Origin of the sequence: Sunxiuqinia elliptica, assembly GCF_900113005.1 — a bacterium.
GTDB classification, from domain to species: Bacteria; Bacteroidota; Bacteroidia; order Bacteroidales; family Prolixibacteraceae; genus Sunxiuqinia; species Sunxiuqinia elliptica.
Genome location: NZ_FONW01000005.1, coordinates 57,672 through 276,001, shown reverse-complemented (window position 1 = coordinate 276,001; position 218,330 = coordinate 57,672). Strand labels below are relative to the sequence as shown.

At 41.5% G+C, this 218,330-nt stretch carries 165 protein-coding genes, 3 tRNA genes and 1 other RNA gene (1 of these 169 only partly in view); 86 read left to right on the top strand and 83 right to left on the bottom strand.

Annotated features, from left to right (window positions below):
- Positions 1-442: 442 nt before the first annotated feature.
- The 3 genes from BM156_RS12050 to BM156_RS12030 form a co-directional block, all read right to left on the bottom strand.
- Positions 443-1,543, bottom strand: a complete 1,101-nt coding sequence (locus BM156_RS12050; protein ID WP_093920120.1) for a DUF4369 domain-containing protein — start codon at positions 1,541-1,543, stop codon at positions 443-445.
- Positions 1,544-1,664: 121 nt separating this feature from the next.
- Positions 1,665-1,994 (bottom strand): tyrosine-type recombinase/integrase, encoded by a 330-nt coding sequence (locus tag BM156_RS12045; protein ID WP_244525741.1) that lies wholly within the window; start codon positions 1,992-1,994, stop codon positions 1,665-1,667.
- A gap of 1,992 nt (positions 1,995-3,986) precedes the next feature.
- Positions 3,987-4,442 carry a GNAT family N-acetyltransferase gene (locus tag BM156_RS12030; protein ID WP_093920116.1) on the bottom strand — a complete coding sequence of 152 codons (456 nt, stop codon included), beginning with the start codon at positions 4,440-4,442 and terminating at the stop codon, positions 3,987-3,989.
- Positions 4,443-4,534: 92 nt separating this feature from the next.
- Between BM156_RS12030 and BM156_RS12025 the strand changes: the two genes are divergently transcribed.
- The 4 genes from BM156_RS12025 to BM156_RS12010 all read left to right on the top strand — a co-directional run bounded on the left by BM156_RS12025 (position 4,535) and on the right by BM156_RS12010 (position 10,460).
- Positions 4,535-5,125 (top strand): c-type heme family protein, encoded by a 591-nt coding sequence (locus tag BM156_RS12025; RefSeq protein ID WP_170846949.1) that lies wholly within the window; start codon positions 4,535-4,537, stop codon positions 5,123-5,125.
- A gap of 380 nt (positions 5,126-5,505) precedes the next feature.
- Complete coding sequence (locus tag BM156_RS12020) at positions 5,506-7,113, top strand: ATP-binding protein (RefSeq protein WP_093920114.1); 1,608 nt, start codon at positions 5,506-5,508, stop codon at positions 7,111-7,113.
- A gap of 202 nt (positions 7,114-7,315) precedes the next feature.
- Entirely contained in the window at positions 7,316-8,956 is a 1,641-nt protein-coding gene (locus BM156_RS12015; protein WP_093920113.1) for a SulP family inorganic anion transporter, read from the top strand.
- A gap of 211 nt (positions 8,957-9,167) precedes the next feature.
- A complete protein-coding gene (locus tag BM156_RS12010; RefSeq protein ID WP_093920139.1) occupies positions 9,168-10,460 on the top strand; it encodes an NAD(P)/FAD-dependent oxidoreductase in 1,293 nt (430 codons plus the stop codon).
- Here BM156_RS12010 and BM156_RS12005 read toward each other — a convergent pair.
- Complete coding sequence (locus tag BM156_RS12005) at positions 10,457-11,590, bottom strand: sensor histidine kinase (RefSeq protein WP_093920112.1); 1,134 nt, start codon at positions 11,588-11,590, stop codon at positions 10,457-10,459. The genes BM156_RS12010 and BM156_RS12005 overlap by 4 nt on opposite strands.
- 208 nt (positions 11,591-11,798) lie before the next feature.
- Between BM156_RS12005 and BM156_RS12000 the strand changes: the two genes are divergently transcribed.
- Complete coding sequence (locus BM156_RS12000; RefSeq protein WP_139218273.1) at positions 11,799-12,233, top strand: arsenate reductase/protein-tyrosine-phosphatase family protein; 435 nt, start codon at positions 11,799-11,801, stop codon at positions 12,231-12,233.
- Between the two features lie 36 nt (positions 12,234-12,269).
- Here BM156_RS12000 and BM156_RS11995 read toward each other — a convergent pair whose 3' ends face one another.
- Entirely contained in the window at positions 12,270-13,655 is a 1,386-nt protein-coding gene (locus BM156_RS11995; protein ID WP_093920110.1) for an aminopeptidase P family protein, read from the bottom strand.
- Positions 13,656-13,835: 180 nt separating this feature from the next.
- Here BM156_RS11995 and BM156_RS11990 point away from each other — a divergent pair, with 180 nt between their 5' ends.
- On the top strand, positions 13,836-14,558 hold the full coding sequence (locus BM156_RS11990; RefSeq protein ID WP_093920109.1) for a cytidylate kinase-like family protein: 723 nt from the start codon (positions 13,836-13,838) through the stop codon (positions 14,556-14,558).
- On the opposite strand, the gene BM156_RS11985 is transcribed toward BM156_RS11990, so the two are convergent.
- Together BM156_RS11985 and BM156_RS11980 are read right to left on the bottom strand one after the other, a co-directional pair.
- A complete protein-coding gene (locus tag BM156_RS11985) occupies positions 14,555-16,036 on the bottom strand; it encodes a DUF1080 domain-containing protein (RefSeq protein ID WP_093920108.1) in 1,482 nt (493 codons plus the stop codon). The two genes, BM156_RS11990 and BM156_RS11985, sit on opposite strands and share 4 nt — an antisense overlap.
- Before the next feature lie 56 nt (positions 16,037-16,092).
- The gene (locus tag BM156_RS11980) at positions 16,093-17,433 is read right to left on the bottom strand and encodes an MFS transporter (RefSeq protein WP_093920107.1); all 1,341 of its coding nucleotides are present in this window, start codon (positions 17,431-17,433) and stop codon (positions 16,093-16,095) included.
- Positions 17,434-17,606: 173 nt separating this feature from the next.
- On the opposite strand from BM156_RS11980, the gene BM156_RS11975 reads away from it, so the two are divergent.
- A complete protein-coding gene (locus tag BM156_RS11975; RefSeq protein ID WP_093920106.1) occupies positions 17,607-18,737 on the top strand; it encodes a hypothetical protein in 1,131 nt (376 codons plus the stop codon).
- A gap of 135 nt (positions 18,738-18,872) precedes the next feature.
- Positions 18,873-19,715: a Nif3-like dinuclear metal center hexameric protein gene (locus BM156_RS11970; RefSeq protein ID WP_093920105.1), complete on the top strand. Its 843-nt coding sequence runs from the start codon at positions 18,873-18,875 to the stop codon at positions 19,713-19,715.
- Positions 19,716-19,746: 31 nt separating this feature from the next.
- Here the strand turns inward: BM156_RS11970 and BM156_RS11965 are convergent, their stop codons facing one another.
- Positions 19,747-20,700 (bottom strand): glycosyltransferase family 2 protein, encoded by a 954-nt coding sequence (locus tag BM156_RS11965; protein ID WP_093920104.1) that lies wholly within the window; start codon positions 20,698-20,700, stop codon positions 19,747-19,749.
- A 118-nt stretch (positions 20,701-20,818) separates the two neighbouring features.
- Positions 20,819-21,370 (bottom strand): DUF4199 domain-containing protein, encoded by a 552-nt coding sequence (locus tag BM156_RS11960; protein ID WP_093920103.1) that lies wholly within the window; start codon positions 21,368-21,370, stop codon positions 20,819-20,821.
- Positions 21,371-21,583: 213 nt separating this feature from the next.
- Here BM156_RS11960 and ffs point away from each other — a divergent pair.
- The 6 genes from ffs (at position 21,584) to trxA (ending at position 22,713) form a co-directional block, all read left to right on the top strand.
- An RNA gene (ffs, locus tag BM156_RS11955) (signal recognition particle sRNA small type) lies at positions 21,584-21,683 on the top strand.
- 2 nt (positions 21,684-21,685) lie between these two features.
- Positions 21,686-21,759 (top strand) — tRNA-Thr (locus tag BM156_RS11950).
- A 126-nt stretch (positions 21,760-21,885) separates the two neighbouring features.
- Positions 21,886-21,968, top strand: a tRNA-Tyr gene (locus BM156_RS11945).
- Positions 21,969-21,990: 22 nt separating this feature from the next.
- Positions 21,991-22,063 (top strand) — tRNA-Gly (locus BM156_RS11940).
- Between the two features lie 127 nt (positions 22,064-22,190).
- Positions 22,191-22,418 carry a DUF6132 family protein gene (locus BM156_RS11935; protein WP_093920102.1) on the top strand — a complete coding sequence of 76 codons (228 nt, stop codon included), beginning with the start codon at positions 22,191-22,193 and terminating at the stop codon, positions 22,416-22,418.
- Complete coding sequence (gene trxA / locus BM156_RS11930) at positions 22,402-22,713, top strand: thioredoxin (RefSeq protein ID WP_093920101.1); 312 nt, start codon at positions 22,402-22,404, stop codon at positions 22,711-22,713. The genes BM156_RS11935 and trxA overlap by 17 nt, the downstream gene beginning before the upstream one ends.
- Positions 22,714-22,784: 71 nt before the next feature.
- Here the strand turns inward: trxA and lgt are convergent, their stop codons facing one another.
- Together lgt and BM156_RS11920 are read right to left on the bottom strand one after the other, a co-directional pair.
- The gene (gene lgt / locus BM156_RS11925; RefSeq protein ID WP_093920100.1) at positions 22,785-23,633 is read right to left on the bottom strand and encodes a prolipoprotein diacylglyceryl transferase; all 849 of its coding nucleotides are present in this window, start codon (positions 23,631-23,633) and stop codon (positions 22,785-22,787) included.
- Positions 23,634-23,651: 18 nt separating this feature from the next.
- Complete coding sequence (locus BM156_RS11920) at positions 23,652-28,973, bottom strand: hypothetical protein (RefSeq protein ID WP_139218272.1); 5,322 nt, start codon at positions 28,971-28,973, stop codon at positions 23,652-23,654.
- Positions 28,974-29,171: 198 nt separating this feature from the next.
- Between BM156_RS11920 and nhaC the strand changes: the two genes are divergently transcribed.
- From nhaC to BM156_RS11905, 3 genes are all read left to right on the top strand, one after another.
- The gene (gene nhaC / locus BM156_RS11915) at positions 29,172-30,635 is read left to right on the top strand and encodes a Na+/H+ antiporter NhaC (RefSeq protein ID WP_244525740.1); all 1,464 of its coding nucleotides are present in this window, start codon (positions 29,172-29,174) and stop codon (positions 30,633-30,635) included.
- A 49-nt stretch (positions 30,636-30,684) separates the two neighbouring features.
- Entirely contained in the window at positions 30,685-31,953 is a 1,269-nt protein-coding gene (locus tag BM156_RS11910; protein ID WP_139218271.1) for a DUF819 family protein, read from the top strand.
- Positions 31,954-32,174: 221 nt separating this feature from the next.
- Positions 32,175-33,383, top strand: a complete 1,209-nt coding sequence (locus BM156_RS11905; protein ID WP_093920096.1) for an aminotransferase class V-fold PLP-dependent enzyme — start codon at positions 32,175-32,177, stop codon at positions 33,381-33,383.
- A gap of 64 nt (positions 33,384-33,447) precedes the next feature.
- Here BM156_RS11905 and omp85 read toward each other — a convergent pair whose 3' ends face one another.
- Positions 33,448-34,782 carry an Omp85 family outer membrane protein gene (gene omp85, locus BM156_RS11900; protein ID WP_093920095.1) on the bottom strand — a complete coding sequence of 445 codons (1,335 nt, stop codon included), beginning with the start codon at positions 34,780-34,782 and terminating at the stop codon, positions 33,448-33,450.
- Between the two features lie 229 nt (positions 34,783-35,011).
- Here omp85 and BM156_RS11895 point away from each other — a divergent pair, with 229 nt between their 5' ends.
- Positions 35,012-36,025 carry a GntR family transcriptional regulator gene (locus BM156_RS11895; RefSeq protein WP_093920094.1) on the top strand — a complete coding sequence of 338 codons (1,014 nt, stop codon included), beginning with the start codon at positions 35,012-35,014 and terminating at the stop codon, positions 36,023-36,025.
- Positions 36,026-36,119: 94 nt separating this feature from the next.
- Positions 36,120-36,530, top strand: a complete 411-nt coding sequence (locus BM156_RS11890) for a response regulator (protein WP_093920093.1) — start codon at positions 36,120-36,122, stop codon at positions 36,528-36,530.
- Positions 36,531-36,564: 34 nt separating this feature from the next.
- Here BM156_RS11890 and BM156_RS11885 read toward each other — a convergent pair whose 3' ends face one another.
- The 37 genes from BM156_RS11885 to BM156_RS11700 all read right to left on the bottom strand — a co-directional run bounded on the left by BM156_RS11885 (position 36,565) and on the right by BM156_RS11700 (position 98,016).
- Positions 36,565-37,656 carry a family 20 glycosylhydrolase gene (locus BM156_RS11885; protein WP_093920092.1) on the bottom strand — a complete coding sequence of 364 codons (1,092 nt, stop codon included), beginning with the start codon at positions 37,654-37,656 and terminating at the stop codon, positions 36,565-36,567.
- Positions 37,657-37,768: 112 nt separating this feature from the next.
- Complete coding sequence (locus tag BM156_RS11880) at positions 37,769-38,974, bottom strand: DUF5009 domain-containing protein (RefSeq protein WP_093920091.1); 1,206 nt, start codon at positions 38,972-38,974, stop codon at positions 37,769-37,771.
- Positions 38,975-39,227: 253 nt separating this feature from the next.
- Positions 39,228-41,516: a glycosyl hydrolase family 95 catalytic domain-containing protein gene (locus tag BM156_RS11875; protein WP_093920090.1), complete on the bottom strand. Its 2,289-nt coding sequence runs from the start codon at positions 41,514-41,516 to the stop codon at positions 39,228-39,230.
- 192 nt (positions 41,517-41,708) lie between these two features.
- Complete coding sequence (locus tag BM156_RS11870) at positions 41,709-43,292, bottom strand: arylsulfatase (protein WP_093920089.1); 1,584 nt, start codon at positions 43,290-43,292, stop codon at positions 41,709-41,711.
- 68 nt (positions 43,293-43,360) lie between these two features.
- Positions 43,361-45,253, bottom strand: coding sequence for a RagB/SusD family nutrient uptake outer membrane protein (locus BM156_RS11865; protein ID WP_093920088.1), 1,893 nt, complete (start codon positions 45,251-45,253; stop codon positions 43,361-43,363).
- 4 nt (positions 45,254-45,257) lie between these two features.
- Positions 45,258-48,656, bottom strand: a complete 3,399-nt coding sequence (locus BM156_RS11860) for a TonB-dependent receptor (protein ID WP_093920138.1) — start codon at positions 48,654-48,656, stop codon at positions 45,258-45,260.
- Between the two features lie 171 nt (positions 48,657-48,827).
- Positions 48,828-49,808 (bottom strand): FecR family protein, encoded by a 981-nt coding sequence (locus BM156_RS11855; RefSeq protein WP_093920087.1) that lies wholly within the window; start codon positions 49,806-49,808, stop codon positions 48,828-48,830.
- 63 nt (positions 49,809-49,871) lie between these two features.
- Positions 49,872-50,453, bottom strand: a complete 582-nt coding sequence (locus BM156_RS11850; protein ID WP_093920086.1) for an RNA polymerase sigma-70 factor — start codon at positions 50,451-50,453, stop codon at positions 49,872-49,874.
- Between the two features lie 77 nt (positions 50,454-50,530).
- On the bottom strand, positions 50,531-51,214 hold the full coding sequence (locus tag BM156_RS11845) for a DUF2490 domain-containing protein (protein ID WP_093920085.1): 684 nt from the start codon (positions 51,212-51,214) through the stop codon (positions 50,531-50,533).
- Positions 51,215-51,483: 269 nt separating this feature from the next.
- Entirely contained in the window at positions 51,484-53,613 is a 2,130-nt protein-coding gene (locus tag BM156_RS11840; protein WP_212733500.1) for a hypothetical protein, read from the bottom strand.
- 136 nt (positions 53,614-53,749) lie between these two features.
- On the bottom strand, positions 53,750-55,480 hold the full coding sequence (locus BM156_RS11835; protein WP_093920083.1) for a RagB/SusD family nutrient uptake outer membrane protein: 1,731 nt from the start codon (positions 55,478-55,480) through the stop codon (positions 53,750-53,752).
- A 15-nt stretch (positions 55,481-55,495) separates the two neighbouring features.
- Complete coding sequence (locus BM156_RS11830; protein ID WP_093920082.1) at positions 55,496-58,975, bottom strand: TonB-dependent receptor; 3,480 nt, start codon at positions 58,973-58,975, stop codon at positions 55,496-55,498.
- Positions 58,976-59,097: 122 nt separating this feature from the next.
- A complete protein-coding gene (locus BM156_RS11825; protein WP_170846948.1) occupies positions 59,098-60,150 on the bottom strand; it encodes a FecR family protein in 1,053 nt (350 codons plus the stop codon).
- Between the two features lie 441 nt (positions 60,151-60,591).
- Positions 60,592-61,176 carry an RNA polymerase sigma factor gene (locus BM156_RS11815; RefSeq protein ID WP_093920079.1) on the bottom strand — a complete coding sequence of 195 codons (585 nt, stop codon included), beginning with the start codon at positions 61,174-61,176 and terminating at the stop codon, positions 60,592-60,594.
- Between the two features lie 30 nt (positions 61,177-61,206).
- Positions 61,207-62,607, bottom strand: a complete 1,401-nt coding sequence (locus tag BM156_RS11810; RefSeq protein ID WP_093920078.1) for a sulfatase — start codon at positions 62,605-62,607, stop codon at positions 61,207-61,209.
- A 158-nt stretch (positions 62,608-62,765) separates the two neighbouring features.
- Positions 62,766-63,911 carry a glycoside hydrolase family 130 protein gene (locus BM156_RS11805; RefSeq protein ID WP_093920077.1) on the bottom strand — a complete coding sequence of 382 codons (1,146 nt, stop codon included), beginning with the start codon at positions 63,909-63,911 and terminating at the stop codon, positions 62,766-62,768.
- A 78-nt stretch (positions 63,912-63,989) separates the two neighbouring features.
- Entirely contained in the window at positions 63,990-65,474 is a 1,485-nt protein-coding gene (locus BM156_RS11800) for a RagB/SusD family nutrient uptake outer membrane protein (protein WP_093920076.1), read from the bottom strand.
- A gap of 23 nt (positions 65,475-65,497) precedes the next feature.
- Complete coding sequence (locus tag BM156_RS11795) at positions 65,498-68,812, bottom strand: TonB-dependent receptor (protein WP_093920137.1); 3,315 nt, start codon at positions 68,810-68,812, stop codon at positions 65,498-65,500.
- Between the two features lie 151 nt (positions 68,813-68,963).
- On the bottom strand, positions 68,964-69,992 hold the full coding sequence (locus tag BM156_RS11790) for a FecR family protein (protein ID WP_093920075.1): 1,029 nt from the start codon (positions 69,990-69,992) through the stop codon (positions 68,964-68,966).
- Positions 69,993-70,062: 70 nt separating this feature from the next.
- Positions 70,063-70,647, bottom strand: a complete 585-nt coding sequence (locus BM156_RS11785) for an RNA polymerase sigma-70 factor (protein ID WP_170846947.1) — start codon at positions 70,645-70,647, stop codon at positions 70,063-70,065.
- 335 nt (positions 70,648-70,982) lie between these two features.
- Positions 70,983-72,524 carry a sulfatase family protein gene (locus BM156_RS11780; protein WP_093920073.1) on the bottom strand — a complete coding sequence of 514 codons (1,542 nt, stop codon included), beginning with the start codon at positions 72,522-72,524 and terminating at the stop codon, positions 70,983-70,985.
- A 104-nt stretch (positions 72,525-72,628) separates the two neighbouring features.
- Positions 72,629-74,236, bottom strand: coding sequence for a CBM96 family carbohydrate-binding protein (locus tag BM156_RS11775; protein WP_093920072.1), 1,608 nt, complete (start codon positions 74,234-74,236; stop codon positions 72,629-72,631).
- A 185-nt stretch (positions 74,237-74,421) separates the two neighbouring features.
- A complete protein-coding gene (locus tag BM156_RS11770; RefSeq protein ID WP_093920071.1) occupies positions 74,422-76,011 on the bottom strand; it encodes a RagB/SusD family nutrient uptake outer membrane protein in 1,590 nt (529 codons plus the stop codon).
- A gap of 26 nt (positions 76,012-76,037) precedes the next feature.
- The gene (locus BM156_RS11765) at positions 76,038-79,430 is read right to left on the bottom strand and encodes a TonB-dependent receptor (protein WP_093920070.1); all 3,393 of its coding nucleotides are present in this window, start codon (positions 79,428-79,430) and stop codon (positions 76,038-76,040) included.
- A 93-nt stretch (positions 79,431-79,523) separates the two neighbouring features.
- Positions 79,524-80,540 carry a FecR family protein gene (locus BM156_RS11760; protein ID WP_093920069.1) on the bottom strand — a complete coding sequence of 339 codons (1,017 nt, stop codon included), beginning with the start codon at positions 80,538-80,540 and terminating at the stop codon, positions 79,524-79,526.
- A gap of 226 nt (positions 80,541-80,766) precedes the next feature.
- Positions 80,767-81,363 (bottom strand): RNA polymerase sigma factor, encoded by a 597-nt coding sequence (locus BM156_RS11755; protein WP_170846946.1) that lies wholly within the window; start codon positions 81,361-81,363, stop codon positions 80,767-80,769.
- Between the two features lie 110 nt (positions 81,364-81,473).
- On the bottom strand, positions 81,474-82,952 hold the full coding sequence (locus BM156_RS11750) for a sulfatase (protein ID WP_093920067.1): 1,479 nt from the start codon (positions 82,950-82,952) through the stop codon (positions 81,474-81,476).
- 22 nt (positions 82,953-82,974) lie between these two features.
- The gene (locus BM156_RS11745; RefSeq protein ID WP_093920066.1) at positions 82,975-84,201 is read right to left on the bottom strand and encodes a glycoside hydrolase family 88 protein; all 1,227 of its coding nucleotides are present in this window, start codon (positions 84,199-84,201) and stop codon (positions 82,975-82,977) included.
- A 13-nt stretch (positions 84,202-84,214) separates the two neighbouring features.
- Positions 84,215-85,510, bottom strand: coding sequence for a BNR-4 repeat-containing protein (locus tag BM156_RS11740; protein WP_093920065.1), 1,296 nt, complete (start codon positions 85,508-85,510; stop codon positions 84,215-84,217).
- A 231-nt stretch (positions 85,511-85,741) separates the two neighbouring features.
- Positions 85,742-87,052: a sulfatase family protein gene (locus tag BM156_RS11735; protein WP_093920064.1), complete on the bottom strand. Its 1,311-nt coding sequence runs from the start codon at positions 87,050-87,052 to the stop codon at positions 85,742-85,744.
- Between the two features lie 184 nt (positions 87,053-87,236).
- The gene (locus tag BM156_RS11730) at positions 87,237-89,186 is read right to left on the bottom strand and encodes a glycoside hydrolase family 97 protein (RefSeq protein WP_093920063.1); all 1,950 of its coding nucleotides are present in this window, start codon (positions 89,184-89,186) and stop codon (positions 87,237-87,239) included.
- 348 nt (positions 89,187-89,534) lie between these two features.
- Positions 89,535-89,849 (bottom strand): alkaline phosphatase family protein, encoded by a 315-nt coding sequence (locus BM156_RS11725; RefSeq protein ID WP_139218270.1) that lies wholly within the window; start codon positions 89,847-89,849, stop codon positions 89,535-89,537.
- Positions 89,850-89,932: 83 nt separating this feature from the next.
- The gene (locus BM156_RS11720; protein WP_093920061.1) at positions 89,933-91,384 is read right to left on the bottom strand and encodes a sulfatase family protein; all 1,452 of its coding nucleotides are present in this window, start codon (positions 91,382-91,384) and stop codon (positions 89,933-89,935) included.
- Positions 91,385-91,491: 107 nt separating this feature from the next.
- Positions 91,492-92,928, bottom strand: a complete 1,437-nt coding sequence (locus tag BM156_RS11715) for a RagB/SusD family nutrient uptake outer membrane protein (protein WP_093920060.1) — start codon at positions 92,926-92,928, stop codon at positions 91,492-91,494.
- Positions 92,929-92,957: 29 nt separating this feature from the next.
- On the bottom strand, positions 92,958-96,266 hold the full coding sequence (locus tag BM156_RS11710) for a TonB-dependent receptor (protein ID WP_170846945.1): 3,309 nt from the start codon (positions 96,264-96,266) through the stop codon (positions 92,958-92,960).
- A gap of 145 nt (positions 96,267-96,411) precedes the next feature.
- On the bottom strand, positions 96,412-97,398 hold the full coding sequence (locus BM156_RS11705) for a FecR family protein (protein WP_093920058.1): 987 nt from the start codon (positions 97,396-97,398) through the stop codon (positions 96,412-96,414).
- 78 nt (positions 97,399-97,476) lie between these two features.
- Positions 97,477-98,016, bottom strand: a complete 540-nt coding sequence (locus BM156_RS11700) for an RNA polymerase sigma-70 factor (RefSeq protein WP_093920057.1) — start codon at positions 98,014-98,016, stop codon at positions 97,477-97,479.
- Between the two features lie 350 nt (positions 98,017-98,366).
- On the opposite strand from BM156_RS11700, the gene BM156_RS11695 reads away from it, so the two are divergent.
- From BM156_RS11695 to BM156_RS11645, 11 genes are all read left to right on the top strand, one after another.
- Positions 98,367-98,621 (top strand): TM1266 family iron-only hydrogenase system putative regulator, encoded by a 255-nt coding sequence (locus BM156_RS11695; protein ID WP_093920056.1) that lies wholly within the window; start codon positions 98,367-98,369, stop codon positions 98,619-98,621.
- A 4-nt stretch (positions 98,622-98,625) separates the two neighbouring features.
- Entirely contained in the window at positions 98,626-100,023 is a 1,398-nt protein-coding gene (hydG, locus tag BM156_RS11690) for a [FeFe] hydrogenase H-cluster radical SAM maturase HydG (RefSeq protein WP_093920055.1), read from the top strand.
- Between the two features lie 35 nt (positions 100,024-100,058).
- On the top strand, positions 100,059-101,459 hold the full coding sequence (locus tag BM156_RS11685) for an aspartate ammonia-lyase (protein WP_093920054.1): 1,401 nt from the start codon (positions 100,059-100,061) through the stop codon (positions 101,457-101,459).
- Between the two features lie 108 nt (positions 101,460-101,567).
- On the top strand, positions 101,568-101,786 hold the full coding sequence (locus BM156_RS11680; RefSeq protein ID WP_093920053.1) for a conotoxin: 219 nt from the start codon (positions 101,568-101,570) through the stop codon (positions 101,784-101,786).
- 192 nt (positions 101,787-101,978) lie between these two features.
- Positions 101,979-103,211 (top strand): [FeFe] hydrogenase H-cluster maturation GTPase HydF, encoded by a 1,233-nt coding sequence (gene hydF, locus BM156_RS11675; RefSeq protein ID WP_093920052.1) that lies wholly within the window; start codon positions 101,979-101,981, stop codon positions 103,209-103,211.
- A 378-nt stretch (positions 103,212-103,589) separates the two neighbouring features.
- Positions 103,590-104,543: an alpha/beta hydrolase gene (locus BM156_RS11670; protein WP_093920051.1), complete on the top strand. Its 954-nt coding sequence runs from the start codon at positions 103,590-103,592 to the stop codon at positions 104,541-104,543.
- Positions 104,544-104,643: 100 nt separating this feature from the next.
- Positions 104,644-105,477: an endonuclease/exonuclease/phosphatase family protein gene (locus BM156_RS11665; RefSeq protein WP_093920050.1), complete on the top strand. Its 834-nt coding sequence runs from the start codon at positions 104,644-104,646 to the stop codon at positions 105,475-105,477.
- 38 nt (positions 105,478-105,515) lie between these two features.
- Entirely contained in the window at positions 105,516-106,559 is a 1,044-nt protein-coding gene (locus BM156_RS11660; RefSeq protein ID WP_093920049.1) for an NAD(P)/FAD-dependent oxidoreductase, read from the top strand.
- A 98-nt stretch (positions 106,560-106,657) separates the two neighbouring features.
- A complete protein-coding gene (locus tag BM156_RS11655; RefSeq protein ID WP_093920048.1) occupies positions 106,658-108,019 on the top strand; it encodes an alanine/glycine:cation symporter family protein in 1,362 nt (453 codons plus the stop codon).
- Between the two features lie 115 nt (positions 108,020-108,134).
- Positions 108,135-109,679: a beta-N-acetylhexosaminidase gene (locus BM156_RS11650; protein WP_093920047.1), complete on the top strand. Its 1,545-nt coding sequence runs from the start codon at positions 108,135-108,137 to the stop codon at positions 109,677-109,679.
- Positions 109,612-110,058 (top strand): hypothetical protein, encoded by a 447-nt coding sequence (locus tag BM156_RS11645; protein ID WP_093920046.1) that lies wholly within the window; start codon positions 109,612-109,614, stop codon positions 110,056-110,058. The genes BM156_RS11650 and BM156_RS11645 overlap by 68 nt, the downstream gene beginning before the upstream one ends.
- Position 110,059: 1 nt before the next feature.
- Here the strand turns inward: BM156_RS11645 and BM156_RS11640 are convergent, their stop codons facing one another.
- The 5 genes from BM156_RS11640 to lpxB all read right to left on the bottom strand — a co-directional run bounded on the left by BM156_RS11640 (position 110,060) and on the right by lpxB (position 116,493).
- Positions 110,060-110,674 carry a fumarylacetoacetate hydrolase family protein gene (locus tag BM156_RS11640; RefSeq protein ID WP_093920045.1) on the bottom strand — a complete coding sequence of 205 codons (615 nt, stop codon included), beginning with the start codon at positions 110,672-110,674 and terminating at the stop codon, positions 110,060-110,062.
- A 50-nt stretch (positions 110,675-110,724) separates the two neighbouring features.
- Positions 110,725-111,528 carry a 3'-5' exonuclease gene (locus BM156_RS11635; protein WP_093920044.1) on the bottom strand — a complete coding sequence of 268 codons (804 nt, stop codon included), beginning with the start codon at positions 111,526-111,528 and terminating at the stop codon, positions 110,725-110,727.
- Between the two features lie 116 nt (positions 111,529-111,644).
- Positions 111,645-112,775 (bottom strand): DNA polymerase III subunit beta, encoded by a 1,131-nt coding sequence (dnaN, locus tag BM156_RS11630; protein ID WP_093920043.1) that lies wholly within the window; start codon positions 112,773-112,775, stop codon positions 111,645-111,647.
- A 130-nt stretch (positions 112,776-112,905) separates the two neighbouring features.
- Positions 112,906-115,320 carry a gliding motility-associated ABC transporter substrate-binding protein GldG gene (gene gldG, locus BM156_RS11625; RefSeq protein WP_093920042.1) on the bottom strand — a complete coding sequence of 805 codons (2,415 nt, stop codon included), beginning with the start codon at positions 115,318-115,320 and terminating at the stop codon, positions 112,906-112,908.
- A 39-nt stretch (positions 115,321-115,359) separates the two neighbouring features.
- Entirely contained in the window at positions 115,360-116,493 is a 1,134-nt protein-coding gene (gene lpxB / locus BM156_RS11620) for a lipid-A-disaccharide synthase (protein WP_093920136.1), read from the bottom strand.
- 190 nt (positions 116,494-116,683) lie between these two features.
- On the opposite strand from lpxB, the gene BM156_RS11615 reads away from it, so the two are divergent.
- Positions 116,684-116,962, top strand: coding sequence for a CD225/dispanin family protein (locus BM156_RS11615; protein ID WP_093920041.1), 279 nt, complete (start codon positions 116,684-116,686; stop codon positions 116,960-116,962).
- Positions 116,934-117,335, top strand: a complete 402-nt coding sequence (locus tag BM156_RS20940) for a DUF2752 domain-containing protein (protein ID WP_212733499.1) — start codon at positions 116,934-116,936, stop codon at positions 117,333-117,335. Before BM156_RS11615 ends, BM156_RS20940 begins: the two co-directional genes overlap by 29 nt.
- 21 nt (positions 117,336-117,356) lie before the next feature.
- Here the strand turns inward: BM156_RS20940 and BM156_RS11605 are convergent, their stop codons facing one another.
- Complete coding sequence (locus BM156_RS11605) at positions 117,357-117,671, bottom strand: hypothetical protein (protein ID WP_139218269.1); 315 nt, start codon at positions 117,669-117,671, stop codon at positions 117,357-117,359.
- Positions 117,659-118,483 (bottom strand): 5'/3'-nucleotidase SurE, encoded by an 825-nt coding sequence (surE, locus tag BM156_RS11600; RefSeq protein ID WP_244525739.1) that lies wholly within the window; start codon positions 118,481-118,483, stop codon positions 117,659-117,661. Before surE ends, BM156_RS11605 begins: the two co-directional genes overlap by 13 nt.
- Before the next feature lie 195 nt (positions 118,484-118,678).
- On the opposite strand from surE, the gene BM156_RS11595 reads away from it, so the two are divergent.
- From BM156_RS11595 to BM156_RS11545, 11 genes are all read left to right on the top strand, one after another.
- Positions 118,679-119,062: a VOC family protein gene (locus BM156_RS11595; protein ID WP_212733498.1), complete on the top strand. Its 384-nt coding sequence runs from the start codon at positions 118,679-118,681 to the stop codon at positions 119,060-119,062.
- 470 nt (positions 119,063-119,532) lie between these two features.
- A complete protein-coding gene (locus BM156_RS11590; RefSeq protein ID WP_093920037.1) occupies positions 119,533-120,777 on the top strand; it encodes an ROK family transcriptional regulator in 1,245 nt (414 codons plus the stop codon).
- Between the two features lie 46 nt (positions 120,778-120,823).
- Entirely contained in the window at positions 120,824-123,919 is a 3,096-nt protein-coding gene (locus BM156_RS11585) for a SusC/RagA family TonB-linked outer membrane protein (protein ID WP_093920036.1), read from the top strand.
- A gap of 19 nt (positions 123,920-123,938) precedes the next feature.
- Complete coding sequence (locus BM156_RS11580; RefSeq protein ID WP_093920035.1) at positions 123,939-125,639, top strand: SusD/RagB family nutrient-binding outer membrane lipoprotein; 1,701 nt, start codon at positions 123,939-123,941, stop codon at positions 125,637-125,639.
- A gap of 274 nt (positions 125,640-125,913) precedes the next feature.
- A complete protein-coding gene (locus BM156_RS11575) occupies positions 125,914-127,152 on the top strand; it encodes an ROK family transcriptional regulator (RefSeq protein WP_139218268.1) in 1,239 nt (412 codons plus the stop codon).
- A gap of 633 nt (positions 127,153-127,785) precedes the next feature.
- Complete coding sequence (locus tag BM156_RS11570; protein WP_170846944.1) at positions 127,786-128,958, top strand: ROK family protein; 1,173 nt, start codon at positions 127,786-127,788, stop codon at positions 128,956-128,958.
- 44 nt (positions 128,959-129,002) lie between these two features.
- A complete protein-coding gene (locus BM156_RS11565) occupies positions 129,003-132,416 on the top strand; it encodes a SusC/RagA family TonB-linked outer membrane protein (protein WP_093920032.1) in 3,414 nt (1,137 codons plus the stop codon).
- 22 nt (positions 132,417-132,438) lie between these two features.
- Entirely contained in the window at positions 132,439-134,292 is a 1,854-nt protein-coding gene (locus BM156_RS11560) for a SusD/RagB family nutrient-binding outer membrane lipoprotein (protein WP_093920031.1), read from the top strand.
- Positions 134,293-135,026: 734 nt separating this feature from the next.
- Entirely contained in the window at positions 135,027-136,268 is a 1,242-nt protein-coding gene (locus BM156_RS11555; protein WP_093920030.1) for an ROK family protein, read from the top strand.
- Between the two features lie 44 nt (positions 136,269-136,312).
- On the top strand, positions 136,313-139,447 hold the full coding sequence (locus BM156_RS11550) for a SusC/RagA family TonB-linked outer membrane protein (RefSeq protein ID WP_212733497.1): 3,135 nt from the start codon (positions 136,313-136,315) through the stop codon (positions 139,445-139,447).
- A gap of 11 nt (positions 139,448-139,458) precedes the next feature.
- Positions 139,459-141,366, top strand: a complete 1,908-nt coding sequence (locus BM156_RS11545; protein WP_093920029.1) for a SusD/RagB family nutrient-binding outer membrane lipoprotein — start codon at positions 139,459-139,461, stop codon at positions 141,364-141,366.
- Between the two features lie 197 nt (positions 141,367-141,563).
- Here the strand turns inward: BM156_RS11545 and BM156_RS11540 are convergent, their stop codons facing one another.
- Positions 141,564-142,994 carry a glycoside hydrolase family 125 protein gene (locus BM156_RS11540; protein ID WP_093920028.1) on the bottom strand — a complete coding sequence of 477 codons (1,431 nt, stop codon included), beginning with the start codon at positions 142,992-142,994 and terminating at the stop codon, positions 141,564-141,566.
- 386 nt (positions 142,995-143,380) lie between these two features.
- On the opposite strand from BM156_RS11540, the gene BM156_RS11535 reads away from it, so the two are divergent.
- From BM156_RS11535 to BM156_RS11480, 12 genes are all read left to right on the top strand, one after another.
- A complete protein-coding gene (locus BM156_RS11535; protein WP_093920027.1) occupies positions 143,381-143,719 on the top strand; it encodes an ArsR/SmtB family transcription factor in 339 nt (112 codons plus the stop codon).
- Positions 143,720-143,778: 59 nt separating this feature from the next.
- Entirely contained in the window at positions 143,779-144,195 is a 417-nt protein-coding gene (locus BM156_RS11530; protein ID WP_093920026.1) for an arsenate reductase ArsC, read from the top strand.
- 3 nt (positions 144,196-144,198) lie between these two features.
- Positions 144,199-145,251 (top strand): ACR3 family arsenite efflux transporter, encoded by a 1,053-nt coding sequence (arsB, locus tag BM156_RS11525; protein ID WP_093920025.1) that lies wholly within the window; start codon positions 144,199-144,201, stop codon positions 145,249-145,251.
- 179 nt (positions 145,252-145,430) lie between these two features.
- Positions 145,431-147,323, top strand: coding sequence for a biosynthetic arginine decarboxylase (speA, locus tag BM156_RS11520; protein ID WP_093920024.1), 1,893 nt, complete (start codon positions 145,431-145,433; stop codon positions 147,321-147,323).
- A gap of 282 nt (positions 147,324-147,605) precedes the next feature.
- Positions 147,606-149,036, top strand: coding sequence for a PQQ-dependent sugar dehydrogenase (locus tag BM156_RS11515; protein WP_093920023.1), 1,431 nt, complete (start codon positions 147,606-147,608; stop codon positions 149,034-149,036).
- Between the two features lie 65 nt (positions 149,037-149,101).
- Positions 149,102-149,680, top strand: a complete 579-nt coding sequence (locus BM156_RS11510) for a uracil-DNA glycosylase family protein (RefSeq protein WP_093920022.1) — start codon at positions 149,102-149,104, stop codon at positions 149,678-149,680.
- Positions 149,681-149,780: 100 nt separating this feature from the next.
- Positions 149,781-151,091, top strand: a complete 1,311-nt coding sequence (locus BM156_RS11505; protein ID WP_093920021.1) for a cytochrome ubiquinol oxidase subunit I — start codon at positions 149,781-149,783, stop codon at positions 151,089-151,091.
- Positions 151,084-152,088, top strand: a complete 1,005-nt coding sequence (locus BM156_RS11500; RefSeq protein WP_093920020.1) for a cytochrome d ubiquinol oxidase subunit II — start codon at positions 151,084-151,086, stop codon at positions 152,086-152,088. The genes BM156_RS11505 and BM156_RS11500 overlap by 8 nt, the downstream gene beginning before the upstream one ends.
- 265 nt (positions 152,089-152,353) lie before the next feature.
- Complete coding sequence (locus tag BM156_RS11495; RefSeq protein ID WP_093920019.1) at positions 152,354-153,673, top strand: gluconate:H+ symporter; 1,320 nt, start codon at positions 152,354-152,356, stop codon at positions 153,671-153,673.
- Positions 153,674-153,719: 46 nt separating this feature from the next.
- Entirely contained in the window at positions 153,720-154,190 is a 471-nt protein-coding gene (locus BM156_RS11490) for a RidA family protein (RefSeq protein ID WP_093920018.1), read from the top strand.
- Positions 154,183-155,289, top strand: coding sequence for a D-TA family PLP-dependent enzyme (locus BM156_RS11485; RefSeq protein WP_093920017.1), 1,107 nt, complete (start codon positions 154,183-154,185; stop codon positions 155,287-155,289). The genes BM156_RS11490 and BM156_RS11485 overlap by 8 nt, the downstream gene beginning before the upstream one ends.
- A 24-nt stretch (positions 155,290-155,313) precedes the next feature.
- Complete coding sequence (locus BM156_RS11480; RefSeq protein ID WP_093920016.1) at positions 155,314-156,393, top strand: dipeptidase; 1,080 nt, start codon at positions 155,314-155,316, stop codon at positions 156,391-156,393.
- Between the two features lie 83 nt (positions 156,394-156,476).
- Here the strand turns inward: BM156_RS11480 and BM156_RS11475 are convergent, their stop codons facing one another.
- The 3 genes from BM156_RS11475 to BM156_RS11465 form a co-directional block, all read right to left on the bottom strand.
- Positions 156,477-157,130 (bottom strand): methyltransferase domain-containing protein, encoded by a 654-nt coding sequence (locus BM156_RS11475; RefSeq protein ID WP_093920133.1) that lies wholly within the window; start codon positions 157,128-157,130, stop codon positions 156,477-156,479.
- 214 nt (positions 157,131-157,344) lie between these two features.
- The gene (locus BM156_RS11470) at positions 157,345-157,608 is read right to left on the bottom strand and encodes a DUF1456 family protein (RefSeq protein ID WP_093920015.1); all 264 of its coding nucleotides are present in this window, start codon (positions 157,606-157,608) and stop codon (positions 157,345-157,347) included.
- Between the two features lie 112 nt (positions 157,609-157,720).
- Positions 157,721-160,009, bottom strand: coding sequence for a hypothetical protein (locus BM156_RS11465; RefSeq protein WP_093920014.1), 2,289 nt, complete (start codon positions 160,007-160,009; stop codon positions 157,721-157,723).
- Positions 160,010-160,338: 329 nt separating this feature from the next.
- Here BM156_RS11465 and BM156_RS11460 point away from each other — a divergent pair, with 329 nt between their 5' ends.
- Complete coding sequence (locus BM156_RS11460) at positions 160,339-160,998, top strand: PQLLE family protein (protein ID WP_093920013.1); 660 nt, start codon at positions 160,339-160,341, stop codon at positions 160,996-160,998.
- Positions 160,999-161,065: 67 nt separating this feature from the next.
- On the opposite strand, the gene argB is transcribed toward BM156_RS11460, so the two are convergent.
- The 10 genes from argB to BM156_RS11410 all read right to left on the bottom strand — a co-directional run bounded on the left by argB (position 161,066) and on the right by BM156_RS11410 (position 170,990).
- On the bottom strand, positions 161,066-161,842 hold the full coding sequence (gene argB / locus BM156_RS11455) for an acetylglutamate kinase (RefSeq protein ID WP_093920012.1): 777 nt from the start codon (positions 161,840-161,842) through the stop codon (positions 161,066-161,068).
- Between the two features lie 72 nt (positions 161,843-161,914).
- Positions 161,915-162,865 carry an N-acetylornithine carbamoyltransferase gene (locus BM156_RS11450; protein ID WP_093920011.1) on the bottom strand — a complete coding sequence of 317 codons (951 nt, stop codon included), beginning with the start codon at positions 162,863-162,865 and terminating at the stop codon, positions 161,915-161,917.
- 128 nt (positions 162,866-162,993) lie between these two features.
- Entirely contained in the window at positions 162,994-164,244 is a 1,251-nt protein-coding gene (locus BM156_RS11445; RefSeq protein WP_093920010.1) for a glutamate-5-semialdehyde dehydrogenase, read from the bottom strand.
- A gap of 139 nt (positions 164,245-164,383) precedes the next feature.
- The gene (gene proB / locus BM156_RS11440; protein ID WP_093920009.1) at positions 164,384-165,475 is read right to left on the bottom strand and encodes a glutamate 5-kinase; all 1,092 of its coding nucleotides are present in this window, start codon (positions 165,473-165,475) and stop codon (positions 164,384-164,386) included.
- Positions 165,476-165,486: 11 nt separating this feature from the next.
- Positions 165,487-166,284: a pyrroline-5-carboxylate reductase gene (gene proC, locus BM156_RS11435; protein ID WP_093920008.1), complete on the bottom strand. Its 798-nt coding sequence runs from the start codon at positions 166,282-166,284 to the stop codon at positions 165,487-165,489.
- 12 nt (positions 166,285-166,296) lie between these two features.
- The gene (locus BM156_RS11430; protein ID WP_093920132.1) at positions 166,297-167,442 is read right to left on the bottom strand and encodes an aspartate aminotransferase family protein; all 1,146 of its coding nucleotides are present in this window, start codon (positions 167,440-167,442) and stop codon (positions 166,297-166,299) included.
- A 9-nt stretch (positions 167,443-167,451) separates the two neighbouring features.
- Positions 167,452-168,420: an N-acetyl-gamma-glutamyl-phosphate reductase gene (gene argC / locus BM156_RS11425; RefSeq protein WP_093920007.1), complete on the bottom strand. Its 969-nt coding sequence runs from the start codon at positions 168,418-168,420 to the stop codon at positions 167,452-167,454.
- A 15-nt stretch (positions 168,421-168,435) separates the two neighbouring features.
- Positions 168,436-169,629 (bottom strand): argininosuccinate synthase, encoded by a 1,194-nt coding sequence (locus tag BM156_RS11420; RefSeq protein WP_093920006.1) that lies wholly within the window; start codon positions 169,627-169,629, stop codon positions 168,436-168,438.
- A gap of 145 nt (positions 169,630-169,774) precedes the next feature.
- Positions 169,775-170,488: a GNAT family N-acetyltransferase gene (locus BM156_RS11415; RefSeq protein ID WP_093920005.1), complete on the bottom strand. Its 714-nt coding sequence runs from the start codon at positions 170,486-170,488 to the stop codon at positions 169,775-169,777.
- Between the two features lie 19 nt (positions 170,489-170,507).
- A complete protein-coding gene (locus BM156_RS11410; protein ID WP_093920004.1) occupies positions 170,508-170,990 on the bottom strand; it encodes an arginine repressor in 483 nt (160 codons plus the stop codon).
- A 250-nt stretch (positions 170,991-171,240) separates the two neighbouring features.
- Between BM156_RS11410 and carA the strand changes: the two genes are divergently transcribed.
- Both carA and carB read left to right on the top strand, forming a co-directional pair.
- Positions 171,241-172,332, top strand: a complete 1,092-nt coding sequence (carA, locus tag BM156_RS11405) for a glutamine-hydrolyzing carbamoyl-phosphate synthase small subunit (protein WP_093920003.1) — start codon at positions 171,241-171,243, stop codon at positions 172,330-172,332.
- A gap of 15 nt (positions 172,333-172,347) precedes the next feature.
- Entirely contained in the window at positions 172,348-175,584 is a 3,237-nt protein-coding gene (carB, locus tag BM156_RS11400; protein ID WP_244525737.1) for a carbamoyl-phosphate synthase (glutamine-hydrolyzing) large subunit, read from the top strand.
- An 80-nt stretch (positions 175,585-175,664) separates the two neighbouring features.
- Here the strand turns inward: carB and BM156_RS11395 are convergent, their stop codons facing one another.
- From BM156_RS11395 to gcvT, 5 genes are all read right to left on the bottom strand, one after another.
- Positions 175,665-176,915, bottom strand: coding sequence for a DUF1015 domain-containing protein (locus tag BM156_RS11395; protein ID WP_093920002.1), 1,251 nt, complete (start codon positions 176,913-176,915; stop codon positions 175,665-175,667).
- A 157-nt stretch (positions 176,916-177,072) separates the two neighbouring features.
- Positions 177,073-177,993 (bottom strand): NAD(P)-dependent oxidoreductase, encoded by a 921-nt coding sequence (locus tag BM156_RS11390; RefSeq protein WP_093920001.1) that lies wholly within the window; start codon positions 177,991-177,993, stop codon positions 177,073-177,075.
- A gap of 152 nt (positions 177,994-178,145) precedes the next feature.
- On the bottom strand, positions 178,146-179,222 hold the full coding sequence (serC, locus tag BM156_RS11385; protein ID WP_093920000.1) for a 3-phosphoserine/phosphohydroxythreonine transaminase: 1,077 nt from the start codon (positions 179,220-179,222) through the stop codon (positions 178,146-178,148).
- Between the two features lie 276 nt (positions 179,223-179,498).
- A complete protein-coding gene (locus BM156_RS11375; RefSeq protein ID WP_093919998.1) occupies positions 179,499-180,248 on the bottom strand; it encodes a 2-phosphosulfolactate phosphatase in 750 nt (249 codons plus the stop codon).
- Positions 180,249-180,495: 247 nt separating this feature from the next.
- Positions 180,496-181,587 (bottom strand): glycine cleavage system aminomethyltransferase GcvT, encoded by a 1,092-nt coding sequence (gene gcvT / locus BM156_RS11370; RefSeq protein WP_093919997.1) that lies wholly within the window; start codon positions 181,585-181,587, stop codon positions 180,496-180,498.
- A 343-nt stretch (positions 181,588-181,930) separates the two neighbouring features.
- Here gcvT and BM156_RS11365 point away from each other — a divergent pair, with 343 nt between their 5' ends.
- A complete protein-coding gene (locus BM156_RS11365) occupies positions 181,931-182,284 on the top strand; it encodes an Hpt domain-containing protein (protein WP_093919996.1) in 354 nt (117 codons plus the stop codon).
- Positions 182,285-182,413: 129 nt separating this feature from the next.
- Here the strand turns inward: BM156_RS11365 and clpB are convergent, their stop codons facing one another.
- Complete coding sequence (clpB, locus tag BM156_RS11360; RefSeq protein ID WP_093919995.1) at positions 182,414-185,002, bottom strand: ATP-dependent chaperone ClpB; 2,589 nt, start codon at positions 185,000-185,002, stop codon at positions 182,414-182,416.
- Between the two features lie 818 nt (positions 185,003-185,820).
- Between clpB and ppdK the strand changes: the two genes are divergently transcribed.
- Positions 185,821-188,532, top strand: a complete 2,712-nt coding sequence (ppdK, locus tag BM156_RS11355; RefSeq protein WP_093919994.1) for a pyruvate, phosphate dikinase — start codon at positions 185,821-185,823, stop codon at positions 188,530-188,532.
- A gap of 127 nt (positions 188,533-188,659) precedes the next feature.
- Here ppdK and BM156_RS11350 read toward each other — a convergent pair whose 3' ends face one another.
- Complete coding sequence (locus tag BM156_RS11350) at positions 188,660-189,085, bottom strand: OsmC family protein (RefSeq protein WP_093919993.1); 426 nt, start codon at positions 189,083-189,085, stop codon at positions 188,660-188,662.
- 325 nt (positions 189,086-189,410) lie between these two features.
- Between BM156_RS11350 and BM156_RS11345 the strand changes: the two genes are divergently transcribed.
- Together BM156_RS11345 and BM156_RS11340 are read left to right on the top strand one after the other, a co-directional pair.
- Complete coding sequence (locus BM156_RS11345; RefSeq protein ID WP_170846943.1) at positions 189,411-190,832, top strand: nicotinate phosphoribosyltransferase; 1,422 nt, start codon at positions 189,411-189,413, stop codon at positions 190,830-190,832.
- A gap of 27 nt (positions 190,833-190,859) precedes the next feature.
- Complete coding sequence (locus BM156_RS11340; RefSeq protein ID WP_212733496.1) at positions 190,860-191,393, top strand: isochorismatase family protein; 534 nt, start codon at positions 190,860-190,862, stop codon at positions 191,391-191,393.
- 73 nt (positions 191,394-191,466) lie between these two features.
- On the opposite strand, the gene BM156_RS20605 is transcribed toward BM156_RS11340, so the two are convergent.
- A complete protein-coding gene (locus tag BM156_RS20605) occupies positions 191,467-192,198 on the bottom strand; it encodes a hypothetical protein (RefSeq protein WP_139218267.1) in 732 nt (243 codons plus the stop codon).
- Between the two features lie 224 nt (positions 192,199-192,422).
- Between BM156_RS20605 and ruvX the strand changes: the two genes are divergently transcribed.
- The 5 genes from ruvX (at position 192,423) to BM156_RS11310 (ending at position 198,414) form a co-directional block, all read left to right on the top strand.
- Positions 192,423-192,845, top strand: a complete 423-nt coding sequence (ruvX, locus tag BM156_RS11330) for a Holliday junction resolvase RuvX (RefSeq protein ID WP_093919990.1) — start codon at positions 192,423-192,425, stop codon at positions 192,843-192,845.
- Entirely contained in the window at positions 192,842-193,402 is a 561-nt protein-coding gene (gene def, locus BM156_RS11325; protein WP_093919989.1) for a peptide deformylase, read from the top strand. The genes ruvX and def overlap by 4 nt, the downstream gene beginning before the upstream one ends.
- Before the next feature lie 114 nt (positions 193,403-193,516).
- On the top strand, positions 193,517-195,490 hold the full coding sequence (locus BM156_RS11320; RefSeq protein ID WP_093919988.1) for a ComEC/Rec2 family competence protein: 1,974 nt from the start codon (positions 193,517-193,519) through the stop codon (positions 195,488-195,490).
- Between the two features lie 128 nt (positions 195,491-195,618).
- Positions 195,619-196,953, top strand: coding sequence for a Trk system potassium transporter TrkA (trkA, locus tag BM156_RS11315; RefSeq protein ID WP_093919987.1), 1,335 nt, complete (start codon positions 195,619-195,621; stop codon positions 196,951-196,953).
- A gap of 12 nt (positions 196,954-196,965) precedes the next feature.
- Complete coding sequence (locus tag BM156_RS11310; RefSeq protein ID WP_093919986.1) at positions 196,966-198,414, top strand: TrkH family potassium uptake protein; 1,449 nt, start codon at positions 196,966-196,968, stop codon at positions 198,412-198,414.
- Positions 198,415-198,520: 106 nt separating this feature from the next.
- Here BM156_RS11310 and BM156_RS11305 read toward each other — a convergent pair whose 3' ends face one another.
- A complete protein-coding gene (locus tag BM156_RS11305) occupies positions 198,521-199,135 on the bottom strand; it encodes an L-threonylcarbamoyladenylate synthase (RefSeq protein ID WP_093919985.1) in 615 nt (204 codons plus the stop codon).
- Positions 199,136-199,275: 140 nt separating this feature from the next.
- On the opposite strand from BM156_RS11305, the gene mnmD reads away from it, so the two are divergent.
- The 16 genes from mnmD (at position 199,276) to BM156_RS11220 (ending at position 212,906) form a co-directional block, all read left to right on the top strand.
- The gene (gene mnmD / locus BM156_RS11300) at positions 199,276-199,935 is read left to right on the top strand and encodes a tRNA (5-methylaminomethyl-2-thiouridine)(34)-methyltransferase MnmC2 (RefSeq protein ID WP_093919984.1); all 660 of its coding nucleotides are present in this window, start codon (positions 199,276-199,278) and stop codon (positions 199,933-199,935) included.
- Between the two features lie 64 nt (positions 199,936-199,999).
- Complete coding sequence (locus tag BM156_RS11295; protein WP_093919983.1) at positions 200,000-200,611, top strand: BamJ family beta-barrel-assembly machinery protein; 612 nt, start codon at positions 200,000-200,002, stop codon at positions 200,609-200,611.
- A gap of 84 nt (positions 200,612-200,695) precedes the next feature.
- Positions 200,696-201,394, top strand: coding sequence for a BamJ family beta-barrel-assembly machinery protein (locus tag BM156_RS11290; RefSeq protein WP_093919982.1), 699 nt, complete (start codon positions 200,696-200,698; stop codon positions 201,392-201,394).
- A 94-nt stretch (positions 201,395-201,488) separates the two neighbouring features.
- A complete protein-coding gene (locus BM156_RS11285) occupies positions 201,489-201,851 on the top strand; it encodes a DUF3127 domain-containing protein (protein WP_093919981.1) in 363 nt (120 codons plus the stop codon).
- A gap of 910 nt (positions 201,852-202,761) precedes the next feature.
- Positions 202,762-203,382, top strand: coding sequence for a lactate utilization protein (locus BM156_RS11280; RefSeq protein ID WP_093919980.1), 621 nt, complete (start codon positions 202,762-202,764; stop codon positions 203,380-203,382).
- A 75-nt stretch (positions 203,383-203,457) separates the two neighbouring features.
- Positions 203,458-204,177: an NUDIX hydrolase gene (locus BM156_RS11275; protein ID WP_093919979.1), complete on the top strand. Its 720-nt coding sequence runs from the start codon at positions 203,458-203,460 to the stop codon at positions 204,175-204,177.
- A gap of 123 nt (positions 204,178-204,300) precedes the next feature.
- Positions 204,301-204,690 carry a GNAT family N-acetyltransferase gene (locus BM156_RS11270; RefSeq protein WP_093919978.1) on the top strand — a complete coding sequence of 130 codons (390 nt, stop codon included), beginning with the start codon at positions 204,301-204,303 and terminating at the stop codon, positions 204,688-204,690.
- Positions 204,691-204,770: 80 nt separating this feature from the next.
- Positions 204,771-205,361, top strand: a complete 591-nt coding sequence (locus BM156_RS11265; protein ID WP_093919977.1) for an HD domain-containing protein — start codon at positions 204,771-204,773, stop codon at positions 205,359-205,361.
- 21 nt (positions 205,362-205,382) lie between these two features.
- Positions 205,383-206,105, top strand: a complete 723-nt coding sequence (locus BM156_RS11260) for a hypothetical protein (protein ID WP_093919976.1) — start codon at positions 205,383-205,385, stop codon at positions 206,103-206,105.
- A 188-nt stretch (positions 206,106-206,293) separates the two neighbouring features.
- Positions 206,294-206,872, top strand: coding sequence for a DJ-1/PfpI family protein (locus BM156_RS11255; RefSeq protein WP_093919975.1), 579 nt, complete (start codon positions 206,294-206,296; stop codon positions 206,870-206,872).
- A 522-nt stretch (positions 206,873-207,394) separates the two neighbouring features.
- Complete coding sequence (locus BM156_RS11245) at positions 207,395-208,003, top strand: hypothetical protein (protein ID WP_139218266.1); 609 nt, start codon at positions 207,395-207,397, stop codon at positions 208,001-208,003.
- 66 nt (positions 208,004-208,069) lie between these two features.
- Positions 208,070-208,771 carry a hypothetical protein gene (locus tag BM156_RS11240; protein ID WP_093919972.1) on the top strand — a complete coding sequence of 234 codons (702 nt, stop codon included), beginning with the start codon at positions 208,070-208,072 and terminating at the stop codon, positions 208,769-208,771.
- A gap of 453 nt (positions 208,772-209,224) precedes the next feature.
- Positions 209,225-209,884: a PQLLE family protein gene (locus BM156_RS11235; RefSeq protein WP_093919971.1), complete on the top strand. Its 660-nt coding sequence runs from the start codon at positions 209,225-209,227 to the stop codon at positions 209,882-209,884.
- A 237-nt stretch (positions 209,885-210,121) separates the two neighbouring features.
- Positions 210,122-211,591: a sialate O-acetylesterase gene (locus BM156_RS11230; protein WP_093919970.1), complete on the top strand. Its 1,470-nt coding sequence runs from the start codon at positions 210,122-210,124 to the stop codon at positions 211,589-211,591.
- A gap of 103 nt (positions 211,592-211,694) precedes the next feature.
- A complete protein-coding gene (locus BM156_RS11225) occupies positions 211,695-212,075 on the top strand; it encodes a hypothetical protein (protein ID WP_093919969.1) in 381 nt (126 codons plus the stop codon).
- Between the two features lie 219 nt (positions 212,076-212,294).
- Positions 212,295-212,906: a hypothetical protein gene (locus BM156_RS11220; protein ID WP_139218265.1), complete on the top strand. Its 612-nt coding sequence runs from the start codon at positions 212,295-212,297 to the stop codon at positions 212,904-212,906.
- 198 nt (positions 212,907-213,104) lie between these two features.
- On the opposite strand, the gene BM156_RS11215 is transcribed toward BM156_RS11220, so the two are convergent.
- Complete coding sequence (locus tag BM156_RS11215; RefSeq protein WP_093919967.1) at positions 213,105-213,419, bottom strand: winged helix-turn-helix transcriptional regulator; 315 nt, start codon at positions 213,417-213,419, stop codon at positions 213,105-213,107.
- 157 nt (positions 213,420-213,576) lie between these two features.
- On the opposite strand from BM156_RS11215, the gene BM156_RS11210 reads away from it, so the two are divergent.
- Positions 213,577-214,500, top strand: a complete 924-nt coding sequence (locus BM156_RS11210; protein ID WP_093920129.1) for a DsbA family protein — start codon at positions 213,577-213,579, stop codon at positions 214,498-214,500.
- A gap of 173 nt (positions 214,501-214,673) precedes the next feature.
- A complete protein-coding gene (locus tag BM156_RS11205; RefSeq protein WP_093919966.1) occupies positions 214,674-215,630 on the top strand; it encodes a calcium/sodium antiporter in 957 nt (318 codons plus the stop codon).
- A 25-nt stretch (positions 215,631-215,655) separates the two neighbouring features.
- Here the strand turns inward: BM156_RS11205 and BM156_RS11200 are convergent, their stop codons facing one another.
- Complete coding sequence (locus tag BM156_RS11200) at positions 215,656-216,081, bottom strand: hypothetical protein (RefSeq protein WP_093919965.1); 426 nt, start codon at positions 216,079-216,081, stop codon at positions 215,656-215,658.
- Positions 216,082-216,099: 18 nt separating this feature from the next.
- The gene (locus BM156_RS11195; RefSeq protein WP_093919964.1) at positions 216,100-216,675 is read right to left on the bottom strand and encodes an RNA polymerase sigma factor; all 576 of its coding nucleotides are present in this window, start codon (positions 216,673-216,675) and stop codon (positions 216,100-216,102) included.
- A gap of 249 nt (positions 216,676-216,924) precedes the next feature.
- Between BM156_RS11195 and BM156_RS11190 the strand changes: the two genes are divergently transcribed.
- Complete coding sequence (locus BM156_RS11190; protein WP_093919963.1) at positions 216,925-217,263, top strand: DUF6249 domain-containing protein; 339 nt, start codon at positions 216,925-216,927, stop codon at positions 217,261-217,263.
- 116 nt (positions 217,264-217,379) lie between these two features.
- Here the strand turns inward: BM156_RS11190 and BM156_RS11185 are convergent, their stop codons facing one another.
- Positions 217,380-218,330 carry the 3' portion of a M64 family metallopeptidase gene (locus BM156_RS11185; protein ID WP_093919962.1) on the bottom strand. Its footprint extends 333 nt past the window's final position, so 951 of the gene's 1,284 nt are visible here — the last part of the coding sequence; the start codon falls outside the window, past its right edge — the gene reads right to left on this strand; its stop codon occupies positions 217,380-217,382.

Genomic DNA, 218,330 nt, shown 5'->3' with positions numbered 1-218,330 from the left:
AGCCAGTAAACAGGTCCCCGCTGTACTTATCGTTGCATAACATACGCTACAACTTTTGACAGAATGTGGCCACTTCCCGACTCCTCATCAGCGGTTCACTTTCGTTTAGCTCTTATACCCATACCTGAGCCTGCTCTCAGCGGACCCGTTTCCCAAACGCTCAGTACCAAGGCTCTTAACCAAAGCACCTTTGGGTGGTTTGATGCCCCCTCCTGTAAGACGACACCGGAGGTTCATCCCGATACTGCCGGATTCCTCCATCTTATTTACAGCATGCAGAACGATAATTAGGCCGATGTTCTGCTTCTCGGCACACTAAGTTTAGTAGCGGATTTACGTGCGGTTATCCGTCCGATAGGAAAGGATAATTGGGCGTGAATCCAACGTTGGAACACCCACCGAACCCGCTATTAAATTTACACATTGTTACCAATAGTTTTTTCTATTTCAAAAGTTCATCCAATGTTTCTTTTACCTGAGATGAATTCAATTTTCTAGCGATAATTTTTCCATTCTGGTCAATTAAGGCATCTCCATTTATAGCTGAATGATAGAATTCGTCAATTGCATTTTTACTATCAACATCGAGTAGGTTTGTCCAGTTTGTCTCGTTTCTTTTTATAGCATTTTTCCATCTATTGATATCGAAATCATCAGAGATTCCAATAATTTCATAACCTTCATCTTTATATTCTGAGTAGATAGGATTAAATGCTTTTAGTTTTCCATCTGTACTTCCACATTTTGAACTCCAAAAAAGGAGCTGGGTTACTTTATTCTTTTTTACTATATCAGAAAGTTTAATACTTTCTGATTCGGTATTCAATAATTCAAAATCAGTGAACTGTTGTCCCTTTTTATTTTTCTCAAATCCATCAATAAAAGCTCTTGTTTCAAAAACATACCTAGAAGTAGGGAAAATAGGCTCATGCTTATTTAATAATTTAATGATTGAGTCCTTCTCGATTACTTTCCTTGCAGACCACATATAAAAGGCGGATAAAATATCATTGTTACTATTCATGTAATCTTCACCACTTTGTAAATAAATCGCAGTTATGCTATCTATTTTTGTTCTGATATTATTTTTTATATCAGAGTCTGTAGTTTGTAAATATTTATTGTATAGAGAATAGCTTTCTATTTGTATAGCCATATGTTCCTTAAAAAAGTCTAGGTATATAGGATTTAAATTCCCTCCTGATATTTCATATTTTAATGGATTATCCATTGACAATTTCAATTGGATTTCCGTATTTTCAAGAAAGATATTTATTAATACTGGATTTCCATCGTCATTTTCATCTTCCTCAAACCAAAGAATGTATAGTTCTGGTGATTTTATAGGCAGAGAGAACTCAAACTTCCCATCTTTGAACGGGATTGTATCTTTGTCAAATTGTGAACTTTCTGGTTGATACAAAAATAGGTTGCCATTTTTCCTATCTAGTATTTCTCCAGAAAGTTTACAAATATTTTCTTTCTTTTGTGTACAACTAAACATGATGTTTAGTACAGTAATAATCAATAGTAAATGTTTCATTTTTCTTTTCTTTAAAATTATTGCTAACGTATCTGGAATAACACATTTATGCACTTTATTTTTTATATATGTGTGACAAAATGTGTCATTTCCAATAAAATAGTATTGTAAATGCAACAATTCATGTTTTACTTATAATTTCATCTATCGGGTTAATAGCTTTTTGAATCTCTAAATTCGAAACAGGAGTATAAATCTCTGTTGTTTGAATATTTTCATGCCCTAGTAAATGCTGAATTACTCTTATGTTGGTCCCTTGTTCGGGCAATTGAGTCGCGAACGAATGCCTCGCTATGTGTGGTGTAATTCTTTTTATGCTTGTGCTCCAACAGGCAGGTATTTCTAGCTTTAGTTTGGCCAGCAAATCACGCTCATCCGAAAATTCAATTTTGATTACTTCTTGTTGCCGATGTATTGTAGGCTTTAGCATTATTTGCGGGCGCTTATTCAAGGGGTTCGGTTTTTATTTATCTAAAAATAGGAAACATTTATTAGATAACAAATGCTTTATTAAGTTGCTTTTACTCCCTGCTGCCGGTCTGTATTGGTAGCATATTCCTGGTTGAACCCCAGAATTAGCCAAGGGGACGCTTACTCCGACCAATTGAAGGCAAACTATAGCCTGTTGGACTGGTGATTTCCCCGATTGAAGCCGAAAAATGGCCAATGGAAGCAAATCTTTTGCCAATGGAATTAAAAAAATGGCCGATGGACCGCTCCTTAAGGGCAATTGCGTCAGAAAATTGACCTAGGGGAAAGGAAATATTGCCAATGGAATCGAAAAATTGTGCCAATGGGAGGGGCAATTGAGCTTGTGGAGGGTCCAATCTGGCTAGGGGACAGTAAAATCAAGGGTTTTAAGATTTCCATTGTTTCCCGCTGGCTCAAATTTGTAATTTGTGCCTTGTCCATCAGGTCAAATAACTTCTTGATCAGCGAGGCACCGTTTGCAAAACCGCGCCAACAAGTGGCTGACAAATTCAGGAAGACAACGGTGATCGGGTGAAGTCATTTTAACCTTAATATCCTCAAGGCATTGCCTCAAGTTAATGCTTTGGCCCCGTTGGGGCGTTGATTGGGCTGGAAAAGAGCAGAGAGGAATCGGAGACCGGAAGACGAAAACAGGATGGGCAGTTTTTCAAATAGAAGTGTAGCAAGGAGGAGGTAGATCCTGAAACAAGTTCAGGAAGACGCAAAACCCGATGAAGTCACGAATTCAACGACTAATGATCACAGAAAGGATTGGCCTACGAGGGTTTTGAACCAGAAAACAAGGGAAGGAATTTGCCTAGGCACTCGCTAAGAAAACCCTGTTTGACGACCAGCGGGAGGAGTTGGTTTTCGGGGAGTGACTGATCCGTAGTTTTCCTTCAAAAGCATCGTCAGCCTTGATTCTTTTGGTTCCTTTTCTCATCCAAGGAGAAAAGGAATGGTCTTAAAAAAACGTTTATTTATTTGGCGCATACTTGCTTAAGCTCAATTCAAAGACTTCGCAATTACGCCAATAATCATTTTTACCTTAATATCCTCAAGGCATTGCCTCGAGCTAATGCTTTAGCCCCGTTGGGGCGTTGATTGGGCTGACAAAGAGCAGAGAGGAATCGGAGACCGGAAGACGAAAACAGGATGGGCAGTTTTTCAAATAGAAGTGTAGCAAGGAGGAGGTAGATCCTGAAACAAGTTCAGGAAGACGCAAAACCCGATGAAGTCACGAATTCAACGACTAATGATCACAGAAAGGATTGGCCTACGAGGGTTTTGAACCAGAAAACAAGGGAAGGAATTTGCGTAGGTACTCGCTAAGAAAACCCTGTTTGACGACCAGCGGGAGGAGTTGGGTTTCGGGGAGTGACTGATCCGTCGTTTTCCTTCAAAAGCATCGTCAGCCTTGATTCTTTTCGTTCTTTTGGATTAAGCCAAAAGGACAAGTTCGTTTAATGTGATCGGAAGAGTTAGGAAGGAATGGAACCTCAAACTGATAAAGAGAAGAGAACCACCTCGACATCAGTAAACTGATGCCACTCCTCCTTGCCAAAAAGGAGGAGAAACGGCAGGCTGTTTGTGATCAAACTTTAGAAAAGGAGAAGTTCTTTTGGAGGAATGAGTGAGAAGGGAATTCGATAATCAATTGGGAAACCTATTCGGCGCATGCTTGCCATTGAGCTCAACGATACTTGGCAGTTGCGCCGATTATTGGTTGTGCATTACTACACCCACAGGGCGTTGCCTCGAGTTAATGCTTTGGCCCCGTTGGGGCAAAGAAAAGAGCAGAGAGCAGAGCGCAAAGAGGAAAACGGAGACAGGAGAACGGAGGATGGAAACCGGATGGACCGTGTATCAAATAGAAGTGTAGCAAGGTGGAGGTAGCTCCTGAAGGAAGTTCAGGAAGACGCGCCCTCAACAACTCAAACTCACTTGCGTACTAACTCCGGCATCCATTTCTTTAGCTCAAGCGCTTTTTCATGACCTGCATATCCTTTAACTGAATACCATCCTCAATAATCGGTTCCGGGTAATTGTCAAGGAAAAAGTTCTTGCGAATGTGATCATTCTTAAACCCCAATTTTCGGTAAAAAGTGAGCTGTTTAATTGCGACATCCGGAGTTCCAACAAGCATCTCCTCATAACCCGCAAGCTTCATTTCTTCCTGAACATGCTCCAATAGCAAGCTTCCAATTCCTTTGCCTTGAAAAGCCGGAACAACAGCAATATTTTTTAGTTCAACAACACGCGCATCGATCGGAAACAAAGCACTCACAGCGATCAGTTCACCAGCTTCTTCGCAAACAAATAAGGTCGATTTGGCGATGTAGCGGTTGATAGCTTCAACCGTTTCATCGCCAAGCAATAATAAATTATAAGGGATCTCCTCCCCCCTTGTTAATTTTCGAACCTTCATGTCGAACAGCTTGTTTGTATAACTGACCTAAACATAAACAAATATTAAAAGAATAACGTATGCCTTACCAACAATTAAAACCAAAAACGCTCATGAAAATAATGCATGTCTCGCTATTTTTAGTCCTGCTCGGTATATTCTCCTGTACTTCGACCAAGCAACATCAGCCCATTGCGAAAAAAACCTACCATAAACTAATTGCCAAGGGAGCAGCTATCTCCAATCAAACACAAGCTGTTTTGCTCAACCATGTTGGTCAAGCCATGCAGCAAGGAGGAAGCCAGTATGCCGTATCCTTCTGTAATCTAAAGGCTTTTTCGCTGACAGACAGCCTAAGCCAAATCAACAATTGTACCATCGAACGAATTACAGATCGCCCAAGAAACGCAGCAAACAGCTTAAAGAACCAAACCGATAGTTTGATTTGGCAGTGGACGGCTGAAAATCATAAAGTAGGACAGCAGAAAGATACCCTTGTTTACTTGGCAAATCAACTTCTGTATTACAAACCAATAAAAATCGGCATACCAACCTGCTTACAATGCCACGGAAGTGTGAATGAAATTGCCCCACAAACGGCCCAAAAGCTACAAACACTTTACCCCAATGATCAAGCGACCAACTACCAATTAAATGAACTGAGAGGTTTATGGAAAATCCAATTCAACATTCAGAAAGATTAATCCAAATCCTAAAAATCATATTAATTTTTTTTATCATACATCATTTCTGTCAGTAGCTAGCAGGTGATCGGTTGTTATCAAAAGATTAAAGCACGAGACAGAGGCCGTTCTAAAAAAACTAAGATAACATAAGGAATAAAACCAGCTGTACCACAAGGCATACAAGGACTAGTATTCAATGTTTTATAAACTATTTTTATTTCGATTTTAGAACAAAAATGTTCTGATTTTTCCTTAATTTGTGAGCGCTTTCGAGTAAAGGCCTTCCTTTAGATTAACGAGTTCAATCAAGTATTGCGAAAGTAAAAAACTTGTAAAGTTGAAACGAAGCAAGTCATCTGACATCTAAGGCAAATGATGCATTTTTAGCAAAAGGGCGCATGGAAATTTGGAAAAGGATTTTGTTAGGTTTTATCACTGTCGTTGCAATAATGGCTCTGATTGATTACTATGCCCTTCACCACAATAAAAAAATCATTCGGAAGATTGATGCCTTGGAACATTCCAAAAGGCAGGAGCTATCAGAGTCAAGCAAAATAGAACTTAGTTTGCAACTAATAACGCATTCCCTGTTGCGTTTATTTCAAGAACAAGCAGGCAGCTTACCAACCAGCGATCAAGCATTATATCGAACAAGAATCAGAGAAAATACCGTTGCTCTTCAAAATTCATTAAAGCAACTAAAAGAGGCAACAACAAACGATTTGGAGCGTTCTGAAAAGCCAGAACAAAAACAGATGGAACAAGAAGAACTGCTCTTAATCGACTCGCTAAACACCATTATCAACCAGTTCTCTTTATCGGCTAATCAAAGCATGCGTTTGTACGAACTCCATCGATACAACCAAGCGCGACACCTTTTTCGTTCGCAAACTGAGCCTACTTTGCTTATCGCCCAACAGCTAATCCAGCACCTCAAAGAAGATGCGCAACACGAAGTTCAAACAGTCATCAAAGAACTGGATCAAAATGTAGAAAGAGCTGTAAAGGCCGGCATCACGCTTACCGTGCTTAGCATCCTGCTATCACTTGCCATTGGGCTGTACATTGCTCGTTCCATTTCGGGACCGCTAAAAAAGCTCATCCAAGGAACTGAAGCAATCCGGCAAGGCGACTTAGACACAGAAGTATCGCTCGATGCCAAAGGAGAACTTCTTGTGCTTGCAGAATCATTTAACAGCATGGCACAAGAGCTGAGAACAAAAATTGCAGCCATCAATTCGTTAAACGAAGAACTGGCCGAGTCGAATAAAACCAAAGACACCTTCATGTCGATTATTAGTCATGATCTTAAAAATCCGTTCAACTCCATTTTAGGATTTATGAATCTTCTAAAGGTTCGGTATGATTCCTACACCGATGCAGATCGCAAACGAATGATTGAGTCTGTGAATACCTCGGCAACAGGATTTTATGAAATGCTGGAAAACCTATTAACCTGGTCACGCTCGCAAAGTGGGAAGATCTTTCTTCGGAAAGAGCCGATCCAGCTAAACTCCACTGTTGCAACAAGTATCGAATCTTTTTCATCGAATGCCCATCAAAAAGAAATCGTGTTACTGAATAAAGTTGCCAATGAACACTTCGTATTAGCCGACAAACATACCTTGACCATCATTATCAATAACCTACTCAACAATGCCATCAAGTTCACTCCTCCTGAAGGTAATATCACCTTATCTGCAAAAAAAGAAGACGATTCCATTGTTTTGTGTGTCAAAGACTCTGGAATTGGAATGGAGCAAAAGCAAATTGATCAACTGCTTCAATCCAATGAACTGCGATCTACGCCAGGGACAAACAACGAAAAAGGCACCGGACTGGGCTTACTGATTGTTAAAGATTTTATAAAAAAGAATGGCGGCGAACTAAAAATTCAAAGTACTCCCCAAATTGGAAGTTCCTTTATGGTGATACTTCCGGCACATTCCCAAGAGAATAAAAAGACGGAACAAAAATCATTATTCACAGCTGAAAAAGGCATTTAGATGAAATATTGTTCATTTTTATCGCTCAAAATCTCCATCCCCCTTGTCATTTACGCCACCCACAAACCAACCTAAACAACTACAATACATCGAATTAAACACCCCACAAATTCTCTTAAGGAAAATTTAACCTTGGTTTTCAGAACAATGACAGCAAATTGTCCATACATTTGCAGCTCCAATTTCAAAATTCGACAATTTTATGGGACATCTGTTCAATCCCAAGCTTGTGAGTGTTCTCAAGCAGGGGTATAGCAAGCACCAGTTTTCAAAAGATGTGTTTGCTGGAATCATTGTTGGTATTGTTGCGCTACCACTGGCAATTGCTTTTGCCGTAGCTTCAGGTGTATCGCCTGAAAAAGGGTTAGTTACAGCGATTATTGCTGGATTAATTATTTCTGTATTGGGAGGAAGCCGCGTACAAATAGGCGGCCCAACCGGAGCGTTTATCGTTATTGTTTTTGGGATTGTTCAAACCTATGGGCTCGATGGCCTGATGATTTCAACAATGCTTGCAGGAGTTTTTCTCATTGCTTTCGGCCTACTCCGACTTGGTTCGCTGTTGAAATTTATCCCTCACCCACTCGTTGTTGGCTTTACCAGTGGTATTGCCTTGGTTATTTTCACAACGCAAATCAAAGATGCTCTTGGACTCGAAATTGCCAATCTTCCAGCTGATTTTATCCCCAAATGGGGCAGTTATTTCTCTGAAATAAACTCAATCAATCCGTATGCTGTTGGCATTTCGCTAGCAACAATTCTCATTACCATATTCTCGGGAAAAGTCACGAAGAAAATTCCAGGGTCATTCATCGCCATCATCGTTATTACCGCCTTGGTGCAACTATTAAAACTTCCCGTGACCACTATTGAAACCGTTTTTGGTGAAATTCCTAAAACCATTCAGGTTGACTTCCCGGGCATTGAATGGAGCAACTTGGCAAACTATATTGCGCCTGCACTAACAATCGCCCTGCTTGGAGGTATTGAGTCGCTCCTTTCGGCTGTCGTTTCCGATGGGATGATTGGTGGCAACCATCGCTCCAATACCGAATTGATTGCCCAGGGTGTTGCCAACGTGGTTACTCCCATCTTTGGAGGAATTCCTGCCACCGGAGCAATAGCGCGTACAGCAACCAACGTAAAAAACGGCGGTCGCACGCCAGTGGCTGGTGTCATCCACGCAATCACCCTGCTGCTGATTATGCTTTTCTTTGGGCAATGGGCCAAACTCATTCCCATGTCCTGTCTGGCTGGTATTCTGATTGTGGTGGCCTATAATATGAGCGAATGGCGTTCCTTTGTATCCATTTTGAAAGGATCCGGGTTCGACATTCTCATTTTACTGGTAACGTTCTTCCTAACAGTTTTGGTTGATTTAACTTACGCCATTCAAATTGGCATTGCGCTATCTGCATTGCTCTTTATGAAACGAATGGCTGATGTAAGCCACCAAACAGAGTTGGAGGTAGACAGTGATGTTCTTGAAAACTACAACGACCTGCCTGAAGGTGTCGGAATCTACGAAATCAGTGGTCCTTTTTTCTTTGCTTCGGCTAAGCAGTATTGCTCAACCCTAAAAAGCATTGGGCAAAAATCCAAGGTGCTGATTATTCGTATGCGCCATGTGCCATTTATCGATTCAACCGGCCTGCATAACCTGGAAGCTGTCATCGAAGATTTACACCATTCGAAAACAACCGTCATTCTTTCCGGTGTGCGCCCCGAGGTATTAAAAGAACTGGAGAAAAATAAACTGGTTGATTTACTTGACCCGAATATGATCCTTCCAAGCTTCGACTTAGCTGTTCAGAAAGCGAAAGAACGACTCTCAAAAATATAAATAAACACAGCCAACCATTCTGCCTATTGGCTGCCTGGCATTGGGACCCCGACCTCTTTTCTATAAATTGATTGCTCAAACGATCCCTGGGTTCGGGGCCCCATGCCTTTTTATAAAAAAAGGCTTTCTTTGTTTTCCATTCATTTTGTACTTTCGTCGGAAAACGCGGGAACAATCTATCATGCGGTTTGTTTCTGAAAAAAAAATTGTCATGCCAGTTAATATTCCAGAAACAGATCAGAAACGGGTAGTTATTGTGGGGGCAGGCTTTGCTGGACTCAAATTGGCCCGAAAACTTTATAAAAAGAACTACCAAATTGTCTTGGTAGATCGTAATAATTACCACCAGTTTCAACCACTTTTTTACCAGGTTGCGACCTCTGGATTGGAGCCCAGTTCCATCTCATTCCCGCTGCGAAAAGCGTTTCAGAAAATCAAAAATGTTTACGTTCGTATTACCAATGTTGAACGTATTGTACCTGAGAAAAAGGTAATTGAAACATCACTTGGACACATGTGGTACGATTACCTTGTGCTTGCCACAGGGGCTACAACAAATTTCTTTGGGAACAAGAGCTTTGAAACTTATGGAGTCCCGATGAAATCCGTCTCCGAAGCTCTTTACCTGCGGAACCGGATTTTGCTGAACTTTGAAAAAGCAGTAACCGTGCGCGATCCGAAAGAACTCCGCCAGTTACTTAGTGTGTTGGTTGTCGGTGGCGGTCCAACCGGGGTTGAAGTTTGTGGAGCTTTAGCTGAAATGAAGAAGTTCATTCTGCCCAAAGATTATCCCGACCTTGATTTTAGCTCGATGGAAATCACCTTGGTTGAGGCCAGCCCGCAACTGCTGGGAGGAATGAGCAAAAGATCGGGTGAAAAAGCAAAAAAATACCTGAATGATTTAGGGATTAAAGTTCTGCTATCGCATAAAGTGGTTAACTACGATGGTAAAACAGTAAAATTGGAAGACCACGAAAGCTTTCAAACAGAGACCCTCATCTGGGCAGCAGGGATTCAAGGTCAATCGCCGGAAGGAATCCAGGCTGATCAAATCGCTCGTGGGAACCGCATCATAGTAGATCGCTATAACCAAGTTAATGGGTTAAAAGATGTATTTGCATTGGGCGATATTGCCTATATGGAAACGCCCAACTACCCCACCGGACATCCACAAGTTGCACAGGTGGCCTTACAACAAGCGTCAACCTTAGCTGGCAATCTAACAAACGAGCAGGAAGGCAAAGCCTGGGTGCAATTTGAATACCACGATAAAGGCTCAATGGCTACTGTCGGACGAAATCGGGCAGTCGTCGACCTTCCCTTCTTACGATTTAGCGGCTCCTTTGCCTGGCTAACCTGGATGTTTGTTCACCTAATGTCGATTGTTGGTGTAAAAAACCGCTTACTGATTTTTATAAACTGGTTGTGGAAATACTTCACCTTTGATCAATCCTTACGACTGATTATTAAAGCGTCGTCACGAAAAACAGAACAAACGCCTTAATCCAAAGTAATCTTAGGAAGATCAATAAAGAAGGTTGTTCCGGCCTCTTCGGTACTCGTAAAGTCGACACAACCTTTTAAATAACTCTCACCGAGAAGTTTCATGCTGTAGGTGCCAACTCCACGATTGTTCCCCTTGGTTGAGTAGGAACGTTGAAATATCTGCAGCTGAATTTCTCGCGGAATGTAGGTATTATTGTGCACACTAAAACGCACTCTATCTGCTAAATCAGTTGCTTCCAAGACAATTTCTTCACCCTGCCGAACTGCTTCCATCGCATTTTTAACCATATTCAGCAGCACTCGTGTCAATAGCGTTTCGTCACTACAAATAACCTTCGATTCTGTATGGTTGAGAATTTTGATTTCCTTTTCATGAGAGACATTATGGAAGCGGATATGATCTCCCAACTTTTTAAGCACCTTATCAATATTGAGGATTCTTAAATGCACCTGAAGTTCTCCACTTTCAGCTTTGATCATTTGTTGTTGCGCCTTAATCTCATCAATAATTTGTTCGGTCAAAGATCCGGCAACTTCAAGATAAGTCTCTTGCTCCTCTTCGCATAAATTTGGAACTAAATCAATCACTCCTTGAAGACTACCTGCAATATTCAAGATATCGTGAAAGAAAATCCGCTCCAACAAAATCTTTCTATTTTGCTCAGTAATATCATTGATCGCAACAATCAAGTACTCACTTTCAAAAGTTACTGGTGTCGCTGAAACTTCTAAATCTAATTGATAGATTTCGTCACCTTTCCGAGAAGTGATTTTGCATTCATGAATCACTTTTTCCATTTTAGACCAAGCTTCTTCAAAAGCTGTTCGGGCTCCACAATACTCACAACGCTCAGATGTTCCACATCCTCCAGTTTCGTTGTTCGCATTTACACATTTGAACACTTCACCGGGTCTAACGCCAAGAATATTTTTCTCTAAATCGAAATTGTATTTTTGTAGAAGGACATCATTTGAGAAGACAATCTGGTTCTGTTTATTCAAGATACAAACGATTGAAGACATCGACGCTAAAATATCTTTGATGTACTCAATTCCAGAAATCTCCGCTCTACTTTTCAGGATTTCTTCTAATGGTTCTCTGGATGCTAACCGATTTACACTACTCATTACCTACTTATAAATCTCTCGATGGGGCAAGATAAGAATTCTTTCTGAACAAATTAAACCCATCAACCCTGTTTAACCAAATTTTAGACGTGGTACACTTAAACGTGGATGGATCTAAATCTCAGGAGTTAAGATATATCATAATCAGCTATTTCACAATCAATTAAAAACCTGTAAATTAGATCAAAAAACAAAAACCAGTAGGCTTATGACTATTTTATTTATTTGCCGAGGTGGACGATCATGCAAAAGCATTATGGCCAAGGAAATTCTCCTGGCCATGGACCAGCAACTGGCAATAACGGCTACAGGACTGGAACCATTAATCGAAGTGCCCCCTATAGCGAAACAGGCCATGGCGGAGCTAAAGTTAAATCTCCATCAAGATAATTTCACTCGTCTTGACCAAGCTTCTCAAAAATCGTACACCTACCTCATTACCCTTTCAGAAAATACGCGGGAAGCTTATCGCCAACTTTCCTTGCACTACGACCACAAACTGCACTTGAATTTCTCCAATCCCGAACAGCCCAAACATCCTTTCGCTTCTCCAATTGAGGCCTACCGACATTTAAGAGACGATATTCAGTCTGAACTTTTCTATTTCTACCATCATGTACTCACAAAAAAAGCTGCACAATAGCAGCTCTCTTTGTTTTATATCGAGTCTTTTTAAGCGTTAGCTCATCACCGCCTCAACTTCTTCCGGAGTGATTGGAATGCGTTCACCAATTAATTCGCAACCATCATTGGTTATTAGCAAATCGTCTTCCAAACGAATACCTCCAAATGAGCGATAAGCATTCAAGCGGTCGTAATTGATAAATTCGGTGAATTTTCCTTCCGATTTCCATTGATCAATCAATGCAGGAATAAAATAAATTCCAGGCTCATTGGTTATCACGAAACCTGGCTGCAACCTGCGTCCCATACGCAAAGCCCCCGTTCCAAATTGATTAACAGGGCGGGTTTCTTCATCGTAACCTACGTAAACCTGTCCTAAATCTTCCATGTCATGAACATCCAATCCCATCATATGGCCCAAACCATGAGGCATAAACAAAGCATGTGCACCAGCTTTTACAGCTTCCTCAACATCACCTTTCATCACACCAACTTCCTTCAGCCCTGAAGCGATTATTTTTGCAGCTTCTAAGTGAACCGATAAATAGGTAACATCAGGCTTAGACAATTCTGTTGCCCGGTTATTGGCTGCCAACACAATCTCATAAATTTCGCGCTGCTGGCTTGTAAACTTTCCTCCTACCGGAGAAGTCCGAGTAAAATCTGAAGCGTAAAACTCGGTGGATTGCGCTCCTGCATCAACCAACATCAACTTACCTTTTTCCAAAATATTGGAATGATCGTGATTGTGAAGTGTTTCGCCATTCTGGGAAAGAATAATTGGAAAAGAAGGAGGATTTCCATTAGCCATAGCCACTCCCTCAATCGTTCCTGCAATTTTCTGCTCCCAAGTACCCGGAGTCGCCATTTTCATAGCTGTCACATGCATTTGATAGCCCGCAGCTGCCGCTGTTCTAAGCTCTTCAATTTCATTGGCATCTTTACAAGAGCGCAAAGCAACAATGGCATGAATCAACTCCAACGACGCTTTTTCTTGCTGTTGGGCTGGTGCAATTCCTGTTAGCTCTTGCAACAATAATTGATTTTCAGCACGATAAAGAGGATTAAAATGAACCTTCCGCTTTTGCTGAACAGCTTCTTTCACATAGGTAGATAATTGTCTCGAAGGCATTGTCTTGGTTACCCCCGATTTTGCCGCTTTATCTTTGATACTTTCCTGAGGCCCCATCCAAATGATATCATCCATTGAAAAGTCATCTCCAAAAAGAATCTCTTCGCCTGATTCAACATCAATTGCTGCAGCCAAATTCTGATAATTTAATCCAAAGAAATACAAGAACGTACTGTCCTGTCTGAAGTGATAAGTATTATCTCTGCAGTTCATGGGAGAATCAACATTTCCCAACAACAAAATAATACCATCAGCTACTGATTCCTTCAGTCTCTTTCTTCGTTCAATATAAGTTTCACGATTAAACATGAGCTATTTTTTTAAGTTTTCTTACGAAACCGAAAGGTACTAACAATTCTGCTTTCTGTTCATGATTTTTAACAAGACCTGCCTTCCGAATCACAAAAAATAAGTCTGTATTTTCAGACAAACATATAACTGATTGATGACGAATCCGTAAAATCAATAAAACCTCTAAAACAGGCAATCATGGAAAATTCATTACTCAACTACATGAACAAGCGCTTCGGCGACATTCAACATAAGGATAGCCAGAAAACTCCGGTTGCAGGCCCTGTCATCACGATCTCCAGACAGGTTGGCTGTGGAGGCATAGCAACTGCAGAGAAATTGGCCGAAGCTTTAAACGAATTTATGGTTTGTAAGAAATGGGAGGTAATCAGTAAGGAAGTACTTCAGCAAAGCGCTCACGAACTACAACTTGATCCTCGAAAAATCAACCGACTGTTTACTCCCAATGACCGTACCACCTTTGATGAAATTTTGGAGGCCTTCAACGCCAAAATGTATAAAAGCGATCGGGTTATTCTGAAAACAGTTAAAGACGTAATTAAAGGATTTGCCATTGAAGGTTGCTGCATCATCATTGGACGAGCAGCCCATATTATTGCGCGCGACATTGAGCATTCCCTGCATGTAAGGTTGGAAGCCCCTCTGGATTGGCGGGTTGCTCAAACTGCCTCCAAAATGCAACTAACTCCAACTGAAGCACTAAAATACATCCAAGAGACAGAGAAAAAACGAGATGCTTTTCGCAAGCATTACCTCGACAAAAGACATCCCGAAGAAATATTTGATTTAATCATCAATGTCTCAAAATTCAATACTGATGCCGTGATTCAAATCATTAAATCGGCCGTTGAACTGAAAGGAATCACCGAAGTATTTAAGTCCGGTATTTCTTATTTTTAACCCGTGATTTCATCTGGTAAGCCCTTAATTTGAACCGGCTTTTTCCCTTCAGGCTTAGGCAGGAACATGTCGTGGTAACTTAAACCCAGTTTTTCAGCCATTTCAAGGGAATAATCCAAACGCCCAAAATTGGGAGTAACATTGTTCGTGCCGAAAGTAAACTTCACGCCAGCCTCTTTCGCCCGTCTCAGTATTTTTTCAGAAGGAAGTTTCAAGCGGGAATTTATCTCCAGAGCCACACCATTGTCTGCCAATACTTTCACCAGCCGGTCAATCCGTTCATCCGTCCACAACTCCTCATATTTGTCGGCAATCACCGTGGGTAAAAAAGTTGGATTGACATAGATATCGATGGGTTCTTGCGATACAATCGCTTCAATTTTTCCAACCAGCTGATCCATAAAATGCTGTTCGTCATCAACAAAAACTTCGTCCGGGATCCACAAACGCATGCGACGCCCTTGATCATCGGTCCAAGTCATTGCATCTGTAAAAACGTAATCAAATTGGGCAATTGCTTCCGGCGAAAAAAGTGTTACCCACTCTCTTCCTTCAGCTTGCATTCCCCGAAAAATTGGCTGTCCTTTCACGGTATCCATATACGCATACAGCGATCCATCATCCGTAACCGGAAACTTTAGCCCACAGTTGGGTGCAATTCCATAATTGATTCCCAATTTCATGGAGTTGTGCGTAGCCTGATCAATGGTAAGGCCTCCCTTTAGGTGCACGTGCAAATCAACCACGGGGAAATTGTCCATATGTAAACGGGTAATTCTCTGATCCCATTCCTTGCTTACCGGCACCTTTTTCTTCTCACCTTCCGGAAGTTCCTTAATTTGAATGTCCTTAAAATAGGTCTTACTACCCGGATCATGCGCCTGCAAAGCAATCTGTCCTCGATCCAACACCTTGTATTTGTCGTTACGCGGACGGTAAGGATCATCCGGCTGAATGTAGTCAACCACCTGTTTTCCATCAATAAAAACAGCGACCTGATTCTCGACAACACGAACATGAATTTCAAACCATTCATTATCCTCAGCTGTGGGATAATAAACATTGCGAATCCCATACAAACTCCCGGTCTTTTTCAGCTCTTTGAAACTCCCGGTTCCCGCATACGAGTTATTCACTTGAACTTCATATCCTTTCAAAGGCCATCCTTTTTCCTGTTTCTTGGAGTGAATAAAGATCCCAGAATTTGCTCCCGGTTCCGTTTTCACGAGGGCCTTCAGTTCAAAATTGCGAAAGATTCCCCGCTGTTTTCCTCCGGTATAAAACAGGTGTGCACGCTTGCCGTTACAAACGATCATGCCATCTTCAACTTTAAAAGATTCCGGATGCTCCATGGCTTCCCAGCCCTCCAGGCTTTCGCCATTAAACAAGCTAGTCCACTCTTCTTTGGGGGTAGTTTGGCATGCACCAAGCAATGCAGCAAGCATGACAAGAATAAGGCTCCTAAATATTGTAGTCATGATTTTAGGTTTTGTTGGTTCTTTAACAAAGATAGGATTCCTATACTGCAATTCAATTAATTGGCAGCGAGTTTCTCCTGAGGATTTTCGGCTTTGAATGCTGCGATAAAATTAACAGCCACAATCACCAAACAGCCCCATGCCGCCCACGAATAGGTTCCGGTTTCGGAGAAAGAAAAGCTAAACATCAAGGGCCCCAGAGCACTGAAAAAAACCAGCGAACTCATGGCAAAACCACTAATGGCTCCTAAATGCTTCCGCCCATAAAAGCGCGGCCAAACAACTGAATTCAGCACATTGAATAAACCACCAACAATCCCGTTCCCGATAATTAAGAAAACATAGGGAAGGCCGGGCGACAGAAAGGCTAAACTAATCATACTCACAATCTGGCCAAACAAGAAGACCAACAGCAAGTATTTCATTTTAATGTGATCGCTTAACCAGCCTCCTGTAAGCGAAATAAATACCGACAAAATAGAAGTCGGCACAAAAACGGCCAAAGCCACTGTTTTATCCATTGATGCCGCCTCGAAAATTGAAACAATGTTGAAGGTAAAACCGGTAATATACAAGGCTTGCATCGACAATGCCACCACCAATACCCAGAAAGGATAAGACTTTTTGGCCTCCTTTAATGTATATTGTTTTTCTGCACGAGACTTGATCTTCTGTTCTTCCTTTATTTGTTGCTCGCTAAGGCCATCTTGCTCCAGGCCACAATCTTCCGGATTATCCCGAAAGAAAATAAGAACTACGATACTAAAACCAAAGCCGGCAATAAGAGCTAACAAAATCCACGCCCAACGCCAACTATAGGTTTCAATCAAAAAATCGAAGACCAAAGGGGCGATTGCAAAACCCAAGGAGACAAAAACACTGCTAATGCCATTGGCTAAACCTCTTTTTCGGTCAAACCACTTCATCATCATATTGCGCGAAACCATGGTAAGCACTCCCTGCCCGGTAAAACGCAACAAGAAAAAGCCTCCCATTATCATGATAAAACTGAGGTAAAACTGAATATTTTCAGCTCCCAGAAAACTTCCAATAGCAAAGGCTATCCGGTCAACCTGGCTCAAATACAGCAACACGATTCCCAAAGCAACCGTGATAATTCCTCCAAGCCAGCGTGCTCCAACCTGATCGTACCAACGGCCGGCACGCGTAAGCATAAACGAACTGGAAATTGTTCCCAGCAAATAAGCTGTACTTAACTCATTCCGACTAAAGCCCAAAGCATCAATCAGATGATCTGTAAAGGTTGACACCCCCATTGTCTGCCCCGGCACACTCATAATGATGCCCAATGTTCCCCACAATAAGATAAACCAGCCATAAAAGACTGGAGATTTGGCCGGATTGAATGGAACCCGGTTAAAGCTTGTTTTTTGCATACCACAAAGCTAGAGCTTAATTCAGGAGCAAAAAAACAGGCTATCGTAAATTCATTCCAATGTTCACAATTTCTTAAATAAAGATTTCGAGGTCCAAATATTTTGTATTTTTCTCGCCCAATTCCTTTCAATGCATTATTTTTGCGTCTGAATTTCAAAGCCATAAGAGTACAATGCCAACAACGCGCTACTTATTTTTCTTTTTCATCTTGATTTTCTTCGCTGCAAAATCTCCCGATTGGATGGAGCTGCGATACCCAGCAACCTACGAAGCAGAACAAATAAACAAAACCTTCGAGCTCATTGAATTTAACGATACAATCGGTAACGACTCGCTTTTTGTTCTTCGAAATGAGGATGGCCTACCCCACTCCTATGCTCGCAATATCCTTACCGGAGTGTGCATTGACGGAACTTGCAGGTTACTTAACATCAGCTTGTATTGGACAGTCACCGGACGCTATTTGGGTTTCAGGCTTCCCGAAGGGGAATTCTTGAGCAAAACGGAACACGAACCATTTCAACCCAAAGATTATCAACAGTTGCATCACCTGCTAGCCGACCCTTTTTCGAGATTGGCCAACTACCAGATCGAAGAACTGGTTCCTAAAACTGACGAAGAGGAAGTTGATGGAGTCACCTCTGCAACCATTACGGGAATCAAGGATTTTGTTGTTGAAAATGCGGTTTACACCACCTACACCCTGTGGCACATTGTTCATGGGCTTACTCAGCAGCAAGTTGAGAACTACACGCAACAGCATTTAAGCACCGAGTTATTGCTAAAAATACTGAGTAGTCCGGACCAATACGATGTGCAATGGGGGCTTAAAAATATTACGGGTAAAACAGTTTGGACACCAGCCTTATTGGATCAACTCTTCTCGTTGGTAACGAGCAATAACCTCACAACGGCCAAACAGGCAATTGATGCAATTCCAGTTGACTACCTTGAAGAAGAAGCAAGCCAACTCCGACTTTTCTCCTACTTCGATCAAACAACTCATTTTTCGAGATTACGAATACTCAACAAACTGAAGCAAGTTGCCATTTTATCCCCTTCAATTGAAGCCCAACTTGCTAGCCAACTCCCAACGCTCAATGGCTCAGCAGTTAAAGCTGTTCTTGAACTCTTTTCAGCACATCAGCTTTATTCAGCCCAAAACGAAAAGATTGTTGCCAGCCTGCTCGAACACGACAACCGATTCATTGCCCGCAAAGCATTTCAATTTCTGGATAATCAGCCCGAAACAAACAAAAAGCTAAAACGTCAGCTCAAGAAATTTGAAAGTCGCCTCAACTAAATCGTTGTTGATTCCTTTCATTTCGTCTTTTACTCAACTGTTGCTTTTTTAGTTTCAAACCAATGATTTTATGATCATTTCACTTCCGAAGATCAGCGGAAACGACTACTTTTAACGAAGTAAAAATCAATCAACATGAAGAAACTAATCGCACTCCTACTGGTTGTTGCAAGCTGGCAAGTGATGGCTCAGCCAACAGCCCAGAAAGTTATTGATCAAATCAAAAATCAGGTTAACTGTCAGTGGTCATCAGAAACAGTTGATACCTTCAAAAGTGGAAATCCGGAAAGCCCTGTTAGCGGAGTTCTGTGTTGTATGTTTGCTGATATGACGACACTTGAATATGCCGTAGCCAACAAGTGCAACCTCATTATTACACACGAGCCCGTTTACTATAATCACCTGGATGCTAAGCAGCACCTGCAGGATGATCCGGTTCTCCAAACGAAGCTGGACTACATCGAAAAGCATGGACTTATCATTTGGCGCTTTCATGACCACTGGCACAAGCACCAGCCTGACGGAATTTACGTTGGCATATTGGATAAATTAGGATGGAGTAATAATGTTACTGGTGATGACTACCACTTTATATCGCTCCAAGAACAATCCCTTCAGGACTTAGCACAATATTTACAGGACCTTTTCCAGATTCCTGGAATTCGCGTGATTGGCAATCCTGACATGAAAGTGTCCAAAGTTGGTTTGGCGCTTGGTGCTCCCGGAGCACAACGCCATATCCAGATGCTCCAAACAGATATCGATGTTCTGATTGCTGGAGAAGCCCAAGAATGGGAAACTTACCAGTACCTGAATGATGCCAAACTTCAAGGTAAAAAGAAAGCGGTGATATTTCTGGGGCACATAAAGTCAGAAGAAGCCGGAATGGCCTACATGGCCGAATGGCTGGCTGACTTCCAGCAAGAAGTTCCAGTGTTATACCTGGAAAACCAGGTTCCTTATTGGAGCCCCAACTAATTTTCAAGCCAATACCTGATTGAAGCCGGCATTAGTTTAACTCCTCTTCGATCAGGTATTTGTTTCGCTCCGACGAATTGCGAGACAACAACTCGCCAATAAATCCAGACAAGAACAGCTGAGTTCCAATAATCATGGCCGTCAGAGCCAAATAAAAGTAAGGCGTATCTGTTACGCGTGGCGCTGCCACTTGATTAGCCACTGCAATTAGCTTGTTAACACCGACAACTACTGTTGCAATAAAACCAATCAGGAAAACAATTGTCCCAAGCACGCCAAAAAAGTGCATCGGCCTTTTACTAAAACGAGAAATGAAAATAACCGAAAGCAAGTCAAGCGGACCTCGAATAAATCGCTCAATGCCAAATTTCGTCACACCATATTTTCGTTCCTGGTGCTGAACGACTTTCTCACCGATCTTTTTGAAACCTGCCCATTTGGCCAAAATAGGAATGTAACGATGCATTTCTCCATACACCTCAATGGATTTAACAACCTGGCTTCGGTACGCTTTCAATCCACAGTTAAAATCGTGAATTTTGATGCCAGTTGCTCGCCGGGCAATCCAATTGTAAAACTTACTGGGAATATTTTTCGATAGAACCGGATCATATCGTTTCTTTTTCCAGCCCGATACCAAGTCGAAGCCTTCTTCCGTAATCATACGGTATAACTCCGGAATTTCATCCGGGCTATCTTGCAAGTCAGCATCCATGGTAATGACCACTTTGCCTTTAGTTGCTGCAAATCCAGCATACAAGGCTGCTGATTTTCCGTAGTTTCGCCTAAACTTAATCGCTTTAATGCAGGAGTTGTCCGCGTGTAAACGTTCAATCACTTCCCACGATCCATCATTACTGCCGTCATCAATCAACACAATTTCATAGCTGAATTGATGCTCATTCATCACTTTTGCAATCCAGCCAGTCAACTCCGGCAACGATTCTTCCTCATTAAATAAAGGAATAACTACGGAAATATTCATTTAAATAGAATTGTTTGTTCTTGTTGATATCGCATGCCTGCCTTCACAAATAGACAGGAAATTCGCATGGAAAAATTACTCCGTTTCTTCAAGCGAATTATATTCATGCTCCCTTCAATTAATCTTCAGCTTTAATCTCATCCATTGCTTCTTCAAAAGCATCTTCTTCTTGCTTTCTTTTAATAAAGATTGAAGTAACTAATGAAATCAGGAAACCGATGAAGGCAAAGGTAAACAAACTTGAGATTACAATAACGATTGGGCTTTGGAACTTGCTCATCATTTCACCAGCCATTTCAATTTGCTCTTCAGACATTCCCTGTTGCAACATAGCTTCCTCCTGCATAATGCGCACTTGCTCCATGATACTTGGATCAACTTTCAACAAAATAACTGTATAAAGTGCATTCAAAACACCTGCAAAAAGCATAACGGCCACTCCGAAGCCCAACGCTTTGCTATATTCGATGTATCCGCCCAATTCATTATTACGATAGTTTAACTGACACCAATAAATACCTGCTCCCATAATTACATAAGTAATCAATCCAAGTGTTTTATTCATGTTTTCGCCCAACACATAAAGGACTACATTATACAATATCAAAGCAATAGCAAGGTAAAGGCCTAAAGTCATCGCTGATTTCCAGAAGGTAGATTTTTGTTCCATGATTAATATGATTTAATGGTATTAGGCAAATATATTGGATTTTTCAAAAGTAGACCGGACAAATGCCCCATTTTATTAATTCAAAAAAAAAGTGATTTTTTTTATCTGAACATATCACTGAGAAATAATCGATTAGAAAAACGACGCAAAAAAAAACTCATCAGAAGCGCGATTTCGTTTGTCGGGAATACATTTTTTTCTACTTTTGTCGCCGGGTAAGTCCTGTGCGACTAGCTCCTGCTGAATTCCCCCAGGGTCGGAAGGCAGCAAGGGTAGGCGGTTGTAGCAGTGCGACACAGGTAGCTTACCCACCTTGCCGAATTAGCTCAGTTGGCCAGAGCACGTGATTTGTAATCTCGGGGTCCTCAGTTCGAATCTGAGATTCGGCTCAAAGCAAGGATGAATTTAAAAGGCAATTGCCTGGCATTTTCAACCAACGTTCAAAAAATACTGATAAAGTTGAAGAACAATTTCTGATTCTTATTTAGAAATCTTATTCTTCAGATATTCAAAATGGGGAGATACCAAAGTGGCCAACTGGGGCAGACTGTAAATCTGCTGTCTTATGACTTCGTAGGTTCGAATCCTGCTCTCCCCACAATTTGGATTTTATTAAGTTTGCGGGAGTAGCTCAGCTGATAGAGCATTAGCCTTCCAAGCTAAGGGTCGCGGGTTTGAATCCCGTCTCCCGCTCAAGAAAAAGGTTGTCAATTTAGTTTGACAGCCTTTTTTCATTTTTGACACAATCTATCACTCATCGTTTTTTTCTATCGTTTTTTTCAAACCAATCAGGCTTACCAATGTTTCAGTTTTTAAATACATGTTTAAAACCTTAAAAAAATACCGAATTCAATTAATCTTCTTACTGATTGGAATGTTGGGTGGCTTAGCTTACTGGAAATTCATCGGTTGTCAAACCGGAACTTGTCCAATTAAGTCAGTATGGTACTACTCAACTTTGTGGGGAGGAGCGTTAGGTTATCTCATTGGAGATTGGACTAACGACATGATTGTAAAAAAGAAGAAAAAAGATGAGCAGACGATTTAAAAGTATTATCAAGTCAGAACGCCCGGTATTAGTCGATTTTTATGCAGACTGGTGTGAACCCTGTAAACAGATTCCGCCGATCCTGAAAAAGGTGAAAAACAACTTTAAGGAAAGTGTGCGTATCATCAAGGTAAATGTGGACAACAATCCGTTTATTGCTTCCCACTATCAAGTAAGAAGCATTCCGACGCTAATTCTATTCAAAAAAGGAGATGTTCAATGGACAGGTGTTGGCATTGTAGATGCCAGCGAGCTGAGTTCAGAGATATCGAAACATGTGAATAAACAAGCCTGAATTATCGGTTCACGTCCAAAAGACATGTTAATAGACTACTTTTAACAAGAATCAGTATTCCTGGAACAATATTAAACAAGACTTGAAAGCGCCTTTAATTGCCTTGTCTTTCGCCATCCATAAATCATAAAGCCAAGGCCAACCAAAATATAAGGAATACTCAGGATTTGCCCCATATCTAAACGCATCCCTTCTTCAAAGGCTACTTGGCGTTCTTTTATAAACTCAATAAAGAAACGAGCTGTAAAAATCAAGGTCAAGGTCCAACCAAACAAGAATCCATTTTGCAAGACCGCTCTTTTCCGATAATACAACAATAGGGTCATCCCGAAAATCAAGAAATACACTAAAGCTTCATACAGTTGTGCCGGATGCCGTGGTAATTGATCGACACGCTCAAAAACAAATCCCCATGGTTTTTGAGTAGGCATGCCAATAATTTCAGAGTTCATCAGGTTGGCCAAACGAATAAAACCAGCTCCCAAACCCGCCACAACAGCGATAAGGTCAATCGTTTTCAATAGCGATTCGCCTGTTTTTCGAGCATACACCAGCAGCGCAATAATTAGACCAAGCGCTCCCCCATGACTGGCCAAGCCCCGATAACCAACAAACTCAATGCCTCCTCCTTCCGGAAACTTAAGCGGCAAAATCATTTCCAGCGGATGCGCCAAGTAATAGGTCGGTTCATAAAAAAGACAATGTCCCAATCTCGCTCCAGCCAATATCCCCACAAAGCCATAAATACTGAGCTTCTCCAATTTATCTGCAGAGATATCTTCCCGCCTGAACAGTTTTCGCAACACAGCTAAACTCAGGACTAAACCGCTTACAAACAGTAATCCATAATAACGAAGAGATAGGCCTAAAACATTGATAATTTCCGGGTCTGGATTCCAATGAATATAACTCAGTTCCATTTTGCGGTTGGTTGATGGTTAGTTGTTCACTTGTTTCAGGCTTTCCTTAATCACTTGAAGCTGTTTCTTCGGATACTCTTCCTGAGGCTTCACGCCCAAGGCTTTTTGATAGTAAAAACGAGCAATGCTATAATTGCTGGCACTCATCGCCTGATCTGCTCTCGTAATTAAATCCTGGTAAGCCTTCTCATCCGCATTGGCTGACTCCATGGCAAGCTGGCTAGAAATCTCTTTCAAGCGAATATTCGGGTATTGCTCTTTTGGCTTAACCGACAACGCCCGATTGTAATAAGCCCTGGAAATTGAATAATCCTTGCGAACAAAAGCCTCATCTGCTTCGGCAATCAAATCCTGGTACTCTTTTTCCTTAAGTTGAGAAAGTAGCGAATTGGTTAAACGCTGAATCTCCAGTAGCTGATCTTTGGGGTATTGTTCCCATGATTTAATCCCTAAGGCTTTGTAGTAATAAAAGCGCGCTATGTTGTATTGCTTATCGGCAAAGGCCTGGTCAGCCTGCTTCAAGGCATTCTCATAATCGGCCAATTCTTGCTGACTCAAGGTCTGATTAATGAGATCACGAATCTCCGCCAAACGTTCTTTCGGATAGCTTTCATTTGGACGCTCGTTTAATGCTTTTTGATAATAATATTGAGCAATCTTGTAATCCCCCTGATCAAAGCTTTCGTCAGCCTGGCGAATCATTTCATCATAGTCATCAGTCAGTGTAACCACTTTCTCAGGAACGGGCGCTGCTTCAACCTCAACAGCTTTCTGTGCCTGAGCAGCCTGCTGCATTGCCACAAGTTCAGCAATCCTTTTTAACTGCGTGCTTGGATATTGCTCTCCCGGCTTAACTGTCAGGGCACTTTCATAGTAGCCTTTAGCTGGTTCATACCTTGCTGCTTGAAACTCCCGGTCAGCTGCTGCAATGGCTTCATTGTATTTTGCATTCAACGCTTGTTGCTGATCTGCCAGTTGCTGTTCACGAGCCTGCTGAGCCAACAATCGGTCGATCTCGGCAATACGCTCATCCGGATAAGTTTCTTCGGGCTTAATGCTTTTGGCCAATTCAAATCCCGAGCGAGCCACCATATACTGTTGGGCCGCAAATGCCCGGTCGGCTTCAGCAATTGCTTTCTGATAAGCCAAATCCCTTTGTGCCTGCTCTTGCTCTGCCTGTTGCAAAGCGGCCAATTTTTCATTCACCAAGCGAAGTTGATCTGCCGGGTATTGCTCTTCCGGTTTTAAGGTCAAAGCCTCAGCATATTTTCCTTTAGCCCCCAACCATTCTTCCGAAGTAAAAAAGCGATCGGCTGCTTCAATAGCTGCAGCATAGCGATTTTCCAACTCGCCCAATCGTTGGTTGATCAATCGAATTCGTTCTTGCGGATAGGTAGCATCTGGTTTATATCCTAATGCTTCCTGATATAAGATCAAGGCCTTTTCTAACTCTTCATTATTAAAGAAACGATCAGCAGCTTGAATGGCGCTAGCGTATTTAGCTTCCAACTCTTGTTTGGCTCTTATTTTTTCGCGCACGCGTTCAATTCGTTGATCTGCTTCGCCAGCACGAGCAGGAACGATTGACTTTGCTCCTGTATAAGTTGCAATCGCCTGATCGTATTCCCCAGCCATTTCCTGCTTTTCACCCAAGGCCAGTTGTTGATCAAAAGCCAACTGCTGCGCCCGCAAAATCGAGTCCTGACGCGCTTGTTGCTCCCGAGCCATGGCATCTCTTTTCTGCTGTTCAATGAGCAATTCAATCTGAGCAATCCGGTCTTTCGGGAACTGCTCATCAGGGAATATGCTTAAAGCAGCCTCCAAATCTTCAATGGCTTCGGCATATTGTTGTTGATCGAATGCAGCCTGTGCATTAGCCAATGCTTGGTCATACTGCTGCTGTTTGGCTTGTAACATGGCCTGGCGCTGTGCTTCTTCTTCAGCAGCCAATCGAGCCAATTCTGCACGTTGAGCAATTAAAGCTTCAATTTCAGCAATACGTTTTGGTGGTAGTTGTTCCTCTGGCTTTAGTGTATTTGCTTCCCGATAGAAGCCCAATGCTTCAACAAGCTCATCACGATCAAAAGCCTGTTGTCCATTTCGAATTGCTTGGGCATAGGCCTGATCAACTTCCTGCTGTTTCTGAATCTCCAACAACAAACTGTCAATTCGGGCAATCTGCTCCTTCGGATAAGTTTCCTCTGGAAGGATTGTTAGAGCTTGCTCATAAAGCCCTTTGGCTTCGGGATAAGCAGTAGCTGCAAACTTCTGGTCAGCATCCTTTATCTTATCGTCGTATTCTTTTTGCAGGCGCTCCCGTTGCAAACGATCCTGAGCCAATTGTTCCAGAATGGCGGTTATCTTCGCAATCTGTCCTGTTGCATAAGGATCTTCCGGCTTAATTTTTAAAGCCTCGTTGTAAGCACTTTTAGACTCGCTATAATTCTCGCCTTGCAACAACTGGTCGCCGGAAGCAATTGCTGCCTGATAGGCACTTTCTTTTTCCTGCTCAATCAGTTGATTAATCAAAGCGATCTGATCTTTGGGGTATGTTTCCTCCGGGATTAAGTTCAATGCCTCCTCGTAACTCAGACGAGCATTCACATATTGCTTTTGAGCCAGTTCTCCATCAGCCCGGGCAATTGCCTCATCATAGGCCTTGCGGGTCACTTCAGCTGCAATACGTTCGCGTTCCAACTGTTCCAGAATACGATTGATTTCCGCGACTTTATCTTTCGGATAGCGTTCGTTCGGGTTCAACGCAGTTGCATTCAAGAATTGATCTTTGGCCGGCTGATATTCTTCTAAATTCAGCAGAGAATCACCAGCCTGAACAGCTAACAGGTAATCAGCTTCCCGTTTCTTCTCTGCCGCAATCTGAGCCAGAATCTCATCAATTCGAGCAATCTGATTTTTAGGATAAGCCTCATTGGGAAGGTATTGCAATGCTTCCACATATTTCTCACGAGCGGCTTCATAGCTTTCCTGTTTTGCAAAAGCATTCGCCTGATCAATTGCCTTGTTATAGGCAGCAGTCAGTTTAGCTAGACGAGCCAATTCTCCTTCAATTTCACTAATCTTCTTACGCGGATAGTCTTCCTCGGGCTTGATGGATAGTGCTTTTTGATAAGCCAACTTAGCCGGTTCGTATTGCTCCAATGCCAAAAGGCTGTCCCCTTCCTGCACCGCTACATCGTAATTCCTTTGTTGTTCTTGAGCTAGTGCCAACTGGCGGGCTTCCTCTTCCCGTATTTGCTGGTTAATTGCCTCAATCTGTTGCTTCGGATAAGCTTCTGCCGGCAAAACGGTCAATGCCTGTTGATACAGTTCTTTTGCAGGATTCAGTTCCGAACGACCAAAAGCAGCATCCGCCTGAGCAATGATTTCATCGTACTGTTGTTTCTTCTCTAACTGCAGGATAATTTCCTCAGTCTCGTCTATTCGATCACGCGCCAGTTGATTATCTGGCTTAAGTGACAACGCAGCCTGAAATCCCTTCAGAGCTGTTGGATAATCCTCCCGATCGAAAGCCGCCAGAGCCTGTTCCATCGTGGAGTTAAACTGCTCATCCAATTGCTTTTGCTCTGCAATTTGAGCCAATAAAGCATCAATCTCTTGAATTTGTTCAGCCGGATAAGTTTCATCTTCCTTTAAAGACAAGGCTTCATTATACAACTGCTTGGCCAATGCATACTCCTCATTCGTTTTGGCAACATCAGCCCTTTTTAATAAATCAGCATAGTCGTTGTCCAATTTAATCTGAGCCAAACGAATATCCAATTCCTGAATCCGGTCCCTCAAGGCAGATTCGTCCCGAATAGCAAGTGCCTGCTCCAGGAGAGCTTTCGCTTCAGCAAAATTCTCCTGAGCAATTTGCTGATCGGCCTGTGCTACCAGTTGATCAAACTGTTCATTTAAAGCCTGCTGCTGATCAATTGCTGCAATTTGTTGCTTCGGATAATCCTCATCCGGCAACTCATTTAAAGCCTGCTGATATAAACCTTTGGCTTTCGGTAATTCTTTATTCTGAAAAGCAGCATCCGCATCAGCGATATACTGATTGTAGTTCTCCTGCTTTTGAAGCTGCAATAAAATTTCTTCGACTTCACCTATCTTTTGTGTCGCCAGTTCATCATTGGGTTTGTTGGTCAATGCTTGCCTGAATGCCACTAAAGCATCGTTGTAATTTTCGCGTTGCATGGCTTCACTGCCTTGCTCCATGAACTCATTGTAACGCTGCTCTCGCTGAGCCAACTCAATCTGAGCAGCCAGCTCATTGTCAATTTTCTGAATTTGACCATTCAAGAAAGCCGCCTCTTCGGGACGGAGCTTTAAAGCTTCTAAGTAACGCTCTTTGGCAGCCTCCAAACTGCCAGCATCATACAGTTCTTGAGCTTCAGCCACCAACTGATTATACTGCAAATCAATTTCCTGTTGCCTTAACAGCCCATTGGCATGAGCCAGCTGACTTTTAGCATAACCATCATCAGGGCGTAAAGCCAAGGCTTCGGTGTAACTTTCTTTTGCCTGCTGATACTCCTGCTGATCCATATACTTATCACCTTCAGCAACTTTTGCCAGAAAAGCAGCATCTGATGCCCGTCGTCTTTCTTCTGCCAATTTTAAGGCACTAACCAAGTCCTGCAATTCAGCAATCCGATCTTTTGGGTAGGGACGCTCGGGAAACAACCCGCTCGCGTATTCAAACTTAGTCAAAGCATCTTCATACTTCTCAGCGCCAATCATGCGATCTGCATCAGCAATTGACTTTTTGTAATCGGCCTCGCGTTGTGCTAAGGCTGCCCGCTGCTCTGCCGTGAGTTGCTGCTCCTGCTGACGCGCATTAGCAGCCTGCTCTTCCAACTGAATATCCGAGAAAAACACTTCGGAATCGAAATTATCAATATTGGCATTGTAAAACACACGCCCCGCGGGTTTATTGGTAAAGCTTTTATCAATTCCCGGAATTTCTTTAACCAGCGATACTTCAATCTGGAATGGCGGGAAATCACTATTTTCTTCCAGAACAGCTTGAGGAACATGGGTAGAAACAACAATTGTCTTCTTGTAATACCCCTCTTTCAGAAAGGTCATGTGAAACTCATTGTTGTACGCAAATTCAAATCGAAACCGACCACTTCGGGAAGGAGAAAACTGTTGTTCATCTGCCCCATTTTTTGTTACGGCAATATGAACATCATCACTCTTCCCATCGTCGCTACTCAATCGCCCAGTTATGACGAAAAAGTCATCTGATTGAGCCCTCGCTTCAAAGAAAAAAATAATCGCTAAAAATAGAAATAGTGTACGGATGCAACTGTGTCCCATGTTCGTTCGCATAACTTCCAGATTCCTAAAAACGGTTCATCCCCCAATGAACGTTTAAAGATGTCACTTTCTCGTCACAATTTAATAATAATCTGAGCAATATTTGGTATTAATCCCCCCATAAAGCACAATTGCGACTCGTAAATTTCGGTTTTTTGGCATTTATTCCGTTATTTACAAGCATAAAAATTAGCCTTTTATATGGCCTCGATGGAACGTACTCCCAACCTATTTGAAGCATTGCTCCCAATTATTTGTCTAATTGTTCTTCTTACACTGAATGTCTTTGTATTTGAAGATACTCTCGCAGGTTCAAATCAAATTGCCTTGTTACTTGCTGCTACGGTAGCTGGAATCATTGTACGCCGCAACGGCCAAAAGTGGGATACTACACGCGATCAAGTGGTTAAAACGATTGGTTCAGCCATGCCTTCGATGCTGATTCTACTACTCATTGGCTCTTTAGCAGGAACCTGGATGGTCAGTGGAATTGTTCCTGCGCTAATTTATTATGGACTGGATATCATCAACCCTCAACTATTTCTGGTTACGGCTGTCATTGTCAGCGGCGTTGTATCCGTTTCAACCGGAAGTTCGTGGTCAACGATAGCCACCATTGGCGTAGCTTTACTTGGTATTGGGAAAGCCATTGGAATCAGTGATCCTATTGTTGCAGGAGCGATTATTTCCGGCGCCTATTTTGGTGACAAAATCTCTCCACTAAGTGACACAACAAACTTAGCCCCAGCCATGGCTGGAACTGATCTGTTTACCCACATCAAGTACATGCAATTCACTACGGTTCCCAGCATGATTTTAACGCTCATTCTATTTTCAATCATAGGCTTCAACTATGATTTTAGTCAAACAGTGACAGATGTTGCTGTTGTAAAAACAGTGATTGGCGAATCCTTCAATACCACTCCTTGGCTATTTATTGTCCCCGTTGTTCTATTTGTCATTATCATTTTAAAGGTTCCTCCCATCCCCTCATTGATGATTGGCACCTTACTCGGAGGTGCTTTTGCGGTTATTTTCCAACCGGAAATTATCCAGACTATTGCAACAAATGCAAGTAGTTATGCTGAAGCCTCCTACATCAGTTTTATGCAGTCGATGTTTGGAGAAGTTAAACTGGCAACCCACGATGCCGATGTAAACAAACTACTGCATACCACCGGGATGCAAGGAATGCTTGACACCATTTGGCTTATTTTATCAGCCATGGTTTTTGGAGGCATTATGGAGTCAGGAGGTTTGTTGGCACGCATTACCAAGCCTATCATGAATATGGCTAAATCAACCGGAGCTTTGGTCAGCTCAACTGTTGGCACCTGTATTTTCTTCAATGCAACTGCTTCTGACCAATATATTTCCATCGTTGTTCCTGGTCGCATGTACCGTAAAGCTTACGAAGACAAGGGGTTGAAACCAGAAGTCCTGAGCCGTTCGCTTGAAGATTCGGGAACTGTCACCTCCGTTCTTATCCCGTGGAATACCGGTGGAGCCACTCAATCACGAGTATTAGGAGTAGCTACTTTTGATTACCTTCCCTATTGTTTTTTCAATATCATCAGTCCGTTTATGAGTATTCTTTTCGCCTACTTAAATATTAAGATAAGGAGATTCAGGCCAAATTCAGATTCATCAGAAACGAAGAAAGTCCCTGAATAGAAAAACATTTTTTCTATATTTGACCGCTTACGAACTAATCTCATATGTCATGATTCCAGGAATTGTGCTGGTTGTTTTTTATCTTGGTCTTCCCATCCTCTTGATTTATCTCACTCATATCTCTCGTTTTTTAAGTAAGATTGGAGCTGTTGTTTTGGCCTATATCATCGGATTAGTGCTTGGGAACATCGGTATTTTCCCTCGCCAATCGCTCGCTTTTAAAGAAATTTTAGCAGGAAAGACCAATCTTCCTTATGAGCAGGTTAATGCCTTATTTCAGCAAGGCGCAATCACTGAAAATGATTTAATTGCGAACCATGTTGCCAGCATACAAGATGTCATTATGACCATTGTTATTCCATTAGCAATTCCACTCCTACTTTTTTCACTGGATATAAAACGTTGGCTGAAGCTTGCCAAAAGAGCTTTACTTTCATTGGTACTAGCCATGGTCTCCCTTTTAGCAGTCATATTTCCCGGCTACTTCTTTTTTAAAGATGAACTCGTTGAAGCTTGGAAAGTAACGGGGATGCTCATTGGCATTTACACTGGTGGAACTCCCAACCTAGCCGCTATCAGCACGGCTTTGGATGTAAGCCCAAACATCTTCATTCTAACTCATACTTATGACATGATGTTGGGCGCCATTTGCCTGACCTTCCTGATGACTACTGCACAGAAAGTCTTTAACTGGTTTTTACCTGCTTTTCATGACACCAATGGTCAGGCTATTGCTATCCAAACTCCAGAAGGAGAAAGTATGGATAACTACCTTGGCATGTTAAGTCGAAAAGGGATTGTGCAACTCCTAAAAGCTTTTGCCTTATCCGTTGGAATTTTTGCAGCATCAGGAGGAATTAGCCTACTTGTCCCCAAATCAGCTCAAATGGTTGTTGTCATTTTATCCATCACGACCCTGGGACTATTTTGCAGTACCTTAAAAGCTGTTAATCGAATTGAAAAAACCTTTCAATTGGGCATGTATTTCATCATCGTATTTTCGCTGGTTGTAGCCAGTATGGGCGACTTAAGCAGCATGTTTCAAATCGATTTTCTGCATTTATTCTTATTTGTGGCTTTGGCTGTTTTTGGCTCCATGATTATACACGTCTTCCTCTCCTGGATCTTCAGAGTTGATTCGGATACAACCATTATCACCATCGCAGCACTGACCTTTTCGCCTCCTTTTGTCCCGGTAGTCGCCGGCGCTTTGAAAAACAAAGACATCATTATTTCGGGGCTAACTGTAGGAATTTTGGGCTATGCTTTTGGGAATTATGTCGGGGTGGCCATTGCTTTTTTTCTAAAAGGCTTTTAAGCGAATAGAACATTAGACATTCAGACAAGAAGATCACAAAACATACTGATTTCGAATAGAATTACGAGGCACACTGCAGGCCCTTTTTCTAAAAAAATCCCCCTTCTAGAATAACTTTAGTCACTCAAAAAGATGTTAAAGAATAGCCTTTGACTTGGCTAAAAATCATATATTCCAACTTGTCATTCTTCTAAATTGAGACAAACTTAAAATGAAGAATTATGGCAACTTTTGACCCGGCCAGTCGCATTCAAAAGCTACGGCAATTTGGAGAATTTGGAGGAGTTAACCCCTCAATTACAGACTCTTCAACCTACTCATTCATGCATGGAGAAGATATGTTTGAAACTTTTCTGGGACACCAGGAGGGCTGTTTCTTGTATTCACGTCATTGGAATCCAAGCAACAAGTACCTGGCAGATGCCTTGGCCGCCATGGAAGACACTGAGTCTGCTTGGGTTACATCATCCGGCATGGCCGCCATAACCTGCGCCTTACTTCAGCTGTGCAACACGGGCGATCATATTGTTACTAGTGTAACGACCTATGGAGGCACCTTTGCCTTTTTGAAAAATTACCTCAAAAAGTTCCAAATAGAGGTAACCTTTGTTAATATTTCCAACCTGCAAAGTGTTGAAGACGCTATTCAACCCAACACCAAGGTCATTTATACTGAAAGTGTCACCAACCCTTTGTTGCAGGTTTCGAACATTCCCAAACTGGCTACCATTGCCAAGCGCAATAAGGTAAAGCTCATGGTTGACAATACGTTTACGCCAATGATTATATCTCCGGCAAGACTTGGTGCCGACATTGTTGTTTATAGCATGACCAAATTTATTAATGGGAAAAACGATTGTGTTGCAGGAGCCATTTGCGGAACCCAGCAGTTTATTGATGATTTATCGAATGTGAACGATGGAACAGCCATGCTGTTAGGACCAGTACTCGATCCACTGCGGTCTTCTTCAATTTTAAAAAACCTGCATACGTTACACATCCGGATGAAGCAGCACAGCCGAAACGCCTTTTGGCTAGCGCACCAACTCGATAAAATCGGCGTGAAAGTCAATTATCCAGGGCTTCCATCACACCCTCAACACATGCTCCATAAAAACCTGATGAATCCTGACTTTGGTTACGGAGGCATGTTGTCAATCGATTTTGAAACCGTAGAAAAGGCCAATACCATCATGCAAAAAATGCAGGAAGCCGATGTGGGTTACCTCGCCGTAAGCCTGGGCTATTTTAAGACCTTGTTTAGCTGTTCCGGAACAAGCACATCCTCTGAGGTTCCAGAAGATGTTCAACAGGAAATGGGCTTATCTCATGGGCTAGTTCGTTTCTCGGTAGGGCTTGACAACGATATTTCTGACACCTTTCAAGCAATTCAACAGATTTGTGAAGCTGAAGGACTCCTAAAAAAATAAGAATTCATTCCAGGGCTGTAGTTTTCCCTCATCGACAAAACAAGTTGATGAGGGATTCTTTTGGTTAAAACAGGTAATTCAATCCGGTATAAAGGCCTGACTCTCCATCTCGCTTATCTGTAGCGCGTCCGTAGTCAATGGCAATGATAAAGTTCTCATTCATCGCAACGCGTATACCCGTGCCAAACGAAAAGTGCATTTTCTCAGCATCATGTTCAAAATACTCAGTATACCGCACTGAAGATGTGGTAACCGACAGTGGATTGTTAAACTCAATTTTATTGGTCACACGACCAAAATCCGTAAACCCATTCAATCCCAAGTAGAAGTTGTTGTTCAACAAACGAAAGCGGGCAAACTTCCAGCGCAACTCAACATTCCCAAAGAAAAAGCCATCGCCAATCACCCGGTTACGACGAATGCCTCGCAATGTTTTTGAGCCTCCAAGCCCTTCCGAAGTAGACCCTTTCATCACGGACGTTATAAACTGCGACTGATAATAGTATGGCACATCACCAGCCAATGTGGTTTGATAAACCAACCGACAAGCCAGAGACAAATCATCCGGAACCAGCGTAAAATATTGCCGATGCGTTAAACTAAGCTTTGCAAAAGCACTTTCCGCTCCTAAAATCTCTGGAGCAACAACCACAACTGCTTCGGACCAAACCCCTTTCATCGGTGAAGGCTTATTGTCTCGCGTATCCAGTACGATTCCCCCTTTAAACGTTGGCACAAAACCGCCATCAGCTTCTTCTGCGCTGAAAATTCCCCAATCGACATACTTATCATATAAGCCATCAACGTCAGGCAACAAATCCTCGCCCTCTTTTCCTTTGTTCAACTTATCTACGTCTACCGATTTGATGTCGAAATTCAGCCAATTTAAACCAGCAATCCATCTCCAGTTATTCCCTGACAATTTACCCTGAAAATCGATCTTCCAACGAAACAACTTCCGGTCGTATTTGTAAAACACCCGCGAAATATATTCATCCGCTTCGTCATCAATCCAAGCCTTATTATAAACAGCATCAAAGCCGTTAAATCCGTAGAAATCGTATGCCTGATCTGTCAGAAAACTCAAATCCATAGAAGTTTGCAATCCTTTAAAAAGCCGATCGGAATCGTAGTAAAACCGATAAACTCCACTTCCTTTGGTATAACGAGAAACTTCAAGATACAGGGAATGATCGTAGCTGGGATAACGACTACCGTCTCCATAATGGTAAAAGTTGAGTAAACCGCCATACTGCAAACCCAAATCGGTATCGAACGTCACAGCCGGCAAGGCTCCAAAATTCCATCCTTCTTTGACTAGCTGTTCTTGCTTTTTCTCTTGAGAGAAAGTAGTTAAACTGGCAACAAAAAAAACAATAAAGAAAAGTCGACGTTTCATCAGCGTTTGATCAGGTTAATATTTGTTTATTGCGCAAGATAGTTTTTTTTGATTAACGAAGCGAGCATCCGAAGTCTCTTAAAACTTGTGATTGAATAAGTCTGTCGTGTAAAGAAGACGCGGAATTCTTATTCGCTCACGCAAAATGTCGGAAGACATGCCCCCGGAGACCATTTGATTTCTTATTTTTACCCATTGAAACACCTACAAAATTGTAATACGAGTAAGAATGACCCAGTTTTCAAGAATAGATTCAGATTCTGAGATTCCGAAATACAAACAAGTTGTCGATCTCATTATTTCAGATATTGAAGCTGGAATTTTCAAACATGGTCAGCGCATTCCATCAATCAATGAAACCAGTGAAGAACTGCTTCTTTCGCGCGATACGGTTGAGAAAGCGTATGTCTACCTGAAAAGTAAGGGCGTTTTACTATCCGTACGAGGGAAAGGCTACTACGTTAATAAAACCACGGTTAGCCACCGCCTAAAAATTGCGCTTATATTCAATAAACTAAGCAACTACAAGCGGAGTTTGTATTCCTCTTTCACACAAACGATTGGTACTAAAGCCAGTGTTGATGTGTTTATTTACAATTATGATCTGGGTGAGTTTGAAAGTATTATTAACAACAACTTGAGCAGCTACGATTACTTCGTGATTTTGCCGCACTTTAGAAACGAGCAAACTGATATTGCATCGGTTATTCGGGAAATCCCCAAAGAAAAAGTCCTGCTGATCGATAAAAATTTGGAAGAACTGAAAGATTACCCGGTGGTTTACCAGGAATATGACAAAGACATCTTGACGGCACTGGGTGAAGCGTTGGACCTACTTAAGAAATATAAAAAGCTCAACCTGGTGTTTCCTAAGAATGAATTTTACTCAAGCTACATTGGACGTGGATTCAAGATCTTCAACCAAATTCATGGCTTCGATTTTCAAATTTTCGATTCCCTGAATCCAGCAGAAATCCATCAAAATGAAGCTTACATTTTAATTTCGGATTATGATTTGTATGACTTAATCAAGTTGATCAAACAACGCAACTGGGTTCCCGGCAAAGACATCGGAATTATTTCATATAACGAAAGTCCCGTAAAAGAATTGTTGTGTGATGGAATCTCAACCATCTCCACCAACCATGACCAGATTGGTCAACTGGCTGCAAAAATGATTCTGGAGCAAGATTTTAAACGTATAAAAAGTCCGTTCGAGTTTATCCGACGGAACTCACTTTAATTTCAAACAAATGGATTCAAAAAATTGGGAAATAAAATTGAATCCGTTATCTTAAACAACTGATTTATATTGTCAAACCTTTGAAAGACAGCAAATGAACGATAAGCAAATTCACATTCTAATTGCGGAAGATGAAGAATTTAACTACCTCTACCTTGCCGAATCGCTCAATGATTTTAATGTAAAGCTTTATCGTGCCAAAGATGGCCTTGCAGCAGTTGAACTTTGTCGGGAAAACCCTGAAATCATGCAAGTCCTCATGGACATTCGTATGCCAGTGATGGACGGCTATACAGCGACCAAAGAAATCAAAAAGTTTCGCCCCAACCTACCAATTATTGCTCAAACGGCTTATGCCATGGAGTCGGATCGTGAGCGTGCGCTTTCGGAAGGTTGTGACGATTATATTTCGAAACCCATTAAGCGAAAGGACTTGCTCGACATGGTTGCCAAGCATGCCCCATTAAACTGTCCTCTTCGAGAAATCTCCGAGTCTAATCAGTAATATAAATCACTTTTCGCTTTATTCCACGGCTCTTCTAGTTGGATGAAAGGGTTTCAATTTCGGTGAACATCGCTCGAAAGCAATTGGCGGGTGAATTGGTCACGGTGTCATTTTCATTGTAGTACTGTTGCAGAAAGCGCCCTGCACTTGACCACACCGTCTGCATCATTCCTTGATAACGCGGCTTCATTTCGGGAGTTGCAGATGCCCTGAAATCAAACATATCGCGCGTTTGGGCAATTGCATTCTCAGGGTGCCTCCATGGGCAAGTTACCACATTCAAACCTTTCATGGCGAAGTAAACGGCAGTTTTATCGGGACGCTCATAATGCCAATCACAAATCATGACGTTTTTGTCAATCAAGTCAATCGCACGGTGCGTATTATTCATACTTGCCTCCCACATACCCATACCAGTTGTCTTCCCGTCTAATAGCCGATCGCCCCAAATCCAAAGCTGGCGATCGTTTAAATCCAGGTAATTTTGAATTTTATTGACTTCGCCAGCAAATAGTTCAGCCTTATCGCGGCCAGCACATCGGGGACATTTTTCATCACCAATATAAAATACCTCATCCATCCCGGCATGAAAAGCGTCCGCTTCGAAAACCTCACAAATTTCATCAACCAAGTCGAATACAACAGCATGCACTTCGGGATGCAGTGGACAGTAGCTCTTGCAATACAAGCCATCCTCATTGGGCCACTCATACTTTTCGGGTAACTGAACATGCGGTGTCTCATCAAACTCCGGATAAACTTCAAGCAGCTTTTCCAAACGCAAATGCCAGGATTGATGCCCCAATAGATTTATTTGAGGAATCAAACGGATGTTGTGTTTCTGACATACTTCAACCATTTGCTTCACATCCTCTTTAGAAAGTGCTACTTCATTTCTGAGCTCTGGATGACTTTCATATTGATAGTTGTAGTCAACGCGCAGTACCAACACATTGACCTGCCGAGGCGCCAGTTCTTCGTCAATAAAGCGGACAAAGTCTGTGACTTCTCCAACTTGTGGAGCTCCAATACAAAAACCGCGAATTGGAAGCGTTTCACCTGCCTGAACATTCAAATTAATGCCTACAAGAAGCATTAGTGCAAAAAATAACCTTAAGTGTTTCATCTGTTTAGTTTCATTCGTTTTTAGCGATTAAGCCATTTCGCAGCAAGATTTCAAAAGCTTTTAGCAGTTCAAACTTTGTCAATCAGTAAAAGAGAATAAGTTAGCGTTCGTTCTATAATTTTAATCGAATATTGATTCGCGCTAACAACGCAGCAAAGCCCACCATGGCAAAAGCCCACACCAATGATCCTGCAACAACCAACAACTGACTATCTTCTTGCTTGTAAAACAAAATAGGCAAGCTCAATCCCCAAATCAGGTAATAAAAAATATCGGGCGCCAAGTAAGTTGTTAGGGAGTTTTGCCCAGCTGGCAGAAACACTCGCGACCATTGCTGTTTTTTCCAAACATCGAGCACCAGGTACAACAAAGCAAAAAGCAACATGCTAATGCCATTACAAAGCATTCCCCAACTGGGTGTCGCCTGAATTTTAGAAACAATAAACCACTGCCGCAACACCAAGCCAGCAACCAACGAAGCGATCCCCATCAACACAAGAATCATTAAAAACCGTTGTTTATTCTTTCCCTGCTGCTTGAGTAACAAGCCAACAACTAAGCCAGCCATAACTATTGAAGGGGTACTTCCTGACAGGAGTACGCCAAAAACAGGTTTGATTACATCCAACCCTCCAAGTAACTGTAGCTGCGACAAAACATTCAACACAAAAAACAATAACCAGCCAGCCACAATTCCCAACATCCGTTCGCCAACAATTAAGAATGTGACGGAAGCTGCAAAGTATCCCCAGCCAATCAATCCGAGGATTCCCCACCAGCCTGTTCTTAACCACTCCACCTGCCCAGATTCTCCGGCTCGGTATATTGCAACCAAGGCTACCAAGCCCAAAATACCAAGGGTTTTCAATCCTATGAAAAGCTTTTTATAATTTGGATTTAAAGGATACTTGTTCCAAATGAGGAACACACACAGGTACATCAAGATCGCCCAGACAAAACGGTTCATTCCTGTCAACTCAGGATTAATCCGTCCGGCATTCAGCATCAGGACTCCAATAATTAGTAAACTGATGGTACGCACCAAAATGTGTCCAAGGAGTTGTGGTTTACGGTCTCCTTTCTTTAAACGAGAGGCAAAAGCAAAAGGGACAGAAAGTCCGACCATAAAAAGGAAACCGGGGAAAACCCAGTCTGCTAATCCCATTCCATCAAAATCGGCGGGGGTGTGAACCATCCATTTTGGTGCTCCGGGCACAAAAAGGTCATTCACAAAAAGCATTAAAAAAAGAGTTAAACCACGCATGATATCTATCGAAAGCACGCGCTGAGATTTAGTTGAGCTTGTTGTTTGTTCCATAGGTTTTTTAGTGAATCTAAAACTAACTAAAAATCATCTGAAAAACACACAAAACACCTTCAAGAATTTTGGTGCCTCTGTTGGCTTATAAATCCGGTCGATCAGAATAAAAAAACCAATCTCTACAGTCATTGATTCGTGGAAATCCACATTCGACTGAAAAGATTGGCTTTTATCTTGGAGTAACAAGCCATATGGATAGCGACAAAACGCTCTCCCCTTTTGTGCTTGCAATTCTAAAGCTATTTCATACCTATTTTAAGGTCAACTTAACCACTTGTCCTGCCTCCATGTTAATCTTAATTATCCCTGAATCAAGAGCAAAATCAGGACCATCAACGTTGAAATCATGATTTCCAAAAGGATTATGAAGTTTAAACACTCCTCCTTTTTCAGATTTTACGGTTACCGAAACTGGCAATCCTTCCTGCTTTTCAGCTGATACTAAAAAAGCCCCTTGCGTACGCAAATGTTGAAAGCGAACGTCTTTCCAATCCGTTGGAATCGCCGGAAAAATTCTTACGACTCCGGTATGGCTTTGGATTAACATATCCTGCACACCGGCTGCAAAAGCAAAGTTCCCCTCCAAGGTAAATGGACGATAAGTCATTTTTGAGTGCCCGGCTTTACATTGGTCGCCATTCACATGAAATGAATTTCTCAAACAAAAGCATTCAGCAAAAACACGAAGCGCTTCTGCTGTTTTCTCTCCTTCGAAAGCCCGTGCGTAAAGGTTTCCTTGCCAACTATACGAATAGCCTGTCCAATAATCTGGTCCCTGTTTTTCGAGGTTCTCCAGTGTATTTCGGATAATCTCCTGATCCTTTTCCCCTTTTGAAAAATCAATTGTTCCTAAGGGATGGTATGCCATCAGGTGCGAGAAATGGCGGTGCGACTCGTTATAGGGGAACTCCGGGGCGAACATCAATCCTGTTTCCGAATCAACAGCCAACTCAGGCCACTCTGAAAGTATTTGCAGCCAAGCGTTGCGTTCTTCTTGCAATCCCAATTCACCTGCTAGCTCTGCTGCTTTCTCATACGTCCAGCGAATCAAAGCCAAGTCAAAATTCGTAGTTTCTGAAAACCAAGCTTTAGACGAGTTATTATAGATCTCTGGGCTCGAGCTCATTTTCAGTTTTCGCGTCCCATCCTCCGCTTTGATGGCCATATTATCAAAAAACACCGCCACATCTTTCAACCAGGGATAAGCACGTTCTTTTAGGAAGTCGCGATCCATTGAATATTTCCAATGCAGGTAAAAATGGTGTCCTAACCAAGCAGCCACTGTTTGCCCCATGGAGTATTGGATCCAGCCGCCCATCGGTTCTCCTTCTAAGGTACTCACACCCGGAACATTCATTCCTTCAACACCGAAATACTCCTTGGTATATTTCTTAAATGTTGGCCGATACTTCCACAACCAATTCAGAAAACCTTCTTCCAAATCCAGGTAATTTCCGGTGTAAGATGGCCAATAGCTTAGCTGGGTATTTAGGTCGTGGTGAAAATCGCCTTTCCAAGGTGGTAACTTCCCATGGTCTGCCGTCCAAACTGATTGCAAACAAATAGGGGGCGCATCGGGCCTTGCAGCGGATCCAAATTTATACATTTCCAAATCATATTGGCGCTGTAACACCGAATCAGGAATGCTAATTGCCGACTTTGCCCAATAGCTTTTCCACCATGCTAAGTGTTCTGCTAAGGAAGACTCAAGTCCCTGGGTCAATTCCTGTTTCACCCACTCACTTGCTAGTGGTTGACTATCTTTTTTATCATTTTCGGAAGAAACCGACCAACAACCTTCCAAGCTGTTTTCGGTCTGCTGCCACGAGGTATGGATCTGGTACGCAAAATCGCCCCATCCGTGTTGATTGTATGTCAGGGAGTTGTTGTCTTTAGTAATTTCTCCCTGCTCATAGCCCAATTGATTCAAGTCATTTCGAGACTGGCTGGTATAACCTTCATTATTCTCCCGGTTATACGCTGGCGAAATAAGCTCAATTCCCAAGTCTTCAGGCAAATTCTCAAAGCGGTACCAACCAATTGGCTTCTCTGCATGCACAAAGGTCGTTAGCTTTGCACCATTTTCCCAAGAAACCACACAGGATGCCGTTTCTAGCTCCAACTTCACTTCTTTTACAGTACCCAACTTTTCAATATCAAACTCCAAGGCGCCAGCAGGGATTTTTGAAGGAGCCGGCGACTGATTATAAGGTGTATCAAATACCTCTTGTACTTTTTTGTATTCTTCGGCTTTCCAGTGCTCATAAACATCTTCAAATGTCCATTGATTAAAATCGATGTTTGCCATTGGGCGTAAATCCCAAAGATCAGCACGATCAAGTGAAAAACGCAGCTTGCCCTCTTTCTTCCAGACGAGTGCACCGACCATGGCATTCCCCAAAGGCATCGCTTCATCCCAGGTAGCAGCCAGCTCATTAAATACTAAGTTATTCTTCGGATTTTGTTCCTGTTTTCCGTTGGCGACGCAGGAGACCAACAAAGTAAATAACAAGACAATCAGGGTAGGTTTCATTTTCATTCAATTAAGTAGTTAGTAGTTCCTTAGATTATTAGACATTAGATTTTCAGATATTAGACAATAGATAATTGGAGCATAGGCTTTAAAACAACTTAACAAACATGCCGCAGAATCCCAAGAACATTAAAGCTCGGACGATTATAAAGATTCAACGAGCTACTTTAGATTCGTCATTTCAGAAATCTCATAGTCTTATTCGTTCGTATCAATTTTTACCATTGGGAGTACAAACTTCTGGTAAGTAAATTGCCCATTGGCCAAATCACCATTGCACTCTTTGGTTAAAATCATTTTAAGCTCTTCAACCTTTTCAGGAAACTGAGCAGCCAAATCGTTCTCTTCGCGGTAATCATCCGGTAAATAGTACAATTGGAAGATATCTTTGCCGTAATAGTTCCGAAGCTTCCACCCTTCCTTAGTCACGATCGTTCCTCCATACATGGACGAGTTAATCGTGTAATCATGTTCTGTCGTTTTATCCGCTCCTGTCAGTATCGGCATGATCGAAATTCCATCTTTTGACTCCTCCAATTCGATGCCCAATAAATCGGCAAATGTAGGTACCAAATCATAGTTAGCCACCAGGTTATTCGCCTCCTGTCCACCTTCAATCTTACCGGGCCATTTCACAAGCAAGGGGACTCTTAATCCTCCTTCCCAGCTGTCATACTTTAACCCGGCCATGCCATCGTTACCATTAAACACATCGCCTCCCAGCTCAGAGTAAAACTTCGTTGTAACATTATCAAATCGCTCTCCGGTTTGCATATTTCGAACCGGCTTAAGAATTCGTCCTTCTTGCGAATAGTAGATTTCATGGCCATTATCCGAGCTAAAAATAATCATGGTATTTTCTTCCAAACCGAGCTTTTCCAGCTCCTGCATAATCACGCCAACGTGATCGTCCAGCATTTTCACCATCGAAGCATATTCCTTTTCGATTTGAGTCAAGCGATCGTCATTCTTAAAGTCATCATGTACCTCAGGAATGGCAACCGGACCGTGTGGTAATTGTGTTGGATGGTACAGAAAAAACGGACGGTCTTTGTTTTCGCGAATGAAAGAAAGCATCTTATCCAGAAACAAGTTTTGAGAATATAAACTCTTGCCTTTCATATTCCACCGTTCCTTATACGCTTTTGGCGTTTCCCGCTCGATTGTTTTTCCACAATCTTTTCGGGTATTACCCGGGATATCAATTTTCTGTCCATTTTCGAACATATAAGGAGGGTAAAAACCATGGGCCATCACATGATCAAGATAGCCATAGTAATAATCCCAGCCATGCTGTTTCATCTCTTCAAACGAAACCGAAAAGCCCCACTCCAACTTGCCTACCTGACCAGTTGTGTAGCCCGCTTTTTTAAATACCTCAGCCAAGGTTGTTGTAGAGGTATTTGAATTCCCAACCTGCTTGTCTAATGCTTGAGAAATTTCATCAGCCGTAACCTCGCCATCAAAAACCTTCTTGTAAGCACCGCCACTCGTAATCTGCCACTTATTGGTATGGCAATCATGGTAGCCAGTTAAAAGGCTTGCCCGGGCCGGTGCACAAAACATGCAGCCCCGAACATTACTAAACCGGATTCCTTCTGCTGCAATCCGATCAATATTCGGTGTCTTTACGATTTGTTGTCCTTCATACGACAACATGCCACGCCCCAAATCATCGGCATAAATAAAAACAACATTGGGCAACTTATTTTCAGGCTTGTCTATTGCCTGACATCCGGCCAAACCGGCAACTCCAGCGAGAGCTATAAAAAAATTATTCATACGTAAACTCTATTTAAACCAAGTGGCCTTTATCAAAAAAATAAAAGCCACCTGATCTCAAAAATAATTTATTGCCATCCTGGATTTTGCTCCAGGTTCTCATTCAGTATCAACTGCGTTTTTGGTATCGGATTCAGATTATAATAATCTTGCCAACCTTTCCCTTGTTGGACAAAATCTCCAACGCAAACCACACGTCCTAAGTCATCGGTTGTAACAGAGGCTTCCGGGTTGACATCAGCTTCGGTAATAAAAATTGATGCGCTTCCAAAGTAATCATCTTTTTCGGATGCAGCAACACGCACGCCTAAAGGCCTTTGATTTATATAATATTCGCCTCTATTCCATCGTCGAATATCATAAAACCCGAATCCTTCTCCCAGTAGTTCGACCATTCGTTCCCGGCGAATTTCCCAAGCCACAGGATCAACTGTTGGGTCTCTGTCCGGGTCAAAAGAGTCATCTATTTCGTTGACATTCATTGCAGCCACATTCGCACGAGCCCTAAGCTTATTAATGGTTAAGTCGGCAACCGATTGATTAAACTTGCCCAACTCGTAAATAACCTCGGCATAGTTCAACATAATTTCTTCAATATGAAAAATTGGAAAATCAGTCACAGCAAATTTTGCTCCAGCCTGTATTGCTGACTCATTGTAGGTATTATAATACATGTAGAAATAATAACCGCCATAGTTACGCATCGGCCCCCAAGAATGAGAAGATGTTTGAATCATTGGAACTCTGGAAAGAAACTGAGGCTGCCAGGTATGCAAAGGAAATTGGTGATTGGCATCGTTAATATTGTTCATATAATCAATGTAGTAACGATCTTTCGGATCCATCCCTTCAGTCCACCACGAGTCCCGATTTGCATCGGTTACTGCAACTCCATTTCCTTTATTGGTTTTATAAGGAGGAACACAGCGCCAGTACAAGCGATGATCGCGATTTTTAAACTCATCATTGACGGTAGCATTGGCTCCAGTTCCTTCATAAAGATCACTCGTTGCAATGGGCTTACCATCCTGACACAAATAACGCCCCACCGTACGTGCATGCAACGACACCTTTTGACTTCCCCCTCGCTCCATACGAGGAAGTCCAGACATTTCCAGATCTTCAACACACTGTTTAGACAATATGACTCCAGGAACGGAAGATAAGTCATCGGAGGACCAAAGGTCAACATAGTTAGCAGCAATTGCAGGATAAACATCAATCAAAAGTTTTGATACACGCTCACATTCATTGAGGTAAACTTCTGCATCAGAAAGCGAATGGTATTTGCGCCATGTTCCTTCAAATAAACAAAAACGTGACATGAGCGCTCGTACTACGTTTCTATTTATCGTATTCTCACCTTCACCTTTCTCTTTTATATTTTCCTCTGCATATTTCAGGTCGCGCAAAATATTACTCGCCACCTCATTTCGGGGAGTCCTTTTCCCATAGAGAATATCCAGATCATCGTCAGCCACTACATCCTCCAACCATGGTACGTCACCATAGCGAGCTAATAAATCATAGTAACGGTACGAACGAAAGAATAAACCTACCGCTCGCCAGTGTTTTTTATCAGCCTCACTCATCTGCGAACCATCAATATTGCGAAGCATGATGTTTACTTTACGCATATAACTGAAATCCCAGCCATTATCTGTATTTGTAGTCGAAGTAATATTATTCCACTGCCAATGATTATTCTGAACATTCGTACCACTACTTTTATAAAGGTAGTTGGCTAGAACATCTCCTGAAGCATGTGACTCAGCATATTGTCTCATGGAAGTATTGGCAAAAATTCCATACATACCCCATGAGTAAGTTTGAAAGTTATCGTAAGTAACAAAAGCAGTGCTTTCACTCACCGATGTTTTAGGTGAATACTCCAAGAAGCTATCATTACACCCAACTGATGTTATAATTATTATGAAAAATATATATTTAATGAATTTCATGGTCTTATAAGTTTAAATTTACACCAAACGAGAAAGTTCTGTATTGCGGATAGGTCCATGTCAGGTTTTCCGGGTCAATACCTTGCGGAAGATGATCAAATGTAAATAGGTTTTCACCACTAAAAAATACCTTAACATTATTCAAACGAATTCTATTCAGAATACTTTTTGGTAAACTGTAACTAAGTGTGATATTCTTGACACGCAAGTAAGCGGCATTACTCAGGAACTTATCAGAAACTCTTTGATTTGCCCCCTGAGAGCTTCCTCCATTTTCATAGATACGACCATAATACGCATTGTCCTTATTTTCAGGTGTCCATATTTTACCAACCTGGTCAGCGTAAACAGTTCCATACTGGCTAGCCATAGGAAAAATGATATTTCCACCAATCCAGGCATCCCGTTTTCCAACTCCTTGCAGAATAAAAGATAATCCAAAGTTTTTCCAATCAGCTGAACCATTTACACCATACTGGTAACGAGGACGGCTATTCCCAATAATTTTTCGGTCGCCGGGATTATCCACTGTATTGTCCCCCGTATCAATTCTATTTTCGCTAGCTTCATCATCCATTAAGTTTTTATACTTAATGTCTCCCTCGTGCGATGTTACGCCATTAATACTAACCACGTCGCTATTTAAAGCTCCATTAGCATCAAAATCACTTGCGGTATAAAAACCATCAGTCACATAGCCCCATATTTCTCCGATCTCCATGCCAGTTCGGTAGCGTTTCGCTTTTTGTGCCTCATTTCGGTCGTAAAACAAGCCTGTATCATTTTTATACCGCGTAATATAAGAACGAGAGTCATACAGGTTGAATCCCAGAGTGTATTTAACTTCTCCAATATTGTCTTTCCAATTAAGAGAAAACTCCCAACCATTGGCTTTCAGGTCAGCAGCATTTTGTTTGGGAGCAGTTGCTCCGGCCACAGCAGGAAACTCTTCCGCCGGCCCCAACATACCAATCGTGTTACGTCGATAAATATCAAACGAACCACTGAGTTTACTATTTAAGAAGCCAAAATCAATACCTCCGTTAACCGTATTGACCTCTTCCCAGGTATAGTTCGCACGCACCATTGGCAATCCACCCATCGTTTGAGGGACAAGGCCGTTGTATATCCAATTGCCATCAACAATCGGGAAGGTAGGCATGAAACCATAGTTCTCAATATTCTGGTTACCCAATGTTCCGTATGAAGCTCTTAATTTTAATAAGGAAATCGTTCTGTTTGTTGACTCCATGAATGATTCTTTTGCGAGATTCCAAGCAGCTGACACCGATGGGAAGAAACCAGCACGATAATCAGTAGGGAACTTGGAAGACAGGTCGTAACGACCATTAAACTCGATGAAGTATTTTTGGTCATAGTTGTAATTAAGCCTGAAAAAACTGCCTCTAAGTGCGTACTCACTATAATCATCTTCGGTGTCAGGCGGAGTTAATCCATTTGTCCCACTCAAAGACGGAAGCTCATTATTAATCATATTATAAGCCGTCGACTTTAAATACCTGTAATCATTGTATTCCTGATTGTACCCAATAACTCCTGACAGGTTATGCGATACACCAAATGTTCTTTCGTAATTAGCAAAAGCATTGATTGTTGTATATTTTGTTGTGGCCCTTGATGTAGAAAACGGATTGGTTTTAGTTGATGGTTTTATACTCTCAGCTAATCCTTGGTGAACCTGAAAATAGTTGGCATAGTTCTGATTATCCGTCAAACCCATTTGATAAGAATATTCAAAAATAGCTTTTAAGCCTTTTAAGGGTTTAATCTCAGTACGTGAAAAAATCCGAGTATTATCACTCACCCTTTCTGACACATCAACTTGTTTGATGATGTTAGCCGGAGTCATCACCAGGTACTCATCTCCATCGGTTCCATAAGGCAGTGAACTATCCGGATGATAAGAGGGACGATTGGTTGGCCACAGCCTTAACTCGCTACTTCCATCCAAATGAGGATATTGCTTATCACCAGTGTTGTATTTAATATCCAGAGATGTTGTTAACCATGATGTAATGTCTCCACTCACATAAGAAGAAACACTGGTTCTTTTAAACCCATCTTTATCCGTAACCAAAATCCCATCTTCATCGGTATAGCCCAGCGAAATTCGATAATTGATTTTTGCACTTCCCCCATGCACCGAAATGTTATGTGTTTGCTTCCACGATGGTTCAAACATATCGCCCATCACATCGGTTTGTTTCAGGAAATACTTGGTTCCATTAGCTTCGGTCCAGCCCAATGGATAGGCTGCCGGATTATTTCGATAGTCTTGAAGCAACTCCGTGTAAGTATCAATATTTTGGCCAGACCAGATAGATGAATACTCTCCATCTTTTAATGTTTGAATCATATCTGAAGGGGCAGCCAACTTTGGAAGACTATTCACCGTTGATACCGCAAAATTATTGTTATAACTAATTGAAAGATTCTCATCTCGTTTCCCTTTTTTTGTCGTGATCAAAATGACTCCAAAAGATGCGCGAGCCCCGTAAATTGCAGCAGAAGAAGCATCCTTCAAGACTGAAATACTCTCAATATCATCCGGATTAATTAGGTATAAGTCATTATATACCACATTATCGACCAGCACCAAGGGAGCACCGCCATTAATTGACTCCAAACCTCTGATATTAAAGCTGTTTCCGCCTCCTGGAATCGCAGAGGATGAGGACGTGAATCCCGGGACAGCACCTTGTAAGATGGTTCCCAATCCAGTAACCGGACGCTCTCCCAAAACCTCTTCCATTTTTACGGCAGAAACTGCTCCTGTCAGATTTACTTTTTTCTGAGTCCCATAGCCTACAGCAACCACTTCCTCAATGCCAATGGCATCCTCTACCATAGTGATATTAAGCACGCTTTTGCCCAAGACGGCCATTTCTTCTGTCCGCATTCCGACAAAAGAAAAAACCAAAATACCATCTGCCGGAACATCTTTTAGAGTATAGTTTCCATCAAAATCAGAAATGGTTCCCTGAGTAGTTCCTTTAACAAGTACCGTTACCCCAGGAAGTGGCTGTCCGGAAGAATCCTTAATGGTTCCATTCACTTCTATTTTCCCTGTTTGAACAGCTGGATTGGACGATGACAGAATAACCTGACGTCCTTTAATTTCATAAGTGATCCCTGCATTAAGCAATACCTCATCCAACACCTGATTAATTGGAGAATCACTAAAACTCACGGACACTTTTTGATCCACATCAATCTCGCCACTATAAAAAAAGCGATAAGAAGACTGATTTTCAACAAGCTTCAAGAAATCCTCCATGCGCATATCTTGCACCGTCATCGTTAACCGGTTGGTTTGGGAGAAACTTTTTGAAGCAAATGCTCCCATGATTGAGAGCAGCAGAATGAAAGTTGTTAATTTCATTTTCAATAAAGTTTGGTTAAGAGACGACCATTGGTCATCGCAACCTCGTTTTTTTTCCATAATTTTGTAATGATTGGTTTGTACTCCTTATAAATCAATTATTGAAAAGAAGTAGGAAGTCGCATTTCCTGCTTCTTTTGTTTTAGTTAGCTTATTCTCATATTCCTTCGTTTATTTTTTCAACGCACTTATTTTTATTATTCGTTTTTTCGAATTGTACGAATAGGTAACCGATGCTGTTTTGCAAATAATATCCATTGCCTCGCTTATCGTTTCGTTCTCGAAGGTTCCTGAAAACCAAGGCCCTTCAAAATCATCACTTGAATACTGAATATCGACATTAAACCATCGTTCCAAACGTCGCATGGCAACAGGAAAGGTTTCTCGCACAAAAATCAGTTTTCCATCTTTCCATGAAGTATAGATCCGTGTATCTACCTGATCTTTTACGAATTGATCATCGACCAGTTGGACTTGATCTCCGGGCTCTAAAATTCCCAATTTCGTCCCCTTCTTATTCAGAATTTCAACTCGCCCACGTTCCAAAGTTGTTGTGAATTCACCTTCCTCATAGGCCTGTACATTAAAGGCTGTCCCCAATACCGCTACACTTCCTGACTTTGTTTCTACGGAGAATGTATTTTTGCTCTTTACCACATCAAAAAAGGCTTCCCCCCGAAGTTCAACAGTACGATTCTTTTCAAAATTTGCAGCATACGAGATTGTTGTTCCAGCATTCAACCAGACTGTTGATCCATCTGGCAATTCAAATTCGGTCTTTGCTCCATTCGGAACGCTTACTGTTTGAACCAGCTGTTTTTCATCGCCCGGCTCTTGTCCCCGATACAGCCAAACATTGGCAATAACTAGCCCCACCATAAGAACAGCTGCTATTTTCAGTCCTAGGGAATAATACTTGGCCCTCTGCAACGAGCGGCTAAGCTCTTCATTTAGAATTGTGTGCTTGATTTTTTGTAGCAACAGTGGATTTTGTTTCTCAGAAAATGTTTCTTGAGACTGTCGTTGCCATTCATCATCCATGAACCGATGAATTGCTGGTTCATTCTTTTTCTGATTGATAAAATCAGTAAGCTGATCAAACTCATTTGGCGTGATTACCGACTGGAAATATTTTTTGAATAGATTCTTCATTTTGTGTCTTCTACTAGTAATACACAGCAAAAGGATCCATCCCTAAATAAAAATCAAGAAAATTTACAGAAAGAGATAAAAATACAACACAGACAAGAAGCCTAAGGTCTCCAGCCTCGATTTTATCATACTGATTGATTGCCCAATATGATACTCAACTGTTTTTGTCGAAATACTTTTCTTTTCTGCAATTTCTTTATGGGAAAGTCCTTCAATGCGACTCATTCTAAAAATCTCTCTTTGCTTTTGAGGAAGTTCATTGATAATTTCCTCAACCTTTTCTTTTAACTCATCATACTCCACATTGCCCATCGAAAGGAATTCTTCAGCCACAGAAGCCTCCAGAATACGATCACGCAACTTTTGGTTGTTCAAACGACTTCTTAATTCGTTCAGCAACAAATTTCGGGTTATCGTAAAAATGTACGAATTGAATGATTCTGAACGTTTAATCTCTGCCCGATTATGCCAGATTTTTAGGAAAACCTCTTGCAGAACATCATCAATACCATCTTCAAGTTTCAGGAATGATTTTGAGAAGTTATAGAGCCTCGGATAATAGTAATTGAATAATTCCTCTAAAGCTTGCTTGTTACTTTTTGCAAGCTCCTTCAAAATTCGATCTTGATTAAACGCTGTATCCATCCGGCTAGTTTGATCTAACAAACTTAAAAAAAGATCAGAATAAATAACTATTTAAGCCCAATCCATTCTTGGGGCAACTATAATTCGAGCCCCAAAACAAGGCCAACAATCAGACGATGTGCCCAAAGATCGGTGTTATTATTCGATTGCAACAACAGGTATGCTCCGGGTTCAATTTTTCCCTTTTTTCCCTCAATTCCAGCATACACACGATTGCGGGTATACTGTTGATGGGCAACAAATATTTCTTCTGTCACATACGGATTTAGCTTCAGTGAGGTCCAATTTAGCTGAGGTTTGATTTTCAAGTCAGTTCGATACCGAACATGTGATTCTCCCACTTCAAATAGTCGATACTCCACCTTATGCCTGTTCCGGAAACTCCATTTTCCAACACTTTTCTTCAGTGAGGTTCTAAACATTGGACGGTACTCCACCACTCTCCGATCACCCAACTTATAATTCTCATGCCGGTACATGGCTTCAAAGTTCACCCATGAGTTTAAACGATATCGAAGCTTCCCTTCGACAAACCAATCATAAAAACCCTGCTCGGAACCATAAAGGTTATTGAAAAGAACTTCGGCACTAAACTTCTTACTAATATTATGATACACATAAAATTCCTGCCAAAATTCTTCGAACTCAGTTTTGTCTTGCTCAGGACGAGCTTCAGCTTGGCTAAACGATACCAAACATAAAAAGAAAATAATAAACGACTTGCAGTAGTTCAACTTAAGGGGTAAAATATTATTCAGCATTATTCTTCATCAGTTAAGACAACGGGCACCAAGACACACAAACAAGAATTGGCAAACAGATTGCAATTTTATAAAAGATATCACAAAACAATTACAGATTAGACCAGAAAATTTTGCGGGTGGCTTTATTGGCAACGGACTTGTAGAGAAATTGAAAAAACACACTACTGAATCAACTATCGAATTCGCTCAAAATAAAAAGCTCCAGTGCAGGTGAATTACACTGGAGCTTTCCATATTTAATTAGCCCAAAACCTATTTGCTCTATACTAATTCACCATTCTATTTACAACCTCATCCATGTGCTCATTAATTGACGAATGGCTGGTAGCCTGCCAAAAGCTACTTTCATTTTGAACGGACACTTGAGTCGCCACAATCCAGCTCTGAATCCAGCCAGTTAAAGTTGACCAAGCTCCCCAACCATGATCGGCATTTGATGCCCAATAGTCCCACCGATTATAATCAAAAGCCCTAAACCAAGCACCATCCACATCTTTATGCTTCTCACTCTGAACTTGAATTCGGATTAGAAAATCAGCCATTTTATCAACGGCTTCCTTGTACTTAGGATCTCCCGTGGCTTCAGCAGCCTCATTAAGTCCGAAAAAAGCAAAATTCACCGTATAAAGCATGTCTGCCACCGGATCGCCATTTTCGAAGATCAATGGAGCTTCGGTTGTGCCATAAGCTTTATTCGAATTGGTTCGTCCAAACTGCCCCGGCACTGCGCCTAGTTCTTCTCGAATTGCACCACAGGCAACCTGATTATCCAGAACCTCACCCACGATTTGATCGAGCCATGCTCGGTGTTTTGGAGTGTCTTCAACTCGAACCAGCCAAGCCAAAGGCAAGATCATACGTGCTCTTTCCTGTTGAATTCCGTTGGTCCAATTCCACCGATCAGGATAAGCTTCCATGGTTATCTGAATAGCTGTTTTCGTCTTCTCCAAAAGCGGCTCATAATTCGTTTTATCATACAACCACAAGTAACAGGCCCAAAGCCACGATTCAAAATGAGGATGTGGATTTACCAGCTCTCTATTCTGTAGTTCTTCTATGCCAGCCTCTAAGATCGGCTTTTCCTCCAAGCGCCCACTTCTGAATCCTAACTTCCCTGTTGTTCGGAAATTAGCCAGTATCGTTTCAGCAATCTTTTCATCCCATTTATCACTACCCAAATAAGCTGAAGCACCAATTGCTCCCAATAAAAAGCGCGCATTATCATCTCCATAGAAAACCCATGGGTGTGTATGTGACCATCCTAACAATCCATACACATCACTTTCTTTATCGCTTTTTAATCCGGCAGAAAAAATAGAATTAAAGTAAACCATATCTAGTAGCTTCGTTGCGACATCGTTATAAGCCGGTTTTTTCAGTAAATTGCCTGCGGCAGCCATTGCGTAAGCAACTTCACCCTGCACATCAGCCCGAAGCCAGTACCGATAAAGCTGGTCGCCGTCGTGATAGATCGTTGATGCATGTCCTTCCAGTATTCCCAAAGAACCATCCCCATTGGGCAACGCTTGATCTAAAGGGGGACCCCAAGGTTCTGTGCCATCTCCCTGATATTTTTGCCACCACGATTCAGCCCAATCCGAATGAATAAAAAAGCGTCCGTTATAAAACCATTCCACTCCTTTTTTCACAGCTTCAGTAGATGCACTTTCAGGAAGTGGTTCTTCCTTGGAGAACATTGGAGATACCGCTGATTTAAGCTCAGGAACTTTTAACTCTTTATCGGAACTAACCCAAGTCAAAATATATTTCCAAACTGCTTGCCAGGAATCATTTGGGCCATACCTTCCTGTTCGGTAATTGCTCAACTTTGTTGTTGCAATTAAAGCATTCTCTTTATGAAAAAGCAGGGGATAATCATCCGTTTCCTCCAATCCATAAGCGGCATGGTCAAATCCTGCAACTTTTGCCAAAACAATTAAGGGTTCTTTTTCCTTCGTTTCCAGAAAGTGACAATCATTTAACCCAATGATATCCATTCGCTTCAGGGTTGCCCCAAAAACATCGGCAGTTATCACTCCCCTTTCGTAATTGGTTTGGAGAACATTCTTCCCTAATTCTATTCCCGGAAAATCCTCGGGGTACTCGATGTATAATTTAAGATTCTTTTCTTTAATCGCCTGGTACAATTCATCCGAAACGCCTGGTTCTTTTTGTGGATAATTATCCGATACCTTAATAATTCCGATTCCCTCTGTTGACTTTTTCACAGCATCCTCCAGCGTAGGAAATAGCCTAACCTCCAAATCTACCTGACCAAGCAAGTCATATAGATCATTCTCTGTACTTCCAACATAGTACACCTCATTTTTACTGGAACATCCTACCAGCATGCTATACATCAAGATAAGGAATACACTTACACTCTTTATTTTCATTCGTTAAATACTTTTATTGACACCTCTACTTTTTACTAAACTTTGATAGGAAACGCTCAAGTTTGAAAAAAGAATAAGGTTATCTCAAAGCAAAATCTCAGCTTGAAAATGCTTATGAGACAACCTTTATTTCCTCTTAATACCCAGGATTCTGTTCCAAATTAGGGTTAAGTGTTAATTGATTAGACGGAAGGGGTTTTAGGTAATTCTTATTAGGATTAAATTGCCAACCATCTTTCGCAGGGCTATTTTCATAGGGAGCAATATACCCATTCTTAGAAAATAGAGCTTCGGGAACTAAGACCGGGCGAAACTCATCTTTTATATCTGCATATTGTTGAATTTTAGCGCCCAACATTGGACGTTGAATAATATCGGCTGCAGCCCAACGCATCAAATCATCAAAGCGGTAACCTTCGCAGGCCAACTCAACTCGTCTTTCTCTTCTGATCTCATTCATTAATTGAGACAGTTGTGGAAACGTTTTTGAAGCACCTTCGTCAAATCCAGGATCAACCGTTAAATGCGGCATGTCTACTCGATCTCTCAACAAGTTAACCGATTCATCCAACACAGACTGAGTACATTCGTTTAGCTCTGCCTTTGCCTCTGCATAGTTCAACAAGACTTCGGCATACCTGAAGATAATACTCCCGGTAATATCCTGATTACTGGTTCTGTCTGCAGTCGGGTTGTTTCCCTTTGCTAACTGATAGCCTGTTGTGTTTCGGAGTCTGGCCTCCAAAGTAAGATCCGGAACCGAAAAAAAGCTTGTATCTGTTCCTGAGATATTCCGAACATCTCCCCGAACAAATATGGTCTGAGCTAATCTGGGGTCTCGGTTGCTTAATTCCTCATCGATTAAATCATCTCCTAAATACAGATCACTAACGGCAATCGGCTTTCCATCTGTACACAAATAAGAATTAACCAACGATTTTGAAATTCCTGTATTTTTATCAGATACTCCGAAAAACGCACTTGCTAAGTGGTAAAGATTAAGACTCAAATCCCATTTTTTCCATAACATGATTTCCTGGCTGTTCGAATAATCCTCCTGATTAAACAATCCCCAATAATGCTCGCTAGGACTTGTTCCCGCCTTATCAATGGCAAAATGCCCTGAAGTCATCACTTGGTTTGCTGCCTCTGTTGCTTTTCTGAAATACTTATCCCAATCAGCATTGTCAACGCCAAAGTCTGTTCCATTATGATATTTCTCCCAAGTTCCTTCATAAAGCGCAACCCGACTCTGAAATAAAAGTGCAATTTCTCGATAAATGCGCCCCTCTGTTTCCTGTCCTTTCTCAGGTAACATCGCAATTGCTTGATCTAAATCAACCAAAATAGAATCGACAACAACGTTTCTTGGAGTTCTTGGAGCATAGAGCTCTTCAGATTCAGTGGTAAGCGTTTTACTGTACCAAGGGACATCTCCAAATGCTTTTACCAAATCAAAATAAAACCAAGCTCGCCAAAAGTACATTTCTCCAATATAAGCACTTACAGTTGAAAGCTCCTCCTCGGTTTTGTGATAGTTCTCCAAAAAGAAGTTTGCACTCCGAACTTTACTGAAATCCCAACCACCGCCACTTCCAGGAACCTGAATTGTTCCTGCAAGCTGAGCATTGTAATTATAGTCTCCTGAAATCATATTGTCGGAGGAGTTATCCATCTCAAAAATCCCCAACCAATAGCCTTCATGTGTCGGAAAATTGCCATAAAACTTATTGGCATAAAGCTCCATTTCTTTCTTCGAAAATGTAATTTCTTTGTCGGTAATTGTATCTAATGGCGGCTTGTCTAACACATCCTCACACGACCATAAAATCATCAACGACAACAGTATTATTATATAATTTTTCATGGTATTTTGCTCTTATTAAAAGTTAACATTTACACCTAAAGCATATGTTTTAGTTATTGGATAAACTTTCCCAGCTCCCCACCATCCGTGAGTTAATTCGGGATCATACATTTCGGGTAAAGAAGATATGGTAAAGAGGTTTTCGCCAGTTACAAAAACTCGAATTTTGCTGATAAAACCAATATCATTCATAATACTGCGAGGTAAAGTATACCCCAGCTGAATATTCTTGAGTCTCAAATACGCCCCATTCTGTAAATACTTCGTCTGCGGATACTGATTTTTATGGATCTCCCGACTATTGTATGGCTTCGGATAGTAGGCATCGGTATTATCAGGTGTCCAGAAATCAAGCTGAGGCTCGTACAAATTCGACCCAAAACCTCCGGTAAACCCCCAGAATAATACACCTCCATTTCCATGATTACCTACCCAGAGGTCACGTTTAGCTGTTCCTTGTAAAAAGATTCTAGCATCAAAACCTTTCCAGCTTGCTGTTCCATTAAGTCCAAAATTAAACCGGGGGGTAGAGTTTCCGATAACCTTTCTGTCTCCCGGGTTATCCAGCGTTCTCGGATTATCCCCCGAGCTTTCCCCCCAATCAACAGTTCCGTTACCATCTAAGTCGCGATATTGAATATCTCCCAGAGACCAGTTTCCCCAAAACAAAGATTGATCAGGCATATTGGCTAGCTCTTCTTCTGTCTGAATAATTCCAACAGTCTCCATTCCCCATATCTCTCCAATTTCCATTCCTTCGTAATAAGTCGAAAGCAATTTAGTTGGGTTATTGTATTTCAGCACTTTTGATTTGTAGTCGGAAAGAACGAAAGACAAACTGTAATCGAACTCTTTCCCAATACGATCTTTCCAGCCTAAGGTCAGTTCAAACCCTTTTGTTTCAAGGTCTGCATTATTTTTGGTCGGAACAGATGTCCCCAACACAGAAGGTAAAGCTTCTGCGGGTCCAATCATATCTGTAGTTACCCTTCGGTACCAATCGAAAGAAGCTGTTAAACGATTCCCCAACAATGCGGCATCAAAGCCAACATCAAAGGTGGTAGCCACTTCCCAAGTTAAACTCTCACTAACCAAACCTGGAGTTCCTAGGTAATTCGGGAGCTTTCCATCAATGATATAGGGGTACTTTGTTCCAATTCCAATCGTACTCAGGTATAAGTAATTTGCGACATTCTGGTTCCCTAACGAACCATAAGATGACCTTAACTTGAAGGAATCTACAAATTCTAAATTCCAATAATTTTCTTTTGCCATATTATAGGCTACAGAAACTGAAGGGAACAAGCCAAAGCGGTCTCCCTCGGGAAATTTCGAGGTACCATCGTACCTGGCATTAAACTCAATCAAATATTTCTCCTTAAAATTGTATTTTAAGCGGGCAAACGTGCCCATGGTTGCCCACTGTGAAAGGTTCTCTGCTAAGTCGGTATCGCCAACACCAACTGCAATAGAAGGGATATCGTGAGAAATTAGATCCCTCTTCAGGCCATATAACCTTTTATAATTATTCTCCTCAACCTGCTGCCCCAAAAGCACATAAAAAGAGTGTCCTCCTAATTCCTTCGTATAAGAAGTATAGAAGTTAAACGAGTTATACTCGGTTGTCGCGAACTGCGTTGAGTAAGCATCCAAGTGGCTGGTATAAATGGGTTGCTCATCAATCGTATACTCCCAAACATGAGGCATTGCGTGCGTAGATTCACGGTAAATATGATTTCGGTAGGTGTAATCGAAATTGATTTTCCAATCTTTTATTGGCTCTAACTCTAAAATACCACTAAGACTAAATTCGTCATTATTGTGATTGGTTCTTCCTGCAGTTTGCTTTCCCAAATGTGCTGTTGCTGCTAGATGTCCATTCGGATCATACAGCGACCAGTTAGGAAATCGAGTAGTTGCCAGGTGCGCCCAATTTCCGATATCACCGTTATAGCCATCTGATGGCTTATCCAAGTAGGTTTTGTAATAACGGGTTCTCAAATCTACCCGCATCCAATCTGTCGGTTCTGTATGAATATTGGAGGTCAGGTTGTATCGATCAAAATCTTCGTTGGCATAGCGCAGGAAACCTCCTTCAGTATAATAGCCTCCTCCGATGTAATAGGTAACATTCTCTCCGCCACCACTGATGCCAACATTGTGCTTTTGGTTCGATCGGTTGTTTTTAAAGAAAGCTCTCCACCAGTCAACATTGTCATTATCTAAATTGGCATATGACCAATGATTGGCTTTATTCGGATCGGGGACATTGGACGGATAATTCTCCGGATCAGCGATATAGTTTTTGATTCGTTGAATATGTTCCTCGGTAAACATTGGTGATTGTCCAGAATTGGCCGAAGCGATGTTATAAGATTCTGCAAAATCAAGCGAGTTAACCTGATTCGGAGTATGAGTTGGATTACTAAAACCAAAAGAATTATTGTAGGTAATCGAGATTTTTTCGTTTTTATCTCCTTGCTTCGTTGTTACCATAATCACTCCATAGGCAGCCCTAGCACCATAAATAGCTGCAGATGCTGCATCTTTCAGCACGGTAAAGGTTTTGATGTCCGATGGGTTCAAGTCCGTTATGTTGTCAACTGGAATTCCATCAACAACAAAGAGTGGACCTCCACCATTAATACTTGTCGTTCCCCGAATGTTGTAGCTAGGTCCTGCACCTGGCGCACCATCAGTTGTCGCAACATTCAGGTTAGCCACTTTTCCCTGAAGAATCTGTCCAATATTTGATACCGGCCGGTCTTTTAGTTCTTCTTCTCCAACCTGAGCGACTGCCCCCGTAACATTTACTGCTTTTACCGTTCCATAGCCAATTGCTACAACCTCCTCGATTCCAATCGCATCTTCTGCCATCGTCACATTAACTGTCATTTGATTCCCAACGACAATTTCCTGGGTTCGCATGCCTACAAAAGAAAAGATGAGAACTCCCGTCGGAGGGATATCTGCAATGGAATAATTCCCATCAAAATCTGTGACAGTCCCTTGGGTGGTTCCTTTTAGCATGACCGTTACTCCGGGAAGAGCCTGACCATTCTCATCCACCACCTTACCTGTTACAGTTCGGTCTTGCTGCAGACCAAGCCAATCGGCATCTTTCGAATTGGGTTTCAGGATGATTTGCCGATCATTAATGACAAAGACTGTCTCTGTTCCCTGAAAAATATCATCCAATACTTCTTCTATTTTCTTGTCATCAAGATCAACATTAATCTTTCGGTCAACATCAACAAGAAGATTGCTGTACAAGAAATAAAACTCACTGTTTTTTTCGATTTCGATTAAAACATCTTTTACCGTTGAGTTAGTTAGCCTTAACGAAAGTAACTTGCCTTGCGAGTAGCTACTAGTCGCAAAAGCCTGGCTAATCAGAATAGTCATTAATAATACGGTTAATCTCATAATCCGTGTAATTTTCCGGACTTGGCAAATAGGCACAGCTAAGCCAAACCGTTCTCGATTTTTTTCCATAATTTTGTAATGCTTAGAATTTTACAATTTTTATCCAGAAGATTGTTTAATTAACTAATTGAAGGGGGATGTTCCAGCATCCTCCTTTTTAGTTTTAATTCTTTTAGTATTCACATAGGCTTCTAGTTTTTATGTTTTGATATTCGATACTGCGTACTTTGGATCGAGCTATCGTCAAACGATTCCACCCCACTGGTTTCCAGGCTCAAATCAGCAGCTTGTGTGATATAGTTCAACACTTGCGGCAACGTTTCATGTTCGATGGTTAAGGTAAACGTATGCTTTGCCAAGCTTCCGTCGGGGTCCAACAACTCAATATCTGCATGAAACCAGCGTTCCAGTCGTTGAACCACCTCAGCCAATGGATCATTTCTAAAAATCAGTTTTCCTTCGGTCCAGGCAGTGTATTTCTCTACGTCCACTTTTTGCTTTACCAATGCTCCTGTTTGCTTTGTATAAACAAGTTGTTCTGCTGGAAGTAAGCGAACCTCCTGCCCTTTTCCCGAAAGAAAAACAACTTCTCCTTCCTCCAAAACCACCGAAGAGTAAGCATCCTCTTCGTAGGCAGATAAGTTAAATCGCGTTCCGGTCACTTTCACCTTTCCGGCTTTTGTTTGCACATAAAACGGATTGTTTTCGTCTGAGACAACATGAAAGTAGGCTTCTCCAATTAACTCAACTTCGCGGCCTTTTCCTGAGAAATAGCTTGGGTATCGCAATACGGTTCCTGCGTTTTGCCACACTTCAGTTCCATCAGGTAAGGTTGTTTTAATCTTCGATCCGAAAGGCGTTTCCAATTCCACCATGGTTGCAGACTGCTTACTCTGTAGTTTATCGACAGTCAGCCAGAGCGTGCCAAGCAATAAGGGAATAAATAAAACAGCTGCCACCCGCACAAAACGATTTTTCAGGCTTCTTAAAATTGGTGTTTTAGAGCGAGTTTTTGCCGGAACCATCTGCTGATGGATAAGCGCTAACATCTCATCCAGCTCCTCTTTTTCCAGTTCATTTTTATAGGACGATTTATTTTTCCAATGCGAGTAAAGTACCCCTTCAACCTGCTGATGATCCCCATCTTTATTTAAAAGATGAATGAGCTCATCCAGTTCTTCTGCGCTGCAGCTATCTTCCAGATACTTCTGAATTAAAGTTGTTATTTCATCTTCTTTCTTCATTGATTGAAATCTTTTTGTGATCGTCTGTGACAAACTTTTTTTTGATGCATTGTCTTCAAAAAACTTCTTCTTGCTTGATGCTTTTATCCAACTCATTTCCCGCATGCTGTTGTAACTTCACATCGTCATTCTATGCCTATTCAAAAGCAATACGCAGAAACGCTATCTACCCCCCAAAAGAATTCCATTCTTTTTTTGAAACTTCTAAGATTAGACGTCAAGAGCCAAGACAAGAAGACAATAGCGATTAGACTTTCAGACTCTCAGATGTTCGGACAAACTGGAAATTGGGAATTCGAACCCGCCCCTCTTCAAACTATTTCAAACCGTTTCAAACTTCTTCCTCAACTTTAGGCGCTTCGAACTTGAAACCTAAGTCCTCTCCCTTGGAAGATCACTTCGCGCCACTCATGATGATGCAGAAAGACTGCAAACTAACAATCAACCAAACAAAGCCATGAAAAGCAGGACCAATAAACTATTGGAATTGATATGAACGCGAAGGTGTCTTAAGGTCAAATTGATTTGGTTTTCAACCGTTTTCGTACTTAGCCCCAACTTTGATGCTATTTCCTTGTGGCTAAGCCCATCTTCCCTACTCAGCTTATAAATCTGCCGACGTTTTTCAGGCAACTCGGCGATTAAGCGCTGAACTTCCTCATTCAACTCCTGAAACTCGACCATGATTGCAGACTCAGAGTTGTTCTGACTTAGGTAATATTTCAGGTAAGACTGAAATTCCGTTTCTTTTGCCCTTTTGCGAAAAAGATCAATGACTAAATTATAGGAAACTGTAAACAGAAACGATTTTAATGAATGCGAAGTATTTATCTCTGCTCGTCTACTCCAAATTTTCAAGAAGGTGTCTTGCACTATTTCTTTCGAATCCTCCTTGTTTTTCAGCATTGAAAATGCAAAACCATACAACCGCTGGCTATAGAGCTCGTATAGCTCATCAAAAGCCTTGATCTCACCATCACGGATTCCGGTTGCTAGTTTTTGGAGTTTTTCTGGAGAAATTTCCATCTGTCAAATTTAGAAAAATATCAGGCTTTTTTATTCTGGTTGACTTAACTGGTAGGTTCTATCGTACAAGTTTAGTTGATTTGCTCGCCACTCAGCTCCTTCCAAAAATACAGGATGCGGTTGAGCAAGATCCCAAGCCCCCAGTTTCTTTAGCAATGCCTTTGTCTTCTCTATATTTTCAGGCGCAAGATCATGTTGTTCGGATAAATCCTCTTTCAAATTATACAGGACAGGAAAACGATCAGGCAATCGAATCAGTTTCCAATCTCCTTCCCGAATAACAGCACTTATGGTGAACCGCCAGTTAAAAGAATCATGCGGTTTCCCATCTATTTCGCCCTTGATGTAGGGCAAAAGATTAACGCCATCAAATTGATCTTCCTCCTTAGTTTTGCCTCCTGCCAATTCAAAAAAAGTAGGAGCTAAATCCAGCGAAATAACAGGATCTGCTGAAACAGTTCCTTCAGGAATAGTATTCTTCCAGTTCATAATAAATGGGGTTCGGATACCGCCTTCCAGTAAGATTCCTTTTTGCCCGTTAAATGGGGCATTGATTGATGCATTGGAATTCGTAGGCCCTCCGTTATCGCTGATAAAAACAATCAAGGTATTATCGGCTAATCCGTTTGCCTCAACAGCATCCATAATTCGTCCCACATTTACATCCAGGCGATGCACCATGGCACAATAGGTTCGTCGCTTTTTATTTTCAATGTGTTGATATAATTCCAAATCTGCTTTGGTAGCCTGCATGGGCGTATGAGGTGCATTAAACGAAGCAAACAGGAAAAAAGGATCGTCCTTATGACGCCCAATAAAATCAACACATTCGGTCCCCTTGTCGTCCGTGATGTAGGTAATTGCTGACGGTTCTTTATAGTTACACTCAATCGGGCTTTTATAGCCTCGTCCATCCGGTTCCGAAGCGAAGTAATCATGACCGCCCCCGGTATATCCCCAAAATTCGTCGAAGCCTCGTTTTAATGGGTGGAAATGAGGCTGATCTCCAAGGTGCCATTTCCCCACCAATCCATTAACATACCCTAAGGTATGTAAGCGATCCGCAATGGTTTTTTCGCTTAAAGGCAAGCCTAAAAACGCCTCATCAAAACCGGGCTGACTTCCTCCAATATTATTGTCGTGTCCAAATGAAACCTGGTTTCTCCCCGTTAGTATTCCTGCCCGCGAAGGACTGCAAACCGGAGCAGAAACATAGCCCTGCGAAAAGACAGCTCCATTGGCTGCCAAACGATCAATATTGGGGGTTTTAATCTGCGTACTTCCGGTAAAACCCAAATCCCCATAGCCCAAGTCGTCAGCTACAATCAGAATGAAATTGGGGCGTTGCATCAAGGTATTTTCCTGTGCCGCTGAATGAAGGAAGCAGCAACAAGACAGGCCAGATAGGCCAACGAGCGTTTTGAAGTCCATAATCTTAGCAATAATCAGGTGTCTATTTAGATCCTTTAAAGCTAGCTAAAATCATCAAAAACAAAGGAACGCAGAGAAAAAAGATTTTTACAAACAAGAAAGCCCCAATGCAGAACTACATTGAGGCTTTATAATAAAGTGTACTAGTATCTACCTTCTTATTTTATTGAAGAGCTTGACTCGGCTACTGCAATTTTTGAGTCCGCAGTTCCATAGTACAATAACCATTTATCTTTAAAATGAACCAAACCTTCAACAAAGCAAACGTTATTAACCTGTCCTGTTATTTCAAAGGGTTGATCTGGTGTAATAAACCAATCATCCATTCGTCCCAGAACCTTCGTTGGATCATCTTTATCAATCAACACTTGTCCCGCAGCATAAGTACCAGGAGCCAATTGTTTATCTCCATATTCAGGACTGTTTTTACTGTTGTAAATGAATAGAATTCCCTCTTCCGTCAATATTGCCGGAGGCCCTGGTTCAACAAGCTCGCTGTCAAACTTGCCATGCCGAGTAGAAAATACACTTTTAAAGGCAGTCGTATATTTTCGCATGGTATCCAGTTCCATTTTTTGAGGATCAGTCTCCAAGATAGGCTCCCAATCGATTAAGTTATCAGAAGTAGCCATGTAAATGTTTGACTCTCCCCAATACATCCAGTATTTTCCATTGATCTTGGTGGCAACCATTCGTCCATCAGCTTCTTTACAAACAATTGATCCGGCTTTTGACCACATCGCAACATATTCATCCCCCGCCTTTCCAAATACCGAACCATGTTTTGTCCAGTTCCTCAGGTCGCGAGAAGAGGCAATAAACAATCGGGCTTTATCTCCGTCGTAAGCTGTATAAGTCAGGTAGTAAGTCCCCTGATCATCTTCAACCAAGCGGGGATCTTCACAACCTCCCTCCCACTCGTACCTTTTAAATTCATCATTGTCAGGAAACAGGACAGGCTCTTCTCTTTTATGAAAATGGTAACCATCCAGGCTGTAAGCTAAGCCGATTCGTGAAGTTCCATGATATTTCCCAACCGTATCTTCTGCCCTATATAAAAGGAATACAGTATCTCCTTTTACTGCAGAAGCAGGATTGAATACATCTTTCTCTTCCCAATTGACCATCTCTTGTCTAACTGGACAAAAAAACTGCAAACTATCAGAAGGTAATAAACACGGATTCACATTTACATTCTTTGTGAAAGGCACTAAAAACGCTGTTTTCTGAGGTGTTACTCTTTGATTACAACGCGTAAATAGGAAAACAACAGCAATTAAAATGAAAACAATTCTAAACTTCATTCTTCTATATTTTAGAACCCTAGACAGAATATTGGCAAATACTCTGTCTAGGGTTATTTTTGATTTATTCTTTATAATTTAATACCCTGGATTCTGAGTAATGCTTCCTCCCGATTTGTCAATTTCCCCCTGAGGGATCGGGTAATAATGATGATGTTCAGAGAAACCTCTTGTTCCTAAAACATCTACCGCAATTCCCCATCGCTTCAGATCATTCATCCGATGTGATTCAAAACCAAGCTCACATCGCCTTTCATGAATCAACCAACTTTTGATCACATTTGAATCGCTCTCCGATCGGTCATAAGCAGGCAGTGTTCCTGCAACTGGAACTTCTCCATCAATATTGACAGAGTTTCTTGCCCGTTGCCGAATTTCATTAATCAGGTCTATTGACTCTTCGCTGTTTCCCAATTCCAAATAGGCTTCTGCTTTCCACAACACCACATCAGCCCAACGAATATAAATGCGATTACTTGAGGCGTCACCATTCCCTTTGTTCGTTCCGTCCAATGTTCCCAATAACTTATTTACATTACGATTTTCAACATCAACCGTGTAAGCCAAACGAGGATCATTCGCTTCAAATTCATCAATAAAGTTAGACTCAGGGGCTATAAATCCCCAGCCAATTAATGCGCATAAGCCATTCCCTTTTCTCGGGGTTTGCGACGATTCATGGTCATACGCAAAAATCACTTCATCATCCATGAACTCTTTACTCGCATCAAAAGAATCGAAGTAATTGGTATTAAGCTCGTAATACCCCAAGCTTTCCATCTCTTCAATAAACTGAATAACCTCTTGCCACTGCTCATTATACAAAGCCACCTTCGCTTGCATAGCAATTACAGCCCCCTTCGAAACTCGCCACTTTTCAGTTTCAACTGGAAATTTTTGAGAAGGCAATAAAGTCTTTGCATTGGCAAGATCACTTGCAATCTGCTCCCAAATTTTTGCCTTATCTACTCTTACTGCGACTTCATAAGCCTCTTCAAACGAAGTTAAAGGAACTAGCAACAATGGAACATCACCAAAGATTGTGGTCAAGTCGAAGTAATAAAAGGCACGTAAAAAGTAGGACTCCCCTAAAAGTCTGTTTTTCAATGATGATTCCATATTTAGTTTGCCCATCATCTCTTCATCTGTCAAGTAGCTAATTGCCGTATTTACCCTTGAAATCCCTTCATAATTATAACTCCAAATCCCATTAAAGCCGCCATTCGAAGCAATGAAACTGAAATTATCAAACTGATCCATCCAAGCCTGATCGCCATCTGGATTCCACTTCTTTTGCATATCATCAGAAGCAATATCTTGCAAAATAAAATCATTACGGGTTACAGTTCCTTCATCCCAAGCCCAGTTTCCGATAATATTAAGTGTTCCCGACAACAATTGGTAGCCAGAGCTTACGGAATATTCGACACTTGTAACTGTCGGATCCAAATCGACTTGCTCTGGAGTTAACAGCCCAATCGGATCTTCGGTCAAAAAACTGTCACAACTTGCAAACATCAATAAAATCAATGCCACAAAGAATATATTGTTTTTCAAATTCATAACTAATGATTCATTTAAGTTGACTAAAAGTTCAGATTAATACCAGCGATAAAAGATCTGGCTTGAGGATATGTTCCCATATCAATTAGATCCGTTGATTCCGGATCGAGTCCACTGTAAGAAGTCAGGGTAAAAACGTTTTGAGCTGAAACGTACACGCGAATTCCCTTTATTCCAACTTGGTGCAAACTATTGAATGAATAGCCCAATTCAACATTCTTAAGTCGGAAGTAAGAGGCATCTTCAACAAAGATACTGGATACCTTACTACTACCATTATCCGTGAAACTCACACGAGGAATAGCGTTTGTAGAGCCTTCCCCATCCCAACTTCCTAAAACCTCGGTCGTGTAATTGAATGGTCGCGTGTCGTAATCGACAATCTTTTTTGAATCATTGTAACGATCAACTTGTCCTACTCCCTGAAAGAAAAGAGCTAAATCGAAACCTTTATACGATCCCGAAAGGTTCAAGCCATACAATAAGCCGGGATTAGGATCACCGATAAAATCCCGATCGTTGTCATCAATCTTTCCATCTTCATTCATGTCTTTGAACCGGATGTCTCCGGGACTAACTGTTGGTGAAGAAGTGCCAAATAAATGAGATGCGATTTCATCCTCATTCTGATAAATTCCCTCAAAGACATAACCATAGTATGCATTTAGCGGTTGCCCAACAACGGTTCTGCTAACCTGCCCAATAAGGCTAGGAAGATTAGGATGTAGCTGTTTTACTTCGTTCTTTACGGTAGCTACATTCGCGTTGATATTATACTTGAAGGCACGTTCACTGTTTCTAAAAGTAACTCCCAACTCAAAACCTTCATTGCTTACTTCCCCGGCATTCACAATGGTAGGCTGCACATCGCCAACAATTTTGGGAAGCGTTATAGGTAATAGAATATCGCTTGTTGTCTTCCAAAAATAGTCCGCCGTTAGGTAAAGCCTATTCTTCAAAAATCCAGCATCAAGCCCTATGTTGTACTGAGTCGTGGTTTCCCATTTCAAATTTGGATTTCCATACCTTGACACTAAGTATTTATCACCATCTTTCTTTATAAGAGTTAAGTATGCATAGTTATCTATTTCCTGATTTCCCAGTTTCCCATAGCTGGCCCGGAGCTTTAAATCAGACAACCAGTCAATATTCTCCATAAAGCTTTCTTCACTCATTTTCCAACCAGCTGAAAGTGACGGGAAATACCCCCACTGATTATCTTCAGCAAATCTTGAAGATGCATCTGCCCTGAGATTAGCGGTCAACATATAACGAGAATTATAAACATAGGTAGCTGATGCAAAGAAGGATAACAAAGACCACTCTGAACCTGTACCTCCATTCCATAGATCCAACTCAGTACTTCCAAAATCGATGTATTGAAACTTCTCTGTATCGTATTCATATCGTCTTCGCGAAGCATTTAGGCTTGACGAATAATTCGTAATAAACTCACTTCCAAGCAATACACTAACACTATGCTTATCAAATGACTTATTGTAGTTTAGCGTGTTATTCCATGAGATGGTTAATGCTTCTCCTCGATCTTCGTTTAATCCATTCGGACGATTTTGACGACCACTCCCTTTATCTACCTCATTACCACCGCCATCATCATCTCCAAAGTTTCGAAAAAAAGCTTTATTGTGTGTGAAATTTAAATCGATCCCAACATTTGTCCTAGCCCTTAACGATTTATCTTTTAAAAGTGCTACTTCTCCATACAAATTACCGAAAGTCTTAAAATGCGATCTTTTATCATTCGTAAAATAGGCTAAAGCCACCGGGTTTTGGGTCCATTCATATTTGTCACTCTCCCAACCTCCGGTATCACGATTATTGTGCTTGTAAAATGGTAGATCAGTGTACGGATCACGTTCGGTATAAGTTGGATCATCCGGACTTTTATATACCGGGATAACTGGTGGTCTCAGTAAAGCATGACGGATAATTCCGGGACGATCTCCCTTGGACGAGAGCTTATCCTGCATCGCATACGAAAGTTGTACATTCGTTCCTACGCTTATCCGATCAGTTAAATCAGCATTAATATTTGTCCTGAAATTATAGCGTTGGTATTTGTCATTATCAAAAACAACAATACCATCTTGGTCATAATACCCCGCTGAGAGTAAATATTGCAGTTTCTCATTCCCGCCACTTGCCGTCAGCTGAATGTTTTGAGAATATCCTGCTTCAAATACTTCATCCAGCCAATCGGTATTAGCAAAATCGCTTCTTCCCCGGTCTGCCACATAAGGGTTTGTCCCTTCATATCCGGCATTATTCCATGCCTTTTCTACTGTATTAAGGTACTGCTCTGTGTTGAGCATATCTGGCAAATTAATAGCATGTTGAACTCCATGAAAGTAATTCACATCAAACGCAGATTTCCCTTTCTCTCCCACTTTGGTTGTTACGATAATAACCCCTGCAGAAGCTCTTGATCCATAAATTGCCGCTGCTGATGCATCCTTTAACACTGTCATAGACTGAATGTCGGAAGGATTAAGAAAGTTGAGTTCTCTGGTAGGAACACCATCAACAATATATAGCGGCGTATTGCTTCCAATTGTTCCATCTCCCCGAATACGAATATTAATTTCGTCTCCAGGAGCACCTGTGCTTTGAGTAACCTGTACCCCTGCAACTTGGCCTTGCAAGGCTTGGGATAGTTCGGCAACGCGCCGATGTTTCATATCATCAACATTGATTGGCGACACAGCTCCAGTTAAGGTGGATTTTTTCTGTACAGAGTAACCAACAACAATAACTTCATCAACTCCTACCGCATCTTCCTCCATTATCACGTTCATTACCGAATGACCACCTACTGCCACCTCCTGCGTTCGCATCCCCACAAATGAAAATACCAAAGTTGCGCCAGCAGAAACGTCTGCAATCGTATAGTTTCCATCAAAATCAGTCACGGTTCCCTGGGTGGTTCCTTTCACAAGTACTGTTACTCCGGGGAGTGGTTCCCCTGAAGCGTCAGTAACCTTCCCGGTAACTTTTCGTTGTTGCAATGCCTGAAATTCGTTCCCAGCCAAAATAATCTGCCGATTGCTTATCGTATAGCTTATATTTTCACCCTCAAATAAGCTATTCAAAACGTCCGAAATCGACTTCTCTGAAAGATTTAGCGAAACTCTTTTATCCAGTGAAATTCCTTGACTGTTATAAAAGAAGAAGTAATCCGTTTCATTTTCAATGATTTCCAGAACATTTTGAATGGATTCATTGGAAACGTTTAAGCTGAGTCGTTGCGTTTGAGCAAAATTGTCAACTGCAAGCAACTGCAAACTTGTCAGAATGGTCAAAAAGGTCGTTAATTTCATTACTCTCAAGATTTTACCAGCATAAGAAAGCAAATACCTATGCTTCTTAAAGAACCAATTTTTTTTCATAAATTTGATTTTTCATTGAGTTAATTATATTCCTATGGTTAATTCATCAAAGGCAGTGGTGCGAACACTGCCTTTCTTCGTGTTAGTCAATCCATATCGTTACATTTCGGTTTGTAATTTTCGTTTTTAGAGGCGTAGATATTTCAATCATTTTAAGGACTTCTCCCAAGGTTTCATCCTGAATGGTTGCTTTAAAACTGTATGGAGACACATCCAGACCTTTTTCGAGTTGAATCTCACAGTTGTACCATCGTTCCAGCTGCTTCACGACTTCGGGAAGTGGTGTATTATCGAAAAGAAGGAAACCATCTTTCCATGAAGTTATGCTTCGGGTATCAACTTGTTTAATATTGACCTGATGCGTTGATTTATTCAGCGTGGCTTGCTCTCCAGGAACCAACTGTGCAATTGGCTTACCTCCCGGACTCAATAGAGCGATTTTTCCTTCTTCAAGCGTTGTATTAAAGAAACAATCATTTTCATAATTGGCCACATCAAACGAGGTTCCCAATACCTGAATATTCATCTCTCCAGCCTTCACCATAAACGGCCGTTCTTTATCCGGAGCCACCTTAAAATAACCCTGCCCATATAAACTGACAACTCTGTTTTCCTGCTCTCCAAGCGTTACCGGAAACTCGAGCTTACTGGCCGAATTAAGCCAAACCTCTGTTTTGTCAGGCAAAGTAAAATGAACTCTTGAACCGGGTGACGCGATTACTTCCTGCATCACGACTTGAGTAGTTTCTGGTTGTTTTTGCTGAAAAACCGTATAAAACAGGAAGGAAGAAACCAGCAATAACGGAATGAACAGTACGGCAGCAACCCGCATCAAAACAGGCTTCCAGTTCTGATGCAACCGGCGTGTCACGGCTTGCTCGCCAGCAATATAAGCAAGAAGTTTTGATTCAATGACACTAAGATCGGCCTCCTTCGCAACTGAATCGGATTGTCCTGTCGAACTCCAATGATGAGCCATCAGTTCCTCCAGCTGCTTATCTTTATAGGTACTTCGAATATACTCTTGTAGCTCTTCTTTCTCCGCATTACTAAGCTTGTCCGACTGGAGTTTATCAAGCCATTCTTTACTATTCGTTTGAAATGCAACCATTGCTTATTCTGTGCTTTTTGAATAGGTATACACACAAGCAAGAGTTACCCCCTATGCGAAAATTTCTTTTTTATAAAAAAAGTTCGAAAAAGATACTCCCGGAAATTCCATAGGAAAGTAACTCCTTTTTTATGGCACTTAAAGCAGCCGTCATTTGATTCTCAACCGTCTTAACCGAGATTCCTAACTCATTCGCAATTTCACGGTTAGACAGCCCATTGTCCCGACTTAAACGATATACTTCCTTACGACGGGCAGGAAGCTTCTCAATGGCTCGCCGGTAAATACGGTCTAACTCCTTAAAATCCAACTCTTCGTCGAGCAAGCTATTTTTATTGGAGTGAAGGCTGGAATATTCCAAATATGCTTTTTCGTAATTAGCCTTCCGAATGGTATTTAAAATCGTATTCTTCGCAATTGTAAACAAATAAGATTCAAAGGATCGTTCGACAAGTAGTTCCTCCCGGGCTTTCCAAACTCTCAAAAAAACATCCTGCACAATCTCCTCGGCCTCTTGAGTGCTCTTCAAATACCCTAGGGAAAAACGGTAAATTCGTTGGCTATACTTCTCAAACAAAGCCTGAAAAGCAGAGGAAGAGTTTGATTTTAGTTGAACAACTAAATCTTTATCCTGATATCGGTTCCCTTGATCCAAATCGATCTAAATTACGTAATTGCGAACTCAAAAGTAGGGATTCCATTGAAATCATCAACACTTTTTTTCACATAACATGATTACAAGAGATCGTTAAATTTTAGCTTTAAAATATTCAGACATTCGCAGCACGATGATTTCTAACAAATTACCAAGTCGTCCCCTATGACACAGGAATCTACAAACTATTTACAGATCTAGCCAGCAAACTTTACTTTCCTTCAACTCAAGCAATGAAACGCTCAGACAAAAAGAGGGTTTGACCAATGGCCAAACCCTCCTCACTTTCCTATCTCAGATAAACTATTTAAGCGATTCACTAATAATCAGAAGCTTCACTCAGGATATACAATTAAATCTGCATATTTACGCTCTAAATACCACGGGTCATTTGAATATTTCAATTTTTCCCCCAAGGCTTCTAGCAACAATTGCACTTCACTTTGAGTAACATCCAATAACATTTTGGTTTGCTGATACGGATCCTTCTTGTTATCGTACAAATAGGAAGATGTAATCTTCCCTGCAACGACATCTTCCTCAATACAAAGGGTATATCGATCATTTTGAATTCCACGGGCATTTCCAAGCAACAGTAGCACAGACTCAGGCTTTTCTATCTCATCAGTCCCCGGATGTAAAATTTCCTTTGAAAAATCGTCTCCTTGAATCACTGATGGAGTTCGGTCTTGTAATCCGGCTAACCCAAGTAGGGTTGGCATAATATCTGTTGCTCCCAACATTAAATCAGTAATTCCAGTCTTGACTTTTTTAGGATAGTGAACAATAAACGGGACCGCGATGGATTCCAGCTCCAATATATTTTTCCCCGTTTTTCCATGACTCCCAAGCATCTCTCCATGATCCGAGGTGAAAATAACAATGGTATTCTCCAATAAACCTTGTTTTTCCAGCTCGTCAATCACCGTTCCAATATACTTATCTACAGCAGTGACATTTGCAAAATAATTGCGTGCATAATGAGCAACCTCCAAATCTGCATTTGGACGAAGAACGAGATCTTTAATACCTGCAAACTTGTCCGTATCATAGTGCTGGTGAAGAGCATCCATATCCGTGTTTGCATCATCCCACGGATTGTGTGGAGGATTCAAAGCCCAAATCATAAAAAATGGTTTATCTTCATCTCTTTGGCCATGACTATTTCTCACATACTTAATGATTTGATCGGCCTCATTCTCTGCTGAAAACTTCGTAGTTTTGTGCAACTCACCATCCTTTTTTCCGCCAATAAGTTTCGGATCACTAGAATAAATATGAGAATCAAAATGAGCATCTTTCAATGCTTGGTAAAAATATTCGATACTATGTCGGGATGCCCCTGGAGGAACGTAGGTATCGTAGTTATTTACCAAGTGTCCCCCTGGCTCTTCCAAGGTTCCTTTGTAGTTCCCATTCTCATCAAATAAAGCTTCAGTTTTTTCCCAGTGGCATTTCCCAAAGTAAGAAGTATTATAACCTGCTTCATAGAAAACATCTGTGATTGTTTTTACATCATTCCTCAACTCATGGTTTCGTCCTGCCTTGCAATTTCCCCATATCCCATTTTGTTGCGGATACTGTCCTGTAAGCATCATCCCCCGGTATGGGCTACACAACGGATAATTACTAATCGCATTTGTAAAAACGACTCCATTTTTTGCTAATTTATCAATAGTCGGGGTAACTACAGGATCAGATACTCCTACGACTTCAGATCTGTACGGCTCTTCATTCCAAAAACCAGCGCTATACCTACGCAGTTGGTCTGGGAAAATAACAATTACATTGGGTTTTTCATCTATTTGTTTCTCAACTTCCTTACATCCCCACGGGGATACTATTGCAAGTAAAGCAAGCGTTTTATTAATTTGCATAACACTATTATATATTGATTTAAAATCAAGACTATTGTTCTTTCACATCTCCTAGAATTTTCAGAAAATTCTACAACTACTCACACCTCCAATATGCATCTATATTAAAGATTATTCTCAACTACTAGTTTTTGTGTTATCGATTTCTCAGGATTATGGATTGTTAATAGATAAATCCCGCTGTTGATATTCCCAGGAGTCGCAAGTTGAATATTATTCTGCCCTGAAACAACAGAAAATTCTTTGACGAGCATCGTTTCTCCTGTCACCCGACGTAAAACAATTGTTATAGTTCTATTTTTGGGTGAGTGGTATAGGATGTTTATTCTATCTTTTACTGGATTTGGATATAGTCTGATTGAAGCACTAACATTACCTGTTGGCTCGGTTATAGAGGTACTTATATTCTTTTTAATAATAAGCTGAGGTGAATCCAGCTCTGATCCAGCCTCTGTTGAGTATAAATCAACCTGTGCTGGACCTTCAACAGAAGATGAGATCTGAAATGACAACTTTCCATCGCTAAGGTTATTGAGGTATTGCGAAGTAATATCCCATTCAATTTTTCCACTTTCAATAGTCGCCCCGCCAACAAAACCATCGGGACTAGGTTTATTATCCCATGTTAAACTCTGCTCAGTCCAGTTATCATTATTAATATATGAAACATTAAAATTTATATTTTCTCCAGCTTCATTGACTGACTTTGCTGTGACTTGTAATTTTACTGATTCTACATCATTCGTTAAGGTGCTAATATCAAATTTAAGAAATCCCAGTCTAACATAAGGATCAGTAGCTCCTTGTTTTACAATTATTGTACTCTCATTTCCATGAGTTTTGGAAGTACCAGCATCTGCACCATAGGCATATGTATCATCTGTAGCAGATACTTTTTGTGCATTGCCATTATTAATATCACTATAAGCAATATCATAAACTCTAACCCAATCAATATATGCATAGTTGGGAAAAGCTCCGGTATGGGCATTCCCTTCCCCCCAACTTGCCCCTGTTGACAAGATAATGTATTCTGGAGATGATGAGACACCTTCTCCAAGGTAAGTTGATTTAAGTTGCCCATCGAAATAGTATTTGTAATAGCCGGGGCCCCATTCTAACCCATAATTATGAAATTCCCCATCATGAATACTTGCCTCAACTTTTTTGCCCCATGTACGATGATCTTCTCCATATCCATCCCAATGAATTGCATTTTGATAATGATCTGTAGCAAAAGCAGACTCCACAATATCAATTTCAGCGCCATCACTTCCTCCACTCCCAACGTTCCCCATGGTTTTACTTTGCAGCCAAAATGCTGTGTGACAACCATCATTGGTTGGAGCAATCTTTATTCTTGCCTCATAGTAACCATAGGTAGATTCAAACAGATTAACAGATGATACGCCTGCAGCAAGAACAGTGTCGACGCTTGTGGTAACTTTAGTATTCTTTAATACCAGTTTCCCATCCTCAACATAAGCATTGTCCTTTTCATATCTCCAATAAATTGGAAAACCATCATGCGTGCGGGTTTTCCTATAACTCTCCCCTCTATCCGTCCAATTTTGTGGATTTAGAGTTACCCCTGAAAATTCATCTTGCCATTTTAGAACAGGATTGGAGCCTTCAGGAGGTTGAGCTCGTACATAAACAAAAACGCTTATAAATAACATTGTTATTATAAGCCGAAATCCTAGCATATCCATATTGAGCAATATTTGAAAGTAAAAAATAAAGCCCTTACTAATAAAAGGCTACCACAAATTTCTAAAGTAAAATTCGTCCCCAACACGTTACCATATGAAGTACGGTAATCCCTCTTTAGTACGAAGGAATACCATACCTCATAAAGTGATGTCTATATCAACTATTCGATATAGAATAGTCTCGTCTATTCAGAATAACCTGGATTTTGAGTTAAATTAGGATTGATGTCCCTTTCACTTTGCGGAATCGGCCACCACTGATGGTAATCGAAATACTGACGGGTTACCACCGGAGAAGCAGCAAATGTTGAACTTGTGCTGTTTGTTGCCATTCCCATAACTTTAAACCCATCATTCAATTTAAGCATATCCCAACGTTTAAATCGTGGGAAAAGCCATCCTTCAAATGCCAGCTCTCGGATACATTCATCATAGATATCATCAAGGGTAATATCTGTAGCACTGTGCAACGGAAGCTTATCGGATGCTCTTTCTCTCACTGCATTGATTGACAAATCTGCTGTAGCCTGATCGAGTTGCCCCAATTGTTTTTTTGCTTCAGCATACATTAACAATACATCGGAATACCTAAACAAAATCCAGTTATTAGGTGAATCATACGGAATACCTCCGTCGCCTTCAATAATAGTCTTTTTAGTAGTTAAACCAGTTTTACTATGATGATAATTTGTGATTTCATAGGGATAAAGCTTATCCAACCCTTTCTCCACAATTGTGTGCCCCCCTGGTCGGAGAATTGTTGCATCCATACGTGGGTCACGACCTTCGAAGTATTCATAAACATCAGGCTGAATACGCTCATCTTCGATGGTATATTCGGGGTTTTCATCAATCTTTTCAAATTTATCAACCAGCCAAAGTGTCGGGCTTAACCACGACCATCCCCAAGAAGAGTGTGACCTTGTTGCATACATTTTATCGAAAGTAGCCCCATCATCAACATACGAAATGAACTGGATATCAAAGATTACTTCTGAGTTATTTTCATTTTTCCAGTTAAACACATCTTTAAAATTTGGTTGTAAGGAGTAAACTCCCAAATCAATCACCTGCTTTGAAGTAGAGGCTGCACCGTCCCAGTCTTCTTCAAACAAATGGATTTTAGTTTTCAAGGTTAAGGCCGCTCCTTTAGTTGCCCTGCCAATTTCAGTTGAAGAATAAGACACCGGTAAAGAGTTCACAGCAATGTCAAGATCCTTATGCATAGCCTGAATTATTTCATTTTGAGGCGCTCTTGGAACCATCGCTTCAGAAACTTCTTGAACAGAAAGGATTAAAGGGACATCACCAAAAGCAACGATCAACTGATAGTAATATAAAGCCCTTAAAAACGAGGCTTCACCTTTTACCCTTGCTTTTATATCCGACTCATTATCAGGATAAGGAATATCATCAATGTTATCAAGTACATCATTACACCTGGCGATACCCTTATATGCTACGTTCCAATACCCATTAACTAAGCCATTGCCAGGATCATGGGTTCCTTCTGCTATTGAGTTATAACCTCCGTTTCTGGAGTAACTAATTGGAGTTAAGGCATCCATCATTCCCCAAAGTTCGTAGGCTGGGTTTTTACTTGTTCCCCGGCATTGTAATACATCGTAACAAGCCTGGAGGCCCGCATCTGCATCTTTAGGAGACAGCCAAAAAGTGGCTTCTGAAATTTTATCCAAAGGCTGTTTGTCCAGCAAGTCCTCGCACGAAGCAAACAACGTTAACATTACCGCCAATAATATTATCTTATTTTTCATTGTCTTTCTTTTTAATGTTCAATCATTTAAAATGTCACTTGCACACCGGCCGATACTGTTTTTTGCAATGGATACTGAGTTATTCCACTAGCCGTTTGAGACCTTTCAGGGTCAAATCCATCGAATTTTGTGAATGTAAACAGGTTTTCACCATTCACATATAATCGGAGCCTGTCAATACCAAAAGCAGCTGTATTCGGAACCGTATATCCCAATTGAATTGTTTTTACCCTTAGATAGGAAGCATCTTGTTTCCAGAAAGTAGAGAACATATAGTTTTTCGAATGACTATTAGGATTTACTGCTCGTGGCAAGGTCGCTGTAGCCCAGGTTGACTCATCAGATGGGATGAACCGGTCGGTAGCCCATTTAGAAGGGAATAAGCCACGATCTCCATTTACACCAACAGGAATTACGCCATTTCCTCCCAAATAAGTATCTCGTCCGTAAACCCCCTGAAGTAGAGTTGCAAAATCAAAACCTTTATAATCCAGATTTAAATTAAATCCGTAAGTGTATTTTGGAATAGTGTTACCAATTACTTCGCGGTCTTCGCTGTTAATAATACCATTTCCATCCAAATCCTGATATTTTACATCGCCGGGCTTTGTTTTATTATTGATATACCAAGCTCCTGAATTTCCCGACAACTCACGTGCTTTTTCATTTAGTGCATCCAATTCCTCCTGCGATCGGATCAAGCCATCTGCAACATACCCATACATTGATCTGAAAGAGTAACCTTCCCAGATTACGAAGTTTCCACCAGAGCGAACTTCTCCTTGGTATTTGGTGACTTCATTCTTAACATTAGAGACATTAAAACCAATATTATAAGCTAAATCCCCCAATTTGTCCTGATAATTGGCACTCAATTCCCAACCTTGGTTTGTAACTTCAGCTAGGTTTACGACAGGACTTGCTTTATCTCCCATCGTTTTGGGTATATTCATACCAATAAGAATACCATCGGTTAAGCGATGAAAATACTCGGCTGTAACATTGAGTTTCCCAAATAAGGTTGCATCAACCCCAATATTTGAGGTTGTCGTGGTTTCCCATTTTATATCGGAGTTAACCACCTCAGTAGAAGCAATCCCCGAAGTGATATTTCCACCCAAAGAATAAGTTTGTCCTAAAGCATAACTGGTTTGATAAGGATAATAATTTGGAGAACTACCTCTCATGATATTCTGATTCCCTAATTTTCCCCATGAAGTCCTGACTTTTAAATTATCGAGCCAACTAACATCCTGCATAAATCCTTCTTCGGATATTCGCCATCCCGCAGAGAAAGATGGGAATACCCCCCATTTATTGCCTTCTTTAAATCTGGATGAACCATCATAGCGCACATTGCCTTCAAGTAAGTACTTGCTTTTATAGGCATAATTCACTCTTGAGAAAAAGGAAACAAGCGACCATTCACTTGCCGAACCTCCTACCTGAGGATTATCCAATCCAGCATTTAACACAAATAGCTCATTGTTGTGAAAATTGTCAATTCCTGCATTAAACCAATCACCACGATACTTCTCAACACTTGATCCGACCAATACATTTAGATCATGGTTTTCGGCAATTGTTTTCGAATAATTTAAGGTATTGTAATTTGTAATGGTAAAATTCTCTGAATTTGAATTCCGAGCTGGCGTCAGTTTATTTAATGTCTGGTCAACTTCATCCGTATTAAAGTTCCATAATTCAGTTAATCCTCCAAAAGATTGCTTAAGAGTATTATTGAATTTAATAGCCGCATTCGTAGAAAAACTCAATCCATCAATAATCTCCCAATTCAAATACAATTTTCCAAGGAAATTCTGGTTTCGCTCTGTATTATGCGTATTTTCCCATTGGGCTCGTGGATTGATAACTGTACCAACACCAATAGCCTGTGCATTACCATAACGTCCATCCTGATGCCTCTCATAGGGAATACCAGGAACAATCCCGAAGATTTCAGTAACATCAGGGTTCTCTAGGTCTTTCCAAAAACCCGACAGGTTTGTTCCGACTTTTAAGTTTTTGAGAATACTTCCTTCCCAGTTCATTCTGAAATTATAACGTTTTGCATAAGTGTCGGGAGTAATCCCTTTTTGGTCAAGATAACCAAGAGAAAAGTTATAGACCGCTTTATCGGTTCCGCCAGAAAAAGAGAGATGGTGTGAATGCATTGGAGCAGTATCTCCATACCATACATCCACCCAGTCTACACTTGGTCTAAATACTGGATCAGGATTGTTGCGAAATGCATCAATATCATCTTGAGAGAATATGGCTGCTTGACCAATGTTTGTCCAAGCTTCATTCGCAATTTCCATATAGGTTGCAAAATCACTTAGATACTCTGGCATCTGACTAGTAGATTGCCAGCCATGATAACCGTTATAGTTAACTTTCAAAGCTCCGGCTTTACCTTTCTTCGTTGTTACCAAAATTACACCGTTTGCCGCTCTTGATCCATAAATTGCGGAAGATGCTGCGTCTTTTAGTACCGATATGCTTTCAACGTCATTGGAGTTAATATCTCCAATTCCCGACTCAATACCATCGATTAATACCAGCGGATTAGCATTATTCAAGGTACCAACACCTCGAATTCGGATAGTGGCACCATCTTTACCGGGCTGCCCATCGGTTTGAGAAATATGGACTCCTGTTGCTAGTCCACTTAAAGCTGAAGACATGTTGGTTATCGGACGTGCATCTAATTCCTTTGCAGTTACGCTTGAAATAGCACCAGTTAAGTTAACTTTCTTTTGTACTCCATATCCAACAGCAACAACTTCATCAATGCCAATAGCATCTTCTTTCATTGTTACATTAATCGCACTTTGGTTTCCTACAGGAATCTCCTGGGGAACCATTCCAACAAAAGAAAACAATAGAACGTCCCCTGCTGCAACCTGATCAAGGGTATAATTTCCATCAAGATCCGAAACCGTTCCTTTCGTTGTTCCCTTCACAACAATAGTGACCCCTGGAAGCGGTTGATTGAACGAGTCAGTAACCTTTCCACTCACCTCTCGTGCTTGTTGGCTAAAAGCTGTAGAGCTCAAATTGGTCAAAATGATCTGCCGATCACGAATCATAAATTCAGTAGTTGTTTGATCAAACAACTCTTTCAGGATGCCTTCTACTGTTTGTTTTTTAGCATCTACATTGACTTTCCGATCAACATCTATTAAATCCTGATTATAAAGGAAATAATAATCTGACTGATTTTCGATCTCATTTAACACATCAGCCAAACGCACATTTTTCAACTTCATTGACATGCGGGTTTGCTGAGAAAAGCTATTTAATGCTGAAACCTGCAAAATGCCTGTTAAAAGAAATAAAACGACTAAGCGCATAATCCAAAATGTTTTTTTGAGGGCACACCAGTAAACTGCCCCACTTCTTTGTAATTTTTTCATAAATTTACGTTGTAGAGTGATTAAAAATTTCGTTGTAGTGACTCTGCAATTTGTCAGGGAAGTGTTGGTAGCACTTTCCTGATTTGCTTTAAATTACTGCCATTCAATAATGATTTTCTTTTTCATGTAAGTTCCTTGCTTATTTAGTTTACGTTCTTCTATTCGATATTTCAAGGGGGTCGTTAAAGAAATCAAACGAAGGATTTCATCCAACTGCTCGTCTTTAAACGTGGCTTTGAAATTATAATCCTGCAGTCGTTTATCACGTATCTCAAAATCGACATGATACCATCGAGACAGTTTTTTCACCACTTCGGATAGCGGTTCTCCATCAAATCGTAAAAACCCCTTGGTCCACGATGTGTAGCTACTCGCATCAACCTGGCTAACTGTTGCTTCATTTTTTAACAGGTCAAGCTCAAATTTTTCGTCGGGGTTCATCGTATAAGTCAGTTGATCCTCTGTATTCAGGATTTGAACTTTGCCTTCCTGTAAAATTACATTGACCGCCGATTCGTCAGCATAAGCAGCCACATTGAAAGAGGTGCCCAGTACCTGCACGGTTAACGCCTTTGTTTTAACCCGAAACTTCTGCTGACTCCGGTGCACAACTTCGAAATAGGCCTCACCTTCAAGTTCAACATCTCGATGCTCTGAAAAAACAACAGGATAAGTTAATTGTGAGCCACCATTTAACCATCCCTTTGATCCGTCAGGCAAAACAAACTCGGTTCTCGCTCCTGCAGGCGAGTGAATGGTTGCCATAATATTCTCTTGGTATTTGGTTGTACGAAATATCCAAAGACTTGCAGCCAGCAAAACTGGAATAAACAAAACTGCGGCAATACGCTGATAGTATCGCAAAATTGATTTTCCTTTGGCTTCCGACTTTTTAATATGGTTTTTCCTGAACCGTTCAAGCATGACTTCCAAGCCCCCATTCAGTGGTTGGTTCGCAGAGAGTCCTTCCCAGTGCTCTTTTAACTCTTCCCGAAGATTTTCATCCGCTCCCGATTGAAAATGCTGCTTCACCTGTTTATAATCGGTACGGGAATAATTCCCGTTGACAAATCGTCTTAATCGTTCTCTATCTATTTTCTTCTCTGACATGAGTTATAAGTGAGATTCATTCAAATTACTCACTCGTTATATCCTCATTTTTTCAAAACCCCTATTCCGATTTGATTTTTTTTTAAATTTTAGTGTAAAAGAAGGAGAGATAAAGAAGAAAGAACAGGGTCAAAACGCTCAGGAATTGGTTACGAAATGGGAAGCTTATTTGAAGTTTTATATTTCAAGTTCGTGATTTCCCGAACATTTGGAAATCCAATATCTATTATCGGCTCTCCAAAAATAAAGAGAAAAACAAAAGGCCTCCAGGAAAGTCCTCGGCAAACCGGCGCTTTAAATATTTCATTGCTTCGGTGATCTGATTTTCAACGGTCTTCACGGAAATGTCATATTCATTGGCAATCTCAACTAGTGATTTTCCATGTTTTTTTCGCCGAACGAACACGTTCTTTCTTCGTTCTGGCATCTCCGCAATAAATTGATCCAGCCGCTGAATAACCAGTTGGTAGTTATTTTCAAAATCAATCGGATCGTCCCCATTATCTAACTGATCAATCACTTCTTCTTTGAACTGATTAACCTGAGCTTTCCGATTAAATGATTTTCTGATTGAATTATAGGCAATAGTAAATAAATAAGATTGAAAAGAAGTATCCGTCTTTAGTCTTTCGCGATTTTTCCAAACTTTCATGAAAACTTCCTGCACAATCTCTTCCGCCTCACTTTTCTGCTTTAAATAGGATACAGCAAACACAAAAAGTTTCTGTCCATACTTCAAGAAGAGTTTTTCAAAAGCGGAATGATCTCCTTTTTGCAACGAGATCAATAGTTCTGAATCAATATTCCGAATCGAATTCTTCAACAATTAGCCGTTTAACGGCTGTAAAGAAATAAAAAAATAAGGACATGACTTCAAAAAGACACTACTCTCCAATCAAATGATTAGAGAATTAGCTTAATTACAGCCAGTGTTTATTGATCATACAAACCTGTATTTCCTTTTTCCCAAAGAGACATCAGCTCTTCAACAAGCTCTGGATGCTCAGCAGCAATATTCCGTTTTTCATGTGGATCATTTGCATGATCATACAATTCAATCATCGGTTGTTCGTTTCTAAAATATTTGGTTAATCGATAACGATCGGTTCGAAGCGTAATTCCATTTCGGAAATAGCCAAATGCTTCATTTTTCCATGCAAGCTTATCTCCTGCTAAAATAGGGAGCATACTCTTCCCATCCGTTGTATGCGGCATCTCAACCTGGCAAAGATCCATGAGGGTCGGATAAATATCAACCGAACTCACCACACCATTCACCGGCTGACCATTCGTTATTCCTGGCACCCGAACAATGAATGCACTTTTAAGGGCCTGCTCAAAAATGGTATGTTTTCCCCAAACCAACTGATCGCCTAAATGCCAACCATGGTCGCCCCAAAGAACAACCACCGTATTTTCAGCTAAGCCTAATTCGTCCAATTCATCCAATAATTTTCCAATTTGAGCATCGACATAGCTGACACAAGCAAAATACGCATGTCGCAACTTTCGTCCATATGCATCAGATACCGGACCTTCCAGTGATGCTTCCTCATCTCCAAGCTGGTAACCATTAAACTCGCCACTATTGTGTAAACTCGCTTTATTTACATTTTCAGGAATAGCTGCAATTGGAGACAAGGGAATGTCATCCTCCTGATACAAATCCCAATATTTTGTAGGAGCATTGAATGGAAGATGTGGCTTAAAGAAACCAACGCCCAGAAAAAAAGGCTGCTTCTTTTGAGCTAATTCCTTCAATTTCGTTAGGGCTAAGTTGGCTGTCAATCCATCTGGATAGCCATCATCGTCCACCTCTCCTCTTTCATAAGGTTTTACCTGACGATTGCGGCTTTGTCGGTTCTCCCCATCAGCATACCCAAAAAATGCATTCCAACCAGTCCCCCATTTTCCGGCATCAAATAACATTTCATCCCAACTATGGGGTAATTCCAGTTCGGTACCTACCGAATCGGTGTAGGCATACAACAAACCATCAGCATAGTGGCTTATTTTTCCCACTCCAACCGTATAATACCCGTTTCGTTTTAAGTGATGAATAAATGTTTCCGGAGCTTCCTGCTCAGGCTGTCCTGATATCATATTGTGAATCGCCTCATTGGATAAATGGGCTTTGGTTTGCGGATACATTCCAGTCAACAAACTACTTCTAGAGGCTCCACAAGTTGGAATAGAAACAAAATGGTTTGTAAAAACCGCTCCTGTTTTTGCGAGTTGATCGATATTTGGTGAGTGAATGTATTCTTTACCATAGCATCCCAACTCAGGACGGAGATCATCAACACAAATAAAGAGGACATTGGGTTGCTGACTAATTTTGGGTTCCGCGTTTTTTCTTTCACACGACACCAACGCCAAAGAGCATAACCAGAAGTAGCTTGTGTTTTTCATCGTTTTTTCTTTTAAAAGCAGCCTAATTATTCATCCTTTTATACCGTGCTAAAGCCTCCAAGAAGTAATAGTCGGCATAATTAATTGGTACATCAATCTCGGAATGTGAAGGAATGTTTCCAACACTATGATCGAGAACAAAAAAAGGAATTTTTTCAGGATTGGCTTTATAATGGCTACTCAGGCTAAACAAAATCTGTTCTGCTGCTTCCCAATAAACTGTTCCATTCTTTTTACTCAATTGGCTTAGCTCCAAAAGAGCCGATGCCGTTACTGCAGCAGCCGAAGCATCTCGCCAAGGTTTTTCCAGCTTGGGCAATTTTTCCAACCAGCTTGGAACGTAGGCCGGATCATTGATGTGATAATCCCACAGAGGCACCAGGTCTTCTGGCATGTTGGGATGATTAAGGACATAGCTTGCAATCGCTTCAGCATATTGCAAAAACCGTTCGTCTCCTGTTTCCCGATAACAAAGCGTAAAACCATACAAACCCCAAGCCTGTCCACGCGCCCATGCTGATTCATGTGAATATCCCTGATGCGTATATCGACCTCTTACTGCTCCGGTTAGGGTGTCATAATCCACAACATGGTAGCTACTATAGTCCTCCCTGAAATGATTTTTCATCGTTTGTTCGGCGTGAGTGATGGCAATCTTTCGGTACTTATCATTCCCTGACAACCTGGAGGCCTCGAACAACAAATCCAGATTCATCATATTATCAATAATGACCGGGAACTGCCACCTCTTTCCATCTTTGGTTCCGCCTCCATTCCATGATTTTATCGAGCGAGTAACATCGCTGTACCGGGTACAAAGCGACTCTGCTCCATTAATCAGCACTTGCTTGTAATCAGCATTGTTTGTCAGTCGCAAGCCATTTCCATAACTACAACTCAGCATAAAACCAACATCATGATTGTCGGTATAATATTGGATGGGCTCTAACCACTTCGTTGTTCGCTCAGCTGTTGTTCGCCATTGTTCGTTACCCGTTAGTTCGTACAGATACCATAAACTACCGGGGAAAAAACCACTGGTCCAATCGTAAGGGCCAACCGTTCCTAGTTCTCCATTTTTTCTGATTGATCGGGGTAAACGCCCATCTTCCGGAATCGCATCCAAAGCCTTTTCTAGCTGGCTCCCTGCAAAATCAACATTTTCTTGAATAAACGCACCCTTCTTATCTGAACATCCCGCTACGGACAGCAAAACAATTGCCATCCCCAGTATCATCTTTAATCTCATTGCTTTTGTATTTTTATTTTTCATCGACAAAATAATCAATCCCTGTATCGTAATTGGTATAGTGAATATACTTCTTGTTCACCATCCAAAGCACAACTGGGACATCCCCTTTTTTCATATTCTTGGGAACAACCGGCCTGACATTGTCATATTCCGAGTTTTGTGTGATGGGCGTTACCTTCCAACTCTTTCCATGATTCCGTGTCTCCTGCTTTTCAATTTCAAAGGTACCATTCACGTCACGCGACAAGTAAATAATGTTCGGATTTAACGGATTTAAGGACATTCCTGCTGAATAATGTGGTTCCGGTTCTATCTTCCCCTCGGGTGTTTGAGGGAACCACTTTCCAGCATTACAAACCTCGTTGTCAATCCACTTTTTCCCATCAAATATGGCATAATGATACAGGTGCTTGGTTTCTTCCGGGTAGCGGGCATACAGCACAACCGGACGCCCTTTCCGATCAGATCCTATATCGTAAATCCAAGCCCGGCCATTTTCTTCAGTTGCCTGATAAACCACTGATGCATCTTTCGGCTCAAATGGAATATTTTTCAGATCACAGATCTTGGTTCCATCGGCTTTCCAAAAAGCACCATTCTCATAGCAAGCATAATAAACCGAATTCAACGGTTCATTACGAGGATGTCCATCGGTAAAAAGAATGTGAATCTTCGATTTTCCGTCCGAGGAGTAACAGACATAAGGACGATTGTTACCATCAAAAGGAATGTTGGTGATAAAGACCCTACTCTTTTCAAAGGATACGCCATCATCGTCAGACCAAGTGATATTGGGTTTAAAGCCAGTCCAGCGTCCGAAGCAATAAATACGGTTATTCTCATTTGAAAGCGCAAATGGATTGGCATATGTCACGCGCTTGTATGGATACCTTTTGAGTTCTTCTTCATCATAAATATCGTGCTCAACAGTTTCTCCAAACTCCAACGAAGAAGCATCAGTCTTCAATCGGTTAACCCGCACTTTATGATCGTAATGTTTGGCGCAAAACAGCAAAACATCTTTATCCGCCAACTCGGCAAATGCTGGGTTGGCATGGTCGTCCTTTTCAAGTTGAGGGGCAATTGTTTGAACCTGACTTGCACCTTCTATATAATTTAAAAGAGCTGCTTGCAAAGTCCCGTCTTTGGTAATCCAACCGGTAACAATTTCAGCTTTTCCATTGTGACGGTAGATTGCACGAGGGCCCGAAAACCAACACCACGCCGCATCTTCACTTAATGTTTCAGGCTTATTTTGTGCCTCAACAAAATTGAAGGACAATAGAGTGCCCACAATTAAACTCATTATCAAACTCACCTTTTTCATAAATTTCCGAAATATTTTAGTTAGTAATACCCCCCTAGTAATAGATGGACGCTGCCATAAAAGTATAAGTTCTTTTCTATCCAGAAGAATTGACTGCCAAATATAGGCCGATGTATTCATTGGTTCACTTCAAAAAAGCAACTTTATCAAAAAACCACCCTCCACTTCAACAGACAAAAAAATTCTTTCCCTCCAATTAACGAACAAGAGCTATTGCATCAACTCATCTTCTTCTTCTAGTTTATTCTTCATCTGCTTAAAAATATCAGGATGCTCATTGATTACATTCTGATGTTCTCCTAGGTCTATTCCAAGCTGATACAATTGAGGTGAAAAAGCGGTGCTATCCTGATGCCATCCCCGGCTTTTTTGCATATGCAACTTCCACTCTCCTTCGCGAATTGCTTCTGGCTGTCCGTTGCGTGCATAGTAAAGAAAAGGTCTTGGCTCCAACTTTGTTTCTTCTGGATTTTTCAAGAGCTCCAAAAGACTAATCCCATCAAAACTTCTTTTTTCAGAATCAGTATCTTTAAGAATGTCAATAAACGTTGGAAACAAATCCATCAGTGTAACCATCCCATCTGAAACTTTATTCGCTGGAATTTCCTGAGGCCATGCAATTAATCCGGGAACACGTTGTCCTCCTTCCCAAGTCGTCGCTTTTGTGCCTCGCAACGGCCTTGCTGAACGATTGGATATCGGCCCGTTGTCTGAAGAAAACACCACAATTGTATTTTCGTAAATATGCTCCTCTTTTAGTGTTCGGATAATTTCTCCCATGCTCCAATCCAGTTCCATGATGACATCGCCATACAAGCCCATCTTGCTTTTTCCTTCAAATTGCTCACTAACATGGAGTGGCGTATGTGGCATATTGTGGGCGAGATAAATGAAGAATGGTTCTTCACCCCGATTCTTGATCAGCTGAATACTTTCTTCGGTGTACCTCTTGGTCAGGTAGCGCTGATCTAGACCTTCTTCTATGATATTTTCATTGCGGTATACCGGCAAAGGTGGAGATTGAAAATTATTATGTCGATAATAATGCCCGTCCATATCGTTGGAATACGGAACTCCATAAAAATAGTCGAATCCTTGACGGTTAGGCATAAATTCAGGCTGATGTCCAAGATGCCATTTCCCAATGCAAGCCGTTGAATAGCCATTCTCTTTAAACAATTCGGCCAGCGTATAACTTTCCGGGGGCAATCCATGCGTCGAGTAAGGAAAAATCACAGCTTCATGCAAATTGGTTCTTTTGGGATACAAACCCGTTAATAAGCCTGCTCGCGATGGCGTGCACACTGTAGCTGGCGCATACAAGCTCGTGAACCGGATGCCGCTCTCAGCTAAAGCATCCAAATTTGGGGTTTCAAACCCGGTTGCTCCATAACATCCCAGGTCAGCGTATCCCTGATCATCAGTAAAAAAGATGATTACGTTCGGCTTCTTATCATCCTGCCGACAACCAAACAAAGAAACAAGCAAAGTGAAAAAAACGGTAGACCTTCCTATTTTCATGATAAGCGATTTTGGGTTAAGCGACCTGCAAAATACTAAAACAAAAGCCAATCCCTATAGCCGAAGAAGGAAAACTCCATTTTTGCAGGAATCATCTCTTCGCTTGCTATAAAGATTGGCCTTCAAACTTTTTGTCAAAACACTTTTCGAATTTGACTCAGTTATAAGCTGCAATTATTTTAAGCTATTTCTTTTTAAGAATAGCTGTCCATCCACCTCCAGGAGCCATTTTAACATTAACTTTTGAAGCAGAATTAACCTCCTGGTTTTCCTGAGCAAAGTCTGCAGCATGTTTGTCGGCATTCACTCCGTCTTTCCACACACTCATGGTATAATTTCCATCACCTAAGAAATCAAGATCCAGACTTAACTCGCGGGCGTCCCAATCTGTCATGGTGCCAATATACCAAGTATCACCCGACCGACGAGCGATGGCAACATAGTCTCCTACTTTTCCTTTTAGAACTTTTGTATCATCCCAAACTGAAGGCACAACAGAAAGAAATTCCATGCATTCCGGTTCTTTATAGTAGTTTGATGGATTATCGCAAAGCATTTGAAGCGGGCTCTCAAAAACAACATACATGGCCAGTTGATGACAGCGTGTCCCTGAACTCATCGGCTCTTTAAAAACCTTCCTAAAATTCTCCTTCGTCGCATTAATCATTGCTCCCGGCGTATAATCCATCGCTCCAGCCACCATTCTTGTAAATGGCAACGTTACATTATGCTCGGGATCAGGGAGTAATGACCACTTGGCATTCTCCATACCTTTAACGCCCTCGTAATTAATCACATTGGGATACGCCCGCTCAAGTCCGGCCGGTTTATAAGCCCCGTGATAATCCACTAGTAATTCTCGCGAAGCACACTCACTGGCAATCTTCTCGTAAAAATTGACCATCCATTGGTCATCGCGTTGCATAAAGTCAATTTTGATTCCTTTCACTCCCCAAGCCTCAAACTGGTCAAGAGCTTTCTCCAATTGATCATCCAACGCTTTCCATACGACCCAAAGGATTACTCCCACATTGCGCTCTTTTCCATAGTCAACTAATTCCTGGATATCAATCTCATCAACAACATCCATAATATTCTCCAGGTGATACCAACCTTCATCCAATATAATATATTCCAGGTTGTTTTTCGAGGCAAAATCAATGTAATACTTGTACGTATCGTTGTTTACGCCCGACTTAAAATCAACGCCATAAATGTTATTCGCATTCCACCAGTCCCAGGCAACTTTTCCAGGCTTAATCCATTCGGTATTTTGAATTTTCAACTCAGGCGCCAACTTATAAATCAGCTCGGATTGCACAAGTTCTTCATCATTCTCACTTATAAGCAAAGCCCTCCAGGGGAAACTCCTTGGTCCATTGCATACTGCAATGTAGTCGGCATATTTTGTTGGTTTTACATCACGATCGCTTAGCTGTTTTTCTTCCAAAACAACACCGGCAAATTTTCCGACCAAGGCATTCTGATTTTGATCGTCCCCTTGAAGAAACATCCCTGGATAATCCATCAGGTTTGACTCTGAAATGTAAGTTTTCACTCCATTGTCGCAATCCACCAGCATACCCGTTGAACAGAATCTGTCAGAGCCAACCGCAGATAAATTTACTTTCAGGTACTCCCTTTCCTGGTGAGAAAATAGACTTTCTTCTTCAGGAAACCAAGTGGTATGATCGGCAGGAAAGACAAAGCTGGCCTGCTCCGACTTCACTTTGTATTCGCCTTTTAATGCGGAAACCCAACGGTAAGCCGCTCCTTCGTCATAAGCTCTGAATTCCAAAGAATAACCTTTAAACGATAAGGTAAGCTGGTTGTAAACATCCTGAATTTTAGCATATTTCCGCTGAACAACGGGAGTCAACTCATTGGAATGTGATGTTACTTTAGCTCTTCTGACACGGGCATCCTTCCCCCAAACATCTCCGTTGGCTAATTCAAGAGCGATTGGAGAAGCGGTGATTATCTGCTGATCTCCTAAAAAAACAGAATAAGTGCAATTTTCGTCAACATTCACTTTAAGGCTAATTCTTCCATTCGGAGAAGAAAGCTCATATTCTTTTGCCATTGTCACATTAAATACGACCAGCAAGCAAATTACTGAAAGTAATCTTTTCATTTTGATCTTTTTAACAAGATATCCATGAGGCAAGACCAATGCTTCAGGATATCCCAATTATTGTTTACTTAAGAATTAAATTAGTTATTTTAGGTCATGTTAATTGTCAATTCGGGAAGCATCCAGAACATGCTCTACGACCGCAGATTTTCGACTCTCTTCTGAATCGAAAGTTCCTTAATTTTTTATTTTGATTGATTCCGAAAAATTAGTTAAAAGTATAGATAATTCCTATTTTCTTAGATGTGTAATTTTAATGGGTAACACTATCACATTAAAAACAAAAGTTCATAACAATTCCTATTCCTTTCCCCAGAATGATCCTTCATCTTCAAGTTCTCGCTCCATCTATTCTAATTCTAAAAGGAGTTCGGATACTTTTTCGGATTCCTGATCAGCCAAATCAATTCGCTCTCCCAAATCTTTCTCAACCTGAAATAACAACGGGGTTTCGCGTGAAGCTTCGTACCCATAATTATTCTTCGTTTGCGAACCGATTCTGACATGTAACTTCCACTCCTTTGCCCGAATGGCTGATGGCTGATTATTGAAATAAGAATACAAAAACCTAAAATCTTCAATCTCGGGGTAATTTCCCGAAGGCATCAATAACGAACGAATATCTCGGCCATCAATCATACGGTCGGTTGGCTTTTCAGCCACTCATGATTCTATCGTAAAACACGCCTCATCCATTTCAATCACCATCGACTTTTTACTAACTATTACCATACCAAAACACTAGCTTATTTAGGACTTAAACGACCTGGCTCTCTCCTGTTTTTGCCTACATCTCCGGTTCGAGAGTCCCCTAAATCTTCTCTTGCTTCTTGTGCAATGCGTTCAATCTCGTCTATAACTTCCGGATACAAACCACTTACATCATAGCGTTCTCCCGGGTCGTTATCCAAGTTAAACAGTTTTCGGGCAGTTGTTAAGCTGTTGTATATGCCCGGATAACCATTATTTCCTTGTTCCGTATTCTCATAAGATTTGTAGTTATGTGGAAATATCAGTTTCCAATCATCCATTCGAATAGCTTCTAATTGATTGTCAGCAAAGTAATGATACAGAACTCTTCTTGGGGTGGCATCGACATCTCCTTTCATTATCGCAGAAATATCTATCCCATCAATCTTCTTTTTGGGAAGCGAGGCACCTGTAATACGAGCAAGTGTCGGTAGAATATCGATCGTTGAAGCAAGTTTATTACTTAAGATTCCTTTAGGAATTTCTCTTGTCCAGCTCATTATACATGGCACACGCACTCCACCTTCGAAACTCGTTAACTTTCCTTCACGAAGCCCTCCGGCAGAACCTGCATGATTTCCGTAACTAAGCCAAGGGCCATTGTCTGAGGTAAAAATAACTAAGGTATTTTCTCGTATTCCAAGCTTCTCCAGTGTTTTGATTATTTCCCCCACCGACCAGTCAAGCTCCATTACAACATCACCGTATACCCCTTGTTTTGTCTTACCCTTAAACTTCGACGAAACTGCCAGTGGCACATGAGGCATCGAATGAGCTAGGTAGAGAAAAAAAGGATGCTTTTTATTCTTTTCAATAAACGTTACTGCTTCTTTGGTATAAAGGCTTGTTAACTCAGCCTGCTCATCCAGCGTTCTGATTTTTTTTACAGATTCATTGCCCCGAATCAATGGCAACTCCGGGTGTTTGGATTTTTCTTTTGGCTTCCCATCATACCCTACGGGCCACATATCATTAGAATATGGCAATCCAAGGTAATCATCAAAACCTTGCTGCATAGGCAAGAAACTCACATCGTCACCCAAATGCCACTTTCCAATTGCCATGGACTTGTATCCTCTTTCTCTTAATATTTCGGCAATTGTTTCTTCTTCCGGGTTGAGTCCAATCTTAGATCCAGGACCAAGTGCATATTTAATTCCAATCCGATTTGAATAGCATCCCGTTAACAGCGAGGCCCTTGATGCACTACAAACAGGCTGAGATACATAAAAATTGGTAAAGCGAATACCCTCCATCGCTAATTTATCCAGGTTGGGAGTAAAAAATCCGGTCGCTCCATACGAAGACAGGTCGCCATATCCCATGTCATCAGCTAATATCACTACGATATTAGGAGGTAAATACGTGTCATTGTCATTCTTTTGATGTTGACAACTTGAGAGCAACATAAAAGGCACCAAGGACAGATGGCTATTAAATATTTTCATCTATTTGAATATTTTCATACAACTTATCATTCCCCTAATGGGTGAAGTATCTTCATGTTAGGCAGGTTAAATAATCTGCCTAACATGAAAATTAGTTGCTCAATACATTAGTAGCCTGGATTTTGTTCGATATTTGAATTTGCATTCATCTCTGACAAAGGAATAGGAAACAATACATGGTGAGCTTTGGCTACTGTTATTCCTCTTTCCTGCGCGCGAGATATAAATACGCCCTGACGAATTTGGTCCTGCCGACCTTTTGCCTCGGCATAGAATTCCCATTCTCTCTCTTTTAAAAGGGCACTGCGCATAGCTTCTTTAGAAGGGAAATCGGCCAATGTTCTTACCGATACACCAGCTCTAATACGTACCTCATTAATTAAATCAACTGATTCCTGAGTTGGACCATTTAATTCATTCAATGCTTCTGCACGACTTAATAGAATATCTGAATATCTTACTGCTGGCATATCATTGCCATTTGCAGGGCCAACAGCATCCGGGTCAAATTCATATTTTAATGTCAGTGATTTATCATTCCCGTACAATTGAATGTGATTTCCTGAAGTATTGATATAATCTCTGACAAATAATTCTGCACGCTCATCTCCTTCTTCAAAAGAATCCAAAAAATCATCATAGAAGTATGTTTTTGCAGCATACACTGATTGGTTAGAAGCGAGAGGGTAATCAGTGGGAAAAGTAATTGCTTGCAGATAAGTACCTCCTCCTGAATTTCCGGAAGCACCCGATGCCGTGCGTGCTAAAGCCCAAAGCAATTCTTTATTCCCTTCATTGGCTATGGCGAAAACATCCTTATAATTTTGCAATAAGTCATATTTACCCATATCTATAATTGCTTGAGACAATTCAACCACTTTTTGCCACTGCTTAGTATTCAAATAGAATTTACACAAAATCCCCATTGCTGCACCTTTACTGGCTCTACCATATTCAACAGGCTCGTCGGGGAGTGACTGAATAGCCTGTAGCATATCTTTCTCGATTTGCATTTTCATTTCATCATCCGTTGCCTTTGCAAGCTCCGGATTGTCGAGAGTGGATGTTCGTAGAGGTACCGGGCCAAACAGATCGTAAAGTACAACATAACACCATCCTCTTATAAATGTAGCTTCGGCTCTCACCAATTTTTTAAATGGATCCGTTTCCTCTCCCACATTTTCCAAAAGCGTATTTGCATCTCTAATTCCCTGATAACAGGCGTTCCAGCTTGTACCCAGGTCATGATGGTTACTTGCCCAGGTAAAGGACCGTAACGGATTAAGACGTGCGGCTATCGCCCCTCCCTCGTTCCAGTTTTCGCCTGAACACATTGCAGATACATAAAATCTTGTAAGTCCTCCGGAATAGTAACGTAATTGTGCACTGGAATATGCATTGTACAAGGTTGACATTATAATTTCCTCGCTATTTGATTGAGGATCTAATTCGGAATAAACATTAGCATCCAATAAATCAGTACAACTGGTGGTGTGCATAAATACAACGACCACGAGTATTATCTTCAATATGTATTTTTTCATTTCTTATGTTTATTTTCGCGTGTTAAATTTTAAAAACTAAATCTGGCTCCGAAAGACCATGTCTGAGCTGGCGGATAACCACTGATATCAATTCGGGTACTTCCTCCTCCATTCGCATTTGCCTCTGGATCAGAGCCAATGTAATTCGAAATTGTAAGTAAGTTTTGTCCAGTTATGAAAACTTTGGCAGAACTCATAAACTTGATTCGGGAAACCGGAATATCATAGCTGAGTTGCACATTTTTAAGACGAATAAAGGAAGCATCTTGTACCGTAAGCGAGTTTGTTGTTCGATTACCGCCGTAGTCGTCGGGAAATACTCCTGAAGGCCATTTCGCATTAGTATTTTCCGGGGTCCATCGATCCAATGCAGTTGTTGTAATCCTATTTCTTCTAAAGTTTTTAGGGTATAAACTTTCAACCAGGTTCTGATTAATCAAATCAGCACCATATTGTCCCTGAATAAATATGTCGAATTGAAAACGATCATAGGAGATGGTGTTCTGTAATCCAAAAATAAAATCGGCATAAGGTTTTCCAATAATTTGTAAATCTTTCGTATCAATTTTCTTATCATCGTTGACATCTTCAAATTTGGGGTGACCTGGAAGTGCATCTGGTTGAGCTGATCCTGCTATATCATCTCCTTCTTGAAAAAGCCCAAGAACCTGATACCCATAATAAGCATTTAGAGGCTCGCCTTCCCTGATAATTGAATACCTGCCAACTACATCATTCAATCCACCGAGGCTTTCTACCCGATTCTTAACACTGGTGAAGTTTAACGAAGAACTCCATTCCAATCGATTTGTCTTTATATTAATCGTATTTAGAAGAAATTCGATTCCTGTGTTTTTCATTTTTCCGATGTTTGCTCTGCGGGATCCAAAACCGGTGGATTGTGGCATGGGTAGGTTATATAACATGTCTTTCGTGTACTTAATAAAGTAGTCACCAGTAAAACTAATTCTACCGTCTAAGAAAGCCACATCTAATCCTATATCTGTTTGTTCGGTTGTTTCCCATTTCAAATCAGGATTGGCCACACGTGAAGGTTCTATGCCTCGAACAATTGAGTTGTTAACCACTGCGTAACTATCACCTGGACTTAAAGTTGTTAGAAACTCGTAATTACCAATTGATTCGTTCCCAATCTGTCCCCAACTTGCTCTTAATTTTAAATTGTAAAATAAATCAGAAATAAAATCTTCTTCTGACAGCTTCCATGCTCCGGCAAAAGATGGGAAATAACCGTATTGGTTATTCTTCCCAAATCGAGAAGAGCCATCTGCACGGAACGACGCTGTAAGCAAGTATTTATTATCGATTGAATAATTCACTCTGGCGAGATAAGACAGCAATTTATTTTCACTTCGACCGCTGTATAACATGTCATTATCAGTATTACCCAACGAAAAATTATTGGTAAGCAAATCATCTGCCGGGAATCCGCTGATATCGCCAACAAAATGCCTTGAAGAGAAGCTTTGATAAGTAGTACCTCCAAGTACAGTAAGGTTATTATTCTGTCCTACTGACTTATTATAGGTCATCGTATATTCGAGAAGAACATTTGAACGCTCTAGTGTTGCAATATTTGCTAGACCACCCGCCCCTGAACCATGGAAAGTCAGCCTGGAATTATAGATATCTCTTCTGGAAGTAGCGCGATCAGTCCCAAAATTTAATTTGGCTTGTAAATTATTAGCAACATTATACTCAACATAAGCTGTCCCAAATGTTCTATTGGTAACACTTTTGCTAGAAATACCTTTGATTAACCTAACCGGATTTTGTACTGTTAGGTTAGAAGAGATCGTTAACTCTCCATTTTCATCGTAAACAGGTTCAGTTGGATCATACAGCAGGGCTGCATAAAGCGGTCCTCCCCCTTCATTATCGCCGCTATTATCAATGCTATTATTGTCATTAATTAAACTGGTATTTAAATTAATCCCAATTTTGGCCCTCTCACCAATCTTATGCTCTAAATTGACTCGACCAATGTACTTCTCAATACCTGTATTTTTAATTACGCCTTCCTGATTAAAATAATTTAAGGAAGCAAAGAAGGTTGTATTATCATCACCTGCTGTTGCTGAAAGATTATGCTCTTGAATAAGAGCTGTCCTGAATATTTGATCTTGCCAATCTGTTCCTTCAATACTTGCCACGTCTGACGGCGAAAAAACTGTTCCTTTACCCTCGGCCACTGAGAGTTCGTTAATAACTTGCATATATTCCTGAGAGGTCAGCAAATCATACCTATCTTTAACTGACTGTACTCCAAGGTTGGTGTTATAACTGACAGTTGTTTTCCCTTGTTTTCCTCTTTTTGTCGTGATAAGGATTACTCCGTTTGAGCCTCTTGCCCCATAGATTGCAGTAGCGCTCGCATCTTTAAGTATTTCTATTGATGCAATATCGTTGGGATTAAGAGAGTTTAATGGATTTCTTGCTTGATTCTTTCCAATATTCGCAGCTCCTCCTCCAGAAAACATACCGCTATTATCAACCGGTAAGCCATCGATAACGTAAAGCGGATCATTGCCTGCATTTACAGAAGACACACCACGAATACGTACTGAAATTCCACCACCTGGTTCCGCACTATATTGAGAAATTTGGACTCCTGCTACTTTTCCTGCCACCAATTGCTCCATTGAACCGTTAACTCCAGCGTTAAAATCGTCCTCTTTTATGGCTGAAACAGCTCCCGTTAAATCACTTTTCTTAATTACACCATATCCAACTGCCACCACCTCTTCTATACCAATGGCATCCTCTTCCATGGTTACATTGATTAGCGTATTTTTCGCAACCAGAATTTCTTCCGTTCTCATCCCCACAAAAGAAAAAACTAAAACCCCTTCTGCAGGAACACCATCAATCGTATAGTTTCCATCATAGTCCGTAATTGTTCCCTGGGTAGTCCCTTTTATAAGTACAGTTACACCCGGAAGCGGTTGACCACTAGCGTCCGTCACTTTTCCGGTGATCCTGCGTTTCTGCCCAACAATCTCTCGAAAACGATTATCCTTCTGTTTATGAATAATAATTAACTTGTTATTGACAGTGTAACTTAAGCCTGTTTGATCCATCAGGTAATTCATAATCTCATCAACAGGCTTATTTCTGACATCGAGCGTTACTTCCTTACTTAAATCAACTTCCCGATTATTGTAGAAAAAGGAAAACTCTGACTGATCTTCAATTTGGCCCAAGACTTGCTCTATAGACATATTTTGCCCGGACACACTGAGTTTTGTTTTTTGAGCATAGGTTGCTGCAGACACCTGCATAAACACCGCCAATAAAAACAAACAGGTTAGTTTCATAATTCGATAAATTTTGAGAAAGTCATCCCGCAGACCATACTCTCTCCTGGTTCGCTTTTTTTTCATAAATTTGAAATGTTTAGACAATTATTAATTTGATTGTTTTTAAGGCTGGATGTTGTGGCGACATTCAGCCTTACCTTTTTTACATAGGCTGGTATTTTAATTCAAATTTTCGTACTCCCAACTTTTGATAATCAATGGGTGAAGTAATTTTTAACGCATCCAGAACTTGCCAAATCGTCTCCTGATTTCTAAAACTTCCGGAGTAGACCATCGAGTCCAGCTCACTGGATTGATAGATCAGACTTACATCATACCAGCGTTCCAAGCGCTTAATTAAATCTGAAAATGGGATCTCTTCAAACATAAACTCCCCATTCACCCAAGCCAAATCAGCATCAATTCGAACTTTTTCACGAATTGGCTCCATCGTTTTCTGATCAAAACTGACCTTTTCGCCTGGAGTCAAATGAACTACTTGCTTGTTTATGGTTGACAACTGCACGCTTCCTTCGTATAGCGCTGTGCTAATCTGGCTGTCATCCGCATAACTACTTATATTGAATTTGGTTCCGGTAACGAGAACATCAAACTTTGGGGTTTCTATCGTAAAGGGGTGTTTTTTATCTGACTTAACTTCGAAATAAGCTTCCCCAACTAAACGGACGACCCGATTCTTACTTAAAAAGTCAGGGCTAATATCTAAACGGCTGTCCGAGTTCAGCTTCACTTTGGTACCATCAGCCAACGTTAATTCGGAACGAGAACCTGCCGGAACATAAAATGATTCCAACTGTTGAATGCCTTTTGAAGGTAATCCAGAAGGTAAAAGTCCCCCAAGTAGCAAGCCAATAACTAAAATAGCCGCTGCGGAAACAGCATACACCCAAGTTCTAACTTTGCGGTTTGATTGAGAACGAACTTGCCCTTTGTAAAATTTCAAAAGCTCGTCATTGGTATTAGCTTTCGTTTTAAACCCTGCATCCCAAGTGTCTTTCAGTTCCAAAAACTGTTTCTTATTCTTTGGATCCGCATTAACCCACTGTAATAAAAGGACTTCATCGTCATTCGAAAAATTACCATTCAAATAGCGGGCAATTAATTCATCATGTTTGCTTATTTCAGTCATAGTCTTATGCCTTTTTCTTGAGGCCTTTACTATAACACAACCAAAAACCGAAAACTACGTCAAAAAAAATCAGTTTTTTTATTTTCTATTGAGGGAGAAGATGGAAAGTAGAATTTTAAATTCTTGTTTTGTCAAATGTTCTCTCAATAACGACAGCCCCCTAAAAAGCTGGGTTTCAACCGTGCGAAGTGGAATTTGGAGTTGTTCTGCAATCTCCTTGTTTTTCAACCCTTCAAATCGACTTAACTCAATCACTTCCCGATATTTGGCAGGTAAAGCTGCAATAGCTCGGTGAATTTTATCAAGACTTTCCTTTTCGATCAACGACTTTTCTCCGCTTGCATAATGCTGGACTTCCAATGATTTCAGTTTGACAAATTCATCATGCGTTTGCCTTACTTTTTGATGTTTCAAGAAATTCAAACAAGTATTTCGTGTCGCATTAAACAAATAAGCTTTCAAATGTTCTTCTTCAAAATCAAACTTCTGTTTTTCCCAAACATGAGTAAAAACATCCTGCACAACATCCAATGCGGCCTCTTCATCTAACACAAACTTGTATGCATAGACAACCAATACTTGATGATAATTTCGAAAAATTGAATCAAAGTCAGACATAAGCTGCTTTTTTTAGCCCCGCCAATTTAATCAAATCGGGATACAACAGAAAAAGATTTATCATGTCGATTGAAAATAAGCCTCTTCTCAAGCCTTAATGCTCAATACATACTTATGGGAAAAGAAGCAAGAATTATGAATTTTAAAATTTTCAGAACCTGAGCAATAACCATGTTTCTTTTGAAGAAACTATTGTACTTTTGATTCAAAACCTGCGGGAAGGTCAATGGACTGACTTCAAGGGAAGAACATCAAATTTAAGTACGTTACAGGACGCATGCCTTTCTTTTTCGTGTTTGCTGAATGTGCAATGACTTTTCTTTCCTGCGTTCCCGCGCAAACCAAAAATCATGAATGCTGAAAAGCGCTTGGGCTTTATTGGAATTATCATCGAAGACCGCGACCAATGTTCTGCGGCTGTAAACGAACTACTAAGCGAACATGCCGACCATATCCTGGCAAGAACCGGCATCCCTAGAGTCAAAGGATCAACTTCGGTGATTACCTTGGTGGTAGATACCACTACGGATGAACTGGGAAAACTAACCGGGCGACTCGGAGCTATTCAGGGAGTTCAAGTAAAATCAGGACTAGCTAAAAAATAAAACCATGGAAACAGCAACTCAATCATTCATTCGAGAACAAGAAATACAGGATATCCTCGAAAAACACACTCATCCGGACAACCAGCAAGTACAGGATGTTTTAAGCAAAGCTGCTGAGATGAAAGGGCTGAACCTGCAGGAAGTAGCTGTACTTACTGGCATCAATGATCATGCTCAGCTTGAACAACTGTTTCAAACAGCCAACCAGATCAAAGACACCATTTATGGGAAACGCCTGGTACTCTTTGCACCACTTTACATTTCAAACCTGTGTGCCAATGAATGTACCTACTGTGCTTTTCGGGCCAAAAACAAAGCGATTGTTCGCCGTTCGCTAACTCAAGATGAAATTATTCACGAAACAGAAGCATTAATCAAACAGGGGCATAAACGCGTTCTGCTAGTTGCTGGCGAGTCCTATCCGCGTCAAGGATTTCAATATGTTTTAGATTCCATCCAATCGGTATATGCAGCCAAGCTTAACGATGCAGAAATTCGCCGGGTCAATGTCAATGTTGCACCACTGACAACCGAAGAATTTAAATTATTGAAAGCTGAGAAAATTGGCACTTACCAGATTTTTCAGGAAACTTACCATCGCGAGACCTATAAAAAGGTGCACATTGGTGGTAAAAAAATGAACTACGATTGGCGGCTCTCCTCCATACATCGAGCTATGGAAGCCGGCATTGATGATGTCGGAATCGGCGTTCTGTTTGGCTTGAATGATTATCGATTTGAGTTACTAGCCTTGATGCAACACAGTGCTGAACTGGAACGTGTTTTTGGCGTTGGCCCACATACCATAAGCGTTCCACGCATGGAACCAGCCACCGGATCTGACATGGCATCTCATCCTCCGTTCCCGGTTAGCGACCTGGAGTTCCGCAAGATTGTAGCTATTCTACGCTTGGCCGTTCCATACACAGGCATTATCATGTCGACTCGGGAAACCGCCAAGATGCGTCGGGAAACATTTGCCTTGGGCGTTTCCCAAATATCAGCTGGCAGCCGAACCAATCCGGGAGGATATGAAGAAGAAGTTGAAGATGAAGTTTCCGGACAATTCAGTCTGGGAGACCATCGTCCTTTGGATGAAGTAATTCGTGATGTCGCAGAAATGGGCTACATTCCTTCGTTCTGCACCGGCTGCTACCGACTGGGACGCACCGGCCAGGATTTTATGGATCTAGCCAAGCCTGGAGCAATAAAAGCACACTGTGGCCCCAATGCCCTCTCTAGTTTTATGGAATACCTGAACAACTATGCCACGCCTAAAACATTTGAAATTGGCAAGCAACTGGTAGAACAAACCATTGCCGGCATGCAAGGAGTACCAGCTGATCGAGCTCGAAAACTGGTTGACCGTGTAAACAATGGGCAAAGTGATGTTTTCTGTTAAGAGTGATTCGAAGCCTCAACCATTCCAACAACAGCATGGATAAAGCCAAAACCCGAGTTGAAACCGACCAAATAGGCTCCAGAGAGCTGCCAGCAGATGCCTTGTATGGCATCCATACGCTTCGTGCATTGGAAAACTTTCCGATTGCCTGCCGGAAAGTCAACCCGGAACTTGTGAAAGCGTATGGCTGGGTCAAGTTGGCCTGCGCACAAATCAACCGTAAATTGGCTTACTTCCCGGACGCACAAAAAGCTGATGCCATCGAACAAGCTTGTCATGAAATGGCCAGCGGACTTTTAATGGATGCCGTTTTGGTTGATGCCCTACAGGGAGGAGCGGGCACCTCAACCAATATGAATGTTAATGAGGTTATCGCCAACCGGGCACTTCAACTACTGGGAAAACCACTTGGGAGTTATCAGCTTATCTCTCCTTTAAACGACATCAATCGCCACCAATCCACTAACGATACCTACCCCACTGCTCTAAAACTGGCGGCTATCGTTCAGCTCCACCATTTGGAGCAATGGGTGCTTGAGTTGCAAGAAGCTTTTCAACAAAAGGAGAAAGCTTTTTCCAATATCGTCAAAATTGGCAGAACCCAGTTACAAGATGCGGTTTTAACAACTCTAGGACGAGAAATGGCAACCTATGCTGAAGCCTTAAACCGTGACCGCTGGCGCATATACAAGTGCGAAGAACGCCTGCGTGTTGTAAACCTCGGAGGAACAGCTATTGGAAGTGGACTGGGCGCTCCTCGCCAGTTCATTTTTCAGGTAACAGACCGTTTGCGCGAACTAACCAATACCTCACTGGCCCGGGCTGAAAACTTGATGGAAAACACTCAAAATACCGATGTTTTTATTGAAGTCTCTGGTATTTTAAAAGCCTGTGCCGGCACACTCATCAAAATAGCCAATGACTTACGATTGATGAGTAGCGGTCCTGATGCTGGATTTGGAGAAATCAATCTCCCTGTCCAACAAGCAGGATCAAGCATGATGCCTGGTAAAGTAAATCCGGTCATCCCTGAGGCTGTGATACAAGCTTCCACTCAAGTGATGGGCAATGACCAGATAATAGCCCAGGCAGCAGCTTCCGGCAACCTCGAGTTAAACCATCTGATGCCGCTTATTGCCGACAAGCTTTTGGAAAGTATTCAACTCTTGCAGCGAGCAACAAGTATTTTCAGTTCAAAATGCATCCACGGGTTAACTGCAAATCCAGAAAAATGTCGACAACATGTACTTAATTCAACGGCAGTAATTACAGCCTTGGTAGCAGAATTAGGCTACGAGAAATGTTCACAAATAACGCAACGAGCAACGGCCAGAAACCAAACAATTCGCGAGCTTATTCTTAAAGAGAAGCTGCTCAGTCCAGATGAATTTGATACTTTAATCAGTCCCGAAAGAGTTAATAAGCTAGGCTTTTAGCTTATCAAATCGACAAATCGAAATATTTCTAAATAAATGTTAAGGCTATTTTAATTTAGACTTATTCTTGATAAATTGCTCTCGTTATAAACTTAAAAATAGAAAATTATGAAAAAGTTGGTTTTAATGTTGGCTATTGTTTTCGCGTTTGGAGTTTCTGCTACTTATGCAGTTCAAGTTAATGAAACAAAAACAGAACAAGTAAGTACAGCAAATAAAGACGAGAAAGACAAAAAACAAACCAAAAAAGCTGACAAGAAAGAAGCTTGCGAAAAGAGCAAAAAAGAATGTTGCAGCAAGAAAAAATCTTGTGACGACAAAAAGTAATTCATCGATTAATAAAAGCAAAGCCGGTTATTCCGGCTTTTTTTATGCCCTTTCGGTTTAGCCTTCCCTCAAAATCAATCCATTCATTATCGCCCAGAACTCTTCAAGCCTCCCCAAAGCCATTCGCAATAATTCCAAAAATCATTGGAGAGATAAGCGATCATTCGTATTTTTCGAACAAAATACAAACGGATGAAAACCCCAAAATCTTTTCGGCTACACATTGGTCTTTTCGGCCGACGCAATGTTGGTAAATCCTCTCTGCTCAATGCACTTACGCAGCAAGAAGTTTCCATTGTTTCGGAAATAGCAGGAACAACCACTGACCCCGTTGAAAAACCGATGGAACTACTCCCCTTAGGGCCTGTTCTTTTTATCGATACAGCCGGGATTGATGATGTTGGGGCTTTGGGAGAAAAACGTATCCAAAAAACGGTAGGTGTTTTTGATCGAACCGATTTGGGAGTTATTGTTTCAAGTAGCCAGGAGTGGGGTGAATTTGAAGAGCAGATTTTACAACAACTTCAAGAACGAGAAGTTCCTGTTATCATTGTACTTAATAAAGCCGACTTACAAACAGCAAAGTCTTGCATGCTGAACAGCTTTTCCGTTTCTCAACTACCTGTAGTTGAAACCTCTGTTGTTACCAACCAAGGTATTTCCAAGCTGCGTCAAACCATATTAAAAAGTGCTCCCGACGATTTTATCAATCGCCCAAGTATTGTGGCTGATTTGGTTGGCCCCGGAGAAGCAGCGATTCTGGTTGTTCCGATTGATAAGGAAGCCCCCAAAGGCCGGTTGATTTTACCACAGGTACAAAGTATCCGCGATTTGTTGGATGGCGACTCTTTTTGCATGGTGGTAAAAGAACGTGAACTTCGAGAAGCACTTTCCAGGTTCAATAAACCTCCCAAGTTGGTGGTCACCGACAGTCAGGCTTTTTTAAAAGTAGCCGCAGATACTCCTCCAGATATTCCCCTGACAAGTTTCTCGATCCTTTTTGCCCGTCATCAAGGCGATTTGACCGAGATGGTTCGGGGAGCGATGGCCATTGACCAACTAAAGGCAGGTGACCGGGTTTTAATTGCCGAGGCTTGTTCGCATCATCCCATTGGCGAAGACATTGGCACGGTTAAAATTCCACGTTGGCTAACCCAATACGTTGGCGGACAACTACAGTTTGATCATGCACGAGGACGCGATTTTCCAGCAAATGTCGCCGACTATAAACTCATTATTCATTGCGGAGCCTGCATGTGGAATCGAAGAGAAATGCTGTCGCGCTTGATAAAAGCCCGCCAAGTAGGTGTTCCTCTCACCAATTATGGCCTAACCATTGCATACTCCTTAGGCATCTTTGAAAGGGCCTTACAGCCATTTCCCGCTGCTCTGGAAGTATACAAAGAACTGCAAGCAATAAAATAACAGCTTAGCTACCGAGCCACCTGACAACTTCATTACGAACCGATAAGGCGTCGCCGTAAAAGCTCACAAAAAGCTAATGTCAATTAACCAGTTGTCAACTTATCATTCAAACTAAGTTTCCTGCACTCCAAGCTATTTGCTTTCAGCCTGCAGCTCTAATTTTTAAACATCTAAAATGCAAGGGCCACATTAATTGTTGTCGATTCATTTTTTATCTAATTTAGCAACCTCTTTCACCTAAAAAGAGAAACAATAAACCAACAACCGTGACAACCATCATGCGTGAAAAAGTTGCATTAGCGAACTACGTAAGTTATTTTAGCCTAGTCAATTTAATTTCATTCTGCCAATTGGTTGTTACTTAAATATTGATAACCCATGAAGATTTTACTTTCTACTTTCTGCATCTTTTTTATTCTCCATACAGGATTTGCACAAGAACGCTACCTGGAAGAAATAACAGACAGCGTAAATGTTGAAACCTACACTTACATTCAAAAAGACGGACAAAACCTGGAACTGGACGTTTACAGTCCGGCTTTCGACAATGAGACTGAGCGTCCTGTATTGGTGTATGTTCATGGCGGCGGATTTTCAGGAGGAATAAGAAACAATGAAGGCACTGCCACCTTTTGCAAAAAATTTGCCCAACGAGGTTACGTTGCCGTGTCAATCACTTACCGCCTGCTTCGTAAAGGCACGAAAACAGGCTTTGGATGTGATTGTCCAACCAACGAAAAACTGGAAGCCATAGCCGCGGCAGTTGAAGACCTGCAAGATGCTACCTATTTCCTAATCACCAACTGGGAGAACCTAGGAATAAACCCACATCAAATCATCTTGGCAGGAAGTAGTGCTGGAGCAGAGACCGTGCTTCCCGCTGCTTATCAGCCTCCCTATTGCTACGGATTGGAGTCTGGACCTGTTTCTTATGCAGGCGTTATTTCAATGGCTGGAGCAATGGCTGATACCACTCAAATTTATGCTGATTCAGCAATTCCGTCGATGTTCTTTCATGGAACTTGCGACAACTTGGTTCCTTACGCTTCTGCACCACATCACTACTGTAGCGAAGACCGGGAAGGCTACCTCATGCTCCATGGGTCTAAAACCATTGCTGATAAATTGCAACAACTTGGAAAACCCTACTGGCTGTATACCGTGTGCGGAGGAAATCATAGCGTTGCAGGGTCTCCCATGTTTGACCAAGTGGAGGAAATGTTGACCTTCTGCCACAAATTTGTGCTGAACAATTCCCGGGATCAAATCCATACGATTATTCCCGGAGAACATAATTGCGACTATCCGGGTTTTAACTATTGCGCAAACTAAAACAGCTTATAAACAAATGAAGTAGACATGTTTAATCCACTAGTTCTATGAAAAATTAACATGCAAGTTTCATATCATACCTCATAAACAAATTAAACGGATGAAAATTACTATCTTTTTTGTCATGATCCTTCTAACTATCAGCCAAACAATTCAGGCTCAAACCGCTAACGTCATAACTTACAATATTCGTTACGCCAACGAAGGAGATGGAGAAAATGCTTGGTCCAAACGAAAAATACAAGTGACTGACCTGCTACGTTTTCATGAAGCCGATATCATTGGGCTACAGGAAGCCTTGTACGAACAAGTCACCGACATTTCCTTGCAACTACCAGGCTTTGATCAGATCGGCGTTGGCCGGGAAGACGGCAAAGCCAGAGGAGAGTATTCTCCAATTTTTTACAACAGTCGAAAATATCAGTTAAAAGATCATGGTTGGTTCTGGCTATCTGAAACACCAAACGTCCCCAGTATGGGATGGGATGCAGCTTGCAAGCGCATATGCACTTATGCCCTACTCGAAGATTACGACAAGCGAAAATCAGTTTGGGTGTTCAATACCCATTTTGACCACGTGGGCGATGAAGCTCGAATCAATTCTGCTCAACTGATTCTTGAGAAAATCGATTCGCTCAACACCCGTAACAATCCGGTTATTTTGATGGGCGATTTCAATTTAACTCCGGAATCGGCACCAATTGCACGTCTTGAGACTCAGCTAGCTGACAGCAAAAAGGTTTCAGCACAAGCTCCCTATGGGCCAGAGGGAACCTACAATGGATTCAATTTCAATAGTGAGCTAAAGAACCGAATTGACTACATCTTTATCAAAGGGAAAATTGAGGTTATGAAGTATGGCGTATTGACCGACTCTTACGAACAGCGCTATCCATCAGACCATCTTCCAGTACTTGTTGAAGTGGCTCTTTAAGTCTGAACTTTTTGGGGCTTTTGCTGTCCTTATGGGTAATGAAATTTGATTACCTGATTATCGGACAAGGATTGGCTGGCACCTTGCTTGTACACGCCTTAAACAAACAAGGGAAGTCGTGCATGGTGCTGGACAATCCGGAGCAGCCCAAAGCCTCTGAAGTTGCAGCAGGAGTTATTAATCCTGTTGTTTTTAGGCGACTAACCAAAAGCTGGCTCATTGATGAACTTTACCCCCAATTGCTCAATACCTATGCAGAGCTGGAGCAAAAATTCGGCACTCGCTTGTTTTACCCACTCCAAATCAAAAAAGTACTGGGTAAAGGAGAAGATGAATTTTGGCGGAAAAAGGTAAATTCAAACAAGCTCCAGAACTACCTGCTTGAAAATCCCGAACAAATCAGTTCGCCATACATTCATGCTCCGTTTGGAGTTGGCACAGTTTCTCAAAGCGGACGTATTGACCTCAAGCAACTGATTGAGAGCATGAGGCAACAGCTTCAAAAGCAAAACCGGATTCGATTTGAAAAAGTAGATTGGGAGAAACTCATTCTACAGGAAGACCGAGTCAGTTACCAAGACTTGGAAGCCCAAAAAGTCATTTTCTGTGAAGGCCATGCCGTTTCCCAAAATCCGTTTTTCAAAAACCTTCAGTTTAAGCATACCAAAGGAGAAGTGCTCCGGATAAAAACGACCACTTACGATGAAAACTTCATCCTCAACAAAGCCCTGTTTTTAATGCCCGAGGGAGATCAATTTTTCCGGTTGGGGGCAACCTACGATTGGGATGATCTAACGACTACGCCAAACGAGCAAGCAAAAATTGAACTCACAGAAAAGCTCAACAGGCTCTTCTCTGATTCGTATGAGGTGGTGGATCACCGGGCAGGAATTCGCCCAACGACACACGACCGACGTCCGGTTTTAGGGCTTCATCCCAAGTTCCCCCAAGTAGGAATTTTCAATGGGCTAGGCTCCAAGGGCACTATGCTCGGTCCCTATTTTGCCAATCAATTTGCCCGTTACTTATGCGAAAAAGATCAAACACTTCATCCCGAAGTCCACATCAATCGTTATTTCTAAGTTCGCCAAGTCGTATCAGGATGTCCTCAATAAAATTGCAATTCGCTTATATTCCTAAAGTTAAAAGTGTATTTTAGCGAATAAGAAAAAAATAGCCTTTGGAAAAATTCGGCGAAATCATCATTAATTTATCTGATCTCATTTGGGGTGCCCCTCTACTCATTCTATTATTGGGAGGAGGCCTTTACTTCCTCTTTCTCTCGCGACTAGCCCCAATCAAATACATTGGACATGCCATCCAGATTTTACGAGGGAAATATGATGATCCTGAAGAAGACGGCCAGCTACATCACTTCCAGGCATTGGCAACTGCCTTAGCCGGCACAGTTGGGATGGGGAATGTCAGTGGAGTGGCAATTGCTATCACCACCGGAGGCCCCGGTGCGGTATTTTGGATGTGGGTCTCTGCCTTAATTGGTGTAGCCACCAAATTTTTCACCTGCTCACTTGCTGTTATGTATCGCGGAAAAGACAGTGCAGGTGAAATCCAGGGAGGCCCCATGTATGTCATTACTGAAGGACTTGGCAAGAAGTGGAAACCCATGGCTCTCTTCTTTTCAATTGCAGCCATGCTAGGAGTACTTCCATTGTTTCAGGCTAACCAACTCACCCAAGCCATTGGCGATATTTTCTTAGAACAAAACGGACTTACTAGCTCTTTTACCAGCAACCTCATAATTGGCCTGTGCCTGGCAGCAATTGTTGCCCTTGTCATTTTAGGTGGGGTAAAACGAATTGGGAAAGTTACGGGTAGAGTTGTTCCTATGATGGTGGTTGTTTATGTCATTGCCATTTTATTCATTATTCTATCAAACACGGATCAGATCATCCCCAGCTTTCTTTTAATTTTTGAAGACGCCTTTACGGGCAAAGCAGTTCTTGGTGGTTCGCTGGGAGCCATCATTATTACCGGAGTTCGGCGCGCAGCATTTTCCAACGAAGCTGGAGTTGGCACAGCCCCAATGGCCCATGGTGCTGCAAAAACCAATGAGCCCATTCGTGAAGGATTAGTAGCCATGCTTGGCCCCATCATTGACACCATCATCATTTGTACCATGACGGCTCTGGCAATTATCATTACGGGAGTATGGAAGCATAGCGAAGCCGATGGAATTACGCTCACAGCCGAGGCCTTTGAGCAGGTCATTCCTTATGGCAGCTATTTGTTAACCATCTGTGTCAGCTTTTTTGCCCTGTCAACCATGTTTGCCTTTCCCTATTACGGCAGTAAGTGTTTGAGTTTTGTCGCTGGCGCCCGTTATCAAAATTGGTATCATTATGCCGTCGTTGTGCTTGTGGTTGTTGGAGCAGTTGCTCAGCTTAAAGTGGTCGTTAGCTTTTTCGACCTGGCCTTTGCCCTTATGGCGTTCCCTACAATGATTAGTGCAATCCTGCTTTCAGGCCATGTAAAGAAGGCAGCACGGGTCTATTTCAAAAAGCTTGAACTCAAACAATTTTAAAGAGTTAACTAAGCTAATTTGTTTTAACAGCGCTCTTTATTTGCTATAATAATAGCCATGTTTTTTATACCTTAGTCCCAATTATTTTTGAACTAAATCATAGAAAAATTCAACCATGAACAAAAACGTTTTACTCCTTTTGGCGATTATCTCTGGGTTGCTTTCCTGCGCACCCGAGGAGCCAACCGATTTAACCCAAAACAACGTTATTCCCAAGCCAGTATCCGTTACGGCTACCGGGAAAGCTTTTCGACTATCCGAGCAAACCAAGATCTATGTTCAGGCAGGCTCAAACCTTGAAGCAACAGCCCAATACCTGCAAGACAAGCTAACTCCTGCCACTGGCTTTCAATTGACCGTCGAAGCGGTCAGCGAAGCCCCCTCTGAAGGTATCTTCCTGACCACAACCAATGATTCTGAATTAGGAAATGAAGGCTATGCATTACAAATCGACAAAAAACTGCTAACCCTTCAAGTCAACAAGGCAGAAGGAGCTTTCCGCGGAATTCAAACGATTCGTCAGCTGTTACCGCTTTCCATAGCAAGTAGTAGCGTTCAACAAGCTGATTGGATGATTCCAACCGGAACAATTCACGACTTCCCGGAATATGAATTCCGTGGCACCATGCTTGATGTAGCCCGTCACTTTTTAGGAGCCGAAGATGTGAAGCACTTTATGGACCTGATGGCTTACTACAAGTTTAACGTTCTACACCTTCACCTGACTGATGACCAAGGCTGGCGCATTGAAATTAAATCGTGGCCAAAGCTGACCGAAATTGGTGGAAGCACCGAAGTTGGCGGTGGCGAAGGTGGTTTCTTCACCCAGGAACAATATACTGATTTGGTGAACTACGCTGCTGAGCGCTTCATTACCATCATTCCTGAAATTGATATGCCTGGCCATACCAATGCAGCGCTGGCGTCGTATGCTGAACTCAACTGCGATGGTAAAGCCACGGAGCTTTATACCGGAACTGAAGTTGGTTTTAGCACCCTCTGTACCGACAAGGAAATTACCTATGCATTTATCGATGATGTGATTGGAGAGTTGGCATCACTAACTCCCGGCCCTTACATCCACATCGGTGGAGATGAATCACATGTAACCAAAAAAGAAGACTACATTCCTTTTATCGAACGGGTACAAGACCTCGTTTATGCCCACGGGAAAACCATGATTGGCTGGGATGAAGTAACGCTCGCTAAATTGGATAAGCGTAGTATTGCTCAATACTGGTCAAGTGCTGAGAATGCTAAAAACGCCGTTCAGCAAGGTGTAAAAGTGATTATGTCACCAGCTAAAAAAGCCTACCTGGACATGCAATACGACTCTTTGTCGCCACTAGGTTTGCACTGGGCTGGGTATGTAGAAGTAGATACTGGCTACGACTGGGATCCAGTCAAACTGGAAAAAGAAATTGGCCGCGATAATATTCTGGGAATTGAAGCTCCTCTGTGGACTGAAACCGTTACCAATCGGGCCGATATGGAGTACCTGGTATTCCCTCGTTTAGCTGGATATGCTGAAATTGGCTGGTCGCCAACTGAAGGAAAAAGCTGGGATGAATACAAAGTTCGCCTAGCTGCTCATGGCAATCAATACGATACTTGGGGAATCAATTATTACCGATCAAAACTCGTTCCCTGGAACAAATAATTTATCGAAAAAGGCTGTCTTAAACGGGCAGCCTTTTTCATTTACCGGCTCCTGCGACTTCTTTTATTATCCTGCAACAGCTTTCCCCTTTCCTGCAGCTATTGCTGCCGCCCTGCTTCATTTTTTCAAGTCCCTGCGATCTTTATTACCGTCCTGCAATAGCATTAATGAATCCTGCGGCGCAGGAAAGCAAAAAACCAACGCAGAACGCCTCGGACTAACGCAGGGAACCTCGATCCATTGCAGGACAGCACCAATAGTAAGGATGAGCTCGCTCGAAACCTGCCAATCAGAAAACACAAAAGCCGAATTCTCAAACCAGTTAGCTTGGCTTGAAAATTCGGCTTGTTCTATTGTAAATTTTTTTCCTTTTTCCTGAATTATTTCACTTCGAAATCGAAGAGCTTTTTACCTTCCAAAAAGCCTTCCAAGCGATCGCCAATAGCCACAGGCCCAACTCCTGCCGGAGTTCCGGTATAAATCAGATCACCAATTTTAAGAGTAAAGTACTTCGAGACCTGGCTAATCAACTCATCAATGGCAAAAAGCATGTAAGCCGAATCGCCACGTTGTACCAACTCTCCATTCTTTTTTAGCTGAAATTTGATGGAGTTTAAATCGGGTAATTCCTCTTTGGCAACAAAGCTTGAAGAAATGACAGCCGACCGGTCAAACGCCTTTGCTTTCTCCCAAGGCAAACCTTTGTCCTTTAGCATATTTTGCAAATCACGCGCAGTAAAATCAACACCCAAGCCAACTTCATCGAAATAGCGGTTGGCAAAGCGTGGTTCAATGTTTTTACCCAAGCGGTTAATGCGAACAATCAACTCACACTCATAATGAACATCCTCGCTAAAGTCAGGAATGTAGAAAGGGTCGTTGTTCCGCAATAGGGCCGAGTCTGGTTTCATGAAAATAACCGGTTCATCCGGTATCTCATTGTTCAACTCCCGAACATGTTCACTGTAATTTCGTCCGATACAAATGATTTTCATTGGCTTCGTATTTTGTTAAAGTTATCTGCTTAAAGCCAGCGATTTCAGGATCAATCCTTCATCCGAAGCTTAATGGCTGTCAGTACTTTCTTGGTGTAAAGCGGAAATTCGCTGTTGATAATCCAGCCAAAATAACCAGGCTGCTCACGTAAAACTTTTTCGACCGGTACACCTTTGTTTTTCCCAAAGTTAAAGACCTCGACACCATTCTCATCATAAACAATTCTTCCAACGAAATCAACATTCCGATCGTAAGAAGAAAATTCACTCAAGGCATTAACATCGTTCTTAATAGGCACAGTTTTAATACCTTTATTGTCTTCATACTCTGTTTCCTCATAAACATCTAACTGAGCTTTCAGCACATCATAGGTGGCTTTGGTATCTGCCATAGCACTGTGGGCATCCACCAACTCCTGATGGCAATAAAACTTGAAAGCAGCCGCCAAAGTCCTTTTCTCCATTTTATGGAAAATAGCCTGAACATCAATAAACTTACGCTTTTTAAAATCGACATCTACTCCGACCCGAAGAAACTCTTCGGCCAACAGAGGAATGTCAAAACGATTTGAGTTAAACCCGGCTAAATCAGCACCTTCCAGAAAGTTAGCCAAGGTCTTCGCCACTTCCTTAAAGGTTGGAGCATCTTTCACATCATCATCATAGATACCATGAATTTTGCTGGATTGTTCTGGAATAGGCATCTCTGGATTGATTCGTAAATCGCGTTCCTCTTCCCTTCCATCCGGGTGTATTTTTAATAATGCTATTTCGACAATACGATCGGTTACAACATTGATCCCCGTGGTTTCAAGGTCTAGAAAAACCAGTGGGTTCTTTAAATTTAAGTTCATTTCTTTTTACATTTTGGCTTACACCTGTTGCTGCAAGCTATTTTTTAGATTAACTAAAACAAAAAAACCTAACAAAACAAATCTTGTTAGGTTTTAGCATGTTATTCAGTTACAATTTACGCATTAATCATCATTGGCATGAGTAGCATCAACACATCTTCTTCTTCAAAATCCTTTTCAGCAGGCAGCAATAAGCCGGCACGCGTTGGATCTGAAAGCTCCACTTTCACATCACCTGAAGAAAGATTTGACAAAATTTCCTGTAGGAAAGTAGATTTAAAGCCAATTTCAATTTCATCGCCTTCGTATTGACATTTCAAACGCTCGACAGCTGAAATTGAGAAATCGACATCCTGAGCAGAAACCACCAATTGGTTATCGTCAATATGCATTTTTATCAGGTTACTTGCCTGGTTGGCAAATACAGATACCCGTCTAATTGTATTGTACAATTCCAAACGGTCAACAATCATTTTATTGGAGTTGTTGGTCGGAATTACGGAGTTGTAACTTGGATAATTACCTTCTACCAAACGACAAATCAACTTGTAGTTGCTTAAGGTAAAAAAGGCATTTTTATCATCAAACTGAAGCTTCACATCAAACTCTTCTTTTGGAAGCAAGTTCTTCAGCAAAGCAGCTGGTTTTTTAGGCAGAATAAAAGACGACTCCACTTCTGCCTTGGCATCGCTACGCTTGTAACGAACCAATTTGTGTGCATCAGAAGCCACAAAGGTTAAATCCTCTGTTCCCAATTCAATGAAAATACCATTCATCACCGGACGCAACTCATCGTCAGCAGTTGCGAATAAGGTTTTGGTAATTCCATTAAACAGTACATCGTGATTCACTTCGATGGTTGCAGTTGCTTCTTCTTTCAATTCTGGAAGCTCTGGGAAATCTTCCCCATTTTGACCAACAATACTGAATTTACCGTTCTCCGAATAAATATCAATAGCTGATGTTTCAGTATTAATCTGAAAAGTCAGTGGTTGCTCTGGAAACTCTTTCAGGGTATCATTCAGCAACTTGGCCGGAACTGCAACATCACCATTTCCTTCTGTATTATCCAATTCGAGGCTGGTTATTAATGTCGACTCTAAGTCCGAAGCAGTAATCGTCAAGCGATTATCTTCCAGTTGAAATAAATAATTATCCAAGATGGGTAATGTATTTTTTGAACTAATCACCTTACTGATGGCATTCAGATGACTCAGTAATTCGGTACTGGAAACAACAAATTTCATTGATATCTATTTTAAATTTTTGACCTATTTTCCCGTGCTTTTAACGAACGATTTCGGTGCACAATCATACGAATATACAAACTTTGCATTTTTAAACCTATGCTTTCCTGGCAGTTTTTATACAAAGTAATTAACGGCTATAACGGTACCTTCGAATCACATTGAAAATCACCCCAAACAAGGCAATTACCAACAAAGGTAAAACCACATTTATTAACTGCCAGAAGAAGCGCTGCTCCCTAATTTTCACTTTATCCAGCAAGCGAATTTTGAACGCTTGCGACCGTAAAGCCATCAATCCGTCTTCATCGCACAAATAATTGATGGCATTGACCAGAAAATCCCGGTTCCCAAAGGTCTGTTGCGAGTAGCGATCGTAGCCTAAAGGAAGGGTTTGAATTTGCCCATTTCTTCGGGACACTTGGTTCGCGATTAAACTTCCATCAGCCAGCACAATCATTTTTGCATTTTTTGACTGCTCCACCACTGGAATACGTTGCGCATTAAAATCAGTGAGTACCCGGTTTTTGAAAACAGACTGAAACTGCCCTTCCAATAACACGCCAACAGCTAGCTTTTGTTCGTTAAACAAACTTTGCGAAGGTGGATTATTGATGCTTTGCAAGCTAACCTCAAGGGGAGTTTGTACACTTCGGGAGTAAGCCGAAGTATGCAAAATAACTGACTTTCTGACTTGCTCATCATTCCCAACCAAATCAATGGAACTCACAAACTCCGCTTTCACCCGATTAAGGTTGCGGCTCAGTTCATGATCTTGTGCCGGACTTAGCAATGGCGAATAATACCAAGGAGCCGGAGTATATTTCGGGGCACTTCCTACTGGTGCCGTGTTAACAGGAATCATCAGGCATTCAACATCCTGAACCAAGTTGGTATTAATGCGAACACCATAGCGAAATAACTGATCATTCAAATTCAGATCACGAGGAAAAGCAATAGTTGTCTCCCCCCTACTCAGGCTATCCAAACTTACCTGAACCGGATCAAGCAGCCACACCAGTTTGCCCCCTCGCATCAGATATTGATCAAGCAAAAACTTATCGGGCTCCGGAAAAGCCCGGACAGGATCAGCAATAACAAGTACATCAGGCAAAGTATCTCGATGGAAAAGATCACTTGCGCTCAAATCTGAAATTGTAAAGTTCTCGGATAAAGTTTGGCGGATATCCCGGGTTTCCGGCTCATCCAATTCTCCATGTCCTCCCAGAAAAGCAAGCTCAGGACGGTTATCGTCAACCAATTGCTTAAACGCACGCATCAACTCGTACTCCAGGGTCTCAATCGATTGATTCAGGTTCTCTTCAGCTGATAACGAAGGGTTATTTTTCAAAAAGTTTATACCTATATCGTAATCTTTGTATTTGATAACTGCTCCCGGGAAAATCAGCTTGGTTACGGTTCCCTCATCACGCTGTAGGCGCAAATCAGTCGGACGTAAGCCCAAACTCACCAGGCGATCAAACAATTTTTCTTGCTCCTTCGAAGTATTGACCAGTTCGTACGGATCCAGCTTTTCAAAGCGGATCCGAAAATCGGCATACGAATTCAAATCCTGAAGTTTCTCAACAACTGCTTGTTGTAACTTTCGAAAGCCCGGAGGCAACTCACCTTCCAGAAAAACATCCACCTTAACAGGAGCTTCCAACTGACCGATAATTTGCTCGGACACCGGAGACAAGGTATAGCGTTTTTCAGCAGTTAAATCGACTCGGAAAAACCAGTTTGAAGAAACGACAAGCAAAACCGCCAATCCACCAACTAGCCAAGCTATTTTTTTAAGCTGCGTTTTTAATGCTTTCAGTCTTGACTGAATCATTAAGCTCGTCAGGACCAACAAGGTAAAAGTAAAAGCCAGAAAATAAATTACATCGCGCGAATCGATCACTCCCCTGCTCATCGACAAGTAATGTTCATTGATCCCCAAGTTGATTAGCAACTCATTAATTGCCGGAGTCCAATTTAATGAAGCGGCAAATTCGAATCCCAGATAAGCCAGAAAAGAACCCAATAAGCCAACCACAAAAGCAACTACCGGGTTGTCAGTCAATGCTGAAGCCAAGACACCAATGGCGACATAGGCCGCAGCCAAACAAAACAGACCAATAAATGATCCCCAGGCAGCTCCTCCATCCCAATTACCTATCGGGTTACCCAACCAATAAATGGAGTAAAAATAAATTAAAGTTGGAAGCAGACAGATCAAGACCAAGACAAGCCCCGCCAGGTATTTAGCCCACACCAATTGCAATAACGACAGTGGGTGGGTCACCAAAATTTCCAGTGTTCCCAATCGACGTTCCTCTGCAAACAAACGCATTGTCAAGGCCGGAACCAGAAATAGAAAAATCCATGGAGCCAAAGCAAAGTAGCTATCCAGGCTTGCATAACCATTATCCAACAGGTTGTAATTTCCGGGTAATACCCACAAGAACAAGCCATTGGCAATTAAAAAAACAAAGGCAATTAAATAGCCAGTAAGCGATCCAAAAAAAACGGTGATTTCCTTGCGAAATAAACTGTACATGCTTGGTTTCGTTTTTGCTCAAACGAAGATAGAAAAAGATTACTTTTTTTCGTTCAATTTCTCAATGATCATGGCGGCAGCCCGCTCCGAGGCTCCTGCTTCGCCTAGCTGGCGATGCAACTCCTCATAATCGTTCAACTGTCTTTTACGATAAGTTGACTCATTCAAAAGCCTTCCCAACTCCTGTCGGATATTGGTCACCGAACAACGATGTTGCAGCAATTCTCTTACTGCTTCCTTTTTCAAAATCAAATTCACCAATGATACCCAGGAAATATTCAATACGTTCTGACCAATCCAGAAAAAGAAAGCGCCCCCCGCCATCCGGTAACATACAATTTGCGGACAACGCAAAATACCGGCTTCCAGCGAGACTGTTCCTGAGGCCAGAACAGCAACTTTAGCTTGCTGCAACACCTCGTAGGTTTGATTTTCAACTAAACGCACAGCATAACCATCCGTTAGCTTTTCGTAGACCGAAAGCTCCACATTAGGTGCAGCGGTTATCACCAACTGATAATCCTCTGAAAAAGCAGAGGCAGCTTCAAGCATTCGGGGCAATAGGGAGTTAATTTCCTGCAATCGACTTCCCGGCAACAAGGCAACAATCGGTTTTGATGGTAAGTTATTTTCAGCAATAAATGTGTCAAAATCAGGCTTGGCCGGTCTTTTAACCACCGCGTCCAGCACGGGGTTTCCAACATAATTCACCGAATACCCTAACTCCTTATAAAAGTCAGTTTCAAACGGAAGGATCGTAAACATCTCGTCGACATGAGCTTTAATTTGCTTGATACGATGTTTCTTCCAGGCCCAGATTTTTGGTGAGATATAGTAGTAAACACGAATGCCATGCTTTTGAGCAAACTCAGCCATTCTTAAATTGAAACCAGGATAATCAACCAGCACCAACACGTCAGGTTTGAAACTCAACAAGTCAGCTTCGCAAGTTTTAAAATTTCGCTTGATGGTTCTCAAGTTCAGAAGTACCGGAATAAATCCCATAAAAGCCATTTCCCGATAATGCTTTACCAAGCTCATACCCGCAGCTTCCATCAGCTCTCCGCCAAAGCCACGAACATCTGCTTCTGCATCTTGCTTTTTCAATGCTTCAATCAAATTTGATGCATGTAAGTCACCAGAAGCTTCGCCTGCAATAAAATAGTACTTCATAGTTTCGCAAATTAAAACACTATCCCTCAATTCTTTTCTCAAAACAGAGCCACAAAAGTAGCTCCAAAAATCGGGAAAGCCATATGTATACCATTCATAAAAAAGATACATATAAAATATTTTTCCATTTTTAGTTTGACAGAAAAGTGCTACTTTCGATCACAGAATTAATTAATACTAAAAATAAGAGATGGAAAATCAACCAATGAATCAAAGACCGCCAAAAACATGGTTGGTTGAATCAATTTTAGTAACCCTATTTTGTTGCCTTCCATTTGGAATTGCAGGGATTGTCAACGCAGCTAAAGTTGAATCCCGTTTTTATGCAAAAGACGTAGAAGGAGCCCAGCGAGCATCAAGTGAAGCTGGAAAGTGGACAAAAATAGGATTCTTTATCGGAATCGCAGGAATTGCCATTTATTTCATATTAATGATCTTGGGTGTTGCAGCTGGATTCTTGGCAAGCTAAAATAAAATGGATCGTCATTAGTTTACTATTAGGATTTATCGTTCTGAACTATTGGAGCTATAATCCCGAAACTACAAATCACTTTCCCTCCTGTCCTTTTAAATTAATAACTGGATATAAATGTGCTGGCTGTGGATCACAGCGAGCAATTCACCATTTATTACATTTAAATATAGGTCGATCTTTCAAATCGAATCCGCTTTTAATAATATCCCTTCCTTATATTTTAATGGGAATTTATCTTGATCTAAAAAAGAATCCTTCACCAAAGATTCTGCAATTTCGGAAATCACTTTATGGAACAACAGCAATTTTTCTAATCCTTACAATTATAATTGGATTCTGGATTATCAGGAATATCTGTGATCTATAATAAAAGAAGAGGGCTTCTAGTCTATTGAAAAGCCACCGAAATAATAACTAAAAAGGCATAGATGAAAGTAGCCATCAATACACCACGGGCAGCCAAATCATATTTTTTCTGAAAGAAAACCAAAAACAAGAGCAAGTTGGGCAAAACACAGAGCGACATCAGTTTTATAAGAATCTGGAAACGCCATAAGTTCTTCAGGTAATCTCCAAGACCAACCTCATTGTAACGCACCAGGTACATCAATACAAACATGATTAGCGGAAAAACGAGCCCCGGCCAAAAACCATATTTCAGGTGATTAATATGATTGGATGAACGCCCCATTAGAATTGCCAATCTCTCATTTGCATAAAAGTCTCTCTGCAAGTCATATCAACATTAACAGGCACCACGGATACCTTTTGATTATCCAAGGCATGCATGTCCGTACCTTCCACATCCGGTTCAAAATTCTTGAAATATCCGGCCAACCAATAGTACTCACGCTGATGAGGGTCAGTGCGTTTTTCCAGCTCCTCAACCCATTTTCCCGCAGCTTGCCGACATACTTCAATACCTTCGATATTACCTTTTGGAATATTCACATTTAAACAGACAAATGGAGGTAAACTTTTTTCAAAAACTGATTGAAACACTCTTGCAACCCACATTTTAGCTTTCGAAAAATCGGCATCAGGTGCATAATCGCACAACGAAAAGCCAATTGAAGGCACCCCATGCAAGCAGCCTTCAATCGCTGCTCCCATTGTTCCGGAATACACCACGCTAATGGAAGAGTTCGCACCATGATTAATGCCTGAGATTACAAAATCTGGCAAGCGTTCAACTAAATGATTAAAGCCAAGCTTCACACAATCAACCGGAGTTCCACTGCACTTATAAGCAATGTAACCTTCTTCTTCGTGTACCTTTGTCGCTCGAAGTGGCCTTTCCACTGAGATCGCGCTCGACATTCCAGACATAGCCATCTCCGGAGCCACAACAACAACATCGCCAAAAAGACGCATAACTTCGGCCACCTCTTTTAAACCTTTAGCTTCGATACCATCATCATTCGTGATAAAAATCAATGGGCGTTCTTTCATCTCCATAAAACTATTCATTTCGTCTGCATACTCTACCTTCCTGTTTCTCAGATAGAGAAGCATCGATGATTTTTTAATTCTTATCCGCTGTGAATTTGAAGAATAAAAACTCCTATTCATTTCACAACAGGACAACTTTTTGCGAACCACAAAGATAAGCTTCTCCTCTCGATTGACTAAAAAAAACGCTGCTATTTTATCCCCAATGGAACCTACTGATTGCGAGCCTCGTTAAACTAAAAATAAAAACTTATGAATATGGAAAACCTTAAAGATGCGATTGTTTGGGCTGAAATTCCTGTTTTAAACTTTGAACGGGCAAAAGCTTTTTATTCTTCAATTTTGAATTGTGAACTATACGAGCAAATGATGGGGTCACTTCGAATGGGATTCTTTCCGATGGATCCCGAATCAAAAGGTGTTGGCGGAGCCATTGTCCAGGGACATGGTTACACGCCTAGTGCATTAGGCACCAAAGTATACCTGAATGGAGGCAAAGACTTAACCAAAGTACTTAATCGAATAGAGCCTGCGAATGGTAAAATCATTCAACCCAAAACGAAAATAACTGATGAGATTGGCTACTTTGCAATTTTCGAAGACACGGAGGGAAATCATGTGTGCGTACACTCACCTGACTAAAAGAAAGCTTACAAGTAATAAACTAAACTTTTTGTTCTTTAAATCCTCTAAAAAAAGCACAAAAAACAAATAAAAAAAGGTGAATTAAAGCGCATTTTCTCCTATTTATGTAACTTTTTATTCATTTATGTTTCATTTTTCATAAACCGTAATATCAACAAAAAGCTATCCTTTTGTTGATATTCAAACAAAGACTATTGCTTTATAGCACACATTTCCTTTACAAGTTTACAAAAACATAATCAATAAAAATGAAAAACAAATATATAAAAATCAAATTGACATAAACAGTCATCAATACAGTCTAAAAAGATACTCACGAGTATGTTTTTTAACATTTTTGATAACTATCATTTAAAAACTTTTTAAAGTATTTTCGTTTAAGTATTTAGAAAAGAAAAACTTTTACTATTACGACTACTACTTGCTAAAATCCTCCAGCGCATTATTGCTTGTAACAGGAAAGCTATATGGTAACACGCAGGACAGAGGATACGGAGCGAATGGCGATCAGTGAACTAAGGCGCTATAAATTGCGAATGCAGATACTTCTTTTTTTATACAAAAAGCATCCGCAAACAGCATCTTCTTTAAGCAAAAAAACACATGTCAGTCTTCCCACAATTCGAGCTGTACTGGATGATCTAATCCACGAGAGAATCGTCTACATTCCAGGAGTTGGAGAATCGAAAGGAGGAAGACGACCTGCCCTATACAGCCACGCCTCAGATGCATTTCACATTCTTTCCATCGAGCTTGGACACCATAACGCAAAGGCAACTATATTTAACAGCCTCAACAAGACAATATCTTCGATATACGAATTTGACACAACAATTAATGATCCTGACTTTCCACTCCAAGCGGAAAAAGCACTAAAAACATTACTACAAGAATCTCACTTAAATCGCAACCAGATCATTGCTATCGGCGTCAGTATGCCTGGGTTAATCGATACCGATAACGGAATCAACAGAACCATCAAAAATCCAGCCCTACAGAATATAAAACACCGCCTGAGTCAACAATTTGATATTCCGATATACATTGAAAACGATGCTCGCATGCAAGCACTAGGAGAATTTGTCTTCGGGAAGGCACAGAAAACACAAAACACCTTGGTACTTAACTGGCACTGGGGACTCGGGCTTGGCGTTATTTTAAACGGCCAAATTTTTCAGGGAAGCAGCGGAAGTGCTGGCGAGTTCAGCCACATTCGAGTTTTGCCTGAAGGACAACTTTGCGAGTGCGGCAAACAAGGCTGCTTACAAACCATTGCCTCTGCCCAAACCCTACTCAATATGACTCGGGAGCAAATAAAAAAAGGAGCAGTATCACAACTTACTAAAAGATTTAAGAACGAGCCGACAAAACTGACCATTCAAAATATTATACAGTGTGCGAAGAATGGTGACGAACTCTCGATATCATTACTAAATGAACTAAGTAAAAAGCTGGCATGGGGACTTTCCATCCTCATCCAGCTATATAACCCCGAATTAATCGTACTCAACGGACCACTGGCAAAAGCCCAGCAATATGTTTTAGTACCAATACAGCAAACCCTTAATCAATACTGTTTGGAAAGTATTCTAAACAATGTCAAAATTGAGATTTCGGAAATGGGAGAACACTCAGGATTAAAGGGAGTTGCCGTCATGGTTTTTCAGAAGATATTCAGCGACAAGTCAGTTGGACCGTATTATCTCTCTTAAAATTTACCTAATATTTATCTTTTATTAATTATGTAAACTTAACTCTATGAATCGAAGAAAAAAATGGTTAGGGAAGTACTTACTCACACTCTTAGTACTTTTAGCTGGAACAGGCTTTATCGCCGCACAAACGGTAACAATTTCCGGAACTGTCACCAGCTCAGAAGATGGAGCTCCGCTCCCCGGAGTCTCTGTTGTTATTGAAGGAACGACTACTGGAACCATCACTAACCTGGATGGTTTTTACACACTCAATGTTCCTTCCGGATCAGAAGTTGCATTCTCTTTTATTGGTATGCAAACTCATCGAACAACAGTATCCAGTTCAGCAACCTACAACCTTGTCATGGATCCTGAAACTACCGGACTGGATGAAGTTGTCGTAACAGCCCTTGGTATCTCAAGGGAAAAGAAAGCCCTGGGATATGCAGTTACCGAAGTCGGAAGCGATGAAATTGCATTGGTCAAAGACCACAACGCCCTAAACTCTCTTGCCGGAAAAGTAGCAGGGGTTGTCATCACCCAAGGAACGGGTGGCCCGGGTAGTGGATCACGGGTTGTCATTCGCGGTAACAATTCTATCACCGGAAACAACCAGCCACTGATTGTTGTGGATGGTGTTCCAATTGACGATAGAGGATCCAACAGTGGCGGTAGTGTATATTCCAGTACCGTAACAGGCGGTGGTATCACCGACATCAATCCAGATGACATTGCATCGATATCTGTTTTGAAAGGCCCGAACGCAGCAGCACTATATGGATCACGTGCCGGTAATGGTGTATTGCTTATCACAACCAAAACAGGAAAAAAAGGGCAAGGACTCGGCGTTTCCATTAACTCAAACATCACCTTTGACAACCCAATGGAACTGCCCGACTACCAAAACGAATACGGTCAAGGAACTCAGGGAAACATCCCGGCAACTGTTGACGAGCTCAAACAGAGCGCTGGCTCTTGGGGCCCAAAAATGGACGGAAGCAGCCAACTTTACTACACCGGAGAAGAAAGGCCCTATGTAGCCCAATCCTCCAATGTGGAAGACTTCTTTAGAACAGCAGGCAAATACATCAATTCGGTAGCTCTTGATGGTGGAAGCAAAGACTTTAGCGTACGCTTCTCCTACACCAATAACTTCACCGAATCGGTATTACCTAATTCAAAACTCAATAGCCACAGTTTCAACCTACGTGGAACGGCCAACCTGACCGACAAATTTAAAGTCGATGCAAAAGCCACCTACTTTATACAGGACTTGACCAACAGAGTCTCACAGGGCTCTGAAGGCGTATTGGCCTATGTTCTAGGTATGCCGCGAAATGTGGATATTCGTGACTTAGAAACGTTCCAAAAACCAGAAGAATCGTTAAACTCAATCTCGTATAGCATTCTGGGAGCAAACCCATATTGGATTTTGCGCCATGACGAAAACACTAACAGGAGAGAGCGCTTCATTGGCTTCACCAAGGTATCCTATGATTTCACAGACTGGCTATCCGCTTTTATAAGAATTGGAACCGACGTAGCCAATGTGAAAGGGAATAGCATTAGCAAACCAGGACACCACTTCTACACATCTGGTAGGATGAATGTCAGCCAATCCAGATCAGCTGAAACCAATGCAGACTTCTTACTCATGTTCGACAAAGACATCACGCAAGATTTCAGCTTAGCCGCTCAAGCAGGAGGAAACCATTCCTACCGTATGTATGATGCGATGACTATTTTTGCGGAAGACTTTAAAATTCCAACAAGAGTATTCCTGAACAATGCAAGAACAATTCGCCCAACAAATACTCCTTTACAGGAAAAAGAAGTAAACTCGCTATATGCCTCAGCAAGTCTCTCCTACCAAGACTTTGTCTACTTGGATCTGACTGCAAGGAACGACTGGTCATCAGCACTATCCAAAGACAACAGATCATACTTTTATCCATCTGTTAGTTTTTCCATTTTGACTGATCATTTCTTCGATCCAGAGAACACAGTCTTCAACATCATGAAACTGAGAACCAGCTGGGCTCAGGTAGGTAACGACACTGGCGTTTATCAGCTTTACGACTACTTCAACATTGCCCAAGACGGCTATTTAGGAAGAACACAACTCTCCAGGCCATCTACTAAATTCAATCCTGACTTAAAACCAGAGAACATTACATCGTTTGAAGTAGGATTGGAAGCTAGCTTGCTGAGCAATCGTCTATACACCGACATCTCTTGGTACAACATCAAAACAGAGGATTTAATATACAATGTACCAGTACCGGCAGCTACTGGCTATTCTAACTTCAGAGAAAACATTGGAGAAATGGAGAATACCGGTATTGAGATTCTAGTTGGCGGTGTTCCTGTCCAGACAAGTAACTTCAAATGGGATGTATCGTTCAACTTCTCTAAAAATGAGAATAAACTTAAAGACTTAATCGAAGGCTTAGAGAGCCACGTATTAAATACAACCAATTCTGGAAACCTCAACATTCAAGCAACAGTAAACGGAGGCTTCCTGGATATCTGGGGGACAACTTGGCGACGCAACAGCAATGGAGACATCTGGCTAAATGATGAAGGAAAACCACGAGCATCTGCCGACAAAGAAAAGCTAGGAAATGCACAGCCCGACTGGATTGGTGGTCTCACCAACAGCCTCAGCTATAAGAACCTTTCCCTGCGTTTCTTAATCGACGCGCGCGTTGGAGGAGAAATCTACTCAGCAACCGAAGCAGCTCTGGATGGTAGTGGTGTAACTCCAAAAACATTGCAGTACAGAGAAGAAGGAATTGTTGTTGACGGTGTAATTGGTGATGAAGAAAGTGGATTCACCGCAAACACCATCAAAATTAGTGGACAAGATTATTGGAGTGCCTATTCAGGCATAGCCTCCAACTACGTATTCGACCAAACCAACGTAAGACTTCGGGAAATGGTATTATCCTACAAAGTTCCAAGATCTGTTTTCGATGGCACATTCATTCAAAGCGCCACGGTTGGATTAATTGGTCGAAACCTCTTCTTTATTTATAAAGACATTGATCATGTCGACCCGGAAGCAAGTTTGGGTACCGGTAACAATGGGCAGGGTATCTTATCATATAACCTACCCACCAACCGAAGTATTGGGGTCAATCTGAATATTAAATTTTAACCCAAAAAAATAATAGACAATGAAAGCAATATATAGATTACTGATTTTACTATTCATGGTTACCGTCATGAGCAACTGTACTTCGGATTTTGATGAAATGAATATCAAACCGGATGCATTTACCAAAGACGAAGTAAGCGCGAAATTCTTCCTTACCGGCCCTCAGGTTCGGCTGTATGCTCCAGACCGTTTCCCATACTGGAGGGCACACTTAATCCACGCTGACCGCTACGCAGGACATTTCTGCTTTGGCTTCAACGGAAGCTGGTGGTCTGATGCCTTAGGCTATGCCTACAATAGTGGTTACACAGATGCTTCTTGGGGATGGCTTGCTGGCTATCTCGGAAACCTTGACAACTACATGAAACTGGTGAAAACGGGAGGTGAATTTGAAAACCAGTACATGTATGCAATTGGACTGGTCATGAAAGGACTCTACTTCCAGATGTATACCGATGTTTTCGGAATGCTTCCCTACTCCGAAGCAGGAAACCCAGATATCACCCTCCCCAAATTCGATGAGCAAGCAGTCATCTACCAAGGAATAATAGCTGAATTGGACGAAGCCATGCAAATCATTGGCGATGAAACCAAGACCGGCTCCAACGTAGACGATGTTGGCGATAACGACCTCTATTTTGATGGCGACCTGCAAAAATGGAAGAAGCTAGCAAACACTTTAAAACTAAGAATGGGACTACGGGCTTACGGAGCCCCAGGTGCGGACTTTGCTCAATCTGCCATTACACAAGCTCTCGGAGCTCCTCTTTTGGAAGCTAGCGATGAGAACTGCCTATTACAAAAAGATGAAATCCAATCACAATGGAGCAGTGCTGCTTATGGCGATGTATGGTACAATTTCGGAACAGGCTCTGATTGGACTGTCGGAAAAACACTTATAGACAACCTTCGAAACAACAACGATCCTCGTTTAGAGAAATATGCAAAACCCGCAGCAGGTGGCACCAACGAATTTGTTGAGCCCGACGGACCAGAAGCTGCATTGTTCGACAAACGAGTTGACTATGTCCTTGCCGTTCTGGAAGAAGCAGGAGCAGAATACACACGCACAGATGGCGTCAATGACAAAGGTAAAAAAGTGGTAACAATTGAAATGGCCGAGAACTTTTATTACATCGGCCAACCAACTCGTCTGAATGGCGACACCTATCCATACTCTGCTTATGGATTCTGGTCAACTCCAGCTGAAATCGTAATTCAAAGAAAAGGTTCTGGTGACATGTTCCCTGAAATTGCAATGACTGCAGCGGAGGGCCACTTTCTACAAGCAGAAGCCATTGTTAAAGGTTTTGGAAGTGGAGATGCTCAAGCCCATTACCAAGAAGGAATTCGCCAAGCAATGCTGCTTTGGGATGTAAACAGCGGTGCAATTGAAACCTTCCTCGCAGAAGAAGATATGGCACAACTAAATGGTTCTACCGACGAAATGCTTGAGAAAATTGCCACCCAACGCTGGATCGTTTCCTACACCGATGGCTTTGAAGCTTGGGCAATTGTTCGCGACACAGGCTACCCCACAGAACTTGCTCAAGGAGTAAGCGACTTTGATATTTTCGCAGCAGGAGATATCAACGGCGACTACCCACAGCGCATGCGCTACGGTAATCAAGCCATTAACACTAATGGTGCCAATGTTAATATTGCAATCGGCATTCAAGGCCCCAACACACAAGACACCAAATTGTGGTGGGCCAAATAAGTTCAATAAATAAACTCTAGCTAACAAGAAGCCTTTCGGAAAAAATCTGAAAGGCTTTTTTTTACGACCATACTTATTATTTTAGTCTTCCTTCCAAGAAACTGCTTAAGTTTTATTGCTCATCAAAACGGCTTCTAAATATATTTTATCGATAAAATTTAAACAGTTTCTAATTCTTCATGCAAAAATCTTATTCTCTTTTTATATCTTAGCTCCTTTCTTTTTCCTAACCAACCTTCGTTATCAACCATTTCTAAACCTAAACATTCAACCCATGGTTCAATTAAAAAAAGAAGATACTGAAAAGATGGCAATTAGCGAACTTAAGCGCTACAAGCTACGCATGCAAATTCTTCTTAATCTCTATAAGAAACACCCCCAATCGGCCTCTGCTCTCAGCAAAAAAAATCATGTTAGCCTACCAACAGTTCGTTCCATTTTGGATGAATTAATCAACGAGGGAGTTGTACAAGTTGCAGGAATTGGAGACTCTCAAGGAGGAAGACGGCCAATCCTCTATTGCCATGCCGACAACGCCTATTGCATTATGGCAATTGAAATAGGCCACTACAAAGCAAAAGCAGTAATTCTCAACAGCTTAAACAAAGAACTTACCTCAATCATCGAATACACCACAGATATTGATGATCCCAACCTGGAAAACAAAACAAACGAAGTTTTTCAAACACTCCTCAAGGAAGCTGGCATCTCAAAAGAAAAAGTCATTGCAACAGGAATCAGCATGCCCGGCTTAATCGACAGTAAAAAAGGAGTGAACAGAACCATCAAAAATACCAATCAGCAAAACGTACAAAAACGATTAGTATCCGCACTTCAAATGCCCGTCATCATCGAGAACGACGCACGCATGCAAGCTCTGGGTGAATTTGTCTTTGGAAAAGCAAAAAAAACCAAAAATACACTTGTGATCAATTGGAGCTGGGGATTAGGACTCGGCATGATCCTGAACGGGCAAATTTACCATGGGTCAAGCGGAACTGCCGGGGAATTTAGCCACATCCGCATGATACCCAACGGCAAGCTATGCGAATGCGGCAAGCAAGGTTGCTTACAAACAATAGCCTCTGCCCGCCCCCTGATTGATATGGCCCAACAACAAATAAAAGAAGGAGCAATCTCCCAACTGACCAGCCTATTTGCAACAAAGCCAGAAGAAGTAACCGTGAGGGACATTATTAATTGCGCCAAAAAGGGAGACGAACTATCAATCTCCTTACTTAATGAAGTTTCCAAAAAGTTTGGCTGGGGACTATCAATCCTTATCCAACTTTACAATCCAGAGCTGATTGTTCTTAATGGTCCCTTGGCAGAAGCCCAACAGTATGTGTTGGTTCCAATCCAGCAAAGCATAAACCAATATTGCCTGGAAAACATTCAAAACAATGTCAAAATCGAAATCTCTGAGATTGGAGAACAATCTGGTCTGAAGGGGGTCGCAGTCATGGTATTTCATCGTATTTTTCGGGACAAATCCACAGATATCTCACTATAACTACCAAGAAAAACTTTTCGAATAAAGGGCTTCCCCTATCATAAAATAACTGGAAACGCTAGGTATTATCTCCTTCGTTATCAGAAAATACATATCTACATCACAACTAGCGCTCAACTCACCAACACAAAAACACCCTTTCGTTTTAGCTAAAGCCGCTTCTCCCCTCCTTCTCGTTACAAAAAAGTCAAAGAAAAGACCTCTCCTTCCTTATAGAACAAAAAATACAAAGTGTCTCTTAGTATTAAATTAATGCTAACAAATCATCACATATCTATGAAAAAACGCTTCCATAGTGCCTCTAAAGGATAATTCCTCCCACAACAACGAAATAAGACTTCAGCCAAACAGACAGTCTCCAGGAAAATAAAAAAACATTATTCTACAAAAGAGTTAAACCAAAAAGCAAAATGACTCTAAATCCATCTTAAATATATTTTTAAATTTAAATGTTAAAATACTTTAAAACTTTATTTGAATTCTATATTTTCGTTTTGAAATTTTTTAATAAAGTATTCGATCTTAAAATTTCAATTTATAAAACTAACACTAACAAGCCAGAGTATGGTTCTTCAAAAAAAGGAAAACACAGAAAGGATGACAATAAGTGAGCTTAAACACTATAAGCTCCGAATGCAAGTACTTCTTCATCTGTATAAGAACACTCTTCTTTCTGCATCTTCCCTAAGCAAAAAAACCCATGTTAGTCTACCTACAGTTCGCTCTGTCTTGGACGAATTAATACAAGAAGGCACCGTAAAAATAGTAGGAGTCGGGGCGTCTAAAGGAGGTCGACGCCCCATTTTATATGGGCACACTGAGCACGCCTACTACATCTTAGCCATAGAAATTGGGCACTACAAAGCAAAAGCATCAATATTCAATAGCCTCAATTCAGAGCTTTCTTCAACAATTGAATTCAAGACCAACATTGATGACACAGAGCTGGAAACAAAAACAGAAGAAACACTCAAAACGCTTATAAAAAAGACTGGCATTTCCAGAGAGAAGATAATTGCGACAGGAGTTAGCATGCCTGGAATAATTGACGTCAAATCTGGTATAAATAAAACCATCAAAAATTCACAAGACCAAAACATAAAAGCAAGATTATCCGCTCAATTAAAGATGCCAGTCATTATTGAAAATGACGCACGCATGCAAGCTTTGGGTGAATGCGTCTTTGGGAAAGCACAAAATACAAAAAACACATTGGTATTAAACTGGAATTGGGGACTTGGACTAGGAATCATCCTCAATGGTCAAATATATCATGGCTCGAACGGAAGTGCTGGAGAGTTCAGCCATATCCGAGTAGTCCCGAACGGCAAGCTCTGTGAATGTGGCAAGCAAGGCTGCCTACAAACAATAGCCTCTGCCCGAGCTCTAATTGAAATGGCTCAAGAACGATTAGCAGCAGGAGCAATCTCGCACCTAACTACTCTTGTTGCAAATGCGCCCTCACAGCTTACTGTTGATGCAATTATCACTTGTGCTAAAAAAGGAGATGAATTATCAATCTCGCTACTTAACGAGCTTAGCAAAAAATTAGGTTGGGGATTATCAACCCTCATTCAACTCTATAATCCTGAACTCATTGTCCTAAATGGCCCGCTTTCACAAGCTCAGCAATACGTGCTTTTCCCCATTCAACAAACGATCAATCAATATTGCCTGGAAAGCATTCAAAATAATGTCAGAATAGAAATATCAGAACTTGGGGAAAAGTCAGGCCTCAAAGGAGTCGCAGTTATGGTATTTCAACAAATATTCAGAGATAAATCATTAGACACAAACTCTATTTAATTATATAATTATTCTTTTATTAACTATGTAAAAAAAACATCTCTATGAATCGAAAATTAAAATGGTTAATGAAGAGCCTGTTTACACTAACAGTGCTTTTTATGGGAGTTGGTTTTGTAATTGCACAGGAAGTGAAAATTTCCGGTAATGTTACCAGCTCCGAAGATGGTGCACCCCTTCCAGGTGTATCTGTTGTTCAACAAGGAACAACAAATGGAACAGTGACCGATCTCGACGGGAACTATGTTGTAACAGTATCTCAAGGATCAGTCGTTGTTTTTTCTTTCATTGGTATGGAAACTCATGAAATCAATGCCGATGAATCAAAAACATACAACTTAAAAATGACCCCTGAAACAACAGGTCTGGACGAAGTTGTTGTTACTGCTCTTGGTATCAAACGGCAAACAAAAAAGATTGGCTATGCTTTCACTGAGGTAAAAGGTGAAGAAATTGCATCTGCCAACACTGTCGGAACAGTTCAGGCCCTGCAAGGAAAGTCTGCAGGTGTTAGTATTGGTGCTTCTGATGGTGGTCTTTTTGGTAATTCAAAAATCCAAATCCGCGGGGTATCAGTATTAAATTCGGACAACAACCAACCGATCTTTGTCGTAGATGGCGTAATTCTTGATAATGAAGTATCAAACGCCCATGCAGACTGGTCAAGCAACTCAAATGACTTTGGAAACCAATTAAAAAACCTGAACCCAGACGATTATGAATCCGTTTCTGTATTGAAGGGAGCAGCTGCTACAGCATTGTATGGTTCTCGTGGGATCAATGGTGCTGTGGTCATTAAAACAAAGGATGGCCAAGGCCAAAAGGGATTGGGCGTAAAAGTTTCTCAATCTGTAGGTATTGATCATGCCTTTGGTCAACCGGACTTCCAGTATGTTTATGCTCCTGGTGCAATGCCCGGGTATATTGATTATGGGAACAAAGATGCCAAAGGAAACTACTACCGTTTTGACCGCAATCAAGTCTATACTAATGGGGACGGCATTATAACAAAGCAAAATTTTGACTGGGAATGGATGGGCTATGGTCCAAAATTCGATGGACGTGATATCGTTGACTATGATGGAAGCACAACTAGCTACAGCCCGATCAAAGACCACATGCTAAAAGCCTATGAAACCGGATTTAACAGCAATACTTCTGTTGCGATAAGCGGAGGAAACGATAAAAGTACATTCTACCTATCTGATTCTTACAATCACAGAACAGGGGTTTTTCCTTCCAATGAATTCACTCGTAATTCATTGCGCTTTGCCGGAACTCATAAACTATCAGACTGGTTACAGGCTGAGGCATCAATCTCCTTTACGACCTCAAACCCTAAAAACCCACGAAATAACTTGGCTGAGAATTTCATTGGAGGCAATTGGGTAAACTGGTATGATGCTGAAAAATGGAACAAAAGAGAAGTTTACCAAGCGCCACATGGAGGTACTCCTCAGTCTGCTTATAGCGATGCAAACATATACGTCCCTGGCAACTCAACATGGTTTGCCTACAACATGGATGTAGATTCCCGCAAAGAGCAAGTAGTTAGACCAATCGTAAGCTTAACTGCCAATATTACCGATTGGCTGTCAATCAAAGCTGAAGGTAACATGAATGCCTATAACGTTTCTGCAGAGAAAAAAGAATTAGGTAGAGGCTATGCAAATGAAGGCGGCTACTACAAACTACATCACATAAAAGACGTAAGCCAAACAGGGAAACTGGTAGCCAGTATCAATCGCCAATTAACTGACGATATCTCCACAAACATCATGTTTGGTGGCGAAATGTGGAAGCAAGAAAAGTCCTATACAAAAGTTGAAACTGATGGAGGACTAATTGTTCCTGGAAGATTCTTCCTTGGCAACTCCAAAAAGACACTCAAATCTGAAGGTAAAATTGAAGGAACAAAGCAAATTAACTCGCTGTACTTCTTAGCAAACTTTGGATGGAGAGATCAACTCTTCCTGGACATTACGGGGCGTAACGACTGGTCTTCAGCCCTAGTTTACACAGACGGAACCGGTAACAACTCATACTTCTACCCTTCTGTTAGTTCATCTTGGTTGTTCAGCGAAACCTTAGATACCCCAAACTGGTTATCCTTCGGTAAGCTGCGCGTTTCTTGGGCACAAGTTGGTAATGACACTTCTCCTTACTATATCAACCCTGGATATAAAATAGGTAAATATGAATTAGCCTCAGGAGGCTTCGTTTATAACAATGCTAAAAGCACATTGTCTGTTGACCGTAATATCAAACCTGAAAAGAAAAACTCTTTTGAAGTTGGTGTTGACCTTCGTTTCTTCAGCAACCGTTTCGGGGTAGACTTTGCCTACTACAACGAAGTTATTAATAACCAAATTGGAGAAGTTCCAATTCCTGAAGAATCTGGAATCAAAAACTTATTGACCAACGTCGGAACCCTAGAAAACAAAGGGATTGAGCTGAAAGTAAATGTCACCCCAATCAAAACCACCAATTTTGAGTGGGTTTCAACATTCAATTACTGGAACAATACCACAACAGTAACTGATCTTCATGATGACTTTGGAGCTTACCGCGTACTCGGAGGAATCGTGAATGGAGGAAACTTTCGTGTAGGCTCCGTGGCTTTCGAAGGTGGTGAATATGGTGTACTAATGTCAGATATCCTTCCAAAGAAATATCAATCAGAAGATCCAAATGATCCTAGAAATGGAATGAATGTATTGGTCTGGAGTGATTCCAGAAGAGGTGCATTCTTTGAACGTAGCAATGAAGCCCAAAAAGTAGGTAAAATCACACCAGACTTTGAAGGCTCTTGGGATAACACGTTCCATTACAAAGGAGTTACTCTTTCGGTATTACTTGATGCTCGTTTTGGAGGCCATGTAGCTTCTTACGCAAACCGCTACGGAACTTCGTATGGTTGGCTAGAAACATCATTATACGGAAGAGATCCTGAATATGGTGGTGTTAGCTGGGAGTCTCAATACGATGACTCTAAAGGCCAAACATTTACTGATGGTATTATTCCTGATGGGGTTTTTGCAAAAGGACAAGAGATTACCAGTCCTAGCGGAGAAAAAGTAAACGTAGGCGGCATGACCTATCAAGAAGCATTTGATGCCGGTTATGTTGAACCAACACATGCAGGATTCTATCATTATTTCACAAACTCTTGGGGACAAGGTGTGATTAACGATTCTTGGTACGACGAATTGAACTACATCGCTTTAAGAAATATCTCAATTGGTTATAACTTGCCAAAATCTATTGCACAAAAAATTAAGGCACAAAACATCTATGTTGCTTTTAATGCCCGGAACTTAGGGTACTTGTATAATACGATGCCTAACAATATGAACCCGGAAAGCTTCAGGGGAACAACAAGTAGTGGAAGCTTCCTGCAACGTTCAATCGTCCCCAATACGGCAACATATACGATGACGTTATCTGTTGACTTTTAATTAACGTAAAAAATTGAGAATAATGAAAAAGACATTCAATATCATATTCGCATTGATTTTTCTGATGACTTGGGGCTGCGACAAAGAGAAATTTGCAGACCTAAACTCAAACCCATCAGACTTATCAGCACCAGAATTGAGATATTCCGTCACAAAAGCCGTTGAGCAAATGTACGGAAACGATTATACCAACTGGTTCTACTCCAACTTTCAATATATCTATCCATGGGCACAGGTAACTACAGTACAAGGAGGTAATGGTCCTGGCTTAGTTGAAATGGGAGACTTTGGCACACAAAATCCATACAAAGAGCTTTTTCCTCAAACGCAGGATATCCGTTATTCAGTTGAAGCAATGAGCGAAGAAAACAAGGCTCTTCACCAGGCCATGGTTGCAATTACTTATCCAATCCAGATTCAGCCTTCAATGACTATTACCGACCTCACTGGGTCAATGGTTTACTCTGAGGCTGGCTTAGCACCGTACACAAATCCGCCATTAATCACTCCTAAATTTGATGCCCAAGAAGAATTATTCAATACTTGGTTAAACGAATTGGACCTTGCGCTTGAGATCCTAACAACTGCAGAAAACCAGGTTGTTCTTGGAGATCAAGATGTAATCTATGGTGGTGACTACTCAAAATGGGCAAAATACTGTAACTTACTGAAACTAAAAATTGCAGTACGCCTTCAAGGAGTAAATCCAACAAAAGCAAACCAAATTGCAGAAGAAGTTGCGACTTCTCCTGCCGGTTACATGGATGACCTTACTGACGATTTTGTATACAATCGTGGTGTAAAATACCACGGAACAGGAAACGGTTTTTGGATTGGATATGCTAGCAAAAACCTAGTCGATTTCATGGTAGAAAATCAAGACCCACGCGTTCGTTTTATTTTCGAAAAGAATGGATTCAACGCAGAAGTTGTACAAGCATTCATTGATGCAGAGAAAGCGCTACCTCCATACGTAGAAGAATACGTTGAATACGATGCTGATGGCAATTTTGCAGGTTGGAAGGGTGCTGGAGAACCTTGGGTTCGCTACCACGGTGTTCCTTTAGCTCCCGATGCAACTCTCGATGCAGCCAACAACATTTATTTTGATCAAGGAAACTTGTACAAAATCAGCTTAGATGATAAAGAAAAGACTTATTCTGCAACTTCTCTTTTCTCTGAAAAACTGGTTCGGACAACATACGACTACACTTACCCAACAAAACCAGGTGGACGTGTAATCCAATTGAAAGACAACGATCCTCCATTGCATGTAATTTTGGGTAGTGCAGCTGAAACCAATTTGTATTTGGCCGAATTCAAGCTATTAGGAGCTAACCTTCCTAAGTCAGCTCAAGATTATTTTAACAGAGGAGTTGAACTCTCAATCCTTCGCGCTGATGCCTTGGCAGAAAACAACCAAATGCCATACTACAACACAGACCCTGTTTATCTTGATCCAACAAAAGCAGAAGAAGCATCAACTAAACTTAAGAATGGAGAGGTTGAACATTTATTGGAACAGCCAGCTTATGACCTGGGAGAAAATGGTCTTGAGAAAGTGTACATTCAACAGTACATCAACTTTGCCAATACACCAGGAGACATGTGGACACTTGTACGCCGTTCTGGTATTCCTAAAAAAGGAAGTGACCTTCTTCCATGGGATGAATTGTTATCATCAGGTAGCGAGCTAACCGTTCCTCGTCGTTTTACAATCAACACGCTGACCGAGGATGACAAAAACTTCGAGAACAAAAAGCAAGCAATGGAAGAGCAAGGCTTTACCACCGGTACGATCAATCCAGAGGTATTAAATAGCGAAAGATTGTGGTTCGATAAATCAAATCCGACATACGGAGCAGGACCACAATAAGAACAATTGATTATTTTTTTAAAGAGGCTGTCCCAAAAGGACAGCCTCTTTTTATTTCTTCAATAAATAACAACCTGATGGTAAAGTTTTTTACAACATCGAATTCTGAGGGAAAAACATAGAGGGAAAAATAGAAACAATTCTATTTTCTACATCTGTTGCCCTCTCTTTCCTACAGAGAATTACAACTTATCATATGCAGCGATAGTTCTAATTAATTTTGATTTTCTCTGAACCTCCCAAAAGCGGCTCCCAGTCTTTATTCTTATCGCCAACTCTGTTTTTTATAAAAGTTGACTTTCTTTCCTAATTTTCTTCAGATTTACTTACGAAAACATTTTTTAGTAGCTACAGCCTAAAAAACATAACATTAAGGCACAGCATTTTGAATATTTAATAGCTCTAATCTTAATTTTTTGCTAAAAAAACTTCACTACTGTGTAAAAAATGACCTTCAACCTTAGCTAAAAGCAAAAAAAAGTCTTTTCAGACTTAAAACTCCGAGAAAAATAAGTAAGCAAAAAAAACACAAAAAGAACACCCTTTGTCTTCAAGTCCACCCATCCCTATCAAAAAGATTGCAAAATGACAAAAACTTATATCTTTTTGTTTTAAATGTTAAATTGCTTTAAAATATTATTCCCTTTCCATATTTTCGTTTTGAAATTTTTTACAAAAGTTAATAGTCTTATTACACTATTTTAACAAAGACTCTAACTTTAAATACGAATTGCATGGTTTTGCGGAAAAGGGAAGATACTGAAAAAATGACAATCAGCGAGCTAAAACGCTACAAGCTCCGCATGCAGATACTTCTGTACTTATATAAGGAGTATCCGCTTTCGGCATCCTCTCTTTGCACAAAAACCCATGTAAGTTTACCCACTGCTCGTTCTGTCGTTGAAGAGCTTATCGAAGAGGGAGCAGTTCGGGTGGCTGGAATTGGCGACTCAAAAGGGGGAAGACGCCCAATACTTTATAGCCATGCGCACGATGCTTTCTGCATCATGGCAATAGAAATAGGTCATTACAAAGCAAAAGCTTTAATCTTCAATAGTCTGAATTCAGAGCTTACATCCATTATTGAATTTTCAACAGATATTGACGATCCAAACTTGGAAGAGAAAACTCAACAAGTATTACAAGTCTTGTTAAAAGAGGCTGGAATATCCAGCGATAAAGTTATTGCAACAGGCGTAAGCATGCCAGGCTTGATTGATACAACGCATGGCATTAACCAGACTATAAAAGACCCAAAGCTCCAAAATGTTAAAGAACGACTGTCCGCTCGTTTAAACATGCCGGTTATCATTGAAAATGATGCCCGAATGCAAGCTTTAGGAGAGTTCGTTTTTGGAAAAGCTCAAAAAACAAAGAACGCTTTGGTTTTAAACTGGAACTGGGGACTTGGATTGGCCATGATCTTAAATGGGCAAATTTACCATGGCTCCAATGGAAGTGCTGGAGAGTTCAGTCATATACGAGTTTCTCCAAGCGGAAAACTTTGCGAATGCGGCAAACAGGGATGCCTGCAAACCATAGCTTCTGCCAGAGCACTGATTGAAATGGCACACGATTACCTTAACAGAGGAGCCGTTTCTCAGTTAACCAGTCTGTTTCAAGAAGATCCGTCGCAAATCACAGTTGATGCAATTATTGCTTGTGCTAAAAAAGGGGATGAATTATCGATACTACTACTCAATGAACTCAGTAAAAAGCTCGGATGGGGGCTTTCAATCCTCATCCAGCTTTATAATCCTGAGCTCATTGTTTTAAACGGTCCGCTAGCACAAGCCCAACAATATATACTTGTCCCTATTCAGCAAACCATTAATCAGTATTGCTTAGAAAATATTCAAAACAATGTCCGAATTGAAATTTCGGAAATGGGAGAACACTCAGGCCTCAAAGGAGTTGCCGTCATGGTGTTTCAGCGAATATTCCGGGACAAATCATTAGAAACAAACTCTCTTTAAATAATTAATTACGCGTTTATTAACTATGTAAAAAAGACATCTCTATGAATCGAAAATTAAAATGGTTAATGAAGAGCCTGTTTACACTAACAGTGCTTCTTATGGGAGTAGGTATCGTAATGGCACAGGAAGTGAAAATTTCCGGTACGATTACCAGCTCTGAAGATGGCGCACCACTTCCAGGTGTATCTGTTGTTCAACAAGGAACAACAAACGGAACCGTTACAGACTTTGATGGCAACTATTCCATCGCTGTTCCTCAAGGTTCAATCGTTGTATTCTCTTTCATCGGTATGGAAACTCATGAAATGACTGCCGATGGTGCAAAAACATACAATGTAGTACTTGATCCGGAAACAACAGGCCTGGATGAGGTTGTTGTTACTGCTTTAGGTATCAAAAGGGAACAAAAAACCCTGGGATATGCCATGCAGGAACTAAAAGGTGAATCTCTATTGGAATCAAGAGAGGTAAACCTGACTAACTCTTTGACAGGTAAAGTAACCGGACTACAAGTTATCCGTTCAAGTAACGGACCAGCAGGATCATCTAAAATTGTTCTTAGGGGTTATAGCTCTTTAACCGGAGATAATCAACCGCTAATCGTAGTTGACGGAGTACCAATTGACAACTTCACTGGAGCTTCAAACAACGACTACTGGAACCCTTCAACTGATATGGGTAACGGACTTAGCGACATTAACCCTGAAGACATTGCTAGTATGTCTGTATTGAAAGGAGCATCTGCAGCTGCACTATATGGTTCTCGTGCAGGAAACGGTGTAATCTTGATTACAACCAAAACTGGTCGCAAAAGAGACGGACTAGGAATTACCGTTTCTTCATCTGTAGGTTTCCAATCTACATTTATTACTCCTGACATGCAAAAAGCGTTCGGTCAGGGTACTGAAGGTTCTTTCGACAACCGTAAAGGTTCTAGCTGGGGTCCAGCAATTGCAGGTCAAGATGTTGAAAAATGGGATGGCACAACTGCTCCATTAACATCAGCTAACAATATCGACAACTTCTTCGATACTGGTATCAACCTGAACAACAACGTTTCGTTCCAACAACAGATCAATAAAACATCACTTTATACATCTGTGACTCAAACTTCTGATAAGAGTATGATCCCAGGAGCGAAATTGAACCGGACCAACTTGATGACTCGCTCCATGTCAACTTTCGGAGAAAATGACGACTGGGTGTTGGATACTAAAATTCAGTATGTTCGCTCTACTGCGAATAACAGACCACTTGGAGGAGATAACTCTTCAAACAGCTTTAGAACAATGTATTTGTTGCCTGTTTCTTTGGATATCAGAGATTTCCAAAACCCAATAAATGAGTTAGGCAACATGCAATGGTACGGTGGTGGTAACTCGGTGAACCCATACTGGGGAGAAAAATACAACTTAAACGAAGACGTTCGTGATCGTTTTATCTTCCACGGTTCATTGAAATACAACTTCACCGATTGGCTTCACGCTGAAGTAAAAGCAGGAGCTGACATCTACTCAACAAACACTGAAACAAAACTACACGCAGGAAGCCCTATCAGTGCAACTGGTCGCTACAGCTTAGGTAAATCTTCGCACCGCGAAATCAACTACTCAACCTTGGTAACTGCACAAAAAGACAATGTCTTCGGTAAATTCGGAGGTATGGTTACACTTGGTGGAAACCTGATGGAGCAAGAGTCTTCAGGCATTTCTGGTAGCTCTGGCGAATTGGAAATTCCAAACCTATTTGCTCTTAACAACGGACAAGATAAGCCTTCAATCAAAGAAACGTTCTCTTCTAAAAAAATCAACTCTGTTTACGGGTTGTTGCAAGTGAACTACGATGGTTACCTTTTCTTAGAAGGTACATTCAGAAATGACTGGTCATCATCATTACACCCGGATAACCGCTCATTCTTCTACCCTTCTGTTAACGCTTCCTGGATCATCACTGACATGATCAATAAAAATGGTGGCTACTTACCAGAATGGTTGACATTCGCTAAAATCAGAACATCCTATGCTGAAGTAGGTAACGACCTTCCTCCATACCAGTTATATAACACTTACTGGGTTGACAAAGATCCACTAGGGAACACAACTGCAGGATTGAACAACACTCAGTACGATCCAGGTGTACAAAGCGAGTTGATTAAATCATACGAAGTTGGTATTGACGGACGTTTCTTCAATAACCGTTTAGGATTTGACTTCGCTTGGTACAAATCAAATGCAACACGTCAGTTGATTAACTTGCCAATGGACCCGCTTAGTGGATTCAAAAACAAAAAAATCAACGCTGGAGATATCCAAAACACCGGAGTTGAGTTGATGGTTAACGGACGTATTCTTGACAGTGCTAACGATGGCCTGACTTGGGATGTACAGTTGAACTACTCTTTCAACAAAAACACGATTGAAGATCTTTACAACGACATTAAAATCTACGAATTAGGCGGTTTTGATAATGTAAAAATCCTAGCCAATGTTGGTGGAGAATATGGCGAAATTCACGGAACAAAGTTCCTACGTGTTGAAGATGTTGACAGCCCTCACTATGGCAAACTGTTATTAACTGAAGACGGACTTCCTCAAGGAACAACTGAAAAAGAAAAAATCGGTAGCCAACAGCCTGACGCTTTGGTAGGACTAACAAACACCTTCTCATACAAAGGATTCTCTTTTAGCTTCCTAATCGATGGTCGTTTTGGTGGAGAAATGTTCTCAGCAACAAACCAATCAATGCAAGCTTCAGGTACTGCTTTAGTAACTGCTCCTGGAGGTTCAAGAGAAGATATGGTATTGGATGGAGTTATTGCTAGTGGCAACGGATTTGTTGCAAATGACCAAAGCATCACTGCTCAACAATACTGGACAACTGTAACCAGCACAACTGGAAACTTGGGAATTGGTGAAGCAAACATTTATGATGCAACCAACATCAGATTGCGTACGCTGCAGTTGAATTATTCACTTCCAAAATCTTTGTTGTCAAAAACAGTATTCCAACGTGCAAGCGTAGGATTCTCTTGCAACAACGTATTGATGATCAAAAGTCACATGAACGGAGTTGATCCTGAGTCAACGTTTGCTACAGGAACAAACGCAATTGGTTTTGAAAACACTGCACCTCCTACATCAAGAAACTTTTTATTCAATATCACTTTGGGATTTTAAAATAAGATAAAATGAAAACATTAAAAAAACTTTTCACTTTAGCACTTGGCAGCACGTTACTTTTTTCTTGCTCCGACTTTGACGACGTAAACGTTGACCCCAAAGCAGCAAATGCTGATCAAGTTCAAGTTGAATACATCATAAACAGCTCTATCATTGGAGCACAGCAAAATCCACACGTAGCCGAAAGAGCTTTCGTTCTTTACTGGAAAACAGCATCAAGACAACACCGTACAAACGGATCGCTTGCTCTTGGTTCATACAGCGATGGCTGGAGTGGCGATTACTACAATGCGTTGTCTGATTGGTTAAAAGCTTCTAGCTTGGCCATTACAACGGCTGAAGCAAAAATTGAAGCAGGAACAGCATTCCCTTATACTGAAAATATGATGCATATTGCCAGAATTTGGAGAGTGTACTTGATGAGCGAGTTTGCTGACAATTTCGGTCCAATGCCAATTGATGCTTTCAATGGCGAAAACCCTGAATTCTCGGATCTTAAAACGGTTTACTATCACATGCTGTCTGAACTTACAGATGCAACAGCAAAAATCAACACCGACGAAGCACTGCCTGAATCAATTGCTAAATACGACCAAGCATACGGATTCAACTATGCTAAGTGGATTAAGTATGGTAACTCATTGAGACTTCGTCTTGCAATGCGTTTATCTGAAGTTGATCCAGCAAAAGCTCAAGCGGAATTTGAAGCTGCCGTATCTCAACAATTGATTCTGGACGCTGAAGACAACTTCAAAGTTGCAGAAAAACCAGGTTGGGATAACTTAACTGGTGTAATGAGCAGAGAATGGAACAGCCAAATGTTATCGACAACGCTTAATAACCTTTACATTGGGCTAGGTGGCATCAACTCAGAAGATCTTCTTCCTGCTGAAATGCACGACCAAATTAAGCCTGCAGATTACATGGGATTGAGATTCTCTGATCACCTGACAACGATGACTAATGACCCATCAGCAGGATACTGGTTTGATGGTCTTCATAAAGTAATGGATCCACGTGCTTACAAAGCTTTCATTATTCCTGGAGACTTTGATAACTCAAATTTCAGTTTCTACCCTTCATGGACTGAAGATGCAAAAACAGTTACTCGTGACTTGGTAGATGATAACGATGAAGTTGTAAAAGAAATTGATGCAACTTACACTTGGAACGCAGCTCCTCTAGGTGCTTGGGGTGAAAAATCAGCTAAGAACCAGGTTTCTTTCTACACGGGAACGAATCCTCGTTTAAGCCAAGAGTTCAGAGGAAGTGAATCAGAACGCATCTTTTTTGCAAGCTGGGAAACAAACTTCCTGATTGCTGAAGCTGCTGTTAGAGGTTGGAATACACCAATTGACGCAAAAACAGCATACGAAAACGGTGTTAAAGCAAGTTTCGAATACTGGGGTCTTTCTGGATTAGCTGATCAATACCTTGCTTCTGAATCATACAACCGCGCAGGAACTTCAGTGAGCTTTGAGCACACAACTGAACCTACCGGAGGTTTCACCATGAACTTTGTTGATGGTTACACTGACGAAGCTGGAATAGTTACTTTCGAGTATCCAAACAATACCATTTACCAAAACGGGCAAGTAAAAAATGATGAGTTAACAAAAATCATCACTCAAAAATACCTTGCTCAATTGCCATGGTTGCCACTGGAAGCATGGAATGATCACCGTCGTTTAGGACTGCCTTTCTTCGAGAATCCTGCAGTTGATCTACCAATGACTGAACTTCCTGATCTTAACGCTTCAAATTACATGACCAATAGCGTTAAGTTCTTCCCTCAACGTTTGAAGTATCCTTCAAGCTTGGAAAACAGCAACTCTGAAGGCTACCAACAAGCAGTAAGCTTCTTAGGTGGAGAAGATGCCGTACTTACACCACTATGGTGGGCTAAAAAACAGTAACAAGCGTTTTTTTTACTGATAGTTTAAAAAGGTTGTTTCCTTCGGGAAGCAACCTTTTTTATTTCCCAAGAACATACAACAACAAAAAAATCCGGAGAAGACTTTCTTCCCCGGATTTTAATTCATTAAAAAAACTGTCAGGTCATCGAACCCAAAATCAGTTTCCTATTTTAACTGGCCATCCCTGGCCAATTGGTCTAGCTCAACAAGTTTATTTTTCCTTCGTTAACCAGTTTTAGAATCAACTCTCCAAACAAAGTGTTGGCCCAGGCAAACCAACTACGTGTAAAGTTTGCAGGATCATCCTTGTGGAAACTTTCATGCATAAAACCAGTCCCCCCATCGGTGTCGCGCAGTGTTTTAATGCACCAGGCAATTTCCTTATCATCCGAACTGGTCATGGCCTTCATGATGATACTCATCGGCCAAACCATATCGTAACCAATGTGTGGCCCACCAATACCTTCTGCTACTTTTCCTTTAAAGAAGTAAGGGTTGTCCACGCTCCAAACCAGTTCACGAGTATTCTGATAGATCGGATCATTCTTATCGACACATCCCAGGTAAGGCAAAGCCAGCAAGCTTGGCACATTCGCATCATCCATAAACGTTGCATTACCAAATCCATCTACTTCAAAAGCATAAACTTTACCATGACGAGGATGCTCAATAATGGCATATTCCTGAATTGCTTTTTCCACTTCATCAGCCAACTTCTTACATTCTTTGGCAAAACCTTTATCGCCGGTCACCTCTTTGCTGATTTCAGCCATTTGACGCAATGAAACAACAGCAAATAAGTTTGAAGGAATCAAAAATCCGAAAGTCGAAGCATCATCTGATGGGCGGAAAGAAGAATTGATCAATCCAACTGGTTTTAATGGTCGGCCATATCCTCCATTGGACAAAGTATCCAACTGGCGGGCAGTGGTGCGTTCAAAACGGTAAGGTCCCAAGCCATCTTTGCGTTGTTGTTCCTTAAACGTTTTAACGATAGCAGCTGCTGCCTTTTGCCAATCAGCATCAAATACAGCTGTATCGCCAGTAGTCTTCCAATAATGGTAAGCCAAACGAACCGCATAACAAAGTGAGTCAATTTCCCACTTACGCTCATGCAAACCATTTTTCATGTCGGTGAAATCGCTCATCCAATCACCTGGCACCAATTCTTTATTAAAAGCATTGGCATAAGGATCAAGCAAGATGCACTGTGTTTGACGATTGACAACACCAGCTAAAAGTGTGCTCAAGGCTTTATCTTCATTAGCAAGTGGCAAGTAAGGCCAAACCTGAGCTGTTGAATCACGCAACCACATTCCGTGAATGTCTCCGGTGATTACAAAGGTATCCGGACGACCGTTCTTCATTTCATGTTCAACGGTGGTGTCCAAAGTATTTGGAAAACAGTTTTCGAACATCCAAGCTAACTTTGGATCTTTCAATTTTGGTTTTACAGTCGCAATTGTTTCTTCAACAGCTTTCGACGTGAAGTTGCGCTTTGCCAATACCGGTCTGTTCGAAACATAGTCGGCTTTTCCGGTCGAAGCCCATACCCCACTAGAACCAGCCACCGCTAATCCTGTCATCGTCAGTGTTCCCTTCTTCAGGAAGTCTCTTCTCGTAGTCATTTTTTCTTTCTTTTATCGTTATATCGCTAAGTACGTTTACCTATCAATGAAGCCCATTGTATTCACCAGCTTCAAGCTCAAAAATACAACTAATATTCTTGAATTATCGGTTTCTTCTCAACGGTAAGAAACAGGAAATAATTATTTAAACTCTTTTTCAATTTTCACAAAAGCAATGAACAGGCTCTCTCTAGGCAATTTTCCTATTTAATCTCCTATGTCTCACCAAACAGTTCTTTAAAATTTAAATAGTTTCTTACTTAAATACGCTTTCTCTTCCAGAAATACTCACGACCCGACCTCTAAATTATTTACAAATAATTAACGTATATATACGTCAACCAAAAATATTGTGACGTATATTTGCGTCATAAAAATAAACTATTATGACTTACGCAAAAGTTGAATTGTTTGATGAAAAGCTTCAGGAAGCTGCACTCTTCTTTAAAGCTTTATCACATCCTGCCCGACTAGCTATTTTAAATTACCTGGCCAATAGTAAAGTTTGTATATCCGGCGATATATCAAACGAACTGCCACTTAGCCGCACGACCGTGAATCAGCATTTAAAAGAACTTAAAGAGTTGGGACTAATTCGTGGAACAATCGATGGATCAAAAACCAACTATTGCTTAAATAAATCTCGAATTGATGAAATGCAGTTCGTAATTGATCAATTTTTAAAAGGCCTCAGCCTGCCTGAAGGTTTTTCATGCAAAAGCTAGGTAATGCCTAGTGAGCATCTCAATTGAGATTCATTTTAAACATATCCAAATTAGATTATATGAAGATTTTAATTCTTTGCACTGGCAACAGCTGCCGCAGCCAGATGGCTCATGGGTTCTTACAATCGTTTGACCCCAAACTAGAAGTTTATTCCGCCGGTACCGAAGCATCGGGAAAATTAAATGAAAAAGCCGTTCAAGTAATGAGCGAAACCGGTATCGACATCAGTCATCATACCTCCGACTCGGTTGAACAATACCTCAACGATGAGTGGGATTATGTGATTACCGTTTGTGGTGGTGCCAACGAAAGTTGCCCAACTTTTTCAGGCAAGGTAAAACACCGCATCCATATTGGCTTTGATGATCCATCTCATGCCCAAGGAACTGACGAGTTTATCTGGAGTGAATTTCACCGTGTCCGCGACGAAATCAAGGAACGTTTCTTCCAATTCTATCAACAACTCCAACAGTAACAAATGGCAACTTCAAAACGACTGTCCTTCTTGGATCGCTACCTCACCTTCTGGATTTTAGCAGCAATGGCAATGGGCGTTCTAATTGGCTACCTTCAACCAGGAATAAGTGACTTTTGGAGTCATTTTCAGGTGGGAACAACCAATATCCCCCTGGCTGCCGGATTGATTCTGATGATGTATCCCCCACTCGCCAAAGTTCGCTACGAAAAACTAGGGCTGGTTTTTAAAAACACCAAACTACTTGTACTCTCGCTGGTTCAGAACTGGGTGATTGGCCCAGTGCTGATGTTTGCATTGGCAATTCTATTCTTACAGGATTATCCCCACTACATGGCGGGAGTTATCCTGATCGGACTTGCCCGTTGTATTGCCATGGTCATTGTTTGGAATGATTTGGCCGGAGGAAACCGGGAGTACGTTGCCGGATTGGTCGCCTTTAATTCGATCTTTCAAATTTTATTTTTCTCTGTCTATGCATGGGTTTTCCTCGGAATTCTCCCTGAATTACTGGGACTTCAAAGCTTTGAAGTGAACATTACTATCCAACAGATTGCCGAGTCGGTTCTAATTTACCTGGGCATTCCTTTTGCTGCAGGATTCCTGACCCGATTCAGCTTAACGAGGTTAAAAGGCGAAGACTGGTATCAATCCAAATTTTTACCTAAAATAAGCCCCATTACTCTTATTGCTTTGCTATTCACCATTTTCGTCATGTTCTCGTTCAAAGGTGAGTACATTGTCAAAATCCCATTTGACGTCGTGCGAATTGCCATTCCACTAGTCATCTACTTTGTGGTAATGTTCCTGATCTCCTTCTTTATGGGTAAAAAATCAGGTGCCAGCTACCCGCAAACAACAGCCATTTCATTTACAGCAGCCTCAAACAATTTTGAGCTGGCCATTGCTGTTGCGGTCGCCGTATTTGGTATCAACTCAGGAGAAGCATTTGCCGCTGTTATTGGGCCTTTGGTTGAAGTCCCCGTACTAATTGCCTTGGTAAATGTGGCTAAAAAACTAAAACAAAGTTACTTCCCAGAGCCCATTCCCAATTAAATTAACGTAGCATATAAAATTGATTTAAAAGCTGTTATTCGACAAAGAATAGCAGCTTTTTTGCAAAAAAATTGCTTCGTTTTCATTTGTGTTTTAATATTGCTTTTTGTATTGATTGATCAATTATATTTGGAGCGAAAATAAGTCACACTAAAACACAATAATTTGGATAAATAGCAATGAGAAAATGGCGCATTGAAGATACAGAAGAGCTTTACAACATCAACGGTTGGGGAATCAATTACTTTTCAATAAATGAAAAGGGAAATGTTGTGGTTACTCCTCAAAAAGATGGAGCTCAAATTGACCTGAAAGAACTAATTGAAGAACTTCAATTAAGGGATGTAGCAGCACCGATGCTGATTCGTTTCCCGGATATTCTGGATAGTCGGATAGAAAAGATGTCGAACTGTTTTAAACAGGCAGCTCAGGAATACGACTACAAAGCGCAGAATTTTATCATTTACCCCATTAAGGTTAACCAAATGCGTCCCGTTGTTGAAGAAATTGTCAGCCACGGGAAAAAGTTCAATATTGGCCTTGAGGCAGGATCAAAGCCCGAATTGCATGCCGTTATTGCAACCAATACCAATAACGATTCACTAATTATTTGCAACGGGTACAAAGACGAAGACTATATTGAATTGGCTTTGCTCGCTCAGAAAATGGGTAGGCGCATCTATATCGTCATTGAAAAAATGAACGAGCTGAAATTGATCGCCCGAATCGCCAAACGGCTTAAAATCAAACCCAACCTTGGTATTCGAATTAAACTGGCTAGCTCAGGAAGTGGCAAGTGGGAAAATTCAGGAGGCGACGTTAGCAAGTTTGGCTTAACGTCAAGCGAGCTTTTAGAAGCGATGGAATACTTGAGAAGTCAAGAATTGGACGACTGTCTGAAATTGGTTCATTTCCACATCGGAAGCCAAGTGAATAAAATCCGACGCATTAAAATTGCACTTCGCGAAGCATCGCAGTTTTATGCCCAAATGCGCTTACAAGGATTCAACATCGAATTTGTTGACATCGGTGGCGGACTTGGAGTTGATTACGACGGGACTCGTTCAGCAAACCGTGAGAGCAGTGTAAACTACAGCATTCAGGAGTATGTCAATGATGCCATTTCAACCATGGTTGACGTGAGCAATAAAAACAACATCCCTCATCCAAACATTATTACAGAATCGGGACGCTCCTTAACGGCCCACCATTCGGTATTGGTGTTTGAAGTCTTGGAATCTGCTTCGCTCCCAGAGTGGGATGACGAAGAGGAACCTAAAGAAGGCGACCACGAATTGGTAAAAGAACTGTACGATCTTTGGGACTCGATCAACCAGCCCAGGATGTTAGAAATATGGCACGACGCTCAACAAATCCGGGAAGAAGCCTTGGATCGTTTTAGCCTGGGTATGCTCGACCTCAGAACACGCGCCCAAATTGAACGTCTGTTTTGGTCGATCGCTCGTGAAATTCACCAAATGACCAGCAAAATCCGTCACGTACCCGAAGAACTGCATTCACTCGAAAAGCTTTTGGCAGATAAGTACTTCTGCAATTTTTCGCTGTTCCAATCATTGCCTGACTCTTGGGCGATCGATCAGATTTTCCCAATCATGCCGCTTCACCGGCTTGATGAAAAGCCAGATCGATCTGCAACTTTGCAGGACATAACTTGCGACTCAGATGGTAAAATTGATAATTTCATTTCAACCCGCAATTTGTCGTACTACCTACCTGTACACAAACTAAAGGCTAAAGAGCCATACTACATTGGCGTATTTCTAGTTGGTGCTTATCAGGAAATTCTTGGTGATTTGCACAACCTGTTTGGAGATACCAATGCCGTGCATGTATCGGTTGACAAAAATGGATATTCCATTGATCAGATTATTGATGGAGAAACAGTGGCTGAAGTATTGGACTACGTTCAGTACAATCCTAAGAAAATGGTTAGAACGGTTGAAACCTGGGTAACCTCCTCGGTAAAATCGGGTAAGATTTCGGCAGCTGAAGGAAAAGAGTTTCTGTCAAACTACCGATCAGGCCTATACGGATACACTTACTTAGAATAGAAAATAAATGCCTACGCATAATTCAAGAGCCCTTTCAATCCGAAAGGGCTTTTTTATGAGCCAATACTCAAATACATTTCTTCTTCTAAAAAAACACATCTACATTATTAACTAGAAATCAATCCATTACCCATTAAAACAATTATATACAAAACTAAAATTGAATTATTTTTCATATATTGAAAAACATCTTTATAATAGAGTTGTTAAATACGATACTCAGCGCGGAAAGATATAAAAGGACTTAATCATCAACTAAAAGCACACCCTTAAAATCTTTCTATGATTGCTCTACGTCTCATATTCATAGCCATTGGCTTTACGGTACTATTCAGTTCCTGCCAAAAACCCAAAGGAAAAGAACTTTACACCTTGCACTGTGCTGGCTGCCACGGCATGCAGCTGCAAGGAACAACCTCTGGTTCCGAGTTATTGAACTCACTGTGGAAAAATGAAGCAGGAGAAGCTTACATCACAAGTAGAATTAAATTTGGCATCCCTAATTCAACCATGATCGGTTGGGAAACAATCTTGACCGAAAAGGAAATTACAGCAATCAGTAAATACATTGTTGCCTTTCAGCAAGACCGCGATTCGCATGAAGTAAAAACGGGTACCGAAAAAGTAAAAACAAAAACTTACCGACTGCAAGTAGAGAAACTTGTTATTGATCATTTAGCAACCCCCTGGGCCATCGAATTTTTAAATGCCGACAGTGCACTGATTTCGGAGAAACACGGTTCGCTCAAATGGTTTGTCAATGGCGAACTTGATCAAACACCAATTACTGGCTTACCCAAGCCACACACAGCCAGCTTTACCGGAGGCTACATGGACATTGCCTTAGATCCTGACTTCGAATCCAATCGCTGGGTATACCTGGCTTACAGCGAAACATTTGGTAATGTAGACGACAAAGATGCTCCTGGGATGACCAAAATTGTTCGGGGAAAAATTACAGAGAATCAATGGCAAGAAGAACAAACTCTATTTCAAATGCCAGACTCGTTACATTTAATTCATGGTGACCGATGGGGCTGTCGGCTGATCTTTGATAAGGAAGGCTCTCTTTACTTCACTATCGGCGATATGGGAAGAGATAAGGACTCGCAAAAGCTGAACAAGCCAACCGGAAAGGTTTTTCGCATCAATCCGGATGGCTCCATTCCCGATGACAACCCATTTATCACAACACCCGGAGCCTTACCGGCAATCTATACTTTGGGAAACAGAAATACGCAAGGCTTAACCATCAATCCGAAAACCGGTGAAATTTGGTCAACAGACCATGGTCCCCGGGGAGGAGACGAACTCAACATTCTCCATAAAGGAGCCAACTATGGTTGGCCTGTAGTGACTTTCGGGATCGACTACAGTGGCGAAATTATTTCAGATAAAACCTATCAGGAAGGCATGGAGTCTCCCGTCGTTCAATGGACACCATCTATTGCTGTTTGCCCGACCACCTTTATTCAATCTCCTCTGTTTCCAAAGTGGGAAAATGATCTACTTGTTGGAGCACTGGCTTTCCAGGAAATCAGGTTACTGGATGTTGTAGGCAATAAGGTTGTACAACAGGAAATTATCATCAAGGGCATGGGACGAATTCGTGATTTAAAATTTGGGCCTGACGGAGCACTTTACGTACTCACCAATAGCCCCGATCGTCTTTTGAGAATTACTCCGGACGAGCAAAAATCCATTTTCAGTTAATTAGAAAACCTTGCAATTACAAAATTGGTTTTTATTTAAAAGATACCGTAGTTTTGCTGACAGCTATGGAACAACTCCTTAAAGAAATTACCCAATGCCAGGTTTGTGCCGCTCATCTTCCATTAGGTCCAAAACCGACGATAACAGCCAGCTCAAAAAGTAAAATTGTTTTGGTCGGGCAAGCTCCCGGGCTGTCAGTCCACCAAAGTGGCACTCCCTGGGGCGACAAGAGCGGTGACAACCTGAGAAACTGGCTTCAAGTCAATAAAGCGACCTTTTACGATCCAGACCAAATTGCGCTTATTCCTATGGGATTCTGTTATCCGGGGAGAGGCAAATCAGGCGACTTGCCGCCACGAAAAGAATGTGCCCCGCTCTGGCATTCCAAGCTGCTGAATCAGATGCCCGAAGTTCGGCTGATGGTGCTGATCGGTCAATACGCTCAAAACCATTACCTCGGCAAGCAAACCAAAAGAACACTCACTGAAACGGTTCAAAACTTCAACCATTATCTACCCCGTTTCTTTGTTCTGCCCCACCCTTCTCCTCGAAATAATATCTGGCAAGCTAAAAACCCGTGGTTCGTCCAATCCGTACTTCCAGAGCTACGAAATCGCGTTCATGAAGCCCTTGCAAGTCACTGATAGTTAAGTCGCCTCACTTTTATCTTTTCGACCATCAAACAGAAATCCTTTTTGGGTGTTGAATGAGGTAATATTGGTTTAAAAAAGAAAAGATAATAACATGGATGAATTTATGGCTGCCCGTCTACAGATGGGCGTTTCGCTGGGATTCCACATCATTTTTGCCTGTATTGGCATGGTGATGCCCTGGTTTATGTTTGTCGCCGAATGGAAATGGTTGAAGACCCAAAAACCGGTATACCTTGACCTGGCTAAAGCCTGGGCTAAAGGTGTGGCCATCTTTTTTGCGGTTGGAGCCGTTTCGGGTACGGTGCTTTCATTCGAATTGGGAATGTTGTGGCCTACATTTATGGAACATGCAGGCCCCATTTTTGGAATGCCCTTCTCCTACGAAGGATCAGCATTCTTTGTAGAAGCAATTGCCTTAGGGCTGTGGCTATATGGCTGGAATCGCCTCAATAAAAAACTACACCTTTACATTGGAATGGTTGTCGGAATTGCCGGAGTTATGTCCGGAATTTTTGTTATTTCGGCAAATGCCTGGATGAATGCTCCTGCGGGATTTGATTGGGTCGACGGACAAGCAATCAATATTGATCCCGTTGCAGCAATGTTCAACAAGGCTTGGTTTGTACAATCGCACCACATGGTTATTGCGGCCTTTTCGGCTACCGGATTTGCCGTTGCCGGTGTACACGCCATCCTCTACCTGAAAAACAAACTCGAGATTCATGCTAAAGCAATCACCATTGCCTTGGCTTTTGCTTCGGTAGCTGCCTTGTTGCAACCACTAAGTGGCGACCATGCCGCTAAAAGTGTAGCAGAACGCCAACCCGCCAAGCTGGCTGCTTTTGAAGCACATTTTGAAACTCAAGAGTCGGCTCCGCTGATTATTGGAGGGATCCCCGATGTTGAAAACCGGGAAGTTAAGTATGCCATCAAACTCCCTGGATTCCTGAGTTTCCTGGCTCATGGCGATTTCAAAGCCGAGGTGAAAGGGTTGGAAGAGTTTCCGGAAGAAGAATGGCCTCCAGTTCCAATCACACACTATTCCTTCCAAATTATGGTGGGAATTGGGATGTTTTTGGCCTTGTTGGGTGTGATCTTCCTGGCAGGAACCTACAAATGGAAACACTGGCTTGAAAAGCGTTGGTGGTTAAAACTGCTGATTGTTGCTACTCCGCTTGGTTTTATTGCCATTCAGGCCGGATGGGTGGTTACCGAAGTTGGCCGTCAACCCTGGATTATCTACGGCATCATGAAAACCAAAGATTCACTGACTCCGATGCCGGGAATCCAATACACGTTCTACACCATTACGGCTGTATACTTGCTACTTAGCTTTATTGTTATCTGGCTTTTGAGCCGTCAAATTAAAATGCTTCAAAACAAATACAAATCCAATGACTGAGATTATTCTAATCGTACTAGGCATTAGCCTTTTACTCTATGTGCTCCTTGGTGGAGCTGATTTTGGCGGAGGAATTCTGGAACTGATTTCGAGAGGAAAAGCCTCAGGCATTGTTGCCCGCGCAATTGCACCTGTTTGGGAAGCTAACCATGTGTGGTTAATTTTGGTGGTCGTGATCCTGTTTGTTGGGTTCCCCACTGTTTACTCAACGGTGCTTACAGCTTTACACATTCCGGTTCTACTGGTTCTGATTGGGATTATTTTTCGAGGCTCGGCCTTCACCTTTCGTCATTACGACATTGATGAAGAAACCCCAAAAGCAATTTACTCATCAATTTTTAGATACTCCAGCCTGTTTACAACCTTCTTTCTGGGAGTAACCATGGGAGGAATTATTCTGGGAGAAATTACGACCGATTATAGTTTGGGCTTTTTCAGGGTCTATTTGCACCCTTGGCTCAATTTATTCTCGTTTAGCATGGGTATCTTTCTGGTAGTTTTATTTGCCTTTTTGGCCAATATTTTCACTTTAGGAGAGACCACTGACCCGGTGCACGTAAAACGGTTCACCCGGATGGGTAAATACCTCATCGTGGCACTCGTTTTAGCTGGTGCTTTTGTATTTGCTGCCGCTCAAATTGATGGGCATCCTTTGTTTTACGAGTTCTACCATTCAACACCAAGTATGATCAGTATTATTTTGGCAACACTGGCTTTGCCTCTCTTATGGGTCAACCTCAACCGGAACAATAAAAACTATTTAAGGCTTATCGCCGGTTTTCAAACAACCATGATCGTTGTGGGCTGGTTTGCCATTCAATTCCCCATACTTGTGAAGATTAATGACGGGACAGACATTACTGTTCAAAGCTCAGTTGCATCGGAACAAACACAGCTACACCTCCTAATTGCTTTGATTGTTGGAGTGTTGATCATTTTCCCTTTTATGGGCTATTTATACAAAACATTCAAATTCGATAAAAAAGCCTCTTCTTAAACAATAAAAAGAGGTTAAGCAAAGCCAATATTGGCGCTTATTACAATTGATAATCACATTATTTAGAATGAAATGAGGTCGTACAATCATTTCATTCTTCAAGATTATATTCTATATTTATGAACCCATACGAGCAGATTGAAAGACAACTGCTTGCATGGGTTTGTTTTAAGATATTGCTCTTGTTTTATTCCCACCCCTAAAAACAAAAGCCGCTTAAAACCTGTCGCGCAAGTGGCAACTAACTAAACTAAACAAGAACAACATGCTACCTTTACTGATTGTCATTACAGGAGTAATTCTGCTCTTGCTACTCATTACTGTATTCAAGCTGAATGCCTTTATTTCGTTTTCATTGGTTTGCCTTTTTGTGGGCTTGGGAATGGGTTTGTCCTTAGACACTACCATTGATGCCATGAAAAAGGGCATGGGGGACACTTTGGGCTTGCTGGTACTTATACTGGGGTTTGGCTCCATGCTTGGTAAACTAGTTGCCGACAGCGGTTCTGCACAACGAATTACCAATGCCTTGGTGAAAGCATTTGGGCTGAAAAAAATTCATTGGGCTTTAATGCTGACCGGCTTTATTGTTGGCATTCCGATGTTTTACTCGGTCGGCTTTGTTATTCTTGTTCCCATTGTCTTTACTGTTGCGGCTGCCACCAGACTTCCGCTTTTATTTGTAGGACTTCCCATGCTTGCCTCCTTGTCGGTTACTCATGGCTACCTGCCCCCACACCCCGCCCCAACAGCGATTGCCGACATGTTTAATGCCGACCTTGGGAAAACCATGTTTTTGGGACTACTGGTAGCCATTCCGGCTATTGTTATTGCCGGTCCCATTCTATCCCCACGCTTTAAACACATTCAAGCCAAACCGCTGGAGGATTTTACAGGACAAGCGCCTCTCGAGGAAGAAGAACTTCCTTCAACATTCATCAGCATTGTCACTGCATTAATGCCCGTAATTCTGATTGCGTCCTCCGGGATTGGCTCCTACCTGGTTCCCAAAGGCTCAACCATATATGGAGTGCTACAAGGCATTGGGAACCCAGTTTTTGCCATGCTGATTTCTGTTCTATTTGCCATTTACACACTCGGCATTCGACGTGGGAAAAAGATCGGTGAGATTATGAACGGGCTTACTCATGCCATCTCAAGCATTGCCATGATTTTATTGATATTGGCAGGCGCGGGAGGCTTAAAAGAAATTTTGGTGACCAGCGGAATTAGTGACTACCTGGGCGATCTATTAAGCCAATCACAACTTTCCCCGCTATTCCTGGGCTGGCTCATCGCTGCCGTCATTCGCGTGGCAGTTGGCTCAGCCACCGTCGCCGGAATGACAGCTGCCGGCATTGTCCTCCCCTTGGCTACAAGCCCCGGTGTTTCGCCGGAACTTATGGTTCTGGCCATTGGATCTGGAAGCCTGATGCTTTCGCACGTTAACGATGGTGGCTTCTGGATGTTTAAAGAGTATTTTAACCTTTCAGTAAAGGAGACCCTGATGACCTGGACGGTCATGGAAACCACCATTTCCGTTGTTGGCCTGATTGGCATTTTTATCGTCAGTATTTTCGTCTAAATCAATTAGAATAAAGCTATTTTTTACACCTAAAAACAGGAATATCATGCAAACTGTAGAAGAAAAAATTAAAGCCTTAGGACTTGAACTACCACCAGCTCCTCCCCTCGGTGGAATTTATCATCCGACTCTGATAACCGGTAACTACTTGTATGTCTCCGGTCAAGGCCCGCTGCAAAGTAACGGCCAACTCATTAAAGGAAAAGTTGGCAGGGACCTCACCCTTGAAGAAGGACAACTTGCAGCTCAACAGGTTGGACTAACCATGCTTGCAACCATAAAAGCGCAATTAGGAGATCTGGGAAAAATTAAACGCCTCATCAAAACACTGGGGATGGTCAACTGCTACCCGGAGTTTGAAGAACACCCGCAAACAATCAATGGCTTTAGCCAGTTTATGGTTGACGTTTTTGGCGAAGAAAACGGGAAAGGTGCCCGAAGCGCCGTTGGCATGTCCCTTCCTGGAAATATTGCCGTTGAAGTAGAGTGTATTTTCGAACTTCACGATCATGAATAGTCCATCCGAGATGTGGTACTCCATCGCCAACGAAGAGGTAGTTTTTACCCCTTCCGTGCTCATTTATCAGGAACGGGTAAACTCCAACCTCCAGCAAATGATTAAACTTGCCGGAGGTACTTCCCGCTTGCGTCCTCATGTTAAAACGCATAAGATTCCTGAATTAATTGCCCTGCAAATTGAACTTGGCATTGAGAAGTTTAAATGCGCTACCTTAAGCGAGCTTGAGATGGTTGCCCAACAGGGTGGGAAAGATATTTTATTGGCATATCCCCTGCTCGGACCTGCCATTCAGCATTTTTTAAAGCTGTGCAACCGTTTTCCCAATGTGAAATTTGCGGTAACGGTTGACTCATACGAAGCTGCAACAGCTCTAAATAAAGCTAGTGAACAGACCGGACTGACAACTGCTGTTTTTGTTGATCTTGACAATGGCATGCATCGCACGGGCATTGATCCCAAGCAAGCCTTGCAGCTTATTCAAGCTATTCAGACTCATAAGAACCTGAAATTTTCAGGCTTGCACGTTTACGATGGACATATTCATTCTGCAGATATTGAAGCCCGCAGACAACAAACAGAGCAAGACTTCAAATCCGTAGAAGAGCTGATAGCAACACTTCAGCAACAAGGCATTTCTGTTGGCGAACTTACTTGTGGAGGTACACCAACCTTCCCCATTCATGCCCAATATCCAGATCGGACACTTTGCCCCGGAACGCCTGTGTTTTGGGATGAAGGCTACACCCACGAAATGCCCGAGTTGAAATTTCAGCCAGCAGCAGTCATCGCCACACGCGTAATCAGCAAACCCAATGGGTATATCTGTTTCGACCTTGGCTACAAAGCTTTGGCTTCCGAAATGCCTCATCCACGTCTCCGTTTCCTGGACCTGCCAATTGATGAAGTCATCAATCATAGCGAAGAACACTTGGTTATCAAGAGTAAACAAGCATCTGAATTACCAATCGGCCAGTTGGTTTATGGTATTCCGAAGCATGTTTGCCCTACCATAGCCCTTCACGAGCAAGTGTATGTGGTGAAACAGCAGGAAGTTGTAAAGACCTGGCAAGTTGCCGCACGCAAACGAATCTACTAAATCAAACAACGAAAGAACAAACCAATGAACGACAAAAAAATATTGTGTTTTGATGCCCATCTCGACATTTCCATGAATGCCATGGAATGGAATCGGGATCAACGGTGGACTGTTGAACAAATCAGGGCTAGTGAAAAAGGGATGACCGACAAACCCGACCGGGAAAAAAACACCGTTTCATTTCCAGCCTTACGTGAAGGCCATGTCGGGCTGGTTGTAGCCACACAAATTGCACGAGTGGTAAAACCTGGCAGCCCAATTCCCGGCTGGTTTTCGCAGGAACAAGCGTGGGCTCAAACCCAAGGACAGCTGCAATGGTACCGCACCATGGAAGAAGCCGGCGAAATGAAGCCCATTACCGATGCAACCAGCCTTGCGGAAAGCTTAAAACTTTGGGAGAATCCCTCGGAGCAAACACCTATTGGCTACCTGCTTAGCCTTGAAGGAGCTGACTCAATCGTGTCAATGAACCACTTGGAAAGAGCCTACGGTTATGGCTTGCGAGCGATTGGTCCTGCCCACTACGGCCCGGGAGTTTATGCCAATGGAACCGACTCAAGTGGACGGCTCAACGCCCGTGGGGTTGAACTACTAAAAACCATGGATCAGCTGAATATGATTCTGGATATGACTCATCTCAACGACGATGCTTTTTGGCATGCCCTCGAAGTATACCAAGGAAGCATTTGGGCCAGTCATAATAACTGCCGTCATTTTGTGGACCACAATCGCCAGTTCAGCGACGAAATGATCAAAGAGTTGATCAACCGGAAAGCCGTAATTGGCTTGGCACTCGATGCCTGGATGATGGTTCCAAACTGGATTCGTGGGAAGTCTGATCCTAAAGAACGCCAGGTAACGCTCGATTTAATGGTGGACAACATTGACCACATCTGTCAGCTGGCTGGCAACTCCTTACACGCCGGAGTGGGTAGTGACCTCGATGGAGCTTTTGGGACCGAACAATGCCCACACGACCTGGACACCATCGCTGATTTGCAAAAACTGCCTCATCTCCTCGCCCAGAGAGGCTACAATTCGGAGGATATTGACAACATTATGCACCGTAATTTCATCCGCTTTCTACAAGAATATTTTAGCTAAAAATAGCTCAACCATAAAAAAAGGCTCCGATCTAATTATTGGATCGGGGCCTTATAAGTTATCGGCTAAAATAATTTCTGCGATTAATTCAGGCTCGTTCCGCCTTCTTGCAAACCAGGAATATTGGTGATACGCACTGTTGATACTCCTCGTTTGATGGCATTGAAACTATTGTCCAGCTTGGGAATCATTCTGGCATGAATGGCACCACTTTCCTGCAAGCCTTTAAACGTTTCGTAAGTCAACGAGCTCATCACAGAAGCATCATCGTCAGCATCTTCCAATACGCCGGGCTTTTCGAAACAATACACCAGTTCAACCTCAAAATGCTCACTGAAAGCAACTGCAGCCTCTGCAGCAATGGTATCGGCAATCTTTACCCGCACGTTGTTGTAGTTCAAATCCAGCAAGCGCTGCCTAGCCGCCTGCCCAAGCTCCTCCACAATTTCAATGGTATAAACCGAATCAACAATTTCGGCCAGCACAGCAGCCTGATAGCCCGAACCTGTACCAATCTCCAACACTTTAAAGTCAGATTGGGGACAAATCTGTTCGGTCATATAGGCAACAATGTAAGGCTGCGAGATGGTTTGTCCGTAGCCAATTGGCAGTGGATCGTTGCGATAGGCTTCTGCCAGATAGTCCAACGGAACAAACTGATGACGGGGAACGGTTCGCATGGCCTCCAACACCTCCTGATCTTGGATACCGCTGGCTTGAATTTGCATGCGAACCATTTGTTTGCGTGCTTGCACGAAGGCTTCGGGCTGAGCATCATTCTTATTTTTCTGTTGTATCTGCTTCCCTATTGCTGAATGCCCATAATCGCAGACTTCAACCTAAAGCAAAAAGAAAGCGGTTGTATACAACGAACTTTCAGAATTTCCTGTTGCATGCAACCGCCTTCAGCCCGCCTATATTGATACGGTGCGGAATTAAACTTGAAAAAGCCTATTCCTGCTTTTTATCCGGGCCTTTCGCAGGTTTCTGCTCCCGCGGGCCACGCTTGTAAATAATCAGTCCATTCAGAAAATTTCGTAAAATCTGATCCTGAAGCGGCTTGTAATTCGGATGTTCAACACTTCGGAAAAAAGCTCCCAACTCGCTCTTGGTCACCTTGTAATCCACCAGATTTAGAATCTCCACAATATCTTCATCGCGCAATTTCAGGGCTACGCGTAGCTTTTTCAGAATGTCATTATTGGTAAGGGGCATATACTCTCTTTTTTAGTGAAAATTGATGGCTAATAACGCTGCTCCCGCTTTTAAGGTTGGAGCCGTAAACGCATGGTCAAAAGTAGCAAATAAATTTAGCATGCCCCTTTCTTTAATTTTTATTGAAGGGTTTAACTTCTTCCAACTTATTGGGAAGCCCTTTATCTTCATAGGCATTAGCCAATACAAGAGCAATAACTTTTGCAGTCTTTTTCCAGGATATTTTTGCTAGCATTTCAATTGAAACCAGCACTTTATCATCCAAATCGTCATTCAGTCCTTGCTCCCGAAGTTTCCCCTGAACTGTAGTATGCTTGTGTAGATCGATGATTGAAGCCCAAATAGGTTCTGGAGATAAAATTTGTTCTTTGGGTTCATATGTTTCTTTCCATTTTCTCCTTGGCTCTTCAAATACAAATATAGGCTTGTCTGATTTCCTAAGAATAAAAAACATACTTCTAACTAAACGACTATCACAAGTCCAGATATCAACTATATCAATCCCCTTGTATTTCTCGCTGCTTAATTCACCAACCTCTAAAACATCCATAAAATATTTAATGTTATTACGAAAAGAAACAATCATAAAATCTTCTGGTTTATCAATAACACCCAAACGATCGATAGCTGGAAATAAGTCTTCCTCTTTTAATAAATAACTTGCCTTAACCGATGTTAAAAATGTCTCCGAAATCCCCATCTGAAGTTTTGTTGATATACTTTCTGCTAAAAACGAATCGTAATTGATGTGATCATAGCCTTGTTCGTCTGCAAAATCACTTTTCGAAACTACCTGGAATTCACCACCGATATAAAATGAATTGTATTCCTTCCCATTAATCCCGCTTTCCTTAACCAAAACATTTCCGTATTCTACAGTTGCACTTTCGATTAAGGATTTGCTTACAGTTAAAAAATTCTTCTCTTTTTCTTCGGATATCGGTTGTTCAACTTCAGCTTGTTTGAGGTCTGCCTCGAGTCGTTCTTTAAACTCATCAATTAATGCTAACGGCCTTGATAATCCCCTTTCGTCGCAGGCCCCCTCGATCTTATCAAATCGTAGAAGTTCCATGAAATTTTCATCCGCCATATACTCTTCTAATCGTTCCCTAAACCAAGGAAGACATTCAAGCCAATGCCTTTTACCTGCTTGAGAATCCGGTGACTTTGGCAAACTAAAATAATTTTGTGTCATCAAATATTTTCTCAAAGTGTATTGCCTCAGAAACAGAAGCACCAAGTATCTTTTAATCATCCCATTTACCTCCCAGTCAAAATTTATAGAATCATTTTTGGGAAAATTAAATCGTGCAGCCTTTTCCCATAACTCGTTATCAAAGGTGGTACATAACTTAAAATAACGATTAAATATCTCACCCATTGTTGATGGCAACAATGGATATCTTGGTGGTTCGCTATTGGTATGATCCCAAATTTTTCGGATACACATCATCCGGTTTTCAGATAATAACATCCCTCCCAGATAATAATGAAAATCGCGAAATTCGTCACGTTCTTTTTCTTTTTGATTAATCTCTTCCTGATTAACTTTATCTGTAGAATCAGGAGTCGAATATATTTTAGCAGGCCGCCTTAACTCAAATTCAAAGTATCGTGATGATCTCCTCCAATATGCAAAAACCACATCATCCTTCTTATTTGAAACCAGGTATGTCAAACTTGACCAAAGTACATTGTATGTCTTTTCAGATATCTTCAGCCCATCTGCTGATCCAATTAACCAATCAAATCCAGACGCTACATTCTCAAGTTTCTTTAATCTTGCACTTTCTGACAACGAAAACTCCTGTGCTATGTATCGAGTTGATTCATAAAACTTATCTGGAAATTCAACTATACCATTTTTTGAGTTTTTTTCATAGCATCTGGAAACAGCAACCATATATCTAGGGATCAGAGTACAAATATCAACCAATTCCTTTGATAATGAATAAAGGAAGAAATTGGTAACTACCTCCATGCTATCATCAGATTCAACCCTTTTGGTCTTCGTATTCTTTTCCAAATATTTGATTCTTGCTTCTACAAAAGAAAAAGGATTACTGAATTTTAAAACTTTAAAAGAAAAGAATATAAATTGAGACAATAATAAGCCTGTTGACAACAAAAGAAGTGCTGAGATGATAAAGAGTAAATTACTAAACCTGTTTTCATGAATAAAAACTACTAAAAATGAAATTAACACATACAACAACGCAAAGGCTGGCGTTGCAATAATCAATCCCTTTAACCATTCAAACTTGCTTTCCTTCTTAAACAGATCAATAACTTTTGCAGACTGGTATTTCTCATCAAACTTCGATATGACCTGAAAGACCAAAGGTGTTCCAACACTAATAATAGCAGCCACAAAAGCGATACAGATTTCGATCAGGTTCATATTGTTTGATTAGAAGTTATGAATTTTGGAGCTAAAGCTATAAAGTTTTCATAAAAAATCAATTCATTTTATTGCTAACTAATCAAAACACTTTATATTTGAATTAAGGTTTATTCAAGAGGTGAAGCAGCTATTTCCCAAGGAGTTGACAAAGCACCACAAGGCTCCCACCAACTGCCTTAAGGAGAAGACAAACGACAACAAAGAGTAAACAAAATGTGCTTAAAAGTGGATAAATCGCATGAAGGGATGCGAAAAACATGTTAAGGAACAGCTCGTGCCCTTTAAGGACACGACGAAATACCAGTTTAACTTAAAATGTTGAATTTATGTCCACAAAAAGAACAAATTCAGAAGCTGCGGTATTGGAGCAATACCGGGTTTCAATCGAAAATGCAAAAAAGCAACCAACGATTTCCTCTATCATGACTGAATATGGTTATACTCCTGAAGTCATTGTTACTGGTGAAAACCTTTATTCCAAAACCTTTGAGATCTACAACCGAAATAAGACAGAAGATGATGAAACATCTGCTGCCTATGCCACTTTCAGCAATCAAAAAGACGCACTAAAAGAACTTTACAAGACTCACCGAAAAAAGGCAAAAGTCGTATTTAAAAATGAACCTGTGATTCTTGATTTATTGCTTCTCCAAGGAACACAACCTGGTGCTTATGTCAAGTGGATGGAAATGATCAAAAAGTTCTATGACGAATTGACTAAAAGCGAAGAATTAAAAAATAGATTAAGCCGGTTAAAAGTACCGGAAGAAGAATTAAATCAGGCTTCAGAGCTAATTAGCTCAACAGAGTCGGCTCGCGCTGAATACCTTCGGGAGGTTGGAGAATCAGAAGATGCCACCCAACAAAAAGACGCTGCTTTTGCCAAGCTTGATGAGTGGATGAGTGAATTTTATGCCGTTGCAAAAATTGCACTGGAAGATCACCCTCAACTCCTAGAATCATTGGGCAAGTCAATCAAGAGTTAAATCCTAGCCTATTTATTATCAAGTAACCCAATTTTTTGATCCCAATTGGGTTACTTGATAACAGGCTTTATTCAGCTAACAGGCTTGTTCCGCCTTCTTGTAACCCAGGAATATTGGTAATACGCACTGTTGATACTCCTCGTTTGATGGCATTGAAACTATTATCCAGCTTAGGAATCATTCCGGCATGAATGGCACCACTTTCCTGCAAGCCTTTAAACGTTTCATAAGTCAACGAGCTCAGCACAGAGGCATCATCGTCAGCATCTTCTAATACGCCGGACTTTTCGAAACAGTACACCAGTTCAACCTCAAAATGCTCACTGAAAGCAACCGCTGCCTCTGCTGCAATGGTATCGGCATTCACATTCAGCATGCTTCCCTGTTTGTCGTGTGACAAAGGAGCCAGAACTGGAATCACCTGCTTTTCGAGCAGGAGATTTAATTCATCCACATTCACTTGAACGATGTCGCCCACAAAACCATAGTCGATGGTTTTTACCGGACGTTTTACGGCCTGCATATAATTGAGATCAGCACCTGTCAGGCCAATGGCATTGAGCCCCAAAGCCTGCAGTTGTGCTACAATATTTTTATTAACCAGTCCGCCATACACCATGGTAACCACTTCCAACATGGATTGATCTGTGATCCGGCGTCCTTCCACCATTTGGGTTTCAATTCCCAGGCGTTCGGCCATTGCAGTGGCAGAGCGACCACCTCCATGCACCAACACCTTCAGTCCGTCCAAGGCTGAAAAACGCCCCAGCAAATCGGCCAGCGAAGCTGCTTCTTCCACGACCTTTCCGCCAACTTTTACGATTGTTAATTTTTGCTTACTCATCAATTCTCTTTTCATTAACGCTGTCATTGGGGGCAGTTATCCATTTCGGAGAAACACCAACAACACCTTCTCTTACTTCATCTGGTCTAACATCATTTTTAAAACAGCCTGGGCTGAGAACAAACGATTTTCGGCTTCAGGAACAACAATGGAGTTTGCACTATCAATCACCGAGTCAGCCACAATCATATTACGACGAACGGGCAAGCAGTGCATGAATTTGGCATTGTTGGTAACCGCCATTTGCCGATCGCTCACCGTCCAGTTACGATCCTGCGACAATACTTTGCCATAGTCCGAATAGGAAGCCCAGCTCTTAGCATAGATAAAGTCAGCTCCTTCAAAAGCTTTCATCTGGTCGTACTCTGGCTTTAAATCACCCATAAACTCTGGGGCCAGCTCGTAACCTTCCGGATGGGTGACCACCAATTCGTAATCCGTTTCGCGCATCCATTCAACAAACGAGTTAGGAACTGCTTGCGGCAATGCCCGAGGATGCGGAGCCCAAGTCATCACCACCTTAGGACGTGCTTTTGTTTTATGCTCTTCAATCGTTATCAGGTCGGCAAAAGACTGCAGCGGGTGACGTGTAGCCGCTTCCATACTCACGACTGGCACCCCAGCATAGTCGATAAACTGCTGAATAATTTTTTCCTGGTAATCATCATCCCGGTTTTCGAATTTGGCAAAAGACCGGACGCCAATGATGTCGCAATATTTTCCAATGACCGGAACTGCTTCACGAATGTGCTCCGGCTTATCACCATCCATAATTACACCAAGCTCTGTTTCCAGTTTCCAGCCACCTTCATTGATGTCGAAAACAATGACATTCATCCCCAAGTTAAGTCCCGCCTTTTGCGTACTTAAACGAGTCCGAAGGCTGGAATTGAAAAACACCAGCAACAAGGTTTTATTTTTTCCAAGTGATTGATATTGGTAAGGATCTTTCTTCAACTCAAGAGCCAACTTTAAGGCTTCGTCTAAATTGTCAAGATCATGTACTGACGTAAAATGCTTCATAGTTCGTAATATATCAAGTTTCAAATTCCAAGTTCAAAGTTTCAAGTTGCAAATCTCAAGATAGCCAGTAGCAATTGCTTCCTGCGCTTCTCTTTACTCCATACTCTCAGCTCTTTGCAATCATCAATCTATTTTGGCCTTACCTGCCCATCCCCATCAATCAAGTATTTATAGCTGGTAAGCTCTTCCAAAGCCATTGGTCCGCGGGCATGTAATTTTTGTGTTGATATGCCTATTTCAGCACCCAATCCAAACTGCGCACCATCAGTAAAAGCGGTCGACACATTGCAATATACCGAAGAGGCATCCACCATTTTCCGGAATAAATCCAAGCGTTCTTCGCTATCGGAAACAATGGCTTCGCTATGCTTTGAACTATAAGCCGCAATGTGATCCAAGGCATCTAAAAATGAAGGAACTGTTTTAATCGACATTTTAAAATCCAGGAACTCTATTCCAAAAGACTCCTCGCTTGCTTTCTCCAACAATTCGGCAGGATAATGACCGTTCAAAAGCGGGTAAGCTTTTTCATCGGCATAAATCACCACTTTGCTATTGATAAGGCCAGCGCACAGCTCAGGTAAATCATTCAAGCGGCTCTCATGAATCACCAAACAATCCAGGGCATTGCAAACACTCGGACGACGGGTTTTCGCATTCTCAACAATGGCCTGCCCTTTGTCCAAATCTCCATACTCATCAAAATAGGTATGGCAGATTCCTGCTCCGGTTTCAATAACCGGAATGGTGGCATTTTCGCGCACATAGTTGATCAATCCCTGAGATCCTCGGGGAATAATCAGATCAACATAGCCGCGGGCATTCAAAATCTCGGCAGTAGCTGCACGATCGGCAGGCAACAAGGTCAGAATGTTTTGATCAACGCCATGCTTTTCCAACACCTGATGGATCACTTTTACAATGGCAGTGTTCGAATCAATGGCATCGCTGCCACCTTTCAACACGCAGGCATTCCCCGATTTCAGGCAAAGTGAGAACACATCGAAGGTCACATTCGGACGGGCTTCATAGATGATTCCAATCACCCCAAAAGCGACAGACACCTTTTGAATGACCATGCCGTTCGGGCGGGTTATTTTGCTTAAAATGCGGCCCAGCGGAGAGGGTAAAGAGGAAACATTCCGAATATCAGCAGCAATTCCAGCAATACGCTCTGTGCTTAACTTCAACCGGTCATATTTGGGATCTGCCGGGTCCATCCGGTTCAAATCTTTTTGGTTTTCTACAAGGATTGCCTCCGCATGCTCTTCGGCAGCATCGGCTAAGTCGAGCAAAATCTCATCAATTTTGTCTTTGCTCAACAGGGCCAGGCTCCTGCTGGCTTTCAATGTCAAATCCAGTTGTTTTTTTACCTCCATGATCTCTCCTGTTAGGTTTAATTAAAAGTCCCCTTCCCTGGGGGAGGAAGGGGACAAACTCAGAATATTTTGACTTTGTTGAAGTCAACAAAAAGGGGATTGAAGAAAAGGGTATAAATAATTATCCTGAGTCAATTTTCTAATCTTCGCTTAAGTATAAATAATCGTAATGGACAACAGGTTTTTGCTTAGCCGAATCACTTTTGGCATGCACCTTTTCGGCTGCATACTGCGATTTCCCCCAGCCAATCAAATGACCTTTTTCATCCATAATTTTAACAATATCGCCTTTCTTGAATTGCCCTTTCACCTTGGTCACTCCAATGGGCAACAAACTTGTTGCTTTGGGTGAGAATAACGCATCGCAGGCCCCTTGGTTAATCACCAACTCACCTTTGGCAAAGCTATCTGAATAGGCAATCCATTTTTTCACATTGGATGCTTTCCGTTTACCTGGTTTAAACCAAGTATGAATGACTTGACTTTCCTTTCGCAAAATATCGGTCAGCACGTTATCGCGCAAGCCATTGGCAATATGAACGGCAATGCCTTCCTTGGCTGTTTTTCGGGCGATGGAGCTTTTGGTTAGCATTCCACCACGACCGAAACCCGATTTTTGGGTTGAAATATTTTCCATCCAATCCCGGTCCTTCTGTCCAATTTCGGTGATGACTTTGGATTCAGACAATGCCGGATTTCCATCGTAAATTCCGTCGATATTACTCAGAATTAGCAAGGCATCCGAGTTTTGCATCGAAGCAATCAAGCCCGAAAGCTCATCATTGTCCGTAAACATCAACTCACTTACCGAAATCGTATCATTTTCATTCACAATTGGAACCACCCCATTTTCCAGCAAAGTGGTAAAACAGTTTTTCATGTTCAGGTAATGATTGCGCTCCCCGAAATTGTCTTTCGTGGTGAGCACCTGCGCACAATTGATCCCATGTTGCGTGAAAAAGTCGGCCCACTGGTTAATCATTTTCACCTGTCCCACGGCTGAATACAACTGTCTGGACGAAACCGTGTCCAGCTTTTTATTCAGCTTAATTTCACTACGGCCGGCTGCAACAGCACCCGACGATACTAAAATTACCTCAACACCTTGCTTATAAAGCTGAGCAATTTGATCAACCAAATGTGCCATACGGGCAACATTCAATGTTCCGTCAGTCTTAGTTAGAACGTTACTACCAACTTTAATGGTAATTTTTTTATAGTTGAAACTCATCTCCAATCTTTCTAGCCACGCTCAATCTTATTGAAAGAAGCGATCAGTCCTTGAATAACGGATGAACTGAAGCCTTTGTGCTCCATTTCATTGATTCCGGTGATGGTAATTCCTCGAGGTGTGGTTACCTTGTCAATTTCCCGCTCCGGATGATGCCCCGTATTCATAATGAGTTGCACTGCTCCTTTTACGGTTTGAGCCGTAATAAACTGAGCCATTTCAGCGCCAAAGCCCATTTCAACGCCTCCTTGCATGGCCGCACGTACATAGCGCAAGGCAAACGCCGTTCCACAAGAAGCCAGTACTGTAGCCGCTGCCATCAATTCCTCGTTGATAACAACCGTTGCTCCCAAATGATCGAAAAGCTCCTTAACCACAGCAAGTGATTCTTCTGAATTTCCATTTCCTGAAATACAAGTCATGGATTCCTGCAGAGAGATCGCCGTATTAGGCATCACTCTGAAAATACGGTACTCCTCGCCAATAAGTTTGGTCAAATCGCTCAAATTTACACCAGCAGCAATAGAAACAATGATTTTTTGCGGGTTCAGTGCCGGCTTTAATCCGTCAATCACCTTCTCGATGTGATAAGGTTTTACTGCCAGAATAACCAAGTCAGCCGTCTCAACAGCTTGGCTGTTATCCTGGAATGTATTGACTCCCTGGGCACTGAATTTCTCAAGCGTTTGCTTGCGAGGGTCAGCAATAGCAATGGATGAAGCCTCGACATAACCAGACTTCAACAAGCCATTCACAATGGCCCCACCCATGTTTCCTGCGCCAATGATGGCGATCTTTCCAACTTTCATTCGTTTCGTATTTTAAACTGAGTGAAGGTTTAATTCGCTCAGGACTTTTTCAAACTTCCGGATAAAATACTCGGCTTGCTCCTTGCTTAAAGTCAAAGGAGGAAGCAACCGGATTGTGTTTGCACCGGATACACCGGTAAATATCTTTTCTTCAAACAACAGTTTTTGTCGAATGGTTTTGATTTCTGTTTCAAATTCAATTCCAATCATCAAACCTTTACCTCTTACTTCCTTAATTTCGGGCATTTTTTGCAATTGGTCCATCAGGTAATTTCCAATTTCTTCGGAATTAGACACCAATTGCTCCTGCTCCATAATATCAAGTACGGCAATGCTTGCAGCACATGCCAGGTAATTCCCGCCAAAGGTTGTTCCCAACATGCCGGGCCAAGGTTCCAACTCAGGACTGATCAATACGCCTCCAACTGGAAAACCGTTCCCCATGCCCTTGGCGAGGGTGACCATATCCGGTTTGATATTGGTGTATTGAAAAGCAAAGAACTTTCCACTCCGACCATAACCTGACTGGATTTCATCCAAAATCAACAATGCACCATGCTGTTTACAAAGCTTTTCCAATTGCTCTAAAAACTCGGGGTCTGGCACATGAATTCCACCAATACCCTGAATTCCTTCAATGACAACGGCAGCAATATCACCATTTTGAAGCTGTTTTTCAACGGCATCAATATCATTCAATGGTAAAATAACAGCATGCTCGTTTTCATTCACTGGAGCAATGATCTTCGGATTATCCGTAATCGAAACAGCTCCCGAAGTTCTTCCGTGAAACCCTTTTTTAAAGCTGATGATTCCTTTTTTGCCTGTCGCAAACGAGGCCAGCTTCATGGCATTTTCATTGGCTTCAGCCCCTGAATTACATAGAAACAACTGGTAATCATCAAGCCCGGAAAGCTTTCCTAAACGAGTTGCCAATTCCTGTTGCTGCGGAATCTTCACCGAATTACTGTAAAAGCCAATCTCGTTTAGCTGATTGCTAATATAATCAACATAAACCGGATGACTATGGCCCACCGATATTACAGCATGCCCCCCATACAGGTCCAGGTACCGTGTTCCCTGGTCATCCCAAACATAACAGCCTTGGGCTTTTACCGGGGTTATATCAAAAACTGGATATACATCAAATAACTTCATGCGCATTAATTAAAAAGAAACTGGTTTCAGGTTCAAGCCTTCTTTCTCATCCAATCCAAACAACAGGTTCATGTTTTGAACCGCCTGACCTGAAGCCCCTTTCAAAAGGTTATCGGTAACACTTAAAATCAACAGTTTGTCACCATGCTTTTCAAGATGCAAAACGGCCTTATTGGTATTAACCACCTGCTTAACATCCGGGTTCTCATCGGTAACAAAAACAAACGGATGATCAGCGTAATAGCGTTTATACAAATCCTTAGCTTCTTCAAGACTGCCCTTAAAATCAGTATAAACCGATGCAAAAATACCCCGGGTGTGATTTCCTCGTACCGGAATGAAATTGATGGCAAAGTCAAACGAGTTTTGCAACTGCTTAAAACTTTGGGTTATTTCACCCAAATGCTGATGCTGAAAAGCTTTATAAACGGAAACATTGCTATTTCGCCAACTAAAATGCGAAGTACGAGAAGGTGCCTGCCCGGCTCCAGTGGAGCCGGTTATTGCATGCACGTGTACTTCATTTTCCAAAACACCAGCTGCTGCCAATGGTAAAACAGCAAGCTGAATCCCTGTAGCAAAGCAACCGGGATTCGCAATTCGTCGCGAAGAACGAATCACTTCCCGATTAAGCTCGGGCAAGCCATAAATAAAGTCATTTCCCTCAGCTTTTAAACGGTAGTCATGACTCAAATCTATAATGCGAACAGCATCTGGGATGCTATTCCTCTCTATGAATTCTTTTGATTTACCATGCCCCATGCACAGGAAAATAACATCCACTGCCTCGAAATCAGGCTCAGCAACAAAGTTCAGGGAAGTTTCCCCAATCAAATCGCGATGCACTGTGTCAATGGGATTTCCAGCATTACTGCTACTTTGCACAAATGCAATTTCCGCTTTAGCATGGTTCAATAAAATTCGGATTAACTCTCCAGCCGTGTATCCTGCTCCTCCAATTATACCAACTTGAATCATACGTTTCTCTCCGAATTAAAATTTCTTATTGACTGAATTGTAAATCTTCAGGGAAGTTCCCAAAATCTTGGTAAAGCCTTTTACATCTTCGCTGGTCCAAGCCTTGTTCATTTCACCATACTCACCGAAGTCTGACTTCATCAAGTCATTTTCTGACTTGATACCCACCAATACGTAATGATAAGGTTTCAGCGAAATTGTAACGGTTCCGGTTACCGCCTTTTGCGTATTTTCCAGGAACTTCTCGATGTCTCTCATTACCGGATCCAAGTACAATGATTCATGCAAGAACATACCGTACCAGTTAGACAGCTGCTCTTTCCAATACATTTGCCATTTGGTCAATGTGTGTTTCTCGAGCATCTGATGGGCTTTGATGATCAACATAGGAGCTGCCGCTTCAAACCCAACACGACCTTTAATTCCAATGATGGTATCGCCAATATGCATATCGCGCCCAATTGCAAATGGAGCAGCGATGGCTTCCAAAGCACGGATAGCATCAACAGTATTGAAATACTTCTTGCCATCAACACCTTTCAGTTCTCCTTCAACAAAATCGAGGGTAATCTCTTTTTCGCCTTCGGCTGTCATTTGAGATGGGTAAGCCTCTTCAGGCAAGGTTTGATCTGAAGTTAATGTTTCCTTACCACCAATACTGGTTCCCCATAAGCCTTTATTGATCGAGTAGGCCATTTTTGACCAATCGGCTTCAACACCGTGTTTTTTCAAGTAGTCAATTTCAGCTTCGCGTGTCAACTGAAGATCACGAGTTGGTGTCAGAATTTCAATATCCGGAGCCAATACATCAAAAGTCAAGTCGAAACGAACCTGGTCATTTCCTGCTCCTGTACTTCCATGAGCAACATATTTGGCACCAATTTTCTTGGCATATTCAATAATTGCAATTGCCTGAAAAACCCGCTCCGAGCTTACTGAGATTGGATACGTATTGTTACGCAACACATTCCCAAACACCATGTAACGAATACATTTATCGTAGTAGGTGTCAGTAACATCCAAGGTTACGTGTTTGGTTGAGCCCAACTCATAGGCTTTCTTTTCAATATCGTCTAGTTCCTCCGAACCAAAACCTCCGGTATTTGCAATTGCCGTATATACTTCAAGATTTTTTTCTACCGACAAGTACTTCGCGCAAAACGAAGTATCTAAACCACCGCTATATGCTAGTACTACTTTCTCTTTCATTCGTTTATTTTTTTGTGAAAAGTGATGACAACAGCTCAGCATCTTACTGAAAACTTACAACTATACTAACCTTAATTTTTCCCTCAACTGCACGGTTATAGTGATCAATCAACCAATTACAATATCCGGAATCATTTGAAGAAAATTAATCCTGAAATGACTGCCGAACAGTGTCATCACTCATGTTTTGTTTTAACTTTTTAAACATTTTAAAACCAGAGTCTTTCCCGTTGGAATTACTCTTATTCTTCAATTTCCCAATCATTTCCATCAACGAAACTTTTTTGGGTTTCGTCTCTTTTTTCGCTTTCTCAGCCTCCCATGCCGGATCAAACAACATTCCGGTACACAAACACTTCGAACGTCCGGTACGCGTAAGAATATCGTAATTCACACAACTTTGACACCCTTTCCAAAAATCCTCATCGGTTGTTAGCTCCGAAAAAGTTACCGGACGGTATCCCAGTTCATGGTTAATCTTCATAACAGCCAAACCTGTGGTTAAACCAAAGATTTTGGCATCGGGGAACTTTTTCCGCGATAATTCAAAAGCTTTTCGCTTAATCTCACGCGCCAAACCAATTCCACGGTAGGTATTCACCACAATCAAGCCCGAGTTGGCCACAAAACGGTTGTGTCCCCACGATTCGACGTAACAAAAGCCAGCAAAATCTTCGCCATCCAGGGCGATAATTGCTTTGCCTTCCATTATTTTGGTGGTAATGTACTCGTCCGAACGACGAGCAATACCTGTTCCCCTCTCTTTTGATGCAGCATCAATGCTATCATTAATCTGCCCCACATACTTTAAGTGAGCGAGGCTAGCTGCTGCAACTACAATATTTTCTACCTTTTTCATTTAATCAATTCCTATCCTTCTATCCAATCTTATCTTCCAGCGAGGGCATAATCAAAATTAAACTGTTGATTAAGTCACTGGGAGTAACGCCTTCTCTCATCACCAATAAAATGGTGTCGTCGCCCGCAATACTTCCAAGTATTTCATACGGGTCGGCATTGTCTAGCACGGCGGCTAAACTACTGGCATACCCCGGGCGAGTCCTGAGTACGGCCAAGTTTCCTGAAAATTGCAAATCGCGATATCCATCGGCCAAAAAATTCACTCTTGTGTTTTCTCGCTGTGGCTCCACTGTTACCCCTTCCGGAATTACATATACGTATCCTTTATTGGAATGTGGCACCTTAGCGACTTTTAATATTTTTAAATCGCGAGACAATGTTGCCTGAGTCAAATCAAATCCATCCTCTTTCAAAATTCCCAACAACTCTTCCTGACTACTGATTTCTTGAGAGGTTATGATTTTTTTTATCGCTAATTGCCTTTTTGTACGATTCTTCATCTTGCATATATATTCAATAACAATGCAAAATTATGCATTTTATTACGAAATTCAAATCTATATTCAAGAATTATTTCTATTTTTGTAGCCGATAAGTTCATGAGGAAACATTTTAGATATCTTGAACGTTTTCGAAGTATCACATTATGACGGTGAAGAACAGACATTATTTAAACGAAATAAGCACAATGCGTTTGCCCTACTTTTAGTAGCCAGACGCATTTTTTTTAATCAATAAGCGATTACTACAATGACAAAGGCAAGAAAAGTCAGTTTGGTTTTAGAGGATGGGACCAGGTTTGAAGGTAAATCTTTCGGATACGATCAATCCGTTGCCGGAGAAGTGGTTTTTTACACAGCCATGACCGGTTATCCCGAAAGTTTAACAGATCCTTCATATACGGGTCAAATTTTGGTTTCTACTTACCCAATGATTGGGAACTATGGTGTGCCTACCGATCTTCAGAAAGAAGGCATCCATGCACATTATGAGTCGCACAAAGTACACATCAGCGGGTTGATTATCTCTGATTATTCGTCAGAATACAGCCACTGGAATGCAATGAAGAGCTTGGGAGACTGGCTCAAAGAATGGCAAGTTCCAGGATTGTATGACATCGATACGCGAGCGCTAACCAAAATTCTTCGGGTAAAAGGATCCATGTTGGGAAAAATCGAATTTGAGGATGAGCCCATCGAACTTTACGATCCCAACAAAGAAAACCTGGTTGCATTAGCTAGTATTAAAGAAAAGGAAGTATATGGCAATGGCGAACACAAAGTGGTTTTGGTTGACTGCGGAGTAAAAAACAACATCATCCGTTGCTTACTTGATCGTAATGCAACCGTGATTCGCGTACCATGGGACTATGATTTTTCAAATGAAGATTACGACGGTATCTTCATCTCAAACGGGCCAGGAGACCCTGCACGCTGTGAAACGACAGTTGCAAACATCCAAAAGGCAATGCGAACCGACAAGCCAATCATGGGAATTTGCTTAGGAAATCAGCTTTTGGCGCGAGCTGCCGGAGCCGAAACTTACAAATTGAAGTTCGGACACCGAAGCCACAACCAACCCGTATTATTGACTGGAACTGATCGCTGTTTTATTACCTCGCAAAACCACGGCTACGCCATTTCTCAAGAAACGCTGCCAGAAGATTGGGAAGCTTTGTTTGTCAATGTCAACGACAAGACCAACGAAGGAATTCGCCATAAAACAAAGCCATTCTTCTCAACTCAGTTCCACCCGGAAGCTTCCAGCGGACCGGTTGATACTGAATATTTGTTTGATGAGTTCATTCAAAACATTGTTGAATTTAAGCAAAAAGCTCAATAAATAACACCGCTTATAATGAGTAACCAAATAGATAAAAGCATCAAAAAAGTAATTGTTCTCGGATCGGGAGCATTGAAAATTGGAGAAGCCGGAGAATTTGACTATTCCGGGTCTCAAGCACTGAAGGCACTGAAAGAAGAGGGCGTAGAAACGGTCTTGATCAATCCCAACATTGCGACCATTCAAACGTCTCAGGAAATTGCTGACAAAATTTATTTCTTGCCTGTCACAGCCTTCTTTGTAGAACAAGTCATCAAAAAAGAAAATCCTGATGGAATCCTTCTTGCCTTTGGAGGACAAACGGCATTGAATTGTGGTGTTGACTTGTTCAAACAGGGAATTCTTGAAAAATACAATATTAAAGTAGTAGGAACTCCGGTTCAAGCTATTATTGACACGGAAGACCGCGATATTTTTGCTGGAAAGCTTGGTGAGATTGAAGTAAAAACACCTCGAAGCCTGGCTTGTACCAATATGGAGGAAGCCAAAGCTGCCGCCCAAAAATTAGGCTACCCAATCATTATCCGTGCCGCATACACATTGGGAGGACTAGGAAGTGGGTTCTGCTCTAACGACAATGAACTAAAAGAACTCGCCTCAAGTGCTTTTTCTTATTCTCCTCAAATTCTGGTAGAAGAATCATTAAAAGGATGGAAAGAAGTCGAGTACGAAGTTGTTCGTGACCGTTACGACAACTGTATTACGGTGTGTAACATGGAGAACTTTGACCCACTGGGAATCCATACCGGTGAAAGTATCGTTGTTGCTCCGTCTCAAACTCTATCCAACAAAGAATATCATAAACTACGGGCAATCTCTATCAAGATTATCCGCCACATTGGAATTATTGGTGAGTGTAACGTTCAATTTGCCCTTGACCCTTTCTCGGAAGACTACCGGGTTATTGAGGTAAACGCTCGTCTGTCCCGCTCTTCGGCCTTGGCCTCAAAAGCAACCGGCTACCCATTGGCTTTCGTTGCTGCAAAATTAGGCTTAGGATACGGCCTACACGAATTGAGTAACTCTGTAACCAAAGTTACAACAGCTTGTTTTGAGCCGGCACTGGACTACGTTGTTTGTAAAATTCCACGCTGGGACTTAAACAAGTTTAGCGGCGTATCCAAACACATTGGTAGCTCCATGAAATCAGTCGGAGAAATCATGGCCATTGGTCGTAGTTTCGAAGAAGCGATTCAAAAAGGGATTCGAATGGTTGGACTCGGCATGCACGGTTTTGTAGCCAATAAAGAAGAAATCACCATTGAGGAGATTGACGAAGAACTGACTCGTCCAACCGACCGACGAATTTTTGCCATTGCAGCAGCTTTCAATAAAGGCTATAGCATCGATGAGATTTACGAGAAAACAAAAATCGACCGCTGGTTCCTTCAAAAGCTTTATAAAATCTACCTACTGAAGGAAGACCTGATTCAGTTTAACTCACTGCAAGAGCTTAACGACGAACTATTGCTTCAGTCTAAAAAAGCAGGTTTCTCTGACTTCCAAATTGCAAGACTGGTTCTGAAAGCTCCAAACCGCGAAATGAACAACAAGCTGATCGAGGTTCGCGAGCATCGTAAAGCTAGAAATATTACTCCGGTAGTTAAGCAGATTGACACCCTCGCTGGGGAATATCCTGCCCAAACAAACTACCTGTATATGACTTATAATGGTACTGAGCACGACATTGAGTTTATTCATGACAATAACTCAGTCGTCGTATTGGGCTCCGGAGCATATCGTATTGGTAGCTCAGTAGAGTTTGACTGGTGTTCGGTCAATGCGATCAATACGATTCGTAAAGAAGGCTACCGCTCAGTCATGATCAACTACAACCCGGAAACTGTAAGTACGGATTATGACACCTGCGACCGTTTGTTCTTTGATGAGCTGACATTCGAGCGTGTGCTTGATGTTATTGACCTGGAAAGTCCCAAGGGAGTTATCCTTTCTGTGGGAGGCCAAATTCCGAACAACCTGGCCATGAAGCTGGACAGCCAGAATGTACCTATTCTGGGAACCTCGGCTCTAAAGATTGACAACGCAGAGGACCGTAAAAAATTCAGTTCACTACTTGATGATCTAGGTGTTGACCAACCTCGCTGGAACGAGTTAACCAGCATTGATGACATCTATCGTTTTGTTGATGAAGTTGGCTATCCACTGCTGATTCGTCCTTCATACGTACTTTCTGGTGCAGCCATGAATGTGGTGTCCAACCAAGAGCAATTGGAGCATTTCCTGCAGTTGGCCGCTGATGTATCGAAAGAGCACCCCGTAGTTGTTTCTGAATTTATTGAGCAAGCCAAGGAAATTGAACTGGATGCAGTTGCCGACAAAGGAGAGATGGTCGCTTACGCAATCTCCGAGCACGTTGAATTTGCCGGAGTTCACTCGGGCGATGCAACCATTGTGTTCCCTCCACAGAAACTGTATGTTGAAACGATTCGCCGTGTTAAAAAGATTTCAAGAGAAATTGCGAAAGCACTTGATATCTCAGGACCATTCAACATGCAATTTCTGGCTAAAGACAACGATATCAAAGTAATTGAATGTAACCTGCGTGCTTCAAGAAGCTTCCCATTTGTTTCGAAGGTCATGAAGATCAACCTGATTGAAATTGCCACTCAGGTTATGCTTGGAATTCCTTATCAAAAGCCAGATAAATCGTTGTTCGAGTTGGATTACGTTGGCGTAAAAGCACCTCAGTTCTCCTTTGCCCGTCTGTTAAATGCCGACCCAGTACTTGGAGTTGATATGTCATCAACTGGAGAGGTTGCTTGTATTGGCGAAAATTTCTACGAAGCTATTCTGAAAGCCATGCTTTCGGTTGGATATAATTTCCCTCGCAAAAACGTTCTGATCTCTTCAGGTCCAGCCCGCTCAAAACTGGAAATGTTGAACAGCGCACGCATGTTGGTAGAAAATGGCTACAATGTTTTTGCAACCGAAGGAACTCACCGTTTCTTACGCGAAAATAAAGTAGAATCGACCATGCTACACTGGCCCGACGAAGAAGATCAACACCCAAATACTATTGAATACTTACGTGAGAAGAAAATTGACCTTGTTGTAAACATTCCTAAAAACTACAGTAAACGGGAATTAAGCAACGGCTACAAGATCCGTAGGAATTCAATTGATTACAATGTACCACTGATTACCAATGCCCGGGTTGCAAGTGCATTTATCTATGCCATTTGCAAACACACTCCCGAAGACATTACCATCAAGCACTGGGGTGAATACTAGAAATACAGAGATCACCATAAACGAAAAAGGCCTGAGAAATTCTCAGGCCTTTTCTTTATCCAATTTTTTTCAAAAAAGTTTTAATCCAACTTATGGATAACCAATCCAGAGCGCAATTTAGGCTCAAACCAAGTTGTTTTTGGAGGCATGATATTACCGCTATCTGCGATATCAATCAATTGTTGCATCGAAACTGGATACAAGGCAAAAGCAACTTTCATTTCACCTTGATCAACCCGTTTTTGCAATTCTCCCAAACCACGTATTCCACCGACAAAATCAATTCGGGTAGAAGTACGTAAGTCTTGAATATCCAGGATTGGCTCAAGCACTTGGCTTGACAAAATCGTCACATCCAACACACCAATCGGGTCATTGTCATTATAAGTTCCTTTTTTAGCCACAAGCTTGTACCATGCTCCATCCAAATACATGCTCATTTCGTGTAGGCTGGAAGGCTTATAAATTTCAGCTCCCATCTTATCCACTTCAAAACCGTCACTCAAACGAGCCAGCAAATCGTCTTTACTCAAACCATTCAGATCTTTCACCACTCGGTTATAGTCGATAATTTGCAACTGATTATCCGGAAAGTGAACCGCCATAAAGTAGTTGTAAGACTCTTCTCCGGTATGATTTGGGTTCTGAGCTTTCTTCTCCACGCCGATACGAGCGGCTGCGGCAGTACGATGGTGTCCGTCAGCAACGTAAGTGGCTTCTACTTTTGTTGCAAACAACTCTTCAATCTGCTGGTTTACACCTGCCTCGTTGATTGGCCAAAACTGGTGTCCAAAGCCATCTTCAGCCACAAAGCTATATTCAGGCTCTTGATTATCCACGATTGAACTTACAATCTGGTCAATCTCAGGAACTGCTTTGTAAGAAAAGAAAACAGGTTCGATATTGGCATTCAAATAACGGGTCAACACCATCCGATCTTCTTCTTTATCCGGGCGAGTTAACTCATGCTTCTTGATCACGCCTGTGTGATAATCTTCACAAGACGCAGCTCCAACAATTCCGTACTGTGTACGTCCATTCATTGTTTGAGCATAGATGTAATACTTGTCAGCATTATCCTGTTTTAACCATCCTTTTTCCTGGAAACGATTAAAATTCTCAACAGATTTATTATACACTTCCTCTGAGTGAATATCAATCCCTGCAGGACAGTCAATTTCGGCACGAGTAATGTGCAACAAGGAATTTTCTTTTCCTTCAGCCATGCGAGCAGCCTCTTCCGAGTTCATCACATCATAAGGCAAACAAGCCAAACTCTCAACAATGTCTTTCGGTGGACGCAAGCCTTTAAAGGGTTTTATTTTAGCCATTTTTAATCAATTTAAAATGAAGAGAATACTGGGGGACAATAAAGTCACCAACAACATTCAAAAATACACTCAACCTAAAATCAAGTTGAAAATAAAGTAACGAAGACAAGGCAAAAGAGTTCGACTTTGCCCTGCCTTAAAAACCCAACTCACTCAATTAGCTATTCACCTGAAACGTTGCATCTCCTTTTTCGAGGAAACCAACAATTTGCTCGGTAGCAGCAACCCCGGCATTCAGGTTTGCTTCAGCTGTTTGAGCTCCAATCTTTTTGGGTGTGAAGTAATAACGACCTTCAAACTCTTGCTTAAAGCGATCAGTACAATCCGGAGCAATATCTGATACATATTTAATATCAGCACGCTCAGTCATAAATTGGCAAAGTTCTTCTTCATTAACCACTTCTTTACGGGCTGTATTCACCAAAACGGCTCCTTTTTTAAGGTGCTTTAACACATCCATACTTACTGACTTGATGTGTTCGCCACGAGCAGGAACATGAATTGAAACCACATCAGAAACCGCATACAGTTCTTCTAAAGAATTGGTTACTTCCAGACCTTCAGAAGTAGCTTGTGCCTTACTGTAGCGAGTATATACCTTAACTGTCATTCCTAAGCCTCGCGCAATTCGATGCACATTACGCGCTACGTACCCATAGCCATGTAGGCCCAAGACGCGGCCACGCAACTCGCCACCAGATGTTCCGTTAAAGAAATTACGAATAGCAAATATTGCCAATCCAATAGCCAGTTCGGCTACTGCATTTGAATTTTGTCCGGGAGTATTCATCACGCAAATGCCTTTCTCTTTCGCATAAGCAGTATCTACATTGTCGTAACCAGCACCAGCCCGCACAACAATTTTCAACTCCCGACCAGCTTCGAGTACCTGTTGGTCGACTTTATCACTTCGTACAATTAAAGCATGGGCATCGCCAACAGCTTCCAGCAAGGCTTCTTTTTCAGTATACTTTTCTAACAGTTGAACCTGATAGCCCGCGTCTTCGCAGATTTTACTCATTTGAGCAACCGCGGCCGGGGCAAACGGTTTTTCGGTTGCAATTAATACTTTAGTCATTTTATTCAAGTTTTTTAGGTTAAAATAAAATGTCATTGCAAGCCAAATCGAAGTAACCTTCCTCAGGTTACTTTAGCCGTTCCTCATGCTTTAATGACTTAAAAAAAGCGAAAGGTGAATTCTTTTAAGATCCACCTTCCTATCTAAAAGAACTATTTTGCATGTTTTTTCTCAAACTCCTGCATACAATCGATCAGGGCTTGAATACTTGATTTTGGCATGGCATTGTAAATCGATGCACGGAAACCACCAACCGAGCGGTGTCCCTTAATTGCTGACATACCTTTTCCTGTTGCAAACTCCAGGAATTCTTTTTCCAACGCTTCATAACCATCATTCATAATGAAGCAAACATTCATCAATGAGCGATCTTCTTTATTCAAGACAGTACCTTTAAATACAGGATTCCGGTCAATCTCATCATAAAGCAAAGCTGCTTTCTCTTCATTGATTTTCTCCATAGCTTCAATACCACCATTTGCTTTCAACCATTTCAAGGTTTGCAAAGCGGCAAAGATTGGCACAACAGGAGGTGTGTTGAACATGGAACCGCCGTCGATATGTGTTTGGTAGTTCAACATGGTTGGAATGGCACGGTCAACTTTTCCGACCAAGTCATTTTTAATGATAACAAAAGCAACACCAGCAGGCGCCAAGTTCTTTTGAGCTCCACCGTAAATGATTCCGTATTTAGAAACATCAATTTTACGAGAAAAAATATCTGACGACATATCACAAACAACAGGGATATCTAAATCAAAATCTTTACGAATTTGGGTTCCGTAAATGGTGTTGTTTGAAGTAAAGTGGAAATAATCTGCATCAGCAGGAACTTCAAAATCTTTTGGGATATAATTGTAAACGGTATCCTTCGAAGAAGCAACTTCAACAACTTCACCAAAGAATTTAGCTTCTTTGATTGCTTTTGCTGACCACGCACCAGTATTCAGGTAAGCCGCTTTCTTACTCATTAGGTTGTACGGAATCATGCAGAATTGCAACGAAGCACCGCCCCCCAGAAATAGTACCGAGTAATCTTCAGGAATATTCAGTAATTCACGAAACAAAGCCTGAGCTTCGTCCATTACAGCGACAAAATCTTTTCCACGATGCGAAACTTCCATAACAGAAAGACCAGAGCCGGCAAAATCTTTAATGCCTTCAGCTGTCTTTTCGATGGTAAATTGTGGTAAAATTGAAGGTCCAGCTGAAAAATTATGCTTCTTCATTTTATTTAATATTAAGGGTTAAATTTATTTTTTGCTAAAGTTATATATTCAATCAAAATAAAGGAAAAATGAAAGGCTGATATCTGAGAAAAATCAGTCTGTTCTCTTCTTGAATAAGTTGTAAAACATTACCAATCATCTCATCCGTTTTGACAGAAATCATAAAAAAGTAACTTATTTTTCCTATACTAAAAACAGCCGGTGGTGCTGCTTTCCCTTCTTCTTCGAACCACTCCTCAATCACCCAGCACTATTTCGCCAGTGTACCAAAACACGCTACTCGTTGACTTCGCAAGGAGTAGAGACCTTTGCTAGCAAGCTCCCATCATCAAAATAGGGGACCAAGTCCATTTGATCCGGCTCATGACAAAAGGCGATGCAATCATCTAAACCTTTCGATGCTAAACGATCCTTTTGGGCCGCCTTTTGAATGTACCCAAACAAATCATCTTTCGCCAGCGACCACAAATCGACCGAGGCCGTTACCGCATCACAAATGCTCTCAAATTGACCAGAAGCCAATAAACGCTCGGCCAAGGCACCTGCGCAGACAGTATCTTCCAAGCTAAATCGATCTTTCCAGGAAGCACAAAAAATGAGTACCGGCGCGTCTTGCTTCAAGAGGTAGTTTGCCAATGCCGATAAATTTAGAAAGGAACCAATCAGCACTTCTCGAGAATGACTGGCCATATGAATACAACGAGTTCCATTGGTGGTTGAATAGACAATCTCTTTTCCTTTTACTTTATCAGCACTAAAATTGAATGGAGAATTCCCAAAATCAGCAAAATCAAGCACATAGCCATCACGCTCAGAGGCAACCGTATAACCGTCTTCCTTTTTTTGCCGGGCTTCCTCAACAGTAGCTACCGGAATAATCCGCTTCACGCCATTAGCAAAAGCATTACAAATCGAGGAAGTTGCTCTTAAAACATCAATAACAACAACAATATTCTCATCATTGGCATGTTTCTCATAAATTGCCGGAGAAAGGCAAACTTCAAGTCGACGTTTTTTGTGATTCATCTTTTATGTTCAAGGTTCAAACGACGCAAAGATAAGTTTCTGGAAAGAATAAGACAGAAATGAATACGAGATTTCCTGTATTTTATTCAAATTGTTAATTTTTAAGAATGACAACAAGCACGATGCTACAAAACAACACAGAAAGCAAAGTATTGTTTCTTTTCTGCCTCTTCACAGATTTATTGCCCAAAAAAAGCCTGCTGAATTCAGCAGGCTCTCAGATTAGAAAAGTTGTAAGTCAACCCCCTTATTGAAGACTTACGAAAGGTACTTTTACCACCTTTGCTTTTAATAATTTATTGCGAACCTTCACAAATATTTCTGTTCCAAAAGCAGAATACTCCTTGGCTACGTATCCCATTCCAATTCCTTTGTTCAACATTGGAGATTGTGTGCCTGACGTTACGTGTCCAATAACTTGTCCTTCGCTATCAGCTAACTCATAACCATGGCGAGGAATTCCGCGATCAATCATTTCAAAGCCACGCAGCTTACTGCTCACTCCTTCGAGCTTCTGAACCTGAAGCAACTCTTTATCAATGAATTCATTATCATCGTTAAACTTGGTAATCCAGCCCAAGCCAGCAGCAATCGGACTTGTTGTATCGTCGATATCGTTTCCGTACAAACAGAATCCCATCTCCAAGCGCAAGGTGTCGCGAGCGCCTAATCCAATTGGCTTAATTCCAAATTCTTCGCCAGCTTCAAATATCGCTTTATAAATTTGTTCCGCATCTTTGTTGTGAAAATACAACTCAAAACCACCGGATCCGGTATAGCCAGTAGCAGAAATAATGACATCGTCTACCCCAGCAAACTTATCAGTAACAAACGTATAAAATGGAACGTCTGCTAAATCAACCTTTGTCAGTTTTTGCAAAACCTCAGTTGCTTTTGGTCCCTGAATAGCCAGCTGACTAATTTCGTCTGAAGCATTTTCAAGCTCTGCACCAACATCGTTTTGAGAAACAACCCAATTCCAGTCTTTTTCAATATTGGCAGCATTAACAACCAACATGTATTTATTGGGCTCATAATAATAAACCAAAAAATCATCAACAATACCACCTTTTCCGTTCGGGAAACAAGTGTATTGAGCCTGCCCCATTCGCAGTTTCGAGATATCATTGGTCGTCAGTTTTTGCACCAATTTGGCTGCATTAGGCCCTTTCACCCAAAATTCGCCCATGTGAGACACATCAAAAACACCTACAGCATTACGTACCGTTAAGTGCTCTTCTTTAATTCCGTTGAATTCAACTGGCATTTCGTATCCAGCAAATTCGACCATTTTACCACCAGCATCTTTATGTAGTTGATTGAATGCAGTTTTTTTCATTCGTTTAAAATTTAATTTTCCGGCATACTACCCATAAAATGGCACTATGCTCGATTCAACAGTTCCTAAGAAATACCAAGAACTAAGTTATTATCGACTCAGTATTGGCACGTCAAATTAAACATTTTCAACTTTCTCTGTCAAAAAAATTTCATAAAAAAAGAGGAAATATTTCCCTTCAAGTGTCTCACAAAATTTTCATTGGGACATCAAAAGTAAGACTTCCAAAATCTTTAAATCATGAAAAATATCATCGCAAAGTTAAAATATTATCTGCTTGGCTGCGTTGGCATTGTATTCGAATTTTAGCTATTATTGTATGTTAAAACATATTTTCAAACGCATGCCTGAAAAAAATTACACCAACTTAGACTACCTCAAGGAAATCACCGGTGACGAAGATGAAATTCTGAAAGAATTCATTCTCATGTTTTTCGACCAGTTACCCGAATTTAAAAATGGGTTGCACGACCATTTAGAAAACAAAAGATATAAGGAATTGGGAGAACTAGCACATAAAGCCAAATCTTCGGTTATGACTTTTGGAATGGAGGATCTGGGATGGAAACTAAAAGATCTGCAATTGAAGACGCAAAAGCTGGAAGCAATTGAAACCTATCCCGACTTTCTAAAAGAATTTGACGAGGTAATAGCTCATGCAGAAAAAGAGCTACAAGAAGTTTTAGAGACCTTATAACCGCTCGCTAGCTTTTCAATAAAGCCAGGTTACTATTCCATCATTTTAGATGATTAAAACCAAACAACCTTCAACACAGTAAAAATTAGTACACGATATAAAAAAGAGGCAGGAAATCCTGCCTCTTTTTTATTCGCTTTTGAATTGTAACTCATCATCTTCAAGTTCAATTTTGATGGTGTGATTAACATCAACTTCACCTGCCAATATCTTTTTCGACAAGTCATTCAAAATATACTTTTGCAACAAACGGTTAACCGGACGTGCTCCATACTGCGGATCGTAACCAACAACAGCGAGCCAGTTAACAGCTTCATCACTAATTTCAATCTTCAAATCCTGATTTCCTAACCGCTTAATTATCCGGCTAAACTGAATCCGGACAATCTCACGAATATCCTCCCGAGACAAGGGGGTAAACATGATTGTCTCATCAATTCGGTTCAAAAACTCCGGACGAATCGTCTTCCGCAACAAATTAAAAATCGCCTGACGTGTTTCTTCATACACCGCTCCTTTATTTGAGTCATTCATTCGCTCATATCCTTCTTGGATTATCTGAGAGCCCAAGTTTGAAGTCATAATGATCAGGGTGTTTTTGAAATTCACCAAACGCCCTTTATTATCTGTTAAACGGCCATCATCCAACACCTGCAGCAAGACGTTAAATACATCAGGATGCGCTTTCTCAATCTCATCAAAAAGCACAACAGAATAAGGTTTCCGCCTCACGGCCTCAGACAGCTGACCGCCCTCATCGTAACCAACATACCCTGGAGGAGAACCGATCAAGCGAGTCACTGAAAATTTTTCCTGATACTCCGACATATCGATACGAGTGATCATATTTTCATCGTCAAACAGGTATTCGGCCAAAGCTTTTGCCAACTCCGTTTTTCCAACTCCGGTTGTCCCCAAAAAGATGAAGGATCCAATTGGCCTTTTCTCATCCTGCAAACCAGCCCGGCTTCGCCGCACGGCATCGGCAACAGCGCGAATTGCTTCCTGCTGCCCAACAACGCGCTTGTGCAACTCCTCTTCCAGGTGCAACAGCTTTTCGCGCTCACTTTGCAGCATTTTCGATACCGGAATTCCGGTCCATCGAGCAACCACATCAGCAATATCCTCAGCATCAACTTCTTCTTTTATTAAAGAATCGCCTTGAATTTGTTGCAGTTCAGCCTGCAAACGAACAATTTCCTCCTCCGCTTCCTTTATTTTTCCATACCGAATCTCGGCAACCGTTCCATAATCTCCGGAACGCTCAGCTTGCTCCGCTTCAAACTTAAAGCTTTCAATATTAGTTTTATTCTGCTGAATTTGATCAATCAAGGATTTCTCCATTTCCCATTGAGCCCGATAGCGCGATTGTTCTTCCTTCAAGTTGGCAATTTCTTCATGCAACGACGCCAGCTTGCTTTCATCTTTCTCCCGCTTGATTGCCTCACGCTCAATTTCAAGCTGCTTAATCCGACGTTCAATTTCATCCAACTCCTCTGGAACAGAGTCCATTTCCAAACGCAACTTGGCAGCCGCTTCATCCATCAAATCGATAGCCTTATCCGGCAAAAAACGATCTGAAATATACCGCTGTGAAAGCTCTACCGCAGCAATGATTGCATTGTCCTTAATCCGTACTTTATGGTGTCCTTCGTAGCGTTCTTTCAATCCTCTCAGAATCGAAATCGCACTCAAGGCATCCGGTTCGTTGACCATAACAATCTGAAAACGGCGCTCCAATGCTTTATCCTTCTCAAAGTACTTTTGGTATTCATTCAAAGTTGTGGCTCCTATCGCACGCAACTCGCCCCGAGCTAATGCAGGCTTTAAAATATTAGCAGCATCCATTGCTCCTTCCCCTTTTCCTGCACCGACCAAGGTATGAATCTCATCGATAAACAAAATGACCTCACCATCAGACTTAACTACTTCGTTGACAACCGCTTTTAGGCGTTCTTCAAACTCACCCTTGTATTTTGCCCCAGCAACCAAAGCGCCCATATCCAACGAGAATAGTTGCTTTGATTTTAGATTTTCGGGGACATCGCCCCGCACAATCCGATGAGCTAATCCTTCTGCAATAGCCGTTTTCCCTGTTCCCGGCTCTCCAATCAACACCGGATTATTTTTTGTCCGGCGAGAAAGAATCTGCAGCAACCGTCGGATTTCATCATCCCGACCAATCACCGGGTCAAGCTTGCCATTTCGAGCCATTTCATTCAAGTTAACAGCAAAACGGCTCAGCGAATTAAACTGATCTTCGGCGGTTTGACTCTGCACCTTAGCTCCTTTTCTCAACTCCTCAACAGCTGCATTCAGTTCTTTTCGTCCAACGCCACTATCTTTAAGCAAGTTCGAGATTGTATCTCCTGTTTCCAATAAAGCCATTAAAATATGCTCTACCGAAACAAACTCATCGCCCATTTTTCGAGAGATGTCAACAGACTTTTGCAAAGCCTTATTTGTATTTCCGGATAAGTATTGTTCTCCTCCACTAACTTTAGGATATGAAGCAATGATTTTCTCCAAAGCTTGCTGAAAGATACCGGTATTCACTCCCATCTTTTTCAAAAGAAAACCGGTAACATTCTCCGCGGCATGCAGTAACCCTTTCAACACATGTCCTGTTTCGATAGACTGCTGTTGATTAGCTTGCGCCACTTCAAACGCATGCTGCAAAGCTTCCTGAGATTTAATTGTAAAGTTGTTAAAATTCATGGTTTCCTCCTTTTATTTTCATGACTATCCCAATAAACCAAAAAGTCAGCCAAGCCCTAAACACCAACCGGATACAGACATTTTGTCCTAGTCACACAAAGAAAATAGGAAATTTTTTCTGAAAAGAAGAAAACGGAAAGTAGTTTTGACAGATAACCGAGAAATCCTCCGTCCCGAAGCAGGCATTCACATCAAATTTTCTGGCCTCAAAACAGGCCAATAAAAAAAGGATGGCTGGGACCATCCTTTTTTATAACTTAACCAAACCTATCTCTATGAAAAAAATTACTTATCTATTTGAAAAACTTACAATACAAAAGTACCGGGAATTATAGTTAAGAACCTACAAGCAACGTTAATAAATGTTAAGAATTCAACTCACTATTGCTTCAATTCATTACTTCTAATTACGATTTGCCACAAAAAACGCCAGAAATAGTGCATTTTCTTTTCGTTTCCCTATTCTTTCTACCATTAAATCCAATCAAATTATGCTCCTATTAATTATTCCCTCACTTTTGATGAACTTTTAGTTGTTTTACTTGTCCATTGTAAGTGAAAAAAATGCAGATTCGTCCAAGCTTGCTTTTGTAGCATTTATTTTAAGTAAAACAACAAGAAATATTATTGGATTTATTAAATTTGCAATCTTTCGCCAGAAACAATTCAACAACAATCACCCACATTTTCATAAAGTGGCTAAAAAACAGAGCTTTTGGTTGTTTTTTAGGATTCATTTTTTCAATTTTAACGAGTCCAAATAACGTGATTAACATTAACTGAATATTATATTTTAACTAACCCTCAAAAAACGCTTTATGGCAAAGTATGTTTATACATTTGGTGATGGTAAGGCTGAAGGCAAAGCCGATATGAAAAACCTCATTGGTGGAAAAGGCGCTAACCTCGCTGAAATGAACCTGATCGGAGTTCCTGTTCCTCCCGGGTTTTCAATTACTACAGAAGTTTGTACCATCTATACGCAACAGGGCCATGACGCAGCAGTTTCAGCAATCAAAGAAGAAGTTGAAGCAGCTGTTGCTCTTATTGAAGAATTAACCAACACAACATTTGGAGATAAAGACAACCCTTGTCTTGTTTCTGTTCGTTCCGGCGCACGGGTATCAATGCCTGGAATGATGGACACGGTATTGAATCTGGGGCTAAACGACCTGGCCGTTCAAGGTATTGCAAAAAAATCAGGCAACGAACGTTTCGCTTGGGACTCTTATCGTCGTTTTGTTCAAATGTATGGTGATGTTGTACTGGGAATGAAACCAGAGAGCAAAGAAGACATTGATCCTTTTGAGGCCATCATGGAAAACCTGAAGGAAGAAAAAGGAATTGAATTGGATACACAATTCACAACGGAAGACCTGAAATTATTGGTTATCCGCTTTAAAGAAGCAGTACTTAAAGTAACAGGCAAGAGCTTCCCCGATGATCCATGGGAACAACTTTGGGGTGCTGTTTCTGCGGTATTCGATAGCTGGATGAACGAGCGTGCGATCTACTACCGTAAGCTGAACAACATTCCAGCTGAATGGGGTACTGCCGTTAACGTTCAGGCAATGGTATACGGAAATATGGGAGATACCTCAGCCACAGGTGTAGCTTTCACCCGTGATGCAGCTACAGGAGAAGACATTTTCAATGGAGAATACCTGATCAATGCTCAAGGTGAAGATGTTGTTGCAGGAACGCGCACACCTCAGCAAATTACCTTGGAAGGAAGTAAGCGCTGGGCTGAACTAGCTGAAGTAACAGAAGAAGTTCGCAAAGCTGAGTACCCTTCTTTGGAAGAAACAATGCCTGAAATCTTCAAAGAATTGATGGCCATCCAGGAGAAACTGGAAAACCACTACAAAGACATGCAAGACCTGGAATTCACCATTCAGGATGGCAAATTGTGGTTACTGCAAACCCGTAACGGGAAACGTACCGGAGCAGCGATGGTGAAAATTGCAGTTGACATGCTAGAACAAGAAATGATTGACGAGAAAACAGCTCTTTCTCGCATTGAGCCAGCGAAATTGGATGAACTTCTTCACCCGGTTTTTGACACAGCTGCTTTACAAGACGCCAAAGTACTGGCAAAAGGATTACCAGCATCTCCGGGAGCAGCAACAGGCCAGGTTGTATTCTTTGCTGATGAGGCATCAAAATACGAAAACTCGATTCTGGTTCGTATCGAAACGTCTCCTGAAGACTTAGAGGGAATGAACCTTGCTCGTGGTATTCTAACGGCGCGCGGAGGAATGACCTCTCACGCTGCGGTTGTTGCTCGTGGTATGGGTAAATGCTGTGTATCAGGTGCAGGCGCTGTAAAAATTGACTACAAAGCCCGCGTCATGAACGTTGACGGGCAACAATTCAAAGAAGGAGACTGGATTTCACTGAACGGAACAACCGGACAAGTTTACGAAGGCAAAGTACAAACAATGAATCCTGACTTAGGTGGTGATTTTGGAAAAGTCATGGACCTGTCAGATAAGTTTGCACGTATGACTGTGCGCACCAACGCTGATACTCCACACGATGCTAAAGTTGCCCGTGACTTTGGAGCACAAGGTATTGGTCTTTGCCGTACAGAACACATGTTCTTCGAAGGTAACCGGATTAAAGCCATGCGCGAAATGATTTTATCATCAACTCTGGAAGGACGTGAAAAAGCACTAGCCAAATTACTTCCATACCAGCGTGAAGATTTTGAAGGGATTTTTGAAGCGATGGCCGGCTATGGTGTCACCGTTCGTCTGCTGGATCCACCTTTGCACGAATTTGTTCCTCACCAACAAGCAACACAAAAAGAATTGGCCAAAGAAATGGGCATTTCTATCGATGCTGTAAAATCGAAAATTGCTGATTTGGAAGAATTCAACCCAATGCTCGGACACCGTGGTTGTCGTTTAGGAATTACTTATCCTGAAATTACAGCCATGCAAGCTCGTGCAATCATTGAAGCAGCTCTGAACCTGAAAGCTAAGGGTGTTGATGCTCGACCTGAAATTATGGTTCCATTGGTAGGTACCGTAGCAGAACTTAGAAATCAAGCTAAAATCATTCGCTCGACTGCTGAAAAAGTCTTTGAAGAAAAAGGAGATCGCATTGACTACCTCGTTGGTACAATGATTGAAATTCCTCGTGCAGCATTGACGGCTGATCATGTTGCTGCAGAAGCTGACTTCTTCTCATTCGGGACCAACGACTTAACTCAGATGACCTTGGGTTATTCTCGTGATGATGCCGGAAAATTCCTTCCGGTATACCTGGAAAATGGTATCCTGAAACAAGACCCATTCCAGGTTCTGGACCGTAACGGTGTTGGACAACTGGTAAAAATTGGTGTTGAAAAAGGACGCTCCGCGAAACCTAATTTGAAGGTTGGTATTTGCGGCGAGCATGGTGGTGAACCAAGTTCTGTTGAATTCTGCGACAGTGTTGACCTGGATTACGTTAGCTGTTCTCCATACCGCGTTCCTATTGCGCGCGTTGCAGCAGCCCTAGCTAACATTAAACATCGTAACTAAAGAACTCTAAAAGTACAAACACACAAGAGCCGTTTCAGCACAAGTTGAAACGGCTCTTTTTTTCTGGTCTATTATGAAATATCAGGATAAATAATCAATCCCAATTTTGAAGCAACAAATCCTGTGGCTAACGAAGCTTAGCTTCCATGGTAATATGAATACTTCCTAAAGCTCGTGAAACGGGACAATTCTCCTTGGCTTTGGTTGCCAATTCCTGAAAAACATTCTCTTCAATGTTAGGAACCTCCGCCACCACGTCCAGGTGACTGGTCGTAATCGTAGGAGCTCCATCAACTACTTCCAATTTAATCTTAGCTTTCGTTGCAACCTCAACCGGTTCATACCCTTCTTCGGCCAAAATATTTGAAAAAGCCATGGAAAAACATCCTGCATGTGCTGATCCAATCAGCATTTCGGGATTTGCACCAACACCTTCTTCAAACCTGGATTTAAAACTAAACGGGAATTCTGTATCGCTATTTTCAAACTGCATTCTACCGTTTCCATCTTTCAAATTACCTTTCCAAAAAGCATGTGCTTGATTCGTTTTCATTCGATTATTGTTTTAAGTTACTAATTCCAAGTCTATAGTCTCTTCTCAGATTACAAGGACAATGCCGAACAAACGGCCCAGAGTAAAAATAGCAAACAAAATACTGACAATCAACATAAAAAGATTTCACCTCAAAAAAAAGCTCTATTTATATCGAATCATTTTCCTTTCCAATTCCCCACCCAATGAGGCAAGAAATCCACAAATCACCACCTCAATTCATTTCACAAAAGATCTTTCGAACTGTTCTGTTACCTCATCCGTATTTTTATATGTAATTTGCAACGTTTTTGATTTTAACGGTCACCCCGTAAATTTTATTCCTATGTTACCTATACAAAACAATATTGGCCTTTATACTGACCACTACGAGTTAACGATGGCTCAGGGCTATTTTTTAAGCAACCGCCACTTGAAACGGGCTAGTTTCGATTATTTCTTCAGAAAGAATCCCTACAAAGGGAGCTATGTTGTTTTTTCAGGGCTTAGTTCGCTACTGGAAATGATTGAAGCCTTTCATTTTTCTCCTGAAGATTGTGACTATCTGTTATCCATTGGATTTCAGTCCTCGTTTGTTGATTACCTAAGAACATTCCGCTTTCAGGGAAACATTCATGCTGTTCGGGAAGGAGAATTGGTTTTTCCTTATGAACCTACATTAAGAGTAGAAGGGACTATTCTGGAAACCCAATTGATTGAGACCCTTTTGTTGAATGTCCTCAATTTCGAATCGCTAATAGCGACAAAAGCCAGCCGAATACGTCTGGCAGCCGGCGACCGTATTTTGATGGAATTTGGGCTTCGGCGTGCCCAAGGACTTGGTGGTGTCCATGCCAGTAAAGCAGCTGTAAGCGGAGGATTTAACAGCACTTCGAATGTATTCAGTGCCTATTATTTTGACTTGGAAAGCAGTGGCACCATGGCACATTCCTGGATTCAGAGTTTTGACGATGAGCTGGAAGCTTTTAGAACGTATGCCAAACACTACCCAGATGAGTGCACGCTTTTGGTAGATACCTACGATACCCTAAAAAGCGGTATTCCGAATGCCATTACTGTAGCTCGCGAACTGCACCAACAAGGGCATGAGTTGGCTGCCGTCAGGCTTGACAGCGGAGACTTAACCTATTTAAGTAAAAAAGCACGTCGCTTGCTTGACGACGCCGGCCTGCAACATGTGAAGATTGTTGCATCCAACCAATTGGATGAGATTATTATTCAAAGTTTGCTATCTCAAGGGGCACCGATTGACATTTTTGGAGTCGGCACTTCTTTAGCTGCAGGAAAAGAGGATGCGGCTTTGGACGGCGTTTACAAACTCGCTCATTTCGACGGGACTCCTTCTATCAAAGTGTCAGAAAATATTGCTAAAATGACTTTGCCCGGCATTAAAGCCATCCACCGGTTTGTCGACCAGGACGGCCTATTTGGTGCCGATGGAATTTCGTTCGCTGATGAACCTGACTACGAATTTATTCATCACCCGACTGATCCGCACAAGCAAAAAGAGATCTCAAAATACACCAAAGAATCGCTGATTCAAGAAGCCATGCATGATGGGAAAAACATCCTGAGCAAACAAACTCCTGCAGAAGTGGCTCAATACACTCAAAAGCGACTTAAGCAACTCACTGAAGAACATAAACGATTTTTAAATCCACACGTTTATAAGGTAGGAATCAGCGAGAAGCTTCAGCAAAACCGCAATGACTTAGCGAAACAATATTTGAAGAAAGACTTATTTTAATTCGATTAACCGACAAAATTTGGAATCATGAAAGCGCTTCTTATTGTCGATCTACAAAATGATTTTCTTCCTGGAGGAGCTCTGCCAGCCCCCTACGGAAATCAAATTATTCCCGTTGTTAACCAACTACTAAATCAATTCGAACTAGTTGTCGCCTCCAAAGACTGGCACCCGGAAAAGACCGTACATTTTGAGCAATGGCCAGTTCATTGTGTTGCCAACAGTGCTGGGGCTGATTTTCCATCAGAATTAAATCACGAAAAAATCACAACAATCGTACAAAAAGGCACCCGCGATAGTGATGACGGCTACTCCGCCTTTGAAGCCACCAGCCTTAACCTGAAGAAATACTTACAAAAAAAGCAGGTTAAGGAGCTATACATTTGTGGCTTAACAACTGAGTACTGTGTAAAAAACACGGTACTGGATGCCCTTAAGGCTGGATTTAAAACAACCGTTATTCAGAATGCAGTTGCTGGCGTTCGAGCCAAACCAGGTGATGAAGAACAAGCTTGGACAGCTATGCAGCAAGCCGGAGCGAAACTAATCCCGTCATTTTAATGCAAAAAGACAACACAGAAAAGCCATCATGCTCGCATGATGGCTTTTTCTTTTTTAGAACAACTTTATGTAATTAGAAATGGGTTGAAATATGAATATCAATTTTAGGAGCTAAGCGGAAGCCGTGATCGCAACGCTCAAAAACCATATCGCCATACTGATAATAAGCGTTAGGCCCTACCCAAACTTGCTCACATTCGAACGGTAAATAATCAAACACCAGATGACTAGGAAACTCGACTCTAACATAGCCTACTCCGCGATGGTGCCTATAATAATGGCCCCCATAGAAATAAAAGTCGCCATGGTGATGATGCCTAACCCTTACCGGCTTCGAATAAAAACGCTTGTAAACATGCCCGTATCTTGGATGATTGTATTCATAGCGACGGTCGTAGCGATAATGTTTATGCCCATACTTTTTGGTGTAGTAGTACGACTTATGCTTGTGTCGATCCCAATGAGCATCTCTTTTGTGATGATAAGAACGTTCATTCCTGTGATATCGGTTGTCATTCTTGGAATACCGCTTATCGTTCTTGTGATATCTGTTGTCGTTCTTGTAATAACGTTTATCAGAGTTTCGGTAAGCATTGTTTTGCTTCCGACTATCTGAATACCGCTCACTATTAGAATAACTCCTTCTGTTACGATCCGCTCTTTGGTTATTATACTTCTTACTACTATACTGTCTACTTTCCTTATTTGTCCGGCCTCTGTCCGAGCCAGTCTCTCTTCTTTGTGCTTCAGCGTTTACGCTTAACATGACCGCCGCCAGAGTAATCATCGTAGCAATCAGTCTCATTTTTCTTCTTCTCATGGCTTCCAGTTTTTTTTTAGTTAATAATTCATTTGCTCTGGTGCCTGCATTTACCGGTAATCAGTTGACTGATTCTATGCAAAGGATATGCCAAAAAATGAAAAAACTAGTTACCAAGAAGTTAACAAAACGATCAGAAAAGCTTTTTTATCAAACTTGTACTTTCATTCTGATTTGAGAATATTAATTTTGCAGCAATTCTTTTAAACATGGGTAGAATACTAGCGATTGATTACGGAAGAAAACGTGTAGGGCTTGCTGTTACTGATCCGTTGCAGCTTATCGCCAACAAACTCACGACAGTCAGAACTCACGATATTTTAGATTTTCTAAAAGACTATTTTGAAAAAGAAAATGTCGAAAAAGTCATTATCGGTTATCCGCTTCAAATGAACAATGAAGCCTCAGAAGCCGTTCTGTATATCAACCCATTTTTGAAGCGTTTTCAGAAATTGTTTCCCGACATGCCCATTGAGCAAGTTGACGAAAGATTTACCTCAAAGATGGCCTTTCAGACCATGCTTGATGCAGGCCTGAAAAAGAAAGACAGACAAAATAAAGGTACGATTGATGCCGTTAGTGCAACCATTATCCTTCAATCGTACATGGAACAACAAAAATACAGATCATGATTTATCCGATAACCGTATATGGAGATCCTCTTTTGCGCAAAGTTGCCCAGCCAATAGACAAGGATTTTGAAGGGCTTAATGAATTTATTGAAAACATGTTTGAAACCATGTACCACTCAGATGGTGTTGGGCTTGCTGCCCCTCAAATTGGAAAATCACTTCGTGTTTTTGTTGTTGATGCCAGTTCGGCAGCCGATGAAGAACCTGAGTTGGAAGGATTCAAAAAAGCATTCATCAACCCAGAGATACTTGAACGAACAGGAGACGAATGGGTAATGAATGAAGGATGTCTTAGCTTACCAGAAATCCGTGAAGATGTTAGCCGCCCCGAGCATGTCAAAATCAAGTACCTTGACGAAAACCTGGAAGAGCACATCGAAGAGTATGGTGGTTTTGCAGCCCGGGTGATTCAGCATGAATACGATCACTTGGATGGGAAACTACTGATTGATCATCTCAACCCACTGCGAAAAAGGCTCCTTAAAGGAAAATTAACCGCCATCACCAAGGGAAAAGTTCGTACTTCATACCGGATTGTTTTACCTGGGAAAAAGTAGCTTTATAAAAGATCGCCCGGAGTTCATCACGATTTTTGTTCGCTTCGTCAAAATAAATTGAATTTTGTAAACCGTGACGAAGGAAAAACGTAAGCAGTTATAAAACAAAGAACTGTGAACTTTTTCCTGAACAACCCATTCATCCGGATTCTCAGCTTTTGGTTACTGGGCTTACTCCTTGGATTTTACGTCCCGGAACATAGAATAGCTGTTGTATGCTTACTCGGGCTTGCTTTGCTTTTGGCTCTTTCAAAAATCAAAAGCAAAGCATCCCCTTTTGATTTCTTCGCTTCCTCCCTCCTTGCTTTAGCCATCGTCGTTCTCGCTTCTTTTTCGATTCGCACCACCCAATTACCTGAACAGCATCAAGGACACAAGTATGTTGCCCAAGTATTAGACTCCCCAACACCCAAACCCAATTCATACCAATGTCTCATTCGTATTGAACAAGCAGACTCAAGCTATCTTCATAATCGACAAGTACTGGCTTATTTTGAAAAAACCGATGCTGCAACCAAACTAAAACCAGGAGATCGACTGGCTATCAACAGCCAACTTCAGCGCATTCAAAACTCCGGAGAGCCCTTTGCATTTAACTATCGTCGATTCATGGCCAACCGCCAGGTCTTTTTCAGCACGTATATTCCTTCAACAAATTACTACCCATTAACCACACTCGAAACCTTCTCATTAAAATTACAAGCAGAAGTCTTTCGAGGAAAACTGATCTGCCTGCTTCATGAACACATCGACAATCAAGAAGTTGTTCAGGTAATTTCGGCCCTTACACTAGGCTACCGCAAAGAATTAGCCCCGGAAACCCGTTCGTATTTTGCATCAACAGGAGCCATGCATGTTTTAGCGGTATCCGGCTTACATGTTGGAATGATCTTTCTTTTTCTATCGCAGCTCTTGGGATTTCTCAAACGGTCGCGCTTAGGACAAGTCTGCTTTGTATTATTGATAGCTGCGCTGCTTTGGGCTTATGCCTTACTAACCGGATTCTCCCCCTCGGTGCAACGAGCAACCGTAATGTTTTCCTTTATTTTGATTGGCAACAGCATGCGACGCCCAAGCTCCATTTACAACTCCATTGCTGCATCAGCCTTCCTGCTATTACTAATCAATCCACGGCTAATTTTTGAAGTGGGATTTCAACTCTCTTATGCTGCTGTAACCAGTATTGTTTTCTTTTATCCTCGGCTCGAACGACTCATTCATCCTAAGAATAAGCTACTCACTAAAGCCTGGCAATTATTCTGCGTTTCATTTGCAGCACAACTAGGCACCTTTGCTTTATCAATCTATTATTTTCATCAATTCCCGGTTTTCTTCTGGCTAAGTAATTTTATTGTTCTTCCAGCAGCTTATCTCATACTTGGAGGAACCTTGCTGTTCTTCCTGAGTATTCCCTTGGAGATGCTATCATCAGCTATTGCCTGGGCATTATCAGGTGTTACCCAAATCACACTCTTTGCGCTGAAACAAATTGACCAACTCCCCTACTCGCTAATTGAAAACATCAGCATCAGCAACTCCCAGCTAGCATTCCTTGCAGGCATGCTCGTCAGCCTAATCTTTTTCATCAAGCTAAAACGCAAAGCCTTCTTGTTTGCCACCTTAAGTTTCTACCTGATCTTTCTAATAGCAGGCCTTTGGCAAAAACAACAGCTCTTTGAGCAAAGAGCTTGTATCATTTATGCTCGTCACCAAGCCATTCAGCTGATTAATGGCCGAAACAACTACCTGCTGCTATTGACCAAAACTCCAAGGAAACAGCCTCCGATTCAAGCTGTAACTCGAGAACTTCAGCTCAATCAACCCATCATCTTGTATCCAGACACCTGTGCTTCCTTTCAAACGTCGGATTTGGTTATTGACCAAGGTACAATCGTATTCATTAACCAAACATTTCAATATAAAGAACGTATAGATAAGCAGCCTATGCAGAACTATATCCTCGAAAAAGGAGAACACAAATATTGGAGTTTATTGTTACACATGAAGTTAGATTCAGCCAGGCAAAAAGGAACAATGTTAAATAATTATCACAGGAGAAGACAACAGACGTTTACCATTGATTTATAATCACATGCAATAACGAAGCGTTCGTTCGGCAAAGCAAAGCAGCCGAAAAGCATGTTTAAATTTGTTGAAATTGTTGTTTATACCTTACTTTACCAGGCTGAATTTTTGAAAAAAGGAGTAACGTAATTATGAAGGTTGTTATTGTTGGCGCTGGTGAAGTTGGTACGCACCTTGCCAAAATGCTGAGCAAGGAAGACCACGACATCGTCTTGATGGACGAAGATGCCGATAAGTTGCATCACATTTCCAGTCAAGTGGATCTACTCACGATCACTGGTTATGCAAATTCGTTCCGGGACCTAAAAGAAACCGGCCTTTCAAAAGCAGATTTGTTTATTGCAGTAACCCCTTACGAAGAACGCAATATCTTTGCCTGCGTTCAGGCTAAAGATATGGGGGTTCAACGTACTGTTGCGCGGATCAACCAGGGAGAGTATTTAACTGATAAGTATCGAGAAAAGCTCTTAAACCTGGGGGTTGACGAGTTAATCTATCCTGAAAGCCTGGCCGCCAAAGAAATTGCCTCCTCGGTAAAGCAGGTTGGAACCCGGCAAATGATCGAATTTTCGCAAGGAAAACTGATCTTGATGGGAGTCAAGATTCGCGAAAATGCCCCCATTCTGAACAAGACACTTGAAGACCTTACCAGTGTAAATAATGATATCCGAGCAGTAGCCATCAACCGCGAAAGCGAAACAATCATTCCTTACGGGAAAGATATGATTATGAATGGCGACATTGTCTTCTTCATTACCACCCGGGCCAATCAAAACCGGGTATTCGAAATGGCTGGAAAAGAAATCTTTGCCGTTCGAAATGTAATGATTTTAGGAGGAAGCCGGATTGCTCAAAAGACTGTTGAACGCTTAGGAGACAGCTACAACATCAAAGTTATTGAAAGCGATAAGGTTCGTAGTCAGAAAGTCGCAGATCGCTTTGAAAACATCTTGGTTATTCAAGGGGATGGCAGGAACCTGGACTTGCTAAAAGAAGAACGAATTGAACGCATGGATGCCTTTATTGCTGTAACCGGAAACTCTGAAACCAATATTCTGTCTTGTCACCTAGCGAAAACAATGGGCGTAAAACGTACCGTTGCCGAAGTGGAAAACATCGACTTTATGGGCATTGCTGAAAGCATGGATATTGGTAGTATCATTAATAAAAAATTGATTGCAGCAAGCTACATCTATAAATATACTTTGGGAGCAAAAGTGGCGCAGGCCAAGTGTTTGACAGCCTCCGACGCCGAAGTTTTTGAATTTATTGCCAAAGAAGGCTCAAAAATTACGGAGCACCCAATTCGGGATTTAGCATTCCCTGATGATGCTAAAATTGGAGGATATATTAGAGGAACAAAAGGTTTTGTTGCAAAGGGCGATACTCACATTCAGGAAAACGACAAAGTTGTTGTCTTCGCCTTGCCGTCAGCCATTAAAAAGCTCGATAAGTATTTCAAATAATTTCATGCTCTCATGCTTAACTTCAAAATAGTCTTTAGGATTCTGGGGTTCTTATTGTTTGTTGAAGGCGTATCAATGCTCCTGGCAATGGGCGTTTCCGCCATTTACAACGATGCCGGCCTGATGGCTTTGCTGTATTCGGCACTCATCAGCATGGGCGTTGGCTCATTGGCACTCATTCTTACCAAAGGAGCCGAAAAGAAAATCGGGAAGCATGAAGGCTTTGTCATTGTCAGCTTGGTTTGGGTGGTCTTCTCTTTTTTCGGAAGTCTTCCCTATATGCTTAGTGACTCGATCCCGACGCTAACCAATGCTTTTTTCGAAACAATGTCCGGCTTTACAACCACCGGATCGTCAATCCTAAATGATATTGAAGCCCTCCCCAATGGGATTCTGTTTTGGCGAAGCATGACCCAATGGATGGGAGGTATGGGGATTATCGTACTATCCTTGGCTATATTGCCGGTTTTTGGAATTGGTGGGATGCAGCTTTTTGCTGCAGAAGTTCCGGGACCAACACCCGATAAAATTAGTCCTCGTATTCAGCAAACAGCAAAGAGTCTGTGGATTATCTACCTGGGATTTACCGTTGCTGAAACCCTGCTTTTATGGGCAGGAGGAATGACCTTATTTGATGCTGTAAACCATTCATTTACCACCATGGCTACTGGCGGTTATTCCACCAAGCAAGCCTCGGTGGCCTACTGGTCTTCACCATTCATCCAGTATGTGATCATCTTTTTCATGTTTGTGGCTGGAACCAATTTCACCCTGTCCTACCTGGCTATTCATGGTAAATTTGAGAAAGTATTTAAAAATGAAGAATTCAAATATTACGTCCTGTTTATTGTCGGCTTTACCGCTGTTATCTTCAGCGGACTATTGGTTTCAACCCAGTTGGGCTACGAACAGGCATTTCGCGATTCCTTGTTTCAGGTTGTATCCATCATCACAACAACAGGGTTTGCCACGGCTGATTACCTCACGTGGAATCCTTTCTTAACCATCCTGATCTTTTCGCTCTTTTTCTTCGGAGGAAGTGCCGGATCAACAGGTGGCGGTATCAAAATTATGCGAGTTGTCCTGCTGATGAAAAACAGCTATTACGAACTTCGTCGCCTGCTACACCCCAATGCAGTAATTCCTGTTCGATTCAACAAACGGTCGGTATCAGAGCATATCATCACCAATGTGCTGGCTTTTTTCATGATCTATTTTATCATTTTCTTTTTCAGCACAATCCTGTTCACATTGATTGAGCCCGACATGGAGTCAGCCATGGGAGCGGTAGCCACCTCTTTAGGGAATATTGGACCGGGCTTAGGAAATGTTGGACCAGCAGAAAACTTCCACCACGTGCAACCTGTAGGAAAGTGGTTTCTTTCCTTCTTAATGCTGCTTGGGCGTTTGGAGCTTTTCACCGTATTGGTACTCTTCTCCCCTGCTTTCTGGAGAAAATAATTGGTCTGAAAATCTATTTCCCCGATTCAACCTTCAAACCAAGCTTGGCTCACCTCAAATAAATTAGGAATCTGAAACTTGAAATACCAAACTTCAATGATCGCGGTTATTCTTCAAGCTCCCCTTTACCCTGACGAGTAATCTCCGGAATATCCGAAGTACAGTCGATAACTGTTGATGGAATATTATCGCCAAAGCCCCCGTCAATTACCAAGTCTGCAAAATTCTCAAACTTCTCATGAATCAGTTCCGGATCGGTCGTGTATTCCAACACCTCATCTTCATCGTGTATCGAGGTCGAAAGAATTGGATTTCCCAGCTGCCGGACAATCTCACGAATGATATTATTATCTGGAACCCGAATACCAACCGTCTTCTTTTTCCCTTTAAAGTATTTAGGCACATTGGAGTTAGCTTCCAAAATAAAGGTAAAAGGCCCCGGCAAGTTGCGCTTCAGCAATTTAAAAATCGAGTTTGAGATGGGCTTGGCATAATCTGACAAATGACTCAAGTCACTACAGATAAAAGACATGTTCGACTTTTCAATCTTCACATTCTTGTATTGTGCTACCTTCTCAACAGCACGAGCATTGGTAATATCGCAACCAATTCCATAAACCGTATCAGTCGGATAAATAATGATACCACCACTGCGTAATACTTCCAGCACTTTTTCAATTTCCCGCTGGTTCGGATTTTCTTCGTACAATTTGATCAACATAGCATTTGTTTAAGCCAATCAAAATTAGAATAAAAATGTGGAACCCAGCTATAAAATCACGAAATTTGCCCCTTCAACAGCTGCGCCGCCAAGCTTTGCTCTGATGTGACAGCTGTCAAATTCATTCAGAAAAAAACACAATGAAACGACAACTTGAAATAACCGAAGACGGATCGCATACGCTTTACCTCCCGGAAATGGATGAACACTTCCACTCCATTCACGGAGCAATCCAGGAATCGATGCACGTATTTATACACCAGGGACTCGACCGTTGCCCCCAACAAGAAATTAACTTATTAGAAGTTGGTTTTGGCACGGGACTTAATGCCTGGCTAAGTTTACTGCACCGCCAAGGGAAAAATATCCATTACTATTCACTGGAGAAATATCCCTTAACAGTTGATGAATACAGCCAACTCAACTACACCCAAGCGCACAGCCCCGAACAACAAGCCCTATTTTTAAAGATGCACCAAGCCGTCTGGAATCAGCCTGTTTTGATTACCGAAGGATTTGAACTTACAAAACTGCAAACCGACCTGCAAACGGTCGATCTGAGTCAGCTTCCTAAGTTCGATCTCATCTATTTTGATGCCTTCGCTCCCAGTAAGCAACCCGAGCTGTGGACTGATGAGATCTTCCACAAAATAAGTGCACATTGTCAAGCTGGTGCCCGCTTTACAACATACTGTGCCAAAGGTGATGTACGCCGATCATTACAAAAAAATGGCTTTGCAATGCAGCGGCTGGTGGGACCTCCGGGAAAGAAGCAAATGCTGTACGGCGAGAAAGCCTAGCCTTGGTCAGGGATATCCTAAAAATTCCTTTATCTTCGTAGCTCTTTAAAAAAAATAGAATTTTATGTCAGATCACAAATTTTCAGGCGAACTGGAAGAATTTAGCTACGCATTAGGACTAAGCATTGCGAGCAACCTCATTCAATCAGGAGTAAAAACCATTGAACCAAGCAATTTCATGCTGGCTCTCGAAGATATTTTCACCGGCAAGGAACCTAAATTGACCCCAGAAGGAGCCAACCAAATCCTGCAGGCGTTCATGGAAAAACAACAAAGTGGCGAAGGCAAAGCCAACTTGGAAGAAGGCTTGAAATTCCTGGCTGAAAACCGCGAAAAAGAAGGCATTATTGAAACGGCCAGCGGCTTACAGTACCAAGTACTGGAAGAAGGAGAAGGCGAAAAACCAAGCCCAAGCGACCAAGTAAAATGCCACTATCATGGAACCTTGATTGACGGAACCGTATTCGATAGTTCTGTACAACGTGGAGAACCAGCTACATTCCCGGTTAACGGAGTTATTCAAGGATGGGTTGAAGCCCTTCAGATGATGGCTACCGGATCAAAATGGCGCTTGTACGTTCCTTCTGACTTGGCTTATGGTGAGCGTGGTGCAGGCGGTGCGATTGGCCCTAACACAACGCTGGTTTTCGAAGTAGAGCTGTTGGAAATTGTCTAACGCACTTCTTTTTCAAGCTAGAAATAAAACGCCCCAAATGGCGTGTACGCTCTAATACAACAACAAATTAACAGTTTTAAAACGATGAAATTTAATTCCATTTTATTTGCAATTGCTGCCCTACTTGTGTTGGCAGCTTGTCAACCTCAAGGATCGTCGCGTCAAGCCAAATTGGCGACTAACGCAGACTCTGCCAGTTATGCGATCGGTCTTTTAGTTGGAGATCAAAACAAACAACAGCTGGAAGCTTCTGGTGCTGACGAATTGGATTACTCAATTCTGGTTACAGCTTTTGAAGAACAATTGAACGGTGCTGAAGCTCAAATGACGACAGAAGAAGCACAAACGTTCATCCGGACTTACTTCCAGCAGTTAGCTGAAGCTGAAGGTGAGAAAAACAAACAGGAAGGCGAAGCATTCCTGGCAAAAAATAAAGAAAAAGAAGGCGTAGAAGTTACTGAAAGTGGCTTGCAGTATGAAGTAATTACTGAAGGAACAGGAGCAAAACCAACAGCCGACCAAAAAGTAAAAGTACACTACACTGGAACCTTGCTTGACGGAACTGTTTTTGACAGCTCTGTAGAGCGTGGCGAACCTACTACTTTCGGTGTAGGGCAAGTTATTCCGGGATGGACTGAAGCACTGCAATTGATGCCAGTAGGATCAAAATGGAAAGTGTACATCCCTGGCGATTTAGCTTACGGACCTCGTGGAGCTGGTGCTGATATTGGCCCTAACTCAACCTTGATTTTCGAAGTTGAATTGTTAGAGATTGTTGAATAAACACTCTTGAAAACTTTTTGAAAAACCCCTGGAAAATTTTTCTCAGGGGTCTTTTTTTCTCTCTATTTTTGACACCTGAAAAAATATTGAATCAATGAGTTTAGAAATTAAAGGAAAAATAAGTCAAGTTCTAGCGGTAGCTTCTGGCGTAAGCAAAGCCGGAAAAGAATGGAAAAAACAAGAGTTTGTAATCGAAACTGATGACCAGTTTCCACGTCAAGTATGTTTTACCTTGTTCAACGATAAAATTTCGTTGCTCGAAGGCTTAAATTCAGGCGAAGATGTAAACGTATCGTTCTCGGTTGAGTCGCGCGAATTCAACGGACGTTGGTACCATAACATCAACGCTTGGCGAATTGATCGTTTGGCGCCAGAAACACCACAGGATCTTCCTCCTGAGTTTACTCCAGACGATATTCCACCGGCACCAACCGATCAGGATGATCTCCCATTTTAAATGATTATACACAAGCAGCGTCACATCAACGCTGCTTTTTTTGACCACTAGTGAACTCCTTTAATCAACATTTCCCCAAACCAATCACCGACCACTGACCACTCTTCTTAAAGCCCCAACAGGGCAAAAGCAACAACTCAAGGGCAACGCCCTGAGGATTAATGTAAAGATGATTATTGGCGCAACTCCGAAATTATTGAATAGAGCTTAGACAAGCATGCGCCAAACAGGCAAACGTTTTTAATGCCAACTCCTTTTCGCCTCTTCAAGCCAGAGGGGCTCCTCCTTTTTCATTGATAAAAAGGAGGTAAAAATCTAGTCAAAGTAATCCTTCTGCCCGCTTCATGATTTTTTTTCAAACCCAAGAGACCCTGCTCCCTCAGAAAATCATTCACGCCAACACCGGCCCGGGCGACTTTGACTGGCCAACATTCACTGTTTGCTGTTCACTATTCTCGATTCACACACCACCGATCACTTCCTGCAGCCCTAACAGGGCAAAAGCAACAACTCAAGGGCAACGCCCTGAGGATTGATGTAAAGATGATTATTGGCGCAACTCCGAAATTATTGAATAGAGCTTAGACCAGCATGCGCCAAACAGCCAAACTTATTTTAAAGACAAAATCTCAATTCCTTTTCTCCTTTCGTAGAAATCGGGACTTGATCCCCCAATACTGACCACCGTTCACTCACCACGGGGCACTGACTCACACCCCAACGGGGCAAAAGCAATAGCTCGGCGCAATGAGCATGAGGATCACGTTGTTTTTTGTAAATTGCTTGCCTCAAAAAAATAAGAGAGAGAAGAAAATTGAAATAATTCAATTTTATAGTCCGTTCATCCTACAACGTCAACAACCCAAAAGCCCTGGAATATGTAAGCCAAGCGCTATAAGCAACTAATAAAATGAATAAAGAAACAATAGAACAACTTATTAAGTCACTAAAAAAAAATAGAATTGAAGCCATCCATTTTCCTTCGAAAAAAGAATTAGTTGACTATTTTATTGATAACTTAAAACCTAACCTCACAGTTGGAACTGGAGATTCATTAACCCTGGAGCAAATTGGATTATTTGACCTGTTGAGAAAAAGCAACATTAACTTTCTCGACAAGTATAAAAAAGACATTACAAAAGCTGAAAAGGCAAAACTCTATAGAGACAATTTCTCATCCGACATTTTTCTTAGTGGGATTAATGCAATCACCCTAGAGGGCAAAATTTTCAATTTGGACGGTAATGGAAGTAGGGTTGCTCCTATTATTTATGGCCCCAAAAAGGTGCTGCTGATCTGTGGAACGAATAAAATTGTTCAGAATGATGATGAAGCCATTTCGCGTATAAAAAATATTGCAGCTCCAATTGATGCAAAAAGATTAAATAAAAAGACACCTTGCACAAAAACTGGCAAATGTGAAGATTGCAAGTCTCCCGATAAGATATGTAATTACTATACGATAATACAAGGACAATTTGACCAGGAAAGAATAAAAGTGCTTTTACTCGATGGAGAATATGGTTTTTAGGATATAGTAATCTACAAACAAGAACAACGCGACCTTACCCACATAAAAAAGCCAATCAAGAAAGCAATACCCGATATGATCAGAACAACTGAAAACAAATACAATGGCGTCATTATTGACAACACGACGCTTCCGGAAAATACCGACGAGTTTAGAGATCAAGTATTACGCATCATTGAGGTAGCCAGCGACAAAGAGCTGTTGTGGATTAAAATCCCCATCGAAAAATCGGATTACATACCCATTCTCACCCGATTGGATTTCGAGTTTCATCACTGCGATGAGCGAAACCTCATGTTGATCAAAAAACTGCAACAAGCCCCGATCGTGCCAACCTCCAAAAACTTCATTGTTGGCGTTGGCGCCATCGTTATTCATCAGGAGAAGCTGCTAGTCGTTAAAGACAAATTTTACGCTGGCTACAAGCTTCCCGGAGGTCATATCGATAAGGGAGAATCAATCAAAGCGGCTTTGAAAAGAGAAGTTTTCGAAGAAACAGGCATCGCGATTGAATTTGAATCAATTCTAAACATTGGCCATTTTAAACACGGGCAATTCGACGAATCCAACTTATACCTGGTCTGCACAGCCAAAGCTCAATCGGAAGAGATTAGCATTCGTGATTCAGCTGAGATTGCTGAAGCCAGATGGATCAACCCAACTGATTTTCTGAACTCAGATCAGGTAAATAGCTATAACAAAAGTGTGGTTCAGGCTGCATTGAACAACAAAGAATTAAAGCTCAAAGAACAGAAAGTCAAATTAAGAGTTTCTGACGGAGAAGTGTTCTTTTAGGAAGCGTATTTTGAAAGTAGCATACATCATTCGTCAAAGATAACGAGTCATACGCAGCGAATTCATCGTTGGTCGCAAAAAATATCTCGACAACTAATCAACCAATCACTAAAACCAAGAAAAATGCAAATACGAAAATACAACAAGCTTACTGATGAAATCAAGCTGATGCAAATGATCCGGGAGGAAGAAGGATGGGATTATGCCGATGAAATCATGACCGAAAAATATAAAAAAGCGCTGGAAGTCTCCATCACTTATGTCGCCTATCAAGAGGATGTTTTATGTGGCTATTCCCGTTCGTTGGATGATTGTGGCTTTTACATCTATGTTTGCGATTTACTGGTAAAACCCATTTTCAGAGGAAAAGAAATTGGACGCAAACTAATGGAATGCTTATACCAAGATTATCCAGATCAAACCGTTTACGTGATGTCTGATGTTGATCAATACTATGAAAAAGTTAGTTATAATCGTATCGGTTCAATCTTTGAAGTTCCCGGAACATTATAAATGCAATTATTGTAGTTGTCAAGCTTGAAGACTGCAAAAGATACCCAACAGCTAAAAGCACCACAAAAAAGAGAAGAGCTATGCCCAATGAAAATTTATTGAAGCAAATTGAGTTTATTAAAGAAATCGATAAAATAAAGTACATCCAGCGGCGAACAAAACTATTGAATAGCGATCGCAATGAAAACGATGCGGAACACAGTTGGCACCTAGCCATGATGGCCCTTGTATTAAGCGAATATGCCGACGAAAAAGTGGATCTGTTAAAAGTCATCAAAATGGTGCTGATACACGATATCGTTGAAATTGATGCTGGTGATACTTTTATCTATGACCAAAACAAAAACCATGAAAATACCGAGGAAGAACTGAAATCGGCCAAACGGGTTTTTGGTATTCTGCCTGAAAAACAAGCTTCAGAATTCATTGAACTGTGGACTGAATTTGAAGAAGGAACTTCAAAGGAAGCCAGGTTTGCAAAATCAATGGATCGCCTCGAACCGTTATTGCAAAATACCTCCAACAATGGAGGGACCTGGAGAGAGTTCGACGTAAAATACCCAACAGTTTATGAAAAGAAAAAAGTGATTAAAAAAGGTTCAGCAGAATTGTGGAATTATGCCGAAAAGCTTCTTGATGCAAGTGTCGAAAAAGGGATTCTAAAAAAGTAAAAACAGCTAAAATTAAATACGATGATAGTAAGGAATCTTATTTTGTCTTTTACCTTGATTATTGGTTTATTCCTAACAACCAATAGCTCTTTCGGACAAAAAGTTACCACTCAAGATTTTTTGGAAGAGTTTAATATCAACCAATGTTTCACCGGTTCCTTCGATAACCTTATAGAACAGATCAACCCCAACGAAAATTCATTAAATAAGAAAATAAAATCCAAGCTGGACGACAAGCTCCCAATAGTTATACTTGAAGAAGAAACCCCATTTCCATCGCCTTGTAATCTTCATAAATTTAATCTGGAACATGGTATTTTTTCTCTTGAACTCATTTCATTAGGAAACATGGGAGGTTTTAAAAAGACAATCATGCTTCCTGTAGTTAAAGTATATGATGAAAATGGTGAATTGTTAGATAGCCTAAAAGTTCAAAAGTATGAAACACGTTCTCCTTCAAGTATCTTACCGTTTCATATCTATTCGTTATGGGAATTTAAAATTGACCAAAATGGCTATTACTATATCCAAGTTACTTCAGAGAATTCTTCCAGCGATGATTTATCTTTAGATGCGTCAAATGAGCAAGTTGCTATTGCAGCAAGTGCTTCAACAACTCCAGGAGCTCCAATTGTAGTAGGAGCTGGAGCCATCACCTCCATGCTGCTAAAAGGGTATCCTGTCAAAAGAAGTCCTTTCGGAAAATACAGAATAATTTTAGAACAGGCTTTAATAGAAAAATAGCAAAAACAATTGCAATTACAGAGGCATACAATATCGTAATTCGTATATTATGCATTAATCTCCCGTTCTGTCTTATGGATAGAAATAGTAATCAAAAGGTTCTAAACTCAGAGCCTAAATGATGAAAATAATAAAGGAAAAAGAGATACGATGGAGATGATGACAGAAAACAAAGAAAAACCAATAGCATGAAGAAAAAGATTTATGTATTCCTATTTGATGGATTTTCCGACTGGGAGATCGCTTACTTCACCCCCGAGATTAATAGAAGTGAACGCTTTGAGCTGATTTATTTTTCGGTAGATGGGAAATCCGTAAGCTCAATGGGCGGATTATCGATACAGCCAAGCACCTCGCTTCATACGATAGACCCAGCCGCCGTTGATTTGCTGGTTCTTCCTGGCGGAACAGCTTGGGAAAAAAGAGCGATTACCGAGCTGGACTCCTTGACCAGAAGTGTGCACCAGGCCGGTAAACCCATTGCGGCAATTTGTGCGGCAACAACTTACCTCGGACAACTCGGTTTATTGGACGATCTGCGCCACACCAGCAACGACTTAAACTACCTCAAAGAAATTGCCCCGCAATACCGTGGCGATGCGCACTATCAAAAAACCTTGGCAGTAACCGACAAGCAAGTGATAACAGCAAACGGAATTGCCACCATTGAATTTGCCCGCGAAATTTTTAAAACCATCGAACTGCATACCCATGACAACATTGAAAAATGGTTTCAACTGTTTAAAAACGGCGTTTGGGCACAATAAAAAAGGCGGTACCTTTTCCAAAGTTTCAAACTTGGAAAAGGTTTAATCATACAAACGTTGCCAGCAGCAAGCCCTTTTTCCTCCTTCCAAAAGAGGAGTGTCATCAGTTTACTGATGTCGAGGTGGTTTGCGTTACTTGCACCGAAACAAGGCTAGCTGCCCCAAAGCTTCCCAACCTGACCTATCGCCTCGTTCCAAACTGTTTTCGGAATCTACCAATAAGCTGCCCACAAATTTATTTTGAATGTGATCCAGCCATCCCGTCTAAAAAGCTCCTCTATGCGATTTGTCCGATACTTCTCATCTTACCCCCTTCCGGTTCCGAAAATGGCAAACTTTAGCGCTTCCCCAATCGTCCCAACTTACCCCCAACGGGTTATAAAACATATTCCCAACTGTAGCTCCCATATTTTTTATGGTTACTTTTAAATCATAAGAAAAGTGTAAGCATTAAATAGCGCCTTGCATCAAATACTTAACACATTTAGAAATAAAAAGGGAGATGTTCTCCTTACAAAAAGCATGGATAAACAAGAACAAATAGAATGTAATATTTCTGAACTCATAGATAAGTATCTATTGAGAACTACGCAAAAGATATCAAGAGATTGTTCCACTCCTGGGATAAGGGGAGCATTTGAAGAAAGAACAGGAAAGTATATTAAAAAATCTAAACTGAACGAAATTCTAATATCAAAGAATCGATTTAAGTTCTTAAAAGTAGATCAACAACTCTGTTATTATAATATTTCCCAAAAAGAGATTTCTTTATTACGAGCATCAAAAGAGATTCTTGACAAGTTAAATAGAAGGTTAAACAGGCCATTCAAAGAATATACAAAATTGAGGAAATTCAGAAATGCCATTCATTATAAATACACTTTTAAATATCTAATAAAACTTAAATGTAGTGATCTCTACGGCAAACTTCTTTTCTCCGAAAAAATTATATATGAAGTTGTTGCAAGAGAACTCAAAGTTCCTTCTTCAATTGTAAATGACTGCATTGAATTATTGAACTATGAAGGTTCTACTGATATACCCCACGACATATTAGAAAAACTACTCTTGATTTTTAACATTACTCACGATGAAAGTATAACCGATAAAAATTATCTTCTCAAGCAATAAACTCTTAATAAACCACTCCCCAAAATGTAGCAGCCATTAGAAAATGTAAAAATCATAATCAAACCAATGATTAATCTAGAAAATTTAGATGGATTACCTGTTTCTTTTATTAAAAGACTAAATGATTTTGACGCTCATTTTCGATTTTATGAGTTTCTTGAAAATTTTGCGAATAATAAAACAATGAATAATCTGATTTCTGAGATAAATGATTACTGCCTCACACATAAAATAGTTGGCTTTCATTTCACGAACGCATTAGAGCAAGATATTTTAACCCATGGAATCATTATCAGGACAGGACAAGAAATAAGAGCTAGTTTTACTAAAAATCATTTTCATCTCTTCTCAACGAATGAGCAAGATCAAATACGATTACTGTGGAAAGGACAGTTTGATAATTCAAATGGAAAAAATAGAGATAACCGAATTTTTTTCAATTTCACTCAACATGCTTTAATCAATGGAGGTGCAGAACTGTTATTAAAATATTACGGTGGTGAACAAGTTTATTTTCCCCTATACAGAATACCAGAAATTGCACACAAGCTTGAAAATATTGGAGAACCCATGATTCTCAAATGCTCTCTTGATCCTAATATGATTAATACCTTCATTGAGAATCCTTGGGGTAAAATTATTGCTTCAAGCTATCATAGAAAAATAAATCCCAATGCGCACACTATTGATCAAGATGGTTATCAAGAGATTGAAGTAAAAAAAGAGAATATTGAAATAATAAAATTGAAAAAGAACAATAACCAATAAAATTGCTCTCCCCTCTAACGCCCCTGGTAGGGAGAGGCTTTCACTCCTCTCCTCCAACCACCACCATCCCCATTTCCATTTTTTAGGCTTAAGATGCTGCTAATCAAAATAGAATTTATTACATTTAACAATCGGTTCTAAGAAACAGGACGAGACGGAGTTATCACTGGCTCCATTCAGGAAGCCAGCACAAAGGATTCGGAAAAAAGGGGCATTTCAACCGAAGCGGCCCAAAATCAGGAGGAAGTATAGGACGGCAGGGCGAAGCAACATAAGGGCAACGCAAAGCAATACATGAGCAAGGTGAAGCAACCCAAGGGAAACATGAAGCAACGCATGAGCAAGCCCTAGCAGCCCATGGGAAACGTGAAGCAAGGCACGAGTAAGCTGAAGCACATTGAAATCAAGAGCATTCCCAGAAATGCTTAATTATAAACCCTAAATTTTAGTTCTATGGCAACCAGACCCAGACATTCAGAAGCCGCTACTTTGGAGACCTACCGGGTAGCGCTGGACAATGCCGAGGCACAGCCTCAAATTGCCACAATTATGGCCGACTTAGGCTACGACAGCAGCTTGATTGGGGAAGGCAAAACCTTGCTGGCTACAACGCGCTTGGCCTACGATCTGAACAAAACAGAAGATGATGAAACATCGGCTGCGTATGCTGATTTTCAACTAAAACAAACAGATTTGCATGCTCTGTACTCCTTGCATCGGAAAAAAGCCAAGGTAATTTTCCGTAACGATCCGGTAACCGCTGAGCAATTGGGAATCACCGGCTCACTTCCAAAAGCTTACGTTAAATGGCTGGAAACAGTCAAGAAATTCTACTCGGTAGCCACTACCGACACCGCCCTTCAAAGCAAGCTGGGACGGCTAAAAATTTCCACAGATGAACTTGAGGCGGCCCAGACCAAAATTTCGGAACTGGAAACCGCACGCACTGTTTACCTTCGCGAGAAGGGGGAATCGCAGGAAGCAACTCAATCGAAAGATGCGGCCTTTGCCAAGCTGGACGACTGGATGAGCGAATTCTACGCTGTTGCCCGGATTGGTCTGGAAGATAAACCTCAGCTTCTGGAAGCTTTAGGAAAAACCGTCCGTGGCTGATCATCGACCAAACATCCCGCGGGATAAGCTTTTGCCATTCGTGAAAAGGGGCATCTTAAAACGTGTATTCATGAAGTTTAAGCCCAAAAGATCAGCGATCAAATCGTCTCCTTACTCTATCGCGATAAGCCAATTGCACAAGTCATTTATTGTTCTCTATTTCCAGCTTCCACTTGTCTCATTGCATTTTATGTGCGATCTTAAGGCCTCGAATACAAACCCTAACATTACTTAATCATGAAAAGAATACCCCAACTGACACTAACAGTGCTGTTCGCTGTGCTGTTTTTTCAAGCAGCTACGGCCAAGGTAAAACTTCCGGCAATTGTATCATCCAACATGGTGTTACAGCGCAATACAACCGTGGTTTTATGGGGCTGGGCTGATGCCAATCAACAGCTAAACATCGATGCGAGCTGGCTAACTGCACCGCTGCAGGTAACAGCTGATAAGGAAGGGAACTGGCGCGTTGAAGTAAAAACGAACAACTCAACCGATCCTCAGGTCATCAAGATAAACAGCTCCGATACCAACATCACCCTCGATAATGTTGTTTTTGGGGAGGTTTGGCTTTGCTCGGGACAGTCGAACATGCAACAGTCACTCGATGGCTATGCCGGACAACCAACTTTTGGAGCCAATAAAGCCATTGCTCACGCGGCAAACCCCAACTTACGCTTGTTTACCGCCGCTCGTAAAGGCGCTAAAACGCCCCTTGCCGACCTTGAAGAATACACCGGCTGGGAACAAGCCCATGCGGGCAATGTTCGGTCTTTCAGTGCCATTGCTTATTTCTTCGGACAACAACTTCAGGAGATTTTAGATGTTCCGGTAGGCATGATCCATACCTCGTGGGGAGGCAGTTCCGTTCAGGCCTGGATCAGCAAAGAAGCCATGAGCAACTACCAGGAAGTTGATCTGGACGAGGTCGATATCAGCAAGACCACTAACCGTATTCCAACTGCTTTGTACAATGCCATGATTCACCCTCTGATTCCTTACACCATTAAAGGTGCTTTGTGGTACCAAGGCGAATCGAACCGGGATGAGCCAGATAAGTATACCCAACTTTTCCCCGTTATGGTGAAAGATTGGCGTACCCGTTGGGAAATTGGTGATTTTCCCTTTTACTACGTTCAAATTGCTCCTTTTTGGTATAACGACCACGAGGTGTTTAACAGCTATAAAAACACCGCCTTCCTGCGCGAATCTCAGTTAAAATCAGCCGAGCTGATTCCCAACTCTGGCATGGCCGTTACCCTCGATATTGGTAGCGAATATTGCATTCATCCGCCCCAAAAGCAAGAGGTGGCTGATCGCTTGCTCTACTTCGCTTTAAACCAAACTTATGGCTATGAAACGGTGGACTGCAACGGGCCCGTTTTCGAATCGAAGGAAGAAAAAGATGGTGGCCTGCTGCTTCACTTTAAGCATGCCGAAATGGGGCTGTTTACCCCCACCCACCTGGAGGGATTTGAAATTGCCGGGCCCGACAAAGTGTTCTACCCAGCTCAGGCTAAAATTACAGGCCGAAAAAGTATACTCGTATCAAGCGACCAAGTCCCAACTCCGGTTGAAGTCCGTTACGGCTGGAGCAACTGGCTTGAGGGAACCCTGTTCGATACCAATATGCTTCCGGCCTCTTCGTTCCGTACCGATAACTGGAACGATGCCACCAGAGCCGAGATGCAAGAAGCATCCAACTAATTGATTGAACTGTTAATTGTGCCTGACTTTCGTCAAACGGCGAGAGTCAGGGTTCGTGAAAACGGGGACAAATACACATTAACAACCCAATAAATTTAGAAAAATGGAAAATGCCTGTACCGTAATCAGCATTAACGCCACTGGCGGAAACCTCTTAATTGATGGCGATCCTAATTGGGACGACCAACAGCTAAAAATCGATAGAGTTGTCATAAACTCGGCTTACACCCAAGCCGATGGTCACTCGGTTGCTTGCAGCGTTGACTGGCCTAACTCAACAGGTGACGAACTCATGATGGGAATTTGGTTTGTTGGCCCCAACAACCGAGGCGAAAATACCAACAACTACATGATGAGCATCGGCCAAAACAGCAATGGCCTGATGGATGTTATCGAAGTCTATCCGCTAAAACCGCTTAATTTTAAGTACACCGTTGTTGCTCAAACCAAGTGGGAACTTGTTCTCCGTTTCGAAAAGCTTTAAGCATTAGCTGACCGGTATTCAGACCATCGTAGGTTCGAAATTCTTCAGGCTGACGTTTTTAACTTCCTCTTTTGAGCGGAAGCAAAAGAAGTTTGGCCCAAAAAAACACCCGAAACCCGGCCGCTCTTTCCCAGACTAAAAAAAACTTGTATTTTAATTGCATCTAATCACCTTCGCCAAAAGCAGGGTGAATTGTTTTACCTGATAACTGAAAGCAACATGTTTTGGATCAAGCTAGGGATCTTGCTCATTGGATTTTTATTTGCCGGTATTCTGCCTGGTGCAGTTCGGAAATCGATTCAACACATCAAAATTGATTTGAACACACAAACCCTGAGTTTCCTGAGTAACAAAAGTTTGTATGGCAAGGAATATGCGAAAGGCTATAAACGTCTCCTGTTTGCGTCCTCCATTCTTTTATACACTTTCTTCTGGCTACTCTCCGAGTTTTACGACCTTGGGCAGCACGAAAAGCTGATGCAGTACATCGATATTTGCGTGGCCTCCTTAACCCTTTTGGCCTTTGTGCCGCACAACTTAAAGCCCTACAGCCTCGACAATTTTACGCCGGCCTTGCAACGCTTCTTCCACAACCTGCTGGCAGTTGTGGTCTTTTTATCGATCCCCGCGCTCATTGTCACCTACCAATTTGCCATTATCGAGCACAAGCAATTTCTAGGCTTATCGGGCCTGATCGTCATCGGACTTGTAGTTTTGGCTACGGCGCTATCTTTTCTGAAAAGTGGAATTAACGGAGCTACGGAGCTGCTTTTCATCAATGGCATTAGTATTTGGACGATCTTTGTCACCATCTTAACCATCCTGAGCTAATCCTTATTGCAGGCAAAAGCCCCCTGCTTTTTTCGCTCATTTCTTTAGACGATCGTTCTTCCCATCGTCCCACTTTCCATGCCATTTTGAAAGAAGGTCAACCTGTTTCTGATTCAGGCAATCAGGTGGTGATCTATCGTTTCCAGACAAGCCTTATGCCTGTTCCGGCACCAATAAACTCGAAAAAAAATAAGCCGATTAGCTTCCCAAAACTTCGAGCTGTTTAAACACGGGAATGAGGGCCTGTCCTTTTTCGGTCAAGTAATACTCTACATGCAAAGGTTTCTCCTGAACGACCGTCCGCTGCAAAATGTCTTGCTCTTCCAACTCTTTTAAAGCAACCGAAAGCGATTGCTTGCTGGCTCCCTCCAGTTGGCGCAACAAAGAATTAAATCGTAAGGGCCCCTCAACAGCCAGTCGAAATACCTGCGGCTTCCACTTTCCTGAAAGGCTCTTCAACAAGCCCTCGGCGGGGCAAGGAGCTTGCGCACATGTGTTTTTTATGGTGGTCATAATTTTCTGACTAATTGACTCGTATGAAATGATTGCTGAAATTTGCCTCGAAAATAATTAAACAAACAACAAAATGACAAAAACAATTTGGCTGCTCGGTATCCTATTTTTTCTGACCGTCCATCCGGTTTGTCATGCTCAGCAAAATTCAGACACTATGAAACAAACAACGAACAACCCACTTTTGTGCGATCCCGAAACCGGACTATGTGAACTTCCTGGTCAATCAAGCCAGCAGGAAGGGCAAACGCTCAGCCCCAATCAAAAACCCGTTCGAATTATTTATTATACCGATCCCATTTGTTCGGCCTGTTGGGGAATTGAACCTCAACTACGCAAACTACAACTGGAATACGGTGTTTATTTCGAAATTGAATATCGCATGGGCGGACTCCTCCCCGACTGGAGTTACAACAGCGGGGGCATTAGCAAGCCGTCGGATGTTGCCCACCATTGGGAAGAAGTAAGCCAGCACTACGACATGCCTATTGATGGAGGCGTTTGGCTGGAAGATCCGCTGCACTCTTCTTATCCGCCTTCCATTGCTTTTAAAGCTGTTGAGATGCAAGCACCAGAGAAAACCACGGCTTTTATGCGTCTTATCCGCGAACAGCTTTTCATTGAGAAGAAGAATATTGCCCGTCAGGAAGTCATCAACCAAGTGGCAAGCGAACTTCAACTGGATACGGCAAAACTGGAGCAGGCCATGGAACAGGAAGCAAAAGTACTTTTCCAGGAAGACCTGGCTCAAGCCCGTCAGCTTGGAGTAAGAGGTTTTCCAAGCCTTTTCGTTATTGGGAAAGACCAAGAGCCACAGATCATTTATGGTGTCCGTCCTTACAAAACTTTCGAAGAAGCCATTTTAAGCGCTTATCCCAGTGCTGAAAAATTACCTTACGACAAATCGTGGCAAGGACTTTTTAAGGCTTTTTCAAGCTTGACGACGCGTGAATTCGCTGAATTGAGTGAAATGCCCAGAGCCAAAGCAGAAGAATTGTTGCAACAGTTGGCTGAGGAAAAACGCCTTGAGAAAACCACAATAAAAAATGGCTCAATCTGGCGGCTTAGCGAAAAGAATTAGCAAGTGTATTTATAAGAAATAAAAAACAGCAGACAAGCATCAACCAATCAAAAACTACGATACATTTGGACCCGCTCATGCTGCTCAATAATCATCAAAGAGTAGCCGGGCAAACTAAAACTGCAGACCAACTGTTTTAGCAAAAAGTTTAAATGACTTTAATTGATTGACTGATGCTTGTACAATTTTTGATTTTAGTGCTGGGCCTCATTCTGCTCATAAAAGGAGCTGACTGGATGGTGAACGGAGCATCCTCCCTGGCCCGTAAATACAATGTTTCTGATCTTGCGATCGGACTGACCATTGTTGCTTTTGGAACTTCGGCTCCTGAGTTGGTGGTTAATCTTTATGCAGCCATTCAAAATCACCACGACCTGGTGTTTGGCAATGTCATTGGCAGTAACAACATCAATCTTTTTGTCATTTTAGGAATTGCCGGACTCATCACCCCCATGGTTGTTCAATCCAGTACGGTATGGAAAGAAATTCCGTTTTCCTTACTTGCTGCCGTACTGCTCTTTGTGCTGGCCAATAATTTTTCAGGGAATGGCGTTGGCTCCATCTCCCGAATCGACGGACTTGTGTTACTCGCCTTATTTGCTGGCTTTCTATTCTACGTTTATAAGCAACTAAAGAATGATGCTCCTACTCCCTCAGAGGCTGTCCAAACGATGCCTCCTTTGAAGATTTGGGGATTGATTTTAGTTGGTATGGCCGGCCTTGTTTTGGGAGGACGAATGGTTGTAACTAATGCCGTGACGATTGCTTCTGCAATTGGAATCAGCGAAAAAATTGTCGGCCTGACCATTGTCGCACTGGGAACTTCCCTCCCCGAGCTTGCTACTTCCGTGGTTGCCGCCCTGAAGAAAAACAACGATATCGCTGTTGGAAATATTATCGGCTCAAATATCTTCAACATCTTCTTGATTCTTGGGACCAGTGCTTTAGTTAAGCCTATTTCGTTCAACCCCATTTTCAATACTGATATTTACTTGTTAATTGGGGGAACGCTCCTTCTTTTTATTGCCATGTTTACCGGACAAAAGAAAAAAATGGATCGTTGGGAAGCAGGACTAATGTTAGTCATTTACCTGGGCTACACCGCTTACCTGGTTGGTATGGAGATTTAATTTCTGAGATGAAAAACAACAAAGACTATTGATCAGCAACCTGTTTTTTGCGTTTCAGGAAAAACTGGTCTAAAAGCAGCAGAAAAGTGGCAGACAAGAAAATTGCCACCACAACTGGCGGAAGACTGCCGAACAAACCGGCCATTTTATGACCAGCCACAGCAACTCCAGACAGGTCAACCTGAGAAACCAAGCTTTTCACCTGCTCGGCTCCGGGAAGACTTTCACCGGCCGCTGTTCCTCCTGTAGCAAACATGGCATAAGTAATAAAGCTTCCGACAAGCACGGCAAATACCCGAAGCACCCACTTGTTCAACACAGGCTTATACTCCGAGATCTTACTAGTCTCAGCGTAAAGCCGGTTCATGACATCCATGGTAAAATTGGCCGGAGCTTTTTCCGGTTGGTAGGATTTCATCAAGTTTTTAAATTGCTTATCTGTTGCTTTCATCGTTTTACTCCTTCCTTATTACAGTACATTAAAAACGGCTTCTTCCAGGTTTTCTTTCAAATACAGATACATTTTTTTTCGTGCCCGGTGAATTTTCACTTTCACATTACTGGCACTCAAGCCTGTAATGTGGGCAATATCTTCAACTCGCTGGTCTTCGTAATAAAACAGGGTAATCAGCACCTGATCGTCCGCTGGAAGCTCCTCCATCGCTCTTTTCAGGCTTTCGGCCAACTCTTCCTGATCAATTTCTGCCAGCCGGGTTCCGATCGTTAATTCATCTTCATCCGACAGGCGTTGCTCATCCAACGAGTACAATGCCAACTTTCGTTTTCGCATCAGCGTAATCGCCCCATTATAAGTAATGCGATACAACCAAGTTGAAAACTTCGACTTTCCCTGGTATGAACTTAATGATTGAAATGCTTTCACAAAAGTATCTTGAGCCAACTCTTCGGCATCCTCCGTGTTTTTTAGCATTTTCAAAGATAAACCGTAGACCATATCTCGATATTTTTCAACCAAATATGAAAAAGCCGCAACATTGCCATTGACAACCTGCTCAATGTAATAATGATCATCCTTTCGGTTCATACTACCTGTTTGACGACGAGAATGCGTTCTGGTTACAGAATTCAATAAAAATAATTAATCGCTTTTGTTCCACTGCCGTTTTTATCGAGAAAATTGAGGTAATCCCCCTCTACCATTAAGTCTTTTCTGCGACTCAAAGTCCTTTGTTTAGAACATTTTTTCAGAAAAAGATTCCTTGTTTGTAACCGAATAAAAAAACTGACGTCATAAGGGCGAAGAAAAAATTGAAACACATAAAACATAAAAGCTATGAATGAAGCAATTGTAATTCCGGTAAGTTTTTTCGCATTTGTTTTTGCGATTTTGTACGTCTTCTGGACTACACGTAATAAAGAGCGTATGGCAATGATCGAACGAGGAACAGATCCACAATCATTTAAAATGCGCTGGAAAGGCACTAACTTTTTGAGCCTGAAGTTTGGCTTACTGTTTGTCGGTGTGGCAATTGGTGTTTTAGTCGGAAACATTCTGGATATGAACACCTCGCTGGAAGAAGGCACCTGTTACGTTTCCATGATCTTCCTGTTTGGAGGTTTGGGTTTGATTGCAGGCTACCTCATTCAATCTAAAAAAGAAGACAAAGAATAAGGTTCATCTCGCACGATATAACCAAAGGCTGTTTGAAAAAGTCAAGATCAATTCATGACTAAGTTCAAACAGCCTTTGGTATTTCATAGAGATAAGCCAATTACCTCAAGCTTGCATTAGTCGCAATGCCACTCGATTACTTCTTTAATGGCTCTTTCACAAACCGGACAAAACACATCGGGTTCATTACTTTTCATTCGGCAATCCATCACGGGGCTATAAATTCCCTTTGACTGGTAACCGCCACCTTCAAAAAGTCCGACTTTCTTCGAATACTTGTTCGTACGAGGAGTTGGCTGCAGTGTTGTCTCATCAATTAAATCGGCCCATTTTGATTTAAAATCAACCAAAGTGGTGATGTTGGGTTCCCAAGGCTCCACTTCCAGGTTATAATAATCAGCATAAGCTACGTCCGAACTATAATACTCATCAGCTAAGCCTGCTAGTCCATGGCCGAACTCATGAATAAATACCTTTTCGGCTAAAACATCATCCACCGAAGTCAGGGACAAATAGTTGTAGAAACCACCACCACCATATCGATCCGTATTCACCAACACATAAACATGATCGTACGGAACGGCTGCCGCAGCATCATGAATGGACAGCATATCCTGAGACGTAAGGTAGCGTGGCGTATCAAATGTGTAAAAAGTCGAGTTAAAAGCAGTGTTTCGATAGATCCCCTCACCTGGGACATCGGTTCCCGACTCTTGTGAAGGTACTTCAACAGCATAGACATTAAAATCGTGCTTCGCCTCTTTAAAAGGGCTTACTTGAAACATGGCATCGAGCATACGCTGAGCATCGGCTAAAAATTTCTTCATCTCTGAAGCTTGATAACCTTCTGGCAAAATGGCCACATCAACTTTCGAACGCGGCTTTCCATTCTCCATCAGTTTGATAACCGGATAATCGGGCACCTGCTCATCCAGAATGAAATAGTCTTTCGGATCAATTTCGGTCCGGAACAACTCCACAAACTTTCCATTCCATCCTCGCTCTTCCACTACCATGTTACATTTTTTCTTCGGAAAGGGAAAAATAGCCACTTGGTAAAAGCTACC

Bases quoted from the DNA above. Each gene is read 5' to 3' on its own strand.
- BM156_RS12050 (WP_093920120.1), bottom strand. From the start codon at position 1,543: ATGAAACATTTACTATTGATTATTACTGTACTAAACATCATGTTTAGT.
- BM156_RS12030 (WP_093920116.1), bottom strand. From the start codon at position 4,442: ATGAAGGTTCGAAAATTAACAAGGGGGGAGGAGATCCCTTATAATTTA.
- BM156_RS12025 (WP_170846949.1), top strand. From the start codon at position 4,535: ATGAAAATAATGCATGTCTCGCTATTTTTAGTCCTGCTCGGTATATTC.
- BM156_RS12020 (WP_093920114.1), top strand. From the start codon at position 5,506: ATGGAAATTTGGAAAAGGATTTTGTTAGGTTTTATCACTGTCGTTGCA.
- BM156_RS12015 (WP_093920113.1), top strand. From the start codon at position 7,316: ATGGGACATCTGTTCAATCCCAAGCTTGTGAGTGTTCTCAAGCAGGGG.
- BM156_RS12010 (WP_093920139.1), top strand. From the start codon at position 9,168: ATGCCAGTTAATATTCCAGAAACAGATCAGAAACGGGTAGTTATTGTG.
- BM156_RS12005 (WP_093920112.1), bottom strand. From the start codon at position 11,590: ATGAGTAGTGTAAATCGGTTAGCATCCAGAGAACCATTAGAAGAAATC.
- BM156_RS12000 (WP_139218273.1), top strand. From the start codon at position 11,799: ATGACTATTTTATTTATTTGCCGAGGTGGACGATCATGCAAAAGCATT.
- BM156_RS11995 (WP_093920110.1), bottom strand. From the start codon at position 13,655: ATGTTTAATCGTGAAACTTATATTGAACGAAGAAAGAGACTGAAGGAA.
- BM156_RS11990 (WP_093920109.1), top strand. From the start codon at position 13,836: ATGGAAAATTCATTACTCAACTACATGAACAAGCGCTTCGGCGACATT.
- BM156_RS11985 (WP_093920108.1), bottom strand. From the start codon at position 16,036: ATGACTACAATATTTAGGAGCCTTATTCTTGTCATGCTTGCTGCATTG.
- BM156_RS11980 (WP_093920107.1), bottom strand. From the start codon at position 17,433: ATGCAAAAAACAAGCTTTAACCGGGTTCCATTCAATCCGGCCAAATCT.
- BM156_RS11975 (WP_093920106.1), top strand. From the start codon at position 17,607: ATGCCAACAACGCGCTACTTATTTTTCTTTTTCATCTTGATTTTCTTC.
- BM156_RS11970 (WP_093920105.1), top strand. From the start codon at position 18,873: ATGAAGAAACTAATCGCACTCCTACTGGTTGTTGCAAGCTGGCAAGTG.
- BM156_RS11965 (WP_093920104.1), bottom strand. From the start codon at position 20,700: ATGAATATTTCCGTAGTTATTCCTTTATTTAATGAGGAAGAATCGTTG.
- BM156_RS11960 (WP_093920103.1), bottom strand. From the start codon at position 21,370: ATGGAACAAAAATCTACCTTCTGGAAATCAGCGATGACTTTAGGCCTT.
- BM156_RS11935 (WP_093920102.1), top strand. From the start codon at position 22,191: ATGTTTAAAACCTTAAAAAAATACCGAATTCAATTAATCTTCTTACTG.
- trxA (WP_093920101.1), top strand. From the start codon at position 22,402: ATGAGCAGACGATTTAAAAGTATTATCAAGTCAGAACGCCCGGTATTA.
- lgt (WP_093920100.1), bottom strand. From the start codon at position 23,633: ATGGAACTGAGTTATATTCATTGGAATCCAGACCCGGAAATTATCAAT.
- BM156_RS11920 (WP_139218272.1), bottom strand. From the start codon at position 28,973: ATGCGAACGAACATGGGACACAGTTGCATCCGTACACTATTTCTATTT.
- nhaC (WP_244525740.1), top strand. From the start codon at position 29,172: ATGGAACGTACTCCCAACCTATTTGAAGCATTGCTCCCAATTATTTGT.
- BM156_RS11910 (WP_139218271.1), top strand. From the start codon at position 30,685: ATGATTCCAGGAATTGTGCTGGTTGTTTTTTATCTTGGTCTTCCCATC.
- BM156_RS11905 (WP_093920096.1), top strand. From the start codon at position 32,175: ATGGCAACTTTTGACCCGGCCAGTCGCATTCAAAAGCTACGGCAATTT.
- omp85 (WP_093920095.1), bottom strand. From the start codon at position 34,782: ATGAAACGTCGACTTTTCTTTATTGTTTTTTTTGTTGCCAGTTTAACT.
- BM156_RS11895 (WP_093920094.1), top strand. From the start codon at position 35,012: ATGACCCAGTTTTCAAGAATAGATTCAGATTCTGAGATTCCGAAATAC.
- BM156_RS11890 (WP_093920093.1), top strand. From the start codon at position 36,120: ATGAACGATAAGCAAATTCACATTCTAATTGCGGAAGATGAAGAATTT.
- BM156_RS11885 (WP_093920092.1), bottom strand. From the start codon at position 37,656: ATGAAACACTTAAGGTTATTTTTTGCACTAATGCTTCTTGTAGGCATT.
- BM156_RS11880 (WP_093920091.1), bottom strand. From the start codon at position 38,974: ATGGAACAAACAACAAGCTCAACTAAATCTCAGCGCGTGCTTTCGATA.
- BM156_RS11875 (WP_093920090.1), bottom strand. From the start codon at position 41,516: ATGAAAATGAAACCTACCCTGATTGTCTTGTTATTTACTTTGTTGGTC.
- BM156_RS11870 (WP_093920089.1), bottom strand. From the start codon at position 43,292: ATGAATAATTTTTTTATAGCTCTCGCTGGAGTTGCCGGTTTGGCCGGA.
- BM156_RS11865 (WP_093920088.1), bottom strand. From the start codon at position 45,253: ATGAAATTCATTAAATATATATTTTTCATAATAATTATAACATCAGTT.
- BM156_RS11860 (WP_093920138.1), bottom strand. From the start codon at position 48,656: ATGAAATTAACAACTTTCATTCTGCTGCTCTCAATCATGGGAGCATTT.
- BM156_RS11855 (WP_093920087.1), bottom strand. From the start codon at position 49,808: ATGAAGAATCTATTCAAAAAATATTTCCAGTCGGTAATCACGCCAAAT.
- BM156_RS11850 (WP_093920086.1), bottom strand. From the start codon at position 50,453: ATGGATACAGCGTTTAATCAAGATCGAATTTTGAAGGAGCTTGCAAAA.
- BM156_RS11845 (WP_093920085.1), bottom strand. From the start codon at position 51,214: ATGCTGAATAATATTTTACCCCTTAAGTTGAACTACTGCAAGTCGTTT.
- BM156_RS11840 (WP_212733500.1), bottom strand. From the start codon at position 53,613: ATGAAAATAAAGAGTGTAAGTGTATTCCTTATCTTGATGTATAGCATG.
- BM156_RS11835 (WP_093920083.1), bottom strand. From the start codon at position 55,480: ATGAAAAATTATATAATAATACTGTTGTCGTTGATGATTTTATGGTCG.
- BM156_RS11830 (WP_093920082.1), bottom strand. From the start codon at position 58,975: ATGGAAAAAAATCGAGAACGGTTTGGCTTAGCTGTGCCTATTTGCCAA.
- BM156_RS11825 (WP_170846948.1), bottom strand. From the start codon at position 60,150: ATGAAGAAAGAAGATGAAATAACAACTTTAATTCAGAAGTATCTGGAA.
- BM156_RS11815 (WP_093920079.1), bottom strand. From the start codon at position 61,176: ATGGAAATTTCTCCAGAAAAACTCCAAAAACTAGCAACCGGAATCCGT.
- BM156_RS11810 (WP_093920078.1), bottom strand. From the start codon at position 62,607: ATGGACTTCAAAACGCTCGTTGGCCTATCTGGCCTGTCTTGTTGCTGC.
- BM156_RS11805 (WP_093920077.1), bottom strand. From the start codon at position 63,911: ATGAAGTTTAGAATTGTTTTCATTTTAATTGCTGTTGTTTTCCTATTT.
- BM156_RS11800 (WP_093920076.1), bottom strand. From the start codon at position 65,474: ATGAATTTGAAAAACAATATATTCTTTGTGGCATTGATTTTATTGATG.
- BM156_RS11795 (WP_093920137.1), bottom strand. From the start codon at position 68,812: ATGAAATTAACGACCTTTTTGACCATTCTGACAAGTTTGCAGTTGCTT.
- BM156_RS11790 (WP_093920075.1), bottom strand. From the start codon at position 69,992: ATGGTTGCATTTCAAACGAATAGTAAAGAATGGCTTGATAAACTCCAG.
- BM156_RS11780 (WP_093920073.1), bottom strand. From the start codon at position 72,524: ATGCAAATTAATAAAACGCTTGCTTTACTTGCAATAGTATCCCCGTGG.
- BM156_RS11775 (WP_093920072.1), bottom strand. From the start codon at position 74,236: ATGGATATGCTAGGATTTCGGCTTATAATAACAATGTTATTTATAAGC.
- BM156_RS11770 (WP_093920071.1), bottom strand. From the start codon at position 76,011: ATGAAAAATAAGATAATATTATTGGCGGTAATGTTAACGTTGTTTGCT.
- BM156_RS11765 (WP_093920070.1), bottom strand. From the start codon at position 79,430: ATGAAAAAATTACAAAGAAGTGGGGCAGTTTACTGGTGTGCCCTCAAA.
- BM156_RS11760 (WP_093920069.1), bottom strand. From the start codon at position 80,540: ATGTCAGAGAAGAAAATAGATAGAGAACGATTAAGACGATTTGTCAAC.
- BM156_RS11750 (WP_093920067.1), bottom strand. From the start codon at position 82,952: ATGAAAAACACAAGCTACTTCTGGTTATGCTCTTTGGCGTTGGTGTCG.
- BM156_RS11745 (WP_093920066.1), bottom strand. From the start codon at position 84,201: ATGAGATTAAAGATGATACTGGGGATGGCAATTGTTTTGCTGTCCGTA.
- BM156_RS11740 (WP_093920065.1), bottom strand. From the start codon at position 85,510: ATGAGTTTAATTGTGGGCACTCTATTGTCCTTCAATTTTGTTGAGGCA.
- BM156_RS11735 (WP_093920064.1), bottom strand. From the start codon at position 87,052: ATGAAAATAGGAAGGTCTACCGTTTTTTTCACTTTGCTTGTTTCTTTG.
- BM156_RS11730 (WP_093920063.1), bottom strand. From the start codon at position 89,186: ATGAAAAGATTACTTTCAGTAATTTGCTTGCTGGTCGTATTTAATGTG.
- BM156_RS11720 (WP_093920061.1), bottom strand. From the start codon at position 91,384: ATGAAAATATTTAATAGCCATCTGTCCTTGGTGCCTTTTATGTTGCTC.
- BM156_RS11715 (WP_093920060.1), bottom strand. From the start codon at position 92,928: ATGAAAAAATACATATTGAAGATAATACTCGTGGTCGTTGTATTTATG.
- BM156_RS11710 (WP_170846945.1), bottom strand. From the start codon at position 96,266: ATGAAACTAACCTGTTTGTTTTTATTGGCGGTGTTTATGCAGGTGTCT.
- BM156_RS11705 (WP_093920058.1), bottom strand. From the start codon at position 97,398: ATGACTGAAATAAGCAAACATGATGAATTAATTGCCCGCTATTTGAAT.
- BM156_RS11700 (WP_093920057.1), bottom strand. From the start codon at position 98,016: ATGTCTGACTTTGATTCAATTTTTCGAAATTATCATCAAGTATTGGTT.
- BM156_RS11695 (WP_093920056.1), top strand. From the start codon at position 98,367: ATGAATGCTGAAAAGCGCTTGGGCTTTATTGGAATTATCATCGAAGAC.
- hydG (WP_093920055.1), top strand. From the start codon at position 98,626: ATGGAAACAGCAACTCAATCATTCATTCGAGAACAAGAAATACAGGAT.
- BM156_RS11685 (WP_093920054.1), top strand. From the start codon at position 100,059: ATGGATAAAGCCAAAACCCGAGTTGAAACCGACCAAATAGGCTCCAGA.
- BM156_RS11680 (WP_093920053.1), top strand. From the start codon at position 101,568: ATGAAAAAGTTGGTTTTAATGTTGGCTATTGTTTTCGCGTTTGGAGTT.
- hydF (WP_093920052.1), top strand. From the start codon at position 101,979: ATGAAAACCCCAAAATCTTTTCGGCTACACATTGGTCTTTTCGGCCGA.
- BM156_RS11670 (WP_093920051.1), top strand. From the start codon at position 103,590: ATGAAGATTTTACTTTCTACTTTCTGCATCTTTTTTATTCTCCATACA.
- BM156_RS11665 (WP_093920050.1), top strand. From the start codon at position 104,644: ATGAAAATTACTATCTTTTTTGTCATGATCCTTCTAACTATCAGCCAA.
- BM156_RS11660 (WP_093920049.1), top strand. From the start codon at position 105,516: ATGAAATTTGATTACCTGATTATCGGACAAGGATTGGCTGGCACCTTG.
- BM156_RS11650 (WP_093920047.1), top strand. From the start codon at position 108,135: ATGAACAAAAACGTTTTACTCCTTTTGGCGATTATCTCTGGGTTGCTT.
- BM156_RS11645 (WP_093920046.1), top strand. From the start codon at position 109,612: ATGGCAATCAATACGATACTTGGGGAATCAATTATTACCGATCAAAAC.
- BM156_RS11640 (WP_093920045.1), bottom strand. From the start codon at position 110,674: ATGAAAATCATTTGTATCGGACGAAATTACAGTGAACATGTTCGGGAG.
- BM156_RS11635 (WP_093920044.1), bottom strand. From the start codon at position 111,528: ATGAACTTAAATTTAAAGAACCCACTGGTTTTTCTAGACCTTGAAACC.
- dnaN (WP_093920043.1), bottom strand. From the start codon at position 112,775: ATGAAATTTGTTGTTTCCAGTACCGAATTACTGAGTCATCTGAATGCC.
- gldG (WP_093920042.1), bottom strand. From the start codon at position 115,320: ATGTACAGTTTATTTCGCAAGGAAATCACCGTTTTTTTTGGATCGCTT.
- lpxB (WP_093920136.1), bottom strand. From the start codon at position 116,493: ATGAAGTACTATTTTATTGCAGGCGAAGCTTCTGGTGACTTACATGCA.
- BM156_RS11615 (WP_093920041.1), top strand. From the start codon at position 116,684: ATGGAAAATCAACCAATGAATCAAAGACCGCCAAAAACATGGTTGGTT.
- surE (WP_244525739.1), bottom strand. From the start codon at position 118,483: ATGCTTCTCTATCTGAGAAACAGGAAGGTAGAGTATGCAGACGAAATG.
- BM156_RS11595 (WP_212733498.1), top strand. From the start codon at position 118,679: ATGGAAAACCTTAAAGATGCGATTGTTTGGGCTGAAATTCCTGTTTTA.
- BM156_RS11590 (WP_093920037.1), top strand. From the start codon at position 119,533: ATGGTAACACGCAGGACAGAGGATACGGAGCGAATGGCGATCAGTGAA.
- BM156_RS11585 (WP_093920036.1), top strand. From the start codon at position 120,824: ATGAATCGAAGAAAAAAATGGTTAGGGAAGTACTTACTCACACTCTTA.
- BM156_RS11580 (WP_093920035.1), top strand. From the start codon at position 123,939: ATGAAAGCAATATATAGATTACTGATTTTACTATTCATGGTTACCGTC.
- BM156_RS11575 (WP_139218268.1), top strand. From the start codon at position 125,914: ATGGTTCAATTAAAAAAAGAAGATACTGAAAAGATGGCAATTAGCGAA.
- BM156_RS11570 (WP_170846944.1), top strand. From the start codon at position 127,786: ATGCAAGTACTTCTTCATCTGTATAAGAACACTCTTCTTTCTGCATCT.
- BM156_RS11565 (WP_093920032.1), top strand. From the start codon at position 129,003: ATGAATCGAAAATTAAAATGGTTAATGAAGAGCCTGTTTACACTAACA.
- BM156_RS11560 (WP_093920031.1), top strand. From the start codon at position 132,439: ATGAAAAAGACATTCAATATCATATTCGCATTGATTTTTCTGATGACT.
- BM156_RS11555 (WP_093920030.1), top strand. From the start codon at position 135,027: ATGGTTTTGCGGAAAAGGGAAGATACTGAAAAAATGACAATCAGCGAG.
- BM156_RS11550 (WP_212733497.1), top strand. From the start codon at position 136,313: ATGAATCGAAAATTAAAATGGTTAATGAAGAGCCTGTTTACACTAACA.
- BM156_RS11545 (WP_093920029.1), top strand. From the start codon at position 139,459: ATGAAAACATTAAAAAAACTTTTCACTTTAGCACTTGGCAGCACGTTA.
- BM156_RS11540 (WP_093920028.1), bottom strand. From the start codon at position 142,994: ATGACTACGAGAAGAGACTTCCTGAAGAAGGGAACACTGACGATGACA.
- BM156_RS11535 (WP_093920027.1), top strand. From the start codon at position 143,381: ATGACTTACGCAAAAGTTGAATTGTTTGATGAAAAGCTTCAGGAAGCT.
- BM156_RS11530 (WP_093920026.1), top strand. From the start codon at position 143,779: ATGAAGATTTTAATTCTTTGCACTGGCAACAGCTGCCGCAGCCAGATG.
- arsB (WP_093920025.1), top strand. From the start codon at position 144,199: ATGGCAACTTCAAAACGACTGTCCTTCTTGGATCGCTACCTCACCTTC.
- speA (WP_093920024.1), top strand. From the start codon at position 145,431: ATGAGAAAATGGCGCATTGAAGATACAGAAGAGCTTTACAACATCAAC.
- BM156_RS11515 (WP_093920023.1), top strand. From the start codon at position 147,606: ATGATTGCTCTACGTCTCATATTCATAGCCATTGGCTTTACGGTACTA.
- BM156_RS11510 (WP_093920022.1), top strand. From the start codon at position 149,102: ATGGAACAACTCCTTAAAGAAATTACCCAATGCCAGGTTTGTGCCGCT.
- BM156_RS11505 (WP_093920021.1), top strand. From the start codon at position 149,781: ATGGATGAATTTATGGCTGCCCGTCTACAGATGGGCGTTTCGCTGGGA.
- BM156_RS11500 (WP_093920020.1), top strand. From the start codon at position 151,084: ATGACTGAGATTATTCTAATCGTACTAGGCATTAGCCTTTTACTCTAT.
- BM156_RS11495 (WP_093920019.1), top strand. From the start codon at position 152,354: ATGCTACCTTTACTGATTGTCATTACAGGAGTAATTCTGCTCTTGCTA.
- BM156_RS11490 (WP_093920018.1), top strand. From the start codon at position 153,720: ATGCAAACTGTAGAAGAAAAAATTAAAGCCTTAGGACTTGAACTACCA.
- BM156_RS11485 (WP_093920017.1), top strand. From the start codon at position 154,183: ATGAATAGTCCATCCGAGATGTGGTACTCCATCGCCAACGAAGAGGTA.
- BM156_RS11480 (WP_093920016.1), top strand. From the start codon at position 155,314: ATGAACGACAAAAAAATATTGTGTTTTGATGCCCATCTCGACATTTCC.
- BM156_RS11475 (WP_093920133.1), bottom strand. From the start codon at position 157,130: ATGGTTCGCATGCAAATTCAAGCCAGCGGTATCCAAGATCAGGAGGTG.
- BM156_RS11470 (WP_093920015.1), bottom strand. From the start codon at position 157,608: ATGCCCCTTACCAATAATGACATTCTGAAAAAGCTACGCGTAGCCCTG.
- BM156_RS11465 (WP_093920014.1), bottom strand. From the start codon at position 160,009: ATGAACCTGATCGAAATCTGTATCGCTTTTGTGGCTGCTATTATTAGT.
- BM156_RS11460 (WP_093920013.1), top strand. From the start codon at position 160,339: ATGTCCACAAAAAGAACAAATTCAGAAGCTGCGGTATTGGAGCAATAC.
- argB (WP_093920012.1), bottom strand. From the start codon at position 161,842: ATGAGTAAGCAAAAATTAACAATCGTAAAAGTTGGCGGAAAGGTCGTG.
- BM156_RS11450 (WP_093920011.1), bottom strand. From the start codon at position 162,865: ATGAAGCATTTTACGTCAGTACATGATCTTGACAATTTAGACGAAGCC.
- BM156_RS11445 (WP_093920010.1), bottom strand. From the start codon at position 164,244: ATGGAGGTAAAAAAACAACTGGATTTGACATTGAAAGCCAGCAGGAGC.
- proB (WP_093920009.1), bottom strand. From the start codon at position 165,475: ATGAGTTTCAACTATAAAAAAATTACCATTAAAGTTGGTAGTAACGTT.
- proC (WP_093920008.1), bottom strand. From the start codon at position 166,284: ATGAAAGTTGGAAAGATCGCCATCATTGGCGCAGGAAACATGGGTGGG.
- BM156_RS11430 (WP_093920132.1), bottom strand. From the start codon at position 167,442: ATGAAGTTATTTGATGTATATCCAGTTTTTGATATAACCCCGGTAAAA.
- argC (WP_093920007.1), bottom strand. From the start codon at position 168,420: ATGATTCAAGTTGGTATAATTGGAGGAGCAGGATACACGGCTGGAGAG.
- BM156_RS11420 (WP_093920006.1), bottom strand. From the start codon at position 169,629: ATGAAAGAGAAAGTAGTACTAGCATATAGCGGTGGTTTAGATACTTCG.
- BM156_RS11415 (WP_093920005.1), bottom strand. From the start codon at position 170,488: ATGAAAAAGGTAGAAAATATTGTAGTTGCAGCAGCTAGCCTCGCTCAC.
- BM156_RS11410 (WP_093920004.1), bottom strand. From the start codon at position 170,990: ATGAAGAATCGTACAAAAAGGCAATTAGCGATAAAAAAAATCATAACC.
- carA (WP_093920003.1), top strand. From the start codon at position 171,241: ATGACAAAGGCAAGAAAAGTCAGTTTGGTTTTAGAGGATGGGACCAGG.
- carB (WP_244525737.1), top strand. From the start codon at position 172,348: ATGAGTAACCAAATAGATAAAAGCATCAAAAAAGTAATTGTTCTCGGA.
- BM156_RS11395 (WP_093920002.1), bottom strand. From the start codon at position 176,915: ATGGCTAAAATAAAACCCTTTAAAGGCTTGCGTCCACCGAAAGACATT.
- BM156_RS11390 (WP_093920001.1), bottom strand. From the start codon at position 177,993: ATGACTAAAGTATTAATTGCAACCGAAAAACCGTTTGCCCCGGCCGCG.
- serC (WP_093920000.1), bottom strand. From the start codon at position 179,222: ATGAAGAAGCATAATTTTTCAGCTGGACCTTCAATTTTACCACAATTT.
- BM156_RS11375 (WP_093919998.1), bottom strand. From the start codon at position 180,248: ATGAATCACAAAAAACGTCGACTTGAAGTTTGCCTTTCTCCGGCAATT.
- gcvT (WP_093919997.1), bottom strand. From the start codon at position 181,587: ATGAAAAAAACTGCATTCAATCAACTACATAAAGATGCTGGTGGTAAA.
- BM156_RS11365 (WP_093919996.1), top strand. From the start codon at position 181,931: ATGCCTGAAAAAAATTACACCAACTTAGACTACCTCAAGGAAATCACC.
- clpB (WP_093919995.1), bottom strand. From the start codon at position 185,002: ATGAATTTTAACAACTTTACAATTAAATCTCAGGAAGCTTTGCAGCAT.
- ppdK (WP_093919994.1), top strand. From the start codon at position 185,821: ATGGCAAAGTATGTTTATACATTTGGTGATGGTAAGGCTGAAGGCAAA.
- BM156_RS11350 (WP_093919993.1), bottom strand. From the start codon at position 189,085: ATGAAAACGAATCAAGCACATGCTTTTTGGAAAGGTAATTTGAAAGAT.
- BM156_RS11345 (WP_170846943.1), top strand. From the start codon at position 189,411: ATGTTACCTATACAAAACAATATTGGCCTTTATACTGACCACTACGAG.
- BM156_RS11340 (WP_212733496.1), top strand. From the start codon at position 190,860: ATGAAAGCGCTTCTTATTGTCGATCTACAAAATGATTTTCTTCCTGGA.
- BM156_RS20605 (WP_139218267.1), bottom strand. From the start codon at position 192,198: ATGAGACTGATTGCTACGATGATTACTCTGGCGGCGGTCATGTTAAGC.
- ruvX (WP_093919990.1), top strand. From the start codon at position 192,423: ATGGGTAGAATACTAGCGATTGATTACGGAAGAAAACGTGTAGGGCTT.
- def (WP_093919989.1), top strand. From the start codon at position 192,842: ATGATTTATCCGATAACCGTATATGGAGATCCTCTTTTGCGCAAAGTT.
- trkA (WP_093919987.1), top strand. From the start codon at position 195,619: ATGAAGGTTGTTATTGTTGGCGCTGGTGAAGTTGGTACGCACCTTGCC.
- BM156_RS11310 (WP_093919986.1), top strand. From the start codon at position 196,966: ATGCTTAACTTCAAAATAGTCTTTAGGATTCTGGGGTTCTTATTGTTT.
- BM156_RS11305 (WP_093919985.1), bottom strand. From the start codon at position 199,135: ATGTTGATCAAATTGTACGAAGAAAATCCGAACCAGCGGGAAATTGAA.
- mnmD (WP_093919984.1), top strand. From the start codon at position 199,276: ATGAAACGACAACTTGAAATAACCGAAGACGGATCGCATACGCTTTAC.
- BM156_RS11295 (WP_093919983.1), top strand. From the start codon at position 200,000: ATGTCAGATCACAAATTTTCAGGCGAACTGGAAGAATTTAGCTACGCA.
- BM156_RS11290 (WP_093919982.1), top strand. From the start codon at position 200,696: ATGAAATTTAATTCCATTTTATTTGCAATTGCTGCCCTACTTGTGTTG.
- BM156_RS11285 (WP_093919981.1), top strand. From the start codon at position 201,489: ATGAGTTTAGAAATTAAAGGAAAAATAAGTCAAGTTCTAGCGGTAGCT.
- BM156_RS11280 (WP_093919980.1), top strand. From the start codon at position 202,762: ATGAATAAAGAAACAATAGAACAACTTATTAAGTCACTAAAAAAAAAT.
- BM156_RS11275 (WP_093919979.1), top strand. From the start codon at position 203,458: ATGATCAGAACAACTGAAAACAAATACAATGGCGTCATTATTGACAAC.
- BM156_RS11270 (WP_093919978.1), top strand. From the start codon at position 204,301: ATGCAAATACGAAAATACAACAAGCTTACTGATGAAATCAAGCTGATG.
- BM156_RS11265 (WP_093919977.1), top strand. From the start codon at position 204,771: ATGCCCAATGAAAATTTATTGAAGCAAATTGAGTTTATTAAAGAAATC.
- BM156_RS11260 (WP_093919976.1), top strand. From the start codon at position 205,383: ATGATAGTAAGGAATCTTATTTTGTCTTTTACCTTGATTATTGGTTTA.
- BM156_RS11255 (WP_093919975.1), top strand. From the start codon at position 206,294: ATGAAGAAAAAGATTTATGTATTCCTATTTGATGGATTTTCCGACTGG.
- BM156_RS11245 (WP_139218266.1), top strand. From the start codon at position 207,395: ATGGATAAACAAGAACAAATAGAATGTAATATTTCTGAACTCATAGAT.
- BM156_RS11240 (WP_093919972.1), top strand. From the start codon at position 208,070: ATGATTAATCTAGAAAATTTAGATGGATTACCTGTTTCTTTTATTAAA.
- BM156_RS11235 (WP_093919971.1), top strand. From the start codon at position 209,225: ATGGCAACCAGACCCAGACATTCAGAAGCCGCTACTTTGGAGACCTAC.
- BM156_RS11230 (WP_093919970.1), top strand. From the start codon at position 210,122: ATGAAAAGAATACCCCAACTGACACTAACAGTGCTGTTCGCTGTGCTG.
- BM156_RS11225 (WP_093919969.1), top strand. From the start codon at position 211,695: ATGGAAAATGCCTGTACCGTAATCAGCATTAACGCCACTGGCGGAAAC.
- BM156_RS11220 (WP_139218265.1), top strand. From the start codon at position 212,295: ATGTTTTGGATCAAGCTAGGGATCTTGCTCATTGGATTTTTATTTGCC.
- BM156_RS11215 (WP_093919967.1), bottom strand. From the start codon at position 213,419: ATGACCACCATAAAAAACACATGTGCGCAAGCTCCTTGCCCCGCCGAG.
- BM156_RS11210 (WP_093920129.1), top strand. From the start codon at position 213,577: ATGAAACAAACAACGAACAACCCACTTTTGTGCGATCCCGAAACCGGA.
- BM156_RS11205 (WP_093919966.1), top strand. From the start codon at position 214,674: ATGCTTGTACAATTTTTGATTTTAGTGCTGGGCCTCATTCTGCTCATA.
- BM156_RS11200 (WP_093919965.1), bottom strand. From the start codon at position 216,081: ATGAAAGCAACAGATAAGCAATTTAAAAACTTGATGAAATCCTACCAA.
- BM156_RS11195 (WP_093919964.1), bottom strand. From the start codon at position 216,675: ATGAACCGAAAGGATGATCATTATTACATTGAGCAGGTTGTCAATGGC.
- BM156_RS11190 (WP_093919963.1), top strand. From the start codon at position 216,925: ATGAATGAAGCAATTGTAATTCCGGTAAGTTTTTTCGCATTTGTTTTT.